The following is a 230,686-nucleotide window of genomic DNA, read 5'->3' on the forward strand; positions in this document are numbered from 1 at the left end:
TTTTCTTTTCGACTTGGCTAGCTGTTGTCGGAGGTGTTTTTGTTTGCATAAATTTCTCAAAAAGAAAGACGACGACTACCAATAAGACGATGCGTAAAATTTTGAAGAGCATAGCAAATTGAACCACTGTTTGATCTAACATGCTGGCACCGGCGACGACTTGGCCGACGGATTGCAAGGTACCTCCCACTAAGGCACTTTTTTCTAAAAGATTCTCACCATATAAGAAGAGTCCTAAAAAGGGCAAAGTTAGCATCATAACTGTCCCTAATAAATTGACTAGAGTAATGACTTGGCCTTTTTCTTCATCTTCAGCATGAATTGCTGGGGCAATCGAAGCAATGGCCGAAGAGCCACAAACTGCATTACCACCAGCCATCAAGAGCGTAAAGGTATCGCTGAATTTCATTTTTTTACCGATGAGATAGGCGCCTAAGATGGTGACGGACATCTGAATCAAGATGAAGCCGATTCCTTTTAGGCCAATTTGGGCGATCGTTTGAAAGGTTACGGTAGCACCGAGCAGGACCACGGAAATTTCCAGCAACTTACTTTCTGAAAATTTGGTTCCTACGGCTAGACTTTTCTGTTTGAAAAGGGTATTGCCTAAGAGGATGCCTAGTAAAATGGCGATAGTTGCGCCACCTAGCTTGGGCACGAATAGCGCCAGTAAGCGGCTGATTGCAGCAACGGTGACGGATAAGGCTAATCCTGGTAATATAGGACCTATTTTTTTGCTGATTGATTGGAATGAGACGTGCATAATGAACTCCTTCTGACATAAATTTGGGTGTATTTATACTTAGTTTATTAGTGCAAGGGTACTCGTGTTTTATTTACGTGTTTCTTGTATGCTTTTTCCACTTGTCATTAAGTATAAAGGAATCTCGCGGATAATTGAACCAGATAATTGAAAACTAGCTAGCTAAATCATCAATCTCATAACTAACTACGTAAACAACTACGCAAATAGCTCCATAAATTATTTCAAGAATAGCATCGTAAATAACTCCACAAATAATTTCATAAATAGCGCCATAAATAATTTTGTAAATAAATTCCTTACATCAATTGTTTTTACTTGGTACAATTTTAGACGTGCTTACTTTGAGCGCCGTTTTGACCTTCTATTACAAAAAAATTAGAAAAGTTAATTTTTTCCCAAATCTAGTGGAGTCAGCCTTTCTTTTATGGGCGGAGACGACTATAATATAAGCCAGTACGTTTTTTGTAGAAAAGGGATGAATAATGGAAAATAAAAAGACGAATTCGTTAGATAATAAAATAGATTATGGCGTAATTTTGCCAGTATTTTTACTTTGTTTAATTGGGTTATTGTCTCTCTATGTGGCGCTAACGCATGATGAGCAATCCAAAAATATTGTCAGTGAAATGGTCAAACAGTGTGTATGGTATGGGCTAGGAACGGCTGTCATTATTGTTATCATGCACATGCGTTTAAAATGGATTTGGAAATTAACGCCGCTAATCTATGGGCTGGGCTTAGCAGTTATGCTGGCTTTACTGAAATTTTATGATAAAGAGATGGATGCTCTGACAGGCTCAAAAAACTGGTTCCGTTATGGATCATTTAGTTTTCAACCGTCAGAATTGATGAAGATTGCCTTTGTGTTGATGTTGGCTTTAGTCGTCACCCAGCACAATGCGAAGACGCGCGAGCGGACATTAAAAACAGATGGCTTCTTGATTTTGAAGATGCTGGCGGTCACGATTCCGGTCATTGCCTTGGTATTACTTCAAAAGGATTTCGGGACGATGTTGGTTTTCTTAGCTATTTTTGGTGGCGTCTTTTTAATGTCGGGTATCTCTTGGCGCATTATTGTGCCGGTCATAATCTTCGCTGCTGTAGTCGGTGGTGGGACCATTTATCTGGTTACTACAGATACTGGGCGAGCGTTCCTGAGTGATTTAGGTATTTTTAAGGCGTATCAGTTTGCACGAATTGATATTTGGCTAGATCCATTCCACGATGCTGCGGATACTTCTTATCAGCCGGCGCAAGGTTTATTGGCGATTGGTTCTGGCGGTATGTTTGGTAAAGGCTACAACGTGAGTGATATTTATGTGCCTGTTCGAGAGTCGGATATGATTTTTACGGTAATTGGTGAAAACTTTGGCTTTGTCGGTGGCGCGTTTGTAATTTTGCTCTATTTTATTTTGATGTATCGAATGATTCGTGTCTGCTTTGATACGAATAATGAATTTTATGCGTACATTGCAACAGGGATTATTATGATGATTTTGTTCCACGTGTTTGAAAATATTGGTGCCAATATTGGCTTGCTACCGTTGACCGGGATCCCGTTACCTTTTATTAGTCAAGGGGGATCAGCGATCTTAGGGAATATGATTGGGATTGGTCTTATTTTGTCAATGCGTTATCAAAAGGCAAAAGAGATGAGTCTTTCAATTAGAAGACGAGGGTAATGAGGAGGAAAAGGTATTTATACTGTATATGAGTATCCAAAATGTTCGACCTGTAAAAAGGCGAAAAGATGGCTAGAGGCGCATGATGTCTCGTTTGAAGCTATTGATATGATTACGACTCCGCCAAAGCCAGAAGTGATTGCTGGCTGGATGGCACAGAGTGACTTGCCGATTCGACGCTTTTTTAACACGAGTGGTCAAAAATATCGTGAGTTAGGCTTGAAAGATCAGATAGAAAGTTTTACAGTAGAGAAAGCCAGTCAAGTCTTAGCTACAGATGGTATGCTAATTAAACGGCCGGTCCTAGTCAAGGATGGGCAAGTAGTGGCGATTGGTTTTAAGGAAATAGATTATGAAGGAGCGACCAGCTAAAATGGCAGGAGTACATTTAAAACGAAAAGACAACTTATGGATTTTATTTAACGGAAAAGAGTATTGCGTGGGATTGACGAAGGATGCACAAGAAGAGTTGGGAACCATTACCTTTGTTTCGTTGCCAAAAGTTGGCCAAAGTTTTAAACAAGGGGATTCATTTGTTGAAGTGGAAGCAGAAAAAGCAGTCAATGAATTTTCAAGTCCTTTGACTGGCGTGATTTCTTCTGTGAATGAGAAAGTCGATGCAGATATCAATGTCTTAAATGATGAGGACGAGATGGTTGCGTGGCTTGCTAGCTTCAAAGAGGTAGATCCAGCAGAATTCGACAACTTATAAAAAGTTTCAAAAGAGAAAATTTATAGCTGTGGTCGCTCTCAGTAAGTTTTGAAGGAGCGGCTGGCTAGACAGACGTTGGCCCACCGGCAATCAAATGATGACGTTATGTTAAAAAAAGATTTGACAGTTATTAAAAGTGTTGTTATAATTTCAGCAATACACCAAAGCTTTGAAAAGAAGAGTACATGTCACGAACGTTTGAAGAGAGCCCAGATTGCTGAGAATGGGTAACGAGAATGAGATGGAAGATGGTCTTTGAGCAGAATGAGTGAGCGAAAGTGAACTTGTTACGGGCGCGCCCGTTAAAGCGCAGCAGTATGCGAATTTAGATTCAAGTACTGAATGAGGTTATTGTTGTGAGATAATAACGAATCAAGGTGGTCACACGAAAGTTGAACTTTCGTCCTTTTTACGCAGAAGATGCGTAGAGTGGGACGGAAGTTTTTTTTGCGGTTAAAGAGCAAGTGAGAGAGAAATAATTGTTGAGTACAGACAGAGAGGAACGAATAAAAATGGCATTGATCGAATTAACCCATGTCAAAAAGGAGTTTTCGGGGAAAAATGGCGCGATTAAAGCAGTAAATGATGTGAATCTTGCGGTGGAGCAAGGGGATATTTACGGCATCGTCGGCTATTCTGGCGCTGGGAAAAGTACCTTGGTCCGTTTATTGAATGGCTTAGAATTACCGACATCAGGGACGGTAATGGTTAAAGGACAAGATATTACGACATTAAAAAATAAAGAATTGCGTAACTTCCGTAAGAAAATTGGCATGATTTTCCAACATTTTAATTTATTATGGTCACGCACAGTAATTGACAATATCAAGCTACCGTTAGAATTGGCAGGAGTCAGTAAGGCTGACCAAAGAAAACGGGCTGAGGATTTACTTGAATTAGTTGGCTTAAAAGGACGCGGCGATGCTTATCCTTCACAGTTATCTGGGGGCCAAAAACAACGGGTCGGGATTGCGCGCGCGTTGGCGAATGAGCCAGAAATCCTATTATGCGATGAAGCGACAAGCGCACTGGATCCGCAAACGACAGAAGAAGTTTTGGATTTACTGTTAGATATTAATAAGAAGTTGAATTTGACGATTGTCCTGATCACTCATGAAATGAATGTCATCCGCAAAATTTGTAACAAGGTGGCGGTTATGGAGTTAGGAAATATCGTTGAAGAGGGCGATGTGGTAGAAGTTTTCCGTCATCCGAAACAGGCAGTCACTAAGCGGTTTGTCCAACAAGAATTGCAGCCGGAAGATGACAAAGAGGAAATGCTGGCGAGCTTCATTAAAGAGAATCCGGAAGGTCAAATCGTGACGCTTTCCTTTAGAGAAAATAATGCCAATGAACCGGTGATTTCACAAGCGATTCGTGCTTATCAAGTGGATATTAATGTAGTGTATGGCACGGTCCAACAGGCAAATGGCAGTACATTAGGTTCGTTGACGGTGCTACTTACTGGAGAGCCTAGAGAAATTGAACAAGCAATTGCATTCTTTCATTCGAAAGAAGTCGGCGTGGAGGTGCTAACACATGGATAAGAGTTTTTCTGAACAATACCTAAATTTTAGTCAGGTTAATCCTGAAACCATGCAAAAGGCAATTATTGATACGTTATACATGACAATCATTTCGATGGTACTGGTCTTTGTCATTGGACTGATTTTAGGCTTAGCTTTGTATACGATTGGCAGAAATAATAAGCCGTATGCCAGAATTATTTATGGATTAGTTTCTATTATAAGTAACATTTTCCGGTCAACACCGTTTATGATATTGATGGTTTTAATCATCCCATTTACAAAAATGTTGGTTGGCTCAATGATGGGGGCGAAAGCCGGGATACCCGCATTGGTGCTGACAGCTGCCCCATTCTACGCGCGACTTGTTGAGATTGCTTTACGAGAAGTCAGCCCAGGTGTTCTGGAAGCGGCGGATGCAATGGGTGCGAGTTATTTGGAAACTGTCTATAAAGTGTTGTTACCAGAAAGTGTACCAGCTTTAATCTCAGGCATTACTGTGACGACGATCTCAATGATTGGTTTTACAGCAATGGCGGGGGCAATTGGCGCAGGTGGTTTAGGAGCCCTTGCGTGGCAAGAAGGCTTTCAACGAGGAAATTATACGGTGACACTAGTTGCAACGGTCATTATTTTGCTGATAGTGTTTGTCGTACAAGGAATTGGCGATGCCTTAACCAAACGAACAGATAAACGATAGGAAAAAATGAGGGGGAAAAGGATTATGAAAAAGAAAATTTTTGGATTTGCAGCAGTATTATTAGTAGCAGTAGGATTAACAGCTTGTGGAAATGGCAAGTCAGACACAGCCAGCTCAGGTTCAGATAAAGACGCTGAGAAAACTGTCTTAAAAGTCGGCGCGTCACCTTCACCACACGGCGAAATTCTAGAACAAGTGAAACCAATTTTAGAAAAAGAAGGCATTGAGTTAGAAATCGTGCCATTTGATGATTATGTGTTACCAAACAAAGCTTTATCTGATGGCGATATTGATGCCAACTACTTCCAACATTTACCATTCTTCAACAAAGCAATCGAAGACAATGGCTATGACTTCGCCAACATCGGCGCTGTTCACTTAGAGCCAATGGGTTTATATTCTAAGAAAATCAAAGATATTAAAGACTTAAAAGATGGCGCAACAGTCATCGTTTCAAGCTCAGTCTCAGACTGGGGCCGCGTAATCAGCATTTTACAAGCCGCTGAGTTAGTTAAAGTTAAAGACGGTGTCGATTTGGAAACAGCAACATTCGATGATATTGCAGAAAATCCTAAAAACTTGAAATTCGAAAACACAATCGCACCAGAATTATTAGCAACAACGTACAACAACGAAGAAGGCGATTTAGTCGCAATCAACGCAAACTTCGCTTACGGAATTGAATTGAACCCACTAGAAGACGCATTATTACTAGAAGGCGACGACTCACCATACGTAAACATCTTAGCAACACGCACAGAAGACAAAGACAAAGACGCAATCAAAAAATTAATCGCAGCCTTACACGAACCAGAAGTCCAAAGCTGGATCGTAGACAAATGGGGCGGATCTGTTAAACCTGTGGATAAATAAAACAAAGGTCGTGTAGGGAGCGAAAGCTCCGAGACATAAGACGAAATCCCCAAAAATTGCTCTATAATTTTTTGGGGATTTTGACTTATGTCCGAAGGAGCTACTCCCGGAATGCCGTCCATCTCTTGCACAAGCTAGTTCAGTTGCAGGAGGTAAAGCACTAACGAAACGAATAAGATATCGAGAACAAAATACCAAAAGAACAAGACACTGAGTATAATCATGGTCTTGTTTTTTTACATTATGCTACGGAGCACAAGCTTCGCATCCGATTTTCCTTCTATTAAAAAGTTCGCAGTCTGGTCGCAAGCAGTTCAACAAAGAACATCACTCTTCACTATTTTTATTATAGATTAGCTAGATTGGTCGTTAAAAACCAGATATTGTCCACTAGTGTCTATTCGCACTGTTTTCGATATTTTTAGTTGAGTGTTAAATCTCAAGAATCCTTTAATCATAAGGTTGCTCTGTCAAAATCATCTTTTTCACCCTACTTTCCCAGTTAAAAAGTGTGCGAATGAGGGTTAGTGACAAAAAAATAGACAGTGACTACTTATTGAATTTTTGATTTAAAATTACTGAGGGATAGAGAATCCTATGTATCCAGGATTCTATGGAGGATTTTTTAGGAAAAGTAACCTGAAAATACAGCTGTATCTAGTTCTATCCATTATTTATTAGCTAAAAACCAGAGATTGTCCACTAGTGCCTATTCGCACTGTTTTCGAGATTTTCAGTCGAGTGTTAAATTCCAAGAATCCCTTGACGATAAGGTTTCTCTGTCAAAATCATCTTTTTCCCCCACTTTTCCAGCTAAAAAGTGTGCGAATGAGGGATAGTAACAAAAACAGGCATTTACTACTTGAAAACTTTGTAAGCAAGATTGGTAACTTAGCTGAAATCGAAAATAGAATTGTGAGAAAGAACATTTTGCTGCCGAAGACGTGAGACTTCTGAAATTTTAAGAATTGGCGTACAATAGAGCAGGACATTGATTTTGACTGATTGAGGTATTTAAGAAAATTTTATTAAATGAATAATAAATACCTGACTTCCAATGAAAAATCAAGAAAGCTTGTGGCTCTAGTGTAAATTAATTGCTTTATAATAATTATTATAGAAAGAGAGCGCTTGAACTACTCGATAACCATTAAAAAGTCAGAACAATCGCTACATAAATCGAATATTCTCCGACAAGAATATTGCGATTCATTCTCAATTAGTCTAAAATGAATGAGAACGTTAAAAGAATCTGGAGGGAATTGCATGTCAGTCTTAGAAATTAAAAACTTACACGTTTCAATTGAGGAAAAAGAAATCCTTAAGGGCGTAAACTTAACAATGAAAACAGGCGAAATTCATGCCATCATGGGACCAAATGGAACTGGTAAATCAACATTATCGGCAGCGATTATGGGCAATCCTAATTATGAAGTGACTGAAGGCGAGATCTTGCTGGATGGCCAAAATATTTTAGAGTTAGAAGTGGACGAACGTGCCCGCTTAGGCCTATTTTTAGCGATGCAATACCCAAGTGAAATTCCTGGAATTACCAATGCAGAGTTCATGCGTGCGGCGATTAATGCGAAGCGCGATGAAGACAACAAAATGTCTGTCATGGAATTCTTGAAAAAATTAGATAAAAAAATGGCTTTATTAAATATGCCAGAAGAAATGGCTGAACGTTATTTGAATGAAGGCTTTTCTGGTGGGGAAAAGAAACGCAATGAAATCTTACAATTGTTGATGTTGGAACCGACATTTGCGATTTTAGATGAGATTGACTCAGGGCTAGATATCGATGCGTTGAAGGTAGTTTCTAAAGGCGTGAATGAAATGCGCGGGGACAATTTTGGCTCATTAATCATTACTCATTACCAACGATTATTAAATTACATTACACCTGACGTGGTTCATATCATGATGGAAGGTCGGGTTGTTTTAACAGGCGATGCAGAATTGGCGAAACGTTTGGAAGCGGAAGGCTATGCGGGCATTAGTCAAGAGTTAGGGATCGACTATAAAGAAGAAGAAGCGTAAAGGAGGGCAAGGTCAATGGCAAAGAAAGTATGGACTGAGTATCTTGAAAAAATCAGCGCTTTTTCCGCAATGAACGGCGAGCCTGAATGGATGACGACTTTACGCCAGCAAGCTTTAGCGAAGGCAGATGAATTAGATTTGCCTAAGATTGAGCGAGTAAAATTTAATCGTTGGCCATTATTTAATGTCTCGACAGAGGAGTCAATTCCGGAATCAATCGGGGTAGTGGCTTTTGATGAAATGAAGGATAATCCAGTCTTGGTTCAACAGGGAACGGCGACTTCTTTTGAACAATTACCGCAGGAGTTGATTGAACAAGGCGTTATTTTCACTGATATCTTTACGGCTTTACAAGAGCATTCAGAGTTAGTGAAGGAATATTATATGAGTAAAGCGGTCTTGATGGATGAGGACCAGTTGACGGCGTTTCATGCGGCGTTTATGAACAGTGGTGTCTTCTTATATGTACCGAAAAATGTTGTGATTGAGCAACCGATTGAGTCAATCTTTATTCAAGACGGCACGAGTAATCAACAGTTCTTCAAGCATGTCTTGATTGTTGCGGATGAGCATAGCCAATTTAGTTACTTGGAACGCTTCCAGACAGAGGGCGCGACAGCGAAGAAAGTTTCTGGAAATATCGTGATTGAAGTGATTGCGAAAGCTGGCGCGAAGGTGAAATATTCAGCCATCGATCAGCTGGGTGAAAATATTACTTCTTATATGAATCGTCGCGGTTATATTATGCGTGATGCGTCGGTTGATTGGGCGTTGGGCGTGATGAATGATGGCGATGTCGTGGCTGACTTTGATTCTGATCTAGTTGGTGAAGGCGCGCATTCTGAAGTCAAGATTGTCGCAATTAGTGCGGGCAAACAGACGCAAGGAATTGATACACGTGTCACTAATAAAGCACCGCATACGGTAGGACATATCTTACAGCACGGGGTTATTCGTGAACGTGGCGTCCTAACATTTAATGGGATTGGTCACATTCTTAAAGGCTCAAAAGGGGCGGATGCGCAACAGGAAAGTCGTGTCTTGATGCTTTCTGATAAAGCGCGTGGCGATGCCAATCCAATCTTGTTAATTGATGAAAATGAAGTAACTGCGGGACATGCGGCCAGTGTTGGACGTGTGGATCCGGAAGAAATGTACTATTTAATGAGTCGTGGGTTACGTAAAGAGGATGCGGAACGTTTGGTTATCCGTGGCTTCTTAGGTTCAGTGATTACAGCGATTCCCGTCAAAGCGGTGCAAGCAGAATTTATTGAAGTGATTGAAGGGAAGTTGAACGCCTGATGAATGCAGAAAAACTTCGTCAGGATTTCCCGATTCTCTTTCAGGAGGTCAATGATGAGCCACTGATTTATTTGGACAATGCGGCGACGACGCAAAAGCCCAAGCAAGTCTTGGCGACGCTGAATCACTATTATGAAATGAACAATGCCAATGTTCACCGAGGTGTGCATACCTTGGCTGAGCGCGCGACGAAAGATTACGAAGCGGCGCGGGAAAAGGTTCGTGACTTTATCCATGCCAAAGAAACGGCGGAGGTGCTCTTCACGAGAGGCACGACGACGAGTCTAAATTGGGTGGCGAAGAGCTTTGGTGATGCCTTTGTGAAAGCCGGCGATGAGATTGTGATTTCCCACATGGAGCATCATTCAAACATCATTCCTTGGCAACAATTGGCGCAACAAAAGGGCGCAGTCTTAAAATATATTCGCGTGACTGAAGACGGATTTTTGGATATGGAGGATGCTAAGAAGCAGATTACCGATCAAACGGCGATTGTTTCAATTGCGCATGTCTCAAATGTCTTGGGTGTTATTAATCCGATCGAGGAATTGGCAGCATTGGCTCATAGTCACCAAGCAATTATGGTGGTGGATGGTGCGCAAGCTGTCCCTCATATGCCGGTGGATGTGCAAGCGTTGGATGCGGATTTTTATGCCTTTAGCGGACATAAAATGTGTGGTCCGACTGGGATTGGCGTACTCTATGGCAAACGAGAATGGCTTGAGCAGATGGAACCGGTGGAATTCGGCGGCGAAATGATTGATTTCGTGCATCTGCAAGAGAGCACGTGGAAAGAATTGCCGTGGAAATTTGAAGCGGGCACCCCGAATATTGCCGGCGCGATTGCCTTGGGTAGTGCGATTGATTACCTGAACGAGATTGGGCTAGAAAATATTCATCAACATGAAGCCGAATTAGTGGCTTATGTGTTACCAAAATTACAAGCAATCGACGGCTTGACGGTCTACGGTCCTCAAGCTGCAGAATCACATACGGGCGTAATCGCCTTTAATTTGGATGGATTACATCCGCATGATGTGGCGACAGCCTTGGATATGGAAGGCGTCGCGGTCCGAGCGGGTCACCATTGCGCGCAGCCTTTACTGAATTATCTGAAGGTTTCGTCGACGGCCCGAGCAAGTTTTTATCTATACAATACGATCGCAGATGCCGACCGTTTAGTCGAAGCTATCTTAGCTACAAAGGAGTTTTTCAAACATGGCGCTATCTAAATTAGATAATTTATATCGGCAAGTTATTTTGGATCATTCGAGCCATCCCCATCATCATGGGACGTTGGCCGAATCGACACAGACGATTGAGATGAATAATCCGACCTGTGGCGATGTGATTCAATTAGAGCTTTCATTAGAAGATGACGTGATCAAAGCGATCGCATTTGATGGCAGTGGCTGCTCGATTAGTACGGCGAGTGCCTCGATGATGACCGATGCTGTGATGGGTAAAACCGTGGCAGAAGCGGAAGACTTGATTCATAATTTTTCTGAATTAGTCCAAGGCAAGGAAGTCAAGGATGAGGACAGTTTAGGCGATGCGGCGATGCTGAGTGGCGTAGCCAAATTTCCGGCGCGAATTAAGTGTGCAACCTTGGCTTGGAAAGCCTTAGAACAAGCGATAACCGATGAATCTGGCAAGTCAGTTGCCCATCAATATCATAAAGAATAGGAGCGTGAGAACGTGGGAGTACCTGAGTTAGAAGAATATAAATTTGGCTTTCATGATGATGTGAAGCCGGTCTTTAGTACAGGAAAAGGATTAACTGAAGAAGTCGTTCGTGAAATCTCACGTGTCAAAGAAGAACCAGAATGGATGTTAGATTTCCGTTTGAAATCATTAGAAACATTCAATAAAATGCCGATGCAATCATGGGGACCAGACTTATCTGACATCGATTTTGATGCGATTAAATACTATCAAAAAGCCAGCGACCGTGCCGAACGTGACTGGGATGATGTGCCAGATAAAATTAAAGAAACCTTTGAACGAATCGGGATTCCAGAAGCGGAACGTGCGTATCTAGCCGGCGCCTCTGCCCAATATGAATCAGAAGTGGTCTACCACAATATGAAGGAAGAATTTCAAAAATTAGGCATCGTCTTTACCGATACCGACTCAGCGTTGAAAGAATACCCTGAGCTATTTAAGGAATACTTCTCAAAATTAGTGCCACCAACCGATAACAAATTGGCTGCTTTGAACTCAGCTGTTTGGTCAGGTGGAACCTTTATTTATGTACCAAAAGGCGTGCAGGTTGATGTGCCATTACAAACTTACTTCCGGATCAACGCGGAAAACACGGGCCAATTTGAACGGACGCTGATTATTGTTGATGAAGGAGCCAGCATTCACTATGTGGAGGGCTGTACGGCGCCAACTTATACAAGTAATAGTCTGCATGCGGCGATTGTTGAAATTTTCACCCGCAAAGATGGCTACTGCCGTTATACGACCATTCAAAACTGGTCAGACAATGTCTACAATCTAGTAACGAAACGCGCGAAAGCGTACGAAGGTGCAACTATCGAATGGATTGACGGCAACCTGGGCGCGAAAACAACCATGAAATACCCAAGTGTTTATCTTGATGGCAAAGGCGCGCGTGGCACGATGCTCTCAATCGCCTTCGCTGGTGAAAACCAAATTCAAGATACTGGGGCAAAAATGATTCATAATGCACCTAACACTTCAAGTTCAATCGTCTCAAAATCAATCGCCAAAGATGGCGGCGAAGTCAACTACCGCGGGCAAGTAACCTTCGGCAAAGACAGCGCTGGCTCGATCTCGCATATTGAATGTGACACGATTATTATGGATGATCGTTCGAAATCAGACACGATTCCATTCAACGAAATCCATAACAGCCAAGTCTCACTAGAGCACGAAGCAAAAGTCTCAAAAATCTCAGAAGAACAGCTCTACTACCTAATGAGCCGTGGCCTATCCGAAAGCGAAGCCACTGAAATGATCGTCATGGGCTTTGTCGAACCATTTACTAAGGAACTGCCGATGGAATATGCAGTTGAATTGAATCGATTGATCAGCTATGAGATGGAAGGATCAGTTGGCTAACTTTTTAATATATGCTCGAAACGTTGATATTAAAGCGTTTCGAGCTTTTTTCTTTTTTATTTTGTAGATTGGCTACGTTTTTGGCTACGCTAGGGATTATTCGCCCATAAATGTCGCTAATTTATCTCCAGTTTTCTTAACAGATTGAGGTGTAACATGGGCATAGATATTCATTGTAGTTTCCGTTTACATTTATAATGAGTTAAATATGAATTCATATGAAGTGCCCCACTTTGAATCAGCAAGAAAATCTTTAATCTTTAATATCAAAAGAATGTGTAAAATTGTATAATAGATATTAAATTAGAATGAAGATGGAGATAATATGATGAATTTATCAAATGTACAAATTGTGAATTTTAGAAATTATAGTTCTACAACCTTCAATTTTTTTGGTGGAGCGAATACCATTATTGGAGAAAATGATTCAGGTAAATCAAACGCGTTGACTGCAATTCGGATGTTATTAGATGATAGTTTCTACTATTCTACAAAAAGCTTGAAGGAAAGCGATTTCAATAAAAGCTTAGGCAATTTTAGAGGCCATTGGATTATCATTTCTGCTGAATTTGAAAATATTTCAGATGAAGAAAGTGATAAAGAAGTTATCGCAACTCTTAGAGAAGAAATTTCAAATGCTAGTTTATCTAAGGGGAATGCTTGCTTAATTATTCGCCCAAATGTAAGAAAAAGACAAGAACTTTATGATGCATCAGAAAATATATTTGAGTTCGAAGATGTTAGAAATTCTATACGCTTATCAGATTATGAGTTTATTTATCGCGGGAAAATGACTACAGACTTTACTGATCCAATCGTGTATAAAGAAGTAGTAGGAGATTTTGAAAATTTTACAGCCCCTGATCCTAAGGAAAAACAGGAAAATGATCAATATATTGGTAGTAGGGTAGATATAAAAGATATTAATGAGCATATTTCAGTAGTTTTTATTGATGCGCTACGTGACGTATTGAGAACAGTAAGCTCTACATCAAATCCTATAAAAAGAATTGTAGAGGAAATAGAAGATAAAATTTCTGATTCTGAATTCGAAGATGTTAAGAATAAGATAAAAGATTTAAATGAATCTATTACCGATATTGAGGGAATTGGAGATATTAAAAGTGATATAAATAATAAATTAGTAGATATTTTGGGGCTAGTTTATTCACCAGATTTATCTCTTTCTTCAAATATATCTGACGATCTCACATCTTTATCTCGATTTCTTAAGCTAAGACCTCAAGGTGAAGAAGATATGAATTCACTAGGGTTGGGGCATTTAAATATGATTTTTATAGCTTTAAAAATTGTAGAGTATAATAAATGTAGCTTTCGAGAGGTATTGAATATTATGCTAATCGAGGAACCAGAAGCTCATATTCACCATCATATTCAACGAACGCTTTTTCAAAATTTGGGAATCAAGGATAAATCTACTCAGGTTATTATGACAACCCATTCTCCTAACATAGCTGAAAGTTCTGAAATATCGAGAATGAATATAGTAAAATCTTTTAATGGTTTTTCAGTAGCTATGAATCCTAGTAAAAACTTAGATTCATTTGGGGAAGACTTTTTAAATACTAAAATCAGTCTTTCAAAATCAATTGAGAGGTATTTGGATGCAAAACGCAGTACTCTTCTATTTTCTAAAGGGGTAATATTGGTTGAGGGCGATGCTGAAGAAATATTGATTCCGAACCTTGTTAAAAATTCACTTGGAGTTTCTTTAGATGAAATTGGTATCGGGCTTATAAATGTTGGTAGTACAGCTTTTGAGTATATTGCATCATTATTTTCGAATGAGCGTATAAATAGAAAATGCGCGGTGATTACAGATATGGATGAACAAATGGTTCCAATGGAAATAATAATAGATGAACGACAAAAAGATGGAACTTCCGAGAAAAAACTTATAAGCAATAAACTTTATAAAAAAGGTGCAGCGAAAAAAGGTAAAGAACGAAAAGTGAAACTTGATAAATTATTCCAAAGTAATGAATGGGTTAAGGCATTTTATGCTGGCTCTACTTTTGAAATTGAGCTTGCTAAAGTAAATGATGAAATATTTAGTAATGTTCCAAGTCAAATATATGAGCAAGAAAGCACGATTACTAAATGGGAAAATAAATTGTCTTATAGCAATGATATATTTTTTGAAGAAGAGCTTGTAGCAACTAGTGATCAAGTTAAATGTAATGCTGTGTTGAGTCTTGCTGAAAATACTGGTAAAGGATGGCTAGCAACTATAGTTGCACAAATTATAGCAAAGTCTGAAGAAAAATATGTTTTACCTGAATATATAATTGATGCTATAGCTTTTGTTTCTTCCGAATCAGTAAGCGAAAAAGTAGTTAAAAAGATGATAGTTCATAATACTGCTGAAGAGATAGAGATTGAGGATTTTTTAGGCAATCATAATTATAAAAATGATTATCCTTGCTTGATTTCATTTATAAAAAAATGGAAAAAAATGGAGATGTTTAAATGAGAGATAGATTTACGGAAAGAGTTTTAGACACTCTTTCTATATGTCAAAAAGAAGTGGTGCTTGACTGTGAAAATAATCTATTTGTAACAGCTTGTCCTGGAAGTGGGAAAACACGGACTTTGACGAGAAAAATCGCTTATATGAGCAATCTTTATCCAGAATCACTGAAAAAAATTGTTGCAATAACTTATACAAATAGAGCTGCAAATGAGATTAATACAAGACTTGACAAGCTTAATTTGAATGAAAGTCATATTTGGGTAGGTACAATACATCAGTTTTGTCTAGATTTCATTATTAGAAAATTTGGATTGAACTTAAAACGAACTTCTCGAGGGATTAAGATAATTGATGAGTATGTTACAAGTAAATATCTTAAGGAAATATATGAGAATTATGGCATAGAATATAATCCGTATGAACATCCGAATTTGATGGTAAGCACTTCGGGTAAATATTATGAAGAAGATGATCGTAAAAGAAAGATAGTGATTGATTATCATAGAAAACTTAAGCAAACTAATGAAATAGATTTCGATTTGATATTGATGTTAGCTTTAAAAATACTTGAAGAAAATCCTATTTCAACACAAATAATCTCAAACAATATTAGATCAATTTTTGTAGATGAATATCAAGATACGAATGAATTTCAATATCAAATTTTAGGACAGCTTGCAAAAACAGATAAATCTATAAAATTTATGTTCGTTGGAGACTCGGATCAAGCGATATTTACCTCTTTGGGAGGTGTGGTGAAGAACAAAAAAGAGATTGAAAAAATTACAGGCTTAGAATTTTTAAGTAAAAAGTTAAACGGTTGTTATAGATCTACGCAAAGAATTGTAGACTTATACTCCCATTTCCAATCTGAAAATTATAAAATAAAAAGTCTATCTAGTTATAGTGAGGATGCTGGAGTTATAGAATATGATAAAGAGACTCATAAAGATAATCTTTCTTCTCGAATTGCAGAGATTATTCAGGATTTAATAAACGCTGGAGTTAGTGAAAATGAAATATGTGTTATTGCCCCAAATCAATTTATACTAACTCCAATCGCAAAAGACTTGAAAAAGGAATTACCTAATCTGCATTTTCAATCTCAAGATGTTTATCCAATAAAGCCAGATAATTTAAATTTATTTTACAAAATTAGTTTTTTGGTATTTACTCCCATTGGCGAAAGAATACGATTAAGAAAAACTATTGCAAATGAGATTATTCATATTCTGAAAAATGACTTTGCTGTAACCTTATCTCCAAAATTTAAGTCCTTAGATCTTTTGGACATCTTAAATTCTGCTAAATCAATAGAAAAAAATGGATTAACTTTTTTGCGACAAAAAATAATGTGCTTATTTGACTTTTTAGAAATAGAAAGGGCGCTTTACCCGGATTTATATCAAGCTTATGAAGACTTTTTTGCAAAGGCTATCGCTAGAATCAATAATAAAAGATTAGAATTAAGTACTGATATTAATGATTTTAGAAACATATATAAAGAAAAATCAGGTATAAACATTTCAACAATTCATAAAGTTAAAGGGGAGGAGTATGAAGTAGTAATCGCTTTTGGATTTCTTCAAGATATTGTCCCACACTTTAAATCAAAGAATCCCGAAAAAGAAGCACGTAAATTACTATATGTTACTATATCAAGAGCAAAAAAAAGAGTGTATTTATTTTCCGAAAGAGGAAGACAAAATAATTGGTTCCCCGAGAAAAGGCCGACAGATATTTTGAAGAATGTCGAAATTATATAAGTCGGGAAATCAGATTTTTTAGCGTAAGAGTGACTCGACTTATCATTTTTAAAAATTTATTGTCAATTAGTTTTCCACGAATTAATTTTGAATTTTAAATAGATCATGTTTTGTTATGTAAAAATCTAATGAGGTGAAATTAAATGGATAACAAAGAAGCTTCATTAAAAGAAATTATTAATATTGTTAAAGATGCGGTGAGTAAAGAAGCTTATTCTGCAGCATTTTTTTGTGCGCTATCGTTACCAGATATTTGTAGTCAAATTGAATATAAAAGGAAGCAAGGCGAGAAAAAATACTATATTAAGTGGTACGATGAGTTTATATTTAAATATGAAGTACCTAATTATGATGATGATAAATGGGACAATATGCGAAATATAGATAAATTAGATGGTGAATTTATTTATCTACTTAGATGTAAGTTGTTTCATGAAGGTGAATTATATCATAAAGAACTGGATAAACTTATAAGAAACAAGTTTCAAAAGGAATATGAAGATAAAAAGATCAATTTAGAATTTGATTTAAATGCTGAATTTGATAGTTTTGGTTATTACGATTCTTCCTGGAAGCCTGATGAAATTACAATTAGAATAAGACTTAACCAAAAAAATCTTACTAACAAGTTAATCTGGACGTCAGAGGGATTAATACGAAAGAGAAGAGGCCTTGATAATAATTAATTAAATAGTTTTCTGTATAAAGGCGTGTTTTAATGTTTGGTTTAGAAAGAGCGGTTGATTATATTACAAATTCTTGAATAATCCGTTTAAAATAGGGGAATAAGTTATCTACTTCTTCTCTTGTTAGCACGTTCATATTCAGGATTTGCTCAAACAAGAGCTTGGAAGACGACTTATCTTCACTCAGTGCTATTGGAATCAGCTATTTTTGGTGGGATAAAGAAGAAGGTTTAATTCGCTATTACTAGAGCTACGACTGACTCTGTGTGCGTACACTGCATAATAACCACGAGATAACTACTTACTATACACGGGCTGAATTACATATTAGTCTTTTGGTAACAAAGAGCGGTGTAGGTTTGATATCTGAAAAGATAATAGGACTACACTTAAGAGCGTAGGATAGTGCATATCTTGCGCTCTTTTAATATTTATTATATCTAAATTTAAAACGCTCATATAAGTTGATTTGTAAATGTAATTTGAAATTGATTGTATGTCATACGTTCAACTTGATATAATAAAAACTAAATAGCTGTCCTGAAATTATAAGAATTTTAAGGAGAAGATGATGAAGAGAAGAGCGATTATTTTATTGGCGATGAGTAGCTTCTTACTTGTAGGTTGTAGTTCAAAAGAAAAGGATACACAGGAATCTTCAACTGCTGAAAGTAAGCAAGCTGTAACTACAGAAAGCTCAGAAAAAGAAGTGGCGACATCTAGTGACAGAAGCGAAGATACATCAGCTAGTAGTGAGACGCCAAAAGTTGAGGTTGAAGAGTCTTTATGGAATCAGGAGAAGGCTAAGGCGCTCAATGAGTTTGTGGTTAATTGGGGTAAGACGATGAAACAGACGTACCGAGAATATACGCCTGACAGTAATGTTGATTTATATGGTCTTACGCTTCCGCGAACAATTCTAACGAATAAAGATGGGTGGCGAGCAGCTCTTGATGAGGTACCGACTGATCTAGTGTGGTCGTATGATGGCGAGCAGGCAGGTGTTAATCTAGTTGCTGTTTTTTCTGATGCGGATACTCAGCCTTATTTAGAGAAGCATGTCTACTTTTTTACCATTCAAGCAGGAACTCCAAAAGTATATGTGACAACGCAGAATCAAGGGAATGAGCACAACTATTTATACTTTAGAGAAACGGAAAACAATGAGCTCAAAACGGGCTTTGCTGAGATTGTAACAGGGGCGAAGAATTTTGCTGAGGTTAAAAAGACTTCAGAAAACCAAACGCAGGTTTATTTGGGAACAATTGATTATAAGGATCTGGATACTAGTGACTTCATTCAAGGGAAAGCTCGATGGATGGGCTGTTCGATAGAGGATGATGGTGAAATAATTAATTTTATCCCAGCGATGTCAGCCACTGTCCAAAATTTACAACTTTTTATTTCAGGGAATGGAAACGAAGAGTATTATAATGATTTTCTTGAAGCAGCTAAGGAAGTGAGCCTGCATACAGGTGGAAAGCCGGTAAGTATTTGGAGTAGAGGCGGAGATGGCGAGATGTTGATAACGGCGAAGGATGGCCTGATTACGTATGGTGAATAGAAATCAATAGCATTTAGCGGAGGCGGAAAATGAAGAACATTGAAGCAGTAATTTTAGATAAATATCAAGATGAACAGGACTATGAGGCTTTAGAAAATGGGATTTATAAAGACTTGAAAAATAATAGGTATGTTATTACATTAAGCTTTGAGCTTGAGGCTAATGAAAACTCGCAATACCCTTTAGAAGATATTTTAGATAGATATTATTTGAATTGTACAAGTCATGTTGTTGAAGAGGACAACTGTATGGAAGTTGAGATTGAAGACGGCAACGACGATAATTTTGAAAGTCTGGATACGATTGAAGCGATTGCTTCTTTAGTAGGAAAAAGAGTCTACGCTGAAGATGATGGTGGAGAAGTGGAACTTGTTATAGAGGAGATTTGATTCCAGCAATTTCGACTCACATGAGATTATGTTTTATAGAAACGTATTTTTAAGTAGAAACAGGCGAAAAAATAGGATGAGAAAAACGTTTACAAAAAATAGATAACGTAGTATAATTTGTTCAGAAATATAAATACAAAAAAATGTATATATATTTCTGGTGTTAATATACAAAATTTTGTACAAAGGTGGGTTTTAACATGAAGAAAATTGTAGTAGGTGGACAGATCGAAAAAGCAAAGATTGAAGAGCTGTTACAAAAGTATGGAAAGGGGAACTATGAAATATCTGTAAAAACGGATATTGATGCAGCAATGGATTTGAAGAGTGGTGCAGCAGATTACTACTTTGGTGCTTGTAATACTGGTGGCGGTGGCGCACTAGCGATGGCAATTGCAATGCTTGGTGGAGATAAGACAGCGACCTTAGGAATGCCTGGGAAAACTTCTTCTGAAGAAGAAATTAAACAGAGCGTAGCGGATGGTAAAATTGCGTTTGGATTCACTTCACAAGATATGGACTATATTATTTCAACTATAATGGCAGAGCTTGAGGCGAAGGAGGAATAAATAAATGGTGGTAAATATATTAGTAATGGCGGTACTTTGTGCAGTAACAACGATTATGGCGAATACGAAAATTGCTGTGTTTAACGATGCTCTAAGACCTATTGTTTTAGAGTATCGGGAAAACAGAGTGACAAAATCAGCGTTAGGAACGACAGCATTAGCTTTTGGAATTGGTTATATTGTGGGTTTCATTCCACAATCAATCGCATCAAGTGTCATTATTATTCACGTGGTTTTATTAGGAACAGACATTATAGGAAGTTATTTACCGGACAATAAAAAATCTTCTATTTGGATTGCAGGAGTAGCAGGTGGATTATACGGTGTAGTAATGGGAGCGGGACTAGGAACTATCCAAAAAGTTTTTGAAATTCTTCCATACAATTTCTTAGATAGCTTGGGCCAAGTATCATCAGTAGTTCTAATAGCCTTTGCTGTATTTCCAGCGTTGGTTGTGGCATTACAATATGGATGGAAAAAAGGTAGTGTTACTTTTGCAGCAACTATTCTTGCACAAATTCTTACTACACAATTTGGTTCAATCAGCTTATCTAATGGGAATACCATTGTCATCAATGCTAATGCAATTGCCTTGCTTGTAGGGATGATTTTCATGATTAGTTATGCGATGAACGATAAAAAAGAAAGAACAGATTCTCAAGCACAATTGGCAAATATCTTTGCAGACCGAGTGAAGCAAATCAAGAAATATTGGTACTTATTTGCTTTATCCGGTGCATTGATAGCTTTGGCGGCATCTTTGACACTTGTGACAGAATCTGCACTCTCTGCTCCATTATACCAAGAAGGTCAATTTAATTCAGCAGCTTTGACTGAATTAGCACGAGTTGTTGGATTTATTCCATTGGTTGTGACCACGGGAATTGCGACAGGAACGTATTCACCAGCTGGAATTAAAATGGTGTTTGTTATTGGATCAGTTTGTGCTGGCATGGGACAACCGCTTTTAGCTTTTGTAGCTGGAGGAATTTGGATGACTATCGAAGTATTATTACTAACGAAATTCTCTGTACTACTCGATCGTTTCCCAGGAATGAGAGATGCTGGGGATAATATTAGAACAGCGATTACGAAGGTATTGGAAATTGCATTATTAGTTGGAGGAGTCATTGCAGCAACTGCTATTGCACCTGCTTGGGGCGGACTATTTGTTGTAGGACTGTACGTGTTAAATGAGACATTCAAAAAGAAAATGGTCAATCTTGCAATTGGTCCAATTGGGGCATTGTTAGTGGGAGTAATTTCTAATATTTTAGTATTATTGAATTTAATGACACCACCAGGTATGTAATGAATGGTAGGAGACGATAAACAATGGGTTTAAAAAACGGAATTACGTATATGCATGAGCATACGACGATTGACTTATCAAGAATAAAAAATATTGATGATACAAATTTAAACTGTTTTGAAGAGACTGTGGCAGAATTTAAAGAGCTTTATAGTAAGGGTGTTCGAAATATTGTTGATGTAACGAACTTAGATATGAAGAGAAACCCTTTATATGTTCAGCGAGTGGCAGAAGCATCTGGGATCAACATTATTCAGGCAACTGGCTTCTATACAGAAAAGTTTTTACCACCAATTGTTGCTGAGTGGCCTGTAGAAAAACTTGCAAAATTGATGATAAAAGAAATTCAAACTGGAATTGCTGATACAACAATTAAAGCAGAAATTATTGGTGAAATTGGTTCAAGTAAAGATGGCTGGACAGCCAATGAAAAGAAAGTGTTCGAAGCGTCTGTTATTGCACATAAGCAGACTGGTGTACCAATTACTACACATACAACACTAGGAACCAACGGACATGAACAAGTAGCTTTCTTTAAAGAAAATAACGTGAATTTATCCTCTGTTGTGATTGGACACGTAGATTTAAGTGGTAACCTTGATTATATCTTAAAGATGCTAGATCAAGGCGTCTATGTGGAATTTGATACAATAGGAAAAGAAAACTATCAACCAGATGCGTTACGTGTCTCTATGCTAAAAGAAATTGAAAAAAGAGGTTTGGCTGACAAAGTGTTCTTATCAATGGATATTACAAGAAAATCAAATATGAAATTTAAAGAGGGAATAGGTTATTCTTATTTATTAGATAGCTTTGTACCTATGATGAAAGAAGCAGGGATTTCAAATGAAACGATTGAAAAAATGCTTGTTCATAATCCAATGACGTTCTTTACACAAGGAGTGAAATAAGCATGGAAACATTTCCCTTATACACAATAGGTTTAGAAGAAGCGATGAAAAAACAGTTTCAATTAGTCGATTGTGTCACACAAAATTTTAAAGGCTCAGAAATCCTTACACGAGGAGATTTAGGTGTGGTTCAAGGATTAAATCAACCTGTAACGACACATAAAGTTGAAAAAGTGTTAAAAGATTTCTTCTCAGCTAAAGCAGCTATGCTTGTTCGAGGTGCAGGTACGATGGCTATTCGCTTATCGTTACATGCGGCAAGTAAAAAATATGGAAAGACAGTCTTAGTACATGATGCTCCTGTCTATCCCACAACTCAAACATCAATGGATATGTTAGGATTAAATAAAGTGGTCGCTGATTTCAATAATCTTGATTCTATTGCACAAGTAATCAATGAGCAGGACGTTAAATTAGCGATTGTTCAATTTACACGCCAAAAACCATCGGATTCTTATGATCCAGAAGCAGTGATACAAAAAATTAAAGCGATGAAAAAAGAGATTATAATAATTACAGACGATAATTATTCTGCACTAAAGGTTCCTAAGATTGGAACAGAATGTGGCGCTGACTTATCTTGCTTTTCAACTTTTAAATTGCTTGGACCAGAAGGTGTAGGATGTATTGTCGGCGATGCTGATCTGCTTAGTGACTTACGTGAAGAAAACTATTCAGGTGGGTTACAAGTCCAAGGATTTGAGGCAATTTCTGTATTACAGGGACTTATTTATGCACCTGTTGCTTTAGCTGTTTCATCACAAGTCTCTTCAGAAGTTGAGGAACGATTGAATAATGGAGAAGTACAAGGTGTAAAACAGGCATTTATCGCAAATGCGCAATCAAAAGTTATTATTGTGGAACTGGATCAACCAATCGCTGCTAGAGTCTTAGTGCGGGCAGAAGAGTTAGGTGCAGCGCCCAATCCAGTTGGTGCTGAGTCAAAATATGAATTTGTACCGATGTTCTATCGATTATCAGGAACATTTAGAGCTGCTAATCCGGAAAGTGTAAAAACAATGATTCGTATCAATCCGATGAGAGCCGGTGCAGATACAATTATCCGAATCATAAAAGAGGCAATCGAGAGGAGTTAAAGCTAATGCAAGAGGAATTTCTGAATAAAACGGGAAAAGCAATTCAACAATTAGCGTGTGATTTAATTTTACTGTCAGAGGGGAGCAGACTGCCTGTAATTTCAGATTTACAAAAGAAATATGGACTGTCTAGAGGAACTGTACAGAACGCCTTTAGTTATCTTAAAGACGAAAATATTATTCATACCCTAAGTCAAGGACGCCATGGAACGATTCTAACAACTATTGATTATGGAAGATTACAAAAAATTGTTCTTGAAGGAACGATTCGAGGAACGATGCCTTTACCGTATTCAAAGTTGTATGAAGGGTTCGCTACTGGTTTGTATGAAGTGTTTCAACGTGCAGAAATTCCTCTAAGTATGGCTTATGTAAGAGGTTCAAAAGAACGAATGGAGCTGACTAGCGAGAAAACGATGCACTTTTCAATTGTCTCAAAGCTGGCAGCGATGCAAGCCATAGATGCAGGAGAAAGTTTAGAAATCTTCAAAGAATTTGGTCCACAAAGCTATCTATCTAACCATGTAATTATCTTTTCAAATTCAAAAAGTGCACAAATTGAGGATGGTATGAGAGTAGGCATTGACCATAGTTCTTATGATCAACAAATATTAACAGAAAATGCAACGATTGGGAAAAAGGTTACATTCGTTGAAGTACCGAGCCACCAACTGATTTATTCGCTAGAGCAAGGGATGATTGATGTAGGTATTTGGAATTATGATGAAATTAAAGATAGAAAATTAGACCATTTAAACTACCAATTTCTCGAAGGTAGTAAAGAAGATAGTTTATCAAGCACCGCAGTCTGCGTGTTGAATAAAGATAATTTATTGTTAAAAAAAATCTTGATGAGTGTGATAGACGAAGAAACGATTTTGTCTATTCAAAAAAATGTTTTAGAAGGTAAAATAATCCCTCACTATTAAAGGAAGTCCAAAATGATTGAAAAAAAGTTAGATATTTTAAAAGAATCTGATGTAATTACAGAAGAAACCAAGCAATTTGTTTTATCCGTAAGCAAGTATTTAATGGAAAAACAGGTGATTGATAATGAAGCACATCTTGATATGTTCTTAACACACTTAGCGATGGCAGATGCGCGACAAAAAAGAAATGAACCAGTCACAGGAATGGATGAAATGATTCTTTCACAAATCCAAAACGACGAAAAACTGGATCAATCAAAAGAATTGTGGAAAGAACTATCGCAATACTCCACTACGGAATTTACTGTGGATGAGCTATGGTTTGTTTATATGCATATTATAAATATTTTGAGTAAAGAGAACTAAGGAGGAATTCATTTGTTTCTACCAATGATGAAACAAGAGAATCCCGCATTAATCGATGCTGGGATTCATTTACACCAATCTGGACAAATTCTTCCTGATACCTATATTTTGGATCTAGATACCATTGTATCTAATGGAACTGTTATGTTAGAGCGTGCAAAAAAAGATGGAATTGATCTGTTTTTTATGCTTAAGCAAATTGGTAGAAATCCATTAATTGCAAAAGAGTTGATGGCTATTGGCTATCGCGGAGCAGTGGTTGTTGATTTTAAAGAAGCATTACTCATGATGGAAAATCATATTCCGTTATGCAACGTAGGCCATCTGGTTCAAATTCCGGATAGTCTTTTGGAAAAGATCATGCTTTATGGCACAGAGTATATGACTGTCTATTCACTGGAAAAACTAGAAAAAATTCAAATAATTGCAAAGAAACATGGAATGAAACAAAAAGTTTTATTAAAAGTAGTAGATGATGAAGATCAGATATATGAAGGGCAGTTTGGAGGCTTTTTGCTGAAGAGACTGGCGGAAGAAAGCAAACTATTTCATCGATTTGATGCAATCGAGTTTAGTGGAATTACCTCTTTTCCATGCTTCTTATTTGATGATAGATACACAACCTTAGAACAAACCAATAATGTGAAAACTATTGAAGCAGCAAAAAAAATTCTGTGTGAAGAAGGCTTTCCTGTTTCAGAGTTGAATGTTCCCTCTGCTTCATGCAGTGCAACAATTCCGTTCATTAAACAAATTGGTGGAACACAAGCAGAACCTGGTCATGCATTAACTGGAACCACACCGTTACATGCGTATAAAAAACAGCCAGAGAAGCCAGCGTTGCTTTATGTTAGTGAAATTTCGCATAATTTTAAAGGGAAATCTTATTTTTATGGTGGAGGCTATTATCGTAGAGGCCATTTAAATTCAGTATTAGTAGGAGATGTAAGTGGGCAAGTGGAAGATCAAGTTGAGCACTTTTCTGATGAAAGTATTGATTATTATCTCTCTACACCCTCTGAGCATCCTGTTGGAGAGACAGTTATTGCCGCCTTTCGTACACAGATATTTGTTACTAGAAGTGATGTCGCTGTTGTAAAAGGAATTAGTCAAGGAAAGCCAGAGATTCTGGGAATCTTTGATAGTCGAGGAAGAAGGATTTAACAATGAGTAGATTTATTATTAATGTTCTAGATAGTTTTGGTGTAGGTGAGATGCGTGATGTTCCAGTTGTTAGACCTGCAGACATAGGGGCAAATACAGCTAAACATATTATTGAAGGGATTCCTTCAATAACAATTCCCACTTTAGAAAAACTTGGATTAATGAATCTTTTAGGATTTGAAACAGATACCTTGAACTATTCAGAACAAGCAAATTATGGTAAAGCTAATCTAACGCATCAGGGAGCAGATTCTTTTTTAGGTCATCAGGAAATTTCGGGAACAACGCCTAAAGAACCTTTGAATCAAGCGTTTAATGAAGTGATAGATGAAGTGGCGCAACATTTACAGGAAAAAGGATACCAAGTGCGTTATGTTGGAGAAGAAAATGAACCAAAGATTTTAGTAGTGAACGAGGTCGCTACTGTCGGTGATAACTTAGAGACTGATCTAGGCCAAGTATTTAATGTTTCTTCTGCACTTGATGATATTTCTTTTGAAGAAGTTACAGCACTGGGTAAATCTGTTCGTGAAGTAGTGAAGGTTTCTAGAGTAATTACTTTTGGCGGTCATGGCATTCATTTAGAAAATTTACTTCGTGCTAGAAAAGTCATTGGCAAATTCGCTGGCGTAGATGCACCAGAATCGGGTGTTTATGATGATGATTATCATGTAATTCATTTAGGTTATGGGATCGATCCTAATGTTCAAATTCCAACTATTTTGGATAAGGCAGGGATCCCGGTAGAGTTGTTTGGCAAGGCAGCCGATATTATCCAGACATCAAGCATACATCTATTTCCTGGGGTAGATACAGAAACGCTTTATGACCAGTTAATTTCCGAAGTTAAGGAAAACGAAAGTGGTTTATTCTTTATTAATATTCAGGAGACTGATTTAGCGGGGCATGCAGAGGATACAGCTCGTTATGCAAATCGATTGGAAGTCAGTGATAAAAAATTGGCAGAATTACTTCCTTATTTAAACGAAGGGGACATCTTAATCGTAATGGCAGATCATGGAAATGATCCAACTATTGGACATAGCCAGCATACACGAGAATTTGTACCATTATTGGTTTATAGTAAAGGTATTGAAGGGAAAGTCATTGGCGAAAGAGAGACAATGGCGGACGTAGCTGCAACTGCTGCGGAATTCTTTCAAGTAGAAATGCCGCAAAATGGGCAATCTTTTCTTGGTAAATTGAAGTTAAGCATCTAATTACCAATTTTATTTACTGGATAATCGTAATAGATGAGGATGCTTGTAAGTCTCTATCTATTACGATTTTTATTATGATTTTCAATTATTAAAGAATTGAAATAAGGCATCTTCAAGTATTTGAGGATGCCTTATTTATAGATATAAAAAATTAGCTTGAATGCTACTAACTTCTAAACCTAATAAATACTATTATTCAAACATTTTGAAGACTTTACGTATAAAACAATTTTACAATTAGAAACTTACTAAAGTATGTTTAATAAGAAATAGCGTTATTGAGTAGTTGATGGCATCATTTTCAAGTAGCAACGTATTTCATCAGGTTTTTGATTATGTCCAAATATAATACTTGAAGGGATTATAGACATTGTAAATTCTTTTTTCTTATTCTCATTATTATAGTCTTGATAATCAAGCAATATTTTGAATTTGAGATCTTTTATATTCCTATATTCTGATTTTTTAATATCTTTCATACAATAAAAAAATATTTCACTAACAATAGATGAACATGCAATGACACTATGTTCTCCGGGCATCAGTACCGGTAGATAAGCCATTTCATGAGATTTTGCAAATATCATATTACTACCTATCGTAAACCAATCTCCATTAAGTTCAATTTTCTCATTTGTGTCCTGAGTAAGTAATTCTTCATTTATAAAATCATATTTTAAAGTAATATTGAATATAGGAGTTTGTCCACCATTTATTATAGGGATTTTTAATAATTCTGTTTCTAATAATTCCTCTGTTAACGTGGTGTAATGGCCCTTTCCGAGAGTGATAATTGGTCGAAGTTTCTTTTCTTGTTCTTTTTTTTCGACATTTAATTGCTCTTTCATAACAAAGTATGCCCCGATAACCCCCATCAAGGAGCCTAAGATACCACCCCAAAATCCAAACCAGCCATCTTCGCTACCACCTATAAAAGGCAGCCTAGGTATCTTCATGATAATTCCAATAAATAAAGCGACCAGCATTAAACTAATAAATAAAATAAATAGTATTTTCAAATACTTTTTCCTCAAAAAATCACCTCAAGCAAAATTATACACAATAAACTACTTTATTTACAGTTGACCTTTTCCTACATGTCCATATATCTAAAATTCAATTAAGCTCAGATTTCCCAACCATCACTGATAGTCTTTCCACCATTGATCTTTCTGATATTCTAGTAACTGTGGAGTTCCGTCACCTAGAACTTGAAAGACGCGTTTATCATCACTTAGTGTGCCGTCGGGTCCTGTTATTTTTGGTGGGACCAAGAAGAAGGTTAATTCACCATTATTAGCGCCACCGTTAACTCCATGGACGTGGACTTCATAATAACCATTCACTTTTTTTGGTAGATCATCCTTAGATACTTCGTAGATTCCGTGCGAACTCAGTCCATTCCAATACATGTTGTCAGTTATACCAGGGAAGACAGTAGTCCGATCATTAAAATAATCTTCAGGACTGTAGCCACCTAAAGTGAACCCGGAATCGGCAATTGATTGATTGAACGCATCCGTTGAAAATTTGCCATCGAACAGGGATAAATCCCCTTGTAATACAGCGTCGTATTTCTTATCTTCGGCTGGTTTTTGTCGCGTGAAGACCATTTTGTGTGCGGCATTGCCATCGTCCATGGTGATTTTTGTATCTGTTGGGCTGACATATTCTACGATTATATCGAAGCCAGAATATGCATCTGATTTTTTCATTGGCGTTTTTGATTGTTGTGCTTGTCCTGAAGTGACCCACTTGGTTTCGAAAGTAGCCGTCACATCGCCATCCAAAGTTGAATAGGCGATTGACCAGTTGTTTTCACTGACTAATTTTACCGTTGCCGTATCGCCGGCTGCTGTATAAAAAATCCCTGACAAATCAACTGTCTCAGCGGCACTAGTTGATGTGGTTACTGTAGCCGATGATGTTTCCTCTGTCGATGTAGCTGTACTTTTCGTAGTTGTTGTCGATTGCTCGGTGCGCGATGTTTCGGTCGCCTGAGTTTCATCTTGGCTGTATGTACTATCTGTTTTCGGCGTGCCGGAACACCCGGATATCCCTAAACTTATAAATAACCCTACGCATACAAAAACTTTTTTCTTCACGGTATTAACTCCTCTTTTTTTCAAATTAGATTGAGACGATTTGTTCAGCTAATTTGGTAATATTTCTTCATATTCCTCCGGCAGTGCGTTTCTAATAGGGAGCGGAATGGCGTCCCGATCAACAAAATAAATTCTGCGAACAAAGGAGCCTTTGTGCTGCACCATGGCATAATTTTGGCCTTCGGGTGCTTGCCCGCCTTCGAAAGTTAGCGTATGAACGTCTTCCAAAACATCATCGATCACAGGAATATTTTTATAGGGGTCGGGGTACTGAGGGATGCCTTGCGCGTCTTTTTCCTCACTAAACGCATGCCCGCCGTTGTAGGTAACTTCAGCGGGTAATGTCGCGTAGCCGACCTTCATCTCGAGGAATGGATTGATGCTATCGATGGCCTCATTTTTATATTGATAGGTTTTGAAAAAAATAGCGCCTGCTAATAGGAGCGTACCTACGATAATTAAAATTGCTTGATAAATAGTTTTGAGTTTTAAATCTTTATCAATTTTTTCGACAACTTCTGTGTCCGATTCTAAGAATTCGGATACTGAGATGTCGAACAGTTTCGCTAACTCCATCATCATGGAGATGTCAGGATAGGTTCGATTGTTTTCCCAACTAGAAACTGTTTTGTCGGAGACGTTTAATTGTTCGCCTAATTTTTTTTGAGTTAATTGCTGCGCTACGCGATAGCTTTTTATTTTCTGACCAATGTCCATTACTTTTATTTCCTCCTAGAGCAATTCTTCGCCCTTATTAGTATACAGTTTATTCTCTACAATCTGTAGATAGTTTTTCACTTTTTGACCAAACACGACTTTCATTTCCTTTCAAATTAAATCCCTTTTATTCCTCTCTATAATCTGTAGATAGACTCTTAATCCTTGATACCACGCGGTTATCGCTGCGATTATCCTTTATAGTAAGAGTGTCCACAAAATTATAAGGGGTGAGCTGATGAAAAAATTACTTTTAATTATTTTCTCCATTCAAGTGTTAATCTGGACCTTCATTGGGCTAAAATTGACCAGTCATTTTGTCTACAACAATTTATTTTTTCAAGAAAAGCATGCGGTGGTTTTAAGAAATGAGTCATTAGATAATGATGATTTTTTTGGCAGTCTGACATTTGAGAATAGCCAGACAACTATTTCAAAGTATATTTTTACGAATGAAAATGAGCTGACTATCTACACGAACGACACAACTCTGGATGGGAAGATACCAGCCAATCATCACATGAAAGAGTTACATTCGAAGGAGTTCGTAGCTAACTATTCCGCTAAGGGGAATTTGAATCAATTTTATGTGTATCAACCGGGTCTGAAAATAACCATTCGACCGTTGCAAGATTTGATCAATGTTGGGACAGATGGCTTATATTATTTTAGTGATTCGGCCAATTTCGACAGCCTAGTTAAAGAAATGAATGCCCAGAATATCTATGCTGAACAGTATGGGGACGCCGAGATGAGTCTGCTGAGTATCCTGGATGACTATTCGGAAATCATTACTTGTGCCGGATTAACCACCTTAATTTTGCTATCGCTAGCGAGTTATTTTGTGATTAGTAAAAGTAAGAAGATCGCTATTTTAAAAGTCAATGGCTATTCCTTTACTCAAATTATAGCGAATATGGCCCGTTCGTTTAAAAATGGTGGGGTTATCGTAGTCATATTGGGCGTGCTGGGACAAGTCGTTTACTGTTTATCCTATGGCGGAAGGCAAGATTTGCCGACTGTCGTGACGGTCTACTTCTTGTTATTTCTACTCAACTTCCTTCTGACAAGCGCGATGTTTTTGCTGGTCAGCTTCTTAATCTATCGATTCGGCACGATTGGGTCGATGATTAAAGGCAGGAAACCGTATAAAACGATTCAGTTATTAAATGTCGGATTAAAAATGATTTTTCTAGCATTCTGTTTAGTTTCCGTGAAAGAAATCAAAGAAAATGTAAGTATCTTAAATGAGCAGTACCAATTAATGGATCATTGGGTCGCTGCCAAAAATGTTTATGGCATAGAGATGAAATATGTGGGGGAATCGAGGGATTCTCAACAGAAATTAGCGGATTTTTATAGTGATTTAGATCAGCAGGGTGCGTTATTAATTGATGCGCAAAATTTTGATTTAGCGGATGGCGTGACACCTGTCTACGAATACAATGCGCCTGGCGAGCGAAGCTTATATGAAGCAGCCGGGAAGTCGATCATTGTAAATGAAAACTATCTTCGAAAAAATGGGGTCACAATCGATGGCGATGAAGAAGCTGTGTTCAGGAAACTAATTTATAAAGACAATGTCCAAAATATTTTAGTGCCAAAAACCCTCAAAAAATATGAAAAACTACTCTATCAAAGCTACCTTGAAGAATTCTATTTTAAGAAAGTCGAAGTCCAAGCGTTGTACGATGAAAATCCCTCAAATAGTAGTATCGATGAGCTGAAAATAAACATCATCTATATCGATGATGCGCAAACTTTCTTCGCTTACACGGATGTCAATGTCGCGGAGGGCGGCCTGATAATTAATCCGGTGATCAGTGTCTATACTCAGAATATTGATAGTAGTTATGCGGCTTCTGTAGTATCGCGATGCGTCTTTTTTGAGTATGACGGACCTGATTCGTATGCGCATATTGTGCCAACGATTCAAAAGAATAAGGTTGCTTCTGAAATCCAAAGCGTGATATCAATCTACCAAGAAAAAAGTGAGCTGATACAGAGCATACAAAAACAGCAGGCCTATCAAAGTATTGCCTTGCTAATTGTCGGCAGTGTCTTCTTTCTGACGAGTTATTTGCTTGTCTCAAGCTACTTTGAAGAGAAAAGCTACAAACTAATGATTCAAAAAGTGCATAGCTATTCTTTAGTCCAAAGAATCTATTCGTTTTTAGGCAAATTTGTTGCGCTTGATCTCGTAATCATAGGAACCACTGCCTACTTTTGTGAAGACTCGACGTTATTTTATACAGGACTTGTGATAGTCGTGATTGATACGCTGTTCATATTTGTAAGTAGTCATTTGCAGGACAGAAAAAATTCCAATCAAATTCTAAAGGGGGAGCATTGATGATTGAAGCGATTGCTATTTCTAAAAAATACGGGAAAAATAGCGTGATACGTGAGGCATCTTTAAAAATAGAAGAGGGGGAATTCGTCGCAATAACGGGGGAAAGTGGCAAAGGGAAAACCACCTTGATGAATATTATCAGTCTACTGGATAAAGAGTATATGGGGACTTTGCTGATTGATGGCAGACGGATCACGTCGCCCAAGCAAATAAGGCAATTCCAAAGAGTTGACTGTGCCTATCTGTTTCAAAATTATGCCTTAATAGAGAACGAAACAATCGCGCAGAATTTAGAAATAGCCACTAAATTTTTGAAAAATACGAAAAAAAGGAACCGCCAATTAATGACGGAAGCTTTGGCTGCAGTTGGCCTCGAGTTGAGTTTGAATAAAAAGATTTATGAACTCAGTGGCGGTGAACAACAAAGAGTCGCGTTAGCCAGAGCCTACCTGAAAAAACCAAAATACTTATTTGCAGACGAACCGACAGGAAATTTGGACGAAAAAAATCGCGATTTAGTCCTAAGCATATTGAAGAAAATGAATGAGAATGGGACGACGATTGTGATGGTTACCCATGACCTGGCGTTAGCTGAACAAACCAATCGGATCATAACGATTGGATAAAGTGGGCTATGTTCTACAGTCAACAACAGACATGGGGAAAGACAGTTCAATAGGAATTCACGAGAGTTGATGTAAGTGTGGGTAAGTTTAATGGTAACAAGAAAATAAAATGAAACACGTAGAAGACGATTTTATAGCGAGTCGTCTTCTGCGTGTTTCATCATTAAAAAATAGATTCAGTGTATGCATTTATCTGTGATTTATTGAAATTGTGTCATTCGTTCGTTCTCGAATTCTATGGATTCTTTAAACAATTTTGCCAAAGCCTGATTATCCTCCATAGTTAAAATCTTAGCAAATGTGACATCAATTTGTTGGAATACATAACACATATGAAGGTAGATTTACATTCAGAAATCCAGGTTATCTACTGGAAAAAAGTTAAAAATATCGTTCTCGAAATTTTCTTATAATTTATAGGGAAAAACATGCTTTTTGTGTTTTTTGAGAAATAATAAATTGAAAGTCTAAAATTAGACTTCAAAAATTTAAGTATACCAAATTTTTGGAATAGTCCTGCTATTAAGTGTCAAAATTCTTCAAAAGATAAATAGGTAAAATATTAAGTATACTTAATATTTTCTCGTTTTTTCGATTTAAGATTCAGTTACTACTTGAGTTGAGAAATGCTTGGAAAAGTAAGACTATGGAAAGAGAAAATAACAATGATTGAAAATAATCTAACGTTAACTAATCTTTCATCAAACGAAAAAAAAGCCGATACCTACGGACTACTTGGTATGTGCTAATTAGAACGAAAAAGAATTATCTAAGTGCTTCATCAAGCTTACGTAAAGCCCTTTCAATCTGGCGCATATCGACTGCAAAAAGACGCGAGCGAACAAAAATAATGGGTTGCTTCATAGGTGTGTCCACATTACGAATCGGAATCGTGCTGATTACTAGATCGGATTGTTCAAGGTCATAGACAAAGCGAAGCTTGAATTTGTTACTAAAGATAAAGAGAATATATTGTTTGATAGATAGAGTAAATAGGTCATTTAAATCTGACAAAAGATAGAGTTTGATTTCTTTAAAAAAGTAGTCTAGTGGTAACAGTGCTTGAAAGAGCAAAAAGTTGAAGCCTTTTTGGGGCAAAGTTTCTTTACTGGTGGTCATTGCAAAGCGTGTCCAAAAAAGTTCGAATTCTTTCAAATGAACTTCGGAGGTCTCGTGAAGTGTCCCGAAGTAGTAATAGGAATAGGCATTAAAGGCTATTGATTCGGCGGCGGTTGCAAAGTTAAGAAAGCGTGCGATGACCAATTGTTGGAATAATTTACTTTGAGCAAATTGGCGTTTATCTTCTGAGAGTGGCATGTAGGTTGTCTCAAACAGAGTAAGCCAATCTTTGATGAACGAAAAATTTTGATACACAGCCTGAGGGTTAGGGAGCAAAGGAATCGGCACTTGGAAAATCCCAGAATGATAGATGAATAGCATAAAAAATTGCCAGTCTTCTTCAGACCAATCAGGTAAAAATAGAGGTTTCCCAGGGATTTTATGGAGACGAATCACCTGCTCTTCTTGGGGAGTGAAGGCTATTTTCCGATGTCTATGGACACTTAATTCAAAAATGTAAATCCAAATGGCTAGCTGATTGGTTTGAATACTCTGCTGTGGCTGCTCAATCAGATCAAAAATTTGAGTCGCTAGTTGTTGATAACGGTTGACTGATTTAATCCAGTCGATATAGGAAATTTGTTGATGAATGCCTAGTAGAAAGAGGAAGAGAAAGACTCTGATTTTTTTGTGATCCCCTTTGATAAATAGGGCTTTTGTTCCAGAAATATGGAGGCCAAGACCTTCTAAAAAATGGTTAATCGGACGGATTTTTTTTCGCAAATTGGAGTCACTTACGCCGAGTTCGACGTAGAGCTTTGCAACGGGCACCGTGCCTTCTAAAATCAAGGCGCGAACAATTTGGTAACTGATATCTTTGGTGTACAGATAGGCATAGAAACGATGAAAATCATTGGTTTCTCGACTGAGACGAATCCCGTTATGTTGATTGATAATCAAGTGGATTTTTTGTGTGTCATGGGCATAAATTTGATTAAAAATTGATTGGATTTCTTTGCAGCTTTTTAATATTTTACTGACACTTCCTTGGCCTAATCGTTCTTTGAGTTGACTAGCCGTTAGAAAATTGGCTTCTTGGTCTAGGATATCGACAATGTTTTTCTTCATTATGGTTTCTTTTTCTAAGCCAAACATAATGATAGATCCTCCTTTATTTCCTAAGCTCCTGTTTTTTGCTATTTATAGAAGACGGGCGCAATAGACTCTATTGGCTATTTTTAAGATTAGTATAACAGCCTTAATTTTAAAAATAGGAAATTGATAGAAATATAATAAATCACTAAAGTTTTTTAATTATCCAAAATTGCTTTTCTGTTCGGTAATATTTAGCGTTTGCAAAGACATTTTTCCCGTGTATCTTATTCATGTGTACGCCCCGAATTGAAAAAATGTTCGAATTATTCTGGGAATCACACGAGAAGTGACTCAACAAATCTCAACTGAGAGTGAGTAGACAGTCTACAATAAAGATAAATGGAGCGTGTAAATTATGAAAAAAATCGTATTATTTAGTGTCACGTTGTTAGCTGCAGCAGGATTATTGCCAACCGTTATCGCACAGGCCGAAGAAACAGTGCCCGCATCGAAAACAACCACTGGAACAGTTCAGTTGACTGTCGATCCAGATATTGACCATCCTGGTGGTGGCAATGGTGACGGCGAAGATACAGGTCAAAAGGGTGAATTCACTTTGGATCACGTGGTTTCTTATGATTTCGGGGAACAAACAATTACTGGTGGAGAGATGACACTGAACGCAACGCAAAAGCTGCCCTACGTTCAAGTAACTGATTTGCGGGAAAAAAATAGTGGCTGGCAATTATTAACAAGCATTACTGAGTTTAAATCAACTGATGAAGACAACCCTAAAATTCTTTCTGGTGCAGAACTTAAGCTACCAAAAGGAGCTGTCGAAGCTGTTGATATGACGAATACTTCTAAGCAACCGACAGCTAATGATGTGATTCTAAATGGTAAAGATCAAACGTTGTTCAGTGCGGAGGCGAATGCGGGGACGGGTTCATGGATGGATACAATGTTTGGTGAAGCAACGACTCTCCATATACCTGCAGGAGCAACACCTGGTGCATACAAAGCGGAGATCACTTGGACATTACAGGATGCGCCTAGCGGAACTTTTTAATAGGGAAAGTAGGGTTATTGTCAGAAAAGTACTAATTCGATAGCGATGAATTATGAATTAGAAAGTAAATGGAAAACGGTGGTAACGAGCCTGTCTGGTTAATTACGCTGACATCAAAATCAAAACTTAGACTGGATTTATATTTGGAGGTGGACCCTAATGCGTGTGAAAAAATGGGTAATTATTCCTATGTTGCTGGGGATTTTTTGTGTGATTGGCTGGGGAGCGACGGTTCAAGCAGCAGAGAAAAGCGACGATATGGCGTATACAGTGACAGCTAAACTTCCAGATTCTCAGGTGAATTCTTCTGTTTCCTATTTTGATCTTCAATTAAGTCCGGGAAGCAAAGAAACCGTCGCTCTTCATATCAAAAATTCTGGAACTGAGAAAAGTACCTATACGATTCGTGTAAATCAGGCGACGACGAATAAGAATGGCGTCATTGATTACAGCGGAACACCTGAGAAATTGGATGGTTCATTGAAATATCAGTTAGCTGATATCGTTTCGCCAGCCAAGAAGGAAATCACTATAGATGCCGGAAAAGAAATGGATGTACCCTTTGAAATCACGATGCCTGCTGAAAAATTTGAAGGAATCATTTTAGGTGGATTTTATGTGCAGAAGCAGAACAAGGAGCAAGTAAAGGAGAAGACCGATGAGGCAGTGATGATTAATAATCGCTATGCCTTTGTTGTTGGACTTTCTCTTCAAAATGCTGAAGATAACAGGGAACCAGATTTGAGATTAGTCACAGCTAAAGCGGGCTTAAATAATTCTTATACCGCAGTGTTAGCCAATTTTCAAAACCCAATGACTAAAATTTTGCGGAAATTAGCAATTCAAGCGGCGATTACGAAGAAAGGTCAGCAGGAAGTTTTATACAAAGTCGATAAAAGTGGAATGGCGATGGCACCGAATTCTAATTTTGATTTGCCTATCTCGCTGAATAAAGAAACGATTAAGCCGGGAACCTATACACTACACGTTAACGCCTCAGCAGAGGATCAAAAATATAAGTGGACCTTTACAAAAGACTTCACCATCAAAGCAGACAAAGCAAGAAAATTGAATGAAAAAGCTGTCGAGGTTAAGAAAAATCATACGTGGCTGATTTATGTGATTGTGGGAATTTTTATTCTACTACTCATTATTATTGTTCTGCTAGTGATGAAGTTGCGGCGGAGTAAAAATACTGATTCTAAGTCATAGTGGGTAAAAATAATTTGTATTTTGAGGGGGTGATTCGATGAAACGCTTAGCGAAAGGACTAGCTATTCTGTGCTTGGTGACGAGTCAGCTTAGTCCAACCGTGTGGGTCTCAGCAGCTGGTTGGCAGACGAATCCGTCAGCGAATTCGTCGGCTGAAAAAGTAAATGTACCTCTGCTATGTCAAAGGAATGTCGACGCGACGATGCCCAGTTCTGAGGTACCAACTGATGAAGGATTTAGCGATTCGAAAACGAGTTTGATATTTGAAGATAGTGCGGAGTTGACGCTGTCGGTGACAAAAACTGGAAGTCGTATTTCGACCTCTGTCGGGGATAAGGTGCATGTCGATGTAACACTGAAAAAGTTGGTCACTGGGGAATTATCCCAGCATAAGAGCAGTATGATGATCGTGCCTTATCCGAAAGAGGAGCAAGGATTTACGATTACTCAGCCTGGCGTCATTAATTTTAAGAGCGAATATGGGGAACAACGGGCGTTAACACCATTATCTGGCGATGATTTACAAACAATCTTAATGTTTTACGCAGCAAATAGCGGGCTGGATTTTATGACGATCACTGGGTTAGCGACACAGACACCTGAAGTGGGTGGAAGTGTCGGGCAATCGATCTTTGACAATCTCGTTATGGCAGGCGATCAGATTACCGTCAGCTACGAGAGCGAGATCACGGAAGCGGCCATTGGCAAGGATTCATTCACGCTGTCGAGTGGTTTTTATGACAGTGCTGGAACGGGGAGTTTTACCGGTGATTTGCAGATTAATCTGCCGGGAAATAAGATCACTGATTGGCAGTTACAGTTAGCGGATGACGAATTGGCGATGACCGTCGATCCGCAAGATAATCAAACCTTGATTCATGCGGAGAGTGGTAACTGGGCTAATTATCTGGGGAATAAAGAGGCGACCTTGGCCTATCAAGTCGATGGTGGGGAGCGGCAGAATGTTCCAACTACAGATTTAAATCAGACAGATAAAACATTTCTGACAACCTTTGATTTGTCGACATCAGATCAATCAGTGACTGAAGAGAGCGAGCACATAGTCGCCTTCTATCTGACAATTGATGGGGTGACGCAAGAGGATAGTCTACTCGTTCATGAGCAAGTGAAAACGAATAGTTCGCCTAGGCTGACTTTAAATCTGACACAGCTGAATTTAGAAATGAACGATACGGGAACCTACGACCTGACTCTAAAAGGTAGCTGGCAAGATGCGGATAGTCAGCTAGTGACCCTCTCAGGAAATTATGCCGACAACACAGCAATTGCTTTGACTGACAATACGTTTACGAACACGAAGCCAGGTGCTGAGACTAACTTTTCGATTAACTTTACAACAGCTGCAGGTGAATTAAAATTAGGGGACAACCAGTTAACTTTTTGGCTGACGGATAGTGAAGAGGGTACGTCAACGGTAGTAGAAGTCACCGTTACCCTCAGTGAAAAGCCAAACGATGCACCTTCATTAAAAGTTGATACCACCGATATCGATTTAATTCGTAAAGAAACGGGAGAGTATGCCTTTACGATAAATGGGGTCTGGTCGGATAAGGATAGCAGCTCCATCGCATTGAGAGGCGAATATGTAGATAAGACCAGCTTTACAAGTGAAAGCTATCTGAATAATAATAAAGGCCAATACACACCTTTTACTCTAGACGTGACAGTCCCCGTCGAGAAACTAAACACAACCGGCAGTAATCAATTGAATTTAGTAGCAATCGACAAGGAAGGCGCGACCTCTCAAGTGATCTCGCTGCATTTTAAGCAAGTAGTGGGAACTATTCAGTTTGATCAGGTAGCGGAACATTCTACTTTTCAGGCAGTCAAGCTGGCAAATGACGAGGTAGTAAGTCACCATAATGACGATTGGTTAGTGACTGTCAGCGATACAACCAACGAAACCAGCGGACCTCCTCTTTGGCGATTAGAAGCGACCCAAGAAACGCCACTAGAAAATAGCAACACGCACCACAGACTGTCTTCAACAATTGAGTACAAAAATTCTATGGGGCAAGTGACACCATTAGTTGTCGGGCAGCCAGTAGCCATCGACATGAAGCGAGGAAAGATAGATGGAACCAAATATAATTTGGATTGGTCAGACACCGTCGGCTTTCAATTACCTGTCGGACCCAGTGAACCTGTCGGGGAGTATACAACCACGATTGAATGGACGATTGTTCAAGCACCCTGAGGGTTGGCGATGATGTGGAAGTGGATAAAATCGTGAGGGAACGGATTTTAGTAAATAAACGTAAAAAACTTGAGACGCTGTTAAGTATCATTCAGCGTTTCAAGTTTTTTTTGTTTAGTAATTTCCATTGTCTATAAACAGAAAATCCTAATCAGCAAAAGGGTTCTCTAAGAAGGCAATTTCTTAATTAATCGTATCAACTTTGACATTGACTCCGATAGGTAACACACAGCGAGGCACTGCGTGTCCAAAATTAATATTACAAACGATCGGCAGCTGCTCATCGTCAACTGTCTCAACTAAGATTTGATTATATTCTTCATAAAAAGTTTCGTCTTGGGGCTCACCGAAGAGAATCCCATTGATAACGTTGAAGATGCCCCGGTTCTTTAATTCTAGCAACATATCTCTAAAAACTTCTGGTGTGACTTTCATTTCAGAAGTCTCAAGAAAGAGAACCGTTCCGCGCCATTCTTCTATAGTAGGGAAAATCTTATATTTCTCAATAATCATCGGTTCATCAGGATATGTAGAGGATGTGAGCATATCATGAAGGCTATCAATGCAACCACCTAGTAGTTTACCTTCGAAGATTGGCTGTCCCTGTAACAATTGGAATCCCTTTTTATCGCTATGACAAATTCGTTTAAGACCGATTGCCTCAGCAGAGAAATCAGTTCGTTCTTCATACCAAACATCACTTGGAGTAATCCGTGTAGATAGTAGAAAAATTTTTTTTAATCATCACAAAGCTCAGTTGTAAATGTTCAATAAAAGAGTGTTAAAAAAAAGCATTTCGAAAAACCTTGATTTATTTCTATTTATCGGAGGTTTTTTGTCATTTTCCGTAAGAGTTTATCAATCTTTTTGTCACATTACAATAAATAGAGTATTCAAGTTGACATGATAAACAATTTCGTACATCATGATGTGTACTTTAGAATGAGTATTCTTTATATTACGCCTAAATGTTGGGTATTTTTTTTTGCTTACCTATAAATATCAGATGAATAAATTTTAGACCTAGATAAGAATTCTTTTTAAAGTATCCATCACAGTCTATTTTTACTTTTGCCAGAGCGGCTTATCTTTACTAGTCTCCAAACATAAAATATTCACAAAATATAACAATGATCGTCCTCAAAAAAGAATGGCGGTACCCTTTTTGTGCGTTTATGTGATATTGAAGACTTTTAATGATAAAAAAAGCGAGCGTATCCTCTTGACGGTGTACCTAGTAAAGCGGGAGGATGTGTATGATTAGCTAATGCCATCGATGGTCAATGGATCAGACTATGGGGGAATCATCTGATTTGTCTATAGAGCAGGTAGGAGGAGAGAGCCAATCGATTCGTCTAGATTATAGTGCTTTGCTTGATTGCTGATTTATAAGGGAATCAAACGGAAAAATATTCAGGAAATGTCATATGAGCGTTTGTAGATATTCTACAACAAAGATAAATGGAGAGTGTAAAAATTATGAAAAAAGTTAAATTATTAAGTGTCGCTTTGTTAGCTACTGTAGGATTAATGTCAGCTGCTATTGCACAGGCAGAAGTAACAGATACAACGACAGGTACGGTTCATCTAATTGTCGATCCAGATACGGATCACCCAGGTGCCGGCGATGGTGATGGCGGAGATACAGGACAAAAAGGGGAATTCACGCTAGATCATACGGTTTCTTATGATTTCGGGGAACAATCAATTACTGGCGCAGAAATGACACTAAATGCGACGCAAACACGCCCTTACGTTCAAGTAACCGATTTGCGCGAAAAAAATAGTGGCTGGCAATTATTAACAAAAATTACTGAGTTTAAATCAACCGATGAAGCGAATCCTGGAAAAATTCTTGCTGGTGCAGTAGTAACGTTGCCAAAGGGGACTGCTGAAGCCGTTGACGGTACGAATATTTCAAAAGCACCGACGCCTCAAGAAGTTACTCTAAATGCTGCCGATACTACGTTATTTAGTGCAGAAGCAAATGCCGGCACTGGCTCATGGATGGATAAAATGTATGACGCGCCAACTACCTTGTATATACCTGCAGGAGCAACACCTGGTGCCTACACAGCAACACTTACTTGGACATTACAAGATGCGCCTGGCGGAGAAGGCTAGTAGAGAAAGTAACTCTTTTGTTAAAGATCGTTCTATATGAATTAATTAAGTAGCAATAAAGTAAAAATAACGCAGAACTATTCGCAATCAGTTAAATGTAGCTTCGACTATCTGTTTAGTCGAAGCTTTGAATTGAAAATGAAAAGGGAACATATAGGGATGGGAGAATGGTGGTATGAAAAGTAAAAATTTATTTGTCTTAGCTGCCTTGCTGTTAGTCGGTCTATCATTAGGAAGTTACTCGACAGATACTTTCGCAAATGATTCCTCTACGTCTGAAGCTAAGGATACGACAGCCAAAGTCGTTTTTACACCGAATACCGCACCCACTCACCCGTTGAATCCCAATGACCCTAATCAGCCACTTGCCTCGCTGTACCTAACAGATCCAGCTAATTCTGGGACCGGAAATCCAGGACCTTTATCACTGGATTATGTACCTGCACTCACCTTTGGACCCCCTCATGCTAACGGCGCTGAAACGACAGTTGCCTCAACCAACAAAGACCCTTACCTGCAAGTCAGTGATACGCGAATTCATGCAGAAGGTTGGCAGCTGACAGTTGCTATGACTAAACCCTTCACCGCTAGAAATAAAGTTACACTTAAAGGAATTTCGATGAACTGGCAAGATGGAATGCTGAAGACGGCAGTTGGTAATACGAACGTGGCACCAAACGCAACGGATATTACACTGGATGAGGACAGTGCATCAGCAGTAATCTTAACTGCGCCATCTTCGACGGGCCAAGGGACTTGGTTAGATGTCTTTATTGGCGGGTCAGCCAAGGGTAAGACAAGTAATAACAAAATCATTTTGACGGTCCCTGGTGGCCAAGTGATTTCTAAAGCGTACCACTCTGAGCTTACTTGGACCTTAGCAGGCGCACCGGGATAATTGTTCAATGAACAAGACATAGTTTTGATATAAACGTACATGTAAATTTAAAAGTAAATAAGCCTGGACTTATATTTGGAGGAAGATTCTAATGCGTGTGAAAAAAAGTGTAATTATTGCTGTTTTACTCGGATTTTTTAGTATGATTGGCTGGGGAACAACGGTTCAAGCAGTAGAGAAAAGTGAAGACATGTCCTATACAGTGACAGCTAACATTCCTGATTCTCAGATAAATTCAGCGGTTTCTTATTTTGACCTTCAAATAAGTCCAGGCAGTAAAGAGACTGTCTTTCTGCACCTCAAGAATTCTGGGACTGAGAAAAGTACCTTCACAATCCTTTTGAATCAGGCGATGACGAATAAGAATGGGGTCATCGATTATAGTAAAACGCAGACGAAGCTGGATGATTCATTGAAGTATAAGTTAGCGGATATCGTTTCACCGGTTAAGAAGGAAGTCACTATAGACGCCGGAAAAGAACTAGATGTTCCGTTTGAAATCAAGATGCCTGTTGAAAAATTCGAGGGGATCATCTTAGGCGGATTTTATGTTCAAAAGCAGAGCAAAGAGGAAGAGCCCACCGATGAAGAGGTGATAATCAAAAATCAGTATGCTTTTGTTGTCGGACTCTCTCTTCAAAATACCGAAGCTGAGGTGGTGCCTGACCTTAAGTTAGTCACTGCAAAAGCCGGGTTGGATAATTCTTATACCGCGGTGTTAGCTAATTTTCAAAATCCAACGGCGAGCATTCTGCGTAAATTAGCAATCGATGCAACAATCACGCAGAAAGGTCAGGAGAAGACCTTATACAAAGTCGATAAAAGTGGCCTGGCGATGGCACCGAATTCTAATTTTGATTTGCCAATCTCACTAAACAAAGAAGCGATTAAACCGGGGACTTATACGCTACACGTTAAAGCTTCGGCAGAGGACCAAAAATATAATTGGACCTTTACAAAAGACTTCACAATCAAATCAGATAAAGCAAGAAAATTAAATACGGATGCTGTAGAGGTTAAGAAAGATAATAAGTGGTTGATTTATGTAGCTGCAGGGATTTTTATTCTACTACTTATCATTATTGTTGTTTTACTGATGAAAATACGGCGGGGTAAAAAATGATTGTTTTAAGCCGTAGAGGATAAAAAGAAACTGTAGTATGAGGGGATGATTCAATGAAACGCATAGTGAGAGGCCTGGTTATTCTGTGCCTGGTGATAGGGAGTCAACTTTCTCTGACCATCGAGGTCTCAGCATTAGATGAGCAGATGTATTCAACCGAAAGCGATCAGGTGACGGTCAGCACGGAGAGCGAGCGTACGGAAGCGACCATTGGTACGGAGCCAAGCACGCTGTCGAGCGGAGTTTATAATTCTGCAGATACGGGGAACATGACCGGCGATTCAAACATTGATTTGCCGGACAATACACAAACCGATTGGCAGTTACAATTAGCTGATGACGAATTATCTATGACCCTAGATCCGCAAGATAATCAACCTTTGATTCATGCTGAGAGTGGTAACTGGGCCAATTATTCAGGGGATAAAGAAGCGACTTTAGCGTACCAAGTCGATGGCGGAGCACGCCAAACGGTTCCAGCTGCGGATTTGAATCAGACAGATAAAACGTTTCAGACGATGTTTGACTTGTCGACGTCAGACCAAACGGTGGCTGACGCGAGCGAGCATACAGTCGTGTTCTATCTGACGATTGATGGCGTGACGCAAGAGGACAGTCTGCTTGTTCATGAGCAAGTTACAACCAATAAGTCCCCCATGCTGACTACAACTTCAGCACAGCTGAGTGTCCCACTAAATGATACAGGAATTTACAAAATTGATTTTGAGGGAGTCTGGCAGGACGAGGATAGTCATCAAACGACACTCTCTGGAAAATATTCAGACAACTCAGCCATCGATTTGCCCGACAATACCTTTACGAATACGGATCTAGGTACTGAGAATAACTTTTCTATTCGCTTTGAAACAGCAGCTGGCAAATTAACATTAGGCGAAAATCAATTGGAATTCTGGTTGATGGACAACGAAGACGGCACTTCAGAACAGGTGCTGTTGACTGTGACGGTGACGAAAAATACGAACGAATTACCCATATTTACGCTGACTTATCCAAAGGTCACTTTGAATGAATCAACATCGGGAACGTATACCTTCAGTCTAAAAGGTAGCTGGCTGGATTCAGATAGCGACCAAGTGACGATTGAAGGGAAATATCCAGATAAGACAGCAATCAGTTTAACTGATGCAAGCTATCCAAATGAACATAAAGGCACCACAACACGCTTTAGCCTAGACATTAAGACTGAAGCAGGCAAAATAAAGTATGGGGAAAATGTATTAGAATTTACGATGACCGATAGTGATAATGGCATGTCAACGGCGGTTGAGTTTATCGTTGACATCAGAAAAAAAACAAATTATGTGCCCGTATTAAAAGTTGAACCTACAGACTTCGAATTGATGCGTGAAGAATCCGGCGATTATAGCTTTACGATCAATGGCCGCTGGTCGGATAATGAGAGTAGCTCTGTCTCATTGAAAGGGGAATATGTTGATAAGTCGACCTTTACCAGTGAAGACTATCCGAATCCCTACAAAGGACAACTAACAGCCTTTAGTCTAGACGTGACAGTCCCGGTCGAAAAACTAAACGCCTCTGGCAGCAATCAGTTAGACTTGGTAGCAATCGACAAGGAAGGAGCAACCTCCCAAGTGATCACGCTACATTTCACACTAATAGCAGGCACCATTCAGTTTGATGAGGTCGCTGACCATTCTAGCTTTCAGGCAGTTAAGTTGGCAAACGATCCGGTGATAAGCCATGCCAATGATGATTGGGTCGTCAATATCAGCGATACAACGAACCCAAACAACGAACCACCCACTTGGAGACTAGAAGCTACCCAAGAAACACCGCTAGAAAATAGTAATACGCAGCATGCACTGTCTTCAACGATCGAATACAAAAATGCTGCCGGCCAAGTCACGCCATTAGCTATCGGCGTGCCAGTTGCAATCGATATGCAGCAAGACACCACAGATCAAACCAAATATAACTTAGGTTGGTCAGATACGGAAGGCTTTCAATTACCCGTCAGCCCCAGTGAACCTGTCGGGGATTATAGCACTACGATTCAATGGACGATTGTTGAAGCACCATGAGGGTTGGCGATGATGTGGAATGAGGAATCGGATTTTAGTAAATAAATGTAAAAAGCTTGAGACGCTGTTAATGATAATTCAGCGGTTCAAGCTTTTTTGTTTTGGTATTTTTTTATTTTCTATAGATAGAGAGTATTAAGCAGCAAAAGGATTTTCTAAGAAGATAATTTCTTGGTTAATCGTATCAACTTTGACATTGACCCCGATAGGTAGAATACAACGAGGTGCTGCATGCCCAAGATTAATATTATAAAGGATTGATGGTTGTTCCTCATTAATTGTTTCAACTAAGACATGATTATATTCATCCCAGAAAGTTTCGTCCTGTGACTTACCAAAGAGAATCCCATTGGTAACTTTGAAAAGGGCTCTGTTTTTTATTCTAGCAACATCTGTCTAAAAACTTATGGCGTGACTTTCATTTCAGAAGTCTCAAGAAAAAGAATCGTCAGGAGATAACTTTCGGTTAAATAATCTCATTTATTAAAAAAATGAAAGGTGATAGAAGGCTATTTGTGATTTTTTTATTCTTTTCTTTTGTCTAAAAGCTCTGTAAAATAGAGTTGAGATGAAATTTAATATATATTTTGAGATACATAAGCGATCAGCGTTGAGATTGAGGCTACTTCATCTGATTTAAAGATATTGAAACAACAAAAAATTAATAGAGGGTTTAAATTAATAATTGGAGTGAAGAAAATGGCGAGTTATAGAGTCATGAATTTGGTACTTAAGAATGGAAAGATAGTTAATCAGCTTGAGAAAATTCATATGAATGTTTTAGAGAATAACCCAGTTACCTATATTTACTATAATCTTACGAAGAGAAAAGTTTATGTTGGTGAGACAAACGGTTTCAGTAGAAGACACAATGAACATTTATGTGAGTCTAATCCTAAGGTAGATTATAACGAGTATACAAACTGTCTAGTAATCTACTCGAATTTATTTGACAAATCATCTATTCTCGATTTGGAATCATTAATCTTGAACTATATGATTGCGGAGTCTGATACGACTAAATTTCTGTTTGCAAATGGAAATGGTGGGCAGACTGAATTGGTTTATAAGAATAAAGAAGAAATTGTAACAGAAGTCTTTTATAGATTGTGGAGTAATGAACTACATAGATTGGGATTAGTCGATAATCCCAACATAGCGGAGCTGAGAGAGCGTCTTTTATTCAAATACTCACCGTTCAAACAACTATCATCTGAACAAAGAGTAGTTGCTGATGAAATTGAAAAAGACGTGACAAAAAGGTATTTAATAGAAGCCCCCGCGGGCTCAGGAAAATCCGTTCTTTTTACTAATTTAGCGTTCTCTTTAGCTGAAAAGAATCCAAGCTTAAGGATAGGGTTAATAACTACAGGAAACTTAACTAGACAGTTTAATTTGATTTTTAAGTCAATCGGATTAAATGGTAGATTAACTGTTAAAACAGGTTCCCAATTAATAGTAGATGCAAAAAATAATGATAAGAGATTTGACATTATTATTGTAGATGAAGCACATAAATTGAAGCAGCACTATAGAAAAGGGCATCCAAATGCAAGAAGACATCTTAAGGAGGGTGATGAGGAAATTACTCTTCTTGAAGAACTAACTGATGGATTAGTTCTACTATATGATCCATATCAAGGAATCAAGCCTCAAAATATCAGACCTTCAGAAATTAGAAATCTTACGAAAGACTATAAAAAGCTGTTATTAAGGCAGCAGTTTAGAATTGGTGGAAATGAGGATTTCTCAGGTGAAGACTTTTTAAAAGGGATATTATATGGCTTCCAACTAAGTGATGATGAAACCTTTGATAAGAAAGTTTTTAAAGATGAATATTTTAAAATTGTAGATACATTTAAAGAAGTTATTGATTATGTTGATGAGTATTCCCATGCTTACCCAAAGAAAACTAATAGGGTAATTGCTGGTTATTGTAGAGAATGGCTATCGAATAGTGGCAAGAAAGAGAATAAAGGTAAAAAAATGGAAGAATTACCCTATGATTGGAATATGGACGGCATCGAAAAAAGATGGAACTCGACATATGAGGACTGGGTAAAGAAACCAAATTCAGAAAATGAAATAGGCTCAATTCATGCTATTCAAGGGTATGATTTGAATCATTCTGGCGTGATTATAGGAAATGATATAACAGTGAAGGATGGAAGAATTGTTGCAGTGCCAGAAAATTATAAAGATATCGGTGGAACACCTTTGAAAGAAACATTTAGCTTATCTGAGTTAACAGAGTATATCTTAAATATTTATTACGTACTGCTTTCACGAGGCATTGATGGATGTGCCGTTTATTTTGAGGATAAGAGTGTAGAGAAGTTATTTAGAGAGCGAGTCGGGTTGTAGGAAGAAGATGTCTGGAAAAAGTCGCTGATTTAGCAAAATTTCACAATGCTAGGAATTTGGTGCTGTCAGTGGCACCTGAAGTTTTGGACTTTCAGTATCCCTCATGCGGTAAGATTTGCTCGTAATCTTGAATACTTTGACATGATGAACGAGTCAGTCAAGGATGGCTGCGGCGATTTCAGGACTTTGAAATAACTCTTCCCAGTGAGATAAAATAATATTCGTTGTGATAATTGTCAAGAGTCGTTCATAACGTATGGCTATGGCTGGAAGGTGAAATAGTAAGTCACCTTCTTTTTTTGAATCGGTAAGGAATCACCCTGGTTGCTCTTAAAAGGAATCGTCACACTTATAATGGCAATTAACTATGTATTATTTTTGTCGGAATTATTGAGTATTAAAGGTTTTATTAGTCTAGTTTATAAATTTGAGATTCTTTTGCAGTAAATACAATTTATTACTATTACTCTACTCCTGTTGAACGTAGATAGTTGCTGGATAATAGAGAGAAGAATTCTGATTAATAATGGAATTATTTACATAGAGATTTAACAGATGGGTAAGTTAGCCTAAACACTATATACAGTAGTCGAAAAGAATAAATAAAAATTATGAGAGAGAGGTAAGTTATGAATATTTTTTTATGTGCTGGCGGAAGAGGTTTAGAATTAAATGATGTGATAAAAAATAAAATACCCAAAGTAAAACTAGAACCATTTGCGAACGGTTTGAAATTAAATGAGAGTGCTTACTCTTTGTGGGGGTTGTCTGAATTTGGAGCACTTAAACCCGAGGCATTAAAGGAAGACGATATTGTATTTATTAGTAATAATAAGTGTTTAGTCTATATCGCAAAAGTTTTCTTTTGTTTTGAAGATGATAATATTGATGATATAGCATGGTTTGGTCAGAAGCAATGGAAATATAAAATAGTTCTAAAGGATCCGATTAAAATATTCATTCCAGATGAAAATCAAAACATAGATGATCAAATTAAAGCTCATGGAAAATCGAAGGATGAGTTAGGTGAAATAAAATTATGGCATAAAAAAGGGCTAGGATTAAGACATGTACTTTCAAAAAAAGATAGAGGTAATTTACAGGGAAATTATAAGATTGGTTCAAATGATAAGAATGATAGTTACCCTGATTCCGATCAGATTATGTCCCAGTTTAACTGGTATTGTAATATTACGAAATATCAATGTATAGAAATGTATGTATAGGAGAGACCAAATGGACTTTGTAGGGATTATATTTGAAAATGGAACATCTCATTGCTTATTGAATGATTATATGATTGAGAAGGATAAAGAGATATATCAACTTAGTAAAAAAACGAAAGTAACTGATTTTTATAATAATGAGTTAAAAAGTATCAGTTGTATTGTTGGTGAGAATGGTTCTGGAAAAACCCGACTAATTAATGATATATATCAGAACTTAATGAGAAGTAATAGTAAATCTACCTGTACATTTATTATTAGGACTGTAGTAGACGATATACAGTCTTATTATTTAACAGGAAAACAGAGAAAAGTTTGTTTTGAGGACGAAATATTAAAAGAATATCATAATCAGGAGCAATGTAATATCGTCAAATTTTCAACTACATTAGAAGGTAGAGCTTTTGAGGAAAAAGTAGCCGCCGAAAACTATGATATATCAACAACTAGCTTACTATATGATTATGGAATTGGTAGGTTAACAGAAATAGATATGCTTAACCAAATAAGCTTTGTTGTTAACTATTATAGTGACCTTAGGAAATTTAATGAAGTAAAAGATATGAAATTTATTAATATAGAGGCTAAGGAATGCATTATGACTTTATCCAATGAAGGTAGAGGGATTCTTGGCGTAAAAGATAGATATCTATCTGAACAAATTAATTTCAAATCGATGAAAACCCGCTTAGATATAGGAAACGCTAGTGACAAGAATAATATCATTACAGTCTTATATTTAAAATTTATTAGCATCTTAATTAGTCAGATAACTATTTTACTACCGGTGAATCAAGAGGAAAGCAAAAATAGTTATGAAAGATTCAAATCTGAGCTGAAAAATGAATTTTCTCACCTAAAATCAAAAGGTAAGTTTATAGATTTGGAACATAGAACGATAGGCTTAAATGATGAGTATTTAGAGAATTTAGACAGTTTTATTAAGGATGAACTAGCTGAATATATTGATAAATATGATAAAGATAGCCAATTTTGTATAGATGCGCTGGATTGTCTAAAAAAAATAAAGTATATACATAAGAATTTTTCTAGGCGTAGAGATTTTACTTTTTCATTAGAAGATACAGGTCAAAAGAATAGAGTGAGCTATGAAGATAAGGGAAAAATGTCCGATCTAGAAGTTTTATACTTAATTGTAAATGAGTTTATTAACGGAAATGAGATAGAGAAGGCAGTTTTTTCAACTATAGATTTCAAATGGAATGGTGTTAGTTCAGGGGAATTTGCACTTTTAAATTTGTTTGGTAGAATATATTCGAAAAAAAATAAATTAATTGAAAAAGATATTCTTTTCTTAGTTGATGAGGTGGATCTGGGGCTTCATCCAGAGTGGCAAAGGCTATGGATACATATTGTTCCATACTTCTTAAAAAAAATACTATCCGGAAAAGAGATCCAACTAATCATTACTACCCATTCACCAATCGTACTGTCAGATTTTACTAAGAATAATGTAATTCTTATCGGTGAGCATACTATAGAAGAAGAAACATTTGGCCAAAATATTTATACCTTGATGGTTAATGGTTTGTTTTTGAAAAATACGATAGGCGAGTATGCGAATATCAAAATAAATAAGATAATAGCCGACTTAGAAGAGTTAAGTAATATTGATTCGAATTCGGGCAAACAGGTTGAGAACTTAAAAAATAGAATATCTTTACTTGGGGATGAGTTAGTGAGGAGAACATTGATGAAGAAATTAACTAATATAGAAAACAGGAATAAATTGAAAAATTATCAAAATATGACTAAAGAGGAATTGATTGCTAGACTAGAATCATTAGAAGGGGAGTAATAAATGTTAATAAATGTACCTTTGAATATACACGATCAGCTGATAAATGATACGAGCTTTAAAGAGAAATTCAAAACTAAAGTCATTGATAAAGTTAAGAGTAACTATAAAAATTTTGAAAAATCAACTGGAAAATCGGACGGAGCGTTTAATATTGTTAAATATATTTCGGTTGATGATATAGAAGAGATATTGTTAGGAAGTATATTTAATAACACCAACATACCTTTTATAGATAACTACAGAAAGACAGTGACTTTTGCAGAAGTTGATTTTTATGAGAGAGTCTCTGAATATAAAAAGACAATTTGTACTCCTTGTAAAGATGAATTTTATTTAAAAAAATACTATGAAGCGTATAATAATGAATTTCTTGGAAAGATATTAGCGAATTCGTACAAAAATGATCCTGGCAAAAAAATTTCAGAAGAAATATTAACCGAAAAAGGTTTTAAGAATTTACAAGCTAAGGTGAAGAAACATTTGGAAAAATTTAATAAGGATGTAGGAGAAATATTTGGCTTTTATAACGAATATATTAGTAATGGAGGATTAAGAGCGCAGATCCTCCATTCAACAAATATTACTGTATGTCCATACTGCAATAGACAATACACGACGCCATTTTATATTGAAGGTGAAGAAAAGATTCAAGCAGATCTAGAACATTTTTATCCAAAGTCTAAATATCCACTATTTGCTTTAAGTATCATGAATTTTATTCCGTCTTGTTTATTTTGTAATAGAAATTTAAAAGCCAATAAAATTTTTGATAATTTGTATTTTATTAAGGATACGATGAACCACACAAAAGTATTTACAGATGGATTTAATGATTATAATCAGTTAATGGGATTTTCAAATTCTAAAATATCGATTGATATAGATAGTCTTGGTGGAGATGATATTTTGAAAAAAATCGACTTATACTACTATAAAAAAACATATTATCTGGATGAAATTTATGCTAGCCACAGCGAACTGATAAGTGATTTAAAAAAGAAAAAATCTATTTACAATAAAGATTATATGAAAGAATTTAGTAAGAATATGAAAACAGATCTTCATGACATGGATTTGGATAATTTTATTTTTGGTTACAATGGGAGCGAGGAAGAGCTTTTGAATAGACCGTTATCTAAATTGGTACAAGACTTAATTTTGAATACTTGAGGTCAATGAGTTACTATCGTTAACACTAAAGGATCGAACGTTGTTTATAGTATTATTTTTGGAATGTGGATTTTGCATTGCATGAACTATTAATTAACTCTTTATCAGACAATAATATTGAAAAACAGATTGAATAGGAAATAGATGTCTCCAGTTAAAGAATTATATTTAACTAGAGGTTTTCAGAATGCATAAATATAGTGTTGATAAAAGATTTCAAGATCTTTTACCAACACTAAATATGATATAACTCTTAGGTGTGATGAGAGGGCAGTTTATCGTCTATAAATCCTGGAGCTTACTAGTTACAAATTATTCTTCTGATGTTTTCGTTAAAAATTCATATATATTTGGTTCAACAACCTCTTTTAACGTAAAATCCATTTCAACTACATTTTTTAATTTTCCATCCGAAACAGGTTTTTGAATTTGCCGAATAGTTTCTTGAATAGGTGAAACTTCACCAAGATAATAAAAATCGATCTCGTTGTCTTTAATGGTATATTTGCGTTTGACGAACAAATGAATAGTCCATTCTTCTGGGTCTTTCAACAGTTTCACTTCAGGTGATTCAATTGTTCGAGGTGCTTTTGTGAACCAACGAAATGTACCTTCATCTATAAACTCATCTTCATAAGCTAAAAGAGAGCCTTTAAAATCCTTCCCTTTATCTAAAGTTACAAATATCACGAATTGTTTATTGCTATAAGTATAACCACCAATTCCTTGTTCATTTTGTTTAAAATCCATTGCAAGTAGTCGTAATACATCTTTTCTTCTGTATTTTTTGTATAATTCTAATGGTTGAGAAGGAGTGTACTGGGTAGATTTTTCAATGCCAGTATAAATTACATCCAACATTAATTTCACAAAATAAGGATTATTCTTGAATTGTTTAAAATTGTCAGTGATGAATAGAGTATCATTTTCCATCTTAAATAGCTGCGAAGGCATATACCCAGATCTTGCACCTGATTCATAAAATGAGAGATCTAATACCTTCATAACGGATTCAGTAATCTTTTGCGAATGCAGCAATTTGTTTTCTGATAAAATGTTCTTTATCTCTTCAAAATGAATACTTTCGCGATCTGATTCTAAAAATAGTTTTAGAATTAGCAATTCATGTGGACGAACTCCTGATAAAAATTCAACAGAGATGAATTTTAATGCGAGATTTTCAGCTTCACTAATTGATCCTTCAGCTTCATTTATTTTTTTCAAAAAGTTATAATATGTTTTTTCTTTTCCTATAATTAAAGACGGATCAACACCATCCATTGATTGGAAATCAACTAAGTATGGGACCCGATTTAGACGTTTCTTGATCTTATGGAAGCTATTTCTTAATTCGGACATACTATCTAGCTTCGCCTTATCAATAGATTGAAAAATTCTTTCTTTAGCAATTTTCTCAAAATTAATAGCTGATAATCCATCGATGTAAGTAGCATCAATTGTATCACGACGTAAATTATTTTTATTCCTCGAATTATCTCCAGCTAAAGCCATAGGTATCATATAATTATTTTTATAGTTACCTATAAAATCAATAACTGTTACAAATTCTTTAGATTCGTCTTTTCGCAAGCCTCTACCTAATTGTTGAATAAATATGATACTTGATTCAGTGTTCCGCAACATGATTATCTGATTTACTTTTGGAATATCTATGCCTTCGTTAAAGATATCAACAGTGAAAATATAATTGAGTTCTCCAGCCTCTAATCGTGAAACTTCTATTTCTCTAGTGTTCAAATCATGATCTCCAGATAAATAGGCGCTAGGAATATTACGTTCATTAAACATCTCTGCCAATTTTTGAGCCTCGTCTTTTCGGCTACAAAAGACTAATCCTTTAGGAACATTTCCAGAGCAACCATAGTAGTCTATCTTTTTAAGTAAAAATTCTACACGCTCATGATCTGTAAGTTTTTGTAGATCAGATAACTCATTAATAATCTGGCCTTCTTTTTCATAATCAGTGACACCAAAATAATAAAATGGACAAAGCATGTCTGCGCTTAAAGCTTCTTGTAATCTGATTTCATAAGCAATATTATAATCGAATAGAGCATAAATATTAAATCCATCTGTTCTTTCGGGAGTAGCTGTCATCCCCAATAAAAATTCCGGTTCAAAGAAATCAATAGTATTTATATATGATTTTGCTCCGGCTTTATGAACTTCATCAATTAATATGTAGTCAAAGGCATCCTTTCCTAAAATCTGTTGATAACTCTCTTTAGAGACTGTTTGAATGGTTGCGAATAGATATTTTGCTTCCATATTTTTTGAGCTTCCTGAAAGAATACCGTAGTCGGAATCTTTTCCTCCCATAATCTTTTTGAAAGATTCAAGAGCTTTATTTAAAATTTGTTCTCGATGTACGATGAATAGCATTCTCTTAGGGTTGAATTGAGCACTGTCAAATGCTGCTAGATAGGTTTTCCCAGTTCCAGTAGCTGAAATCACTAGGCCTTTTTTTTCGCCTTTTTTTCGTAAATTTCTCAGACTCTCAAGAGCTACTTCTTGCATTTTATTTGGAGCAATTTTTTCAGGGACTACATCTGTCGGATAGGGCATCAGATGCTCAATCAAAGTTGTATTGGTTATCGGTTTGTAGATTTTTTTGAAATCTTCAATCCACTTTTCTGTTAGGGGCTCAGAAGCAGCCCATTCATTTTTCAAATGCGTTTGGATAGTTGAGATCATCTCACCGTGTTCGGATGAAGTAAGTTTAACATTCCATTCATAATTTAATTTAAGTGCAGACATCGTTAGATTTGAACTACCAATGATAAACGAGTTGTAACCGCCCATGTCAAATAAGTAACCTTTTGAATGAAAGCCAGCTTTTTTAGAAATTCTTACTTCCACATTTGGGATTTTTAATAGAGAGGCGAATACATCAGGATTATTAAATCCTAAGTAAGTTGACGTTAAAATTTTTCCGGAAATTCCTTTTGATTCTAAATCTGCAAGTTGTGATTTAATTGCATTTAGCCCACTCTGCGTAACAAACGCAACTGATATAAAAAACGTTTTGCAATTATTTAAATCATTTTGCAAAGTGGTTAATAAATATTCTTTTTTTTCAGGACTATTGATTATAAATTTAGGATTTAAACGATCGCTAGGAATTGTTTTATCAATAAACGCTTTTTTTATCGCTTGTTTAAGTATCTCCATTTTACCGTTGTCCAACTCCGTTCTTTATTAATTTTTCTACAGTAGGAATATCAGCTGGTGCCCATTCAATACTACTTAATTGCTGAGGTGCTAACCATTTAATATCTGTATGTTCCGTTAACCTAGGCACTCCTTTTTCTAAATGACAAATAAATGTAGTTAAATTGACAAATCCAAATTCATATTCATATCTACAAAACTCGAACTCAAATTCCTCTATTTGTACATCTATTTTTAATTCTTCAGCTACTTCTCTTTTTAACGCTTGTATTTTTGTCTCAGTGTTTTCTATTTTTCCGCCTGGAAACTCCCATAGATTTTCTAATGCGCGTCCGGGACCTCTCTTACAGCACAGAATTTTGTTATCTTTAATAATAATTGCACCAACAACATTAATCTCTTTTTTCATTGATTTTCCTCTAATCTGCGTATTATTTACTTCTTAAGGATCTCATAAAATGAATATTTCTTCAATAAGTTGATATTTAATATTTAAGAAATCTAAAGAGAGAATTCTTGAATACTGAAATAGTAAGATTATGTTCCAAATTTCGATTGTTATACTGGGCGAAGGAGCATTCATAAATAGATATATTCAATTAGTAATTATAGTTTTCTTAAGGACATTAATGAGCTAGACATTTCAGTCTAAATAAGTCAATTACAACTTTTATATAAAGGTATTTCTTATGTGCTCAAATGGGAATTTCGTTATCAAGTTACACAGTAGATAACTCTGTTTTAAGAAATTTTTAGCATTCTTTGATGATTGAGAGTAGGCAGCTTTGTTGGCATGAGTATCAACTACCTGACGTTTGAAATAATATATACTAATATTGAATACGACAAAAGTGTAACTGACTTTTGTCGTATTTTTATTTTTCTCAATAACCTGCTCAAAAATGGACTTTATGATAAACTGATAAAAAAGTCCTGCGAAAGGTGATTAGATGGATTATCAAGATTTTTTAAGTAAGAGTACTGCCAAAGTTTCTAATATGAGTCAGGAAGAAATGCAAACTGCTTTGTTGAACCTGCTACGAATGACTATGCCAGAAAATCGGGAGAAAGTGTTGCAGATGCTTGATCCTGCGCAAGATTCTTTTCAGAAGGATGTTACTGACTACGCGAATTGGTTCAAAGAAATGGCGAAGAAGAAGTATCATTTTCTGAGAGAAGAGGATGACTACTATGATTATGATGACGAATGGGATTTTTCTGATAGCGATGATTATCAGGATATCTACCAGATGGGTGAGATGCTGAGAAAGATTTTTGATTTGGCGGAGCAGCTGATTTATACAAGTCACTATCGTGAGGCTGCTGAGCTATATGCGCGTTGTTGCACGTTTTCTTACCGACTGCATGACGAGGTGACTGGGGAAGAGAGTGAATTGTCTTTTGATGATGTGATGAGTGAACTCATGGAGGAGGTAGAGTGTAAAAAAATAGCGATGAATCTACTTTATACTGCCATTCAAATGAGTTCATCTACAGAACATTTGGAAGAGCTGTATCGTTATTACTCATTTGATATGTGTTATTCTATTACACTTGAAGAAATCATATCGACAGGACCTAAGCCAATAGAGAGATTGGAGCAATTTTTAGCTGAATGGATTCAGTTCTTGAGTAAGGTAGAAGGCTCATTGGCTGATCGTTTATTGATGGATGCGATTGCTCATAGTCCAGCATTGGCTGATGAGCGTGCACTGCATCAATTAGCTCGTGAAACGGCTAATCTACATCCAACTGTCTATTTGAAATACATCGAACAATTAGTTGGAGAAAAAGAGTGGCAGAAAGTGTTGACTATCGGTGTTGAGGCACTTGAAGCAATTCCTAGGGCGAATAAGGTGCGGAGTACAATAGCTCGGAAGCTTATAAAAATTGCTGAACGGTTGAATAATTCAGCGGTTAGTTATGAAGCTCGACTAGCAGCCTACTATTCTGATCCACAATTAGTGAATCTTTTCCCAGTGATAACAGAGCCGTTGCAAGAAGAGGATAGGCTAGCGTTACTTGAATTTACTCAGACAGATGAGACCGTGGAAGAACGTCAGCAATTGTTATTCTTTTTACAACAATTTGGACAGGTTTATGAACTAGAACAACAAGAGCGACAAAAAGTTGAGATAGGGTGGAATAGCTATTCCACCGGTGAAATCGTTCCGTTGTATCTTTTATTGCTTAGAAAAGGACCTTTCTCAAAAGCTGCAACACAGGTGATTGCAAGTAGACTATCTATGGATTTAGTGTGTTTTGAAGACTATTTTGAAGAGTGGAAAACATCGGTTACTTTACCTGAAGAAGAGCAAGAAATCTATCTCAACTGGTGCCAGCTAGAGGTAGAAAAAGTTACCGATGTACTGATTGATTCGAAATACCGGAAATATTATATGCAAATGGCGGCGCTCATTGTTTTGTTAGGGGAAGCTATGGAAGGGTCTGGCATACTTAATGCATGCCAAGAATTGATTCAAGCCTATCGTCAACAACACAAACAAAAACGGAATTTTATTCAGGAATTGGCTGTATTTGCGGATGAATAGATTAAAGCAATAGAGATAGTTGATTATCGATAAGACAGTCGTCTAAAATAGAATAAGTTTGATGCGGTAAAAGTGTTCGTAGCTTTTATCGCATTTTTTTCGAACGATCATTCTTGAGAGTGCAATTCCAGCTAGCTGTAGTTTTTTATCTAGAGATAAATGAGTGAACTTAATAATGAACATTAATCAAATTAGGTATATAATTTGATTGCTAAGCTATTTCTATACAAATCTTTTCAAATTATTTGAGAAAACTATATTTATAGAGTAGCTCACATTTATACTGTAAAACTTTTTTAATGGAAGAAATAAACTGTATTCTTAAGTTACATAGGTAATCAATAAAAGGAGCGAATGAGATATGTCGAGGGGGTATGGTGTAATTGCCAATCTGGCTGTTGAAGATGAGGGAATCGTAATTTATGAGTATGGCGCAATAAATTTGAATATCCCCGAATCAAGTAATAAGGATAGTGAAAAAGATGGCCTGCTCACGTTTCCGAAAGCTATTTTGATTGAACCAGAAATAAGAATTAAGAGAAGGAAAAAGCCAACAGGTGGGCAGCGTTTTATTGAGAAGAAAATTATTCGAGAGTTCTATGAACCAGTAATTGAAGCGATTGGAATAGGTGATATATCTATTGAGAATAGTAAATATGAATGGGAATTTGTCCCTATCGGTGAAGCGCTGGTCGGAAGAATGGCTTTGCGAGCTTTGTGGGGGATATTTGAAGAGTATCAAGAAAATGATGGATTATCTGAGAAAGTTATTTTAATTTCATAAGACATTTTTTCACTGACAATTCTTGTGTTAGAGTTTCTAGACTAGAAATGAAGATAGCATAAATTTATAGAAGAAGAGTACAGCTAGTGAAGTTAATCTTGCTGTTTTAGATTAACTGAAAGAAATTAAACCATACAATCACCAAGAAAGGAGTTTCTACTGATGGGGGAAGAGCGTCTTAGAGTGAAGTGGCAGGAGTATAACCAGCAGCGGACGATTAATTATCATAGTGTTCAGAATAAAGGGTTGGAGCAGTATCCGGTGATTCGTTTTGAGCCGAAGCAGACGATTGTCATGCGGGGGGATTTTCCGGAGTATGTCTACTTTATTATTAGTGGAATCGTGATGGGTGCGCGTAATTATGCGGATGGTAATGAGTATGATTATTTTCAGTTGGGTAAGAGTAATGGGAGTGTTGGCTTGCTTGAGATTTTGGCTCAACAAGAGGAGACGATTGCGACGATTACTTGTCTGACGAAGGTTGAAGCAGTTCGGGTGCCATCTTCGATTGTCTACGAATGGTTGATGCAGGATTTGGATTTGTTGCGTTTGAGTGCGGGGTTGTTGGCGCGGGATTTATATGATCGTTCAGGAAATGATGGCTTGTTGTATCGCTATGAAGGCGTGAACCGTCTGCGCCATTTCTTGATTTCGTATTATGAAGAACGTGTGAAGGATGAATCTGATCTGATTGAGGTCGTAGAGATTCGTGAGAAGATTGGCAATAAGCTGGGTATGAGTGTCAGGACGGTAGGGCGTGCGTTGAAGAAGCTACGGGAGAATCAGGAAATTATTAGTGAACAACGTCGTATATATATTGGCCTACAGGAGTATCAACGACTAAAAACTCAATTACAGAATATTTAAAAACAATAAATTTTTTATATCGCGAAGGGACATGTGTCCTTTCGTGGTTTTTTATTTGTCCCTATACTGAAACATGAAAGAAAGCTCTTACACGAAAATAAAAAAATGAAAGTAGGAACAGGTATGAAACGAGGCATAAGATATGACTTTGGTTTACAGGCATTGATGCTGATTCCAGTGGGTGTTTCCTTAAACGTAGTGGGTTACCAGCTATGTACCGTGTTAAAATTTCCCGTCTTTATTGACCAGATTGGCACGTATTTAGTGGCGATGGTGGCGGGCCCGTGGGTTGGTTTAGTGACAGGCTTCTTGGGGAGTGTCGTGAATGGGATGTTGAATCCAGTCGCGATTCCGTATGGGATTGTTTCCATGAGTATTGGTTTGTTCGCTGGTTATTTTTCGAGATTTAAATTTTTCAAAAACATTTTAGGTTTGTTAATTGCTTGTGTCGTATTGACGATTGTTTCGGCTGGTTCAGCGGCGATTGTGACAGTCTTCATGTTTGGTGGTGTGACCGGTGCTGGGACCGATTTGGTGACGGCAGCGTTTCTGGCAGCGGGTCAACAGTTATGGGAATCGGTCTTCTCAACGAATATTGTGACCGGGACGATCAACACAATCTTGAATTTTGCTATTAGTTATTTGATTGTGATGCGCATTCCGCCACGTTTCTTAATTAAGTTGAATTATGGTCTACCCTATATTAAGAAGGAGGCGTTGAAGCATGGATAGTATGATTGGAAGATGGCATCCCTCAACAAAGCTGATGCTGGTGTTAACCGTAATAATTATCAGTATGTTTTCAACTGTGCCAACGGTTCAATATGTGCTGTTTGGCCTAGCGCTGGTACTTAGTTTGGCTTCTGGCACATTTGGTAATTTCCTTAAAACGTTCTTAAAATCAGTTTTTGTCATTGTTATTTTTATCTTTTTAGTACAAGTCTTTATTGTTCAAAATGAGGACAGTCAACCGCTGTGGTGGTTTATTGGTTATTCTCAAATTGGGTTGGATACTAGTATTGGCTTGGCTTCACGGATTGTTGCGATTAGTTCAATTATTATCTGGTTTTTCCAAGTGACGAGTGTTAAAGATATTGTTTCAGCTTTGGAAAAGGCTCGAATTCCAAAGAAAGTCACGTTCGTGATTGCAGCGACGATTCAGTTGATTCCACAGATGTCAAAATTATCTCAGACAATCACCGATGCACAACGGGCGCGAGGAATTGAGACAGAAGGTTCAGCGCTTGTCCGCATGAAGGCCTTCGTACCGATGATGGGTCCATTGGTTTTGACGTCGATTCAACAGACGGATGAACGCGTCTTAACATTAGAAGCACGTGGTTCTTCTGCCCCAATGAAAAAAACAACATACTATTCGCTGAAGAAGACAGCATGGGATTACGTGATTGTGATTCTATGTTTGGTCGCATTAGTGATGTATTTCGTAGGAGGTCCACTATGAGTTTAATCGAATTGAAACAGGTAACCTACCAATATCCATTGGATGTAGAGCCAGTAATTAAAGAGGTTTCTTTGTCTCTTGAACAAGGCGCAGTTTATGGATTTATCGGGAATAATCAGTCAGGCAAGACGACCTTGTGTAATATTATTCGAGGCTTTATCCCAGCGATGTTCTTTGGTGAATTAACTGGCGAAGTGACGTATAAAGGCAAAGCTATCAGCTCGTATAATGTAGGTGCTTTAGCGGCTGAGATTGGCTATTCTTCACAAAATCCTTTTACCCAAATTTCAGGTGTTAAAGATACCGTGGAAGAAGAGATTGCTTATGGAATGGAAAATATCGGGATCGCTCCTGAGATTATGAAAGCAAAAGTTCAAGAGCTACTAGGATTATTTCATTTGGAAGAGTTGAAGGATAAGAACCCGTATGAATTATCTGGTGGACAAAAACAACGAGTAGCATTGGCATCGGTAGTGGCTTTAGATCCAGAGGTAATTATTTTGGATGAGCCAACATCACAATTGGATCCACAAAGTACAGAAGAAGTATTTGAGATTATTGCCATGCTGAAAGAGCAAGGGAAGACGATTATTGTCGTGGAGCATAAGGTTGATTTGTTGGCTGAATATTGTGATGCGATTGTTTTATTAGAAGAGGGACGCATAGTTCAGAGTGGCCCGACACATCAGCTGTTGAGTGACCCAGCAATTGTGTCTCATGGCGGTTCGTTGCCTCAGGTGGCTTCATTTTTCAGAGAAGAGTTAGGGTACACGACGCAAGTGCCGATTACGATGGACGAAGCGATTGCACAGTTGAAGGAGGTCGTAAGCCGATGAGTTTCTTAAAATTAGAGGCAGTCAGCTATAGCTACCCCAATGGCTTTGAAGCGACGAGAGATGTTTCATTGAGTTTTGAATTGGGTGAAGCAGTAGCGATTATTGGTCAGAATGGTGCCGGAAAAACGACCACTGTTAAATTAATGAATGGTTTATTGAGACCGACGAAGGGTGAAGTTTTGATTGATGGTGTGTCAACGAAGCATGTGACGACCGCTCAAATGTCGAAGCATGTCGGTTATGTTTTCCAAAATCCGGATGATCAAATTTTTCAAGACACCATTGAAAAAGAGATTGCTTTTGGACCGAAAAACCAGAAGTTATCAGCGACCGTTGTTAAAGAAAAAGTGGCGGCAGCAGCTGAATTATGTGGCTTGACAGATGTCTTACATGAACATCCTTACAATTTATCTTATTCAAAACGTAAATTCATCACGATTGCCGCGATTATTGCGATGGATCCAGAGGTAGTTATTTTAGATGAACCGACTGCCGGACAGGATAGAGAGTCGACAGAATTATTGGGTATGATTATAAAAGAATTGGCGAAAAGAAATAAAACCGTGATTACGATTACCCATGATATGGAATTTGTTGCCAAGGAATTTCAGCGCGTCTTAGTATTTGCGGACAAACAATTGCGACGTGAAGGAACGCCCAGAGAAATCTTTTGGGATGAGCAATTGTTGGCTTTGAGTGGCTTGAAGCAACCCTACATCTGCCAATTAGCGAAGGCCGTGGGAATAAGGGATGTGCTCACAATGGCGGAGTTAGGAAAGAAGGTGCGGCTACATGAAAAAAATTCTGATTGATTGTGATCCTGGTCATGATGATGCACTAGCACTGATGGTAGCTTTGGCTCATCCAGAAGAATTAGAGCTATTGGGTGTGACGACAATTGGCGGCAATCAGACATTGTCTAGAGTCACCGAGAATGCTAAAAACATCTTGTACTTTCTGGCGGCGGATGTACCTTTAGCTGCTGGCGAAGAAGGACCTTTAGTTAAATCATTGAAGACGGCTCCAGAAGCGCATGGTGAGAGTGGGATGGAAGGGCCTTATTTTGAAGGAACCGACTATCCGCTAAGCCAAGCCACTGGCGTGGAATTTCTGTATCAAACAATTAAGCAAACCGACGATAAAGTGACGCTAGTAGCATTAGGGCCATTGACGAATATCGCGTTACTGTTGAAAGGCCATCCCGAAGTGACAGAATCAATCGAAGAAATTGTGCTTATGGGTGGGGGACTGAGTCATGGTAATCAGACTGCTTTAGCTGAGTTTAATATCTATGTCGATCCAGAAGCAGCCGAGATTGTTTTTCAGAGTGGCCTACCAATTGTGATGGCTGGCTTAGATGTCACAGAAAAAGCGGAAATTACGGTTGCTGAGATTGAGCAGCTGGCAGGACGTGGACGCGTGAGCCGGTTAGCTTATGAATTATTGTCATTTTACAATGAATCAGGTCGTCAGTTTGGTTTTATCGATTCGCCATTGCATGATTTGTGTACGATTGCTTACCTATTAAAACCAGAGATTTTTAGTGGTGTGCAGGCGGATATTCACGTGATTACTGATGAATCCCCCGCTCGTGGCCTGACTTATGGCGATTTTAGACGGGCTGCTGTGGGTCCGAAGCCAGTATTGGTACTACAAGAAGTGATGCGTGAGGAATTTGTTGCGCTATTGCTGACAGCCCTAACGAGATTAGATGCTGAGGAGGCAAATCAATGAAGAAAATTTTAGTGATTGGTTCTTCATCAGTTGATTTGACGATTGAACTTGATCGGATGCCGGCTCAAGGAGAAACGATTAAAGCAGCTGACCTCGAATTATTTTGCGGAGGCAAAGGCGCCAATCAAGCCGTGGCAATCGCTCGGTTGGACGGATCCGTAGATATGCTGGGTTGCGTCGGTAATGATGGACACGGTGAGTTAGTTCGTGAAAATCTGACAGCCAATCAGGTCAACACCGAGAAGCTTGGCGTCAGCTCGATTACTTCAACAGGCACCGCGCATATCTTTCTGATTAATCAAGATAACCGAATTATTATTATCCCTGGTGCCAATAACGAAGTGACATCTGAATTTGTAGAACAGCAGTTGGCCGGGCGATTATCGGAGTACAGTTTAGTTATTTTACAAAATGAGATTCCTAGTGAGACTATCCATTATATCGTGAATTGCTGTAAAAAAGCTGGCATTTCGGTGTTGTATAACCCGGCGCCAGCAGATGTAGAAGCAGCCCAGTTGATGGATAATGTAACTTTTTTGACGCCTAATGAAACAGAGTGCCAGCAGATTTTTCCTGAGCTGACGGTCGAAGAAGCCGTGACGAACTATCCCAATCAACTGATTGTCACGCTGGGCGAGAAGGGTGTACTGTTCCATGATGGCAAAGAACTTCGCCAAGTACCGGCCTATCCTGTTACGGCTGTCGATACGACTGGCGCGGGCGATACTTTTAATGGTGCTTTTGCACTGGCGATCGTTCAAGGAAAGTCATTGGCAGAGGCTAGCCAATTTGCCAACAAAGCGGCGGCACTTTCTGTTACCAAAAAAGGCGCACAACAAGGTATGCCAACTATTCAAGAACTCGAGGCGTTTAGTTAGGTCAGTAGTTGCCTCGACGGAGTTCTAGATAGTTGGTCAGTAGATAGAGAGACGGCATTTTTCTGCCGGCCTCTCTTATAAAAGAAGTAGAAGGGAATTCACTGAATGAAAAATAATTTGTTGTTATGTTTTGTAATCGCTTTAGTAAATCTGATAGGGACGTTGTTGATAGGGAAATTAGCGATAGGGCAATTTATTTGGATTAGCTTTCTCGCGTTGCAGTTTTATTTTATGGCGAACATCGCCATGGATAAGAAGGCTTGCTTACAATTGTTAACATCCTTTACAGTCGGTCTATTTTGGGGGCAGCTGTCGAATCTTCTGTGGTTCTATTTTTCTGATTCGCTCTCATTCGTAACGATTAATTTTATTGATGGTGGACTCTTGATCTTTCTGTTATGCGTGGGGGCATTAATTGTCTTTGATAAGAAATTACCTGGACGATTGCCAGCAACATTTACCGGTTTGACCGTAACGGTGTTATTATGGGGCCGGCCAGTTCCATTCGTCGGTCAGGGTCTCTTAGGTGATCGAACAGTGATTGAAGGTATGGTGATTGCCTGTGGTTTGTTTGCTTATGGCTTATTGATGGCCTTCATGATGGATTTTGTCTACAGCAAAGTAGTAAAAAGAATCTACGGTTCAACAAGTAGACGTGCAGAAAAGGAATCTTCCTGACCAAAGTTAGCTGATCGAGGTTAGCGGTTATCTGTCAGAGAGATTGGCTTCACTAAAACAAGTGATTCGATTGAGAGATACATACACAAGTAAAACTAAAAGGAGACGAGTATATTGACTTTACTAGAAAATTTACAAGAGACAGTTTCATATATCAAAGAACAAGGGGTAAAAGAAATCGATTTTGCTTTGATTTTAGGCTCAGGACTAGGAGAATTGGCGGATGAGATTGAAGAGGCAATCAAAATCCCTTATCAGACGATCCCTCATTTTCCAGTGTCCACCGTTGTTGGGCATGCCGGACAATTGGTATATGGTACGTTAGCTGGAAAAAAAGTTTTGGCGATGCAGGGGCGCTTTCACTACTATGAAGGCTACGCGATTGATACGGTAGTTTACCCAGTGCGGGTAATCGCGACCCTAAAGGCACATTCAATAATTGTGACCAATGCCAGTGGTGGGGTCAACACGAATTTTGTGCCAGGTGATTTAATGTTGATTACCGATCAAATTAATAATATGGGCGTTAATCCTTTGATTGGGACTAATTTTGATGAGCTAGGTCCGCGTTTCCCTGATATGAGTCAGGCCTTTGATCAGGCGTATCAAGAAGTGACGAAGTGCGTTGCAGCTAAAATGAATCTTGCCTTGAAGGAAGGTGTCTATATGGGCGGCACGGGTCCAACCTATGAGACACCTGCTGAAATTCGTTTTGCGCGAACGGTTGGTGCGGATGCAGTCGGTATGTCGACGGTGCCAGAGGTGATTGTTGCTGTTCATAGTGGATTGAGAGTCTTAGGAATTTCTTGTATTACCAATCTAGCAGCAGGTATGCAAAAAACATTGAATCATGAAGAAGTCATCGAAACGACTGAACGGGTTAAATCGGAATTTAAAACCTTATTGAAAGAAACATTACGTATGCTTTAACAGATGATTAGAGAAAGAAGAAACAGAAGAGAATGTATTCTTCAGTAAATTCTTTCTCTTTTTTATGCTATAAGTTGTTAATTTACAACTTATCTTCGATTTTTTACAATAAAGTGGATTAATTATGTAAAAGCGCTTGCAATAGTTGGATTTTATTGTATAATCAAAATATAAAAGTTGTAAAAAAACAATTTAGGAGGCCGTTATAATGGATAATGCCAAAATCATTCAACGACTAGAGAAACCCAAAGGGAAGGTTGATGTCGTTCTTGATACAGATACATATAACGAGATCGATGATCAATTCGCACTTGCTTATTTAATTCAATCAGAGGAAAAACTGAATCTGAAAGCTGTTTATGCAGCACCATTTTTTAATCATCACTCAGAAAGTCCTGGAGATGGGATGGAGAGAAGTTATCAGGAACTATTTAATTGCTACAAATTAATGAATGAAACCCGCTACCACGAGGTAACATTCAGAGGGGCAACTCAATTTTTAACAGATGAAAAAACACCGGTGGAATCTGAAGCAGTTCATGATTTGATTGAACGCTCAAAGAGTTATTCAGCAGATAATCCGCTCTATGTGATTGGTATTGCGGCTGCGACAAATCTTGCTTCGGCTGTTTTATTAGACCCGAGTATCACTGAGCGCATCGTGATTTTATGGTTAGGCGGCTTGAGTTACGACTGGCACGACAACAAATCATTTAATTCTGGTCAAGATGTGGCAGCTGCCCGTGTTCTATTAGATTCAGGTGTGCCATTGGTTCAATTCCCTGGGAAGAATGTGATTTCGGCGTTCACGACAACGGGTCCTGAATTAGAGTATTGGTTAAAAGGCAAGAATAAATTCTGTGATTACATGATTGAGAAAACGGCAGAAGAAGCAAGAATTTGTTATGGCGGTAAGGTTTGGTCGCGTGCTATCTGGGATGTCGTTCCGGTGGCTTGGTTACTAGACGGAGAATTCATGTTAGACACACTGATTAAAAGTCCGATCATGCAATACAATGATTATTACAGTTTTGATCCTAGACGCCATTTTATTAAATACGTCTATCGTATTGAACGAGATAACTTGATGAATGATTTGTTTGTAAAGCTCTCTAAAATCCCTGGTTAGTCAACTACGGAAGGAAGGTTTGGTATGAGTACATCAACTACTACGCACATTAAGAAAGGCAGTAAGAAGAAATTTCTAGGTAAAATTGAGCCGTGGGTCTATTTACTTCCCTCGCTCATCGCGATTGGCTTATTTACGTATTACCCTTTTATTACGAATATTTTTGACAGTTTGCATATTGTGGATTCTTTCGGAAATCGGCGAGACTTCATAGGAATTGAGAATTATCAAGCAATCTTGGAAAATCCCAAGTTTATACAGGCAATTGGCAATACGGTCTTATTTTCAGCAATTACAATTCCAGCTTCATTGATTATTGGCTTACTGTTGGCTTTAGTTGCCCGAGAGAAGAGAAAAACTTCCCCTATTTATGAAGCAATGTACTCTCTACCGATGGCGATGTCACTGGCAGCAGTGGCGATGATTTTCCAACTGATGCTCAACCCCACTCTGGGGATTATCAACAAGGTAACGGGCTTGGATATTAATTGGCTCAAGGACGTTGCGACTTCCTTGCCTTCGTTGATATTTATCGAAACGTGGCTGAATATCGGCTTTAATTTCTTGTTTATGTTGACGGCAGTTAGAGGAATTCCAGATGAAATTTTGGAGAGCGCTGAGATTGATGGTGCAGTTGGCTTAACTCGACTTTTCAAGATTATTATTCCCTACATTTCACCAACCATTTTATTCTTGCTCGTTTCATCAGTCGCTAAAACGATGATTACTAGTGGTTTAACGCTGATCTTAACGCAAGGAGGACCAGATGGGGCAACTGAAACAATCGTCTCGTTCATCTATAAAAACGCGATTTTAAATCAGAATTATAATATTGGTTATGCTGCTTCGGTAGTTGGTTTTGTTATTACGTTTTTCTTTGTTGGATTGAGCTTTATCTATGAGAAGAAAGGAGTGCATTACGGATGAGAAAAACAAAAAGTGTTGGTTATCAAGTATTCGCTCTGTTACTAGGAGTGATTGTCTTAATCCCCGTTATTTATGCTCTTTCAATATCCTTTATGCATCCGGAAGAGATCTTGAGTCGCGAAGTCAATCTGTTGCCGAAAAGTTTCTATCTAGGTAATTATTTTGCAGCCTTTCAAAAAACGACTTTGACCCGTTTCTTACTCAATTCACTGGTCATGACGGTTGGCTCGTCCACAGTCAGATTAGTCACTGCAGGAACTGCTGCGTTTGCATTATCTTTCTATAACTTTAGAGGCAAACAAGCAATCTTCCTGTTAATTATTGGCACTATGATGATTCCACCTGATTTGTTGATTGTTAAGAACTACCGAACTGTCGCAAATATGGGCTTAATTAATACATATTTGGGTATGATGGTGATTTTCTTTGTTACAGCACTGAATATTTTTGTGATGAGGCAACATTTTTTAGCTTATTCAAAATCAATCTATGAGGCGGCTAAAATTGATGGATGTACGAATTTCGAATTCTTTATGCGCGTCTTATTGCCTTCATCTAAACCAGTCTTAATTACTACCTTCATTTCGTCATTTGTAGGGGTCTGGAATCAATATTTATGGCCATTACTTGTGACAAATCAGAATGAAATGAGAACCGCTCAGGTAGCCGTTACTCTACTTAATTTTCCAGATGAAAGTCCTCACGGCATCATCATGGCGGCCTCCATTTTAATAGTAATACCAACTGTAGTTGTATTTATAACCTTCCAGCGTTATATCAAAAAAGGCATGATGGCTGGCGGAGTTAAAGGATAGAAAGGGAGAGAATAAATGAAGAAAATTTTATTAGGTTTCATTTGTGCAGTGACATTGGTTGGCTTAGTCGGTTGTGGCAACAAAACAGAGAGTACTGGCGATAAGAAAGAAGACGTTTCGTTAGTTAAAGATTTCTCGGATACTGAAATTGTTTTCTGGCACGCGATGTCAGGGAGCAATGGGGAAGCATTAGATAAGATTGTCAAAGATTACAATGATACAGTCGGTAAAGAGCATGGCGTAAAAGTTAGCACAGTCTTCCAAGACACTGAAATCGCTAGTAAAGTCAAGTTAGCTTCTTCGACGAATGATGATAAGAATGCACCAGATATTATCCAAACAGTCGGTATGGACTTGCCATCAATTTCAGCGTTACCGCAGATTGTCCCAGCGCAAACATTCTTTGATGACAAAGAGTCAACGCTGAAGAGTGACAGCTACTACGATCAATTACTTCGCGCATTCACGTATGAAGATAAAATCGTCGGTGTACCGATGAATGTTTCGACCTTACTGTTGTATTATAATGAAGAGTTGTTAAAAGAAGCTGGCTTTGATCGGGCACCAGAGACGATCGATGAGTTAGCTACTTACACGAAAAAATTAGGCGAAATCGATGGCGTAAATGGCCTAAATACGCAAATCATGCGTTACCAATTAGTCAACTTCATCGTGAGTCAGTTCCCAGAAAGTTTTGTTGGAGACAACGAAGGGGGCCGTAAAGCACCGATGACTAAATTAATCATGGGGGAAGATGGTACGCTAGATAACTTCTTAACAGAATGGGAAAAAGTTATTAAGAGTGGTGGCTACAAGCATATCGAAGACAATGCCAATGAAGAGTTTGCGACAGGACTTAATGCGATGGCGCTCCTTTCTTCTTCTCGATTGGGCGCAATTAAGACATTGACGACTGATAAATTTACTTTCCAAACAGCTTTTTTACCGAAAGTTACAGCTGATGACACAAGTGGTGCCAGCGTTGGCGGTAGTTCATTAGTCTTATATAACCGTGGTGATAATAAAAAATTGTCGGCTGCCTGGGATTTCATTTCTTATGCGACTTCTCCAGAGGTTCAATCAGAATGGTCACAAGCAACTGGATATATTCCAGTCAATGTAGCAACGGAAGAGTTACCTAAAATGCAAACCTTCTATGAAGAAAATCCTCAATTCAAAACAGCATTAGATCAATTAAAAGCATCTGATCCATTGTCACAGGAACCCTTTGATTTAGTCAACTGGGAAATCAATGATATTGTTTCTGATGCAATGCAAAAATTTGCTGAAGGAAAATTAAGCAAAGATGAAACAGCGAAAGAAATTGTAGAAAAATCAAACAAAGCCTTAGAAGAGTATCATAAAGCGAATGGCTAAGTGAAAAAGAAGATGAAGTAGAAGAGGTTGGAACGAAAAAAGTGCCAAGGTGCTTTTTTCGAACCAGCCTTATTTCAAAATTTTTTGTAGAAAGTTAGTGATGGAATGACAATCAAGTACATTTTTTGTGACATTGATGGCACACTGATCCAAAAACGAGAACCACTTACCAGCTCCTTTATTGAAGAAGTCCGAGAAATAACGGATCAAGGCTTCTTTTTCACCTTTGCTTCCGGCAGGCTGCCTTACCGAATTCAACCATTATTAGATGAATTGGGCTTGGCAAATCAGCCCTATGTAGCTTGTAATGGCGCGTTGGTAAAGAAAGGCACTGAGACTTTATTTCAGAAAAAATTCCCGTTGGCGCTTGTACGTAATCTTGTAGATAAAGCTTTGGCGGCAAATATGACGGTGCTTTATGCGATTGATGAGTTGGAGTATGTCATGGCTGAGAACAGTGCTACTAAACGAAAACGAGCAGAACGCGGGAACTATCATCCGCTAAAAATGCCAACAGAAGCCGAATGGCAAACGCTGGAAATTATCAAGCTAAATGTTTTGCAAGATGATAGTATCGAAGATATCCGCTTGTTTGAAGCAGAATTTGAAGAAATTAAAGAACAGATTCTAATTACAAGATATGGTACTTACGGTATTGAATTGGTCAGTCAAGGCGTTAGTAAGCAAACCGGTATTGAATTGGTCTTGCAACAGGTACGAGGCAATCTAGAAGCGGTCGCCACAATCGGCGATAATGAAAATGATTGTGAAATGATTCAGGCAGCAGCATTAGGAATCGCCGTCGGGAATGCAACACCTGAGTTGGCGAAGCTAGCTGATTTTCAGGTAGCGGGAATTGCCAGTCAGGGTGTCGAAGAAGCGTTGAAACAAATAAGAATGCAGCAAAGAGAGGGAAACAAATGAGACTATCAACATCGACAAATATATTATTTGAACGAACCTATGAAAAGCCAGTCGATCCATTAGACTGTATGGAAATTTGTCAGAAAGCTGGATTTGAAGTGCTTGATTTTTGCTTTCATGACTTGACGACCTATGATAGTGAATTTATGACAGATAACTGGCGCTTTTATATGGAAAGAGTCAAAGCGAAAGCAGATCAATTAGGGATAGAATTTAGTCAGGGACATGCAGTGGTCTATGATTTTTGCAGAGCTGATGTAGATCATGCTCGTTTTGAGACGATTTTGAAGAAATGTGTCGAAGGAGCCGGTATCTTAGGGATCAAATGGTTAGTTATGCATCCTTCGACAGTCGCTGATACGGCTGAGCCATTTAAAGATTCTAGACGTGAGAATATCAAATTCTTCACAAAATGGTGTGCCTTTGCCAAAGAACACGGTGTCGATATTGCCATCGAAAATATGTGGGATTGCCATATTACACCTTTCCGACTTTATTGTACGACAGCTGAGGAAATGGTTGATTTAATTGATGCGGTTCCTGGCTTGGGTGCTTGTTGGGATGCGGAGCATGGCGCGATTATGCAACAGAATCAAGCAAAAGCATTACAGCTTTTAGGAAAACGTTTGAAGGCAACACATATTTCTGATTATACGAATAATCAGGATATCCATTTACTCCCTTACTTAGGCAAAACGGATTGGGATGACGTCATGGCAGCTTTTGCAAGTATCGATTATGAAGGTGATTTTGATTTAGAAATTCATCGCTATCTAACGAAGATGCCAATGGAAAATGTTGAGACAGCCATCCGCTTGAGCTACGAAATAGGCCAAGGACTCTTGCAGTTACACCAAGAAAAAAAGGGGACGAATAAAGCATGAAGGAATTTTACTATCGTGCACCAAAAATCGAATTGCATTGTCACTTAGATGGTTCAATCAGTCCAGAGATGATTCGGAAAATATATGGACTGTCGTCGACTCCTTTAGACCTGACAGATGAAGAATTATTAGGAAAGGTGGTCGCTCCTGAGAGATGCGAAAATCTGACCGAATATCTATCTTGCTTTCCAATGGTAACCTCGGTATTAAATACACCCACGGCTTTGAAACTTGCCTTAATGGATGTCATGGAACAAGCGTCACGAGAAAATGTCTTGTATCAAGAAATTAGATTTTCTCCTAAGCATCTAGCAACGGAAACATTCTCGATGGAAGCGGTCATTGATAGTTTGGTGCAAGCAAAAAAAGAGTTAGAAGGCAATTATTCTGTAGCTGTCGGTTTGATTGCTTGTTGCATGAGAGGGCAATCAGAGGAAACGAACATAGAAGTAATTCGTCTAGCTAAAAAGTATCACCTGGCTGGTGTTGATTTAGCAGGCGATGAGTTGAAGTATCCTACGAAAGAGTTCAAGAATGTCTTCTTGTTTGCTGAAAAATCGGGTATGCCATATACCATTCATGCCGGAGAAACCGGGAACCTTGAAAATGTTAAAGATGCTATCGAATTTGGCGCCAAAAGAATTGGGCATGGGATTGCTCTCGCGCAGGACCAATCGATGATGGAGTACGTAGCAAAACAAGAAATACTACTAGAAATGTGCCCGGTCTGTAATATTCAAACAGGCGCAGCAAAAAGCTGGCAAGAGTATCCTGTCACAGTCTTCGATGAAATAGGTGTTAAATACTGCTTCAATACGGATAACCGAACGGTATCAAATACGACCTTGACTAGAGAATTTACAGAGGTAGCCACGCATAAACAAGTAATAAATGAAGAAAAAGTCAAAGCGCAAACTCTGCAAGCTATCGACTATCTATTTATTAGTGAAACTGAAAAGGCAAGCTTGAGAAATCAAGTGGCTCATTTCTATGCATAAATCAGCTTAGCTTCTATGAACTATAGAGAAGAATTAGTAACTGAGAACGACGAAAAAAAAGATAAAGTGAATAAGAAAAGAGAAGAAAATCAGAGTAAAAAATAAGGGACTGATACAATGGCACTAAAAGAAATTTTATTACGTGTAGGTCTCGCATTGTTCTTTTCAGCATTAATTGGTTATGAAAGAGAAAAAAGCCAGAGTAATGCAGGCTTAAAAACACATGCACTTGTGGGTGTATCCTCTGCTTTAGTAGCGATTATTCAATCAGAGATTGGGCAGCAAGCGTTAGTCAATGCCTTAGCAAATCCGTCGATGGCCAATTTTTTTAGTGCGGATCCGGCACGATTGACGGCCCAAGTCATCTCGGGCATCGGTTTTCTAGGCGCCGGGACAATCATTGTCACGCGGCGCAGCATTTCGGGGCTAACAACCGCCGCTTCAATTTGGTCGGTTGCCTGTTTAGGTATCTCAGTTGGCATGGGATATGTTAAAATATCAATAGTAGGCTTTTTAGCAATCTTCGGTATTCTATTTCTGCTAAAACGGTTTGTCAATTTGTCTGTACCCACGAAATTAATTGTGAAGTATACAGGTGGATTGCCAACTCTGGATAAAATTCGAGCCGACTTAGACAGATATGATCTGCAATTTACCACCATCAAATACGATGTCCAGGTCTACGGGGACATTCGGCTGTATACAAATATTTTTGAAATTAAATCGCTGGATCAAAAATATTTTGATAAACTATTGGATGTATTTGCACATGATCAGAATATTATTAATTGTGAGAAGACAAAATTTGATAAGTAGGGGGAATAAATTTGACTAAAATTGAAAGAAGACATAAAAAAATTCTGGAAATATTATCAACTATTCCATTAGCAACCATCGCAGAACTCTCAGAAACAATCGGGGTCTCTAGTGAAACTATCCGGAAAGACTTGAAAGTGCTTTCTGAAGAGAAAGTGATTTTTCAAACCCATGGTGGCGTAGCACTAGCCCAAGGCCGAAATGTTAGCCAACCATTTGATTACCGTATGCAGATTAATAGTCAGAGCAAACAAAAAATTGGCAAGAAAGCGGTCCATCTAGTCGAAGAAAATGATGTGATTTTACTAGAAAATAGCACGACTTCCTTGGCTTTAGCCAGAGAATTAGCGAAGAATAAAGAATTACTCGATAGCCTAACGATCGTCACATCTTCGTTTAAAATTGCCGCGCAGCTAGACGATACTTTTAAAGAGACCAAGACAAGTTGTCGTTTATTTTTCATTGGTGGCTGGACGAATTTTGGACAACATGGCACGTTTGGCTTACATGCGATAGAAACACTACAATCGATTCATGTAACCAAAGCTTTTTTAAGTGGCGCAGCTGTGGATGAAAATCTTAGATTAAGTGGCTACAATGATGAAGATGTGGCCTTTCAAAAGAGCGCGATTGTCTATTCGCAACAGGTAATCTTGATGATTGAAAAAGGCAAGTTTCCAAAGTCTGGCTTCTCAAATGTGGGTAGCATCGAGGATGTAGATTATATCGTAACCGACATTGACCTGAACGATGAGTATAAGAGACAACTGGAAGCAGCTAATGTCCAGTTAGTTGATGCTAATGTTGTTGAGGAATAGAACTGGGTTACTGAGGATTGATTGAAGGAAAGAAAATTACGAAGTAGTGACTCAACAGTAAATATAATAAACAATCGACAATCTGCATGAAATGAGATGCAACGCGTACAAATAGAAAGCTGAATTCAGTCTTTGACGAAAGTCAGGCTGAATCTAGCTTTTTTGTTATGTGAGTACAATAGAATTAAATTAACATAGACAATCATATAAGATAAAAAGCAAGATGATCGAATCAGAGTTAATATAAGTAAGTGAGAATATGTGGATACATTTATTTTTCCTAAATTAACTAATCATAAATAGTCTTTATAAGGAAGTACTGCCAAGGTTTCTAATATCTGCTAGGAAGAAATGAAAGTTGCTTTGTTGAATCTACTACGGATGACTACGTTAGAAAATTGAGAGAAAGTATTGCAAATGTATGGATTGACATATTATAAGCAAATGGCCGTGCTCGTTGTTTTATTAGGGGAAGCTATGGAAGGCTGTGGCATACCTAATGCACGCCAAAAGACGATTCAAGCCTATCGTCAACAGCACAAGCAAAAGCGGAATTTTATTCAGGAATTGGCAGTGTTTGCGGATGAATAGATTAAATAAATCAAGATGATTGATTGCTGACTAGGAAAGTCATCTGAAATAAAAAAAGTTTGATGCGGTAAAAGTGTTAGTAGCTTTTATCGCATTTTTTTTGCGTACCATTATGAAAATCAGACACTTTAAGTTAGCAAGAAATTCAAAAAATATAAATATTGAGTAATGACTCGATAGGGGGAGTAGGATATAGATTTATACGCGTTATTTTGAGTAGAACTAAATTGAACAAATGCTTAAGTATTAGTGTAGAGATTAAATAAAATGTATTTTAAATCTTAGTTTACTAAACTAAATTTTTTTGTATAAAAAAATCTTTCAGGATATTGTTCCGTCATATTAACAGTGATATTCTTCAAGTGTAGTAAGCGTTTTCTATATATTTTGCTTTTTATTAAAAATTTATACTAGGAGGACTGAAGATGTTAAAAAAGAAATTGTTGGTGTTGGTATCGTTACTAGCTATGACATTCGTTGGTGCAGCATGTGGTAAAAGTTCTGAAAGTGAAGAAAAGAAAGAATCCAATGAACTAATTGTTTGGGGCTGGGACAAATCCTTTAATGGTTATGCCATGGATCAAGCAAAAGAAGTCTACAAAGAAAAGACAGGAAAGGATGTTGAAATTAAGTTCGTTGAAATGGCAAAAGCAGATGCTTTGAAAAAATTACACACAGCCTTGGCTTCGGGTGTGACTGATTCGCTTCCTGATGTTGTCTTGATTAGTGATCTAAATGCACAAGGCTATTTATTATCGTATCCGGATGCATTCGTACCAATGGATGATATGATAAATTATAATGATTTCGCTTCATACAAGAAGGATGCGCTTTCTTATGATGGCAAAGGCTATGGTGTACCGTTTGATACAGGTGTTGCAGGTCTGTTTTACCGAACTGACTATATGGCTGAGATAGGTTATGATGCAGAAAAAATGCAAAATCTTACTTGGGAAGAATATTTATCTTTAGGTGAAAAATTAAAGGAAAAAGGTCATTTACTACAAACGTTTAATCCAAATGATAATTCTGAATTACAAATTATGCTACAATCTGCAGGCACTTGGTTTACAGATGATGATGGGAAAGCCAACTTTACTAATAATGATGCTTTGAAAGAGTCTTTAGGTATATTTAAAACTTTAAATGATTCTGATTTTGTAAAAGTTGTTAGTGATTGGACTGAATTTACAGGAGCGATTAATGGCGGAGAGGTAGCGACGGTTATGCGTGGCTCATGGATTTCACCGACAGTTATGGCTGCAGAAGATCAAAGTGGTAAATGGGCAGTTGCTCCGGTACCAACATTATCTGTTGAAAACGCAACTCACTACTCCAATCAGGGTGGTTCAAGTTGGTTTGTACTAAATAAGAGTGCTAATTCAAAATTAGCTGGAGAATTTTTGAAGAATACATTTGGTGAAAGTAAAGATTTATATGCGACTTTATTGAAAGAAAAAAATGTCATGGGGACTTATTTACCAGCTACTGAGTCAGATGCATATGATGGTGAAGAAGAATTCTATGGTGGTCAACAATTAAATCGTGACTTAGCGACTTGGTTGAGTAAAGTTCCAGAAGTCAATACAGGCGCATATACTGCTGAAGCACAAACGGCTTTACTTGGAGTTGCCCCTGAGATATTTAAGGGTGGAGGTATTACTAAAAATCTCTCTGAAGCTGAAAAACAATTTGAACAAAGTATAAAATAACAAATTAATAAATTCTAAATTATTGAGAGCTATAGATCTATCCTATTATTTGCTACTAAATAGTAGGATGGATTTATTGTAATCTAATTTAAATGATTGTGGGTGAGTATTTTGAAAAATAAAAGAAAGAATAATCAATTAGATGGATGGCTAATGGTCTCTATCGCTTCAATATTTGTTTTGATTTTCAGTTATATCCCGACTTTTCAAGCATTAATTCTTTCCTTAAAAACGGGGAAAGGTGCTAATCTAGAGTTTTCGGGTTTTGCGAACTATATCCGAATGTTTCATGATACGACTTTCTGGCAAACCACAGGGAATACATTGTTTTATGCAATTATCCAAATTCCTATCATGATGTTATTCGCTGTAATAATTGCCGTTTTACTAAATAATCCAAAACTAAAATTTAGAGGGATTTATCGCACTTGTATATTTTTGCCTTGTGTAACTTCACTGGTTTCTTACTCAATTTTATTCAAAATTCTGTTTGCGGTAGATGGAATTATCAATAAGATATTACTCCATTTGCATGTTATCGATAAGGCAATTCTATTCACTTTAGATTCTCAATGGGCCAAGTTAACGATCATAGTGGCTTTGATCTGGCGATATACTGGTTATTTTATGATTTTCTTTCTATCTGGGTTACAAAATATTGATACCCAAGTGTATGAGGCTGCAGAGATTGATGGAGCCAATTGGAGTCAAACTTTATTCAGGGTAACATTACCACAGTTAAAGCCAATCGTTTTTCTAACAAGTATTATGGCATTGAATAATACCTTACAATTATTTGATGAAGTTGTAAATTTAACCCAAGGTGGTCCAGGTAATGCTACTAGAACCATTTCTCAATATATCTATGATTTATCATTCAATTATGTACCTAGCTATGGTTATGCAGCAGCAATTTCGAATGTTGTTTTATTATTGATTATGCTAATTACATTAGTCCAAAAACGAGTTGGGGGGGACATGAATTGAGAAAAAACAATCCGATTTTTATTCATGTAATCTTAGGGATTATCTCTTTTGTCTCTATTTTTCCATTTTATTGGATGATAGTAAGTGCTACAAATAAGTCAGTAGATATTACTATGGGAAAATTAACATTTGGTACACATCTGGTAGAAAACATTCAAAATGCTTTTGAAAAAACAGACCTTTGGACGGCCTTTTACAATTCTGCCTATATTTCGATTATCGTAACGGTCGTATCATTGATTATTTGTTCTCTAGCTGGCTATGCATTTGTAATCTATCCAAGTAAATTGAAAAACTTTATCTTTATGTTAGTTATTGCTTCGATGATGGTTCCTTTTGCTGCAAAAATTATCCCAATGTTTAGAATGTTTTCTGAAGTGGGACTACTTAATAATCCTTGGGCAGTGATTTTACCAGCAATTGGTGCACCGTTCCTAATTTTCTTCTTTAAACAAAATACTCATGCTTTTCCAGTTGAAGTGATACAAGCTGCCAGAGTAGACGGATTAAACGAATTTCAGATATTTAGCAAAATTTATATGCCTATGATGAAATCTACTTATGCAGCAGCAGGAGTCTTTTCTTTTATGGCAAGCTGGAACAATTACATGTGGCCTTTGATCGTCTTACAAAGCAATTCTCAGTTTACTCTTCCATTAGCTGTGTCAAATTTATCAGTGGAATTTAATCCAGATTATGGCATGGTTATGGTGGGAATTATTTTGTCGACAATTCCGACAGTTGTCGTTTTCTTCTTATTACAAAAGGCATTTGTTGAGGGAATGGTCGGATCTGTGAAATAATAATGAACAAGAGGAGATTAGTATGATTCAAACGAAACTACCTAAAATACTATTTGGTGGAGATTATTGTCCAGAACAATGGGATGATGAAACAATTGACAGAGATATCCGTTTAATGAAACAAGCACATGTAAATTGTGTTGTTCTTTCAGTATTTACATGGGCATTGATTGAACCATCTGAAGGAGAATATCATTTTGAATGGTTAGATAAGGTTTTAGACAAGCTATATAACAACGGGATTTATGTATGCTTGGCGACTCCGACAAGCGCCCAACCGGCTTGGCTATCAAAAAAATATCCTGAAGTAATGCCTGTTGATCGAGCAGGCAGAAAAAGAAATCATGGCATGAGAGTCTTCTTTTGTGTCAATAGTGATAAGTATCGAGAAAGAGCAGCTTTATTAACTGAGCAAATGGCTAATCGTTATGCTGACTTCCCTGGCTTGCTTGCTTGGCACGTTGCGAATGAGTACGGCACATATTGTTATTGTGATCATTGTCAAGAAAAGTTCAGAGAGTGGCTGAAAGACAAATATGGCAGTATAGAAAAACTGAACGATAAATGGACGACTGTATTTTGGGGACGACAAGTATATGATTTTGATGAGATAATGATTCCTTCTGAATTAAACGATGATTATCGCTTTAATCCAGCTGTACAATTAGATTATTTGAGATTTGTTACGAGCTCTACAAAAGATTGTTTCTTGAATGAAGCAAATATTTTGAAGCAAAAAACACCAAGAGTCCCTGTTTATACAAATATTTCTGGGCACATCAAAAATATTGACCAGTATGAACTGACTAGTGTAATGGATTTTGTTGGTTGGGACAATTATCCAACGCCGAGAGAAGAGTTGAGCAACGTTGCGATGAAATTAGATTTGATGAGATCGTTAAAAAATGGCGACTCTTTCCTAATCGCAGAACAATCGCCAAATCAGCAAAATTGGCAACCGTATAATAAGATTAAGCGCCCAGGTGAGGTGAAGACAATTGCCTATCAAGGGCTTGCTCGTGGGGGGGATGGCTGTTTCTTCTTTCAGATGAAGCAGTCGATTGGCGGACAAGAAAAATTCCATGGAGCATTGATAGGACATTCAGGCAAAGGAGATACTCGAACGTTTAAAGAAATGTCTGAATTAGGCGAGGAGCTTGAACGGATAGGTAGTCGTTTGTTAGATGGGAAAACGACTAGTGAAGTAGCTATTTATTTTGACTGGGATAGTTGGTGGGATTTAGATAATGCAAGTGGTCCCTCTAAAGATATCCATTATTTTGAGATTGTTAATCAATACTATAAAGCTTTATATGACCGGAATATTGCTGTAGATATTGTTAAGGTTGACTCAGATATTTCTAAATATAAGCTGGTAATTGCACCTTCCTTGTACATTGTACCAGATGAAACAGCTGAGAATATTAGTCGATTTGTACAGCAAGGTGGATGTTTTATTGGAACTATTCGAACTGGAGTGGTAGATGAGAATGACCGTTGTGTCTATGGTCTAGCTCCGGGATTATTACAGGATGTATTAGGGATTGAAGTGGAAGAGATGGATGCGCTATTCCCTGATGAACAGAATGAACTCGTATTATCTGAAGAGTTAACTTTAAAGGAAAAACAAACTAAAGTAAATTTATTATGTGAGTTGATTAACTTAAAAGGTGCGGAGTCACTAGCAACGTATAAAAAAGATTTTTATGCGGGGAAACCATGTATAACTAGAAATGTCTATGGAGATGGCAAAGCTTATTATATTGGTTCAAGCCTTGAAACAGAATTTATAGCAAATTTTTTAGCTGATATCTGTGGGAAAATGGCGATAACGTCATATGAACAAGAGGAGCAGAACATTGAGATTATTAAGCGATCCACAGCAAATGAACAATTTTATTTTGTGATTAATCATAATGATTTTACCTGTTCGGTAGATTTGTACGAGATAGAAGGGATAAACTTATTGAAAGATGAAAAAGTCAAAAATAAAACGGTTCTACAAGCTAGAGAGGTACTAATAGTAAAACAAATCTGATAAAAGATAAGAGATCCACCAAAATCTAATTTTTGGTAGATCTCTTATTTAATTTTAATACTGAATCCCGTAAGATGAGTTTTGTGTTCAAAAATATTTGCTTTTTACACTCTATCTCGTTATTGATTTCTTGCTCAATTAGACAAATTGCTTCGTGGGCAATCTGTTTAATAGGGACTTGAATTGTGGTTAGTTCAGGTGTAATGACAGTACTTTCAGAGATGTCGTCAAACCCAATAATTGATAGTTCTTCAGGAACTTTTATCCCCTTTTTATTGAGTGTTTTAATAATAGAAATAGCCATGTAGTCATCTTCACAAAAGACAGCGGTTACACTTTTGATGAAATTCATAAACTGATTTATTTTTTCCTCTACAGGTTGAATCTTCATGCCATGTAGATAGTATTTCGGTAATTTTTTTGGGTCAATATTATTTTTTTTTAGGGCGTCTTTAAAGCCTCTTCGTCGATCAATGAAGTTATTGATTCTAGGCGTTCCTTTAATGTAGCCAATCTTTGAATGCCCCATCTTAATAAAGTGATTGACAGCGTCATAGGCTCCTAAATAGTTGTTCATCGTAACTGTGTTACAGTTTATCCCTGTGCATTCAGTATCAATGACGACTAATTTTTCGAATGTTTGACTGATGGGTAATGTTTGTGCTGCTGTTAGATTAGTTCCTAATAAAATAATTCCATCACTGGGTTCTTCAATTTCTAGTTGTTTTAATTCTTCAAGGAAGGTTTCTTTTGGTAGCTTATTGATTGAAAAGTTATATTTTTTTTCGCTGATTTCAGTTGATAAATAGGATAATAACTCATTAAAAAAAGGGAGCTTTTCATAATCTTTAGTGACTACTTCGTTATTTGTGCAGGCAACAAATCTTATTTTAGTATCATTTTTAACTTCAATCTCTTGCTCTGACTTTATGTGTTTCCTTAAGGGAATATAATTATTTTGTTCAGCGATTCGTAATATATTTTCTCTAGTAGCAACGCTGACACCTGGTTTATTATTTAAGGCCAATGAGGCAGCAGATTTCGAAACATTTGCGAGTCTTGCAACATCTTCTAACTTCAATTCCATCCCTCCTAAAGGATACAAAGTAAATCACCATATAGCTCTCTCCCTATTATAGAAAAAAATAGAGTAAAATAATAGAATAAAAACAAGTTTCTGGAGCGCGTCTTTTAGTTTACTAAACTAAGGAGTCTAATTTTAAGATATTTCATCTATTCTATTGTTAGTGTTTTGTTGCGATGCTATTCTTCTGTTATAAAGAAAACGCTTTATAAAATGGAGGAGAAAAAATGACAAATGTTAAAATTGGTTTCGCACCTACTCGGAGAAATTTATTTAGTGCAGATGCAGCGATTGAATATGCGGATCTAACGCGTAAAAAAATGGATGAATTAGGAATAAACTATATAGATATTTTAGATGTTGCAAAAGATGGTTTACTTTTTGATGATGAGGGAATGGAAAGAATTGCAACCAAATTTAAAGATAAAAAAATTGATGGGTTATTTTTGGCAAATGAGAATTTTGGAACAGAGTATGAATGTGCTCGTTTAGCTAAGAAGTTAAATGTACCTGTATTATTATGGGGGCCAAAAGATGAACATCCTGCAAAAGATGGCTCTCGATTGAGAGATACCCAGTGTGGCTTATTTGCAATCGGAAAAGTACTAAGAAGATTCAACGTACCATTTACGTACATCAAAAATTCAGATATCGACTCTCCTGAATTTTCACGAGGGTTACAAGATTTTATTAAAGTATGTAATGTAGTGAAAACTTTTAAAAATACACGGATTTTACAGGTTGGTCCACGTCCTTTCGATTTTTGGTCAGTCATTTGTAATGAAGGGGAGTTATTAGAGCGTTTCAATATCTCTCTATCACCAATCCCTTTGCCAGAGTTATACAAAGAAATTGCCCGAGTACGAAATGAAGAAGTGGCCGGAATCAATGAGACAATCAATTATTTTAGAGAAAATACGATTGTAGAAATCACTGATGGTGAATTAGAAACGATTGCTGCTTTGAAAGTCGCTTTAAAGAATTTATGTATAGCATATGGTTGCAATGCAGGTGTGATTCAATGCTGGACCGCATTACAAGATGAATTGGGAATTCTTCCATATGCATCGCTGTCATTACTACAAGAAGAAGGATTGCCATTTGTTTGTGAGACAGATGTTCACGGTGTGATTTCTGAATTATTGATTGAAGCTGCTAGTCTTGGTGAAGAGAAAGCGATATTTGCAGATGTTAACTGCCGACATCCTGAAGATGAGAATGGCGAATTGCTACAACATCTGGGTGTATTTGCCTATTCGACTTCCGCTGAAAAACCTGTCCTACCGAAAAGTCATTTTGTATTCGATTACCCAGGTTCAGTAAAGTTTAAAGCTCGAGATGGACAATATACACTTTGTCGTTTTGATGGTGATCATGGGGAATATTCATTATTAATGGGTAATGCAGAAAGTATGGAAGGACCATTTAATCAGGGAACTTATTTATATTTGAAGTTTGCTAATTTGAATCGCTTAGAATCAAAATTAGTTTATGGTCCGTATATTCATCATGTTGCGGCAGTTCAGACAGATGTAGTACCTGTATTGTATGAAGCGTGTAAGTATTTAGGAATTACTCCAGACTTTTATGATCCTATTGAAGAAGACATCCAAGCTTACTTAAGGGGAGATAATGTATGAATGCTGAAATAAAAGAATTAGAAAAGAAAGCGATACAGCTACGAAGAAGAGTGTTTCAATTAGTTTACGAATCAAAAACCGGACATACGGGCTCTTCATTATCTTGTACTGATATTTTAACAGCTTTATATTATAGTATTATGGCAGTTGATCCTGAAGATCCTGAAAATGATGCAAGAGATCGTTACATTCAAAGTAAAGGCCATGCTGTTGAAATTCTATGGGCTATTTTAGCAGATAAAGGATTTATTGAAGAAGAGGAATTGAAGACCTTTTCAGCCTTCAATTCTCGCTTAATAGGGCATCCCAATAATCAAGTAGCTGGTGTCGAGATGAATACTGGTTCATTAGGTCATGGTTTAGCAGTAGCAACAGGAATTGCGTTAGCAGCAAAGATGGACGAAAAAAAATATCAAACCTATACGTTACTTGGGGATGGCGAGTTGGCGGAGGGGTCTGTTTGGGAAGCTGCGATGGCTGCGTCGAATTATAAATTAGATAATTTGACTGCGATTATCGATCATAATGGGTTACAGATTACTGGGGCGACAACAGATGTCATGAATTCAGATCCTCTATCAGATAAATGGCGAGCTTTCGGTTGGCACGTGATTGAAGTGGATGGCAATAATATTGAGGCTCTGATACAAGCATTTAATTCTCGTGAAAATATTGGACAACCTAAAATGATTATTGCAAATACTATTAAAGGCAAAGGAGTGTCTTTTGCCGAAGGAATTGCAGCGTGGCATCATAAGGTACCTAGTCAAGAACAATATGAACAAGCTCTTTTAGAATTTGATAAACGATTGGAGGAACTAGAAGATGAATAATATTCCTAATCGAAAAGCAATGTGTGAGGTTTTAATCGAAGAAGGTCAAAAAAATCATAACATAGTTGTCTTAACCAGTGATTCTCGAGGCTCTGCTTCACTTGTTGATTTTGGTGAAGCTTTGCCTAATCAACTAATTGAAGTCGGTATTGCTGAACAAGATTTAGTTGGGATTTCTGCAGGCTTAGCGCATTCTGGGAAACGCCCGTTTGCTGCATCACCAGCATCTTTTTTAAGTATGCGGAGTATCGAGCAAGTAAAAGTTGATGTGGCTTACTCAAATACTAATGTAAAATTAATTGGGATAAGTGGTGGAGTCAGCTATGGTGCTCTAGGTATGAGTCACCATTCTTTACAGGATTTTGCAGTTACTAGAGCGATTCCTAATCTTCAAGTATTAGTTCCCGCCGATCGTTTTGAGACAGCAGCAATGTTTAGAGAGTTAGTCAAAAGTGAGCGGCCTGCATATATTCGTTTAGGTCGAAATCCTGTCGAAGATTGCTATAGCTCAGAAGATTATGGATTTGAGATTGGCAAAGCTGTGGTTATGTCAGAGGGTTCAGATATCACTCTGGTTGCTATTGGTGAAACGGTCCGTAAAGCACTAGATGCTGCGGAAGATTTGAAGAAAAGCGGGCGGTCTGTTGAAGTTATCAATGTTCATTCATTGAAGCCTTTTGATCATGAGACAATTCGCAATTCGGCAATGAAGACTAAGAAGATTATCACGATTGAAGAACATAGTATCTATGGAGGATTAGGTTCGGCTGTTGCTGAAAGCTTGAGTGAAATCATGGATGTGCAGCATAAAATTATTGGTTTCCCTGACGAGGAGCTTGTGACAGGAGAGAGTAAAGAAGTGTTCGAGTATTATGGTTTAAGTGGGAAGAAATTAATACAGACGATTGAAGACTTTGTAGGGGAATAGATGTATGAATAATAAAATTCAGTTAATAATTGACCAAGGGACATCCGGAACAAAATTGTTAAAGCTAAAAAATGGCGAAATAGTTTCCCGAAAAGATATGAACCATAGACAAATGTATCCCAATCCGGGATGGGTAGAGCACGATGCAGATGAGATTTTTAAAAATGTTAAAAGCTTGCTAGATGACGCCTTGAAGGTAAGCGCTGACAACGAAGAAGAAGTTGTCGCGATTTCCATAACTAATCAACGCGAAACAATCATTGCCTGGGATAAAATGACCGGACGGCCTTTGTATAATGCAATTGTTTGGCAGTGTAATAGAAGTAGCCAAATCTGTGATGAATTGGTTTCTGCTGGGAAAGAACAATTGATTAATGATAAAACCGGTCTTAGATTAGATACTTATTTTTCAGGAACAAAAATAAAGTGGTTGATGGAAAATGTTCCCTTAATTCAAGAAAAACTGAGTCAAAAAAAACTAGCAATTGGTACGATGGATACCTGGCTTATCTGGAATTTAACGGATAAGCAAGAATTTGTCACCGAAGGAAGTAATGCTTCTCGTACTTTACTATATGATATAAACGAGCGGAAATGGGATGATGATCTAGTCAAACTATTCGGTATTACTCTTGACGCATTACCTGAAGTAAAAAAAAGTGATGAGCATTTTGGTTTTTATAAGGGAATACCAATTATTGGTGTTTTAGCAGACTCACAAGGCGCACTATTAGGCGAATTATGTAAGAATACAGGCGATGTAAAAATAACGATGGGTACTGGCTGCTCCATTATGATGCAAGTGGGCGCACAAAATACCTTACGTGATGAACGGATTCTGAGTACAACGGCCTGGGAGTTATTAAATGAAGAACGCTACGCCCTAGAAGGAATCATTCGTACTTGTGGAGATGGCATAAACTGGTATGCAGAATCTTTCTTAGGAGAGAATAAAGTAAAAGAGTTTTATCAAATAGATTTATTGGTAAACACGAATGAACAAGTTTATTTTATTCCGGCATTACAAGGGTTGGCGGCTCCCTTTTGGAATAAAAAAGTAACTGCAGCATTTTTCGGAATGAAGCGTTCAACACCTTATACTGAATGTATGCGTGCTGTTTTAGAAAGTACTATTTTCCAGATTAAGGCAGTCATAGATGTAATGGAGGAAGTGGCTGGTCGAGCGGTCGATAAAGTTTATGTTGATGGTGGAATGACTAAAAATAAATCTTTAATGGAATTATTAGCAACACTATTAAATAAGCAAGTGGTTGTAGGCGAAATTGAAGAGTATTCTGCTTTGGGTGCTGCTAGTCTAGTGGGACTACATAAAATTAAGCCGGACTCTAAGCAACAAACGATCAATCCTACAATGGATAATATTCAGATTAGGACGAAGTATCAATCGTGGAAGACACTAGTGGAACAGGTCATAAATATAGACCTTGAAGTTTAATAAATTGTGAGGTTAGAGCATATGGTGAAGATTTCTGAAATTAAATTTGATCATTTAAAAGAGCCTATCGGAATAGAGCAAATACCTAAAGTTTCATGGATTATCGAGAGTGATGAATCAGGTGTTTCTCAAAAGCAGTATCAAGTCCAACTATCATTAACGAGTGATTTTTCTATGCTTGTTTATGATAGTGAATGGGTAGAAAGTAGCCAATCTACTCAAGTTAGCCTGCCAGAACTAGTAATTGAAACGGCAAAAAAATATTTTGTGCGTGTGAGGATTACAACTTTAAACGAAGAGAGAACTGAATGGAAAAACACTTCATTTATTACAGGAATTCTTAATTCTGATCAATGGAAAGCTCAGTTTATTACGGCAGAAGCAATTGATGACAAAGAATCGTCTAAAGGAACCTATATCCGTGGAGCGTTTGAAGTGAAAAAGCAAGTCAAAGAAGCTTATACCTTTACATCAGCATTAGGAGTCTATAAGGCTTATATAAATGGAGAGAAAATTGGGACGGACGAATTAGCACCTGGATGGACATCTTATCAGAATAGATTGATGTACCAAACGAATGAAGTAACGAATCTTGTGGTACAAGGAACTAATATTATCGGGGCATCACTAGGTGCTGGTTGGTTCAAAGGAAAGATGGGTTTTTTAGATGAACGAAATAATTACGGGGATTATTCTGCCTTTATCGGACAGATTTTAGTTCGGTATTGGGATGACACTGAAGAGTGGTTTTATACGAACCATTCGTACGTTGGCATTGATTCACCAATTGTTTTTTCCGAAATTTATGATGGCGAAATTTTTGATAGTAATCAAGAAGTTCAAAACTGGAATACAAAGGATGCGAATCTAGATCACTGGCATCCTGTGAGAACAATTCCGTGGTCCTATACAACATTAGTATCTCAACCAGGCTCACGTGTAAAAGTGATTGAGAGAATCCAACCGAAGGCGATACTGATTACGCCTAATCAAGAAAGAGTCATTGATTTTGGACAAAATTTAACGGGCTGGATGGAGTTTTCCTACCAAGGGGAAAAAGATGAGGAGTTAGAGTTTCAATTTTTCGAAACTTTGGATAAAGAAGGCAATGTCTACATCGATAATTTAAGAAGTGCAAAACAAACAATCCGTTATATCTGTAGTGATGAGAGGCCTTTTAGGTATCACCCAAGCTTTACTTTCCAAGGGTTCAGATATGTGCATGTGAAGAAATACACAGCAGAATTAACGTGTGATAATTTTGAAGCCTGTGTGGTGCATAGTGAAATGGAACTTACTGGCTATATACATACGGCCAATCAAGATGTTAATCAGTTGTACCACAATATGTTATGGAGCATGAAAGGAAACTTCCTTGATGTACCTACAGACTGTCCTCAACGGAATGAGCGCTGTGGTTGGACGGGAGACGTTCAAATTTTTTGTCAGACAGCTCTTTATTTGATGAACTCTTATCCATTTTTAGCTAAATGGCTAAAAGATGTAGCAGCCGATCAGACGGCTGAAGGCGGCATACCGCATGTTGTCCCTGATATTGTTTCTGGTAAGGAAAAAGATGACTGGTTATTAAGCCAGGGAACCCATTCCGCGGCTGGTTGGGCAGATGTAGCTGTTACTGCACCATGGGACATGTATCTGACTTATGGTGATACGACTATTCTAGAAGAACAGTTTTCATCGATGAAGGCTTGGATTGATTTTATGCATGAACATTCTGAAAATAATATTTGGAACTATAAGTTACAATTTGGCGACTGGTTAGCTTTGGATGCGCAAGAGGGAAGTTACTTTGGTGCAACTCCGAATGATCTAACCTGTACGGCATTTTATGCTAATTCTACGCATTTATTTAGTAAAATAGCCGCTATTTTAGATAGAGATGAGTTGGCGAAGTACTATCAAAATCTGCATAAGAATATCGTGATGACATTTAGAGAAAAATTCATCTCAGCTTTTGGGGACCTATTGGTTCAAACGCAAACAGCACATATCCTTGTGTTGAAATTCAAACTAGCCCCCGTAGAATTCGAGAAAAAGATAGCAGAAAATCTTGTTAATTTATTAGAAAAAAATGATGGCAAGTTGACAACTGGTTTCTTAGGCACTCCTTATATCTGTCAAGTTCTTAGTGATTTTGGTCATGAAAAAGAAGCTTATGATCTATTATTAAGGACAGAATTCCCTTCTTGGTTATATCAAGTTCAACAAGGTGCAACGACAATCTGGGAACACTGGGATGGGATTAAGCCTGATGGGACCATGTGGAGTCCAGATATGAATTCATTTAACCATTATGCCTATGGTTCGATTGGAGAGTGGCTGTTTGCTACTGTGATTGGAATTCGAGCAGATGAAAAATCTCCAGGGTTTAAGCATACTGTAATTTCACCAAAGATTGATGCGAGGCTTGGTGAAGCCAAAGGCTGTTATCACAGCCCGTATGGTGATATAGAAGTGCACTGGAAAATACAAGAAGAAACATGCTTATTATCTATCAAAATTCCGCATAATACTTCTGCAAACCTTCAATTAGATAATCTTTCTTATTTTAGAGAAATCGATAAGGACACTAGCTTTGTTTTGAATAAAGGATGCTTAAATCAAGAATTAGTATCTGGAACGTATCAATTTGAATTTCAACATAAAAAATGAGGAGAAGATATAAATGATAAAAATCGGATTAGTCTATACAGGCGTGACACCTCAATTGATTGATATTGTCGAAAGTGAATTAGACAAAGAATTGGGCGATAAAGTCAAGTATATTAGCTATAAAGATCCAACAATTATTGCTGAAGCACGAGAGAATGGTTATGTGACTAAAGCTGCAGCAACTAGACTGTTTTCTTTATATTTGAAAGCTATAGAAGAAGGTGTCGATGCAATTTTAAATATATGCTCATCCGTGGGTGAAGCGGTTGATTCTGTGCAAGATATGTCGAAGTATCTAGGGGTTCCAATTGTCAGAATAGATGAAGAAATGTGCCGTGATGCTGCTAGAAAATCCAATCGGATTGGTGTGATTGCTACCTTGGCTACCACAATGGAACCAACGAAGCAAACGATTTTGCGAACTGCTAGAGAAATTGGGCAACATCCTCAACTTGTTGATGGATTGATAGAGGGGGCTTTTGATTTGGACGAAGAAGAATTCAAACAGGTCATGTTGTCAAAAGCCGAGGAACTAAAAAATCAAGTCGATCTCTTTGTCTTTTGTCAAGGCTCAATGGCCTACTGCGATTCATATATTCAAGAAAAAACAGGTATAGAAACATTATCAAGTCCTAAGTACGGGGCAAGAGCGCTGAAACAAGCCTTGATTAATACAGGAAAGTTGGAGGGATAAGGATGCTTACAAATACTACACAATCAAAATTTAGCAAGGTCTCACCGTTAGATTGGAATGATGTGACTTGGACAGATGGCTTATGGGCAGAGGTAGAAAAAGTCTGCGGCGAACAAACAGTGACACATATTCAAAAAATGTTTGAATCAGAGGAAATCAGTCATGTTGTAGAAAATTTCCATGTCTGTGCCGGCGATAAAGAAGGAGAATTTGGTGGGACTGATTTTGGTGATGGTGATTTTTACAAATGGATGGAAGCTGCTATCTATACAGCAGCCAAAAAAGATGATCAAGAATTATTAGCACAGATTGATGACTATATTGAATTAATCGGTCGCTGTCAATTACCAGATGGTTATATTTCTACGAAGCAAATTATTGGTGAACGTCAGAATAATGGAATTGCACGGTTTAATGATATCAATGACTTTGAAGTCTATAATTTCGGTCATTTATTTACGACAGCCTGCTTATATAAACGAATTACGCAAAAATCAAACTTTTTAGAAATTGCTGAAAGAGCAGCTGAATATTTGGATAAAATGTACCAAGAAAATGCGCGGACAGGCGAAGTTCAAACAGCAGTTTGTCCTTCTCACTATATGGGGTTATTTGAGTTATATCGCACAACTAATAATGAAAAATATTTAAAATTAGGTAAATTGGCTATTGAGTTACGCGATTTAGTCAAGGATGGAACGGATGACAATCAAGATAAGTTGCCACTTAAAGAACATGAAAAAATTGTTGGTCATGCGGTGCGAGCTAATTATCTATATGCTGGTGTAGCTGATTTGTATCTTGAAGAGGGTGATCAAGAATATAAAGAAATGCTAGGGAAAGTTTGGCGTAACTTAATCCATCAAAAGATATATATTACTGGTGGATGTGGTGCTATATATAATGGTATGTCACCTTATGGTAATTTCTTTGAGGATGCGAAGGTTCATCAAGCTTATGGGTATGAATATCAATTACCTAATACAACTGCTTATAATGAAACTTGTGCCGCCATCGGAAATGTGATGTGGGCTTATCGTATGTTTCAAATTGAACCTAAGGCAGAGTATTTTGATATTATCGAACGTACGATGTTAAATATTAATTTGGCCGCAGTTAATTTGACTGGAGACAAATTTTTCTATGAAAATATGCTTAGACGAACGAAAGATCTTCCCTATGAGCTCATTTGGCCATTAAGTAGAACAGAATATATTATGAGTTATTGTTGTCCACCAAACCTAGCAAGAATCCTAGCTGAATCGAGTGAATATATCTATTTGAAATCAAAAGATAGTCTATGGATGGGGATGTATGGTGCCAACCAAGCAGAAATCACATTGGAAAATGGGAGTTCATTCACAGTTACCCAAAAAACAGAGTATCCATTTGAAGGGACGATTGAATTAAATTTAAGTAATATCGTCAGTCAAACAGGTTTTTCTGTGCAGGTTAGAGTTCCTGGATGGCTTCAAAGTGGGAATATTCAATGGGGACAAAAAAATATTCAGTTAACTAAGGAAGATGCAGGAAGTTACTTTACCGTAGAAATTGAGCCTAATCAGTCAGAGAGCTCGATTAAATTGGCGTTTGATATGCCTCTACGTTATACAGTTGCACATCCTTACGTCGAAGAAGATTGTAATCAAGTGGCGATAGAACGAGGGCCGTTAGTTTACTGTATGGAATCTCCGGACTGCGAATTAACCAGTATCGATGATTGTCTGGTTGATATTTCAGCGGATTATAAAGTTGTTCCTTATTCAATAGAGAATCGAGAGATGAAAGTGATTGAAACTACTATGTTATTCGATACGATGAAAGAAAATCGCTTAGAAACACTTTATCATACGATTAATCAATATAACTTAAATCAAACGCCGGTACGTTTAGTTCCTTATTTTGCCTGGGATAACCGTGGATATGGTGAGATGCGTATTTGGTTACCAATGGCCTATTCTGTATCCAAGTAGAGCAGGTAGGTAAAGGAGGGCTTAAATATGGAAGATGAACAACATAATCAACTAAATAAATTATATCAAGATGAATTAAGTCATTTTGAAGATAAAATAATCGTTCTTGATGATGATCCTACAGGTACACAAACAGTCAATGGCGTCTATGTATACACTGATTGGAAAAAAGAAACCATTCGAATGGCCTTTGAAGATTCAAATTCAATTGTTTATATTTTGACAAACTCAAGAAGTTTCTCTGAAGCAAAGACGAAACAAGTCCATCAAGAAATTGCTGGAAATATCGCATTAGTAGCAAAAGAGTTAGATAAATCATTTCTCATAATCTCAAGAGGTGATTCTACGCTTCGAGGACACTATCCCTTAGAGACTGCTACATTAAGAGAGTCGTTAGAAGAAAGGAATTTGGAGAAAATTGATGGTGAAATCTTATGTCCGTTTTTTTATGAGGGTGGACGTTTTACCTCTAACAATATCCATTATTTACGTCAGGGGACTCAATTAGTTCCGGTGGCTCAAACCGAATTTGCTAAGGATCCCACCTTCGAATTTCATTCTTCAAATTTAATTGATTATATTATTGAAAAAAGTAAAGGGGATGTAAAAGCAGAGGATTGTTTATCCATTCCTTTAGAAGCCCTACAGCAGGCTGACGTAAATAAAGTAGTAGAGACACTAACGAATTGTCATGATTTTCAAAAGATTGTTGTAAATGCAACTAACTATGGAGAACTAAAAGTGTTCGCAATAGCTTTCATGAGAGCAATCAAACTAGGTAAAAAGTTTATTGTTCGAAGTGCAGCTAGTCTGCCAAAAGTACTGGGGGGAATTACCGATAAAAAATATCTCACCAGCCAAGATGTTGTGAACAACAACCAAAATGGCGGACTTGTGATTGTCGGATCACATGTAGATCTTACTAATCGACAGCTTACTTGTGTAAAAGAGTCGAGTTTAGCACTTTCATTTTTGGAATTCAATGTAAATGCTTACTTTTTGGAGAATAGTTTTGCTAACGAAATTTCATTAAATTTGCAGAGAGCAGAAAACGAAATGGAAAAAGGAAAAACAGTGGTAATTTCCACAAGTCGAAAAGTTGAGTTTCCGCCAAATACTAGCAAAGAAGAGAAACTTGAAATAGCGGTTCGAATTTCAAATGCACTAACGGAAATTGTCAGTCATTTATCAATCAAACCTAAGTATGTAATCGCTAAAGGTGGAATTACCTCTAGTGATGTAGCAACGAAAGGCTTACGCATAACTAAAGGGTATGTTCTTGGTCAAATTGACGCTGGGATTCCTGTGTGGCTAACTGATAATGAGAGTAAGTTTCCTAATATGCCTTACTTAGTATTCCCAGGGAATGTTGGGTCCGAACAGACACTGAAGGAAATAATCGAAGAATTGGAGAAATCATAAAATGAAAAAAGTAATTATTTCGTTAGCTCCAGTAGCAGCCTCACAGCCAATTGATTATAGTAAATTGGCAGATGATATCAGCCAATCAATTACGAACGGAGCAGCTATTTGCCACCTTCATAGTAGAAATTCTGAAGGACAATTACAAGAAGATTGTACGGAAATGATGGAGTGTTTTGTCAAGGTTTTGTCAAAAACTGATGTTGTCGTTCAGGCTTCGACGGGTGGTATCTCAGCTATGAATATCGAGCAAAGGTGTAGTCCACTTGAGTATAAGATAGTTGAGAGTTGTTCGTTGAATGGTGGTTCAACAAATCTTGGAGAATCTATATATAAGAATTCATTCTCAGATATTCGATATGTAGCCCAAAAAACTTGTGAGAAAGATATTGTTCCAGAAATTGAAGTGTTTGATATTGGGATGATTCAAGCGGTAGAGGCAATATCTAAAGAAACACCATTTGTGACGCCAAAAGTCTATAATTTAGTTTTTGGTCATCCAGGTGGTATGCAAGCGACCATAGAAAACCTAATTGCTTTTAAAAGATTTGTACCAGAAGACTGTATTTGGGGTGTTACTCATTTTGGAAGGACGAATTGGGATTTCTTAGCTTGTGCAATATCTATGGGAGCGCAGGTTGTTAGGATTGGTTTTGAAGATAGTGACTGTTTAAATTCTCGGACCAAAGATCAGGCTACTTATAATTATGAGTTAGTAGAACGTTTAGCAGTACTCATTCGAGCAATTGGTTATGAAGTTGCAAGTGCAAATGAGGCTCGAGATATCTTAGGAATCAAATAGCAGGTATTAAAATAAGATAGATTTATTCAAGAGAATCTATCTTATTTTTTGAAGCCATTTTGCGCAAAGGAAATGAAGACTGCTTTAGATGAGCTAGTTATATTAGACTGTTTCTTGAAATCCAGAATGCTTCGATTGATTAAATAAAATATGTTAGATTTCTACTGAATAAATAACCTGAAAATCTGTGGAAATCAAAGAGAATAGAGAGAATTTTTAGATGATTTAGCTAATTTAGTAAACTAAATGAGTTGTTTTTTATAAAGTACTAAATCCTATTGTTGTAGATTTACATTGATGGTATTCTTCAAATAGAAAGCGCTTTTAATAATGTGACTCGAGGATCTGACGATATCAAAAATGTTCTAGGTAATTGAATTTGAACTTTTAGGAGGTTTGATTTTTATATGGGAAAAAAGATTAGAATCGGAATTGATGTTGGCGGTACTTTTACTGATGCTGTAGCAATTGATAATGAAACATATGAAATTTTATCTAAAAAGAAAATCCCAACCACACACAAAGAAGGGGTTGCTCAAGGCATCATTCAAATTGTTAATGCCATTTTAGATGAAAATAATATAACGCCTAGTGACGTCGTATTTATTGCACATGGAACGACCCAAGCGACGAATGCTTTGTTGGAGGGCGATGTAGCACAAGTCGGAATTGTAGGGATTGGAACGGGAACAGATGCTCGTTCAAGTAAGCGAGAAACGAATTTGGGTGATATTGAATTGTCACCAAATAAATTTTTACGAACAGCAAGTACTTTTATTGACTCGAAGAAGTTGACTGAGGACACGATAGATAAAGAAATCACTCAATTACTTGAAAAAGAATGCGAAGTTTTAGTTGCATCAGGAGCTTTTAGTGTGGATGATCCAACAGAGGAATTAAAAGTATTAGATGTTGCTACAAAACGTAAATTGCTGTTTACATCAGGACATGAAATGTCAGAACTTTACGGACTTAAGATGCGCACCGCGACTGCTGTAATTAATGCAAGCTTGATTCCTAAGATGATGGTTACAGCAAATATGACTGAGCGTGCGGTGAAAGAAATCAAAATAGGCACTGAACTGATGATTATGCGTTGCGATGGTGGCGTAATGAATATCGATGAAGTAAGAAAACGACCAATTTTGACTATGCTTTCAGGGCTAGCAGCCGGAGTTGCAGGCGCTTTAATGTACGAGAAAATAACTGATGGTATATTTTTTGAAACCGGTGGTACAAGTGTCGATATTTCAGTAATTAAAAATGGCAAGGTCATGATTAAATATGCACAAGTTGGTGGGCATAAGACCTATCTACAATCTCTAGATGTTCGGACATTAGGACTCGCAGGTGGCACAATGGTTCGAGTAAGAGATGGTAAGATTGCGGACATCGGCCCTAGAAGTGCACATATAGCTGGAGTAGCGTATGAATGTTTTGACGAGGCTGCGGATATGAAATCAGCAAAAGCAGTCCTTATATCTCCTAAAGAAGGTGATCCATCTGATTATGTGATTGTGGAAGATCAAAATCAAAATCAATTTTCACCTACTTTATGTGGTGCAGCAAATTTACTGGGATATATTCCAGAAGGTGATTACGCTTATGGGTGTAAAGAGACGGCTAAGGTTGCTTGGTCAGCAGTGGGTGATTTAGTAGGTATGACTGCTGAAGAAGCTGCAAGAACAGCTTTAGGACTAGCTACAGATAAACTTAAAGTAGTTATTGATAGCTTGATTGAGGAATATGATTTGGATCCGAATTTACTTGTTTTAGTTGGTGGAGGCGGAAGTGCACCAGTTCTGGTTCCTGCCTTGGCAGAGAAGTACGGAGAAAACATGAAATGGAAAGTTGCTAAGAACGCACCTTACATATCTACTATAGGGGTTGCCTTAGCTATGGTCAGAGAAACAATTGAACGAAGTATTGGAAACCCTACCAAAGAAGATATCCAAAAAATTAGACGAGATATTATCGAAAAAACGGTTAAGTCTGGAGCAGTTGAAGAGACGGTTGATGTATCGATAGAAGTTGATGCTGAGCATAGCGTCCTAAGAGCTATAGCAACTGGGGCAACTGAATTCCGATCAAAAGATATGACTAAAAACCAGTTGACTCCTGAAAAATTACGTGAGGCAGCAGCTACAGCTTTGAATTTAGCTGATACATCAGCGAAGGCTTCTGCAGGTCGATGGACTGTATTTGATGGGCAAATTATTACTAAGAAATTTTTTGGATTGCTTAAATCAAAACAAAATTGTGTTGCTGTATTGGATCATGAAGGAGTGGCGCGATTTAAAAATCAGAATGCTGCATACGTCTCGTTTGAAAAAGGAAATAATGAAGATTTTGACGAGTTTCTATATGAAAATACAACATTTGGAGATGCTAATGCTACTATCCCAAGAGTCTTCCTATTTTTCAGAGAAAAAATGCTTGATTTGACAGGGATGCAAACGGCAGAACAGATGAAATCAATTATGGATGATGAATTAAGTGTACTAGAAGATCAGGAACACATAATAGCCGTGGCATACAGTTAAGAGGTGATCGAAATGAGTAATTCTACTATTCCAACCTCGTCAATGGAACTTGGTCGTAAGGAACTAGAGAAAAGTCCGATTTATGACAAGATTCCTGAAGTACGGAAAGAATACTTTATAAAAGAATCTTTACGAATAGGGAAGGAGGAAGCAGCGAAGTTTCAAGCCGAAGAGAAGGATATTTTTCAATTGTTTGATGAACATAAAATCGAACTCGAGAAAAGAAAGTCAACTAAGGAATCGAAAGGATTTACTTTAAGAGGTGAAATTAATTATTACAAAAATAACTGTAAAATAATTGTTTATGAAGAGTCAATTGATGCAATCTATCAAAGTGGCATAGGTGCGATGAAACAATTTTCTATTACAAAGAAGCAGACTCTGGCGATGCATTTATGCCATGAATTCTTTCACTACTTAGAATTTTCATCTGGGAAAACTGTTTCAGAAAAACTTGGGAAGATTCGAGTACCCTATTTCTTTAATGTGACTCGTCTAGTAGATGTTATTGAGTGTTCTGAAATCGCAGCACATTCATTTGCTAAGCAATTTTGTCAGTTAGAAGTATTACCAAATTATTATGATTTATATTACCTCAATCAGAAAAGGAATAACGAAAATAAAAATGAGTTTTTAGGAGGAAATAACTAAATGGATACAATTACAATTATTAAAGGTGTGGCGATGCTATTGGTCTTTGCATTGTCTGTCGGACTTATGGTCTCAAAAAAAGTTCCCACTATTTTGGCTTTACCGTTTATGGCGATTATCTTTGCAGCAATCGCCAGTGTTCCGTTCATGTCAGCAGACCCTGAAACAACGACAATTTTTAAAACAATTGTCCAAGGCGGCGCTTCGAGGATGGCAGATGCAATGGCTGGCTTGTTGTTTGGAGCTTGGTTTGCTCAAGTCTTAAATCGTTTAGGTGTGACAAAAGGAATTGTTAAAAAAGCGGCAGAGTTGGGTAGTGGGCGGCCATTAATTACGGCCATTGTATTTTTTGCTGTAACCGCTGTGATTTTTACAGGTGGGAGCGGGTTAGGAATGTATATCTTAGTCGGAAATATCGTTATTCCTATTATGATTTCAACAGGGGTATCTGCGTTTAATGCAGGACTAGTCTTATTAATGGGTGGAACGATGGGATCGATGATGAATGTCACTGGATGGGTAGTAATGGTTCAAACTCTAGGAATTACGATGGAATCTATTCGTGAAAATATCTTTATCCCATTCTTATCATTTGCACTGATTTGCTTAATTGCTATCGTATTCAATATTCAAAAAGATGTAGGTAGACGTAAAGCATGGGCAATGTCTACAAGCGAATTAACGCCTAGTAAAAAAAATGCGCCAACCTTATCATTTATTACTCCGTTAGTTCCCGTTGTGTTAGTTTATGCAGTTAAAATGGATATCATTCCAGCGATCATTATTTCAATTTTACTTGCACTCCTAATTGTTCGGCCAAAACGACCTATGCAAGTGCTATCATCAGGATTAATTGAAGGAATTCAGGATGTAGCGAGTCCAATCGCTTTGTTTGTAGGAATCGGGATGCTATTAGTTTCAGTAACTTCACCAGCCGTTTCTGGAATTATCTCACCAATTTTGAATATGATTATTCCATCAACAACATTAGGTTATATTTTATTCTTTGTTCTACTTTCACCATTAGCCATTTATCGTGGTCCATTAGCTTTATACGGTTTAGGAGCAGGGATTGGAGCTATGTTTATCCCAGGCGGAATGGCACCAGCAATGGTATTTATTGGTATGCAAGCAATTGGTGTCTTGCAAGGTATTTCAGATCCGACACAATCTTATACAGTTTGGATTGCTGATTTCACGAAGACAGATGTACTAGATTATTTACGAAAAACGATTTTCTGGTGTGTGGGAGGAGTAGCAATTTCTATTATTGCCGGCGTAATTATTGCATTATAAAAATATAGTACGCAGCATTCAATGAGAAGGTTAATTGCTTGAAACTTATAAAGTGTATCTTGACGGTATGATATTTGGTGTTAAAAAGATCTCTTTTTACAAAAATACTACATTGATAATAGTCATGCGAAATGATACATATTTTAACGTTCCTTTGAAATGGAACAGATAGGAAATTACGAAGTTTTACTGTATTCTTCCAATTAATAGCCTGCTAAACTCTACTCCGGTTACTAACCGTGAAAGTTTAGCAGGCTATTTTATTTGCGCTCAAGTAGTTTTCTTCAGACTGAGTCTAGTTTGTAGGGCTAGGGTGACTTCTAATAGTAGGCCAGTGGTGAGGATGCAGCCTAGAGTACCGATGCCTAAACTTTTACTGCCTAGCAACAGGCCGATGAGGACCATGCTGCAATCGATGAGTATGCGAGTGACCTTGATCGAGCGTTTTGATAGTTTGACTATCATCAGGGTTAAGCATTCTAATGCGGCAGCGCCTAATTGTGCCGAAACATAGATGCCGATACCGAGGCCGAAGAGTAGGACGCCTAGTAAACAAAAGAGTAATGGGTAGCTTACTAGTAAGGTATGGCTTGCAAGATACGACGTGAAAATATTTACACCAATTCCAACGCCGAGACCATTGATGAGACTGCCCAGACCAATTTGGCTGCGATCAAAGATGAAGGCGAGACTTAGAACGAGAATATTAAAGCCTAAGCTTAGATAGCCAAATTGGATTGGTAGGTAGTTCATGATTCCGAATAAAGCGATACTCAAGGTGTCGACGCCTAAATTACTGGCGATCATTAGGGTCAGTCCTAGTGCGGACAGCGTGGTGCCAGCCACTACTTTGATGAGCTTTATACCTAATCGTTGTGTGTTCATGGGTTATCCTTCGTGAATGATTATGGTTGCGTAATTATACTTATGGATAGCTTAGAGTAACTTTTTCTAAGAGTTCTTTTTTCACTAAGTCACTGGCAAATGAACCGTTGATAGCATTGATGTTTAATTGTTTCATTTCAGCAACGGTTAGCTGACAATGGCTAGCGAGTAGCGCGTATTCATGAGTCAGCGTAGTTTCTGAGACGGTCCGATTATCTGTGTTGATGCAGCAAGCCACACCGTTATCGATAAATAAACGGAGTGGATAAGCGTCCCAATCAGGAATCGCATTGGTTTGTAGATTGCTGGTGGGACAGAGTTCGAGTAAAGTTTTTGTTTCTGCGCAAATTTTCATGACTTCAGGACTGTTTCTAATCGCTACGCCATGACCAATTCTTGTTGCGCCTAGCTGAATAGCTTCGACAACATTTTGCGCACAGCCACATTCACCGGAGTGTAAGGTGAGTCCGAGGCCAGCATTGAGCGCCAGGGTAGTGGTTGCACTAATTTTATCGTTGCCATTTTGTTGTTCATCACCAGCAAAATCGAAGCCGACTACCGCAGGTTCAATCATCGATTTCAGCCGGCTAACTAAATCAGCATTTTGTTGATCTGTATGGTGGCGCATGGCTGAGATGATTAGATTGGCTCGCACATCAAAGGTTTGTTGGGCTTTTTTAATGCCATCAACAACTGCTTGAATAATTTGTTCAACTTGTAAGCCTTGTTGTTGATGAAGGAGTGGCGCAAAGCGAATTTCAATGTAGCAGACATTTTCTTTGCTGACTTGTTCGATTAGATCGTAGGCAGCAATCGCCAGATTTTCCTCACTTTGGAGGAGAGGCAAGATAATGTCAAAGCTTTCTAGATATTCTCTCAAATCAGCACATTTTTTTGGTGCAGTTGCACGCGCCAGTAATTCTTCATCGAGGCCTTCTTTGCGGGCTAACTTTTTCAAGGTATCTAATGGGACGGAGCCGTCTAAATGACAGTGCAATTCAACTTTCGGTAAGCTTTGAATAGTTTTATGATCGAGCATTTTTTACGACTCCTTTCCGATTTTTTCGACAATTGAAGCTAATAATTGTTTAAATGAATGATTGATTTTTTGCGTAACTTCAACCACTTCAGCATGATTGAGGGATGCTTGCAGTCCAGCAGCCATGTTGGTAATGCAAGAAATACCTAACACATTTAAGCCACAATGAGCGGCGACAATTGCTTCAGGCACAGTCGACATCCCCACTGCATCTGCGCCAATGATTTGGGCAAAGCGAATCTCAGCAGGGGTTTCATAGGATGGACCAGAAAATCCTGCATAAACACCTTCTTGAAGGGACAGGTTATTTTCAGCAGCCGCTTTTTTTGCGATGGCTTGTAATTTTGCGGTATAAGTCTGACTCATATCTGGGAATCGAGGGCCTATGGTTTCTTCATTTGGACCAATCAAAGGGTTGGTGCCGGTCAGATTAATATGATCGTTGATTAACATCAAGACGCCATTAGAAAAGCTGGGATTAACGCCACCTGCTGCATTCGTTACAATTAGCGAATGTGCCCCCAATTCTTTCATCACACGAATTGGATAGGTCACATCGTCCATCGCGTGGCCTTCATAGTAGTGGTAACGGCCTTGCATCGCTAAAATAGTTTTCCCATGGAGGGTGCCGAAAACAATTCTTCCTTTATGTCCAGCTACCGTTGATTCTTTGAAGAAAGGAATCGTTGAATAATTGACGAAAATTGGGTTTTCTAATTCTTCGGCAAAATTTCCTAGACCAGAGCCTAAAATCATCCCAATATCGATTTGTGTAATTCCTTGAGTGTTCAGGTACTCTGTTGTTTTGCTGAGTTTATCTGTTAAACGCATGCCAACCTCCTGTATCGAGTGAGTTTTTTATAAGAACAAATTGATAAATTGATCGACGGTTTCCTGTAAGGGTAATAATTGGTTAGCTTCTTGCATTTTTTGAATATAAGCTTCAGGAATACTGTCCACGCCGTTTAAGCCACCTAGGATACCGCCTAACATTGAAGCCATCGTGTCGGTATCTCCACCGGCATTAACTGCCGCATAAATTCCTTGCATTGTATCACCCTTAACGCCTGCGAGCAAGCTAAAGACTGCAGGGATTGATTCTTGTACGATAAAGTTCGTGCCAATTTTGTCGGCTGTTTGTTGCAACAGATCATCGAAATCCGTGGCACCTTCGCCAATTCTTACGGCTTCTTGAATTTTGTAGGCAATGTCAGGACCGACAGAAACGTGTTTATTTTCTATACCAAAGGCTTTTCCTTTCTTAGCGCCCCAAATAGCTGCTTCGATAATTTTAGGCAGGGTTGCATCGTCGGTTAAGGCAGTTGTTGCCGCACAACAGATGGCTGCTGCCGCCGAGATTGCGTTACTATTGTAGTGGGTTGGTTTACACATCGCAATCGTATATTCAACGGCTTTTTCTAAGTCACCTTTGGCTAAAATAGCTAGAGGAATAGTTTTCATAGCGCCGCCGTTTGTTGCCATACTGTTGTAGTTGATGAGGCCAAATGGATCGATATCTGTTGGCAAATTTTGCTTCATATTTTCGATGGCTGCTCTGGTTGTTGGACCTGAAAATTTGTCAAAGTAGTGTTCATCTGATCCCCAGTTAATAATCGCTTGTTTTGCGATGTCTTCATTAAAGTTGCCGTTATTGTCGATAATTTCTTTCATCAAATAATAGGACATACTGAAATCATCAGTGACAGTGCCGACTGGATAGTCTCGGGCAAATGTGTCCCCAGGTGATTGTGTGTACTCTTTTACGTAGCCACCAAAAGTTTCAATTATTTGATCGATATTTCTTAATTCAGTGGGTGCACCAAGGGCATCTCCAACAGCGGCGCCGTATAAAGCACCTAACATTTTTTCTTTATTCATGACTCATTGACTCCTTTTCAATTTGTGTTTTTTGTCCATCAAGTACTTTCAAGAAGACGTACCACATGAAGGTTAATAGAACGAGTAATAGTAATTGCAGGATTGCGCCGCTGATTGAGTTGGTGACAATCGCTCCACTGATCACTAATGGCATGGTGTAAGGTAAGGCCACACCTGTTGTGAATGGCACGAGGCCTGTTGCCATAGCTACATACGAGATTGACGTGGTAATGATTGGTGTCGCAACCAATGGAATAAATAAAATTGGGTTCAGCATTACAGGTAAGCCGAAGATTAGTGGTTCATAGACACCGAAGATACCTGGTGCTAAAGCAATTTTTCCTAAATCATTCCATTCAGAGCGTTTCTTGAAAAAGAATAGCAATGAAGTTAACACAGGGATTGATAAATAGCCCCCATTTAAAACGAAGAAGTCAGTGAATTGACCTGTTACAAGATGCGGTAGTTCTTTGCCTGCCTGAAAAGCCGTTAAGTTATCAAACGATTGCGCATTCCAGATAGGAACCATGACGCTTCCAACAATAACGTGCCCATGGAGGCCGAAGAACCAGAATAGATTGACTAATATTCCTACAATAATCGTTGCGGGTAGTGAAGTACCCAGTGACGTCAACGGTTTTTGCAATAATTGATAGATTAAGTTATTGACTGTTTCAAACGATGTCGCTTCAAAAATCATTCTGATGGCAAACGCTGCAAGTAAGGCAACGGCAATCGGGATAAATGAGAAGAATGAATCTGAAACGAGCTTCGGCACACTGCTAGGCATTTTAATCGTCCAGTTGTGTTGGATGGCATAACGATAAATTTCAGTTGCTAGAATCGACATAATAATAGCGGAGAACATGCCCACGGCGCCAATTTCTGACAGCGGCAAGATGTTAACTACTTTTTCACCAGATTCAGTGACCGTTGTCGTCGGTGTAATCATGATAAATGATAAAAGGCCGACTAACGCGCCGTAAATCTGATTGACTTTGTAGTGATGTGATAGACTGTAGCCGATACCTGTAGCGACAATCAGCGAAATTACGCCCATCGTCAGAGAAAAAGTTGGCGAGACGAACGTTTGAAATTGTGCGACTTTTTCTTCACCGAATAGACTAGATAAAAATGGAATGTTTGCAATTGCTGTAAATAGAGAGCTGAAGATGGTAAACGGTAAAGAAATTAAAAACGAATCTTTAATGGCAACTAAGTAGCGGTTTTTACTGAATATATCAGCAAAAGGGAGCAGATATTTTTCTAAAAAAGCTGTCAATTTTGTCATGATTGTTTCTCCTCATCAGTTTATTTTCGAAAGCACTTTCAAATATATTAAATCATCATTTGTTTTTGGTGTCAACCAATAATTTAATTGGAACGTACCAGATTTGTTGTAAAATGAGAAACCCTCAGATATAATAAAGACAGAAAAACGTTTGAAACGAGGTGATTGCAATGGATACACCGAAATTATATGATCAGGTCGCTGACAAAATAAGAGAAAATATCTTAAACGATCTTTATCCAACAGGGAAGTTACCGAATGAACGCGATTTAAGTGAAACCTTTAATGTAAGTCGAAGCACAATGAAAAAAGCAATCGATTCCTTGGTAGAGGATGGCTTACTGTTACGAAAGGCGCGCTCAGGTACTTTTGTAAATTTGTTATTTAAAAAAAATTACGAAGACTATAGCCATCAGAAAAAAGGACCGATTGGCTTGACCAAATCATTTTCTGATCAAGGCAAAGAGATTTCATCGACGATTCTTTTATTCGAAGTCATTTTACCGCCTGAGGAAGTGCGGAAGGCTTTACTATTAACCGAAAATGATTTTACCTATCATTTTAAGCGAGTCCGTTATATTAATCAGGTGGCTATTTCGATTGAAACGGATTATATCCCTATTCAATTATTTCCAAGCTTTACGAAAGAGATGGCAAAAGGCTCGATCTATGACCATGCTAGTAAAGAGATGGGCACAGCTTTAACGAATTCATATGTGTCAATTTTTTCTTCGCCATCTAATGAAGAAGATCAGCAGGAGCTGAAGTTAACTCCTTTTGAGCCGGTAACGGTGACAGAAGAAATCGTATTTACTGAGACGGGTATTCCATTCGAATATTCAATAGTAAGAAATCACTACGAGAAATTCACCTACAATACTTCGATTGGGACGATTAAACATTAGACGCAATTTAAGAAAGCCAACTTGCCCACGCAACCTTACTGATGAAGTGAGATTGAGTGGGCAATTTTTTGTTACTTTTTAAGATTACAGGAGAACGACATTCAGAAATGTACGCTCTAATTTATAAAGATATATAACACATCTGAAGTTAGACTTGAAGTGAAAAATCTAGTTTATTTGCTGAAAGAAAACTAAAATTATTGTTCCTGAAATTTTTGAGGAGAACGTTCTTTTTGTGTTTTTGAGGAATGATAACTGAAAAGTTCAAAAATATACGGTAAAAAGTTAAGTATACTTAACTTTTTTGGTAGCCTTTCTACTAAATATCAAAAATTTTCACTGGACTATCTACTGAAAAAGAATTAAAAACATCGTTCTGAAATTTTTTTACGATTTTTTAAGGGAAACATGTTTTTTGTATTTTTTGAGAAAAAATAAATTGGATGTCCAAAATCACAGTCAAAAAAAGTAAGTATACTTACTTTTTGGGGATATTCATTTTATTAAGCGTCAAAATTCTTCAAAATTTGAAGAGTGCAAAAGATTAAGTATACTTAACTTTTCTCCGTTAGAATTCAAAAAGATTAAGTATACTTACTATTTTTTTGTGATCTTTTTAGTAGATATTGAACTTCTTCAAAAGTTAAAGAGGCCCAACATTAAGTATACTTAACTTTTCGTTTTTGCGAGGACTCCCGGTTGCTAGAGGTGGTAACTATTAACTTGATAGAAAGAATAAATAAAATAACATTTAAAGGAATGCGTTCAAAAATTATTTTGGGAAATATCAGGAAGCAGTCTTCGAAGACCATGATGTGTAGATTAAAGAGCACTTCTCCTTATTACTTTTAGTCCCGACCTGGATCTCGGGTGTGTTGCCAGAGATAAAAAGGGGCAAAAATTTACTTGCATAGTGGTAATCTAGCGACAATTGTGGTTGAATTTACATTGAGTGAGAAGTATTAATGAAGCAGGATAATTCTTTATAGTAAGGAGATGATGCACATGCACGTTAAGCTAGTGAGCTACAATCAGAAGTATCTACCGGCTATCCTTGAGTTATTTAATACGACGATTCAGCAGGTAAATCGCAAGGATTATAGCCAAGCTGAGATTAATCAATGGATTCAGCTTGAGCCAGATTTTGACGCTTGGGATGAAAAGTTATCAACTACCTATAGTTTAGTAGCCTTAGCTAACGAAGAAGTCGTGGGTTTTGGGAATATAACGGACACTGGCTACCTTGATTTATTTTATGTCTCACATACAATGATTCATCAAGGGGTAGGCCGCTTAATCTATAACGCACTAGAGCAATTCGCTGTGGCACAAAATACAAAATCTATCGTTACAGATGCCTCAATTACGGCGATGCCATTTTTTGAGAAGATGGGTTTTCAAGTGATTCGAAAGCAAGATAATTATCGCAATGGGGAAAACTTGATTAACTATCGGATGGAGAAAGTCTTGTAGTGGTGAATTGATGATAGTTGTGAATTAAAAAGAATTAACTGAATACACGATGATCAACAGTCATCATAAAAAGAGCGAAACTTATACAGGTTTCGTTCTTTTTGTCCGATAAAAGAAACAAATGTATCCGTTTACCCACGGATTGTCCGATAGTTATTGACTTTAGCTGCTAAGTAGCATAGGTTTAGTCTGAGCTCAGAACTGAATAGTCTGTCAAGACTTCATCCAGCGGCCGTTTATTTTATGAATATACTTATTTTCCACCTGAATCATCCTCTAATTCTACATAGAATATCGTAATTTCTTCAGCGACTCATTTGTCACATCACACATAGTTTTTCCAATTATTTGTCAGCTAGGAAGCGGCTCAATCCGACTGGCCTTTTTCCTATAACTAGCAATGATAGTCGATCAAAAATTTTGTTCAAGAAAGGCTGATGTGTATGAAGCGTTGTCTCATCTGATGGTCAAAAATAATGTGCTAGGAGACAGATATGAAAAAACTAACGAACTTTTTCCCGATTGTCATTCTATGTTGTCTATTTGTGACGGCAATTTTATGGAATGATATGAAGGAGCGAACGTATTACGATGAGTTTAGTGGCTATCAACAAAAGTTTATTACTATATCTGAAGACGATGCCGCAATTACAATGGATAAAATTGAGGCAGTCTTTGCTGCTGCCAAAGAGACAAATGTCGTTTTGATGAATGAATTTTTCGACAAACAAGAAAATTCAAATGATTATTATTTTTCAGTAGATAGCCTGACAAAGCTCTACAAACCGTATCTTTCTATTGAAGAGTTGACGCCAGAAACAGCGAGCTCTTTTGTTAGCACCTATTATTCTAAGAGTGATAATCAGTCAGGCTACTACCCTGATTTTCTCAAGAATGATCGTGCGCGTTTCTTTAAGACAGATGCGATGCGAGAAAATGCAGCCTATCCTAAAGGAACGTATGCGTTATTCTATCAAGATTCCTCTGACTATCAAGCATTTATGGAGAAAGCTGAGAAGATCTTGGCAACGCCAAAAGAGTCACTAATTGATGAAGCTGCCGGACGTCTCAAAGAAGAAATGAACTTATTGAAAGCTGCGGTGCTAATTAGTTTGATATTCTTCACTTTATTCTACTTTCTACTGGTGATTTTCCAGCTGTATCATAAAGTCAAAAAAATCGGTTGCTTGCGTTTGCTAGGATTTCGCTTTTGGGATATCAACAAACTATTAATCAAGCCGTTAGCTATCCAACTATTGAGTACGAGCGTCATTCTTATCTGTGGATCGGTGTTTTTACCGAATGTTCAACTAGGTTTTATTATTTCCTTGGTTTTATTCCTTGGCGGTATGGGTATTCTGACCGCGATTGTCTTTACCGGCGCTCTACTGTTGGTGTATAAGCAGACTACGATAGCGAATGCTGTTAAGAATGAGTCGCTGATTCGTAAAATTAGTAATGTTTGTTTGGTCACGCAAGTTTTAGTCAGTGCCAGTGTCCTCATTTTTAGTATTGCATTGATCCCGACACTGTTGGAATCCAATCAAACGATTGCTAATTTGGCTAATAGTTCTGAGCTGATGGATTATAGTGTCTTTCGCAGAATTAATGATCAAAATGACGAAAGCAATAATCAAATGAGTTATCTAGAATTTTTTCGTTCTCTAGAGTCTAATCAAATCCCCTATGCTTACGCGGATTTCGCTAACTATTTATTGACCGACAAAGAAGATAAAGAGGCAGTTGCGGCAGCAGAAGCAGCAGGAGATGTCTATCAGGTGGCCTCCGTAGATAGGAACTATTTGAAGGATTATAAATTACAGGTAACCGACTTAAATGGGAAGTCTATCGATTTAGCAGATAAAAAACAAGAGGTGTTTCTTGTGCCTGAAGCAAAAAAAGAAATAGTTGGAGGCTTGACCAAAAAATTAAAAGAACGCTATAAGAGACTGAAACTGACAGATGAGGCCAAGATTTATTTATATAAAGGTCAGACTTTTAAAACATTCGACAGTCAAACAGGTATCCCAATTGTGCAATCACCTACTCTCAGAGTCATCGATGAGGACTATCCTTACACTGCTATGGACAATTCGACAGGACTTAATATTGCGGGTGGTGGCATGAATACTTCACTGAGATTTAAGATTGGCGAGATGCAGTCAAATGAATTTTATCAACAAAAATTGAGTAAACTTCTTGAGCAGGCGCATTTAAGTCAGGCATTAGCAATCGATGAATTTATTTCTTATCGTGGGTATTACAGCGCGGAAACGACGAGTCTGCATAAAACAATGACGATTTTTATCTCTGGTATCTCAGTTGGAATCATAATTTACCTGATCCTGACGATTCAAACGTTCCTCCTTTATTTGGCAGCGAGAACGGATGAGGTAGCAGTGAAAGTATTATTAGGAATGAGACGCAAAGATATCTTCCGCAAGACGATTTTGTTGAATATCGGAACAGCATTCGTGCCTGTCATTGGGGTATTAGCGTATACCGTTTTTGGAGGAATTGAAAATAAATTATTAATCTTCGCTACTTGCGCAGGCTTTTTGATAATCAACAGCCTTCTCCTATTTTTTATTACCAAACTGATTCGATTTAAAAATGTTTATCAATGGATGAAAGGGAGTTAATTATGCTTACAATTGAAAATCTGTCGAAGAAGTTTGGCGAAAATGATTTGTTTAAAGGATTCAATTTAGAGATAGCTGACGGCGAGTTGGTGGCGATTACTGGGAAAAGTGGCAGTGGCAAGACGACATTATTGAACATGATTGGCTTAATTGACACGGTGTATACTGGAGAAATTTCAAATGACGGGCAAGCCTATCAAACTTTATCAGCGAGGAAGCAATCTGAGTTTATTCGTTACCATATCAATTATTTGTTTCAAAATTACGCGCTGATTGATGATGAAACGGTTGAGAATAATCTGTTATTAGCTTTGTACTATACGAAGTACACAAAAGCTGAAAAAGAGCAGGCAATCATCGAAAGTCTGGCGAAGGTTGGCTTGTCCGAGCAAAAACAGAATAAAGTATTTACCCTAAGTGGTGGCGAACAGCAACGTGTAGCACTAGCAAGGGTCTTATTGAAACCAGGAAATCTAATTTTGGCAGATGAACCGACAGGGAATTTGGATGATGAAAACAGAGACATCGTCTTGAATAATCTGCATGAGCAAAATGCTGCGGGAAAGACAGTCATTATCGTGACCCATGACCATGATGTCGCTAATGCTTGTCACCGAATTATTACAGTGGGCGAATAAATTGAAACCGGCAGTCAAAAAGAGGAAGTCTCATTTGATTGCCGGTTATTTATATAGGATAATGGATGTAGGAATAAATTCATTTACGGCAGATTAAGTGGGTATACATAAAAAGTAAGGAGGCCAGATTGACCATGAAAAGAAAAACGTTGATTGGCATTTTGATAGGGGCAATTATCGTAGGCGTTGTTGGCTGGTACGCTTGGTCGAATATTTGGCAAGTTGGGACAGAGAATCATGACAGTCAGTCGAATTCTAATACAAATCAAACGGATCACATTTTTAGGAAAGAAGTCTATCTAGATGCCAAATTAGATTCATTTGATCAGCTGAGAGATGTTGAAGCCACGACAGATGAACTCGTGATTGCTACAAAAATTTCACAAGACGAGCCGACAATCGCGTATGGCGCAGAAGGTCGAATAGACAGTGCCTATACGCTGTCAACGTTTCAGGTCAAAAAAGTGATTAAGGGAAAAAATCTTGAAGCTGACGATACGTTTACTCTGTTTGAAAATGAAGCTTACGACCAAAATAAAGAGCTCACTTATCATATTGCCGGCTATAACTTGATCGAGCAAGGCAAAAATTATCTTCTGTTCTTGAGGAAATCGGAAACAGATCCTTATTATCTGGTTGCTGGCGTTAATTATGGGAAGATCAATTTGGAAGAGTCTGAAACTGACGCTCCTAAAGAGCTCAGAGAAGCAAATACCGAGTATAGCAAGGCGCTACTTCTAGACTATGATAACCAAGAAAAGATTCGTGAGAAAGCAAAAGACAAATACGCCAAGGAGATTCAGCCGTATATTCAATGAATTTAGTGAGGATTAAGAGTAAGGAATAATACGCACAGTTGAGTCGATTAGTATAAATAGTGAATCTAAGAACGAGGATACAATTAAGGCACTAAGCCATAATTGTATCCTCGTTCTTCTCTGTTATTCAAAATTATATTTTCTATCTATTGCGCCTATGGTATACTATTTTTTGACGTATCAACGTCGTTATTTTTAGGAAAGGTGGGATTATGATGTTTAAAATTGCAGTAGTTATCCCGAACATGATGCGCTTGAGAAACGCGTAAATGGTTGATTTTTGAATTGCCTCAAAAATTGGCCGAAAAGTAATGCAATGAAAAAGTCTTTTTGAGGAGTGTTTTATATGAATAAAGTAGATAAACCGTTTGATTTAACTCATTGGAAAAGGAATTTTTATCTTTTTCTAACGGGTCAATTCTTATCAGGAATTACGAGTATGATTGTCCAATACTCGATTATATGGTATTTAACTGTTACGACTGGTTCTGCAACAGTCATCAGTCAGGCAACGTTATTAGGCATGATTCCGACGATTGTTTTAAGTCCTTTTGTAGGGCCATTGATTGATCGCTGGAATAAAAAGTATTTGCTGATTTTTTCAGATATTATCGTGGCAATATTTGCCTTGATCTTAGCAATTGTTGGCTTCACATCGGATGGTTTTCCAATTTGGCTTGTGTATGTAGCCTTATTTGTCAGAGCGGTGGCTCAAACCTTCCAAATGCCGACGATTCAATCAATTCTGCCAACAATGGTGCCAGATTCAGAGATTACACGTGTGAATGGTCAATTAGGTATGGTTCAATCGGCGAATTATATTATTGCACCAGCACTAGGTGCCTTCCTGTTTACCGTGATGGACATGAATTTCTTGATTTTATTTGATGTCTTAGGCGCTATTTTAGGTGTCGCGTTGTTAATTTTTGTTGCCATTCCACATTTGCCGTCAATGGGTGAGAAGGTCCACATTTTAACTGATTCAGTCGAAGGATTTAAAATGTTGAAGCAGCGCAAAGGCTTATGGTGGTTCGCCTTGAATAACACACTGTTCATGCTAATCTTTATGCCAGCAGCGAGCTTGTATCCATTAATGACCATCAATTATTTCAAAGGAACAGCAGCTGATGCGGGGATTATTGAAGTAATTTATGCAGTAGGGATGTTAGTCGGTGGCTCATGTATTGGGTTATTCGGACATTGGAAAAATCGAATGAAACCTGTTTTCTTCGCTTATTTTGTAATTGCCGCAACCATGATTCCCAGTGGCTTATTACCAGGAAATATGTCTGGCTTCATCTGGTTCGCTGTACTTAATGCCTTGGCTGGACTAGCTACGCCGTTCTTTTCAACCATGCTGATGGCGATGGTTCAACAGAGCTATGAGCCAAAATACTTAGGCCGCGTCTTAGGTGTTTAAATTTCTTAATGAGTTTAGCTGGCCCAGTTGGTTTACTAGCCGCCGGTCCATTAGCTGATAAATTAGGGGTTGAAAAACTCTTTGTTATCGCCGGAGTCGGTACATTTGTCTGCCTAATCTTGTTATTCTTAACACCAAGTGCTAGAAATTATGACCTTGATTTACAGAAGGAACTAGCTGAGAAGAAAGCTGATGCTGAAGCTGAGACAGAAGAGTTGGTTGTCGAAGCAACAAATGATTAAAAATCAGTAGCTATTAGTAGTAATCAATAAAAACTAAATTAATAAATAGTAAAATCACACGAAACTAGTCATAAAAGACTAAACTCGTGTGATTTTTCTTCGTCAGTGAGGAGGTGGATAGTTAGATACTATGATATTAGGCTGTTTCTTGAAGTTGTTGCCGGTATTTTTTAGGTGTCATATGGAATTTCTCTTTAAATAAGCTATAGAAAATGTTCTGATTAGAAAATCCACTTTGTTCACAGATCTCAGCGATTGATAAGGACGTATTATCCAGCAAGATGAGTGCGTTTTTTAAGCGAACTTCGCGCAACAATTGACAGTAGTTTTTATGGAACACTTTACGAACAAGATTACTAAAATAATTGGGCGAATAATTGAAGTAGGCAGCTGTTTCAGCAAGCGTTGTTGTACTATAGTGTTCATCAAGGTAATGTAAAATATCAAATCGCAGTTTGGTGTGCTTTTCTGAATCTTTCTCATTATCAGAAGGAATATTCTTCTCATAATGCTGAATGAGTTTCTCAAAAACAATCGAAATATAGTGATGCAGCACATTTAGTGACTGTTGAGAATTATTTAAGAACTCAATCACCAATAATTTTAAAATATAGGTCAGCTCTGTCTCTTCTTGAATGTTAAAGTAGAGATAGCGTTTATATTTTTGACTTTCAAAAAGCGATTTAATCAAAAAGTCGCTCATCGGATTATTAGTTTTGAAATCTTTAAAGAAAGTCATCTTGAAGTATTCTTTCGAGAAACGAAAGGCTAATAAGATATCATTTTCACCCGGCATCTCAATCGAATGGCTGACCTGGGTATCTAAGATAATCAGATTGCCTTTATTCAACTGGATTTTTTTGCCATTAATTATTTGCGTAATCGAACCAGAATAAACATAGTTAAGCTCGATGTATTCATGGGTATGTTCACCAACAGCTAGAAAGCGACTGGTCTTTTTAAAATCAAATAATTTTAAATGATTTTCAGTAGGACGAAAAATGTTTGGCTGGCCTGAGTTGATGACCGCTAAGTAATCTTTCTCGTGTTCTGTGAGTTGTCGTAAATGGTGATCTAATTCGTCAAAATTCATTGTTAGCCTCCTGAAATCGTAGAAATTGATAGAAAATAAGATGAAATATATCATTTTTACACTTCGTTTCTTACAGTATAATACAGTTGTTACATAATTGTAAACGCTTAATAGGAGGAATATTATGGAAAAGTATATTGACAAGGTGCAGATATTTGCAAACAAATTCGGTAGCATTAGTTACATCAAAGCAATCACGGATGGGGTTTCAGCAGTTATTCCAGCGATTATTATTGGTTCGATTTATACATTGTTGGGAAACATTCAGTTTCAACCGTACTTAGATTTCTTGGAATCAGCAGGTATCAAAGATTATTTATCGATTCCAAATAACACAACAATGGGTATTATTAGTATTTTATTAACCTTCACAGTAGCATACAGTTTTGCTCGTAATTTTAATCAAGATGGGGTTTCAGCAGGGATTATTTCTGTTTGTAGTTTCGTCTTGTTGATTCCATTTGAACTATTGGAAAGTGGTAGCAAAGCTATTCCAACATTATGGTTAGGTGCCCAAGGAATGTTTATGGCAATGATTGTTGGAGCGATTACTGGTAAATTATTTGTTGTAATGAAAGAAAAAAATATGGAAATTAAAATGCCAGAAAATGTACCACCAGCAACTGTTCGTGCATTTAGCGCAATTATTCCAGGATTTATCATCATTACCTTATTTTTACTTGTGCATATTGGTTTAGAGAAAACATCATTTGAAACATTCCCACAACTAGTTTCAACTGTGATTCAAACACCACTTTCAGGAATCGGAAGTTCAGTCTGGGCAGTCGCTCTAATTTGGTTATTGAGTAACTTTGTTTGGTTCTTCGGTATTCACGGAATCGTAGTGGTTTCAGTCGTTAACCCAATCTTAATCTCGATTGACTTAGAGAATTTAGAAAGAACACAAGCCGGAGAAGCAGCTACACAAATTATCGGAAAGAACTTCACAAACGTTTATGGTGGGATGACTGGTGCCGGGATTATTATGGGATTGATTATCTTGATGACTTTCTTTGCGAAAAGTAAACAATATAGAACACTAGGTAAACTTTCAATCGTTCCGGACATTTTTAGTATCGCAGAACCAGCTATTTTCGGAACACCAATTGTGTTAAATCTGGTGCTGATTATTCCATTCATGTTAGTGCCGACTATTTCGACAATCGTCGCTTACTTTATGACACAAGCTGGAATTTTACCGATTTTAAGTGGGATCCAATTGCCATGGAGTATGCCAGTTGTCTTGCAAGGATTCTTATTAGGTGGTTGGAGAGTCGCATTGTATCAAGCAGTCTTACTTGTCTTTTCAGCAGCCGTTTATTACCCATTCTTTAAAGTATTAGATAAACGCGCGTATGCAGTTGAACAAGGGGAATTACCAGCTGAATAAAGAGTAAGTTAAGTATAAGGAGAACAGATAATGACACACACGATTGAAGATATATTGAAAAATGAATATGACAATCATATGCTTCCTTTCTTTTGGCAAAAGAGTGCTGAAAAAGAGGAAACGATTGTTGAATATATTCAAAAAATGTATGAATCCGATATTCGGGCATTTTGTATAGAATCACGTCCTTTTGAAGGGTTCTGTGAAGGGCCATGGTGGGATAGAGTTTCTTTGATTATTAAAGAAGCAAAAAAACGGGATATGAAGATTTGGATTTTAGACGATATTCATTTTCCGACTGGGTTAGCAAATAATAAAGTTAAGAACTACCCAGGATTGAATAAAAAAGTTTTAAAGCACCATGTAGTGAATGTTGTTGGGCCTTGTAACAATTTATCATTATCTATCAATCAACCTTTTCCAGTCGAAAGTTCTTCTGAGTTTTTAGGAGCGGTTGCTGTCAGTCAAAAAGAATCACGGATTCTTCCAAATGAGCTCATTGATGGGTATTTATATTTTGATTTACCTGAGGGACGTTGGGATATTTATGTGTTAAATATTAGTTCTGAAACGGATGTAGCACCTGATTACATTAACATGATGAGTAAAGAATCTTGCGAAATCTTGATTAAAGAAGTCTACGAAAAACATTATGAACAGTTTGCAGATGAATTTGGTCAAACAATTGTCGGTTTTTTCTCAGATGAGCCAGGGTTTCAAAATGAACGTGGCGTTAAAAGCGATAGTTTAATCGGCAAGAATATGCCGTTGCCTTGGAGTCCGGAAGTCCTGGAAAAACTTATGGCGCTATATGGGGGAAACTATTTAGAAAAACTTCCGCATTTATGGACCATGATTAACGAAGAAACACCCAAGATTAGAAAACAATTCATGGATGTAGTGACAGAATTATACCAAGAGAATTTTAGTAATGCGTTAGGGAATTGGTGTCGCGCACATCAAGTAAAATATATTGGGCACATTATTGAAGATAGAGAATCTCATGCTCGCTTGGGCGTGGGTGCTGGACACTTTTATCGTTCGATGATTGGTCAAGATATGGCTGGTTCGGATATTATTTCCAACCAACTGATTCCTGGATTGGATTCAGGACTACATTCTTGGGCTCGTGGCGTCTGGGATGGCGAGTTTTTCCACTACGCGCTTGGCAAGATGACTTCTTCATTAGCGAGAATTGATGCTAAGAAACAAGGGAATTCTATGACCGAGGTGTTTGGTGCTTATGGCTGGCACGAAGGTGTGAAATTAATGAAATGGATTCTAGATCATCTACTAGTACGTGGAATAAATAATTTTGTTCCGCATGCTTTTTCACCAGCACCATTTCCAGATGATGATTGTCCGCCTCATTTTTATGGCCATGGACAAAATCCGCAATTCCGTTATTTTAAACAGTTGATGACTTATACCAATAAGATGGCAACCTTGTTATCTGATGGTCAAGTAAATGCTGAAGTTGCAGTTATTTATCATGCTGAAAGTGAATGGACAGGGGACTATATGTCCAGCCAAAAACCAGCAAGAGCATTGACACAACAACAAGTCGAGTTTGATATCATTCCCAATGACGTGTTTAAACAGGAAAATGATTATGCGGTAGTTGCGGATAAAAAGTTAACTATTAATGGCAACGATTATTCTGTAATCGTGGTTCCTTATAGTGAATATATTGATGACGATTTGTATCAGTTTATCTCTCGTAGCGAAGAAACAACGGTCATATTTATTGGTGGCTATCCAAAAGCGACAATGGAGCAACGTGTTTACGTTGATCAAGCGAGGTTGAAAGAGAAATCTCAGTTGATGAGTTTACCTGAATTTGAAGATTATTTGACTGAAGCTGGCTTAAGTGAGTATCAGCTGGAAGAGAAGTTGCCTTATCTTCGTGCGATTCATTATCAGAAAGATTCGGAAGATTACTATATGTTCTTTAATGAACATCCGCATGATGAGCTAGCCGCAACAATTAATTTTTCACAATTTGAGAAGCCGTATCGATTGGATGTATTAAATAATCGAGTGACCGCTATTACAGAAAATAAACTTACTCTAGCTGCGTATGAGTCATGTGTTGTCTTCGACGGAGTTGGTAAGGAAGACTATTTGGTAGCTGAACAAACATACAACATGAAGAAAGTTTTGGATGAAAAAGCGACGATTTCTTTTGCAAAAGCGATTGATTATCCAGTGTTTAGTCAAGAAACAGCAATTGATAAGTTAGTGGATATTACTAAATATATCGATTCAAGCTTTGCCGGAACGATTCGTTATGAATTTAATTTCCAGCTAGAAGAAGCATTAGATACCGCTAAAATTCAGCTGAATGGCGTCTATGAAGTTGCTGAAGTGACACTAAATGGTGAGAATTTAGGAGCTCGAATCTGTCCGCCTTATGAGTTCTTTGAATGCCAGCTGAGCAAGGGACACAATCAGCTAGTGATTGATATTACGAATACATTAGATAAAGAAGTCTTTGAAAAACATTCAGCTGCACAAGTTCGTCAGCCGTCTGGTTTATTAGAACCAGTAATAATTTGTTATTAAACAACCACAGAAATGGAGTTTTTAGATGCTTAAATTACCAAAAGATTTTGTTTTCGGTGCTGCAACAGCGGCTTATCAAACCGAGGGCTCGACGACAGTTGATGGAAAAGGTCGCGTGTTATGGGACCAATTCTTAGAAGAACAAGGACGTTTCTCAGCAGATCCAGCCTGCGATTTCTACAATCAATACCCAATTGATTTTAAAAATGCGCGAGAATTTGGGATCACTTCACTTAGAGTTTCAATTGCTTGGTCGAGAATTTTTCCAGAAGGCTATGGAAAAATCGAACCTCGAGGGGTAGCATTTTATCATCGAATGTTCAAAGAGATGAAGGATAATGGAATCGAACCCTACGTGACTTTGCACCATTTTGATACGCCAGAAGCCTTATTCGTTAAAGGCGATTGGCTAAACAAAGAAATGATTGATCATTTTACTGATTTTGCAACTTTTTGTTTTGAGGAGTATAAAGAAATTCATTTCTGGATTACGATTAATGAACCGACAACTTTAGCCAAACAACAAAGAATTACGGGGACTTTCCCGCCAGGAGCCAAGTATCAGTTTGCCGATTGCTTCCAACAACAACATTATTTGAATCTCGCCCATGCGCGAGTGGTCAATAAATTTAGAGAAATGAATGTTCCTGGAGAAATTGGTGTCGTTCACGCCATTCAAACGGTTTATCCGAATAGCGAGAAAGAAGCCGACCGTTTAGCTGCAATCAGACAAGATGTGCTTGAAAATAAATTTTTATTAGACGGCACACTTAAGGGTAGCTATTCTCCTGAGTTATTAGAAATCGTTGAATCAATTATTAAAGCAAATAATCAATCAATGATTAAAATCACGTCAGATGAATTGGCAGAATTAGAGCAAGCAGCTGAAACTGTCGATTTTGTGGGAGTAAACTATTATTATAGTAAATTTGTCGAAAGTTACGATGGCCCTTCTGAATTTATTCATAATGGGACAGGTACGAAAGGCAGTTCTAAGCGTAAATTAGCTGGTGTCGGACAGGAAGTGTTAAGAGAAGGCTTACCAACGACGGATTGGGATTGGCCAATTTATCCACAAGGGTTAGGGGATACATTGCGAAGAATCAGCCAAGATTATCCAAATGTTGCTAAGATTTATATCACAGAAAATGGCTTAGGGAAGAAAGAAACACCTGATGAAAACGGCGAAATCATCGATACAGAGAGAATTGAGTATATCGAGAATCATCTGAAGGAAGTCGCTAAAGTTATCGAAGAAGGTGTTCGTGTAGCAGGCTACTTTATCTGGTCTTATCAAGATATGTTCTCTTGGACGAATGGCTATAATAAACGCTATGGCCTGTTTTATGTTGATTTTGAAACACAAGAAAGAATTCCTAAGAAGAGTGCGTATTGGTATAAAGAGTTAATTGAAAACAATAAAAAATAAATAGTTGATAGTGGGAATAAAGAGATGACAGAAATTAAAGGAATTATTTTTGACTTCAATGGAACCATGTTTCAAGATTCTGATTTACACGAATCAGCTTGGATCCATATGATCAAACAATATGCAAAAGAAGAAATCTCAGACGAAGAAATATTGCGAACAATTCATGGTCGCACAAATGATGAGATTATTAAAAAGTTGATTTCACCTGATTTATCAGCTGGAGAAGTCGCTATACTAGGGATGGAAAAAGAGAAGAATTATCGGATGCTTTGCGTGCAAGATGAACAACGCGTGGTCCTAACTGACGGACTGCCAGCAGTTTTAGATAAATTGAAAGAATCAAAAATTCCGATGACCATTGCCACGGCAACTACGAAAGAAAACGTCGACTTTTACTTTGATCGTTTTGAACTCAGTCAGTGGTTCGATTTTGAGAAAGTGGTTTATGATGATGGTTCTTTTCCTGGGAAACCTGAGCCAGATATATTTATTAAGGCAGCCAAAAAAATCGACGTTCGCCCTGAAAACTGTTTAGTATTCGAAGATTCTTATTTTGGAATTTTAGCAGCTTCAAAAGCAAAAATTGGTAAAATTATTGCGATTGATAATGCTGGCAGCAATCAAAAATTATTTGATAATCCAGAACTGAATATAGCAGAAGTAATGAAAGATTTTACTACGTTTAAGTTATAGTAAGCAAAATAACTCTACGTAGTGGAACAGCAATTTAAAGGAAATAGTCCACAGCCTAGAATTGATTTCTGATTTTAGGCTGTGGACTTATTGTGTTATTTTCGATTCAAAAACTCAGTGACTTCAGCAACGAATTCGTCTGAATATTGAAACAAAGAACCGTGTCCAGCATCCTCATAAATGACTAGCTTACTGTGAGGAATCCGTTGAGCAAGGTCATATGAATTTTCAGTTGGCACCATCTTGTCTTCGTCGCCGTTAACAATTAAGGTTGGCTGGCTGATCTGTTCAAGGGGGTCTTTTGGATCTTTGCCCCATTGATGAATGGCTTTCAACTGATTGCGGTAACTACCTAAACCAATTGATTTATCTTTATTTCTTTTCCGAGTTGCTAGTCTTGCTAAGTATTGGCTAGCCTTTTGTTGACTATTTTTACTTGGGGAGAAGAAGAGATAATGTTTTAAATCTTTAAAAGTCACTAGCGATTTGGCCAGTGCACGATTGGTAATTTTGCCAACCTCGGTAATGCCAATCCCACCTTTAGGGCCAGTTCCAACTAAAATTAAGCGATCGACTAAAGCCGGCCGTTCGAGAATCATTTCTTGGACCACCATACCACCCATTGAGAGGCCTAAAAGTGAGACATATTCTAGATTTAATGCATCGATAAAAGCCAAGCCATCAAGCGCCATTTCTTTGATGGTTTTTGGTGTTTTCCCACCAGAAAGTCCAACGCCTTGTCCGTCAAATGCGATTACATGAAAGTTTCGTGCTAAGCCGTCAATGACAGTTGGGTCCCAGTTATCCAACGTTGCAGATAAATGAGTAAATAAAACGAGGGGGATCCCAGTTGTTTGGCCCAGCTCACGATAGACAAAGCTACGACCTGCTTGATCTTTAACGAATAAATTTGGAGCTTCTACGTAATTCATCTGCTTACCTTCTTTCAGATGCATCGATTTTAAGCAAGACTTTTCCTTTAGGATGTCCTGTAGCCACGTGCATCAAGGCTTTGTTAACATCCTCTAAGGTAAATTCAGTTGGATCAATTGCGGGTACTAGTTGTTTTTTTGTCACTAAATCACTAACTGCCATCAGTTGTTTACCGTCAGCACGGACGAACATGAAGCGATACTCGATGTTTTTTTCTTTGGCTTTTTTATCTAGCTTTGCTCCTGCAACACCGAATAAAGCTTGTTTCCATTTCGGGAATTTTTTATCGACAGCGAATTTTTTGTTAGGGCCAGCTTTCAAACTTAATAGACGGCCGCCAGGTTTAATGACTGATAGCTCGTGGTCAAATTCTTCAACGCCCAAGGTATCAATCACGAAATCAACGGGATCTAAGATTTCCCAATAATTTTCTTCTTTGTAATTAATATATCTGTCTGCACCAAGAGCTAAAGTCCGTTCTTTCGCTTCAGGATTGCCTGAAACAATCACGTGTAAGCCCATTTCTTTAGCAATTGGGATCGCCATTTGACCAAAACTGCCTGAGCCACCAGGAATAAAGACTGTTTGTCCAGCGCGCGCTTCAAGTTCTTCGTGTAATCCTTGATAAGCTGTCAGTCCGGTCAGTGGCACGGCTGCACCTGTCGCAAAATCCAAGTGTTCGGGTAAATGCCAGATAGCTGCAGCATCAATCGCAACATATTCAGCAAAAGCGCCAATCTGTTCGATCGGTAAGCGAGCATAGATGGCGTCACCCGTGTTGAAGCCAACGACATTTTTACCGACTTTTTCAATCACGCCAGTCAACTCATTGCCGATTGTCAGAGGCATCTTGTAATCTTGAATTAATTTTACAGCTCCAGTGGTATTCAGAATTTCTAAGGGATTGACTGCGGCGACTTTGACCTTGACCAAGACCTGTTCATCATTGATTTCTGGTACCGGAATTTCGACTATTTCTGCGTTAAATTCTTTTGAGTAGCCTTTAATTTGTGCTGCTTTCATAAATGAGTTCTCCTTTTTAGAACGGTCGTTCTAGTTTATTTTAAAAAAATATAAATGGGTCATGTATTCTATTAGTCAATTAGTATCTGTGAATCATACGATCGTTACCACCACATTAGCTGCAACTAAATCACAGCTAACGTAACAGTAATAATCGATTGTAATTTTTCTTGATCATTGGTAGTTTTGGCTAGGACTCGTAAGCCGACCCAAGCGTTATGTAGATAGGCTGCTAAGTCTTTCAATGATTGCTTAGTTTGGAGTTCGCCGTTTGCTTGTGCATCCACGAGTAATTTGTAGAAAAAGTTTTCTGTTTTATCAAATTGTTTTTGAACAATGGCCGCAACTTCTTCATCTAATAAGGCTAATTCAGTTGCTGAGTTGACGATTAAACAACCGCGAGGCACATCGGTATTTTCTGACAGTACTAAACTAAATAGATGGGTAAACTTTTCTTTAATCGACAGATCCGCTGAAACACTTGTCGCAATTGATTGCTCTAATTCAGAGGAATAACGAGTCAGTGAGCGTAGAAACAACGCATGCTTATCGCCAAAGGTATCATAAATACTCCGACGATGAATGCCCATCCCATCAACTAAATCTTGAATTGAAGTTTTTTCGTAGCCCTTTCTCCAAAAGATGCGCACGGCTTTATCTAAAACAGCCACTTCATCAAATTCTTTTGTTCGTGCCATAACTAGCACCTCCTGCAAACTTATTAGAATGAACGTTCTAATATTAGCAGAGGAATAGAAACTTGTAAATAAAAAAGCTTCAAACGAATACTCGCGGTGGACGATTGATTGTTCTAGCGAAATAAATGACAAATAAAAAAACCTCGATGAACCGGTACGCTCATCGAGGTTTTTTGACATCTAATCTAAAGTTCCAATCATTTCCTGTGCCGATACCGAGCCGTCAGAATTTAGTTTGATGGAAGGAATACCTTCAAACGCAACAATTACGGTTGTTTGTTTTCCTTGTGCTAATATAGCTGGAAAATCGACGGTTACGAGTAATGTATCTGACGTAACTTTTTGATTTTCTTTCACATGAACGTCGATGCCTTGCCCGTTTAATTCGACTGTATCAATACCGATATGGACTAAGACAGCTTGGCCTTTTTTGGTTTCAATTAGGATTGCGTGTTTCGTAGGGAAAATGCTGGTTACTTTGCCATTTACAGGGCTGTAAACCTGATTATTTTCAGGCGCAATCCCGAAGCCATCACCCATCACTTTTGAAGAGAAGACGGGATCATCGACTTTTTCTAGTGGCAATAATTCTCCTTTGACCGGCGCAAAAAATGCTTCTTTTTTCTTAGTGAAAAACATGTGAATCATCCTCCATTATAATTTTTTCAATTTGATTTTATGAACTAGAAAATCACCTTTTGGATTTTCTAAGGCAAGTCCACAGTGAATTAATTCGGATCCGGAGTAAATTTGTTGCGTTTTAGCTTCTTGATAGTAACTAGTAGCCTCAAGAACGGGTAGTTTTATGAGTAAGGATAAATCAAATACTTGGTAGATGTTTCGGAAAACATAGAGTATCACTTCTTCTTGATTGAGAAATAACCAAGCACAAAGATTACTATCAAAAGGTGAGTCCAAGCGATAAAATTTGCCATTCATAAGTAAGGTTCTTTCTTCTTTATATTGCTGGATGTGTTGCTTAACCTGTTCTTTTTCTTCAGTGGATAGCTGAATAATATCCATTTCATAACCCATATTTGTCGAAGAGGCCAGTGCGGCTCTCGTCTCAAATGGAATCAGGCGCTGCGTCTGATGATTCGGCACATCAGAAACGTGACCAGTCATGGAAGAAATCGGGAAAAGATAGCTAGCGCCGTATTGAATTTGTTGCCGGTCTAAGCCATCAGTATTATCGCTAATCCAAGTCTGTGGGAAGTAATAGAGCATCCCTGGATCCAAGCGACCACCGCCACTTGAACAATTTTCAAAAAGGACATTAGGATACGTACTCGTTAGTGTATCAATAATCTGATATAGGCCTAGCATGTAGCGATGACTATATTCTGACGCAGCAAATGTTTGGCTTTGTGAGAAGGGTTCAGTCATGTGCCGATTCATATCCCACTTCACGTAATTTACCCCGAGTTCCGTGATAGTTTTAGCTAAAGTTTCGATGATAAATTGCTGAACTTCAGGATTCGTCAGGTCTAGTATATATTGACTACGGCCTAAAATTGGTTCGTACTCAGCGCTACGCATGACCCATTCAGGATGCTCTCTGATTAATTGGGTATTGGGCGAGATCATCTCAGGTTCAAACCAGATACCAAAGCCAATATTTCTTTGCTTGGCGTAGTCGACTAAAGGTTTGAGTCCGTCGGGGAATTTTTCTTGATCAATAGTCCAATCACCTAAAGAAGTTTTACTGCTATTCCGATTCTGATACCAGCCATCATCGAGGACGACAGTCTCAAAGCCTAGCTCGTCTGCTGCGTCAATTAAGCGCGTGAGCAAGAGAGCATTCACGTCGTAATAAGTCATTTCCCAACTGTTGATTAAGATTGGGCGAGTTTTTTGTTTCCAAGCAGGATGAATCAAATGGTTCGTGAAAAACTGATGGAAATTTTGTGAATTTCCGTTAAATCCTTGGTCACTATAGGAGAGTAGCGCTTGTGGCGAACAAAAAGTTTCATCAGGAGCTAGCTTCCAAGAAAAATTCTGACTATTTAAGCCAATCTGAACACGAAGCTGATTGTATTGGTCACGTTCTAAGGTGATTTCGTGATTGCCGCTGTAAATTAGACTGAGTGCATGAACGTCGCCTTGATGTTCAGTGGCATCTTTTGATAAAGCAAGATACGGCGGATATTGTGGGCTACTAGCGCCTCTGGAACTCCCAATCTGATACAATCCGTGTTGGATAGGACTTCTATTAAGTTGGAATTCTTTTTGATGTGTCCCATAAAAAGTCGTAGACAGCTGTTGCTCATACGGGATATCCAAGGAAGCACTGAGTAATTTTTGAAGTTGAATCGTTTGTTGGCTTTTATTTGTAAGTTGAGAAGAGCGAACAATTATTGGCGAATCTTCAAAAATAGTGTAGAACAAGGCCAACTCCAATTCAGCTATTTGATCATAGAGATAAATAACCAAGGTTTGGCTAAAAGCATCGGTCGCTCTGGCATGAGGGAGATTTGGCAAATCATGAATACCTGTTTTTATCTCGTAGTGTTGATAATGAAAGCGGGTCAAGGTTTCTGAATTCTCTCGTTGAATGGAGATGGCCGAATTTCGGTAGTCCCCTTGGTGCGCAAAAGGGAATTCGAAGGGCAAAAATTCTGGCGAAATTTCCGGTTTCTCAATCAGCGGCGTGGCAGCAAATGTTCTTTTTTTTAGTGGCGGACGGTTGCTAAAGTGATAATCAGTCAATCGTTTGCCCCAATAACGGTGGAGTAAATAAGTCTCTTCGACAATTTCCATTAGATAAGTTGTGGCAGCGTTAGATAGGATAAATAGCTGCTTTTTAGGATCAAATTGAATTAATTCAGTCATAGTTAATGAATATCCTTTCTAAAGTCAGTGGGTGAAATCCCTAACTCCTTTTTGAAAAATTTTGAGAAGGAAAGAGCATCCGAAAAGCCTACAGAGCTTGCGACTAAGTTGATGGGGTCTTGGCTCTCGATTAAAAGCTTTTTGGCTTTATTAATTTTCAGATTCGTTAAGTATTTTTTAGGAGTAATGCCCAGCTCTTCTTTGAACATTGCAGATAAATAGTTCGGGTGAATCCCCACTGAGTAGGCAATATCAGAGATTTGAATGTCGTCGTGATAATGTAAATCCATATACTGCATCGCTTGGAAAGAAGGCGAAGAATTACGATTGTTGACTAAATCAACCTCGCATTCACTCAAAAGGGTACCGACAATATCGTACATAATCCCATTAATTCGATAATAGGAAGACAGACTATTTTGATTCAGCTGCATAATTTCTTCAATTCTTTTTTCATAAAATGTGGCATCTGAACAGTCAATCACAAAATTCGTAGCAGCAGAGTGAATCAAGGCTTGCACAAAATTAAATGATTCAATCCCGGTAAAGCCAATCCAAGAATATTTCCATGGCTCTAAGTCATCGGCTGTGTAAGTCGAGATGACATTTGCGGGAACAATAAAAAATTGATTCTCATGGACAGCGATTTTCTGATCCTCGATTTCTAAGACGCCTTTGCCCTCCTTAACAAAGTGGATAAAATGATAATCGCGTCTTTTCGGACCGTAACTGTGACTAGGCGCGCATGTTTCGATGCCACAGTTATATAAAATGAAGTCGGAGATACTCTTTTTGGAAAAGTCAGTAAATTTATCGGTGTATTCTCTTAGGTTATTATTCATAAATTTCATTATACAGGGTGAAATCGAATAAATGATGTCAATCTTAGAAATTTCCATATTTCTATTAAGTTTTGCCATATTCCGATTCAGTTTGAGAATGGTACTATTTCTTTAGTTCGTTACTTGAAAGCGCATCAAATGATAAATTGGAAAGGGGCTGTTAATAAATTTGAAAAGCGCGTATAAGAATTTATTCCATATAGAACCTGCGGTAGGATTATTGAACGACCCCAATGGATTGATTCAATTTAAAGGGAAATATTATTTTTTTCATCAATGGAATCGTTTTGAGACGACGCATGACTACAAGGAGTGGGGCTTGTTTACTTCCAGTGATTTACTTGATTGGCAGGCACATGGCTCGGCTGTTTTGCCCGATCAAGTGAACGACAAAGATGGTATTTATTCAGGGAGTGCAGTGGAAAAAGACGGGCAACTGTATCTCTTTTATACCGGTAATAGCAAAGAAGAGGACCAGCGAAAAAGCCGTCAAAGGATTGCTTATTCTAAAGATGGTCGAACATTTATTAAGTCAGATACTGTGATAGAGACACCGCTAGGTTTGACGGAGCACCATCGAGACCCGAAAGTTTGGGCGCATGATGGAAAATGGTGGATGATTGTCGGTGCCCAAACAGAGAATAACGAAGGCGCGATTTCCTTATTTGAGTCAGGAAATTTGATAGATTGGACCTATCAAGGACTTTTTTTTACAGATCCTTTATTGGAACAGATGTGTGAGTGTCCTGATACGTTTCATTTAGCAGAGGGCGTTGATTTGTTGCTAGTCTGTCCTCAAAAACGAACGCCAGTGACTGAAGATGATTTGGCGTTAGGGAGTTATTCAGGTTATTTAGTGGGGAAGATTGATTACCAGAACAAAAAGTTTTTGCCAAAAGAAGCTCAATCCTTACAATTGTTGGATCAGGGCTTTGATTTCTATGCGCCTCAGTCATTTATTGATGAGAAAGGTCGTCGAATTCTTGTGGCGTGGATGTCTCGAATGACAGATGAAGAGGAGCAACAGTGTCCGACCATTGAGGAGGGCTATGTTCATTGTCTAACTTTACCGAGAGAGTTGAAGTGGCAAGAGAATCGTCTGTATCAAGTGCCATTAGAGGAATATCAGCAACTGAGAAAAAAACAAGCGGCGTACCACCAACAGTCAGCTGTCATAAAAAATTCACAGCCAATCTATGAACTACTGGTTAAATTTGACAACCAAACAGCACCATTTACACTGACCTTTAATGCGGGTGGAAATCAACTTCGCTATCAAGAGGGACAGCTAGAAATCAGTCGAATTAATTGGGTATCTGGGGAAAATGAAATGAAAAAGTTCGCAATTGATCAATTAACTAGCCTGCAGATTTTTAATGACGGCTCAGCTGTAGAAGTATTTATTAATGAAGGACAGTATGTCTTTTCGATGAGAAATTTTTGCAATTATTCAACAAGAGATATTACGTATGAAAATTTAGGTCACAACGGCTCAATTATGTTTTATACTTATTAGGGGGAAAATAAATGAACTATAAAGAGAGTGCACAAAAAATATTAGAATTCGTTGGCGGAGCAGAGAATGTTCAATCTGTGACACATTGTTCGACAAGATTACGAATTATTATTAAGGATCAAGAAAAGATTGATGTCAAAGAAGTTGAAGCATTAGATAAAGTGTCAGGTAGCTTCTTCAATTTTGGCCAATACCAAATTATTTTAGGGACAGGCGTGGTTAATAAAGTCTATGAAGAATTTGCGCCACTTGTTGATGGTCAAACAGCCAATTCAACTGAAGAGACTGAGGAAAAACAGAAGATGACTTTCCAACGAGCGATTAGAATATTTGGCGATGTTTTTGTTCCGATTATTCCTGTCTTAGTCGCAACTGGTTTATTCATGGGATTACGGGGATTGTTGACACAAGAAGCGGTTCTGGGAGTTGTTGGACTGACACCAGAAGATATTCCGCAACAATTTTTATTATTCACACAAATTTTAACGGATACAGCCTTTGCCTTTTTGCCTGCATTAGTGGCTTGGTCAACCTTCAGAATTTTTGGTGGGACACCGATTTTAGGGATTGTTTTAGGTTTAATGCTCGTCAATTCAGTGTTACCTAATGCGTATGAGGTTGGTCAACAGGCAGCTGAACCACTTGTATTCTTTGGCTTCATAAAAGTGGTAGGCTACCAAGGGTCAGTACTGCCAGCCTTTGTTACCGGGATTTTAGGATCTAAGATTGAGATTTTCTTACGCAAACGAATCCCTAATTCATTGGATTTAATTTTGACGCCGTTTTTAACTTTATTGATTGGCTTAACTCTGGCGTTATTTATTGTTGGTCCCATATTCCACGAGGTCGAGATTGGCGTCTTACATGCGGTTGAGTTTCTCTTAAATCTGCCGTTTGGGATTGGCGGTTTAGTCTACGGTAGCTTTGGTCAGTTATTAGGTATATTTGGGATTCACCATATTCTAAACTTTTTAGAGATTAGCATGTTGGCTCAAGATGGATGGAATTATTTGAATCCAATCGGGACGTGCGGAAACATGGCGCAAGCAGGAGCTGTACTAGCAGTTGCAATCAAAACGATTTCGCCAAAAATGAAGCAAATTGCTTTTCCATCAGCACTTTCAGCTATGTTAGGAATTACTGAACCAGCTGTATTCGGGGTAACTTTACGCTTAGTGAAACCCTTTGTTATGTCAATGATTGGTGGTGGAGTCGGCGGTTTCCTAGCCTCAATCTTCAACCTACGAGCAAACGGCATGGCCTTGACTGGTATTCCTGGCACGTTGCTATATCTTAATGAACAATTGCCATTATATCTTTTAGTTAACCTAGTAGCATTCGGTGTTGCATTTGGCTTAACTTGGACAATTGGTTACAAGAAAGAGCAAGAATTATAAGCGAAGACTTACTAGTGAAGTCGTTTGATGAATTGAAACTAGCGAAATAAAGAGGAACACATGGATGAGGATAACTACTTGTCTATGTGTTTTTTTATATAGAAAGGAATCCGTGGATAAAAAAACTCTCAAATCTGTGGCAGCTGTCAGTAGAAATATATTCTACTAACAGACTCCTCAGATTTGAGAGAGTTGATATATTTGTTATTTATGTTACAAAAATCAGCGATTGTAAGCCTGGTTTTACCCCTTAACCAATTTTCCACGTAGTCGATTCGAGATAACTTCGACGATTAGGATCAGCACAATCAAACCAATCAGGATTGAGCCGACTTGGTTCCAACGGTAAGAGTTCATGGCGAAAATTAATGGTGAACCAATCCCGCCAGCACCGACTAATCCGAGGATTGTTGCGTCACGTAGGTTCATATCAAACCGATAAATCGTAATCGATGTGAAGTTAGCAATCAGCTGGGGAATGATCCCAAAGCGAATTTTTTCAAACGTGGTACAGCCCATTGAGTCCATGGCTTCCAAGATGCCAACATCGATATCTTCGATGACATCAACATAAAGTTTTGAGACCATCCCGATAGAAGTCAGAGACATCGTCATCACCCCGGCGAAAGGTCCAGGTCCGGTCACGCGGACAAACATCAAGCCGTAAACAAGCGCTGGAATCGTCCGAATCACAATCACAAAAAAGCGCATCAACAAGTAGACTGGTTTTGGCACAACGCTTGGAGCCATTAAGAAGGCTACTGGGATGGATAGAATCGCGCCAAATATTGTTCCTAAAAAGGCGATACAGATTGTTTCAAATAAAAGATAAAAGACACCTTGGTCGGTGAAGTTCCATAATAAATCCATATCTGGCTGTAAAATTCCTAGAACGATTTTTCCAGCAATCTTTAGACCGCCATCATCGGTTGCATTGAATTGAATGGCAGAAAGTGACCAGATTAAGGCAGCAAGGATAAGAATGGCTAACAAGGCGTATTGTTTTTTCTTTGATGGTTCTTCATTTAGCTTTGTGCTAATTACATCATGCATACAAATTCTCCTTGATTATTGTAGTTTTTTTCGACAGTATTCACTGATGATTTCAATCAGCCCAACCGTGATGACTAAGACGACTAAAATCATACCCACATTGCCATATTCACGCCAGCCGAGTTGTTCATTTAAAATGATTCCCAAACCACCGGCACCAACATATCCTAAAATAGATGCGTAGCGCAGATTTCCTTCGAAGTTGAAGATTGAAGTTGACAGAAAGGTAGGCAAAATTTCTGGAATGACTGCATAACGGAAAGCCTGTAATTTGCTTAAGCCCATCGATTCTAAGGCTTCAAATGTTTGCATATTCAATGACTCAATCTGTTCATAAGTCAGTTTTCCAACATAGGCAATCGTGAAAATGAAAATGGCTAATGTTCCGGCCATCGTGCCTAAGCCGAAGATGAAGGTGGCAATTAGGGCAGTCACAATCGTTGGAAGTGTCCGTAAAATACTTAATAATAATTTGAAGATGGCATTAATAATTTTCGATTTGATAATTGTCGAAGAGGCTAATATTGCTAAAGGAATTGCGACAATTGCACCGGCTAATGAGCCTAGTAACGACATTTTAATCGTATCAAATAAGGGTTGCCAAACGCGTGTTAAAAAGTCTGTATCAGGCGGAAACATGTCTTTTAAAATAACAAAGAATTGATGTCCACGTGAGACCAATACAGAAAACTCGAAATCGGTCACTCGCATGGCGATAACGGTAAAAATCAGCACTAATAAAATAACGAAAGGCAGGTTGGAACGTTTCTCAGTCACTGTTTTTCCGTTAGGTAGTGTAATGACTTTACTTTTTAGCATGATCATTTCCTTCCTCTAAATAAATATGATCCAAGATGTCTTGTGTGACCTCTTTTGCGGAACCATCATAGACGATTTCACCTTTTCTAATACCAATAATTCGATCAGCGTATTCTAGCGCCAAATCAACATGGTGAATATTCAGTAGAATCGAAATATCGAAGTCTTTGTTGATCCGTTTGAAGTCTTCCATAACGACTTTTGCAGTGACTGGGTCTAAGGCAGCAACAGGTTCATCGGCTAAAATAATCCCAGGATTGCCGACAAGTGTTCTTGCTAAAGCGACCCGCTGCTGTTGACCACCAGAAAGTTGATCAACTCGGATATAGGCTTTGTCTAAAATACCGACATTGTCTAAGGCTTGTAGGCTAGCAATTTTTGCTTCTTCCGGGAAAATCCCTAGAAGACGACGCCACCATGAGAGTTCAGGGACAGAGCTGACCAAGACATTTTTGATGACTGTGCCACGTGTGATTAAGTTAAAGGATTGGAAAATCATTCCAATCTTTCGACGAAATGCGCGAACTTCTTTGCCTTTAAGATTGGCTACATTTGTTTCATTGACGGTTAATGACCCGCCAGTAATATCGTGCATTTTATTGACGCAACGCAACAATGTCGATTTCCCGGCACCAGAGAGACCGATGATTGCTACGAACTCACCCTGTTGGATTTCGACATTAATATCCTTCAAACCAACATGTCCATTGGGATAGAGCTTTTGGACATTTTCAAATTTAATCATGATATGATCCTTTCTTCTGTTAAAAATAAAGGTTGGAATAAAAGAGCTAATTGAGCCACTTTTTATCCCAACCAAATTAGTTGCTGTTATTCTTGAATCGCTTTTTGTGCTTTGCGTTCGTTGTCGTAATCTTTAGAAGTGGTTTCTTTATAGCCTTCATGTGAGTAGATTGCGATGACTTCTTTGCCTTCTTCACTCTCACCAATTGCGATAAAGGCTTTTTGTAGAGCCGCTTTTAAATCATCATTCATTGTTTCAGAATTTTTGCTAACTGAGATTGTGTCGTTATAGATGGCAGGTGTTACGCCAATAACGTTTGTTTCATCCCAGATTGATTTGTCGCGTGAATATTCTTCTGTCCAATTTTTTTCAAAATCACGACGAGCATCTGCATAAGCTAGAACGACATCGACTTGACCAGAAGCTAGGCGGGCAAACGCGCTACCATATGAGTCAGATTGAACAATATTTTTTAAATCAGATAAGTTTTTGTCATAATTTTCTTTTAACCATAAGCCTGGGTAAATGTAACCAGCTGGTGAAGAAGAGCTCATAACACTCCAAGAAGCACCATTTAAATCATCCCAAGTTACTTCTTCGCCGTTGTTAACTTTTTCAGCTAATGCTTGACCTTTAGAAGAAGGACCAGCAATCATTAGCGCACGGTAAGATTCTGTTTGTTTATCCGTTGGTGCAGTTGGTTTATTTTCATTCCATTCAACCGGGTTGTCACTATCAATAGAAAGTCCTGCACGAGTTGCTGTTAAAATGACATCTGCGCCATCATCGTACAATACGTAGGTCCCTCCAGGAATAAATCCAACGTCTAAGGTTCCAGCAGAAAGAGATTCGCCGACTGCTTCATAGTTTGTTCCAACAGTGATATCGACATCTTTAATGTCATATCCTTGGTTTTTCATTTCTTTGATCAGCATATCTTTCAATGGTTTTGTTGCAGAAACAATTTCTTCAGGATCACGAGAAGGTACAAAGCCGATCGATAATTTATCGATTGTTTTATTACCATCTGCATCTGTTTTATCCTTGTCACTTGAACCACCGCAAGCTGTCAACATCAATGACAAGCCTAAGATACCTGCAAAACCTAAAACTTTTTTGAACACGTCTTTTCCCCCTAAAATAGTTAAAAAAATTATTTTTTAGAACCTAGCAATTATAACACTAAGTAAAGGAAGTTGGCGATAGAAACACAAAAAAATATTCAGTAAATTTAACCGAATTTTTCATGAAAACAAGTGAAGAAATACACAATTAATCATGGAATAAAAAACAGGGAGAGGGTGGGAAGTTGATTAACCAATAAAGAGTAATGTGGCAGGGGATTTTCAGCCAGTTCAATAGAAAAGAGCAATTAAAATCCAAAAGGACTTTAACTGCTCATTCTCTTTTTATTTTGTTAGCTATTCTAGTTTTCTTGTCTATAGTAGCCTTCTACTTAATCAACAGATCGACATCATAATCAAAGCCATTCTCATCACTGAGCTGTTTATAGAATTCGCCACTTTTCTTAATTGTTCTTTTTTGCGTAGCGAGGTCTAATGAGACGAGGCCATAGCGATTTTTATAGGCGTTGATCCATGACCAACAATCGATAAATGTCCAAAGGTGATAGCCTTTAATGTTGCAGCCATCCTCAATTGCTTGCCACAAATAAGCAAGGTGGTCTTTGATAAATTCAATTCGATAGTCATCAATCACTTGGCCAGACTCATCCATAAAACGTTCCTCATTAGCGACACCCATGCCGTTTTCAGAAATGAAGGCTTCGATGTTGCCGTAATTATTTTTAATATCCAGACACAGGTCATATATGCCTTTTTCATAAATTTCCCAGCCACGATACTCATTCATCCGACGGCCAGGCATAATATGATTTTCAAAGAACCACTCTGGTAAAAATGGGCTCTCTGGATTTACTGCTGAGGTCCGAGCTTTGACACGGCGCGGTTCATAATAGTTTAAACCTAAAATTTGAGCAGTATTTTCACTAATTATTGCCAGGTCAGCTTCTGTGTAATCTGCAGGTAGCTGATCATGTGTTTTCAATAATTCAACTAAGGCGGGCGGGAAAGTCCCTTTCACCATCGGGTCTAAGAAGCTACGCGTGTAGAATAGATCCGCGATGGTCGCCGCATTGACGTCAGCTGGATTTTGGCTGCGTGGAAAAGCCGGACTTAAATTCAAGATGACGCCAATTTTACTAGTAAGCCCGTGCTTTTTAAATGCTTGAATGGCTTTTGCATGCGCTAATATCGTAAAGAAGGCCGCTTGAGCACCACGTTTAAAGTCAATGATATTTGGGTAATGGAAGTCTTCCAAATAAGAGCCTAAGATGGGGCCTAATGGTTCATTGAAGGTAAACCAATGATAGACTAAATCTCCAAATTCTTTGAAACAAGTATCGGCAAAACGAACATAAGCATCCACGACTTCGCGAGATTCCCAACCACCCTTGTCTTGCAATTTTGCGGGCATATCAAAGTGATATAGATTGGCAAAAACTTTAATCCCGTTACTCTTCATTTCTGTAAATAAGTCTCTATAGAAGGCAATCGCTTTTGGATTGACTGCACCAATGCCATCCTCAGGGAACATTCTAGCCCAAGAAATGGAAACACGAAATGAGTTATGTCCAGTCTCTTTCATTAATTGGACGTCTTCCTTATAGCAATGGATATGGTCGGTTGTAATAGATGAATCAATGCGATTATAAAAACGGCAAGGTTGTTCAGTGTACCAACGTTCCCAAACAGTTTCTGCTTTGCCAGTTTCCCCACGACCTTCAGCTTGTTCTGCTGACCATGCAGAGCCCCACCAAAAGTTTTCTGGGAAAGTTAGTTTTTGTGTAGTTGTCATGTCAAAATCCCTCCTTATTCAGCCATATCATACCACTCATTTTTATAAAAATAAATAGTTTTAGTTAAAAATATATATCTTTTTAAATGATGTATAATTTTATGGTGGTTTTTACTATCTAATTTGTGGTAAAGTATAGATGAGTCTATAGTTTTTAACTGGAGGGGCTAGAGTGAAAAAAATTGCAAAATATATGGAAATTTATTTAGATATAAAAAAGAAAATACTGAATGACCACTATCAGATTGGCGAGAAGCTGCCAACCGGGGACGAGTTAGCTAAAGAATACCAAGCCAGTAAATTGACCGTCAAAAAGGGCATAGATTTACTAGTTTCTGAAGGTATCCTTAGAAGCCGTAGTGGTTTTGGGACAGAAGTTTTGCGAAAACCCATCGACAATTCAAAGGTATTTGGTCCCAATGAAGGCTTATTCAGTGTCGTTGGTGAAGAACATGTCGACTCAGAAATCCATACGTTCTCTATAGAATTACCAACAAAGGAAGTGGCTGAAAAGCTCGAGATAAGTGAAAAAGATTATGTCTATAATATTATTCGTAGTCGTTTTATTGATCACCAGCCTTATTCAATCGAACAAACCTTTATGCCACTCGCTGTGATTCCTGGATTAGAACCTAAGCACCTGAAGAAGTCTGTGTATTCATATATTACGAATGATTTAGGATTAGAGATTAAAACTTCTCATATTTGGATAAAGGGCGATGTCGCCAATGAATTCGATGCGCGCATCTTAAATATAGAGCCTGGAGAATTCATGATTGAAGTCGATAAGGTGGTCTCTCTGTTATCTGGGACACCATTTGAATATTCTTTATCTCGACACATTTATAAAGATTTTGTGTTCGAAGCAGTTTTTGTAGAAAAATAAAAGGTCGTGACAGAAGCTATTTCTGGGACGCCGTATATCTAAAAAAATGGTCAAAATAAAAGTTCAAAGTCACTGGCTTTGAACTTTTATTCTTTCGATATATTAAAAGTATATAATTTTATAAAAAGATATTTACTTTTAATAAAAACTGATGTATTATCTGTTTTGTAAAGAGTAATCGGTTTCAACGAAAAGGAGAGTTTTTTTATGGAAAAGACGAGTAAAAAAGAAATTATTTTTGAAAGGTTTGGGATGATTGCTACACGGTTGGGGAACCAAATTCATTTACGGACACTGCGGGATGCCTTTGCTACGTTCATGCCGTTCATGATGCTAGCTGGTTTCGTGACATTAATTAACTATGTCATTCTGGAGCCAACCGGATTTATGGGAAAAATTATTAATCCGGATACCTTGACGACGATTCAAAAAGTTGGGGTTTCAATCGGGAATGGGACATTGAGTATTACTACATTGTTGGTCGTTGCAGCCGTTTCTTATCATATGTGTGTTAGCAGAAATTATACCAATCATATCGCTGCCGTCCTTGTGTCTATCTCAACATTTGTTGTATTGACACCAATGATGACGATGTTTACGCCAGAAGGTGCTGAAAAAGCGATTGAAGTGACAGGCGTCATTCCGGTTACTCATACAGGCGCTTCAGGCATGTTCGTGGGGATTTTTGTCGGGCTAGCTGCGACAGAATTGTTTATTAAATTATCCAAAAATGAAAAGTTGCAGATTAATCTTTCGGGAAATATTCCGCCAGCTGTTCTTAAATCGTTCAACGTGTTAATACCAATTATGATTACGGTTACGTCTTTCGCTATTCTTTCATTTATCATTCTTCAACTATTTAACATGGACGTAAATAGCTTAATCACGAAAGTTATTACCGCACCTTTAAGTAAAGTTACGACAGGTTTGCCTGGCTTCCTATTGATTACTTCGATTGCTAATTTGTTCTTTGGTTTTGGGATTCACCAAGCGGTCATCTCTGGTTCATTACTTGATCCATTTTTGATTCAAAATATGCAAGAAAATATGGCTGCCTATGCCAATAAAGAAGAAATTCCACACATTATCAACATGGCTTTCAAAGATACCTTTGCCGTTATGGGTGGTTCAGGAAACACGATTGCTCTATTAATTGCGATCTTCATCTTTAGCCGTCGGAAAGATTACAAGGATTTTGCCAAGCTCTCAGTAACTCCAGCACTTTTCAATATCAGCGAACCCATTATTTTCGGTTTACCGATTGTCTTTAACATCAGTTTGATTATTCCCTTTGTGCTAGCGCCAATCTTTTCACTTACAGTGGCGTATTTTGCGACATCGATTGGTTTAATTAATCATGTAGTTGTTCAGATTCCTTGGACTACGCCACCAGTAATTTCTGGCTTCTTAGCAACAGGTGGCGACTGGAAAGCTTCCGTCTTACAAATTTTAATCATTGCTGCTAGCGTGTTTATCTACTTGCCATTCTTGCGTGTCGATGAAAAAGTCACTTCTAAAATGAGTGCTGAAGCATAAAATGGAGCAACAATCATCCGCCTCAGGGTAGATGGAATAAATAATTATAATTAAATAATTTCTGGAGAATGCGATTCATTTTGTCGCATTCTCTTTTTTCTTTTCTACAAAGATGTCCGTGCTAGGAATTTCTGTAAGACTGAGTCGCATTGCCAGTCCTACTAAATGATTTTGTATGTTAGGAGCTTTTAATGAATATCCGTTATATTTCCGGAGATAAAAAATAGGTCTGAAAATATACTCGCCTAGTTAAAATTCTAGTAAATAAGACAGTCAATTTGCTGAGATACATAACACTTCCGAAATTAGGTTTGAATTTAGAAATCTGGATTATCTACTGGAAGTAAAATCAAAAAAATAGTTCTCAAAAAATTTTTATTATTTTTAAGAAAAAAGTGGGTTTTCTATTTTTTGAGGAAAAATAAAATGAACGTCCAAAATTAGAACCCAAAAAATTAAGTATACTTAATTTTTTGGGGATTTCCTTCGATTAAGCGTTAAATAAACGTCAAAATTCTTAAAAAGGTAAATGGGCAAAATAGTAAGTATACTTACTATTTTGCTTTACGAGGGAGAATGGAAATGAGCGGTGCAACGAACAACCATTTTGCAAAAAGTAGCTGCTTTACGATCTTTTGAGGATTTTATTCTGTTTTAAATAACGGATTGAACTTGCCAGATTAGATAACTATCGAATTTAATTTAGATAGATTAGTTAAAATTATTTTTTCATTTTATTTGTTACAATGCGCGACTAATTTTCCCATAAAGTGGCTTGTGTTATTTTACTACCATAAAATTGCTGTCACTCCTCAATTATTTTCATAAAATTACGTTATGCTATTTTATGCAATCGCCACCAATACGATAAATTAAGCATTTTTGCATTCATTAAATAAAAAAGTAGTAGCTAAAAATTGAGTTTGTGATATAATTTACAAGAGTTATATAATATTTTTTAGGGGGAAACACAAAATGAAAAAGATTACTTTAACAACGGTAGCGTTATTAGCGCTATTGGCAATGGCAGGGTGTTCAGCAGATAATAAGGATTCAGCGGATTCTTCAAGCGCATCAACTGCTCAAAGCAGTAGTGCAGCAGAAAGTTCAAGCGCAGCCGCAGCGGATATCAAGATTGCTGATGGTAGCTCAACTGATGCAGCGCCGGCAGAAGGCACATTGTACATGCGTCAATTATTAACTGCACCACATGGGACAAAATCATTTGCAGTCGTGAATGTAACCATGAATGGCGAGAAAATTTTAAACGTTCAATTGGATGAATTCCAATATGTTTCACCAGCTGATTTTGATGGCGTTCCGAATGCTGATGGTGCGTTTGGCGAAGCTTTCCCAGCTGATACAGTATTATCAAGCAAACGTGTAAATGATGAAGCATATTCTAAAATGATGGCCGACAAAGGTGGCGCAACTCAGACTTGGGAAGCAAGTATGACAGCTATCGCTAAGTTTGCTGAAGGCAAAACAGTTGCTGAATTAGAAAAAGCTGTGACTGATCTAGGCGCTTTAGGCGAAAAAGATAGCCCAGCAGATGTCGTGACTGGCGCAACATTCTCTGATACAGCTGGTTATTTACAATCAATCGTTGATGCAGCAAGTAAAGGTAAGATTTTTGAAGGTGAAAAGACTGCTGGAACTGATTTGAAAGAAGTGCAAACTTTAGGCGCACCGCATGGCGACAAATCATTCTCAGTAACAACAGTTGCCCTTGAAGGCGACAAATTAGTAGCAGCCGCTGTTGATGAATTCCAATATGTTAGCCCAGCTGACTTTGGTGGCGTGCCAAACTCTGATGCAGATTTCGGTGCCGACGTGAAAGATGGCTTAGTGTTATCTTCAAAAGAAGCCAACAACGAAGCCTATTCTAAAATGATGGCAGAAAAAGGTGGCGCAACAAACACTTACTCTGACAACATGAAAGCTGTGACACAGTTTGCTCTAGGCAAAACAGTCGCAGAATTAGAAACAGCCGTTGGTGATTTAGGTAAATTAGGTGAAAAAGATAGCCCAGCAGATGTCGTGACTGGTGCAACATTCTCTGATACAGCCGGCTACTTACAAGCAATCATCGATGCAATGAAAGAAGCAAAATAATAGGAATTACTGATTAACATCTATCAAATAATCATAAATTACGAGAGTGATAATGATTATTTACGGTGGATGTGATCGCACATAGTAATTAACAGGAAGCAGCAGTCAATGATATTGACTGCTGTTTTTCTGTGATTAAAGGGATTATACCTATTTCATGTGCTAGGAAACTTCTCAAGATTGGTTTTTAGTACTTTTCGTTCATCTGGGAACGTGTCCCGCATCCGGTATTTCTTCCATCAAAAAGTTCGCAGTCTGGTCGCAAGCAGCTTAACAAAGAACGTTAATCTCATTGCTAAATCAGTTCAAACTAGCTGTAGAAAACAAGTGCACAGCTAGTAATTTATGATTCCCCTCTAGGGACTGCAGAACTTTTTAATTCCATAAATACCTACTGCTAGATTTTCACCTTTAATTTTTATGAAGCTGAAGAAACTTGGTTTGATTAGGAACGATAAAGTCAATATTTTATATCTTAATTGTGAGATGAAGAAGCCGCTTCAAAAGAGTGTGTTCATGTTCTTTATGAAATAGATGTAGAAGTGGAGTCAATGAATCCTCCGCAATCTAGTAGCTGAAAATGTGATGGAGAAATGTATCCAGAATATTACATGAATTTGTTAGTTATTAAATATAAGATTATTATCTAGATTATCTGAATTTGGAAGTGAGATTTGTTAGTGAGGAAATTGAGAGAACTAGTGACGAGTCAGATATTTAGGAAGATATTTTCCTTCATCAATAAGTTGATCATTGATTGATGTTCAGGCGCTCATTCTACGATAAATCAAAAAAATACAAAGGGAATATACAGAAAGAAGCTTTCTATTTTTTTAATAATACGATACTATTCTTTTTAGAAGCAGTGGACTAAAATTAGTAAATTGAGCGATTAAAAATAGTTGTCAACGGATGTTGTTGAAGATAAAACGTACTATTAGAAGTTAGAAATTAGAAATGAGGAATGATTAATGAAAGATGAGTTACTTGATTATTTGAACAATCAGACAGATTTTATTGATCTTACAAATATCAGTGAGCTTTTTACGGCAAAAAAGTTAGCAGAAGTTTTTTCAGTTAAACGGAATACGATTAGTCATTATTTGAATCAACTAACGAATGAAGGAAAGCTAGTTAAGATAAATTCTCGTCCAGTGTATTTTTTTCATAAAGAGGCTTTTGAGCGCCACTCTTATTTGCTTAGCCAGAATGTGTATCGTTCGGCGGAGGATATTAGGAAGGAACAGCCGTTATTTGGTCGTGAGACAGACTTTTTTTCACTCATGATTGGTCATGATAAAAGTTTGAATCGTGTAATTGAGCAAATTAAAACGGCACTTAATTACCCAGATAATGGGTTACCAGTCTTAATTACTGGTGAGAGTGGGACGGGGAAAAGCTATTTAGTTCAACTGATTTATCAATACTGTTTGGAGCATGAGTTGATTCGCGAAGAGGCTCCTTTAGTGACTTTCAATTGTGCGCAATATGCTAATAATCCAGAGCTATTGACCAGTAACTTGTTTGGACATGCTAAAGGCGCGTTTACGGGTGCAGATGAAGAGCGAGCAGGTGCTTTTGAACAGGCGAATGGCGGGGTACTATTCCTAGATGAGGTGCATCGGCTAAATGCGGAAGGCCAGGAGAAGTTATTTACTTATCTAGATCAAGGAGTTATCTATCGGATGGGGGATACTGGGACTCCTCGGCAGACGAAGACAAGACTATTTTTTGCGACAACAGAGGATTTGACGAGTACCTTTTTAACGACGTTTATGCGACGAATTCCGATCCAGGTGGTGATGCCACCTATCCAGGAGAGAAGTCGGAATGAACGAGTAGAATTAGTTTACTCTTTCTTACTGAATGAACGACGTAAGATTAATAAGGCAGTTCGAGTTTCAGGACAGGTGATTAATCTACTGACGAGTAGTAGTTTTAAAGGGAATATTGGGGAATTGAAGAATGTTATAAAAGTTACGGTTGCCAAAGCTTATACGGAACAAAAAAATGCATCAGAGATTAAGGTTACCATTTATCATCTGCCAGATACTTTGTTGGATAACCAACAACAAGGACTTCAAACAGTGACACCAGAAGAAATTTTGTTAACTAAAAATACGACTACGAATCAATTAGTTGAGAGACACAATCCAAATGAAAAGCGTTCAGTGGCAACTTTTGAGAAATTAATCAACGAATTTCAAGCGGCAAATTGCAAACTTGAAACGTGTGAGCCACAGCTAAAACAAACGGTGGATCAATTATTTGATTATTTGCTTTTTGAAACGGATCGTCAACAAAATCATGAATTACTATTATATCTCACGCAATATATTCGCGAAACATTCCGTCAAATGGAGAGTGCCTACCAAATTAAATTTAATGGTAATAGTGTTTATGCGCTGAGTTATTATCTTTTCCAAAGAGGGTCGAGTAAATGGTATCCAGAAGATAATGAGCTGCAAGAATTGATCAAAGAGATGGAGCATCAAGTTGAGAATGCCTATCCTGCCAGTTTTCATTATGTTGAGCGTATCCTGGAGTTGTCTAAACAGAAGTTAGACTTGGATGTTTCAGCGATGGATAAAATAGTGCTGGCGCTCTATTTAAAGAAAGTGGATTGGACGAAGAAGATGGCCATTCCAAAAGCAGTGATTGTGGCACATGGATACGCGACAGCGAGCAGTATCGCCAATGTGGCAAATCGTTTTCTAGGAAAAGACATTTTTGAATCGTTTGATATGCCATTAGATGTTTCACCCCTGAGGATTGCCGAAGAAATTTTGGATTATAGTGAAACGAACGATATTTCAAATGGGTTAGTCATCTTGGTTGATATGGGCTCGCTGAAAGAAATTTATCAATACTTTCCTAAACAAATCACCGTACCTATTGCGATAATGAATAATGTCACCACGCCACTAGCTATTGCAGTGGGTGAGAATCTTCAGAAAAAAATGTCTCTCTCAGAAATTGCCGAACGCTCAGCTAGACAGGCGATGCTAGATTGGAAGATTATTTATCCAGAAGAAAATAGAACCAAAGCCTTACTGACTACTTGTCAGACTGGAATTGGGACGGCTACGCATATCAGTCATTTGTTAGAGAAGAGTTTACCAAGCACCTGTGATTTGAAAGTCTTACCGTATGAATTTCAAGTTTTGGCGGATAAAAAGAAATCCGAAACAGTCTTTTCTGTGTACGAGGTTGTTGGCATTATTGGCACAGATAATCCTTTAGTTGAAGGAATTCCCTATCTATCTCTAGAGGAATTAATCTCTGGCGATGAGCAACAGAAACTGAATGGCTGGCTAGATACTGTGATGACTGTAGAAGAAAATCAGATTTTTAATAAGAATGTGATTCGTAATTTTTCACTAGAGAAAGTTATTGATTCTGTGACCATCTTAGATACAGAAAAAGTCATGAAGGAAATTGATCTCTTTATGCGGGAACTGGAGTTGCAAGCAGACTTAACCTTGAGTAATGCTAAAAAATTAGCGCTCTATGTACACGTTAGTTGTTTAATTGAGCGATTAATTCGCAATGTACCGATTGATTCGTATCACTGTGATGAGGAATTCGAGCAGTGTCATAAAACGGATTTTGATTTAATCAGAAAAGCATTTAGTGTCATAGAAAACGATTACAGTGTCGTGATCCCGGATTCTGAGATTATTTATATTTATGATATTATCTACAAAAATGTTGATGCACCAACGAAAGATCAAGATTTCTAAAAAAAGCAAGACGCTTGCCACTAACTTTGGCACGCGTCTTGCTTTTATTTAAGTGTAAGTGAGGTGAAGGGAATGGACAGAAAATTAGTGTTAGCTTCTCATGGCAAGTTTGCTTCAGGAATTCTTTCTTCGTTGCAACTAATCTGTGGAGCGACGGACGAGATTACAACGCTAGATTGTTATCTAACAGAAGAGTTTGATTTGCATGCAGCAGTCGCTGAAATTATCGAGGCGAATGTGGATAAAGAAGTAGTCGTGGTGACTGATTTGTTTGGTGGAAGTGTGAATAATGAATTTTTAACTTATATTCAACGGCCTAATTATTATTTGGTAGCAGGGATGAACTTACCGTTTTTGATTGAGCTGGTTACCGGTTTAAATCAAGCGAAATCACTGCCAGAATTTATTCAACAAACATTAGAAACATCAAAACAATCAATTCAGTTTTGCAATCAAACCTTTCAACAAGAGGTAGATGAAGAAGATTTTTAAGGAGGAAGAGAAATGATTTTATTAACAAGAGTTGATCATCGTTTACTGCATGGACAAGTAGCTTTTTCATGGACACAAGGTCTCGGAGCGGATTGTATCTTAATTGCAAATGATGATGTGCCAAATAATGAAATTCGGAAAACAACGATTAAATTAGCGAAACCGCAAGGCGTTAAATTAGTGATTAAGACAGTCGAAGATGCGATTGAAGCATTGAAGAGTGGCGTAACAGATAAATATAAATTATTTATTGTTGTGGAATCGATTGAAGACGCCTACAAATTATCAGCAGCTTATCCAGAGATTAAGCAAGTCAATTTAGGCGGCATCAAGTCAAAAGAAGGTGCACGTAGCATTGGAAAAGCAGTGAATGTTTTACCAGAAGAAGAGGAGTTATTGAAAAAAATGGTGGACGCAGGTGTCTATGTTGAGATTCGCCAAGTTCCTGCGGACAAAAAAGTTGAAGTCACTGAAGTTTTGTAATGAAAGGGGAATGAAATATGTTACAAGCTATTTTACTAGGTCTTGTTGCTTTTATTGCACAGTCTGAGTATGCATTAGGTACATCACTTTTATCAAGACCGATTGTTACGGGTTTGTTTACAGGGATTGTTTTGGGGGACATAGAAACAGGGATTGTTATGGGCGCGACACTTGAGCTAGCCTTTATTGGTTCATTTTCAGTCGGAGCTTCAATTCCACCGGATGTTGTTACAGGTGGGATCTTAGGAACAGCGTTTGCGATTACAGCGGGCGCAGGAACAGAAACAGCTTTACTGTTGGGTCTACCGATTGCTACTTTAACGTTGATTCTTAAAAACGTGTACCTAGGTTTATTTATTCCTATTATGAATCAAAAAGCTGATAAATATGCTGAAGAGGGAAACTATAAAGGTGTTGAAGCGGCGCATCTAATTTCTGGATTTGGCCTTTCGTTAATGTTGGCTTTAGTGGTGACCATTTCATTTATGGTGGGTAGTCAAACAATTGGCAATCTTTTAGCAATGATTCCAGACTTTGTTCAAAATGGATTATCTGTTGCAACAGGTTTAATTCCGGCATTAGGGTTTGCGATGCTAGCACGTCTATTACTTAATAAGCAAGTAGCTCCATACTTCTTCTTAGGTTTTGCACTGGCTGCCTATTTAGAAATTCCAGTTACTGGAATCGCAATTTTTGGGGCTATTACAGCAGTAGTTGTTGTAAATTTAAGGAATTTCCGTAGCCAAGGTTCCACCGTTCAAACAAATTCTGGGGAGGTAATTGATGATGACGAAGACTTCTAGTTCGGATAAAAAGATTACAAAAAAAGAGTTAAATAGTGTATTCTGGCGCTCGTTTCAAATGGAATTTTCGTGGAACTATGAACGACAAATGAACTTAGCCTATGTGTATGCAATGATTCCTATTTTGAAGAAATTGTATAAAACAAAGGAAGAAATGTCTGATGCATTAAAACGTCATCTGGAATTCTTCAATACCACACCACATATCGTGACGTTGATTCTAGGTATTAATGCCGCAATGGAAGAAGAAAATGCCAACGATGAGAACTTTGATTCTTCGGCAATCGACAACATTAAGATGTCCTTAATGGGACCTCTAGCAGGGATCGGCGATTCATTTTTCTGGGGCACTTTGCGTCTGATTGCCACAGGAGTCGGCACTTCACTTGCCTTACAAGGAAATATTTTAGGTCCAATTTTATTCTTACTGATTTTCAATATTCCGCATGTTTTATTCAGATATTTTGCCACTAGTTGGGGGTACAAATTAGGAACAGGTTTCTTAAAGAAAATCCAAGAGAATGGCTTAATGGAAAGTTTGACTTATGGTGCGGCGATTATCGGGCTGATGGTCGTTGGTGGGATGTCTGCAACGATGATTGAAATTAATATTCCTATACAAATTGGAACGGGTGAAAATGCTGTGACTGTACAAAGTATTTTCGATAGTATCGTACCTCACATTCTTTCATTAGGTGTCTTTGGCGGCGTATTCTATCTGCTGAAAAAAGAGGTAAAACCGTTGATGATTATCTTAGGTTTGGCAGTAGTCGGTATTTTAGGTTCATTAGTCGGTATTTTTTAGGAGGAATTCATTTTGGCAACTATGATGGATTATATTGGTGAAGAGCAAGCGACCTTAGCGAATAGTTTAAAAAACTACCGCTATGTTGAAACGTCTAAGCAACAGACAATAAAAAATGTTTTGATCTTAGCTACTGGATCTTCTTACAATGCTTGTCTTGCAGCCAAACCAGCGCTTGAAAGTCTTGCTGAGGTCACAGTGACAATCGAAGAACCTTATCATTTCAACCATTACGGACATTTGTCAACGGCTGTTGATACTGTAATCGCTGTTTCACAGAGTGGGAAAAGTGCTTCGACTATCGATGCAATTGGCAAACTAAAAGAGCAAGGAATCTATACGATGGCGCTGACTAGTGATTTATCGAGTCCGATTTGTCAGAAAGTTAACGAAGTGATTGATTTAGAAATGGGAATCGAAACAGTTGGTTTTGTAACGAAAGGATTTACTGCAACCGTGCTTAAACTCTTTTTGCTAGGGCTATCTATTGGACAAAATAAAGAGATTCTTTCTGCTCAAGAAGTCAATCAATACCTAGCACAATTAGAGGGAGATGTAGCTAAGATTCCTGAAATCATTGAGAAAAGCCAGCTCTTTTTTGAAAAGAACGAGTCTATTTTTAAGCTAGCTAATCGTTTCATTGCTATTGGTTATGGGCCTAACTGGGGCACGGCCAAAGAATTTGAAACGAAATTTACGGAGACTATTCGTAAACCATCCCAAGGGTTTGAATTGGAAGCTTATATGCATGGTCCTTATCTTGAAGCAGATCACGAGCATGTACTCTTCTTTATTGAGGCAGAGAGTGAAAATCGGCAACGTTCACAGCGCCTTAAAGAGTATATGAAACCTTTTGTAGGAAAAGCCTATACGGTTACGACGCGTACTGCAACGACTAAGGATGGCGAAGATTGTTTAGGATTATCGCTTACCTGTGATGAGCGTTTTAGCTCACTGTTTTTAGTGATTCCTTTTCAATTACTTGCCTATCGTGGGGCGGCAGCTAAAGGAATTGATTTAAGTGTCCGAATTTTTGATGATTTTGATCAAGTGTTAAAAAGTAAAATATAGAGGTGAAGGAAATGTTAAAATTTAACGAAGAAAAACAAGTAAATGATATCCAAGGAGCTTTAGCCCTTAGACCAGAAGTAGAGAAAGTAATTGATGCAGTATGGGAGAAAAAATTTGATAATGTATTTTACCTAGGAATTGGTGGCACATATGCATCAGCAATGCAAGCTGTTACTTATATCAACGGTAGAAGTGATTTACCTGTCTATGTACAGCATGCTGCTGAGTATTATACAACTGGAAATCGTCGTTTAACGAAAGATTCGCTAGTGATTTTATCTTCTGTGACAGGGACAACACAGGAAGTTGTACAAGCAGTCAATGAAATTAAAAAAATTGGCTCAACTTTATTAGGTTTTGTTGACCAAGAAGGCAGCGCCCTAGCTGAAGCATGTGACCATGTAATCACGTATCCAGCTCCTGGAACTGAACAAATCAAATTCTTCATGGCAGCAGATCGATTAATGAACAAAAATGGCGATTTCGAAGATTACGAAGAGTATTACGCAGAATTAGAACAACATTTAGCGAAAGGACTTGTTGAAGCGGAGAAGAAAGCTGATGGATTTGGTCTAGCGTTTGCTGAAAAACATCGTCATGATGCAATGCATTATTTCATTGGTGCTGGTAACCAATGGGGAGCAGTGTATTCATACGCAATGTGCTACTGGGAAGAGCAAAGTTGGTTACGTTCAAAATCAATCCATGCCGCAGAATTCCTACATGGTACGTTGGAAATTGTTGATGAAACAACACCAGTCACAGTCTTTTTAGGTGAAGATGAACAGCGTCCGCTTTCTGAACGTGTTCAAAATCTATTGCCTCGTATTTGCGGAAACTACACATTTATTGATACAAAAGATTACCCAATCGCAGGAATCAGCGAGAAAAATCGTGGACGTGTCTTATCACACTTGTTGATGCACTGTGTAACACAGAGAATCGATGCACACGTTGAAAAATTAAACTGTCATCCATTAGATATCCGACGTTACTACCGTCAATTTGACTATTAAAAGATAGCAAGTATAGCATCTAGACGATTAGTACACAGATAATTAGTAAATATAAGATAACTATCCTTAACTAGTAGATTTGTCATTCTCTAGTTAAGGGTCTTTTTTATTTTCCCCTCTCTTTTAGTTAACTTTTTTCCCCTTTTCTATCAATATTTAGTTAGCGTTATAGAATCTTGTGCGTGAGTTGGATTAATTTGTATCTCTGGACAGATTTACTCATTATTGAATTTTCTGAAAATTTAAACTTTTTTCAAAGTAGGGAGATAGTGACTTGCTTAATTTTTCGAAATGCTGTTTTATCAAGGTTTATAGTGGGGTATTAAATGAATTAATAGCGTTATAAAAACTAACAAACTGCATTTACTTGTATCCGTTTTCATTCGAGAGTAGAGTAAAGATAAGATAACGAAGCTAATGTAATTATAAAATTAATAATGAGGTGAAGTGAGATGATTACAATTTCGATTGCTGGAGGAGCTCGTCCGGAAATCCTAGAATTAGTGAAGCAAGCAAAAAAATCATATGCTGATCAACTTAAGTTTGACGTATTTGATACAGCAGAGAATATCGCGGATGAGACGATGTGGACTTATCACCAATGTGCAGATGACTTAGAGGTGGCGGAACAAGCTGTTGGCATGGTGGCTTCTGGTGGCGCACAAATTTTATTAAAAGGGATTATTCAAACCCACACATTACTGAAGGAATTATTGAATAAAAAACATGGATTGAAGACGAAGCAAGTCTTATCCCATGTGGCGATGGTGGAGTTGCCTAATTTTGATCAGTCATTTTTATTAACAGATTGTGCGATGAATATTACGCCCGACGAGGAGACGTTGGTGGCGATTGTCGAAAACGTCAAGGAGGTTGCCCACAAGATTGGCGTAAGTACGCCGAAGATCGCGTTACTCAGTGCGGCGGAAAACTTTAATCCAAAAATGCCTTCTTCGGTTTTGGCTAAAGCAACAACAGAACATTTTGCGAAGTGCGCAGATGGCTTAGTGTTTGGCCCGTTATCCTTCGATTTAGCTTTATCAAAAGAAGCAGTGGCACATAAACGCTATGAGGGACCGATTATGGGGGATGCGGATGTCCTAGTAGTTCCGGCGATTGATGCGGGGAATGCCCTCTATAAAGCTTTAACGATTTTTGCTGGGGCGAAAGTTGGCGGCACGCTAGTTGGAACAAAAGTGCCCGTGGTTTTAACCTCAAGAAGTGATTCGACAGAAAGCAAACTGCATTCGTTAGAGTTTGCCATGAAGCAGTTGTAGATGACACGCATCGAAATAGGATATGGTAACAAGTCCTAATGTGGTGAATAAAAAATAGAATTTGCTGAATTCATACTAGAAAAGGAGAGACATTATGGAAGCAATTTTAGTGATTAATCCAGGGTCAACATCGACCAAGGTGGCGATTTTTGCGGACCACAAGGTCGTAGCAGAAGAGACTATTCGTCATCCGCTAGAAGAAATTTCACAGTTTAAAGGAGTGGTTGACCAAACAGAGTTCCGATATAAGATTATTGCATCCTTTGTCGAGGAGCAGCAATTGATGGATCAATTAGTTGCCGTCGTTGCCCGCGGCGGATTACTGAAACCAATTCCTGGCGGGACGTATCGGATTAATGAGGATATGCTAACAGATTTACGGGAAGAAAAATATAACACGCATGCTTCTAATTTAGGCGCGATCTTGGCAGATGAATTCGCGAAAGCTTTGGGGATTCCAGCCTATATTGTGGACCCTGTAGTGGTAGACGAGTTAGAGCCACTGGCGCGAATCTCTGGTTTAAAAGGTATTGAACGTCGAAGTGTTAGTCACGCTTTGAATCAGAAAGCAGTCGCCAGAAAGATTACAAAAGACTTGGGCAAAACTTATGAAACGAGTGCTGTAATTGTGGCGCATCTGGGCGGTGGCGTGAGTGTTGGTGCCCATAAAAATGGTCGCATGATTGATGTCGTTAATGGCCTTGATGGCGAAGGCGCCTATACACCGGAACGAAGTGGTGGCTTACCGCTGGTTGATTTTTCTAATCGTGTGATTGAGGAAAAATTAACGCTGGCTGAGGTAAAGAAATTGATTGCTGGAAATGCTGGTTTGAAATCCTATCTAGGCGAGACGGACTTACGGATTATCGAGAAAAGAATCGCTGAAGGCGACGAAGAGGCAGCGTACTATTTGGACGGCATGTGTTACCAGGTTGGCAAAAGTATTGCGGAGCTAGCCGCGGTATTAAAGGGTCAGATTGATGCAATCATTTTAACTGGCGGCATTATATATTCAGAATATACCCGCAATAAAATTAGCGAATATGTCAGCTGGATTGCGCCGGTCAAGCTATTTCCAGGTGAAATGGAGATGGAAGCTTTATATGAAGGCGCCTATCGAGTGGTCAATGGCGAAGAAGCAGCGCTGGATTATCAGTCAGAATAAGTGAAGTCAGCGGACATCGATACGCTGAACCAGCGATTCATCGTAAATAGTTAGTAACTTAGTAGACAGTAGATAGTAGAAGCAAAAAAATTATAGATAGATGCCAAAGCAGGAAATAAGGAGTGATGGAAGTTGGCAGAACAAACAGATTTACTCATATTGGGTGGCGGAACAGGTGGCTACGTGGCAGCGATTCGAGCAGCACAAAGAGGCTTGAAGGTGACGATTGTCGAAAAGTATAAGTTGGGTGGCACTTGTTTACACAAGGGCTGCATTCCGACTAAGGCATTGTTAAGAAGTGCGGAAGTGTTTGACACAATGAAGGCGGCGGATAGCTTTGGTATTGAGATGTCACAAGAAGCTGTAGTGAATTTCGCGAAGATTCAGGAACGCAAACAGGCCGTGATTGATCAGTTACACAAGGGTGTCGAAGGATTATGTAAGAAGAATAAAATTACTGTCTTAGAAGGGGAAGGCGCGGTTTTAGGCCCCTCAATTTTCTCGCCAGTATCTGGTGCGGTAGCTGTCACGTTTAATGATAAGAGTCGCGAAGAAGAAATTATTGTTCCTAAAAACGTGATTATTGCGACAGGTTCTAGACCGAAAACTTTGCCTAACCTACCGTTGGATGAAACAAATATTCTTTCATCAGATGGCATGCTTGAATTGGACACTTTACCAGAATCTATCGTAATTGTTGGCGGTGGCGTGATTGGCGTTGAGTGGGCGTCTTTACTAAATAGTTTGGGTGTGAAGGTGACGATTGTTGAATTTCTTGACCGTTTGCTAATTAATGAGAGCGCTTCAATTTCTCGTGAGTTGAAAAAAGTTTTGGAGAAGAAAGGCATTGATATTTTACTGAAGAGTAAAGTTGAGGCGGCTGAAATTACCGATGGCAAAGTGGTGGTATCGATTGAAGGCAAGAGTCCATTGACGGTCGATAAAGTCATGGTTGCGATTGGTCGGGCAGCGAATGTCGATGGCTTTGGCTTACAAAATACCTCAATCGAGTATTCGCCAAAGGGTATCGAAGTCAACGAGTTTTATCAAACAACAGAAGGGCACATTTATGCGATTGGTGATTGTATTGATACGTTGCAACTGGCGCATGTTGCCATGAAAGAGGGCGAATTAGCAGTGGCGCATCTTCTAAATGAAGATGTGGAACCGCTGAATTACACGAATGTCCCGCATGGGGTTTACACAAATCCTGAGATTGCCAGTGTTGGTTACAACCGTGACAATGTGCCAGCGGATAAAAAAGTTAAGGTAGGGACGTTTAATTTTTCTGGTAATGGGAAATCGCTAGTGTATGGCGAGAGCGAAGGGTTTGTTGAAGTGTTGCGTGATTTAGAAACGGATGACCTCTTGGGTGTTTCGATTATCGGACCGCATGCAACGGATTTAATCTCAGAAGCCAGCACGGCAATTTATTTGTCAGCTTCACCAAGTGAAATTGGCGATGCTGTACATCCTCATCCAACATTAACGGAAGCAATTCAAGAAGCGGCGTTAGACACTTATGGCATAGCCATTCATAAATAATAGAAAGGTTGGTAACTATGAAAACATTAAAGAAATCAGGATTGAGTAAAGAGCAAATGGTTCAAGCGTATCGCGAGGTATTACGGGGCCGTCGTTTGGATGAACGTTTATGGCAATTGACGCGGATTGGTAAGACGTCCTTTAATATTTCAGGGCAAGGCGCAGAAGTGGCGCAAGTCGCAATGGCGATGGCTTTTGATCCGAAAAAAGATTACTTTTTACCTTACTATCGTGACATGACTGCCTGCTTAGTTTGGGGCATGACGTCGAAAGATATTTTACTGGGTTCATTTGGGAAAGAAGCCGACCCTTCTTCTCATGGCCGTCAAATGCCGAATCACTATGGTTCAAAAGCGCATAATATTGTGTCGTTCTCATCAACTGTGAGTACCCAAATGCCTTTAGCTACCGGCGTTGCTTATTCTGCAAAATTAGAAAAGGCGGACTTTATTGCTTTGACGACCACTGGGGAAGGTTCCGCGAATCAGGGCGAAGTCCAAGAAGCGATGAACTTTGCTGGCGTTAAGAAACTACCGGTGATTTTCGTGATTGAGAATAATGATTATGCTATCTCAGTGCCAATTAAAGAGCAATATGCCAACGAAAGAATGTCTGATCGTGCCCAAGGTTACGGTTTTGAAGGGATAACCGTTGATGGCAATGATTTTACTGAAGTTTATCTGACCTTTAAAAAAGCAGTCGAAGATGTTCGAAGTGGCAATGGCCCTAAATTAATCGAATTAATGGTCGATCGATTAACCTCTCATTCCGCTGACGATGATCAAAATGTCTATCGTTCAAAAGAAGAAATCGAAGAGATGAAGAAAAATGATGCGTTAGGAATTTTCGAAAAACAATTGATTGATGAAGGCTACTTAACTAAAGAAGAATTGGCTAAAATTGACGAAGAAATTCGAGCGGAAGTTGATCAGGCAACGGATGAAGCTGAAGCGATGCCAGATCCTAATCCAGACGCATTGCTCAACCAAGTATACGCACAATAATAGACAGAAAGGAATGAATAAAATGGCTGAAATGACATATTTAGAGGCAATTAATTTAGGGATATCAGAAGAAATGGCACGCGATGAGAAAGTTGTTATCTTTGGAGAAGACGTGGGTGGCGACAAAGGTGGCGTGTTTGGGGTAACGAAAGGCTTGGCGGCAAAATATGGCGATGATCGTTGTTTTAATACACCACTGACAGAAGGTTTGATTGGCGGGTTGACGATTGGTTTAGGTCTACGAGGCTATCGGGCGATTGGTGAGTTCCAATTTGCTGATTATATCTTGCCTTCGACTAACCAAATTCTATCTGAAGCAAGAACGATGCGTTATCGGACACAAGGCGATTGGACAGCACCAATTGTGTACCGGACGCCTTATGGTGGTGGTGTTCGTGGGGGCTTGTATCACTCACAATCAACGGAAAAAGTTTTCTTTGGTCAACCGGGCTTGCGTGTGGTGACGCCGTCTAATCCATATGATGCGAAAGGCATGATTAAAGCGGCCATTCGTTCAGATGATCCTGTCCTATTTTATGAACATAAACGTTTGTATCGTTTGTTGAAAGCAGACGTACCGACCGATGATTATATCGTACCGATCGATAAAGCGAATGTCGTGCGCGAAGGTTCTGATATTACCGTGATTAGCTACGGTATGATGTTGCAATATGCTTTGTCAGCTGCGGAAAAATTAGCCGAAGAAGGCATCGATGCCGAAGTGGTTGATGTGCGCTCATTGTACCCATTAGATAGAGAAACGTTAGTGAATGCGGCCAAGAAAACGGGGAAAGTTTTATTGGTAACAGAAGATAATAAAGAAGGCAGCATTATGAGCGAAATCGCTGCAATGATTTCAGAAGATGCCTTGTTCGATTTAGATGCGCCAATCCAACGACTTGCTGGACCAGATGCGCCAAGTATGGCGTATGCGTTACCGCTAGAAAGAGCATTTTTAGTCAATGAAGAGCAAGTGACGACAGCAATGAGAGAATTAGCAGCCTTTTAAATGCTTAGTGAGGAGGAATAAATAATGGCAATTAAAGAAGTCCAAATGCCCAATTTAGGGGAAAGTGTAACCGAAGCAGCCGTGTCTCAGTGGTTAGTTCAACCAGGTGACCACGTCAAAAGATATGACCCATTGATGGAGGTTGTGTCAGATAAAGTCACCACGGAAGTCCCATCCGATTTCGATGGTGTGGTGAAGGAATTAGTCATCGAACTAGACACCGATGTGCCGATCGGAACGGTCGTTATGACGCTAGAAATTGAAGGTGGGGCGGATGGTTCAACGACAGCAGCTGAGGGGAAAACAGAGTCAGTCGAAGCGACCACTGGATCAGAAGGAATTCCTACCGGCACGACCGCACCACAAGCTTCAGGATCTGAAAAATCAACTGCCACACCAGCCAAAGAAACGACTGGCAGCGGAACGATCGCGCAAGCTGCCAAACCAGATAAATCAGTTAAACCAGCTGGGAAAAATACCGGACGCTATTCACCAGCTGTCCTAAAATTGGCGCAAGAAAAAGGTATTGATCTAGCGGAAGTCACCGGCACAGGCAATGAAGGCCGAATCACACGTAAAGATATCCTAAACTTCACACCAGGACAAGCGGTGGCAAGCGAAATGCCAACAGCGGATAATGCAGCCTCGGCGACTGTAACAGAATCGGTAACGACACCAACTGAAACTAGTCGAACAATTGAAGCGCATGCTGAAAAATCAGTTTCCAGCAGCGTGAAAAATACAGCGACACCAACGAGTAACGGCAAAGATATCGTGGTACCGGCTGACGGCGTGCGTAAAGCGATTGCCAAGAAAATGGTGCAAAGTGCCACTGAAATTCCCCATGCTTGGATGATGGTGGAAGCGGACGTGTCGAACATTGTTGCCTTAAGAAATAAAGTAAAAGGCGACTTCAAACAACAAGAAGGCATGTCATTAAGTTACTTCCCATTCTTCGCGAAAGCTGTAGTACAAGCCTTGAAGAAAAATCCGAAGATCAATACCTCTTGGAAAGATGGCTCAATCATCTACCACAATGACATTAACTTATCGATTGCAGTGACGACCGATGATCACCTATATGTACCTGTGATTCATCAAGCAGATAATTATTCATTAGCTGGCTTAGCCAAAGAAATTCAGCGTTTAGCTAGTGAAGTACGCGGGGGAACGTTAGCTAATGCCGATATGCAAGGTGGGACATTTACGATTAATAATACTGGTAGCTTAGGTTCCATTCAGTCGATGGGGATTATTAATTATCCACAAGCGGCCATCTTACAAGTTGAGTCAATCAACAAACGCATGGTGCCTACGGCAGACGGTGGCTTTAAAGTAGCCGATATGGTGAATTTATGTCTCTCAATTGATCATCGAATCTTAGATGGCCAACAAGGCGGGAAATTCCTAAATGACATTAAAGAAAACTTAGCCAGATTCTCAAATGAATCAGATATCTATTAAGTAGTAAAAAGCGATGAGTAAGAGCTATTTAATGGAGAAAACCAAGGAATATGAAGAGTATTGAGAATAATTGGTTCGCGTAAGACGAACGCTTAGTAAATAGTTACTAGCTAGCATCACCGGGACTTTGTCGCACATAGTACAGGCAAAGTTTCGGCTGAGTGCTTGCTGCAAATAAGTGAAACAGCAATATTTTTTAGAAGAGGTAGCGCCTGTTTTATACAGAATAGTCTAACCTTTCACTAAGGTAAGCCGGTGGTCCCAGCTAAAATAAATAGGCCTGTATTCGCTAAAGTGAGCGTAATTAATTGATTTGAGCTCACGTAAAAAAATAAAAAAGGAGAATCTATTATGACTAACGATGCCGTTCAAACAAAGATGACACCAAAGATTTTCTTCAATAAATTATTGGCTGGTACGGCTCAAGGGACGATTATTGCATTAATTCCGAATGCCGTATTAGGCGCCATTTTAAAATATTTCGCTGAGTATCCATTTGTCCAAATGATCATTGATGCAGGACTTATTTTTCAAGCAGCGACGCCCTTAATTATTGCTGCACTTATTGCCAAACAATTTGATTTTACGCCTGCACGAATGATGATTGTGGGAGGTGCAGCCTTTGCTGGTTCGGGCGTGATGAAATATAATGCCGACGCGGGCGGTTTTATTACGGCTGGAACAGGCGATATCATTAACATCATGATTACAGCAGCCGTGGCGGTCCTCATGATTCGTTTTATTAAGGACCGATTTGGCTCGGTTGAGATCATTGCTATGCCAATCGTAGTCGGGGTGGGGGCTGGTTTTATTGGTATGCTGACCTATCCGTATATTACGCAAATTACCGTAGCAATTGGGCATGTTATCAATAACTTTACTGATTTCCAACCGATAATTATGAGTATTCTGATTGCTTGTTCGTTTGCGACGATTATTATTTCGCCAATTACCACCGTTGGGATTGGTCTAGCGATTCAACTGAATGGCGTTTCTGCGGGGGCTGCGGCGATGGGAATTGCTGCAACAACGATTGTTTTGGTGATTCATTCGTGGAAAGTCAATCAATCTGGGGTCACTCTTGCGGTTGCTTTAGGTGGAATGAAAATGATGATGCCAAACCTCTTCAAATATCCGATTATCCTACTTCCGTGTTTATTTACAGCGATTATTTCAGCAATTCCGGTGGCGCTCTTAAATGTTTCAGGGACCCCACAATCAGCTGGATTTGGTTTAGTAGGACTAGTGGGACCCCTTGCCTCACTTGATGCAGGGCTGAACATTTTATTATTACTCTTTGCTTGGTTCGCTGTGCCAATTGCGGCAGGACTGGTAGCTAAATTGTTATTTGAAAAAATCTTGAAATTATATGACAGTAAAGTAGTTTTCGCGTATCAAGGATAAATAGCTCATGGAATTAGCTTAACGTGTCAGTCAATTTGTCTAAATTAAGAGCAATTGGTTAATTCTACCCATCTTAAATTATATAAAATCTGTTATTTTAATTAACAGCTCTATAGGTGAGATGCCTAGTTATTTTTGATAATATCAATGAAATCTTTGATCTCTTCAGCGACATGGTAATCGTCTCTCAAAGCAATTCCAATTGGGAAATAATCATATTTATCTTTTAAAGGAATCCATTTGAGATGATCACTTTTACCAACTGCGCGATATTCAATCGGCAAGATGCAGATCGAATCATTTCGATTGAGACTGTGCAACAGGACTTGAAGATCATCATTGTACAATACGACATTTGGCTCATAACCATGATCATTGGCGCGATCGATTAATAGTCTACCTAACATGAAATTCTTAGTGAGAGAAGAAAAACGTTGGCCTTTTAGCTCACGAAACGTTAATTGATTTCGTTTCGCTAAGGGACTTGTTTCCGGAACGACCACATAGACATGATAACCACGCGTGGTGGTCTCCAACGCGTCAAATGACAGCGATTCTGGATAAAGATTAGGATAGGAAACGAGACCAATATCTAGTTCTTTTTGATCAAGCATCTTTTGTAAATAAGGTGAGCCATCTTGTTTAATAATCAAATCAACATGCGGATGTGTGCTCAAATAATCAGAGATTTCCTTCATAAATTGAACAGCAAAAAGGGTGGTAATGCCAAGTCGAATTTTTATCTTAGGAGGTTTGGCTTGATCGCTCATTTGCTGGATATCATCAATTAATTGATCAAATTGTTGAACCAACGGGACCCCTTTTTCATATAAAAGTAAGCCACTATCCGTTAACTGATAAGGTGTTTTCACATGAGTAAAGAGTGTTGTGCGCAATTCTCCTTCCAATTTCTTGATGGCCAGGGACAATGTTGGCTGGGTTACAAATAGATTTCGAGCAGCAGCGGACAGATTGTGTGTATTGGTGACTTCGATAAAATATTTTAGTTGTTGAATGTTCATAGTACGCACCTTCCAATCCGTTTTGTAAAACGATTACATTTTTATGCAACACAAACACATTCATTTTTTACAATAATAATTCTAATGTGTTCACAAATATTCTATCATAGGCTTTGTTATTTTGTCTGATAATATGGCAAGTTTTATGAGATTGTTAGCTAATCCTCAGCCAATCATCCGTCGATTCTAATCGTGTGATTCTTCACTTAGTAGTCAAGTTATGATTCTTCAGTAGGAACAAAAAAAGTAAGGAGCGAAACAAATGAAAATAATTATTGCAGGTGTCGGAGCTATGGGTAGTCGTTTTGCCTTAATGCTTCATCAAGCAAACAATGAAGTTCTATTAGTGGATGGTTGGCAAGCGCATATTGATGCAATTCGTGAGGAAGGCTTGAAAGCTAATTTTAACGGAGAAGAGGTTGTGGCAAAAATCCCGATTTATCACCAAACAGAAGTTGATAAAGTCGATTTTTCTGCTGAATTAGTCATCCTGTTTACTAAAGTCATGCAACTTGAAGGTATGCTCCAAGCGATGAAGCCTCTGATTGGAAAAGAAACGAAAGTCTTGTGTCTATTGAATGGGATTGGCCATGAAGATATCATTCGAAATTATGTGCCACTAGATAACATTTTATTAGGAAATACGATGTGGACAGCTGGCCTAGAAGGACCCGGCAAGGCCAAATTATTTGGCAATGGTTCGATTGATCTGCAAAATCTAGGAACAGTAGGTGAACAAGGAGCAAAACCAGTTATTGATGTCTTAAATGAAGCAAAACTGAACGCTCATTATTCTGAAAATATCTTGTCTTCAATCTATAAGAAAGCCTGTGTCAATGGCACCATGAACGGACTTTGCACGATATTGGACGCAAATATGGCTGATTTCGGTGAAACTTCAGTCTCAGAGCCAATCGTCAATGCGATTGTTTCGGAATTCTTCGCAGTAGCCGAAGCACAGAACATTACTCTTCATCTAGACGAAGTGATGGCACAAATTCATTCGTGCTATAACCGGGAAACAATCGGACTCCACCATCCATCGATGTACCAAGATCTGATCATTAATCATCGATTGACAGAAATTGACTATATCAATGGAGCCATCGTCAGAAAAGGCCAGGAATTCGGAGTCCCTACTCCATATTGTTCATTCTTAACAGAATTAGTCCATGCTAAGGAAGAAATTATCGGAGCAAAATAAGTGGGAGTAGTTGCTGGATTGAAAGTAAATGGTGAAAGATAAGAGTCGAGAGTGAACAAGTGAGTGGAAAATAGTGCTCTCTGAACAAGCAACCTCCTTATGAATAATTTGATAAAAACAGAGCTCAAAGTATGTAGTATAGATACTTTGAGCTCTGTTTTATTTTGTGTTGAAAGAAGTTTGGAGCTAGTGATTTGGCACAATGTGAAATATATCAGGGGTTAGAGTAAAATTTATTGGAAAAAGGTGATAGTCCAGGATCCAGCGATAGTATTAGCTAAGGGAAATAGAATTTACTAATCGACATAATTTTACTAAAAGTTCACTAAACTATTGCTAACTATGAGCAATTAATGCTATATTTTATTGTAATGGAAGTATATTAGTGTGATCAGGAGATGGCAAAATGAGAAACGAGCAAGTAGGTAACAGAAAGGATCGAATTATCGCAGAAACGAAAGCGATTGCAAAAATAGTTGTAGGGAACATTTTATTGGGGTTCGCTTATGCAAAATGGATGAAGCCTAATGGTATTATAAATGGTGGAGTAACAAGTATGGCAATGATTATTGAGAAGATAACTGGAATTCAGATTTTCTATCTTACGTCAATTATCACATTGTTACTGTTATTATTCTGTTTAGTATTTTTAGGTCGTGGGAATTTTTTTAAATCTATCATAAGTAGTATCTGCTACAACTTATTTTTTGCCTTATTCTATTTACTAGATATAAGTTTTCAAATGAATCTAGTGATTGATTTTCTGTGTGCCAGTATTTTCATTGCAGTAGGGTATTATTGTTGTATTTCGGCGAATGCTTCGACAGTTGGGATGGATGTTATTGCATTAGCTGTCAATAAAAAACACCCAGAATTTAGTGTGGCGCGAGGAATTCGTTATATAAACTTTTCAGTACTCGCTTTTGGATTTTTCACTTATGGGGTAAAATCAGTAGTGATAGGTATTTTATTTAGTTTCGTAAATTCATATATTTTAGATTTTTTATTAAAAAGACAAAAGCTTATTAAAGAATAAAAGAGGTGTTCAGATGGCAACTATTAAGGATATAGCAGATTTGGCCGGCGTGTCAAAAACAACCGTGTCAAGAGTCTTGAATTTTGATCAGGCATTATCTGTCAGTGATGAGACTAAAAAAAGAATTTTTGAAGCGGCAGAAAAATTAGAATATACAAAATATAAGAGAAATAGAGTGATTGAAAAAGGTAAGATAGCAATTGTTCAATGGATGACAGAAAAAGATGAATTGGATGATGTGTATTATCTTTCATTAAGAATGAGCGCGGAGAAGAAAATCTTAGATGAGGGGTATGAAATTGTTCGTTACTTTAGAAATGACCAGTTACTTTTTGATGAAGAGGTTATTGGAATCGTTTCTATCGGGGAATGTTCACCGGAGCAACAGCAAACTTTAATAGATTTTACCGATAATTTAGTGTTTGTCGGGATGGATATCTTATCGGCAAAATATGATTCTGTTTCTTTGGATTTTGACCAAGCTGTTAGTAGTGTAGTAGATTTTTTTGTTGAAGCAGGGCATGAAAATATTGGTTTTATTGGGGGCGTTGATTATGGCAAAACGTTGTCAAATCATCCAGTCGGCAAAGACAAACGAACGATGTCATTTGAAAAATATGCGACATTAAAAGGGGTCTATTCACCTGCTAATGTTTTTCAAGGAGCCTTTGATGTTGAGAGTGGATACGAGATGATGAAAACTGCGATTATGAATCTTAAAAATACACTACCAACAGCTTTCCTGACCGCTAATGATCCTTTAGCGGTTGGGGCTTTGCGCGCACTTCAAGAAGAAGGGATTGCAGTTCCTGGGAAAGTATCTTTGATTGGATTTAACGATTCAAGTATAGCCAAATATGTCTTTCCAACGTTAAGCTCTGTAAGGATTCATACAGAGTTAATGGGGGAAGCGAGTGTTGAACTACTCCTAGAAAAATTGGAAACAGAGCGCTCAGTTGCCAAAAAATTAATTATTGCTACAGAATTAAGCTTGCGTGGCAGTACAGGTAATTAGTGACCAAAATAAACTAGTGTTTAATAAAAGCAGGTGAAAACTGCGAGTAGCTACTTATATTTTTATAAAAAGAATGTGGGAACAATACCCATATTCTTTTTCTTTTTTTGTGAAAGTTCAGTAAATTTTTAAAAAAGTTCACTAAACTTATTGACTTTGTATTTAGAAGCGTGTATTCTATGAAATGAATAAAGCGTTTACAATATGGAGGGGAAATTTATGAAACTGAAAAGAATGTTAACTAGTGCGTTAGGATTATTGTTAGTGGCAAGTTTAGCCGCTTGTGGCGGAGGTGGAGATTCTAAGACTGATTCTAAATCAGCAGATTCAGCGAAGGATCTTGCAAAAGAAGAACGTGTTGAAAAAGCTAGTATTGAGGTTTATATGCCACAAGGTAAGAATACGGATTACTTGCTTAAATCAATTGAGCTCTATAACAAAAAGTACAACACTGAATTAGAATTAAAACCGGTTGATGTGGCACCAGCAATTCCGATGGTTCAAAAAGTAACTCCGAAATTAGTTGCAAACGAAAAAATGCCTGATTTGATTTTCTTGCAAGATAGTAACGCAGGCTCTGTATTTGAAAAATTCGAAGATCTTTTCTATTCATCAGAAGATTTCGGTTTTGTCAAAGATCATGGGAAAGAATTCTATAAGGCAAAAATGAATATGTTAGAGAATATCGCGCCATCTAAAAAAGTCTATGGTTTTCCTAATGACTGGGGAAATGCATCAATGTTCTATAATGAGTCAGCATTTAAAGAAGCCGGTGTAGATATGACAGCAGTCAAAACCTGGGATGATTTAATCGAAGCCGGTAAAAAATTAAAAGAAAAAACCGGTAAAAAATTATTATTCATGAGAGATACTGGTGAACTAGATTTAGTAAAATATCTTACAGAGCAACAAGGAGTATCTTTATTTGATAAAGAGGGAAATCTAAATCTTTTAGATGATGCAGTAAAAACATCATATGAGATTATCAAAAAGCTTCAAGATGAAGACTTAGTCGCTTATGGTAATTCAAAAGATTATACAGTGATTGGTCAAGATTGCGGAACTATTTTTGCAGGTGGGTGGTTAGCATCTTATCAAGCAGGTGACTACCCAGATGATGCAGGTAATTGGCGTATTGGTGCTATCCCAGCAGTTGAAGAAGGAAAGGATTTTTCACCAATGAGCGGTGGGTCTAGCTATTACGTACCTAAGAACTCTGACAATGCGCTAGCGGCATTACAGTTCATCACATTTGCGTTAACAGACAAAGAAGCGTTAGAGGCTTATATGGATTTGAGCGGGTTGCCAGCTAATACGACTGCTTATAAGAGCGAAGTTGCTCAAAAAGAATTCCCTTATTATGGAAATCAAAAAATCTTAGTGACTTTAGATGAAATTAGTCAAAATAGTGTGGAAGGTTATGCGTTCCCTTACTCAGCAGATTTAGACAATTACATTGAAGCAGCAAGTTATGATATTAAAAATAACGGTGCTTCTGTTGATGAGGCATTAAAGAAACAAGCGGATGATTTCGCTTCAAAATACGGTGTTAAAGTAAACGAGTAGATAAATCAGAGAGTGTGGCATAAGCCATTTGAAGGCATTGGGGATGACGTATCAATGATACAAGTCATCTCTGAGCCTGCTTTTATAAAAAGAGGACGAATCGATTCAATTTTTAGAAGTTGGGACTATCTCTGAATTGAAGAATCCTTTGGATGGGATGAGCTTCCTCGTCAGACACGTTATTTAAAACTGAAAAGGGGTATAACTATGGAATCACCAAGAAAGAAAAAAGGGATTACGAATTATTCTCGTTCGGCCTATATCATGCTATTTCCATTTTTAGCACTTTTTATTATTACACTGCTTGTACCAGCGATTATGTCGTTAGGCTTTAGTTTTTCAGAAGTATCGACCGCTATTAAATTTATTGGCTTAGACAACTTTACTGCTATTTTTAAAGACCCATTATTTTTCAAGTCTTATTTTAATGTATTTATCTTTATGATTTTCTCTATACCAATCACTATCTTTTTGGCGCTGATTTTTTCTGTATTATTGAATAAACCAACGATTAAAGGACGAGGTTTTTTCCGAACAGTGTACTATTTGCCAGCAATTACTTCAATCGTTGCAGTCTCATCTGTCTTTTTAACTTTTTATAATCCAACAGGGTTGTTCAATTCATTTTTATTAACAATTGGATTAGATCCAGTTCCTTGGTTGACTGACCCATTTTGGGCAAGAGTTTCAATCATTATTATCTCAGTGTGGTTAAATGTGGGATATTACACCGTCTTATTCCTAGCCGGATTACAAAATATATCTTCAGAGATCTATGAGAGTGCAGATATTGATGGTGCAAATGGTATTCAGAAATTCTTCAAGATTACGATTCCGTTGTTAAAACCTGTTGTATTGATGGGAATGATTTTATCTACAATTAACGGTCTTGGGGCATTTGAAGTACCTAACATTCTATTTAAAAATGGTTTTGGACCTGAATCTTCGGCAGTTACTGTAGGGGTTAACTTATATAAAACGAGTTTTGAAATGGTTGATTTCGGTAAAGCATCAGCAATTGCTTGGACAATGGTGATTATTGCAGCGATCTTATCAATTATTCAGTTTATTGTAGGAGGAAAAAATAATGAAGCGTAAATTAAATCCTTTACTCATCTATTTTGTTTTATTGATAGGACTCGTGATTTTTTCTTTACCCTATATCTACATGCTGATAGCTTCTACACAGTCAAATGATGTGATTTTAGGTGAAAAGATTAATTTTAGTATTGGGCCTCATTTTCTAAAAAATATCAAAGAGGTTCAAGAAAAATATGACTATATTCGGGTCTTGATTAATTCAGCAATTATTACCTTTGCCGGCACAGCAATTTCAACATTCGTGACAACACTAGCAGGTTATGTCATGGCAAAATATCGCTTTAAAGGCAGTCAATTAATCTTTAATCTGGTCATGGTTTCTCGAATGATTCCAGGATTCGCTACATTGATTCCGACTTTTTACATTTTAAGTAAATTAGGGTTGACCAACACCTTTGCTGGGGTAATTATTCCAAGTGTCGCTTCCACTACTTCAGTGTTCATGATGCGGCAGTATGCGCAACAATTTCCAAATGAATTGATGGAAGCTTCTCGAATTGACGGAGCTAGCGAATGGACAATCTTCTGGAAAATTGCGGTACCTGTATTAACCCCAAGTATTATTACGACAGCACTATTGACCTTTATGGGGTATTGGAATTCGTATTTAATCCCATTAATCGTCTTGTCGGATTCGAAAAAATATACAGTACCTCTAGTGATTCAAAATATGACTCAAAATAATTATGACCCATTAAACTATGGCGCATTAATGGCAATCTTAGCTACTTCTGTCATTCCAATTGTTTTGATTTATATGTTTTTACAATCGAAATTTAAGTCAAATGGGCTCGATTCAGCTATTAAGTAGAACGCCTTTAGGAGGAGCGGCAGGATGAAATTTGAAATAAAAGAAGAATTTTATATAGATAATCAAGAAGTGAAAATTATTTCAGGTGCTGTTCATTATTTTAGAATACCGCCAACACATTGGAGACAAACACTCTACAATTTGAAAGCAATGGGTTGTAATTGTGTGGAGACCTACGTTCCTTGGAATTTGCATGAGCCTAGAAAAGGTCACTTTGACTTTTCGGGCTTGGCTGATATCGTCAAGTTTATCCAGTTAGCTGAAGAGTTAGAGTTATATATTATTGTCCGTCCTAGCCCATATATTTGTGCAGAGTGGGATTTTGGCGGCTTACCTGCTTGGCTGTTAGCAACAGATGGTATGCGAATTCGTAGTCAACATCCAGCATATTTACAAGCTGTTTCAGAATATTATGCAGAACTTTTACCAAAATTAGTTCCTCATCAATTTACACATGGAGGAAATATTTTGATGGTACAGGTGGAAAATGAATATGGTTCATACGGAGAAGACAAATGCTACTTGAAATATTTAGTTGATGAACTTCGAAAATATTTGGATGTACCTCTATTTACATCTGATGGTGGTTGGAAAGAAGTACTAGATGCCGGAACTTTGCCTACGGAAGGGATTTTAGCAACGGCTAACTTTGGTTCCGACGCGCCAGAAAATTTCAAATGGTTACAAGCCTACCAAGAAAAAAACAATCTGAATGAACCCTATATGTGCATGGAGTTTTGGGATGGATGGTTTAATGCATGGCAAAAGCCAATCATTATGCGTGATCCAGAAGAAACTGCAGAGGAAGTCAGGAAAGTCCTGAAATATGGTAGCATCAATTTTTATATGTTTCAAGGTGGTACCAACTATGGATTTTATAACGGCTGTTCTGACGCTGGGGAAACGAATGAGCCTCAAATTACTTCCTATGATTATGATGCACCACTGACTGAATGGGGAGCGCCAACAGCTAAATACTTCACTATCCAAAAAGTCATAAAAGAAGAAGTACCCGCTGCTCAAATCGCCGAACCAATCTATCCGGAGATGGTCGCGTTAGGAAATTATAGGGTTGAAGAAAGCGTCAGCTTATTTTCAGTCTTAGACGAAATTAGTCAACCTATCCAGAATGATTACACATTGCCGATGGAAAAAATTGGGCAAAACTTTGGCTATACACTTTATCGAAGTCAGTTACACGGTAAACGACTAGTTCCTAAACTTAAAGTGGTGGATGCCCTAGACAGGGTCCAATTTTATCTAAATAACCAACCTGTTGCAACTCAGTATCAAGAAAGTATTGGGGCAGATGTCTCCATTGAATTAGTTAAAGAAGACAACGAATTGAGCTTACTCGTAGAAAATATGGGAAGAAATAACTATGGACCGAAGCTAGTCGCCGATACTCAAAGAAAAGGGATCCGCAGTGGGGTCATGGAAGATATTCATTATCTATCTGATTGGACCCATTATAGTTTAGAGTTTTCTTGTTCCCAATTAGCAAAAATTAATTTTTCCAAAGAGTCAGACTATGCGACGCCTAGTTTTTATCGCGTCTTTATCGAATTGGATAAGGTCAATAACACCTTCTTAGATTGTCGTACATTTGGGAAAGGGGTGGTCTTCGTTAATGGTCAAAATATGGGACGTTATTGGAATGAAGGTCCCGTACGTTCACTATTTATACCCGACTATTTCTGGCAAGAAGGCGTGAATGAATTGATTATTTTTGAAACAGAAGGCGTGTTGATTGAAGAAATATCCTTCACAAATGCACCTATTATAGACTGAAATAAAGTTGTACCGAATGAGCTAGTTCTATAGTCAATGAATTAGAAATAACTCATGTGAGTTAAGCCGTTTATTCAGTGAAATAAACGGCCGGCAAGTACGATGAATGAAAATAGGTCAAACTTATAAATGGAGTAAACAAATGAATGATACGTTTAAAGGTTTTTTTAACTGTTCGACCAAAGAGGAATTGGTCCTATTTAAAGAAGAATTATGGCGAGACTACCCCATAGACTGTCAGAAATTAATCAAGCGAAGTCGACGATTTGTTTCAGGTTGCTATTTGTTCGACAATGAGTGGGATATGGAAAAAACGCAGATTCCCGTCTATTGGCAGATAGCAGAGATTCAGTGGGAAAACAGTCCAAATGATGATTCAGAATGGAATTATATGCTGAATCGGCATCGTTTTTTAGTCGATGTTGCCTGTGCATACTTATTAACAGATGAAGAAGTATATCGTGTTTACTTAGAGGATTTTTTGCGCGTATTTCTCAAGGATAATCCTTTAAATGAAAAGACTAAAACTTACAGCTGGCGGACAATTGATGTTGGGTTGCGTTTGGTAAATTGGATAAAAATAGTTGAAATCCATCGATTTTTACCACTTTTTTCTGAGGCGCTTTATAAAGAACTTGAACAGGTCATTCAGCAACAGGCAGATTATCTCTATAGGAATTTATCGATTGAGCGAGGACAAAGCAATTGGCAGGTAATTGAAATTGCCGGACTGTATAGTACAAGTGTGGCTTTTAGTCGATTTTCCGATAGTCAGCAATGGACGCAAGCGAGTCTGTTTTATCTTGAAAAATCGTTAGAACTACAAGTCGAAGAAGATGGTATGCAAAGAGAACAATCATTTACCTATCATAATGAAGTATTGCTATGTGTGCTAGAAGTATGTCAACTTGCTCAACGAAGCGGACGAGAATGGCCAGCTAAACTGGCGGATTATCTCAATAAATTGGTCACAGCAGCGAGTATTTTTGTCAAGCCAAATGGTCAACAACCGGCTTACGGTGATAGCGATGAGGAAGATATGACTGGCATTCTTCAATATGCAGAAGCCTTAGTAACTAAGTCTACAAATAAAAAAGGATCACCTAACTTCTTTGCTAAGTTGTCATTAGGGAGAGGTTCTTTTCCTGTAGAAAATCAATTTTTACTTCAATCTGCCAGACATTATTTTGCCCAAGCAGGAATAATGATTGTGAAAAAGGCAGGCACCTATCATTTATTCAAATGTGGTCCCTTAGGTGGTGGACATGGGCACGATGATTTGTTGCACTTTGACTGGTTTTATAAAGGGAAAGACATCTTAGTCGATTCTGGTCGCTATAGTTATGAAATAAATAAAGAGAGATTGACATTCAAAGCTGCGAGCGCACACAATACAATTGTTGTCGATCAGCAAAATTTTCAACAGCATAGTGATTCTTGGAATAGCTTGAAAGTTGCGACGCCGATCAATCAGCGCTTTATTGAAAAAAATCAGATATATTATATGGAAGGCGGACACCTAGGTTATTTTGGCTTATCCGATCCTGTATATGTGAATCGTAAAATACTAGATTTTCCAGAAGGATTTAGTCTAATAAGTGATCTTTATATGTGTCAATCCTCGCATGATGTTCAAACAGCGTTCCATTTCAATTCAGTCGACGTGCGCCGGCAAAAACAAAAATTTGTGTCATCTGATTTGGAAGTGGAAATAATTAGTATAGATGAGCGTGCGCAACTAGCAATCATCGATACAGCCATTTCACCTAGTTATAATGAATTAACCAATAGTAAATGTGGGATTGTCAGCAAGAAAATTCAAGGGACGGATTCAAATTCCTATTTACTTGCTCCAAAGGGGTTAATTCAATCTGTAAAAATCATTCCTGTCTATTCCGACGGCTTAGAATTAGCGAGTTCTGTTGTTACAGCGATAAAGATTGACTTACAAGAAGGAAAACAAATACTCGTAATCAATCAACTGCAAGAACCTGATAATGGCCGTAGAGCTTATCAAGTCGAAGGGCAATATTATTACGGACGAGTGATGGTGATTACTGATTCTGACCGAGTAGTGCTATATTGAGGGAGAGAAAACGATGCTAACAAAAAAACGCATAGAACAAGAAATAGACTTTGTATACAATAAAATAGTCGATAATTTAGAAGCTTTTGAGACAAAGGTGCCGAAGGCTGTCTCGACTAATTATATCTATCCTGCTGTTGAAAATGCTGATTGGACTGATGGTTTTTGGATAGGGATGCTACATTTAGCGCAGTATTATCAACCAGATCCTCGGATTCAAGCAGTGATTACTAAACAATTAGCTGTTTTTAAGAAACGTTTAGATGAGGAGATTGTCCTTAACCATCATGACATTGGCTTTCTCTATAGTTTGTCAGCTATTGCCGATTACAGAGAAAATAAGACAGCTTCTTCTAGAGACATGGCTTTGAGAGCAGCAGATGTGTTGATGCGACGCTATAATGAAACGGCGAAAGTACTACAAGCATGGGGGGATCTATCCGATAAAGAGCAACAAGGGCGGATGATTATTGATTGCAACATGAATTTACCGCTACTCTATTTTGCGTCAAATGAAACAGGCAATCTCATCTATCGAACTGCCGCAGAAAACCATGTGAAATTGGCTCAAAAATATTTAATTCGAGAAGACTATTCAACTTTCCATACATTTTATATGGATATTGAAACAGGTGAACCACGGTATGGTGCAACAGCTCAAGGCTTTTCTGACGATTCTTGCTGGTCTAGAGGGCAAGCTTGGGGAATATATGGCTTTCCGATTAGTTACACACATACTGGTGATGTTAGCTTGCTTGAATCTGCAAGTCACTTAGCTGATTATTATTTGAGCCACTTACCTGCAGATAAGGTAGCATACTGGGACCTCATTTTTACAGAAGGATCAACTGAAGAAAGAGATACGTCAGCTTCAGCGATTACAGTCTGCGGACTATTGGAATTAGCCAAACATTTACCGTTAACGGATGAACGAAAAAAGAGATACGAAGAAGCTGCCATGGAGATTATGGAGAATCTCTTTAATTACACAACTAAAGACTACCCAGAATCCAATGGATTATTGGTTCAAGGTGTCTATTCAAAACCGGGTGGTACGGGGATTAATGAGTGTACGACATGGGGCGATTATTTCTACTTTGAAGCTTTAATACGATTGTATAAGAGTTGGGCCACATACTGGTAGGAGGAAGAAGATGAAACTTCATTATTTAGGAACCGCAGCAGCTGAAAGAGTGCCTGGAATATTTTGTAATTGTCGCGTTTGCAATATTGCGCGGGAAACTGGTGGTAGGGAGCTGCGTACTCAGACGCAAACATTGGTCGATGATGGCGATTTATTAATTGATTTTCCTGGGGACAGCTATTTGCATCTGCGTGAGTATCAACTTAACTTTAATGACATTGAGCATTTATTAATCACGCACTGGCACAGCGATCATCTTTATGCAGAAGATTTGGCTTTTCGAATGGAAGCTTATGGCAATAATTTGGAGAAAAAACTAACTGTGTATGGGAGCAAAGTGGTACATGAATTTTTTAATCGGGCCTTTGAGCTTGAAGGAATGACGGATCCAGCTCGCATAGAATTTAAAGAATTGCTTCCTTTTGAAAAATATACGATTGGTCAGTATACTGTCCATACGCTGCCAGCAGTTCATGGCAGAAAAGAGGGCGACTGTTTAATTTATTTGATAGAAAGAGATGGGAAGCGTTTGTTCTATACGCACGATACGGGATTTCCTACAGATGAAGTCTTGGACTATTTAGAAGAAAACCACTTAACGCTTGATGCGATTTCGCTTGATTGTACGGGGCAAGGCTTAGATTATGTAGGTGGGATTCATATGAATGTAGGAGAAAACTTGCGCTTGATCGAAGAATTGAAGAAACGAGCTTTATGTGAGGAAAAGACAATAAATATTGTCAGTCATTTTTCCCACAACGGTGGTTTGACTTACAAAGAAATGAAAGAACTAGCAGATAAGCACGAATTGATAACGGCTTATGATGGCATGGTGATTGATATTTAAAAGAAAAAATCTGTGAGAATTTATGCGTTAGTTTGACAAATGTGTTGACGAGAAAAATCTAAAATATCAAGTTAGCCCCTCGACATTATCTACTGAATTGTTGAGGGGCTATTTATCGATAGAGGTGTACAAGTAATACAAGCAGCATTTCAATCAAGGTAAATCCCGCGATGATTATTCGGTAGCTAACTGATCACTAAACTCTTTCAATTCGGCCTTCGTTTTTTCTGTACTCGTTATACCGATACTATGTAATTTGTTCATCATTTCTTTACCGATATTGCGCATTTCGCTTAGTTCCACATTGTGACCTCCTGTGATAAATCAATTTGATTATAATTGGACGGTAGCGTCAATTTCTGCCATGTATAATTCATTGATTAGGCCAGCGACTACGACTAAGGTCATTGCTGGTTTTGTATCTGCTAAGAATGCAGAAACTTTTTTCCTTACAGCAGCTAAATATGCAGTATCTGTGATGAAAATATTCATTTTTACAATATTAGCAGTTTTTGCCTGATTGCTCACGATGATATCCTCAATTTTATTTAAAACAATATCAAGTTGAGCTTCGATATTATTAGGAATAATAGTCTCTTGCTCTGGGGTCTGTCCTGAAATGAGAAGGAGTGGACCCTCAGCGACAACGCTGGGTGAATACATAACCATAATAAACCACCTTTCAATAGTAATAAATCTTATTTTTTATGAGTCTCCAACAAGTATATCATAGATAAATGACAGGTATTGAAGTGCTTTCTCGTCTCAAATTTCTTTTTTGCAATAGTTTTCCGTTGTGCCTTTTTCTTGATTCATTGTACACTAAGAAGGAGAGCGTTTAGAGGAGTGAAGGTATGGAATTGAGAGTGTTGCGCTATTTTTGGACAGTTGCACAAGAGAAGAATATTTCGAGGGCAGCTAAAATTCTACATATTACCCAGCCAACTTTGAGTAGACAGATCAAAGGGCTGGAGGATGAATTGGGGACAATTTTATTTAATCGAGAGAGTCAAGAATTGACCTTGACCGAGGATGGTTTGTTTTTGCAAGAGCGAGCGGGTGAAATTCTTTTGCTGAGTGAGCAGACGCAACGGTCATTTCAGGAGAAAAAGGATCAATTATTGAATGGGCATTTTTCGATTGGTTGTGTGGAGGCGGACAACTCGGATACGTTGGCGATGATGCTGGAGGAATTGGTGAGTGATTACCCGCAGGTGAGCTTCAACATTGTTTCGACCACGAGTGAGGAGATTGTGACGAAGCTGGACAAGGGATTGCTGGATTTGGCGTTACTGCTGGAGCCGGTCCAAATGAAGGAATATGAAACGCTAGTCTTGCCTAGGGAAGAGCGTTGGGGATTACTAGTGTCGCCGGATTCTTTTCTTGCCCAGAAAAAACGGATTGAACCGCAAGATTTGAAGGGGATTCCTTTATTGAGTTCTTCTCGTAACGAAATTCAGACGATGATTGCTGAGTGGATGGGTGTTTCGTGGGAGTCACTGAATATTGTGGGGACCTACAATCTGATTTTTAATGTTTTTTCATTAGTTGAAAATCGAGTAGGTTCAGCTTTAACGATTGAAGGGGCAACTACTAATCGTGATGTGAGCCGAACAGCTTTTATTCCGTTGTATCCGGAATTGAAGACGAGAGGAATGCTCGTCTGGAAGAAGAATCGAATTCACACGCCCGTGACGAAAGAATTAATCAAACGGTTCCGTTATGCTTTTGAAGCATAGAAGGCCGTATACGTAAGCATTAGACGTTGGAGTGGAATAGCTGTACGATTGACTTGTAGGTAAATCGTATGGCTATTTTTTTATTGTCAACGAAGCTTTTGGCTGAGCAAGAGGCAATAGATTATCTGAAAGGGGGCTTTTTTTGACAGCTATTATTTATTTTTCCAGAAGTGGTGAAAATTTGATTTATGGTGAGAAAAAAATTCTGACAGCTGGGAATACAGCAATAGTGGCACAAAAAATTGCTACTCATTTGAAAGTACCGCTGTATGAGGTTGAACCCGTGAATGGCTATCCGAAATCTTATGAGGAAACCATCGCTAGAGCGAAAGAAGAACAAGAGACGCGACAGTTTCCTGATTATCAGCCCTTTCCAATATCTCTAGAAAATTATTCTAATCTATTTGTGGGGTTTCCCAATTGGTGGGGTAGTTTTCCTAGAGTGATTGCGAGTGTTTTAACTAGTCAGGCATTGGCAGGGAAAGTGATTTATCCATTTTGCACCCATGAAGGTAGCGGGATGGGCGATAGCGTAGAAGAGTTGCGAAAGTTGTGTTCAGAGTCTTTGATTATGGAAGGATTACCGATTCGTGGATCGCGGGCAGAGAAATCTGATGTCGCGATTGACCACTGGTTGAAGAATTATTATAGGCACGAAAGGTACAGTGACTGCGATAATTTGAAGCATTAATAACTAGTAATAAAAAGAGGAAGAGGAGCGAGAAATAATGGCAAAGTATGAAGAAGTAAAAGATGGGGTAATTTTCCCAGTAGGCGAAAAAAATGAAGCTTATGCGCAATATTTTATTGGTCAAAGCTATTTACAAACGTTGATTGCGGATCCCGAGATTAATGTGGGTGTGGGTAATGTGACATTTGAACCAGGTTGTCGAAATAATTGGCATATTCATCACGATGGATTTCAATTATTACTTGTGACAGGTGGCGAAGGCTGGTATCAAGAAGAAGGAAAAGTAGCTCAACATTTAAAAGCTGGCGATGTAATCGTAACGCATGATGGCGTGAAACATTGGCATGGCGCGGCTAAAGATAGCTGGTTCGAACATATCGCTATTACTGCAGGAACACCAGAATGGCTCGAACCTGTTTCTGATGAAGAATATAATCAACTATAAACGAGAATGTGCCAGAAGTGGTTAGCTTATTAAAATATGAGGAAAAAGTATAGGAGGAAGAAATAATGGAAAAACAAACAGCAGGAAGAGATAATTTAGGTGAATTCGCACCACAATTTGCAGCGTTGAATGATGATGTGTTATTTGGTGAAGTCTGGGCTAGAGAGGAACAGCTGTCTGCCCATGATCGTAGCTTGATTACTTGTTCAAGTTTATTAACGCAAGGGGCACCTCAATTAGAAGCGCATATGAATATCGCCAAAAAGAATGGCGTGACCAAAGAAGAAATGGTGGAATTGATTACACATCTAGCATTCTACACAGGCTGGCCTAAAGCCTGGACCGCGTTTAATTTGGCAAAAGAAATCTTTGGGGACTAACTAGTTATTTCAATAATGAGAATTAATAAGAGAAACGTTCAGTGAAAAATTGGCTGGGCGTTTTTTTTGAAACAATAATCTCGTCGTGAATTATACTCACGACGAGATTATTTCTCCATTAAATTCCTTCAGTTAGATAGTACAAAGTGGCAGCCGCCATTGATTTTGCTGCGATGAGTAGGCAGGCTTCATCAATATGAAATTTAGGGTTGTGGTGCGGATAAATAGGCGTACCTTCTTTATGCGCGCCGACAAAGAAAAAGCAGCTTGGGCGTTCTAACGCGTAGTAAGCAAAGTCTTCAGAAGGTGTTTGTGGACCTGAGTCAGAAATGCTTGTGACTTCGGGAATGTTTGCGTTAATCAAGGCTTTTTTGACCATTTCCGTGGTTTTGTCATCATTTAGACAAACTGGATAATCATTGAGATAAGTCAATTCATAGGTAATCCCAAATGCTTCACAAATTCCTTTTAATAATTGTTTGAATTCTTTTTCAACGATAGGACGCAATTCTTCTCTCATAAAACGAACGTCGCCTTCTAATGTGACCATTTCTTTGATGACATTTGCGGAGCCTTTGCCATCAAATGAACCAATCGTGACGGTTGCTGTATCGAAAGGATTGATCCGACGACTGACAATTGTTTGAACAGAAGAGACAAATTGAGCGGCTGCGACAATTGCATCGTTGGCTTCCTGTGGTGTTGAACCGTGACCACCTTTTCCGTGAAGCACGACTTTGAAGGTTGCGCGCCCAGTGTGGACGGGTCCTTTATGGTAATAAACATTGCCGGTATCCATGGTGCTCATGACATGAATCCCAAGGACATGGTCAATTCCTTCAAGACAGCCACCCTCGATCATTGTTTTTGAACCGCCTGGAGGAACTTCTTCGGCTGGTTGGTGGAGTATGCGAACAGTGCCGGTTAATTCATCTTTTAATTCGATCAGTGATTCAGCTAAAATCATCATGTAGGCGGTGTGGCCATCGTGACCGCAAGCATGCATAACTCCAGGATTTTTTGATGCGAAAGGTAAATCTGTTTCTTCTTGAATGGGTAGCGCATCAAAGTCAGCTCGAATAGCTAAATGAGGACCAGGTTTACCACCGATAATGTCGACAGTCAAACCATTACCTCCACCAATTTTGGTTTTGACCAGACAGTCTTTTCCTTTGTAAAACTCTTCAATATAGGCAGAAGTTTGCGTTTCGTGAAATGATAATTCCGGATTTTCATGGAGATGTCGGCGAATCTCGATCATTCTAGCCTCTTTTTCATTTAACTTGGTAAATAATTTCTCTTGTAAAGTATGATGCATCATGCATTCCTCCTTCTTTATTTAATATTCTATGCCTATTTTGATAACTTGCAATACATTAGTTTTCTAAAATGTAGAGATAGTTTTTTTATTTTAATAAGAACGGAAAATATTGTTCATCAAAACAAGTATAGTTTTCTCTGAACATGCTAAAATAAAATGACAGTGACAGACAAGCAACAGATAAGTGGCTAGAAAAATAATATAGAAGAACATCAGCTAGAGGAATCTTGGAAATAAAGCTGTCGAATGTTATTTTTTTCATTTTTACAAACGGCTACTAGTTTGTTATGATTGTTAAGGTAACCTAGTAAATTGAAAAAGTGGGTACGCGCCGTAGAATATGTCTCGGCAAGTGCATTGCTAAGTATAATGACGGAATGGTGATGGGGATTGAAAACAAAGCGCATTCGCTAGTAGTACGTTTAAACCCTCGCATATTAGGTAGGAAAATTTAGCATAAAGTAAGCGCTACATGGCAAAATACGGTCTTTTCTATGGTAAACTAAAGAGGATAAGTAGCGAGAAATATAATAACAAAGATACATAATGAGCATTCTAGTTAAATAAAAATTTTGTTTGTGACTAAATAACGAAGGAGAAGCACATGACAGATAAACAGACGGGACCAGAGGAGCAATATGGGCTAGATAATGAGCGAGAGAGCGTCGAAGATCAGATTAATCAATGGCGTAGTCAATCGGATGTAAAAGAAACGAATGAAGTAACTAGTGGAGTGAGCGTTGAAGAAGCGGAAAATGACGCGAACGATGATGCAGTAGTGAAAGAGCAGAAAGGCGAAGCAACTGTTGAGCAGGCTGAGGCTGAAGCACTAGCTGGCGCGGGCAAAGAATCCGTCGCTCAATCGGAAAATCAAGTGAGTGAACCTACCGAAAAACCAGATGCGACTGACGCGAATGAACAGGGACAAGACAGCGAAATCACCACTGATGCAGTGGACGAATTACTCAAAGATTCGTTAGGAAACGAAGAATTTGTGCGAGAAACAACGGGCATTAATTATCGTTCAGATACCCGAGGTCGACATTGGGAAGAGCCTGATGTTCAGCCGACAGCTGAAGAATTAAATCGACCAATTTATGGAGCGAGTGGCGGTGGCTACGATGACTATGAGAGAAATTATCGCGCCGGGGAAATCCCAGTAGAAATTCGTGGCTGGAACTGGGGGGCGTTTGCCTTTAACATTTTTTGGGGAATTGGGAACAAAACCTATCTACCTTTGCTATGTCTGATTCCGGTATTTAATATTATTTGGATATTCGTTTGTGGGTTTAAAGGAAATGAATGGGCTTGGCAAAGTGGTAATTATCGTTCAGTCGAAGAGTTTAAAAAAGTCCAAAAAAGCTGGAATATTGCCGGGCTTGCACAATTTATTTTGGGTGTAGTAATGGTTTTATTCGCAGCGATTACGATTCCATTATTCATTGGATTTACTTCCGTGTTCTTTGATCGTTTTCAAGCAGAATGGTCAAGTGGCTATAACTATTCAGGTCAGTATTACGATGAGTATTATGATGAATATGGCTATGGTAATATCAAAATTGAAGACATTGGCAAATGGACAAATGAGATTTTTGATAGTATTGAGCTGGCTGAATTGGAATACGATCTTAAAACCGATGAAGATGTCTATAAGAATGGGACGAGCTATGAAGAGCTTGTAAAAGTTGTTGGCGAACCAACCTCTACTTACAATCTTGGTGATAGCATGGAGGCGAGTTGGGATACAACAACTAATGAAGCAGAGCATGGCTATGATGAGTACGGCTATGTTTTAGTGGAGTATGATAAAGCGTCGGGTTTAATTACAACTAAATCGTTCTCAGGTGAGGAATAAGAATTAATAGAAGTAGGCACGCGCATTCGATTGAAATGGCGCGTGTCTTTTTTTCTATTCTCTGAATAAAGCGTAGTGCTTATTCAAAAAAGTTGGGAATAGGACATGATTATCTGTATTTTTGATCTAAAATAGGAATAAAAATAAAACGTCAAGATAGAACGAAAAGCCTAATAAATTGGGATTAATCATGTTTTATTTACACTTAACGAGCGTTAAGTGAGAGAGTTTTTTTCTTTGATGGAAATTATTTGACACGGACCTATTTAAAGACCATAATGATGTACATATTTAGGGGAGTAGCACATAGTTAGCTATGATTTTAGGTCAACAGCAAGTGAAAAATTCACTGGTCTAAAATTTCCATTGCAAGACCTAAGTGTCCGGTTGAAGAGCCGTCGCTTGGGTCTTTTTTTATACAGGAAGAAAGCTTAGACAAGCGGCAGCTAGATCAGTTGTTTTTTTCAAAAGAGAGTGACTAGAAATAGTCCATAAAAACCATCTTACATAGAAAAATATTCGTGTGTAAGGTGATGAGGAGGATAAGGAAAGTGTCAGAGCAAAAGAAACATACAGTAACAAAACTTTCAGCTGCGGGTGTCATGGTAGCGATGGGGGTAGTATATGGGGATATCGGAACTAGCCCACTGTATGTGATGAAGGCAATTGTCGGAGATAACGGGGGAATGAAAAGTCTGAACCCTGATTTCGTGATAGGAGCAGTATCTTTAATTTTTTGGACACTGACGTTGTTAACAACGATCAAATATGTCCTGATTGCGCTCAATGCGGATAACCATGGAGAAGGGGGCATATTTTCTCTTTACACGTTGGTTCGTAAAGGAAGTAAATACCTGATTGTTCCGGCTATGATTGGTGGCGCAGCTTTGTTAGCGGATGGGGTTCTAACGCCTGCGGTGACCGTCACAACGGCGATTGAAGGCTTGCGAGGGATTCCGTTATTTTATGATCAATTTGGTAATGACCAACAAATCATTGTAGTGATTACCTTAGTGATTATTTTGGGGCTCTTCTCTGTGCAACGCTTTGGTACGGAAATAGTTGGTAAAGCTTTTGGACCGATTATGTTTTTGTGGTTCACCTTTTTGGGTGTGATGGGAATTATCAATTTTAGTCAAGATTTATCAGTGATTCGGGCCTTAAATCCTTATTATGCTGTTCAATTATTACTCAGTCCAGATAACAAATTAGGCCTATTCATCTTAGGCAATATCTTTTTGGCAACAACTGGTGCTGAGGCGTTGTATTCTGATTTAGGTCATGTCGGCAAGCAAAATATTCGTATGAGTTGGCCGTATATCAAAGTCTGTCTGGTCTTAAATTATTTCGGTCAAGCGGCGTGGTTGTTAAATGTTTACAAGACGCCAGAAGCGCAAGCCATCGAAAACTTGAATCCGTTCTTTCAAATGATGCCTAAGGGTCTGATGATGGTTGGGGTAGGCTTTGCTACAATTGCTGCGGTAATTGCTTCTCAAGCTTTGATTTCTGGTTCATTTACTCTTGTTTCAGAAGCGATTAAGCTAAAATTATTGCCACGTTTGAAGATTATTTATCCAGGGAATAGCATTGGTCAGATGTACATTCCAGCGGTCAATCTTATTTTATGGTTGGCGTGTTCGTTGATTGTGATTACCTTTAGAACATCGACACATATGGAGGCTGCTTATGGTCTCTCGATTACGGTGACTATGCTGATGACGACTACGCTGTTGTATTTCTATTTGATTCAAAAAGGGACTTCACACTTATTTGCTCATTTGATTACGTTATTCTTTGGTGTCGTAGAAATTATCTTCTTTGTCTCAAGTGTCGTGAAATTTTTCCACGGTGGGTTTGTTGCTGTTGGAATCGCGCTGGTAATTTTGGCGGTTATGACTATTTGGGAACGGGGCAATATTATTCAAGAGAATGCTGCGGATGAAGTTTGTTTCTCAGAGTATATTCCGCAAATTGATTTACTTCGGAAGGATTCTCGGGTTCCAATGTATCAGACAAACGTAGTCTTTATGGTTCCAAATTTGGATAATGATCGAATTGGTAAACAGTTTATGTATTCAATTTTAGATAAACGGCCGAAGCGCGCGATGGTCTATTGGTTTGTCAATGTTGAGGTAACCGATGAACCTTTCACACAAGAATATGAAATCGATATGATGGAGACTGATTTTATTGTACAAGTGAAGTTATTCTTAGGCTTTAGAATTCGCCAAGATGTGAACGTGTATATCCGTCAGGTTATCCATGATTTAATGAAGAGTGGTCGATTAGCCAAACAACCGCAAAGTTATACAATTACACCTGGACGTGAAGTCGGGGATTTCCAATTCATTTTGATTAAAGAAGAATTGTCGAATGTGACGACTCTTAATCGTTGGGATCGTCAAATAATGCAAGCCAAATTAGCGATTAAACGTCACGCAACCAGCCCAGAGAATTGGTTTGGTTTGGAATATAGTGATGTGAAATACGAAACCATCCCATTAATTATTGGGGAAACGAGAAAGACTTGGCTCAAGGAACGCAGCCAATCTTTTAGTGAATCTAACGAGTAATTGTTCTATGTACTAACAGGTAACGGCCTAGTGAAGGGCACCTATTCAGGTGTTCCGCTAGGTCGTTTTTGTCGTGTTAAGTTCTTCCCTGTGTATTAGCTGACAAGTAAGCATCGAAAGTTGCTTGCTTGGACGATTTAGTTGAGTAGAGTAGCTGGATTCGTATTATTTTTTGGGAGGAAAGGGTCTGGCAAGCCTATTATTGTAGAAGGAATGGTTTTCAGTGGGGATTTTGTGAGAAGAACAGTATAATGAGGGGGAAGAAAAAGGAGCGTTAGGCTATGTGGATAAATTTTTTGATACTAATTTTGATGATTGCCATTACGGCATTGTTTGTTGCAAGTGAATTCGCCTTAGTGAAGGTTCGTGCTTCACGATTGGAGCAGCTAAAAAATGAGGGCGTGAAGAATGCGGCGCTGGCGTTACAGGTGACGCATCATTTGGACGCTTACCTTTCGGCGAGTCAATTAGGGATTACTTTAACGGGGTTAATTATTGGTTGGGTCGGTGAGGGCTCAGTTGCGGCAGTTTTGGAACCACTCTTGGGTGGGCTACCGCTTAGTGAAGCAATTGTAAAAACCATCTCAGTGGCTCTAGGCTTCATCATCGTCACTTATGTCGATGTGGTAGTGGGAGAATTATTACCGAAAAGTTATAGTATCGTCTATACTGAAAAAGTCGTATTAGCTATCGTGCGCCCACTGCATTACTTTTATAAAGCGATGTTCCCATTTATCTGGCTCTTGAATCATTCAGCCGCTGGGTTAGGTAAGCTTTTAGGGGTCAAATTAGCAACAGAAGGCGAAGAGACCTTGAGCCAAGAAGAATTGACCCTTGTGGCTATGAATTCATACCAAAAGGGTGAGCTTACTAAAGAGGAGTACTATTATTTAGAAAATGTTTTTGAGTTTGATGATACTTTAGCCAAAGATATCCAAATTGATCGAACCTCGATGGCTGTTTTTGAAGCCACAGATACGGTGCAAGAAGCAATCAAAGCCTCGTTAGAGCAAGGACACACGCGATATCCAGTGGTTAAAGGATCGAAGGATCTAGTGTTAGGTTATGTCACGTTACCTAATTTGATTCGACAGTCCTATATAAATGATCAATTAATCGTGGGTGATTTAGTGGAAGATGTCATCGTAATTGCTGAGAATATGCCGATTAAGACCGTTCTCACGCTAATGCGTAAAGAGCGCAAACACTTGGCGATTGTCAAGGATGAGTACGGCGGGACCAGTGGCTTAGTGACCATCGAAGATATTCTTGAAGAATTAGTGGGGGATATTCGGGATGAAACGGATGTCGATCGTTCCCTGATTGTCAAAGAAACGGATGGCAGCTATATCGTTTCTGGTAAGATAACTTTGGATGACTTCCAACGCTATTTTCACCAGTCGCTAGCGGAATTCGAAGCCACTCAATTTACGACATTGGCTGGCTACATGCTTGATGTTGACCACACGCTCACTTCTGGAAGTCAATTGACAGTCGGGCCATTTGATTTTACTGTGTTAGATTATGAGCCTGCGCACATTAATTTTTTCAAAGTTAAAATTAAAGAGGATGCTCCTACGCAAAAGTGAGACTGGTATACAATCAGGCCGGTAAATTATTTGTTAAATAGAAAAGTTAGACAGAAAAACTTGATTAGAGCATTAATAAAAAAAGAACTAAAAAAATCCCCCTAGAGCGTTCGCAAGAGAAGCGAATGAGGACGCTCTAAGAGGGATTTTTTCGGTTTTTATACATCTGTTTCTTTGGGTGCACGCTTTTCTTTTTTGGGAAAGTGTTGTTCAAATGCTTCTAAATCTGCTGCTGTTACTGAAAATTCTGGTGCAAAAGAATAGGTTCCCAGATGACTAGAGCAGTAGCCAGGAATGATTTCATAGGCTAAAAAATAAGGAGCTTCCTCATCCAGCGGTAGCCCAGCAAGAGTCAGGCCGAAGCTTTTAGCTGGTTTGAAGCCAGAAGCTTGATAATAGTCAGGACTACCAGTAATCAGAATCGCTTTAAAACCTAAACGACGAGCTTCTTCGATAGTCAATTGAATGAGCTTGCGCCCAATACCTTTCTTTTGATGAGCCGGATGAACACTGAGTGGGCCAAAAGCAATCACGTCTTCCGATAACTTGTCGTCTCTATAGAGCTTAGTATAAGCAATATGCGCAATAATTTGCGAATCTTCACGAGCCAAATAGCTTAGCTCCTCAATAAAAGCAGGGGATTTTCTTAATTGATGGAGAATCAAATGTTCACTACAGCCAGGTTGATACACATTCCAAAAAGCTTCACGCGTAAGCGTTTCGACTGCAAAATAGTCCTGAGAAGTTTCTAGCTGGAAGTTCATATAGGCTCCTTTGCTAGCTGTTTTTGTATTTCTTGTTCTTTTTCTAATTTTTTTAATGACTTGATGGCTTTATTATAAGAATAGAGGAGTACAACCACTGAGCCAACCCAAGCAAGCGGTGAAGCAGCAGCCGCACCGGCATAGCCAATCAGCTGTGTCAAAAAGATCGCGGCAAGTGAGCGCATGATTAATTCCATAATACCAGCAATTGTTGGTATTTTACTCTGTCCCAATCCTTGTAATGTATAGCGTAAAATAAACAGAATCGCTAATATCCAATACATCGAGCCGTTAACATTGAAATAAATTTGAGAAAGTTCAAAGACTTTGACTTCACTCGTACTGACAAATAAGCGGACAAGATAATGGCCTAGCGTAATGACAATCACGCCAGCTGCCAGACTGAAGCCACAGCTCATGATCAAACATTGCTTGACCCCTTTCAGAATGCGACCATATTCTTTTGCACCGTAGTTTTGTGCAGTAAAGGTCGCCATTGTCACACCAAATGACATCATCGGCTGCGTAGCAAATTGATCGATTCGACCGGCAGCAGCCTGAGCAGCAACGACATCTGTACCCAAACTATTTAAAGCAGATTGTAAAATAATCGCGCCAATTGCGATGATGGAAGCTTGAAAAGCCATCGGTAAAGCGACATTTAAATGAGTCCGGAGTTCCTTTTTATCCCAGACAAAATCTTTTCGATGAATCTGCAAAATAGGAATCTTCTTCTTAATGTAAACCAAGCACAACAGGCTTGCGATTACTTGGGCAATCACTGTTGCATAGCCAGCACCAGCAACTCCTAATCCAAAATAAATGATAAACACTAAATCCAAAATAACATTGACGATAACAGCAATCACTAAAAAGAATAGCGGCGTACGACTATCGCCCAGTGCTCGAATGACGTTGGATAACAAATTAAAACTCATAGCCGCAAAAATCCCTGCTAAGATAACCGAGATAAATGATTGGGCTTGATCAATAATTTCCGGTGGCGTCTGCATCAAAAGTAGCATTGGACGCACAAAGAGTAAACTTAAAATCGTTAAGATAGCCGTCACAATCAGACTCAGCATCACACTCGTCGCAAAACTGCGTTTGACGCCACGATAATCTTGGGCACCAAACCGTTGGGCAGTAATAATCGATAGTCCAGAGGTAAGACCTTGGGCAAAGCCGATAATCAGAAAGGTTAAGCTTCCCGTTGAACCTACAGCAGCCAGCGCATTTTTCCCTAATGTTTGACCAACAATAATCATGTCGACCATGTTATAAAATTGTTGGAAAATATTTCCAATTAATAATGGAATGGTAAAAATAAAAATCAATTTGGCAGGATTTCCTTTTGTTAATTCGCGCATTGTTGACACCCTCATCTCACTTTAAACTAAAATAATCAGTACTATACTAGCACAGGAGGGCCAAGTTTACTATCGTTTTCAATCGCTTTCAGCAAGCTAACGAAAGATTTCAGCAAATTAAAAGCGTTGAACAATAGTTATTTATTCGAGGAATGCTCCGACGAGTGGAAATAGAACAAAAAAACAACGAATCCTCTAGTAAGCCCTCTGTTTGGACAGAGTTTTCAAAAGAGTCTTCCTTGTTTTAATGGGTTGTTTCGTTTGCGACTATTCAAGCAGGATCTCATCGTCTGATTTCACTAGGCAATAAGATCGTTTCTCTCGTGCCGTCATCGTAGACAAATAATTGTGATGGGAATGAGCTAGAGTAGCTAAATGGCAAGTCAATCGCCATCTCGACATCAGAATTTTCTTGGGTAAAATGCATGGTTACGCGCCCGTTATTGTTGACCACATCCACCGTTAGTATATTGGTTAATGGAAGCACGCCTTTTAGATTCAAATCAATATTTATCCAGACACAATCAATTAATTCGCCAGGTAAACTAGAGACGACGCCCACTGAGGCAAATCGACTACGATTACTATCAAATTGTTCAAACATCTATATCCCTCCTCGGATGAAGCAATCAATTACTTACTATTAGTATAAAACAAAATGGAAAAGAAACCCAAAATTTCGGCTCGATGGGTGAAAATAACCTCGCTAAATAAAAACAGCCCCAGCACACAGTCAGACTGTCTGCCGGGACCTAATTAGAATAATAGGGGAAACTGGCTTAATCTACACGATTAAACTTTAGTTTTCAAAATTATTCTTCTTTTTCACCAATCACTTTAGGTTCGCTTGGTGCACTCGCTTCGTCTTCTTCGACTTCCGCTTTTGGTTCAGTGATAGAGACGATTTGTTCTTCTGGATCGGCAACGATTGTATAGTTGTCATCCTTAGGTAAATCAGCGATCGTGATAGAATCGCCAATCCCTAACTTAGTAATATCGACTTCGATATTTTCTGGAAGTTTATCTGGTGTTGCAGAAACAAGCACATTATGCAATGTTTGGTTAAGTACACCGCCGCTTTTCACGCCAGCTGCCTCACCAACTAAGATGATTTCTGCTTCTAGTTCAGTAACTTCCTTCATATCGACAGATAAAAATTCTAAATGTGTCAATTTTTTTGTAAAGGTATCGATTTGATATTTTACTAATAATGTATTGACTTTCTTGCCTGCGACATCTAATGAGAATACCGCGTTGGCCCCATTATCACGCAATAATTTTGTTAATGTTTTGTCATCAACGCTGACTGGGGTACTTTCGATTTGGTAGCCATAGACTACTGCAGGGATTTTACCCTCGTGACGTAACTTGTTTCTTAACGAACGGGGACGAACTTCTCTTTTACTAACTTCCAATGATACTGACATAACCTAAAACTCCTCCTTAAAAATTGACTGTCCTTGGTATGAGACAGATTTTATTTAAGTGAACTTGTTTTTTGGCTATTCTCTTGCACATTGAACGGTGCGAAAAAACGCGAAAAGGACACTTGTCCACACAAATGTCCTAAAAAGTTTGAATCAACTTTTCTCCACCAGGTCATTACGCTGTGTATGAGAAACCATATTCACTTTACTCTTCTAGCCTAAGCCCATTTCGGAGGGAAGTCAAGGATTAACCCTTTTGACTGGAATTAGCAGGGGTTATCGCTGCTTTTTAAGAAGAATGGAGTAGAAAGTCGTGCTTTGGCTATGGTTTCAAACTAAAAAGAATTGAGCGACAAACGTGTCAGTCTACGTTTGAACAAACCTTTATTAGACTTTTTGAAATTTATTTTGACGCCATTTTTTTGTAAAAGTAATCATATCAAGTGTCTGTAACTCTTTAAAATAGTCGTGCTGCTCGTCCAAAATCTTAAATAATTCAGCACAGGTTTGTGCCTCATTTTTTTCAATAGATAACAAGTTATAGTGCTTATCTTTTAGGTAAATACCTAACCAAAACCCATGAGTTGAGGATACGCCAAAGCTTGGCCCAACACATAAGTAATCCAAGTCGGTATAGAAATAGGAAGTCATGGCTTGTTCCTCCAGAAATAGCGGAATCGTCAAGACAAGGAGACGTTGGTTAGTCGCAATTATTAGGAGGCTGGCGTCGTGATTAAATAACTCCCAATAGTTTTTGACTAGCGAACTATGGAAAGTTTTCGGGGTAGAAAAAATCATTGTTTGCTGTTTATCTAGGCTCCACCAATAGACTTTTTCTGTGTGCGCTAGTTGTTCATATACGCGGCTAATGATTGACTGATAGACGAATGCCTCGTGCTCGTTGGTTATTTCTAAAGGGGCGAGTGCCTGAGTTACTTTTTCTGAAAGTACTTCGGCTTTGTAGGCTGCAATCAATTGTTCTTTCTTGTCCTTCATATCAAATAATTCATCCAATGATTGTTGATAAAATAGTGCAAGTTGCTGTAAACAGTCTAAATCTGGTTGGCTATTTCCAAGCTCCCACTTAGAAATAGTTTGCCGTGATAGATGTAGTTTTTTGGCGATATCTGCTTGGGATAATCCGTGCTGTTCGCGCAGCTGTTTTAGCTTGACACCCATGGTTAACATAACGCGTAGCCTCCTTTTATCAGGTACTCTAACCGTAGCTTTATTTCAGTAAAAAGTAAATGATTTCTGGCGCATCAATTCGTTGCGTAGCAAATTTATGTGCAGATGAGTGCTATTCAAAGAGTAAATAGCAGGCCGTTGTTGGATGATTAATTGATTCGACAGCTACTTTTGTAAAAAAAGGCTGAACTTTACCTAGGTAATTTACCCGATAAGGCTATCTAGTCTTGTATTTTCTATGTGCTTTTCGCTATACTGTGTTATGAATGAAGAGAGGATACTTTTATGCGTTTAGATAAATTAATTGAAAAAGAGCTTCTGACGAGTCGTAAGGAAATGAAGCGTTACTTTGCTCGGAAGTTGGTTCGCGTGGATGGTCAAGTCGAGATGAATGCGAGTCGCAATGTCGATAGCCAATTACATACGATTCAGGTGGATACGGATATTCTGAGGACGAATCATGTCTATCTTTTGTTGAACAAACCAGTCGGTGCGGTGACAGCGGTCACGGATGGAAACTATCCGACGGTTACTCAGCTTGTTGCTTCGGTGGATCAAAGAGAATTTTTATATCCAGTCGGGCGTTTAGATCGAGATACGGAAGGGCTTCTGTTACTAACTGATAATGGGCAGCTTGGGTATGAGCTTCTTTTGCCTGATAAAAAAGTTGAAAAGACTTATGAGGTGTGGGTCAATGGCAGACTTGACGCTGATGATGTGCGTGCCTTTGAAGAAGGTATTCTTTTTATTGGTGGAGAAATTTGTAAGTCAGCAAAATTGGTTATTCTTAAGAGCTCTGATACAATGAGTCATTGTTACCTGACGATTCAAGAGGGGAAATTTCACCAAGTGAAAAAGATGTTTCTTGCGAGAAATGTCAAAGTTCTTCGTTTGAGACGAATCACAATGGGGCCCCTACAGTTAGATGAGCAATTACCAAGTGGTGCTTATCGACCGCTGAATCATGAAGAATTACTGCAATTAAAGCCCTATTTTAAATGAGTCGTCAAAATAAGCGTAACAAATAGATAAGCGATAAAAAAAGAGAGAAATGTACAAAAAATAGATTAGCTCTAAGATGGAAGAGGCGGAAATAGAATGAATTATTCAACTTTATTGTTTGATGTCGACGATACATTACTTGATTTTCAGCTGACAGAAGAAAAGGCTTTGACGGCCTTGTTTAAGCAGCAGGGGATTGAATTGACAGCTGATTTGAAAGCTAGTTATAAGGCATTGAATCATCAGCTTTGGCGAGAATTTGAAGAGGGCAAAAGGACGCGTGATCAAGTAATTTATGAACGTTTTTCGCTGTTTTTCCAACAATTTGGACAAGCAGTCGATGGCGTAGCGTTAGAACAAGATTATCGAGAATATTTGAATCAAGGACATGATTTACTGGGCAATAGTCGAGAAATAATCGCTGACCTAGCGGAAAAAGCAGATTTATATATTGTCACAAATGGTGTGTCTAAGACGCAATACCAACGGTTAGCTGATTCGAAAATGACTGGCTATTTTAAAGATATATTTGTCTCTGAAGATACGGGCTATCAAAAACCGATGAAGGAATATTTTGACTATGTATTTGCACGAATTGAGCAGTTTGATCCAAGTAAAACAGTCATCATCGGGGACTCACTAACTTCTGATATAAAAGGTGGACAGCTGTCAGGGATTGACCAAATTTGGTTGCAGCCAGAAGGTGTCAAAGAAGATCCATTGATTCAGCCAACCTTTAAAATTCAGAAATTGGAAGAAATCTATTCGATTCTCGAAAAATAATTCGAGTAAAAAAGGTCCGCAGATGGGCAGCCAGGTTGGCATCTATCTGTGGACCTTTCGTGAATCGAATGGTGAATCGAAAAAAGCGCAAATAAGGTTCGGAATAAAGAAGCAAAAAAATGAGAATACAGGAATAAAAAATAGAATGAGCTGAAAAGAGTCAGTGAAAACGATAAAAATAGCCGATTTTATCAGAAAGCATAGAAAAATTTCTTTTTTCCGTTATAATAGTTTCTAGTGTGTTTGTAACTGTAAACCATAATGAAAGAGGTTTTTACGTAATGGCAAAAAGTAAACCAATTGTAATCGGTGTGACAGGTGGATCTGGTAGTGGAAAAACGAGCGTCAGCCGGGCAATTTTCAATCATTTTCCTGATCATTCAATTATGATGTTAGAGCATGATTCTTATTATAAAGATCAAAGCCATTTGAATTTTGAAGAACGTTTAACAACCAACTATGACCACCCGTTTGCTTTTGATACAGACCTTTTAATCGAACATTTAGGCAAATTATTAAATTATGAAACGATTGAAAAGCCGGTCTATGATTATGTGGCTCATACACGTAGCCAAGCAACGATTATCCAAGAGCCAAAAGAAGTTATTATTTTGGAAGGTATTTTGATTCTGGAAGATGAACGTCTTCGTGATTTAATGGATATCAAATTGTATGTGGATACGGATGATGATATCCGAATTATTCGCCGAATTAAACGAGATATGGAAGAACGTGGACGGACATTGGACTCAATTATCCAACAATATTTGTCAGTTGTGAAACCCATGTATCATCAATTCATTGAACCAACAAAACGCTATGCCGATGTGATTGTCCCAGAAGGCGGCGAGAACCATGTGGCGATAGACCTCATCACGACGAAGGTGGCAACGTACCTGAATTAGCAATTTAAATCTAGAAATTTATATCTAGCAATTTGTTTATTTTTATTTGTTTTTGAACTTATGTATCAGTTTTTGCTGATTACGTAGGTTCTTTTTTTGTTTTATAAGGGCGAGGCGACTGGATAAAAACAACGGATGTTTTCTTTTTGTATAGAATATTTTGGTTAAAAGTATAGACATATCATAATTATATATATATAATGTGAAAGTGTAGAAACAAAGAACATCATTGTCATGAGAAAAATTGGGGGATAGATTGAATGAAACTTGAATTTCCAAAAGGTTTTTGGTGGGGAGCTGCTACATCGGGGCCGCAATCAGAGGGTAGATTTAACAAGGAGCATGCCAATGTTTTTGATTATTGGTATGACATTGAGCCAGAAGCATTTTATAACCAAGTCGGGCCGAATGTGGCTTCAAACTTTTATAATAGCTACAAGGAAGATATTCGTTTAATGAAAGAGGTTGGCTTAAATTCAGTGCGCACATCGATTCAGTGGACGCGTTTGATGGACGATTTAGAAGCTGGCACTATCAATGAACAGAATGTGCAATTTTATAATGACGTGATTGATGAATTTATTGCTAACGGGATTCGTCCGGTGATTAATTTACATCATTTTGATTTGCCTGTTGAACTGTATCATAAATATGGTGGTTGGGAATCAAAACACGTGGTGGAATTATTTGTGAAATTTGCTGAGAAATGTTTTGAATTATTCAGCGACCGCGTGACGGATTGGTTCACATTTAATGAGCCGATGGTGGTTGTTGAAGGAGAGTATCTGCATCAGTTCCATTATCCTAATCTTGTAGATGGTAAGAAAGCGGTTCAAGTTGCGTATAATATTCAATTGGCTTCTTCGAAAGCGATTGCTTCTTTTAGAAAAATCAATCAAAATCCAGAGGGTAAAATTGGCATTATTTTAAATTTAACGCCGGCTTATCCAGCTTCTAATGCGGAAGGTGATTTGAAAGCTTCAAAATTTGCCGACTTGTGGTTGAACCAACTATATATGAATGCTTCAGCGTTAGGTGAATTTCCTGCTGAGTTAGTTGCTGTATTGGAAAAAGATCAAGTGCTTTGGTCAGCGACAGAAGAAGAATTAACGATTATTCGTGAAAATACGATTGATTATTTGGGAGTGAACTTCTATCATCCACATCGCGTGAAAGCACCGGATGTGTCTGCAGATAGTTTAGCAGTCGATTGGTTGCCAGAGAAATATTTTGATGAATATGAAATGCCAGGTAGACGAATGAATGTCGATAAAGGCTGGGAAATTTATCCGAAAGCAGTCTATGATATTGCCATAAATATTCGTGATAATTACAACAATATCGAGTGGTTTATTTCTGAAAATGGGATGGGTGTTTCGCGTGAGGAACGTTATTTGAATGAACAGGGCATGATTGAAGATGATTATCGTATCCAGTTCATTGAAGAGCATCTGTACTGGTTGCATCAAGGAATTGAGGAAGGTTCGAATTGTTTCGGTTATCATCTATGGACGCCGATTGATTGTTGGTCATGGAAAAATGCTTACCGCAATCGCTACGGGTTCATTTCGACAGATATTCGTACGCAAAAGAAAACCATTAAAAAGTCAGGGCACTGGTTTAAAGAAGTGGCAGCGACAGATACATTAGACATGACGACTGAAGTCCGCTAAAAAATAGCAAAAGGACCAGAATTATCCAGAGTTCTAAGAATGAGGAGGCGGATTATGGAGCAGGAACAAGAAACGTTGCAAGCGATTATGGGACTAATCATTCATGCGGGAAATGCTAAAAGTGAAGCAATGGAGGCTATCCAGGCAGCTAAGACAGGAGACTTTTTCTTAGCAGATTCCAAAGTGAAGCTGGCAGAAGAAGCCTTGGTCGAGGCGCATCATGCACAGACCGGATTATTGACGAAAGAAGCCCAAGGGGAAACGATGCAAGTGACATTATTGACGGTGCACAGCCAAGACCACTTAATGACTGCTATCGCATTTACCGATTTGACGAAAGAAATAATTGATTTGTACAAACACGTAGATAACAAGAAGTAGAGTGGCATGACAAAAAGCTAAGCAACAGGAAGTCTGGTTGCTAATTTGGGGAGCGAAGGTTATGAAAAAGTATGTTCACATTTTTAATGATATGAAGAATAAAATTATAGATGGGACATATGTTTCAAACCAAAAGCTCCCTTCTGAGAAGCAACTGAGCGAACATTATCAGGTGAGTAAAATGACCATGAAGCAGGCGCTGGATAATTTAGTGGATGATGGCTTGATTATTAAGAAACGGGGATCAGGGACATTTGTTAAGGATTTGTCAGCGGATGAACTGGTGCGCATGTCTTTGACTAATCAGTTTCGGGGAAAGACGGCTGAATATCCTCAGGAAAAAGTGACGAGTAAAATTCTAGCTTTTTCGGTGATTAATCCAAGTCCTCTGATTCAGCAAAAATTGAATATTTCAGCGGAGGATTTCGTCTATTTTTTACACCGAGTTAGAAAGATCAATGATCAGCCTTTTGTTATCGAAGAAACGCATATGCCTGTGTCGCTCATACGAGATCTCAAACGGAGTCATGTGGAGCAATCTATCTATGAGTATATAGAAACAGAGTTACAATATAAGATTCAGAGCGTGCACAGAAAAATCACGGTGAGACAGTCCACGGCAGCAGAAGTTAGCGAACTGGATATGACTGAAGGTGATCCTGTTGGGATTGTCGAACAAGTGGGCTACTTATCTAATGGCGCGGCTTTCGAATATTCAATCTCTACGCACCGCTATGATCGTTTTAAGTCTGAGATGATTCTGAAACGCGAATCTGTTTGAAAGCGCTGAATAAACAGCTGATGGGTCAGTAACATAGGTGGGATTATCACGAGCGATAAATAGCCGGTGGGTACCAACTATTGAGCTAGTGAAACTTGCGTGAGGACAATTAAGCGAACAACTAAAATTTTGGATAAATGATGGAAGGCCGCAGGTTCGCCTGTTGCATTCCATCTTATCAAATAAATGCACTAATTTTTAAACTACTATGATGAGGTGAAGAAAGTGAACGGATTTATGGACAAGTTAAGTGAAAAAATCATGCCTCTAGCGAATTGGCTAGGACAGAACAAGTATTTGATGGTTTTGAGAGATGCCTTTATGCTCTCATTCCCGTTGACAATGTTTGGATCAATTATTGTGGTTATTACGAATTTACCGTTTTTCAGTGATGATACGAAGGCTGTCTTGAACAACCTTTTAGGCAATGGTCAAAATGCTACCATGAGTATTATGACGGTTTTCGTGACATTTGGGATTGGCTATTATTTATCGAGAACGTATGATGTTGATGGTATTTTTGGAGGGGCAGTTGCGTTTGCGAGCTTCTTGATTTTAACGCCGTTTTTCATTGAAACAGAAGCTGGCGATGTCTCAGGTGTCTTAAGCTTAGAACGTCTAGGCGCAAAAGGGATGTTTATCGGTATGATCGCAGCCTTTATTGCAACTGAAATTTATTGTCGTGTAACTAAACGCGGCTGGCAAATTAAAATGCCTGATGGTGTGCCGCCAGCAGTCTCAAAATCATTTGCAGCAATGATTCCAGCAATCATTACTTTAAGCTGTTTCTTAGTTGTGAACGTAGTTATGACGGGGATTTTCGAAACGAATTTACATGATGTTGTGTATGAAGTCATTCAAAAACCATTGACTGGTTTGGGTAGTAGCTTACCAGCGACATTAATCGCTTTATTCTTTGTTCAGTTCTTGTGGTTCTTCGGTTTACACGGACAAATTATCGTGAACTCTGTAATGGATCCAATCTGGAATACTTTGATGTTAGATAACTTAGAAGCCTATAAAGCAGGTAAAGAGTTACCACATATCATCACAAAACCATTTATGGAAACATTTACGGTTGGTTTAGGTGGTTCAGGGATGACCTTGGCTGCCGTCTTAATCTTAGCGTTCTTCATGAAGAAAAAACAATACAAAGATATCGGTCGTCTTGCTTTAGGACCAGCCATCTTTAACGTAAATGAGCCTGTCATCTTTGGTTTCCCAATCGTATTAAACGTGACGATTCTGATTCCTTGGGTCTTAGGTCCACTGATCGTAACAACAATTAACTATTTATTAATGGCTTCTGGATTATTCCCAGCGCCAACAGGTGTTTCTGTCCCTTGGACAATTCCGATTATTGCTAGCGGAATTTTAGCGACAAACTCATGGCTCGGTGGTTTATTACAAGTGATTGACTTCGCGATATTATTTGTTTTATGGTTGCCATTCCTAAAAGTGTTGGATCGCTCGAAAGATGTAGCTGCTTAAAAAAGATTGAAAGTTTGATAGTGTAAGAGTCTTCTATAAGAGTCCTCGATTTTTTTCGAAATCGTGGGCTCTTTTTGACGCTTAAACCATGATTAGTGCAAGCGAGCACTATTTTATTCAGATAGCTTGCCGAAATTTTGTTCAACTGGTAGGCTAGATAATAATTATAAATAAATCTAGTGAATTGACTAATTATGGATGAGCTACGCGATTTATTTCCTAGAAAAGGTCGTTTGTGAAAAGGAGCGAATAAAATGAAACTGACAAAACAGGCAATCAACACGCAAGAAGAGGTGGCAGAGCTATACGAAACAATCAAGGTCATTTGGCCGGAAGTCTTCACGCCAATTATTGGGGCAGAACAAGTGGCGTACATGCTACGAACCTATCAATCACCAGAAAATATCGCCGCTGAGATAGAATCAGGTGCGCGATACTTTTTACTAAAAGTACAAGGCCAGCCAGTTGGTTATACAGCTTATGAAGTTCGCGATGAGGATATTTATTTGAGTAAAATCTATTTGAGCCAGACTGTCCGTGGGAAAGGCTATTCTTCAGAAGTCTTCGACTGGTACGAAGAAGTTGCCAGAGAACATGGAAAACACTATGTGCGTTTGCGAGTTAATCAAGGCAATACACGAGCGATTGAAGTCTATGAGCATCGTGGATTTATTAATAAAGGTGTGCTGATTTCTCCAATTGGCGAAGGCTTCGAGATGACAGATTTTGTTTTCGAGAAAGAAGTCTAAGGATAATAAAAATCGTCAATAAATAACAAAAGCTAGTAGAACAAGAAAATTTGTAAAAAAAGAATCGTCAATCAGCCACAGAAATGAGATAAATTGGCGTACACTACAGGTAGAGGAGGGAATAAAAATGACAGTAATTAAAAGAGAACAACCACTTGTGTTAACTGGAAAAGCAGCAGCAGATTTTTTGGCGTATAAACGTAAGAATGAGCAGCGTGCGAAGGCTCGTCATGATGAATATGTGAAAAAATACCCTCGTAGCTCCTCGGAAACTACTATAGTGACTGACGAAAGCTGATTTCTTTCGAAAAGAGGACAGCGAACGTTAAAGAACAAATTAGAGACAGCAAACAATCCCGTGAACATTTGAAGAATTGGTCAATGGTCACGGAATTTTTGAATAATTTGGAGGGAGAGCGATGGAATTAATCGAAGGCTTAGCTAAATTAAAATCTCTCGTCAATACCAGTCTGGCATATGTGCGAGACGTGTATGACGAGGAGCGTCTAGTCGAGATGCAAGCTGTCTTGCGAGAATTGACGGAGACCTATGCAACAAATTTGACAGAGAAAGAGATCGAGCGCTATTTTTCCTCTGATGTTGGTTATGTGACACCGAAAGTTGATGTACGGGCGGTTGTTTTCAATCCTGCGGGGGATCTTTTACTTGTGCAAGAGAAAAGTGATGGCACCTGGGCCTTACCTGGTGGTTGGGCAGATATCGGTTATTCACCTGGTGAAATTGCTCAAAAAGAAACGATGGAAGAGGCAGGGATTTCTGTGACTCCTAAGCACTTAATTAAAGTTATAGATAAAGCCAAACATGACTATCCTGAGAGTCTCGAATATGTCTATAAATTTTTTATTTATTGTGAAGCTGATTCGTTCGAGATTGCGACCGGCGTAGAAACGAGTGCTGTGGCTTTCTATGCACGAGAAGAATTGACGAAGACATTTAATCTTTCTATTGAGAGGAACACTTTTGAAGATATCGCAGATGTCTTTGATTATTTTGATAATCGTCAAGAAATGACGAAGTTTGACTGAGAAAAATGAGCGAAAGAGAGAAGCGTATTATGATTATATGGATTAATGGAGCGTTTGGCTCAGGAAAAACAACCGTTGCGGAGCAGTTAGAAAAGGAGCTTGCTGGATCGATGATTTATGACCCTGAGATTGTTGGAGACACTATGACACAATTAATTCCAGATGATATGAAATTAGCTGATTTCCAGGATTATCCGATCTGGCGACAATGGAATAAGCAGCTTCTGAAAGAAATTTATTTCAATTATCCAGGAGATATTATTGTCCCAATGACTATCTATAAGAAAGAATATGTAGAAGAAATTATTGAATCATTAGAAGATGAAGGCCTACAGGTTGCACACCTTCTTTTGGAAGTAACAAGAGAAGAGATTATTGAACGGCTGAAAAAGAGGAATGATGGAACATTGGCTTGGGGTGAGTCGAAGGTGGACGATATATTGGCAGGTTTCAAGCAGCTAGAATTCACTGAAATAATTCCTAATCATGAACCAGATATTTCGCAAGTAATCATGCGTATTAAGACACATATCCGGAAGTGAAAAAGGCGTTTCATTTTTGCAGGCGAGGATTTAATTTGTAAATGAAAAGAAAAGCTAGTACATTTTCAGTAACTGTGATACAATACTATTTATGCGACGGGTCGAGAAGGTCTCGTATTCTAGCAATAGATGCGACGACCAGATTGATTTAGCGGAGGCTACGACTTAACAGTCAACCTACCGGATGTAGGCCAGTCGGATAGATGCTTTTGTGGATAAGGCCCTATCTATTTGATTTATCAAGTACCGCGCTAACACCAATGAGAAATCATTGGTGTTTTTTTTCTGTTTTAGAATGGATATTTTCTTTTCTAAAAAATTTTTTGGTTTAATTTGGATTAAGCGTATGTAGCAAAACGGAGGCAAGTTTTGTTATATACGCTTTTTTTACTTATTTGTATAAAGCCACACCATTATGAGTTATGAAAACAACGAACAAATTATCAGAAATGAGAATAAAAAAAATTTATGCTAATCGTTTACATTATAATGTTAGTATGATATATTTATTTCGCATTAATTGATTCGCTTATTTTAAATATTATTTTATTGGAGGGACAGGAAATGAATGGATTTGTAGGAGTCATTGAACAAAAAATTATGCCAATGGCAAACAAAATCGGCTCACAACGGCACATGACAGCTATAAGAAAGGGAATAATCGCGACGATGCCACTGACGATCGTGGGTTCATTTTTCACGATACTATTGAATATTCCAATTGATTCAATTGCAGCACTGATTGAACCTTATCGGGAGGTTTTGGATATTCCATTTCGCTATACAGTAGGTATTTTAGCCTTGTATGCCACGTTCGGAATTGCTTCTTCGTTGGCTAAAAGTTATAAATTAGATTCGTTAACAGCAGGTATTCTAGCGTTAATGGCTTTCTTGATTACAGCAGCTCCCCCACTTCGCGTATTTGAAGATGTGGAAAATGTGGTGACTGCAGGCCGCTATATGAATATTGCAAATTTAGGTTCAGGTTCATTATTTGGTTCAATTGTTACGGCCATTATTTCAGTTGAAATTTACCGTCTATTTATCGCTAAAAATATTACGATTAAAATGCCTGAAGGAGTGCCACCGGAAGTTTCAAATTCATTTACAGCTTTAATTCCTGGTGCGGCAATTTTAATTTTATTCTGGGTTATTCGTCACATGTTAGGCTTTGATATCAATGGTTTCTTAAGTCAAATCTTGATGCCGTTAAAAGATGTTTTAGCTGGAAACAGCTTGATTGGTGGATTATTGACCGTCTTCTTAATCTGTTTCTTCTGGGTATTAGGAATTCATGGTCCAGCAATTATGGGCCCAGTTATTCGTCCGTTTTGGGATATGTCAATTGCTGAAAATATGGATGCATTCCAAAATAATGTCAGTGCCTTTGATATGCCAAATATCTTTACAGAACAATTTTTACAATGGTTTATCTGGATTGGTGGCGCAGGAACAACGCTAGCACTTGTTGTTCTAATGATGTTCTCAAAATCAGAATACTTGAAGAGTTTAGGTCGTTTATCTTTCTTACCAGGTCTGTTTAACATTAACGAGCCAGTGATCTTTGGGGCACCGATTGTTATGAACCCTGTATTGGGTATACCATTTATTGTCGCGCCATTGATTACAACAACTATCTCGTACTTTTTGACAATTACCGGTGTCGTACCAATGATGGTGGCACGGTTAGGTTTTGCGATGCCATCGCCAATAGCCGCATGGATGAGTACAAATTGGAGCATACCAGCAGCTATCTTAGTTATTTTCAACTTCGTATTAACAATTGGAATTTACTACCCATTCTTTAAAGTATTTGAAAAACAACAATTAGAAAAAGAACATGAAGAAAAACAAGCAGAAGCTGCACAACAATAAAATATAAAGGAAGAGGAGGGTGATTTGGCCTTCCTCTTTGGTGAATCTATCATGAGTTTTATCTATTATATTGGTCTATTCTTTATCTGCCAGATTTTAGTTGAGAAAAAAGTATTGCCTCAAAAATTAGTAAACTTGCGATTACGCTATGTTTTACTCGGTTCATTGGTAAGTATTGCTTTGGCCATGGTGATCGGGCAGTGGTTAGGTATTGGCATTTTTCTTACGGCCTCAGTAACGGTGGCTGCAAGTTCAATTATTGCTGGGAAGTATCGTTCAAAATTTGAAGAAATGGAAAGAGGGAAACGTGTATGAAGCGTCAGTTAGGTGTCTCAGTCTATCCAGATCATAGTGATCTAAATCAGGATAAAGCATATTTAAAAAAAGCTAGCGAGTGTGGATTTAGCCGGATTTTCATGAGTATGTTGGAAGTGACAGAAGGAAAAGAAGCCGTCAAAGCTAAGTTTCAAGAACTAATTTCTTATGCAAAAAGCTTAGGGTTTGAAACAATTTTGGATGTCGCGCCAAATATCTTCGATGAATTACAAATATCATATGATGATATGACTTTCTTCCATGAAGTAGGAGCAGATGGAATTCGTTTAGACGTTGGTTTCGATGGCAATAAAGAAGCGATGCTAACATTTAATCCTTTTGACTTAGCTGTCGAATTGAATATGAGTAATGATGTAGCATATCTAGATAACATTTTGACGTATCAAGCGAACAAGCCTTTTCTTTATGGTTGCCATAATTTTTACCCGCAAGAAGGTACGGCGCTACCCTATGATTTCTTTGAAAGTTGTAGTATTCGTTTTAAAAAAGAAGGTTTGCGGACGGCTGCTTTCGTTTCTTCTCAAGTAGGGACAGTTGGGCCTTGGGATGTCAACGATGGCTTGCCAACTTTAGAAGCTCATCGGCATTTAGCGGTGGATGTTGCTGCTAAACATTTATTTGCTACAGGCTTGATTGATGATGTGATTATCGGGAATGCCTATGCTTCTGATGAAGAATTGGAAGCGATGGGCGCTTTGAATCGCTATCAAACTGAATTGACGATTGAATTTGTTGAAGGAGTGAACGAAGTTGAAAAGGCGATTGTCTTAAATGAACAGCATTTCCGCCGTGGCGATATTACTCATCAAGTAGTTCGTTCGACTGAAGTTCGTAAAAAATATAAAAATGAAGCTAATCTACCGCATGACTGTCAGGACGAATTTCAGGTAGGTGATGTTGTCATTGGCAATCAGACATTTGGCAAATACAAGAATGAGTTACAAATTGTGCTAGAGCAGCATGCTGATATTCGTAAAAACAAGGTTGGTCAAGTGGTTGATGCTGAAAAATTGTTATTACCTTTTATTAAACCATGGACAAAATTCAAATTCTCTGTAAAGTAAAAATCAGAGGGATAGAAAAGTAGGGAGAAAGATGCTAGATTTATTGATTAAACGGGCGACTTTAATTGATGGGACTGTGCTAGATGTTGGTGTACGAGACAAACAAATTGTCGCACTTGCGAAAGAAATTGAAGAGGACGCGAAAGAAACCTTAGTGTTAGATGAAGATGTTTTTCTTTCGGCTGGTTGGATTGACGACCATGTGCATTGTTTTGAAAAAATGAATCTTTATTACGATTATCCGGATCAGATTGGTGTTGAAAAAGGTGTAACGACAGTGATTGATGCGGGAACGACGGGTGCTGAAAATATTCACGAGTTTTATGAGTTGGCGCAACAATCAAAAACTAACGTCTATGCGTTGGTCAATATCTCAAAATGGGGGATTGTTGAACAGGATGAACTGGCTGATTTGTCAAAAATCAAAGAGAATCTAGTGCGTCAAGCGTTGCTAGAGTTACCTGATTTTATTGTCGGGATTAAGGCTCGAATGAGTAAGACGGTTATTGGTGAGAATGGGATTACGCCGTTAGAGTTGGCGAAGAAAATTCAGGCGGATAATCAGCACTTGCCATTGATGGTGCATATTGGATCAGCGCCACCAGAGTTGGAAGAAATTTTAGCAATCATGGAATCGGGCGATGTTTTGACGCATTGTTTTAATGGGAAAGTCAACGGGATTTTAGATCAAACAACGGATAAAATCAAAGCGTTTGTCTGGGAGGCGTACCGAAAAGGGATTGTTTTTGATATTGGTCACGGCACAGATAGTTTTAATTTTCAGGTGGCTGAGATAGCCTTAAAAGAGGGCATGAAGGCGACATCGATTAGTACGGATATCTACATTAAAAACCGAATGAATGGCCCTGTCTATGATATGGCGACGACGCTGGAAAAATTATTTGTTGTAGGCTATTCATGGGCAGAAATTCTTGAGAAAATCACAGTTATTCCGGCTAAGAATTTTGGCCTTAGTCACAAAGGAAAAATTGACGTGGGTTATGATGCTGATTTCACCTTATTTAAACTGGTGGACAAAGAGAAAGAATTGACGGATTCTAATGGAAATACGCGGGTAACTACCCAACAGATACAACCGGTGAAAACTATCATAGGAGGGAATATCTATGACAATTAGTTATGAAAAATTTGGCTTAAAAGAGGTTATCAATGCGTCAGGACGGATGACTATTTTAGGCGTGTCGAAGGTTTCAGAGGCAGTTTTGGCAGCACAACGATTTGGCGGCGAGCATTTTTTTGAAATGGCGGATTTGAGCGTCCAGACAGGGGCGTATATTGCCAAACTTTTAGAGGTTGAGGATGCTCAGATTGTTTCTTCAGCTTCTGCGGGGATTGCTCAAAGTGTTGCGGCGGTTATTGGTGAGGGCAGTACATTCCATGCCTATCATCCTTATACCGAAAAAATTACAAAGCGCGAAATCATTTTGCCTAAAGGGCACAATGTTGATTACGGAACCCCGGTGGAAGTGATGGTTCAACAGGGCGGTGGACAAGTCATCGAGGCTGGCTATGCCAATATGTGTTCGCCAGAGCATCTCGAGATGATGATTACTGAACAGACTGCGGCAATTCTGTATATCAAGAGTCATCATACCGTTCAAAAAAGTATGTTGACGGTTAAGGAAGCAGCTGAAGTGGCGAAACGTCATCAACTGCCGTTGATTGTTGACGCGGCGGCTGAAGAAGATTTATTTAAGTATATCAATGACGGTGCGGATTTGGTAATTTACTCGGGTGCTAAGGCAATTGAAGGACCGAGCGCTGGGTTAGTGATTGGGAAGAAATCTTACATCGAATGGGTTCGTCTGCAAGGAAAAGGCATCGGCCGTGCGATGAAGATTGGCAAAGACAATATTTTAGGCTTCACGCAAGCGATTGAGGATTATGTAGCGAATGGGTCAGAATCTGGAGACGCGATGAAAGCTCGTTTGGCACCGTTTGTTGAAGCGGTAAATCAAATTGATGGCTTAGCTGCGCGTGTGGTTCAAGATGGCGCAGGCCGTGATATTTATCGCGGCAGTGTGACAGTGACTGGCGATAAATCAGCCAAGGAAGTGATTGCTGAGCTGAAAGCCAAGAATCCGGCTGTCTATACGCGCGAATATCAGGCCAATAATGGGATTATTGAATTTGATATTCGTTCAGTCAATGAGGCTGAAATGAAGAAAATTGTGACGCGTTTGAAAGAAATTATGTAGGCAGTTGTAAGCTGAAAATACTAAGTGAAATTAAACTAATTTCCCCTAAAAAATTAGAGGAATTGGACTTAAAGGAGAGAAAAGTATGTCATTAACACCGAATTATTTAGAGGATCGAATTTGTTTGAACGTCTTAGCGAATTCTGTTGAAAACGCCAAGGCTTGTTATGAAGCAGCGGAAGGACACGTGGTTTTAGGTGTGCTGTCAAAAAATTATGAGACAGATGAAGCAGCGATTGAGGATATGAAACGCTATCAAGCAGCTACAAATAATGCTTTATCAGTTGGTTTGGGCGCAGGCGATCCAAATCAAAGTCAGATGGTTTCTCGTTTGTCAGGTGTTTTACAACCGCAACATGTCAACCAAGTATTTACTGGTGTTGGCACATCTCGCGCGTTATTGGGTCAAGATGAAACAATCATTAATGGCTTGGTTTCACCGACTGGAAAAGTTGGTTTCGTGAATATTGCGACTGGGCCGTTGAGCTCAAAAGCGCCGGCTGGAGAAATTCCGATTGAAACGGCGATTCAATTATTGAAAGACATGGGTGGTAGCTCAATCAAATATTTCCCTATGAAAGGCTTGGCTCACAAAGAGGAATATCAAGCAGTGGCCGAAGCGTGCGCGAAATACGATTTCTATTTGGAGCCGACGGGTGGAATTGATTTGGAAAACTTTGAAGAAATCGTGCAAATCGCGGTAGATGCTGGCGTCAAGAAAATTATTCCTCATGTGTATAGCTCAGTGATTGATAAAGAGACCGGCGATACGAAGGTTGAAGATGTCAAAGCGTTAGTTGCCATGATGAAGAATACGTTGAAATAAAATAACTCGAGATAAATGACTTTGTTCAAAAATAAATTAGTGAAGTGAAGAGGAATCGATATGAAGATTGCAGCTTTCGGTGAAGTGATGCTTCGTTTAACGCCACCAGAATTTCTATTATTAGAACAAACGCATTCTTTGAGACTGGATTACACGGGAACGGGTGTCAATATTATGGGCAACTTGGCTCATTTTGGGCTCGATAGTTATTTAGTGACGACACTGCCTGACAATCGGATTGGCGATGCGGCTAAAGCGAATCTCCGTCAACTAGGGATTCATGATACGTTTATTCAACAAAATCATCAACATATGGGGACGTATTTTGCTGAAATGGGATATGGGATGCGTCCAACGCAGGTGACGTATCAAAATCGCCATAGTAGTTCTTTTGGTCAGTCGGATGAAACAGGTTACGATTTTAGTCAGCTACTAGAAACAGTTGATATGGTTCACATCTGTGGTATTTCTTTGAGTTTGACGGATGAGACTCGTCGAGCAGCACAGGCTTTGGCTAAACAGGCTCATCAACAAGGCGTGAAAGTTTGTTTTGATTTTAACTTTCGTCCGAGCTTGAATACAGAAGAGAATAAGCTTCAATTAATGAAGGAACAATATCAACAGATTTTACCTTGTTGCGATTTAGTGTTTGGCAGTCTGCGTGATTTGACTGATTTGCTGGGATTAACAGTCAAAGAAGCGTTGCCCAAGGAAGAACAAGAGAAAGAATTAATTCAGCGTTTTATGCGGATGTTTGAGTTGGAATGGTTTGCTGGCACAAAAAGAAAGCAAGTCGGTGCGGTGAAGGAGCTGACAGGAATCCTTTACACGCAGAATCAGGTGGTTGAATCGATGCCTAAAACGATTACGATTCTAGATCGAATTGGGACTGGCGATGCTTATGCAGCAGGATTGTTACTAGGTTATTGCGAGGCGTGGCCGCTAAGTGAAACTGTCGAATTTGCGACGGTTAATGCGGCTGTTTCTCACACGATTCAAGGGGATGTACCTTTGACGACTAGAGAACAAATTCAACAAATTATGAATGATCCGACAATTGATTTAATCCGTTGAGTGACGCGAATGCTAGGATGAGGATGGTCCATGAAGGCTATCCTCTTTTTTTACGGCCTAATTTTTATCGCCTAATTTGTAGAGAAAATAACAGAAAAATGATGCAGATGGTGGGAAAATACGGTATTGTTAAAGAAATGAATGAGCCAAGAGTCGTTGGCGGATGAGTGATGGGGTGCGAGACATGAACTATTGTAGTGAATGTGGTCAAGAGAATAAATTAAAAGGGAAATTTTGTCCGAATTGTGGGGCTTCTTTGGAATTGGAAAAATTGAGCGGAGGTACGCAAGAAAAACAACAGAGCGAACCTGTAGTTGATGAAATAAAACCGGTGAAGGGCGAGCAAGAAGTGAGTCAACAGACAGATGACATTCATGATGAAGCGCGCAGTGAAGTAGCTGACCAATCGGTGGATCAGGAGCTTGATAATGTAGATAAGATAATAGCTGACTGGGCACGAAATGTAGAGAATGAAACGCCAGAACCCGAAGTAGCCAGTCAATCAGAAGAATCGACTGAATCGAGTGCAGCGAATGAGGCAATTATTCCGAGTGAATTAAGTGAATCAGCAGAAGTAACTGAAGCGAATGAATCAGTTGAATCGAATGAAGTGACTAAATCAGTTGAGTCAAATGAGTCTGAAAACTTAACAAATGAACAGACACCGAAACGAATCAATTTATCTAAGAAGCAGTGGATGATTGGGGCAATAGTTGCTGCAGTGTTAGTTATTTTATTTGTCGGTTATCAGTACGGGAATAGTGTCTATACAGCTGAAAATAAAGCGACTGATTTTATTGCGGCAATCAATGAAAAGGATACGAAAAAAATGGTTCAGTTGATGACGACTGAGGATGATCATCTGAAATTAACGGAGGAGAATGTACAGCCGTTACTGAAATATTTTACAGAGAGTAAAAAAGCGTTGGCCGAAATGAAACGGGAATTAAAACAGAATAATCGTACGTATAACTTAGAGATAAAACAGGTTGGCAAGAAGTTCTTGTTATTTAATGAATACAAGGTAGAAGTTTATCCGGTCTATCCAGAAGTGACGACGAATCAAAAAGGCACGATTATTTCTGTCAATGATAAGAAGTATACGACAACCAAAAAAGCCAAATTCAAAAAGGAAATCGGCCCCTTTGTGCCGGGAATCTATAAATTTAGTGCGACGGCTAATGAGTTGACAGTCGCTAACGAGAGCCGAGAAGAGACAGTTCAGTTATTTAACATTTCTGATACCGAGGTGGATTTGACGTTTGCTATGATGTCGATTCCGATTGAAACGAATATTCCGGATGCCAAAATCTTGGTGGATGGCAAAGAGCAAGGGCAGATTAAAGACGGCACCGGCAAGATTGGACCGCTGGTTTGGCATGAAGGATTGACGATTCAGCTGACGGGTGAAGTAGCTGGGAAAACAATTGAGACAGAGAAGTATGCAGTAGAGGAATGGGAATTCGAAGAGGATAGCGAGGATAATTATCCGCTGTATTTGGATTTCGATGTGGTGGATAGATTTGACATTGAATACATTATCAATGATTTTTATTATGAGATTGAAGATGCCAGCCTGTCGTCAAATGAATATGATAAGGGAGCATTGGGCGAGTATTTTAAAGACGGCGTTAAAAATCCAGCGTTTAGTGCAGTGGATGGGTACATTACCTCTGCGAGAGCGAAAAATAAAGATCAAAAATTTGTGGATAGTCCGTATGTCGAAGTCGAGGTTACTAATTTTAAACCGCTAGAAAACAATCAATACCAAGTGGATTTTGAGGCGATCTATTATGATCCTAATACAGATGAAGAGCTTTCGAGTCAGAAGTATTCAGGTGTGAAGGTATCGGCAGTTGAAGATGACGAGAGCATTAATTTCGAATTCATTGATTTGGGCGATGGCGGAAAAACAATTGAGTAAATGACAAGAGTCGGACCGACAGAGTGATTGTGCTCTTGATGGTCCGTTTTACTAATGACGATTAATTATAGAGGACGACGAACGAATGGCAGAAGATTTATTGGTAGTGGATGGCAATGAGGAATCATTGGATTTTATAGAGGAAAAGCTGACTGAATATAATTTAGCGCATAAGGCATTAACGCAGAAAGAGGAGTTTGTTCGATTTGCCAAAGTGGCTAAGGACCAGAACGAGAAAGTGATTGGGGGCGTGATTGCCTACTCATCGATGTATCAAATTGGCTATATCGATACACTTTGGGTGGATGATGCGTATCGATACAAGGGAATCGGCCGCAAATTACTGACAGAGGTTGAACAGGAATTAGCTGACTTTGGCTGTGAAAATTGTCATTTAGATACCTATGATTTCCAGGCACCAGGCTTTTATCGAAAAATGGGCTATCAAGAGTTTGGTCAATTGCGACATGAAAAAGCGAACGTGACGGAGTATTTCTTCTCTAAGAAATTGATTGGGGAAGACCAATAGTAACAAAGATTTTGATAGAAGAATGGTTATTTTTTGAGAAAGTGATTCCCAGTTTGATAGAATAATGTTCAGTTAGGCGGATTGGTTTCTGCAAGGATTAGTGATAAACTAGACACGTATTTTCAGCGAGTGAAGCGAGTGAATCGAGGTGTACAAGTGAAATTATTTATTGACGGAGATGGTTCTCCGGTGAAGGAAGAAACGATTGAGTTGGCGCGAAAGTATCAATTGCCAGTGGTGATTGTGACCAGCGTGGATCATTATACAACGAAGGAATATCCGGATTTTGTGACATTTGTGTATGTTGACAAGGGAGCGGATAGCGCGGATTATCGGATCGTGGGCTTAACGAAGCCGGGGGACGTTCTCGTGACGCAGGATTACGGCTTAGCTTCTTTGGTTTTGAGTAAAGGCGTGCGTGTGATTCATCAATTAGGCAAAGAATATACATCAGATAATATTGAAACGATGCTTGAACAGCGTTATTTTAGTGCGAAATTGAGAAAAGCGGGGCAGCGAACGAAAGGGCCAAAAGCTTTTACGTCAGAGGACCGCGAACGTTTTGAAGAGAGTTTAGAAGCCATCATTCGTAAGCAAGTAGGTGAAGAATAATGAGTACTTACTTAGAGATTCCGGTATTTGAGAGTGAGTTATTGTACCGTTCTTTTCTTAATGATGGGATGGGAATTGTCTATCCGCACTGGCACAAGGAGATTGAGATTATTTATTCAATCGTGGGCAGTGTGCGGATTGGTGTAGGTGACACAATTATTCAGGTGGATGAAGGAGAAATTTACTTCTTTTCCAGTGGCGAGCCGCATTATTTTCTCGCTTCGCCGGAGAGTGAGCGTTATGTCTATCAGTTTGATCTGAATATGTTTGATGAGAAAACGTTGCGCGTGGGTGAGCAGTCCCTACTTTCGTTGTTTGAAACGAGAGAGCGACACAGTCGTAACTGGTCGAAAGAGGCCGAGAGTAAGGTGCGCGAAATTTTGCTGAATCTTTATCGCTATAATAATGAATCGGCGGATGGCACGAATTATCTGTTGCTCTCAGAGCTGTATCATTTGATTGGGACCTTCTATCAAGCCTTGCCGCAAACGCATCAGGAATACCGACTAGCCCATCGTTCGACGATTCGCTATAAGGAAACCTTGGAGCGTTTGAATAAGGTATTTGATTATGTGGAAGAGCACTTCTTAGAGCCAATTACCTTAGAAGAAGTGGCTCATTTTGTCGGCTTTAGTCCGTATTATTTTACGCGTTTCTTTAAAACGAATACAGGGAAAACGTTCATGGGTTTCCTAAATGAGTACCGGATCACGCAGGCCAAATTTATCTTGGCTAATGAAAAAATACCGATGGCTGAGGTTGCTGAAAAATCTGGTTTTACCAGCGTCAAAACGTTTCATCATGTCTTCAAGGAATCGGTGGGGGTCGCGCCTTTACAATATCAGAAACAGTTGAATGAGACCTTGTAACTGGTTGCTCGATTATGAATTGGCTGACAAAAATCGTGTCTTAGATTAAGGAAATGAATAGAACTGTTAGGTATTTTTGATCTAGCGGTTCTATTTTTTTACGCTCAGGATTTTCGCGAGTGTTATTAGAGAAAATGGCAGAATTTAATTCCTCTTTTTCTAGTGAACTTTGTGAAAACTCATTTGGAAGCGTTGACTTTTTTAGTTAGGTAGGCTATATTTTTATTGAAAAGTAAGTTTATCATACTAACTAACTTACGAAGTCTATTAAGGATTTGTGGATTGGTTTTGCACAGAAAATTAATGGATACTGAAAGGATTATTCATATGTATTACAAAGAAATCGAATCATTTCCTGAGAACTTTTTATGGGGTGCGGCATCAGCGGCATATCAGATTGAAGGGGCTTGGGATGCGGATGGCAAAGGGCCTTCTATTTGGGATGAATTTTCTCGAATTGAAGGAAAAACATTTGAAGGAACCAATGGGGATGTAGCGGTTGACCATTATCATCGTTACAAAGAAGATGTTGCTTATATGAAAGAGATGGGCTTAAAAGCGTATCGATTTAGTGTCGCGTGGAGTCGTGTGATTCCAGATGGCGAAGGCGAAATTAATGAAAAAGGCTTGGCATTTTACGAAGATCTTGTCGATGAATTATTGGCAAATGGCGTGGAGCCAGTCTTGACTTTATATCATTGGGATATGCCTCAAGCGCTCCAAGAGAAATACGGCGGTTGGGAATCTCGTGCAGTGATTCCAGCCTTTAAAAAATATTGTGAAGCGTTATTTCTTCGTCTAAAAGGGAAAGTTAAATACTGGGTGACAATGAATGAGCAGAATGTTTTCACTTCTTTAGGCTACCGTTGGGCGGCGCATCCGCCAGCAGTTACGGATTTGAAACGGATGTATGCAGCCAATCATATTGTTAATCTGGCAAATGCTGAGGCGATTTCGTTATTTCATAAGTTAGTTCCAGGAGGTTTGATTGGTCCGAGCTATGGTTATGGTCCGATTTATCCGTTGACAGCAGATCCGTCTGATGTCTTAGCAGCTGAAAATGGCGAAGCGTTTAATAATGATTGGACGCTGGATGTTTATTGTCGTGGCAAATACCCTAAATTTATCATGAAGCAGTTAGAACGTTTGGGGATTGCGCCTGAGGTTACCGCAGAAGATAGTCGGATTCTACAAGCAGCTAAGCCAGACTTTCTAGGAATTAATTATTATCATGGCGGCACGGTACGGCAAAATCGAATTGAGAAACCGGAAGCTGTTCAATCAGAGCAAGAAGGTACTGAGAAGAACTTCTCGAAGACGGATCCTTATTTGATGCAGCCGAAAGAAGAGCAAGCTATGGCACCGGAAGTTCCGATGTTTAATGGGATTGAAAATCCTTATCTAGAGAAAACAAAATGGGGTTGGGAGATTGATCCAGTTGGTTTCCGTGTAGCCCTGCGTAGAATTCAATCGCGTTATGACTTGCCGATTTTTGTGACGGAGAATGGTTTAGGCGCCTTGGATGAGTTAACGGACGACAAAAAAGTGCATGATGAGTATCGAATTGCCTACTTGGAAGAGCATCTGATTGAGATGAAAAAAGCAATTGCGGATGGCGTTGATGTCATTGGTTATTGTGCGTGGTCCTTTACTGATTTATTGAGCTGGCTAAATGGTTACAAGAAACGTTATGGCTTTGTCTATGTGGATCGCGATGAGCATGACGAAAAGACGCTGGAAAGAATTCCAAAAGATAGCTTTTATTGGTATCAACAAGTCATCAAGGAAAACGGCGAAAATCTAAAGGAATCCTAGTCAAACAGCGTATCAAAACATAACAAATTAAATACATGATAAACTATAGACAATCAATGCAGCTGCATCTGAAAGTTTTCGAATTATCTAGAAAAGAAGCTGAGATAGACGAATGGTTCCGTCTCGCTTTTTTTCTTTTGGAGCAGAAATGAGGGGGATATGATGAAAAAGGTTTTAGTGGTAGACGATGAGCAGGCAATTCGTGAGGGCTTAACGTATTTGATTGATTGGGCGAGTTATGGGTATGAGATTATTGGGACAGCTAAAAATGGTAAAGAGGGATTGCAGTTGATTGGTGAGAAATCGCCGGATTTGGTAATTACAGATATTAAAATGCCTCAGTTAAATGGGCTGGATATGATCAAAGAAGCGAAGAAGTTGGGTCATTCTGTACAGGCGATTGCTTTATCGGGTTATTCTGAGTTTGAGTATGCTAAAAAAGCGATTCAGCTGGACTTTTTTTCCTATTTGCTGAAACCAATTGATGAGGAAGAGTTAATTGATAGCTTAGAACGGCTGAATCAGCAAGAAGAATCCGTACATACGGTGAGTTTGCAGCATCAGTTGGTTAACAAATTATTTGGTAATGATGCAATACCATTGACTGGCTATCAGTGGGTTAATTGTTTGCGAACAAGGCAGCCGTTGGAAGAGAAAGTTCTGACGAAAATTAAAAAAATGCAGGTGGAGATTATTTCGTTGAGCCATTATGGTTATACCTATCAGGTGCTGCTTTGTACCCAGCCTGAGGCCCCTCAGACAATTATTAAAAAATTGATGAAATCGGGTCAAGAAGTGATCGCGACAGGCTGGATTGAGGCCAATCAAAATCTTGGCGTGCTCTATTCAGAAATTAATTACCTGTCACGTTTAACGTTTCTGTTTCCCAATCAGTACATTTCACCGGGGCGTTTTTCGCGGGAGAAACCAACGGAGTATTCCCATCAAGAAGTTTTGCAGCAGTTGACGAAATCAGTGGTGACAGCGGAGCATTTGAAGGAAGCATTTGCCGATTATGCGACTTATTTTTATACGAAGTTACCGTTTGAGGAAGATTTGAAATGGCAAATTAATCAGGATTATCATATGATTATTCGCCAAGTAAAAGCCCAAGCAACAGTGGATATTCAAGAGTTTACCGTGACTTTTAGCACAGAAATTTTTGAAGCAACGACTTTCGAAGAATTGTTGAAGCGCTTTACTAGTCAGCTGACCAGATTGTCGGCGATTGTGGCTGAGTCATTGAATAATATTGATATCATCTCTGAAATTTTGCACTATGTGAATGGTAATTATATCGAGAATTTATCGCTAAAAACGATCGCTGAGAAATTTAACTACAATAGTGCCTATCTAGGTAAAAAATTCCGGCGTGAGACGGGTAAGAGTTTTGTGAATTATCTTGAGGGGATTCGGATGGAAAAAGCTGCGAGTCTGCTGACGACATCGAATCTAATGGTTTACGAGATTTCAGAACAAGTGGGCTATAAAAATGTCGATTATTTTTATAAGAAATTCCGTCAATATTATAAAATCTCGCCGAATGAATATCGCAGTCAGGATAAAGTTGAGCAGGACGCTACAGGTGAGTAAATCACTACTTTTGTAGGTATGAAACACTAATCTGCTCTGTATAAAAATTGCCGGGCTATTGGCTATAATATGGGTAGTATGATAACGTTTACTTTTTGAAGGTGGGATTTAGATGTTTTTATGTTTTGACGTGGGCGGAACATTTGTAAAGTATGGACGATTCGACCGCAACGGCCAGGAATTAGAAAAAGGCAAATTTAAAACGCTGCTCTCCTCGAAGGAGGCATTTATTGATTCTCTTGTGGATCAAATAAATATAGCGGACACACAAAACCAACTACAAGGCATTGGCCTCAGTTTCCCCGGATTTGTAAATACTGAGACGGGTGAGGCAATTTTAGCCGGTGCTTTGACCGAGCTACATGGCGAAAATATTTATGATTTATTGAATGAACGATTGGCTAAAACTTATCCGATGGTCATCGAAAATGATGCCAATTGTGCGGCTTTAGCAGAAAACTTTGGCGGCAATGCGACACAGGTCTCCGATTTTGCACTTATTACGTTAGGTACTGGGATTGGTGGTGCAATTGTTGTCGATAACCAGATTTTGCACGGGCATAGCTATCGCACAGGAGAGTTAGGCATGATGGTGACTGATTATCATCACTCTGAGCATAAAACTTTGCATGAGCTTGCTTCAACATCAGCGCTTGTTACCAAGTACCGAGAATTAAAAGGAATTGACTCCGCGCAAGAAGTTTTAGGTGAGACAATTGTCTCAGAGCTTAGTGATGAGCGAGTCAAACAAATGGTCCAAGAATGGGCGCAATTTGTCGCGATTACGGTCTTTAATACCGTCGTTATGCTGAATCCTGAAAAGGTTTTGATTGGTGGCGGCATCAGTCAAAGCCAAGAAATTATTGCACTTATTAATGAAGAATTACAGAAAAATCGTCATTGGCCAGATTTTGAAGTGCCCGTTGAGGCCTGTCATTTCTTCAATGACTCAGGTCTGATTGGGGCCTATTATTTAATCAAACAGAAGGTTGAGGAGGAAATAAAATGAAATTCACTGATGGAGGCTGGCTTGTCAAAGAAGGATTTGACGTCAATTATGCCGTTCATGTTTATGACACAAGAAAACAGGATAATACCTTAATATTTTACATGCCATATAGCTACGTTGGCCATAAAGGCTTCACGTTAGATGGTGGTTTGATGACGATGGAAGTCTCAACGCCGCATGCCGATGTGATTGGTGTGAAATTATATAATTACAAAGGGGTTCAACCGAAGACACCCGATTTCCATGTTGAAACGCAAGAAATCCAGCCGGTTATTCAAACAGAAGGCGAAGTCTATCAGTTTGAGTCAGGTGATTTGCGTGTAGAAATTACCAAAGGCGAACAACTAAACACGCGCTTTTATTACAAAGGTCAATTAATTACCCAAAGTATGCCCCGGAGTAAAGCCTTAGTTCATGATCCAAAAGGGCACGCGCATATTAGTGAACAGCTAAGTATGGATGTCGGCGAAGCAATCTATGGCTTAGGCGAACGTTTTACGAATTTCGTGAAGAATGGTCAAACCGTCGATATTTGGAATGCCGATGGTGGCACGGGTACGGAACAGGCCTACAAAAATATTCCATTTTATGTCAGCAACAAAGGCTATGGCGTGTTCGTGAATTCACCGGATAAAGTTAGCTTTGAAGTTGGTAGTGAAAAAGTGTCTAAAGTTCAATTTAGTGTACCCGGTCAATCGATGGAGTACTTCATTATTGCCGGTGACACGATGAAAGACGTCTTGAAAAATTATACTGATTTAACAGGGAAACCATCGTTACCACCTGCTTGGTCATTTGGTTTATGGTTGAGTACGTCGTTCTTAACAGATTACGACGAAGCGACCGTTAACTCTTTTGTCGATGGTATGTTGGATCGTGATATTCCGTTGGAAGTCTTCCATTTTGACTGTCTATGGATGCGTGAATATGAGTGGTGTAACTTTACTTGGGATGAGCGGACCTTCCCAGATCCAATCAATATGTTGCGTCGTTTGAAAGAGAAAGGCTTGAAGATTTGTGTCTGGATTAATCCCTACATCGGTCAGAAATCACCGTTGTTTGATGAAGGCATGGCGAAAGGTTATTTCTTAAAACGAGCGAACGGCGATGTGTGGCAATGGGATAAATGGCAAGCCGGAATGGCGATTGTCGACTTTACTAATCCTGAAGCGACGGCTTGGTACCAAGGCAAATTGCGAGAGTTAATCGCGATGGGCGTTGACTGCTTTAAGACGGACTTTGGTGAACGAATTCCAGTGGATGCAGTCTATGCAGATGGTTCTGATCCTGAGAAAATGCATAACTATTATGCCTACTTATATAACAAAATTGTCTATGATTTAATAGTCGAAGAAAAAGGCAAAGAAGAAGCGATTCTATTTGCTCGCTCGGCGTCTGTCGGCTCACAAACTTTACCTGTTCATTGGGGCGGCGATAGCACGTCAGATTATCCATCAATGGCAGAAACATTACGCGCTGGCTTGTCCTTTGGTTTAGGTGGTTTCGGTTATTGGAGTCATGATATTTCTGGCTTTGAAGCGGGCGCAACACCTGACTTGTATAAACGTTGGACGCAATTTGGTTTGTTGTCTTCTCACAGTCGTTACCACGGCAGCTGGGAATACAAAGTGCCATGGATTTATGGCGAAGAAGCAGTCGATGTGGCGCGCTACTTTACCAAATTAAAATTACGCTTAATGCCTTATTTACAAGCACAATCAGTAAAAACATCAGAAGTTGGCTTGCCAATGATGCGTGCGATGGTCTTAGAATTCACAGATGATATCGCAACGCACCAATTAGACCAACAATATATGTTTGGCGATGATTTATTAGTCGCACCAGTCTTCAATGATGCTGGACAAGTGAAATTCTACGTGCCAAACACGAAAGGTATCTGGACAGATCACTTAACCGGTAAACGTTACGCAGGCGGACAATGGTACCAAGAAACCGTCGATTATTTCCACTTATCATTATTAGCTAGACCAAACGCGATTATTATCGAAGGGAACACCGATAATCAAGCAGTCTATGACTATACAGAAGCACCAACAATCCATGTCTATGAGCTAGACACAGATGCAACAGCATCAGCACTTGTTTACAATGAACACGGCGAAAAAGTTGGCGCAGTCTCAGCTAAACACGTTGACGGAAAAGTCAAAGTGACGTTGGAAGGGATTAAAGAAGCAACCGTCGTTCTGCATGGCGAAGAAACCAAAGAAGTAGCCGCAAAAGAAGGCGTGACAAGTATTTAATTGAGTTAATAATAAACGAACCGCCCACGAATAGTTAGAGATGATCTCTAGCTGTCGGGGCGGTTCTTTTTTTAAGAAAGCATAAGTCTTGAGAGTATTTGGGAACTCTTTTGAATTGGCTCTCTAGTACTTTTTACTGCTCCAAAATACTGTGCCGCATCCGGGATTCCTTCCATCAAGCTATTCGCAGTCTAGTCGCAAGCAGCATAACAAAGAAGGTTAATCTCATTGTTAGCTTAGCTAGCTTATTGTAAGGCAGGTGATTTTCAATTTCTGTCCATCAAGCTGCGCATATCATTTCACTAGTGCTAAGGTACGGAAGCGAAATGTTCCATTTCACAGATATCGCACTGCGTTTACCATTCTACTTCTTGAAAACTTGGCAAGTGGGGTTGGAAAAATAACAAATCCTTTTTCAATATTTTTTAATATAGTGTTGCGAGCTAAGTGTTTCTGAGTTTTTTTCCACTAGTGCCTATTCGCACTCTTTTTTGAGAATTTTAGTAAAGTATCAAATTGCAAGAATCCCTTGTCCAAAAGGTTTTACCTTTAGAATCATCTATTTGTCCTCCGTTTTCAGGGTAAAAGTTGTGCGAATGAAGACTAGTGGTAAAAAACTAGCTATTTATTAGGTGTTAAACTATAGAATTAAAAATCATAAGAGTGACAGAAGGTAGAAAACCTCAATTCTATGGGCTCTTACTATAAAAATCATCTGCAATCGAATGTATATACAGCTTTGATTCAAATTTTTTATCTATAGAATAGAGATTTCAGTGCTTTCCCTCACTAGTGTCTATTCGCACTGTTTTTAAGCTTTTTATAGAGCATCAAATTATAAGAATCCCTTGTCTAGTAGGTTTCTTCTTCAAAATCATCTTTTTACTGCGAGATTTATCTTAAAAGTTGTGCGAATGAGGGATAGTATTAAAAAAATCAATATTCTCTGATGCTTTTCCACCTTTATTCTTTTTTAAATAACGGATTGAGATTTAATCGGCAAAAATATTATCGATTGAATAGTAGAAGCCCCGGCATATTGCCGAGGCTTCTTTTAATGAATTCGATTGGTTAGTACGTGGTCAAGCTATTGATAATAATTTGGACTTTGGTGCCGTGCATTTCTTGGCTGCGAATGCTGAGGCCATAATCGTCGCCGTAGAACATTTTAATCCGGTTGCTGACGTTGCGTAAGCCGATATGCTTGGTGACGTCCAAATCATTTTGGGCGATTTGTTCGCGAATTAAATCTAGATGCGCGGGGGAGATCCCGATACCGTTATCTTCGACTTCAATAATTAGTTTTTGTCCTTGTTTATCGATAGTGAGTGTCACTAGTCCGTTTTCCTCGATGCCTTCTAAGCCGTGAGCGATGGCATTTTCCACGAGGGGTTGAATAAGTAAAGGTAAGAGTTCGATTTGTTCGGGATCAATTGTGTCGGCAATGGTCATTTCGAAGTTGACTCGATCGCCGAAACGCATTTTTTGAATGTCCGTATAGACCTTGACGGTTTCGATTTCTTCGGCTAGCGTGGTGATTTTCTTGCCTTGATAATCCAAAGTAAAGCGCATCGATTTTGATAAAAGCTTAACAGATTGCGCGACTTCTGGATTGCCATTTTTAAGAGCGGTCATCCGAATGGTTTCTAACGTATTAAATAGAAAATGCGGATTAATTTGGCCAGCTAACAGTCGGAATTCCATTTGTTGCTGTTGATTCAAGAGTTCTTTTTCTGAGAGTTGTCCTTGGAATATTTGTTCTTCCTTTTGTTTAATTCGCTGGGTAATCGTATGGAAATCTAGAGAAATTTTAGAAATCTCATCGGCGCCATCGATTTGTTTGAAGAAGTCATAATCTTCGATTGATGCGTGGTAGACGGCGGTTTGTAAATTTTTAATCCGACTGGAAAAGAAATTGGCAAAGATAATCATAACGAGTGAGGTCATCAGTAGGACAACAATCAAGATACTGATCCAACGAATAACGTTTGATCTGAGATTTTTGTAGGCACTGTAATCAACGGAATAGATGACGACATGGTCTTGATCATTGGCTAAATCTAAAGTGTTGATGGCTACTAAGGCATCTTTAGTTTTATTGTTGGACTGAAAAGTTTCTTGCTCGTCTAAATGGTTCTCTATTGGAAAACTTACCTCTTCACCAGCTTGTTGAATGGTATCACTATAAAGTAGTTTTTGATTATTAAGCTGAATTTCTGTGTAATAGCTAGAATTGGTTATACGATTTTTCAAATAATTGTAATCCACTTCCATTTTCAGCACGGATTTGTATTCAGATAAAGGTAATGGTAGTGGCATATACAAGGTTAATTTAGGAATGGCATCTTCTATCTCGATGGTCCAGAACTCATTAGGTTGACTAGTCGCTTGTTTAAACCAAGTAGTGGACTGAATTGCAGGAGTTGCATAGGAAAAGCTTTTGTATTCTGTTAAGGTTTTATTTGTTGAATAAATTGTGAGGTTATAGATTGAAGTTTCTTGTTTGTGTAGACGATTCAGATAAGTATATTGATTTTCTGCTAGTAGCGCTTCATCTTCAGTAGTGTAAACTGCTGAAAGGATGTTCCGCAATTCATAATCAGTTGACATATAACCAGCAATTCTTTTAAAGGAATTTGTTGTATCAAAGACTATCGATTTTACACGGCGAGCATTGGCTGCTGCCAGACCTTTGTAGTTTTCAGTGAGCTGCTGTGTTGAGTCTGTTGTCAAAATGAGTCCAATGGCCAAGGTTGACAAGAGAACTAGGGGAACAAAGATAATAAATAATTGCTGACGAATCGGGTAACGATTGATTTTATTAAGAAATAATCGGAAATTCATGGCATTCACCCTAATCTAGTATTGTTTATAGATAGAAAGAAATAAAAATGAGCAGCAGTACGCGGCAAATGAAAAGCCAAAAACAAATAACAAGATCTTCATGCCCGGCATTAAGACAAGTAAGCAAAAAATGGTCAGTGGCAATAAGAGTACGCCTATCACTTTAACAGGATTGTCAAAAGGAAGCAATAAAGCATTCTTCAATGTTTGTTTTAACCCATTATCGAAACGACCAACTAAAGAGAAGCTAATCAGTAGGGCCAATAAGAAATAGCCGGCGATAAAGAGGGCAGCCAAACCAACGATACTAGTCAAAATGGTTTTAAAGGCAAACCAGAAAATACTACTAAAGAATAAAAAGAGAATCGGCATACCTAGACTAAAATAGACAGCTGTGGCACGGCGCCAATTTTCTTTAAAGTAGCTGAAATAATCTTTAATTAGGTAAGCATCTTGATGTTCTGCATATTTAGTCGTCACAGCCAGTAGTGCTGTGGTAGCAGCCCCAATCGTCACGATGGGTAAGCAGGTGAGGATAAAAATGACATTTAATAGAACGAATTGAATAAAAAGAGTCACATTTTGATGGAATGAACTATCCATGTTGAATTTCATATAAAGAACCTCCGATTGTTTTGATGTCTCTATTTTACATGAGTTTCGCTTGTTGTGAAAGCGGCTGCAAAATTGGTCATGAGCTTAGGAAGCTCGATTTATCAAGGTTTTATTTGATTATGTAGGCAAATGACTAAAAAAGATGTCTAGTTTTTACTGCATGGAGATACGTTTTTTCATAGTTTCAAAAAAGAAATCAGATGCTATGATTACAAATGTAAAAGCGGTTACAAATTAAAAAGGGGTGAAATAATGGAAATTAAACAGAGCAAAGGAGAGAAATCTGCAAAGCGGAGTCGCCGAGATGGTAAAATCATGTTTCTTTGTATCGTACCATTCCTGATTCTAGTCTTCTTATTCTCTTACTTCCCATTACATGGTTGGATTTATGCGTTATATGATTATAAGCCAGCCTTAGGGTTATCAGGTAGTGAATTTGTTGGTCTGAAATGGTTTACGGTACTGGTCTCCAGTCAAACTCAATTGAATCAAATTATTCAAGTAATGAAGAATACATTTGCTATGAGTTTTCTAGGGATTGCAACATCAATACTACCTGTGTTTTTTGCAATTTTATTAAATGAGATCAAATGTAAATGGTTTAAAAATCTTGTTCAAACATTGACTACTTTACCAAACTTTATTAGTTGGGTGTTGATTTATACAATCGCCTTTAGCCTATTTTCTTCAGCAGGTTTAATTAACACTTTACTACAAGAAAATGGTTTGATTTCAGAAGCGATTAAGTTCTTAGATAGCGACAATCATACATGGTTGATGATGTGTCTATGGAATATCTGGAAAAGTCTTGGCTGGGGAGCGATTATGTATCTCGCAGCGATTGCTGGTGTTGATCCAGAGCTATATGAATCAGCAAGAATTGATGGCGCAAATCGTTTCCATCTAATGCGTTATATTACTTTTCCAGCATTAATGCCAACATACTTAGTTATGTTGATGCTTTCGATTGCCAATCTATTAAACAATGGGATGGATCAATACTTTGTTTTTCAAAATGCTTTTAACAAAGAACATATACAAGTCTTGGATTTATATGTGTATAACATCGGAATGGGTGGCAATAGCCTATCTTTAGCAACCGTTCTAAGTATGTTGAAGAGTTTAATTAGCGTTGCGTTACTCGCTACCGTAAACTTTGCTTCGAAAAAAATTAGAGGAAGCTCTATTATTTAAGAGAGGAGAAAGAGAAGATGGAATTATCTGCAAAGAAAAAGAATAAAATGAAGCCTCATAAGCTTCCTCGAACCAAAGAAGATGTCTTCTTTAATATTGTGAATTATACATTTTTCGCATTAATTACCTTAATCTGTGCGTATCCTTTTTATTACTTGATTATTAATTCGATTAGTAATAATGAGTTGAGTGCCTTAGGTTCTATTCGCTTTGTACCAAACGACATTCACTTAGAAAATTATAAAGAAGTTCTTCAACTAGATGGTCTTTCACTAGCAGCGGTCGTTTCGGTAGCTAGAACAGTTATCGGAACGACCTTGACGGTGCTGGCTTCAGCTTTTCTAGGGTTTATGTTTACCCAACAGAAAATGTGGAAACGTCAATTTTGGTATCGTTTTGTAATTATCACGATGTACTTTAACGCGGGGCTTATCCCACTGTTTATTACGATGAAAACATTGGGATTAACGAACAACTTCTGGGTCTATATATTACCAGCAATTGTCCAACCATTTAATATCATCTTGGTGAAAACGTACATTGAATCGATTCCGGCATCTTTACAAGAAGCTGCTGAAATGGATGGCGCAAATATTGTTCAGATTTTCTTTAAAGTTATCTTACCAAATTGTATGCCAATCTTAGCAACAGTAGCGATATTTTCTGCTGTGGCACAATGGAATTCATTCCAAGATACCTTAATTTATATCACTGATCAAAAACTATATTCATTGCAATATTTACTTTACACATATATCAACCAAGCCAATTCATTAGCACAAATGGTAAAAAATTCCACTGGTTCCTTATCAGGTGTAGTGTCTGCAGCGACAACGCAAACGCCAACATCGATTCGGATGACCGTTTCAGTAATTGTTGTACTACCAATTATGTTTATCTATCCTCTATTTCAACGCCATTTTGTAAAAGGAATTATGCTAGGCGCTGTTAAAGGATAAGACTATTTATAAGGAGAAGTTGAAAATGAATTTAAAGAAAAAAATTGTTGCAGGGTTACTAGGGGTTACACTTTTGACGAGCTTAGCAGCTTGTGGTTCAGGTAAAAGTGAAAGTAAAAGTAAATCAGATAAAGATGAATTGTTGACAGTGGATGTTTATGATGGGTTAGCTAACTATATGGGTATTCAAAAAGGTTGGTTTGCTGAAGTGATCAAAGAAAAATTCAATATCGAGTTAAATATTATCGCGCCAAACGTTGCTGGAAATGGGGACACATTGTACCAAACAAGGACAGCCGCTGGAAATTTAGGCGATATAATCATTGTAAATACTGGAAAGGAATACACTGAATTAGTAAAAGGTGGATTATTGTATGATGCAACGGATAGTTATAAGGATATGAAAAATATCAAAAAATTCGATCGTGCAGTAGAGTATTTGAATAAGGATTCTGATGGGGTTTATGGTTTTCCAACAGCGGTTTCTAGTTTGCCATCAACTACACCATCTGAAGGATTAGACTTGAATTTTGGTGCATATATACGCTGGGACCTATATGGTAAAGAAAATTACCCATCAATGAAGACAATTGAAGATATCTTACCTGTTTTGAAAAAAATGCAGGATACAAATCCGAAGTCTGACTCTGGAAAACCAACTTATGGCTTCTCACTTTTTGGTGATTGGGATGGAACTATGATGACCATGGCCAAACAGATGGCACCGTTATATGGTTATGATGAAATGGGATTTGCTTTTGCAAAAGCAGATGGGACAGACTATCAGAATCCAATGGATGACGATTCATATTATGTACGAGCTTTGAAGTTCTTTAATAAAGCTAATCAAATGGGACTGGTAGATCCGGAATCGACTACTCAAAATTACGATACTATGTATCAAAAATATCAAGATGGACAAATCTTATTTTCGTGGTGGCCATGGCTAGGACAAGCTGCCTACAACACACCAGAAAACGTAGGTAATGGAAAAGGGTATATGTTAGCACCAATCGACGATCAAGAAATTTTTTCTTTCGGCGCAGATGTTTATGGTGGTAAACAGTTTATTGGGATTGGTTCCCAAGCAAAAGATCCAGAGAGAATCGCTGAATTTATCGACTGGCTATATTCTCCAGAGGGAGCATTGGCAAACACTTCTCAAACACAAGGTAGCGCTGGTATTGAAGGCTTAACTTGGGAAATGAATAAAGACGGTCTTCCAGAATTGACAGAATTTGGTAAAAAAGCACTATTTGATGGGAAAACAACTGTACCGAAAGAATATGGTGGTGGGACATACCAAGATGGAGTTTCGGCATTAAATGTAAACACAGTTTTGGGAATCGATATAAATCCAGATAACGGATACCCATATAATTATACAACATGGGAAACTTATCAAAAAGATAATACCACTCCACTGCAAAATGATTGGAGTAGCAAGATGGATAATAGTTCAACTACTTTAGAATATTTAGAAAAAGAAAAACAAGTCATGGTTGCACCTGGAGCAAGCTATGTAGCACCAGAAGAGGACTCAGAAATAGAAGTTTTACGAAATCAGATTGGTTCAACTATTACGGAGTATTCTTGGAAAGCTATCTTCGCTAAAGATGATACGGAATGTGACAAATTAATCGAAGAGATGAGAAATATCGTCTATGGCTTGAATTACGAAAAAGTATATGACATCGATTTAGCTAATGCGAAAGAACGAAATGAGCAAAGAATACTTGTCAAAGAAGAATATGGTGAATAATTACAAGTTAGGATGGGGAAAATGTCGGAAAAAATACAGTTTGGTGTAGATTATTATCCGGAACATTGGAATTCAGAACGGATAGAAACTGATATAAAGTTAATGAAAGAAATGGGAATTGATCTTGTGCGGCTAGGCGAGTTTTCCTGGAGTAAACTTGAGACATCAGATAATAACTTCGAGTTTGGATGGTTAAAACAAGTTGTGGCTAAATTTGAGAAAGTAGGTATAAAAGTAGTTCTAGGCACACCTACTGCTGCCCCGCCAGCATGGCTCATAAAAGAGCATCCAGAAATACAACCTGTTGATAGGGAAAGCAGAACAAGACATTTTGGCGGACGCCATCATTGTTGCCATTCAAATTTAACTTATAGAAAGTATTGTGAACGGTATGTTGAGATTTTTGCAGAGGAGTTTAGTAAGTCCACTAACGTAATTGGTTGGCAAATCGATAACGAGTTAGGTAATAGCCATAATGAATTGTGTTATTGTGATTCTTGTGAGAAGAATTTTCAGCGATGGCTAGAAAAAAAATATGTAACAATTAATGAGCTGAATCAAAGTTGGGGCACTACTTTCTGGTCTCAAACATATAATGATTTCGAACAGATACAAGCACCTAAGCTAACTGCTGCAGGAGAGAATCCCTCACAACTATTAGACTGGAAGAGATGTCATTCAGATTTGATAAAGGATTTTCACGATGAGCAGGTTGAAATCATTAGAAAATATTCTGAAGATACTTTTATCACACATAATATGATGGGCTTTAGTAACGTAGTTAATTATTACGAATTAGCAGAGAAGCTAGATTTTGTTTCTCATGATCAATATCCTTCAGGGCCATTCCATAAAGAGCAAAATAGACAGTCAGGGGATCATCAAGCTGCGGAGCTAGATGTAATTAGAGGGATAAAGCAACAAACTTTTTGGATTATGGAACAGCAATCTAATATTGCTGGCTGGGATGTACTAGGTAGGTTACCAAGCCCAGGTCAAATAAGTTTATGGACTGTCCAATCTGTTGCTCATGGAGCCGATACAATCGTTTACTTCAGATGGCGAACTAGCGCAATGGGAACAGAGCAATATTGGCACGGCATACTACCACATTCTGGTATTCCAGGAAGAGTTTACGAAGAAATAAAAACATTAACTAAAGAAATACGACCGATCATGCAGCAAGTTAATGGGATAAAACCAAAGTCTAAGGTAGCGATAGTGTATTCCTATGACCAAAGCTATGCATTTGATATACAACATCATCATCCAGATTTAAATTATGTAGACCATTTAAGAACTTATTATAAAGGTCTTTATGAAAATAATATTTCTGTAGATTTCATCTCTGATGCTGCTGATTTTTCGGAGTATGAGCTAATTGTTGCTCCATTGCAGTTCATACTTACGAATGAATTGGCAGAAAAATACAGGAACTATGTTCAAAAAGGTGGGAATTTGATTCTCACTATGAGAACAGGTGTAAAAACGGAGTCGAATATCTGTTATACCGACTCACCGTTACCAGGACTTTTATCAGATGTTTTAGGAATTCAAGTACCGGAATATGATTGCTTGTTAGATACGGAAGTTCGGATTAAAATAGGTGATAAAAACCACGTAGCAAACAAATGGGCAGACTTAATTACATTAACCTCTGCAGAAGCATTGGCAAGTTATGACAGTCAGTTTTACAAAGGAACTCCCGCTATAACACAAAATGATTTTGGAAAAGGCAAGGCGTATTATGTAGGTACAGAGATGTCCCCTTCATTGATGAGTGATTTTATAGATAGACTTCAAATCAAAAAAGAAGCACAGGCTGCCCCGATTGGTGTAGAGATTGCATCTAGAGAAAGCGAAAAACTAATCTATCATTTTGTCATGAATCATACAGATTGCATTCAGTCTTTTGATCCACCAAAACATTGGACACTATATAAAGACGATAAGGGAACAAAGACTATTCCTGAACATGGCTATCTCATATTTATTGAAAATAAATAATAGATTGTCTGGCAGGGAGAGTAATAAACGAAGTATAATAAAGAATATATGAATAGAATGGGCAGCTAGATTACTGTCTATCCATAGAAATAGGGACGGGACATTAGTTTTTTAACTTATGTTTCGGTCCTTATTTTTATCTCTTTTACAATGTACTCATATTATTTTTGTTGTGCTTGAAAATAACTGGAGGATAAATTTAGTAACTCTTGGCTATAAGAGGTTTCTTGTAATTAACGCTAATGGATTAAGAAAAGAGATAGAAATGTTTATAGAATAGAACTATATTGATGAGAAATTATAGCATAGTACAAATTCTAAGGAGAATGTCTATGAAAACAATTGAAGAAATAAAACAAGTCGTGAGTGAAGGGCCTTTTTCAGCGAACTGGCGAGATTTAAATGCTTTTCAAACACCGACTTGGTTCAAGCAAGCGAAGTTTGGAATCTTTATTCATTGGGGATTGTATAGTATTCCCGCGTTTAATAATGAATGGTATTCGCGAAATATGTATCGTCAAGGCACGGAAGAATATCAGCACCATATTGATACCTATGGCCCGCATGAAGAATTTGGCTACAAGGATTTTATTCCAATGTTTACCGCTGAAAAATTTGATGCGACGGAGTGGATGGCGCTATTCAAAGAGGCTGGCGCGAAATACTTTTTCCCAGTGGCGGAGCATCATGATGGCTTTCAGATGTACCAAAGTGAGATTTCTCACTATAATGCTTTTGAGATGGGACCAAAACGTGATTTATTGAAAGAGTTAAAAGAGGCTGGTGAAAAAGCGGATTTAACTTTTTGTACGTCGTCTCATCGGGCCGAGCATTGGTTCTTTATGGGCCATGGCAAAGAATTTCCGAGTGATATTAAGGAACCGATGGAGAAGGGTGATTTTTATTGGCCTGCTCAACCGGAACCGGATAATCAAGCACTACAAAGTACGCCGTATCCGACCGCTGAATACTTAGAGGATTGGCTATTGCGGACTGTAGAAATCATTGACCGTTATCAACCGAAAGTATTATACTTTGATTGGTGGATTCAACATGAAGCGTTCAAAGAATCGTTGCAATTATTGGCGGCTTATTATTATAACTGTGGTCATACCTGGGGTGAAGAAGTGGCGATTTGTTACAAGCACGATGCCATGATGTTTGGCTCAGGCGTGGTGGAGATTGAGCGTGGCAAGCTTTCTGATGCGCAGCCTTTCTATTGGCAATCAGATACAGCGATTGCTCGGAATTCATGGTGCTATACCGAAACGCTTGATTATAAATCGGTCAATGAAATTCTTTATGATTTGATTGAAGTCGTTTCAAAAAATGGTAATTTACTGTTAAATGTTGGACCAAAAGGCGATGGATCAATTGCTGAAAAAGATCAACTAATTTTAAAAGAAATTGGTACTTGGCTCAAAGTGAATGGCGAAGGAATCTACGAGTCAAAACCGTGGCGTAAAGCTGGGGAAGGTCCGACACAACTAGTTTCAGGACAGTTCCAAGAAAACAAACCGACGACCTACACGAAAGAAGACATTCGTTTTACCGTGGCAGGCGAAGCCATCTATGCTTTCTTATTGGCGCCAAAAGCGGGTGAGCAGGTGGTTATCAAATCGTTGGCAACATCGGCGGATCAAAATGTACCAGAATTTCATGGCTTAATTAAGGAAGTCAGTATATTAGGGGAAGCACCAGTCGATTGGCAAGTGACAGCGGAAGGCTTGGCGGTGACGCTGCCAGAAACGTTGGATGCATTGCCGAAAGTCTGCAAAATTACAATTATGTAAAGGATGGAATAATTCAATGAAACATGAACGAATCAAATTAGATGACAGTACAGCCTATGTTGACAGCTATCTCTTGGCTAATTCGCCTGAAATGATCGCAGATAGAAAGCGCCCGTTAGTGGTTATCTGTCCTGGTGGTGGTTACGAGATGACCTCTGATCGTGAAGCAGAACCAGTGGCTATTCGCTTTTTAGGGATGGGCTTTCATGCCTTAATTTTACGCTACAGTGTCGCACCAAGTCGTTTTCCAGAAAGCCTAGTCCAGTTAGCGAAGACGGTTCAGTTGGCACGGAATAATGCTGATGAATGGGGCGTTGATCCTGATAAAATTATTGTTGCTGGCTTCTCTGCAGGTGGACATTTAGCTGCTAGCCTTGGTGTATTTTGGCAAAAAGATTTTCTGAAGGAATATTTAGAAGGCGAGAATAGCCAATGGCAACCGAATGCTTTGCTACTTAGTTATCCAGTCATCAGCTCAGGTCCATTTGCGCATAATGGCTCGTTCCATTCGTTATTAGGCGATAAATATGAAGAGCTGAAAGATTTTGCTTCATTAGAAACGCAAGTCTCAGAAAATACGCCGCAAACCTTTTTGTGGCATACAGTGGAAGATGATGCTGTCCCGATGGAAAACAGTATCGCCTTTGCTCAAAGCTTACGTAAATACAAGGTGCCATTCGAATTGCATCTCTTCCCTAAGGGCGGACATGGTTTAAGTCTAGGAACTGACGCAACAAGTATCAGTAACGGCTATGGACTGCAAGAAGAGATTACTGTTTGGCCAGATTTGTTTGAAACTTGGGTTAAACATAATCTGTGAGATGATGGGAAATAAGTACGAAGCATCTGAATGTTTCCGACTATTAATTGAATAATTAAGAGAACATAAATAGTAATAAAAATAGACTTACCTGTGAACGGAAGAATTGATGAGTTAGTCAATCTTTCGAGAAGGGAAGTCTATTTTTTTTGTGAGTATATTTATGAATATCAGAGTAATGTTCTAGTTAATTGCTATCGGCGTACGTTTCCCATCTATTAATGCTATTCGAAAAGGAAACTTGTAAAGTGGATCATGCGACAAGATATCCTTGTATGAACGAGTCTGGCGCTAGGGACGGGTAGGGAATGAAAATGTACCATTTTCTTTTATTGTCCTACGCCTACCATTCCACTATTTTGAAACTTGGTGAATAGACTATGAGCTAAGTGTTGCTGTAAGAACGAGTTTGGCAGCTAGGGCCAGGTACGGAAGGAGAATGTTTCATTTTCCCTTTATCGGCCTACGCCTACCATCCAACTAAATGGTCGTGTAAAAGTTGAACGAGGAAACTTCGAAAGTGGATCATGCGGCAAGATGTAGCTGTATGCACGAGTCTGGCGCTAAGGACGTGTAAGGGATGAAAATGTATCATTTTCTTTTATTGTCCTACGCATACCATTCCACTACTGCGATACTTGGTTAGTGGAACTGGCAAAATAGCGCAATATTCGGGAATTTTTTAGAAGGAAATTGGGAAGAAAGCCTTCTCATTTTCAGATAGAATAGAGTTATCAAAGAGATATTAAATAAAGCAATAGTAGGAGGAAACTAATGACAGTAAGAGTTGGAATTATCGGATGTGGTGGGATTGCGAATGGCAAACATATGCCGGCGTTATCACAGGTTAAAGAAGTTGAAATGGTGGCATTTTGTGATTTAATCGTTGAACGTGCGGAGGAAGCGAAAGCGAAGTATGGCGATGAATCTGCAAAAGTTTATACGGATTATAAAGAAATGTTAACGGATTCAACGTTGGATGTCGTGCATGTGTGTACGCCTAATTCATCTCACTCGGAGTTGACAATTGCGGCTTTGGAATCAGATTGTCATGTGATGTGTGAAAAACCGATGGCTAAAACGTCTGAAGAGGCGAGAACGATGATTGAAGCTGCGAATAGAACGGGTAAAAAATTAACGATTGGTTATCAAAATCGTTTTAGAACAGATTCGCGTTACTTGCATGATGTGTGTGCGGATGGCGAGCTTGGGAATATTTATTTTGGGAAAGCGCATGCGGTTCGTCGTCGGGCAGTTCCAACTTGGGGTGTGTTCCTTGATGAAGAAGCGCAAGGTGGCGGTCCGTTGATTGATATCGGCACACATGCTTTGGATTTAACTTTATGGATGATGGATAATTACAAACCTAAATTTGTGGTGGGTAAAGCGTATCATGAGTTATCGCAAACAGAAAATGCTGCGAATGCTTGGGGGCCTTGGGATCCTAGCAAGTTTACGGTGGAAGATTCAGCGTTTGGTTATATTGTCATGGAAAATGGCGCGTCAATTTTCTTAGAGTCTAGCTGGGCTTTAAATAGTTTAGATGTGAAGGAAGCGAAGACTAGTCTGTATGGCTCTAAAGGGGGCGCAGATATGGATAATGGCTTAACAATTAATGGTGAAAATCGTGGCTTATTATATGAAAAACAAATTGAATTAGAAACAGGTGGCGTGGATTTCTATGATGGTGCGACACAAACACCAGAATTATTAGAAGCTCATTCATGGATTCAAGCGATTTTGAATGATACAGAGCCTGTCGTAAAACCGGAACAAGCGTTGGTTGTGACTGAAATTCTTGAAGCGTTGTATGAGTCGTCGAATACAGGGAAACCTGTCTACATTAAAGGAGAGTAAAATGAAACCACAAATTGCTATTCAATTATGGAGTGTGCAGGAAGCGTGTCGCGAAGATTTTCTAGGAACCTTACAAGCACTGAAAGAAGCGGGCTATGACGGGGTTGAATTTGCTGGCTACAATGGCTATTCGGCGGACGAAATTGCGGAGATGTTGAAGAAAACAGGTCTTGTTGCGGCTGGCTCTCATATTCCATTTGAACAAATGGATACGGATTTAGAAGCGGTGTTGGCTTTCGAGAAAACAATCGGCAATAAGCGGATTGTTGTTCCTTATGCAACGTTCCCGACAGCTGAAGCGTGGCAAGCATTTATCAAACGTTTAGCTGAGATTGCCAAAGCCGTTACAGCACAGGGCTTTGAGTTTTATTACCATAACCATGCCCACGAATTTAAAGAGGTACCGAACGAAGATTTATTGGAATTAATGACGAAAGAATCGTCGGATATTCGTTTAGAAGTCGACTTGTACTGGCTCAATGCAGCGGGCAAAAATGTACCAGAATGGGTGGCTGCTCATTCAGATTCAATCGGCTTATTCCATATGAAGGATATGAAAAAAGATCCGGAAGAAAGCACAGAGATTGGCTCAGGTGTATTGCCGATGGGAGAGTATGTGCAGTTGGCTAAAGAATTGGGCTTGCCGTGGTTGATTGTTGAACAGGAAGCTTTCCAAAAATATTCGCCGATGGAAGCAGCAAAAATTGATTGCGACGTATTGAGTCGCTTGGTAGAGGAGTGCTACAAATGATTCAAGTAACGGTGTGGAATGAGTTTCGTCATGAAAAAACGGATAAAGCGGTCCAAGATATGTATCCAAAAGGGATTCACGGACAGTTAGCGAGTTTCTTAGAGGAAGATTTTTCTGTTCGGACGGCGACTTTAGATGAGCCAGAACATGGGCTGACGGAAGAAGTTTTATCTGAGACGGATGTGCTCATTTGGTGGGGACATATGGCGCATGATGAAGTCAGCGATGAGATTGTTGCGCGCGTGCATCAACGTGTCTTGGAAGGAATGGGCCTGATTGTCCTACATTCTGGGCATTTTTCTAAGATTTTCAAAAAGCTAATGGGCACTTCCTGCGACTTAAAATGGCGTGAGGATGACCAGCATAGTCGGATTTGGAACGTCAATCCAAGTCACCCAATCGTTGAAGGTGTGGGCGAATATATTGAGTTAGAAAAAGAAGAAATGTATGGCGAGCACTTTGATATTCCAGCACCGGATGAAGTTGTTTTTATCAGCTGGTTCCCTGGTGGTGAAGTCTTCCGTAGTGGTGTGACTTATCGTCGCGGCAATGGCAAAATCTTCTATTTCCAACCAGGTCACGAAACGTATCCTTCCTATTATAATGAGAAAGTGCAACGCGTGATCAAAAATGGTGTTCGCTGGTGCGCGCCAACTGAAAATGTCTATCCGTATTACGGACATTTTGATGCGCTAGAAAAATAAGAAAAGCGAATCGAAATTAGGCAAAGTTAATAGAAGTGTTTAGTGATTATCAGAAGCTTATTAGAAGCAGAAGAGGAGAAAAATAAAAATGAAATTAGGCGTATTTACCCCTTTATTTAATAATTTAAGTTTTGAAGAAATGATTGATACTGTTTCAAAAGCGGGCTTACAAACCGTTGAGATTGGTACGGGGGGCTCACCTGGCGATGCCCATTTATCGATTGATAAATTATTGGCAAGTAGCGATGAACGGAAAGAGTATTTAGCAAAATTGGATGACAAAGGCTTGTCAATCTCGGCCTTAAGCTGTCACAACAATCCAATCTCGCCATTAAAAGATGTTGCGGCTGAAGCGGATGAATTATTGAGAAAAACCATCAAGCTTGCGAGTCTGATGAATGTTCCCGTGGTCAATGGCTTCTCAGGAATTTCTGGCGGGAATCCGACTGATACACAAGTCAACTGGCCGGTTTTACCTTGGCCAACGGAATACGATGATAACTACAATTATCAATGGGAGAAGAAATTAATTCCTTATTGGAAAGAAATCAATCATATTTCTGAAGATGCTGGTGTCAAGATTGGGATTGAATTACACGGTGGTTTCTTATGCCACACGCCTTATACGATGCTTAAATTGCGTGAAGCAACTGGCAAAGCGATTGGCTGTAATTTAGATCCAAGTCATTTATGGTGGCAAGGAATTGATCCAGTAGCGGCGATTAAAATCTTAGGTGAAGCAGACGCGATTCACCATTTCCATGCGAAAGATACCTATTTGGACCAAGACAATATCAATATGCACGGCTTAACCGATATGCAGCCGTATGGCAATGTCAAAACGCGGGCTTGGACCTTCCGTTCTGTTGGTTGTGGTCATGATTTGCAAGTTTGGTCAGATATGATTTCAGCGTTGCGCATTTACGGCTACGATTATGTCTTGAGTATTGAACACGAAGACCCAATCATGTCGATTGACGAAGGTTTAACGCGCGCGATTACTAATTTGAAGAGCATCATGATTAAAGATCAGCCAGCTGAGATGTGGTGGGTTTAGTTCGTAATTAATTCGTTTAAAAGTAAGTCAAGTGAGGTGTGAAGCCTGAGGATAGTAGATTTCGTCTCGCTACTCACTCAGGCTTGCCAAATTAAAGAGAATCGAGGACAACAAATGTCAGTAATTAATTTTGCCGTAGTTGGCTATGGTGGCATGGGTTCGTACCATGTCCATACGATTATGCCTAAAGAGTTGATTCATGTGAAAGGGACCTTTGATATTTCAGAGGAACGTCAAGCAGTTTCCGAGGAAAAGGGCCATTTTATCTATACAACCTATGAAGAAGTTTTGAACGATCCAGAGGTTGAAGCTGTCTTAATCGCGACGCCAAATGATAGCCATAAAGACTTAGCGGTCCAAGCATTGCGTGCAGGAAAACATGTCGTGTGTGAGAAACCTGTGACCATGAATACGCAAGAGCTGGATGAAATTTTGGCCGTTTCAAAAGAAACCGGCAAGACCTTCATGGCGCATCAAAATAGACGCTGGGATCCAGATTTTCTGATTGTTCGCGAGTTGTACAAAAACAAACAGATTGGTGATTTCTTCCAGATTGAATCACGCGTCCAAGGTGCCAACGGAATTCCTGGCGATTGGCGTCATCTGAAAGAACATGGTGGCGGGATGCTCCTTGATTGGGGCGTTCATTTGCTAGATCAATTATTATTTATGATTGATAGCCCAGTGAAAACCGTCGCGGCTGACTTCAGCTACGTTTTAGGCGATGAAGTCGATGATGGCGTGGCGACATTTTTAACTTTTGAAAACGGCGAAAAAGTCCTGATGGAAGTCGGAACAACCAACTTTATCAAACTACCTCGCTGGTATATCAAAGGCACAAAAGGTACTGCAGTAATTGAGGATTGGGACTTATCAGGCAAAATGGTCGTACCAACCTATGCGCCAGACGTGGTTGCACCAACACCAATTCAAGCCGGTGTCGGCCTAACAAAAACCATGGCACCACCTTCTGAAGAAGCAACCAAAGTGATGGACTTACCAAAAGGTGAAGCAGAATATCCTGAGTTTTATCAAAACTTCTATGATGTCGTTCGCAACCAAGCCGAACCAGTCGTTAAAAATGAAGAAGTTCGCCGTGTCCTAAAATTGATTGAAACAATTTTTGAAGCCGGTGAAAAACAACAAGTATTGCCATTTGAATAAAATGAATGTCGATTTCTCAGAGATTATAGTTGGGGGATCGACTTTTTGGTACTTATTATTTATCTGTATCCATGTGTCGTATCTGAGATAGAAAGGTTCAAAAAATTATTCAAATAGTTAAAATTATAGCAAATGTGACATCCGATTTGTAAAGATATATAACACATCTGAAGGTAGTTTTGAATTCAAAAATCTAGAATATTTGCTGAAAGAAGACTAAATACATCTTCCCGATTTTTTCTTATGATTTTTAAGAGAGGCTTAGCTTTTGTATTTTTTTGAAGAATAATAAATTAAAAGTCCAAAAATAATCCCCTGGAAATTAAGTACACTTAATTTTTAGGGGGAACTCTTCAATATAAATGGCAAAATTTTCACTGGATTCTCTGCTGAAAGGAAAATAAAAACAACTTCCCAAAATTTTCTTATTATTTTTAAGAGAAACGTGATTTTTGTATTTTTTGAGAAAAAATAAATTGAAAGTCCAAAATTACAGTCAAAAAATTTAAGTATAATTAATTTTTTGGGTAGCCTTACTATTAAGCGTCAAAATTCTTCAAAAGTTAAAGAGATCAAAATATTAAGTATACCAAATTTTTCGAGTTTTTCCGGTTTAGAAATTACTTTATACCTGAGTTAAGAAATGCTTGGCAAAGTAAGACTATGGAAAGAAAAAATAACAATGACTGATAATATTCTAGCTTTAATAATAGTATAAAAAAAGACTGCTTGTCAGAATATGAAAATTA

194 protein-coding genes, 3 pseudogenes and 1 other annotated feature (1 of these 198 running past the window's edge) are annotated in these 230,686 nt (G+C 38.4%); of the genes and pseudogenes, 157 read left to right on the plus strand and 40 right to left on the minus strand.

Annotated features, from left to right (window positions below; genetic code table 11):
• A protein-coding gene (locus BAU15_RS01430) for a YeiH family protein (protein ID WP_161840969.1) crosses the window boundary here: on the minus strand, window positions 1-763 show its 5' portion. Its footprint begins 266 nt before the window's first position; 763 of the gene's 1,029 nt are visible here — the first part of the coding sequence; it begins with the start codon at window positions 761-763; its stop codon lies off the left edge, out of view.
• Window positions 764-1,248: 485 nt separating this feature from the next.
• Here BAU15_RS01430 and BAU15_RS01435 point away from each other — a divergent pair, with 485 nt between their 5' ends.
• The 24 genes from BAU15_RS01435 (at window position 1,249) to BAU15_RS01555 (ending at window position 27,158) form a co-directional block, all read left to right on the plus strand.
• Entirely contained in the window at window positions 1,249-2,448 is a 1,200-nt protein-coding gene (locus tag BAU15_RS01435; RefSeq protein ID WP_161840970.1) for an FtsW/RodA/SpoVE family cell cycle protein, read from the plus strand.
• A 15-nt stretch (window positions 2,449-2,463) separates the two neighbouring features.
• Window positions 2,464-2,820, plus strand: coding sequence for an arsenate reductase family protein (locus tag BAU15_RS01440; RefSeq protein ID WP_161841275.1), 357 nt, complete (start codon window positions 2,464-2,466; stop codon window positions 2,818-2,820).
• A 1-nt stretch (window position 2,821) separates the two neighbouring features.
• Entirely contained in the window at window positions 2,822-3,160 is a 339-nt protein-coding gene (locus BAU15_RS01445) for a glycine cleavage system protein H (RefSeq protein ID WP_161840971.1), read from the plus strand.
• Between the two features lie 160 nt (window positions 3,161-3,320).
• Window positions 3,321-3,571 (plus strand) — a binding site (T-box leader).
• A 101-nt stretch (window positions 3,572-3,672) separates the two neighbouring features.
• Window positions 3,673-4,707: a methionine ABC transporter ATP-binding protein gene (locus tag BAU15_RS01450; protein ID WP_161840972.1), complete on the plus strand. Its 1,035-nt coding sequence runs from the start codon at window positions 3,673-3,675 to the stop codon at window positions 4,705-4,707.
• On the plus strand, window positions 4,700-5,386 hold the full coding sequence (locus BAU15_RS01455; protein WP_161840973.1) for a methionine ABC transporter permease: 687 nt from the start codon (window positions 4,700-4,702) through the stop codon (window positions 5,384-5,386). The genes BAU15_RS01450 and BAU15_RS01455 overlap by 8 nt, the downstream gene beginning before the upstream one ends.
• Window positions 5,387-5,410: 24 nt before the next feature.
• A complete protein-coding gene (locus tag BAU15_RS01460) occupies window positions 5,411-6,259 on the plus strand; it encodes a MetQ/NlpA family ABC transporter substrate-binding protein (protein WP_161840974.1) in 849 nt (282 codons plus the stop codon).
• A 1,266-nt stretch (window positions 6,260-7,525) separates the two neighbouring features.
• On the plus strand, window positions 7,526-8,299 hold the full coding sequence (gene sufC / locus BAU15_RS01465; RefSeq protein WP_161840975.1) for a Fe-S cluster assembly ATPase SufC: 774 nt from the start codon (window positions 7,526-7,528) through the stop codon (window positions 8,297-8,299).
• Window positions 8,300-8,314: 15 nt separating this feature from the next.
• Complete coding sequence (sufD, locus tag BAU15_RS01470) at window positions 8,315-9,601, plus strand: Fe-S cluster assembly protein SufD (protein WP_161840976.1); 1,287 nt, start codon at window positions 8,315-8,317, stop codon at window positions 9,599-9,601.
• Window positions 9,601-10,833 (plus strand): cysteine desulfurase, encoded by a 1,233-nt coding sequence (locus BAU15_RS01475; RefSeq protein WP_202622687.1) that lies wholly within the window; start codon window positions 9,601-9,603, stop codon window positions 10,831-10,833. The genes sufD and BAU15_RS01475 overlap by 1 nt, the downstream gene beginning before the upstream one ends.
• Window positions 10,820-11,287, plus strand: a complete 468-nt coding sequence (gene sufU, locus BAU15_RS01480; RefSeq protein ID WP_161840977.1) for a Fe-S cluster assembly sulfur transfer protein SufU — start codon at window positions 10,820-10,822, stop codon at window positions 11,285-11,287. The genes BAU15_RS01475 and sufU overlap by 14 nt, the downstream gene beginning before the upstream one ends.
• A gap of 12 nt (window positions 11,288-11,299) precedes the next feature.
• On the plus strand, window positions 11,300-12,691 hold the full coding sequence (gene sufB / locus BAU15_RS01485; protein WP_161840978.1) for a Fe-S cluster assembly protein SufB: 1,392 nt from the start codon (window positions 11,300-11,302) through the stop codon (window positions 12,689-12,691).
• Between the two features lie 328 nt (window positions 12,692-13,019).
• Window positions 13,020-15,185: an ATP-dependent nuclease gene (locus tag BAU15_RS01495; protein WP_161840979.1), complete on the plus strand. Its 2,166-nt coding sequence runs from the start codon at window positions 13,020-13,022 to the stop codon at window positions 15,183-15,185.
• Window positions 15,182-16,951 carry a UvrD-helicase domain-containing protein gene (locus tag BAU15_RS01500; protein WP_161840980.1) on the plus strand — a complete coding sequence of 590 codons (1,770 nt, stop codon included), beginning with the start codon at window positions 15,182-15,184 and terminating at the stop codon, window positions 16,949-16,951. The genes BAU15_RS01495 and BAU15_RS01500 overlap by 4 nt, the downstream gene beginning before the upstream one ends.
• Window positions 16,952-17,094: 143 nt before the next feature.
• Window positions 17,095-17,637, plus strand: a complete 543-nt coding sequence (locus BAU15_RS01505; protein ID WP_161840981.1) for a hypothetical protein — start codon at window positions 17,095-17,097, stop codon at window positions 17,635-17,637.
• 571 nt (window positions 17,638-18,208) lie between these two features.
• Window positions 18,209-19,201 (plus strand): DUF4767 domain-containing protein, encoded by a 993-nt coding sequence (locus tag BAU15_RS01510; RefSeq protein ID WP_161840982.1) that lies wholly within the window; start codon window positions 18,209-18,211, stop codon window positions 19,199-19,201.
• A gap of 29 nt (window positions 19,202-19,230) precedes the next feature.
• Entirely contained in the window at window positions 19,231-19,590 is a 360-nt protein-coding gene (locus BAU15_RS01515) for a hypothetical protein (protein WP_161840983.1), read from the plus strand.
• A gap of 200 nt (window positions 19,591-19,790) precedes the next feature.
• Window positions 19,791-20,159 (plus strand): DUF2620 domain-containing protein, encoded by a 369-nt coding sequence (locus BAU15_RS01520; RefSeq protein ID WP_161840984.1) that lies wholly within the window; start codon window positions 19,791-19,793, stop codon window positions 20,157-20,159.
• 4 nt (window positions 20,160-20,163) lie between these two features.
• On the plus strand, window positions 20,164-21,471 hold the full coding sequence (locus BAU15_RS01525; protein WP_161840985.1) for a YhfT family protein: 1,308 nt from the start codon (window positions 20,164-20,166) through the stop codon (window positions 21,469-21,471).
• A gap of 23 nt (window positions 21,472-21,494) precedes the next feature.
• Window positions 21,495-22,382, plus strand: coding sequence for a phosphotriesterase family protein (locus BAU15_RS01530; protein ID WP_161840986.1), 888 nt, complete (start codon window positions 21,495-21,497; stop codon window positions 22,380-22,382).
• 2 nt (window positions 22,383-22,384) lie between these two features.
• Complete coding sequence (locus BAU15_RS01535; RefSeq protein WP_161840987.1) at window positions 22,385-23,479, plus strand: aminotransferase class V-fold PLP-dependent enzyme; 1,095 nt, start codon at window positions 22,385-22,387, stop codon at window positions 23,477-23,479.
• Between the two features lie 5 nt (window positions 23,480-23,484).
• On the plus strand, window positions 23,485-24,408 hold the full coding sequence (yhfZ, locus tag BAU15_RS01540; RefSeq protein WP_161840988.1) for a GntR family transcriptional regulator YhfZ: 924 nt from the start codon (window positions 23,485-23,487) through the stop codon (window positions 24,406-24,408).
• Between the two features lie 12 nt (window positions 24,409-24,420).
• Window positions 24,421-24,774: a PRD domain-containing protein gene (locus BAU15_RS01545; RefSeq protein ID WP_161840989.1), complete on the plus strand. Its 354-nt coding sequence runs from the start codon at window positions 24,421-24,423 to the stop codon at window positions 24,772-24,774.
• A 12-nt stretch (window positions 24,775-24,786) separates the two neighbouring features.
• Window positions 24,787-25,938, plus strand: coding sequence for a YhfX family PLP-dependent enzyme (locus tag BAU15_RS01550; protein WP_161840990.1), 1,152 nt, complete (start codon window positions 24,787-24,789; stop codon window positions 25,936-25,938).
• A 2-nt stretch (window positions 25,939-25,940) separates the two neighbouring features.
• Window positions 25,941-27,158, plus strand: a complete 1,218-nt coding sequence (locus BAU15_RS01555) for a phosphopentomutase (protein WP_161840991.1) — start codon at window positions 25,941-25,943, stop codon at window positions 27,156-27,158.
• Window positions 27,159-27,433: 275 nt separating this feature from the next.
• Here the strand turns inward: BAU15_RS01555 and BAU15_RS01560 are convergent, their stop codons facing one another.
• From BAU15_RS01560 to BAU15_RS01570, 3 genes are all read right to left on the minus strand, one after another.
• Entirely contained in the window at window positions 27,434-28,177 is a 744-nt protein-coding gene (locus BAU15_RS01560; protein WP_161840992.1) for a hypothetical protein, read from the minus strand.
• Between the two features lie 123 nt (window positions 28,178-28,300).
• A complete protein-coding gene (locus BAU15_RS01565; protein WP_161840993.1) occupies window positions 28,301-29,263 on the minus strand; it encodes a hypothetical protein in 963 nt (320 codons plus the stop codon).
• 48 nt (window positions 29,264-29,311) lie between these two features.
• Entirely contained in the window at window positions 29,312-29,980 is a 669-nt protein-coding gene (locus BAU15_RS01570; protein WP_161840994.1) for a helix-turn-helix domain-containing protein, read from the minus strand.
• A gap of 238 nt (window positions 29,981-30,218) precedes the next feature.
• Here BAU15_RS01570 and BAU15_RS01575 point away from each other — a divergent pair, with 238 nt between their 5' ends.
• Both BAU15_RS01575 and BAU15_RS01580 read left to right on the plus strand, forming a co-directional pair.
• On the plus strand, window positions 30,219-32,333 hold the full coding sequence (locus tag BAU15_RS01575) for a DUF1430 domain-containing protein (RefSeq protein ID WP_161840995.1): 2,115 nt from the start codon (window positions 30,219-30,221) through the stop codon (window positions 32,331-32,333).
• Window positions 32,333-32,959 carry an ATP-binding cassette domain-containing protein gene (locus BAU15_RS01580; RefSeq protein WP_161840996.1) on the plus strand — a complete coding sequence of 209 codons (627 nt, stop codon included), beginning with the start codon at window positions 32,333-32,335 and terminating at the stop codon, window positions 32,957-32,959. Before BAU15_RS01575 ends, BAU15_RS01580 begins: the two co-directional genes overlap by 1 nt.
• Window positions 32,960-33,724: 765 nt before the next feature.
• On the opposite strand, the gene BAU15_RS01585 is transcribed toward BAU15_RS01580, so the two are convergent.
• Complete coding sequence (locus tag BAU15_RS01585; RefSeq protein ID WP_161840997.1) at window positions 33,725-35,173, minus strand: helix-turn-helix domain-containing protein; 1,449 nt, start codon at window positions 35,171-35,173, stop codon at window positions 33,725-33,727.
• Between the two features lie 355 nt (window positions 35,174-35,528).
• On the opposite strand from BAU15_RS01585, the gene BAU15_RS01590 reads away from it, so the two are divergent.
• The 3 genes from BAU15_RS01590 (at window position 35,529) to BAU15_RS01600 (ending at window position 39,612) form a co-directional block, all read left to right on the plus strand.
• Window positions 35,529-36,182, plus strand: coding sequence for a WxL domain-containing protein (locus BAU15_RS01590; RefSeq protein ID WP_161840998.1), 654 nt, complete (start codon window positions 35,529-35,531; stop codon window positions 36,180-36,182).
• Window positions 36,183-36,341: 159 nt separating this feature from the next.
• On the plus strand, window positions 36,342-37,394 hold the full coding sequence (locus BAU15_RS01595; protein WP_161840999.1) for a WxLIP family cell surface protein: 1,053 nt from the start codon (window positions 36,342-36,344) through the stop codon (window positions 37,392-37,394).
• Between the two features lie 37 nt (window positions 37,395-37,431).
• The gene (locus tag BAU15_RS01600) at window positions 37,432-39,612 is read left to right on the plus strand and encodes a hypothetical protein (protein ID WP_161841000.1); all 2,181 of its coding nucleotides are present in this window, start codon (window positions 37,432-37,434) and stop codon (window positions 39,610-39,612) included.
• Window positions 39,613-39,795: 183 nt separating this feature from the next.
• Here the strand turns inward: BAU15_RS01600 and BAU15_RS01605 are convergent, their stop codons facing one another.
• A complete protein-coding gene (locus BAU15_RS01605; RefSeq protein WP_161841001.1) occupies window positions 39,796-40,224 on the minus strand; it encodes a S66 peptidase family protein in 429 nt (142 codons plus the stop codon).
• Between the two features lie 867 nt (window positions 40,225-41,091).
• Between BAU15_RS01605 and BAU15_RS01610 the strand changes: the two genes are divergently transcribed.
• The 4 genes from BAU15_RS01610 (at window position 41,092) to BAU15_RS01625 (ending at window position 45,820) form a co-directional block, all read left to right on the plus strand.
• On the plus strand, window positions 41,092-41,736 hold the full coding sequence (locus tag BAU15_RS01610) for a WxL domain-containing protein (RefSeq protein WP_161841002.1): 645 nt from the start codon (window positions 41,092-41,094) through the stop codon (window positions 41,734-41,736).
• A 175-nt stretch (window positions 41,737-41,911) separates the two neighbouring features.
• The gene (locus BAU15_RS01615) at window positions 41,912-42,634 is read left to right on the plus strand and encodes a WxL domain-containing protein (RefSeq protein WP_161841003.1); all 723 of its coding nucleotides are present in this window, start codon (window positions 41,912-41,914) and stop codon (window positions 42,632-42,634) included.
• A 91-nt stretch (window positions 42,635-42,725) separates the two neighbouring features.
• Window positions 42,726-43,757 carry a WxLIP family cell surface protein gene (locus tag BAU15_RS01620; protein WP_161841004.1) on the plus strand — a complete coding sequence of 344 codons (1,032 nt, stop codon included), beginning with the start codon at window positions 42,726-42,728 and terminating at the stop codon, window positions 43,755-43,757.
• A 53-nt stretch (window positions 43,758-43,810) separates the two neighbouring features.
• Window positions 43,811-45,820 carry a hypothetical protein gene (locus BAU15_RS01625; protein WP_161841005.1) on the plus strand — a complete coding sequence of 670 codons (2,010 nt, stop codon included), beginning with the start codon at window positions 43,811-43,813 and terminating at the stop codon, window positions 45,818-45,820.
• Window positions 45,821-45,955: 135 nt separating this feature from the next.
• Here the strand turns inward: BAU15_RS01625 and BAU15_RS15905 are convergent, their stop codons facing one another.
• Window positions 45,956-46,201, minus strand: a complete 246-nt coding sequence (locus BAU15_RS15905; protein ID WP_161841277.1) for a S66 peptidase family protein — start codon at window positions 46,199-46,201, stop codon at window positions 45,956-45,958.
• A 264-nt stretch (window positions 46,202-46,465) separates the two neighbouring features.
• Between BAU15_RS15905 and BAU15_RS01635 the strand changes: the two genes are divergently transcribed.
• The gene (locus BAU15_RS01635; protein ID WP_237580103.1) at window positions 46,466-48,184 is read left to right on the plus strand and encodes a DNA/RNA helicase domain-containing protein; all 1,719 of its coding nucleotides are present in this window, start codon (window positions 46,466-46,468) and stop codon (window positions 48,182-48,184) included.
• A 153-nt stretch (window positions 48,185-48,337) separates the two neighbouring features.
• Here the strand turns inward: BAU15_RS01635 and BAU15_RS01640 are convergent.
• Window positions 48,338-48,484 (minus strand): annotated as a pseudogene (locus BAU15_RS01640) (ATP-binding protein); the annotation flags it as partial.
• Between the two features lie 329 nt (window positions 48,485-48,813).
• Between BAU15_RS01640 and BAU15_RS01645 the strand changes: the two are divergent.
• Genes BAU15_RS01645 through BAU15_RS01655 form a run of 3 tightly spaced genes read left to right on the plus strand, consistent with a single transcriptional unit; the run spans window position 48,814 to window position 52,402 of the window.
• Entirely contained in the window at window positions 48,814-49,410 is a 597-nt protein-coding gene (locus BAU15_RS01645; RefSeq protein WP_161841006.1) for a hypothetical protein, read from the plus strand.
• Window positions 49,411-49,420: 10 nt separating this feature from the next.
• A complete protein-coding gene (locus BAU15_RS01650) occupies window positions 49,421-51,229 on the plus strand; it encodes an AAA family ATPase (RefSeq protein WP_161841007.1) in 1,809 nt (602 codons plus the stop codon).
• Between the two features lie 3 nt (window positions 51,230-51,232).
• The gene (locus BAU15_RS01655) at window positions 51,233-52,402 is read left to right on the plus strand and encodes a hypothetical protein (RefSeq protein ID WP_161841008.1); all 1,170 of its coding nucleotides are present in this window, start codon (window positions 51,233-51,235) and stop codon (window positions 52,400-52,402) included.
• A 312-nt stretch (window positions 52,403-52,714) separates the two neighbouring features.
• Here the strand turns inward: BAU15_RS01655 and BAU15_RS01660 are convergent, their stop codons facing one another.
• Both BAU15_RS01660 and BAU15_RS01665 read right to left on the minus strand, forming a co-directional pair.
• Window positions 52,715-55,594: a DEAD/DEAH box helicase gene (locus tag BAU15_RS01660; RefSeq protein ID WP_161841280.1), complete on the minus strand. Its 2,880-nt coding sequence runs from the start codon at window positions 55,592-55,594 to the stop codon at window positions 52,715-52,717.
• A 1-nt stretch (window position 55,595) separates the two neighbouring features.
• The gene (locus BAU15_RS01665) at window positions 55,596-56,003 is read right to left on the minus strand and encodes a (deoxy)nucleoside triphosphate pyrophosphohydrolase (protein WP_161841009.1); all 408 of its coding nucleotides are present in this window, start codon (window positions 56,001-56,003) and stop codon (window positions 55,596-55,598) included.
• 541 nt (window positions 56,004-56,544) lie between these two features.
• Here BAU15_RS01665 and BAU15_RS01670 point away from each other — a divergent pair.
• The 25 genes from BAU15_RS01670 to BAU15_RS01790 all read left to right on the plus strand — a co-directional run bounded on the left by BAU15_RS01670 (window position 56,545) and on the right by BAU15_RS01790 (window position 81,134).
• Window positions 56,545-58,146 (plus strand): hypothetical protein, encoded by a 1,602-nt coding sequence (locus BAU15_RS01670; RefSeq protein WP_161841010.1) that lies wholly within the window; start codon window positions 56,545-56,547, stop codon window positions 58,144-58,146.
• Window positions 58,147-58,507: 361 nt separating this feature from the next.
• Entirely contained in the window at window positions 58,508-58,930 is a 423-nt protein-coding gene (locus BAU15_RS01675; RefSeq protein ID WP_161841011.1) for a hypothetical protein, read from the plus strand.
• A 162-nt stretch (window positions 58,931-59,092) separates the two neighbouring features.
• Entirely contained in the window at window positions 59,093-59,797 is a 705-nt protein-coding gene (locus tag BAU15_RS01680) for a Crp/Fnr family transcriptional regulator (protein ID WP_161841012.1), read from the plus strand.
• A gap of 105 nt (window positions 59,798-59,902) precedes the next feature.
• Window positions 59,903-60,529 carry an ECF transporter S component gene (locus BAU15_RS01685; RefSeq protein WP_237580104.1) on the plus strand — a complete coding sequence of 209 codons (627 nt, stop codon included), beginning with the start codon at window positions 59,903-59,905 and terminating at the stop codon, window positions 60,527-60,529.
• On the plus strand, window positions 60,522-61,259 hold the full coding sequence (locus BAU15_RS01690) for an energy-coupling factor transporter transmembrane component T (protein WP_161841013.1): 738 nt from the start codon (window positions 60,522-60,524) through the stop codon (window positions 61,257-61,259). Before BAU15_RS01685 ends, BAU15_RS01690 begins: the two co-directional genes overlap by 8 nt.
• Window positions 61,256-62,095 (plus strand): energy-coupling factor ABC transporter ATP-binding protein, encoded by an 840-nt coding sequence (locus tag BAU15_RS01695; protein ID WP_161841014.1) that lies wholly within the window; start codon window positions 61,256-61,258, stop codon window positions 62,093-62,095. The genes BAU15_RS01690 and BAU15_RS01695 overlap by 4 nt, the downstream gene beginning before the upstream one ends.
• Entirely contained in the window at window positions 62,092-62,907 is an 816-nt protein-coding gene (locus BAU15_RS01700; RefSeq protein WP_161841015.1) for an energy-coupling factor ABC transporter ATP-binding protein, read from the plus strand. Before BAU15_RS01695 ends, BAU15_RS01700 begins: the two co-directional genes overlap by 4 nt.
• Window positions 62,888-63,829 carry a nucleoside hydrolase gene (locus BAU15_RS01705; RefSeq protein ID WP_161841016.1) on the plus strand — a complete coding sequence of 314 codons (942 nt, stop codon included), beginning with the start codon at window positions 62,888-62,890 and terminating at the stop codon, window positions 63,827-63,829. The genes BAU15_RS01700 and BAU15_RS01705 overlap by 20 nt, the downstream gene beginning before the upstream one ends.
• Window positions 63,826-64,707, plus strand: coding sequence for a ribokinase (gene rbsK / locus BAU15_RS01710; protein WP_161841017.1), 882 nt, complete (start codon window positions 63,826-63,828; stop codon window positions 64,705-64,707). Before BAU15_RS01705 ends, rbsK begins: the two co-directional genes overlap by 4 nt.
• A gap of 105 nt (window positions 64,708-64,812) precedes the next feature.
• Window positions 64,813-65,385, plus strand: coding sequence for a hypothetical protein (locus BAU15_RS01715; RefSeq protein ID WP_202622688.1), 573 nt, complete (start codon window positions 64,813-64,815; stop codon window positions 65,383-65,385).
• Between the two features lie 111 nt (window positions 65,386-65,496).
• Window positions 65,497-66,315, plus strand: coding sequence for a purine-nucleoside phosphorylase (locus tag BAU15_RS01720; RefSeq protein ID WP_161841282.1), 819 nt, complete (start codon window positions 65,497-65,499; stop codon window positions 66,313-66,315).
• A gap of 208 nt (window positions 66,316-66,523) precedes the next feature.
• Complete coding sequence (locus tag BAU15_RS01725; RefSeq protein ID WP_161841018.1) at window positions 66,524-67,444, plus strand: nucleoside hydrolase; 921 nt, start codon at window positions 66,524-66,526, stop codon at window positions 67,442-67,444.
• A 24-nt stretch (window positions 67,445-67,468) separates the two neighbouring features.
• Window positions 67,469-68,371, plus strand: a complete 903-nt coding sequence (locus tag BAU15_RS01730) for a carbohydrate ABC transporter permease (protein WP_161841019.1) — start codon at window positions 67,469-67,471, stop codon at window positions 68,369-68,371.
• Window positions 68,368-69,186, plus strand: coding sequence for a carbohydrate ABC transporter permease (locus BAU15_RS01735; protein ID WP_161841020.1), 819 nt, complete (start codon window positions 68,368-68,370; stop codon window positions 69,184-69,186). Before BAU15_RS01730 ends, BAU15_RS01735 begins: the two co-directional genes overlap by 4 nt.
• Window positions 69,187-69,201: 15 nt before the next feature.
• Window positions 69,202-70,563, plus strand: a complete 1,362-nt coding sequence (locus BAU15_RS01740) for an extracellular solute-binding protein (protein WP_161841021.1) — start codon at window positions 69,202-69,204, stop codon at window positions 70,561-70,563.
• Window positions 70,564-70,668: 105 nt separating this feature from the next.
• Window positions 70,669-71,487, plus strand: a complete 819-nt coding sequence (locus BAU15_RS01745) for an HAD family hydrolase (RefSeq protein ID WP_161841022.1) — start codon at window positions 70,669-70,671, stop codon at window positions 71,485-71,487.
• Window positions 71,484-72,371, plus strand: coding sequence for a sugar phosphate isomerase/epimerase family protein (locus tag BAU15_RS01750; RefSeq protein WP_161841023.1), 888 nt, complete (start codon window positions 71,484-71,486; stop codon window positions 72,369-72,371). Before BAU15_RS01745 ends, BAU15_RS01750 begins: the two co-directional genes overlap by 4 nt.
• The gene (gene add, locus BAU15_RS01755; protein ID WP_161841024.1) at window positions 72,368-73,369 is read left to right on the plus strand and encodes an adenosine deaminase; all 1,002 of its coding nucleotides are present in this window, start codon (window positions 72,368-72,370) and stop codon (window positions 73,367-73,369) included. The genes BAU15_RS01750 and add (BAU15_RS01755) overlap by 4 nt, the downstream gene beginning before the upstream one ends.
• A gap of 117 nt (window positions 73,370-73,486) precedes the next feature.
• A complete protein-coding gene (locus BAU15_RS01760) occupies window positions 73,487-74,185 on the plus strand; it encodes an MgtC/SapB family protein (protein ID WP_161841025.1) in 699 nt (232 codons plus the stop codon).
• A gap of 11 nt (window positions 74,186-74,196) precedes the next feature.
• Window positions 74,197-75,003: a DeoR/GlpR family DNA-binding transcription regulator gene (locus BAU15_RS01765; RefSeq protein ID WP_161841026.1), complete on the plus strand. Its 807-nt coding sequence runs from the start codon at window positions 74,197-74,199 to the stop codon at window positions 75,001-75,003.
• Window positions 75,004-75,420: 417 nt separating this feature from the next.
• On the plus strand, window positions 75,421-75,594 hold the full coding sequence (locus BAU15_RS01770) for a hypothetical protein (RefSeq protein WP_161841027.1): 174 nt from the start codon (window positions 75,421-75,423) through the stop codon (window positions 75,592-75,594).
• Window positions 75,595-76,019: 425 nt separating this feature from the next.
• Window positions 76,020-77,306, plus strand: a complete 1,287-nt coding sequence (locus tag BAU15_RS01775; protein ID WP_161841028.1) for an ABC transporter substrate-binding protein — start codon at window positions 76,020-76,022, stop codon at window positions 77,304-77,306.
• 102 nt (window positions 77,307-77,408) lie between these two features.
• Window positions 77,409-78,293, plus strand: a complete 885-nt coding sequence (locus BAU15_RS01780) for a carbohydrate ABC transporter permease (RefSeq protein ID WP_237580105.1) — start codon at window positions 77,409-77,411, stop codon at window positions 78,291-78,293.
• Window positions 78,294-78,406: 113 nt separating this feature from the next.
• Window positions 78,407-79,096, plus strand: a complete 690-nt coding sequence (locus BAU15_RS01785; protein ID WP_237580106.1) for a carbohydrate ABC transporter permease — start codon at window positions 78,407-78,409, stop codon at window positions 79,094-79,096.
• Window positions 79,097-79,118: 22 nt separating this feature from the next.
• Complete coding sequence (locus BAU15_RS01790) at window positions 79,119-81,134, plus strand: beta-galactosidase (RefSeq protein WP_161841029.1); 2,016 nt, start codon at window positions 79,119-79,121, stop codon at window positions 81,132-81,134.
• Window positions 81,135-81,159: 25 nt separating this feature from the next.
• Here BAU15_RS01790 and BAU15_RS01795 read toward each other — a convergent pair whose 3' ends face one another.
• Complete coding sequence (locus tag BAU15_RS01795; protein ID WP_161841030.1) at window positions 81,160-82,215, minus strand: LacI family DNA-binding transcriptional regulator; 1,056 nt, start codon at window positions 82,213-82,215, stop codon at window positions 81,160-81,162.
• Window positions 82,216-82,445: 230 nt separating this feature from the next.
• Here BAU15_RS01795 and BAU15_RS01800 point away from each other — a divergent pair, with 230 nt between their 5' ends.
• From BAU15_RS01800 to BAU15_RS01855, 12 genes are all read left to right on the plus strand, one after another.
• Window positions 82,446-83,858 carry an L-fucose/L-arabinose isomerase family protein gene (locus BAU15_RS01800; protein WP_161841031.1) on the plus strand — a complete coding sequence of 471 codons (1,413 nt, stop codon included), beginning with the start codon at window positions 82,446-82,448 and terminating at the stop codon, window positions 83,856-83,858.
• Window positions 83,855-84,691: a transketolase gene (locus tag BAU15_RS01805; RefSeq protein ID WP_161841032.1), complete on the plus strand. Its 837-nt coding sequence runs from the start codon at window positions 83,855-83,857 to the stop codon at window positions 84,689-84,691. Before BAU15_RS01800 ends, BAU15_RS01805 begins: the two co-directional genes overlap by 4 nt.
• Window positions 84,684-85,619, plus strand: a complete 936-nt coding sequence (locus BAU15_RS01810; RefSeq protein WP_161841033.1) for a transketolase family protein — start codon at window positions 84,684-84,686, stop codon at window positions 85,617-85,619. Before BAU15_RS01805 ends, BAU15_RS01810 begins: the two co-directional genes overlap by 8 nt.
• 4 nt (window positions 85,620-85,623) lie before the next feature.
• Entirely contained in the window at window positions 85,624-87,075 is a 1,452-nt protein-coding gene (locus tag BAU15_RS01815; protein WP_161841034.1) for an FGGY-family carbohydrate kinase, read from the plus strand.
• A 21-nt stretch (window positions 87,076-87,096) separates the two neighbouring features.
• Window positions 87,097-89,748, plus strand: a complete 2,652-nt coding sequence (locus tag BAU15_RS01820; RefSeq protein ID WP_161841035.1) for an alpha-L-rhamnosidase — start codon at window positions 87,097-87,099, stop codon at window positions 89,746-89,748.
• A gap of 13 nt (window positions 89,749-89,761) precedes the next feature.
• Window positions 89,762-90,442 carry an aspartate/glutamate racemase family protein gene (locus BAU15_RS01825; protein ID WP_202622690.1) on the plus strand — a complete coding sequence of 227 codons (681 nt, stop codon included), beginning with the start codon at window positions 89,762-89,764 and terminating at the stop codon, window positions 90,440-90,442.
• Between the two features lie 2 nt (window positions 90,443-90,444).
• Window positions 90,445-92,415, plus strand: a complete 1,971-nt coding sequence (locus BAU15_RS01830) for a glycoside hydrolase family 127 protein (protein ID WP_161841036.1) — start codon at window positions 90,445-90,447, stop codon at window positions 92,413-92,415.
• Between the two features lie 27 nt (window positions 92,416-92,442).
• A complete protein-coding gene (locus BAU15_RS01835) occupies window positions 92,443-93,837 on the plus strand; it encodes a four-carbon acid sugar kinase family protein (RefSeq protein ID WP_161841037.1) in 1,395 nt (464 codons plus the stop codon).
• 1 nt (window position 93,838) lies between these two features.
• Window positions 93,839-94,639: a beta-keto acid cleavage family enzyme gene (locus BAU15_RS01840; RefSeq protein ID WP_161841038.1), complete on the plus strand. Its 801-nt coding sequence runs from the start codon at window positions 93,839-93,841 to the stop codon at window positions 94,637-94,639.
• Between the two features lie 407 nt (window positions 94,640-95,046).
• The gene (locus BAU15_RS01845; protein ID WP_161841039.1) at window positions 95,047-97,182 is read left to right on the plus strand and encodes a hydantoinase/oxoprolinase family protein; all 2,136 of its coding nucleotides are present in this window, start codon (window positions 95,047-95,049) and stop codon (window positions 97,180-97,182) included.
• 12 nt (window positions 97,183-97,194) lie between these two features.
• Window positions 97,195-97,833 (plus strand): hypothetical protein, encoded by a 639-nt coding sequence (locus tag BAU15_RS01850; RefSeq protein WP_161841040.1) that lies wholly within the window; start codon window positions 97,195-97,197, stop codon window positions 97,831-97,833.
• On the plus strand, window positions 97,834-99,129 hold the full coding sequence (locus tag BAU15_RS01855; RefSeq protein WP_161841041.1) for a citrate transporter: 1,296 nt from the start codon (window positions 97,834-97,836) through the stop codon (window positions 99,127-99,129).
• A 270-nt stretch (window positions 99,130-99,399) separates the two neighbouring features.
• On the opposite strand, the gene BAU15_RS01860 is transcribed toward BAU15_RS01855, so the two are convergent.
• From BAU15_RS01860 to BAU15_RS01880, 5 genes are read right to left on the minus strand one after another with little or no spacing between them, the layout of a single operon-like run.
• Window positions 99,400-100,014: a YczE/YyaS/YitT family protein gene (locus BAU15_RS01860; RefSeq protein WP_161841042.1), complete on the minus strand. Its 615-nt coding sequence runs from the start codon at window positions 100,012-100,014 to the stop codon at window positions 99,400-99,402.
• A gap of 40 nt (window positions 100,015-100,054) precedes the next feature.
• Window positions 100,055-101,053: an adenosine deaminase gene (add, locus tag BAU15_RS01865; RefSeq protein ID WP_161841043.1), complete on the minus strand. Its 999-nt coding sequence runs from the start codon at window positions 101,051-101,053 to the stop codon at window positions 100,055-100,057.
• A gap of 3 nt (window positions 101,054-101,056) precedes the next feature.
• Window positions 101,057-101,884: a purine-nucleoside phosphorylase gene (locus BAU15_RS01870; protein ID WP_161841044.1), complete on the minus strand. Its 828-nt coding sequence runs from the start codon at window positions 101,882-101,884 to the stop codon at window positions 101,057-101,059.
• A gap of 27 nt (window positions 101,885-101,911) precedes the next feature.
• On the minus strand, window positions 101,912-102,931 hold the full coding sequence (locus BAU15_RS01875) for an ADP-ribosylglycohydrolase family protein (RefSeq protein ID WP_161841045.1): 1,020 nt from the start codon (window positions 102,929-102,931) through the stop codon (window positions 101,912-101,914).
• Window positions 102,924-104,222: a PTS sugar transporter subunit IIC gene (locus BAU15_RS01880; protein ID WP_161841046.1), complete on the minus strand. Its 1,299-nt coding sequence runs from the start codon at window positions 104,220-104,222 to the stop codon at window positions 102,924-102,926. The genes BAU15_RS01875 and BAU15_RS01880 overlap by 8 nt, the downstream gene beginning before the upstream one ends.
• Before the next feature lie 170 nt (window positions 104,223-104,392).
• Between BAU15_RS01880 and BAU15_RS01885 the strand changes: the two genes are divergently transcribed.
• The 6 genes and pseudogenes from BAU15_RS01885 (at window position 104,393) to BAU15_RS01910 (ending at window position 112,360) form a co-directional block, all read left to right on the plus strand.
• The gene (locus BAU15_RS01885; RefSeq protein ID WP_161841047.1) at window positions 104,393-105,127 is read left to right on the plus strand and encodes a GntR family transcriptional regulator; all 735 of its coding nucleotides are present in this window, start codon (window positions 104,393-104,395) and stop codon (window positions 105,125-105,127) included.
• Window positions 105,128-106,132: 1,005 nt separating this feature from the next.
• Entirely contained in the window at window positions 106,133-106,600 is a 468-nt protein-coding gene (locus BAU15_RS01890) for a GNAT family N-acetyltransferase (protein WP_161841048.1), read from the plus strand.
• Between the two features lie 494 nt (window positions 106,601-107,094).
• Window positions 107,095-109,242: a hypothetical protein gene (locus BAU15_RS01895; RefSeq protein ID WP_161841049.1), complete on the plus strand. Its 2,148-nt coding sequence runs from the start codon at window positions 107,095-107,097 to the stop codon at window positions 109,240-109,242.
• Between the two features lie 2 nt (window positions 109,243-109,244).
• On the plus strand, window positions 109,245-109,880 hold the full coding sequence (locus BAU15_RS01900) for a putative bacteriocin export ABC transporter (RefSeq protein WP_161841050.1): 636 nt from the start codon (window positions 109,245-109,247) through the stop codon (window positions 109,878-109,880).
• Window positions 109,881-110,014: 134 nt separating this feature from the next.
• Window positions 110,015-110,698: a hypothetical protein gene (locus BAU15_RS01905; protein WP_161841051.1), complete on the plus strand. Its 684-nt coding sequence runs from the start codon at window positions 110,015-110,017 to the stop codon at window positions 110,696-110,698.
• Between the two features lie 346 nt (window positions 110,699-111,044).
• Window positions 111,045-112,360, plus strand: a pseudogene (locus BAU15_RS01910) (MFS transporter).
• 136 nt (window positions 112,361-112,496) lie between these two features.
• On the opposite strand, the gene BAU15_RS01915 reads toward BAU15_RS01910, so the two are convergent.
• Window positions 112,497-113,453, minus strand: a complete 957-nt coding sequence (locus BAU15_RS01915) for an AraC family transcriptional regulator (protein ID WP_161841052.1) — start codon at window positions 113,451-113,453, stop codon at window positions 112,497-112,499.
• A gap of 124 nt (window positions 113,454-113,577) precedes the next feature.
• On the opposite strand from BAU15_RS01915, the gene BAU15_RS01920 reads away from it, so the two are divergent.
• The 4 genes from BAU15_RS01920 to BAU15_RS01935 are packed head-to-tail and all read left to right on the plus strand — an operon-like array spanning window position 113,578 to window position 119,533.
• Window positions 113,578-114,843, plus strand: coding sequence for a PTS sugar transporter subunit IIC (locus tag BAU15_RS01920; protein WP_161841053.1), 1,266 nt, complete (start codon window positions 113,578-113,580; stop codon window positions 114,841-114,843).
• 30 nt (window positions 114,844-114,873) lie between these two features.
• Window positions 114,874-117,408 carry a glycosyl hydrolase gene (locus BAU15_RS01925; RefSeq protein ID WP_161841054.1) on the plus strand — a complete coding sequence of 845 codons (2,535 nt, stop codon included), beginning with the start codon at window positions 114,874-114,876 and terminating at the stop codon, window positions 117,406-117,408.
• 25 nt (window positions 117,409-117,433) lie between these two features.
• Window positions 117,434-118,837, plus strand: a complete 1,404-nt coding sequence (lacG, locus tag BAU15_RS01930; protein ID WP_161841055.1) for a 6-phospho-beta-galactosidase — start codon at window positions 117,434-117,436, stop codon at window positions 118,835-118,837.
• Window positions 118,838-118,870: 33 nt separating this feature from the next.
• Window positions 118,871-119,533 (plus strand): HAD family hydrolase, encoded by a 663-nt coding sequence (locus tag BAU15_RS01935; protein ID WP_161841286.1) that lies wholly within the window; start codon window positions 118,871-118,873, stop codon window positions 119,531-119,533.
• 95 nt (window positions 119,534-119,628) lie between these two features.
• Here the strand turns inward: BAU15_RS01935 and BAU15_RS01940 are convergent, their stop codons facing one another.
• The 6 genes from BAU15_RS01940 to BAU15_RS01965 all read right to left on the minus strand — a co-directional run bounded on the left by BAU15_RS01940 (window position 119,629) and on the right by BAU15_RS01965 (window position 125,861).
• Window positions 119,629-120,465 (minus strand): alpha/beta fold hydrolase, encoded by an 837-nt coding sequence (locus BAU15_RS01940; protein WP_161841056.1) that lies wholly within the window; start codon window positions 120,463-120,465, stop codon window positions 119,629-119,631.
• A 4-nt stretch (window positions 120,466-120,469) separates the two neighbouring features.
• A complete protein-coding gene (locus BAU15_RS01945) occupies window positions 120,470-121,489 on the minus strand; it encodes an NADP-dependent oxidoreductase (protein ID WP_161841057.1) in 1,020 nt (339 codons plus the stop codon).
• 125 nt (window positions 121,490-121,614) lie between these two features.
• A complete protein-coding gene (locus tag BAU15_RS01950) occupies window positions 121,615-122,187 on the minus strand; it encodes a TetR/AcrR family transcriptional regulator (RefSeq protein ID WP_161841058.1) in 573 nt (190 codons plus the stop codon).
• Window positions 122,188-122,367: 180 nt separating this feature from the next.
• Entirely contained in the window at window positions 122,368-122,826 is a 459-nt protein-coding gene (locus BAU15_RS01955; protein WP_161841059.1) for a PTS sugar transporter subunit IIA, read from the minus strand.
• A 15-nt stretch (window positions 122,827-122,841) separates the two neighbouring features.
• Window positions 122,842-125,019, minus strand: a complete 2,178-nt coding sequence (locus BAU15_RS01960; RefSeq protein ID WP_161841060.1) for an alpha-galactosidase — start codon at window positions 125,017-125,019, stop codon at window positions 122,842-122,844.
• 2 nt (window positions 125,020-125,021) lie between these two features.
• A complete protein-coding gene (locus tag BAU15_RS01965; protein ID WP_161841061.1) occupies window positions 125,022-125,861 on the minus strand; it encodes an AraC family transcriptional regulator in 840 nt (279 codons plus the stop codon).
• A 169-nt stretch (window positions 125,862-126,030) separates the two neighbouring features.
• Between BAU15_RS01965 and BAU15_RS01970 the strand changes: the two genes are divergently transcribed.
• A complete protein-coding gene (locus BAU15_RS01970; protein ID WP_161841062.1) occupies window positions 126,031-127,377 on the plus strand; it encodes a glycoside hydrolase family 32 protein in 1,347 nt (448 codons plus the stop codon).
• A gap of 11 nt (window positions 127,378-127,388) precedes the next feature.
• Entirely contained in the window at window positions 127,389-128,774 is a 1,386-nt protein-coding gene (locus tag BAU15_RS01975) for a PTS transporter subunit EIIC (protein ID WP_161841063.1), read from the plus strand.
• A 243-nt stretch (window positions 128,775-129,017) separates the two neighbouring features.
• On the opposite strand, the gene phnE (BAU15_RS01980) is transcribed toward BAU15_RS01975, so the two are convergent.
• The 5 genes from phnE (BAU15_RS01980) to BAU15_RS02000 form a co-directional block, all read right to left on the minus strand.
• The gene (gene phnE / locus BAU15_RS01980; RefSeq protein WP_161841064.1) at window positions 129,018-129,827 is read right to left on the minus strand and encodes a phosphonate ABC transporter, permease protein PhnE; all 810 of its coding nucleotides are present in this window, start codon (window positions 129,825-129,827) and stop codon (window positions 129,018-129,020) included.
• Window positions 129,828-129,842: 15 nt separating this feature from the next.
• Window positions 129,843-130,652 carry a phosphonate ABC transporter, permease protein PhnE gene (phnE, locus tag BAU15_RS01985; RefSeq protein ID WP_161841065.1) on the minus strand — a complete coding sequence of 270 codons (810 nt, stop codon included), beginning with the start codon at window positions 130,650-130,652 and terminating at the stop codon, window positions 129,843-129,845.
• Window positions 130,633-131,391, minus strand: a complete 759-nt coding sequence (gene phnC / locus BAU15_RS01990; protein WP_161841066.1) for a phosphonate ABC transporter ATP-binding protein — start codon at window positions 131,389-131,391, stop codon at window positions 130,633-130,635. The genes phnE (BAU15_RS01985) and phnC overlap by 20 nt, the downstream gene beginning before the upstream one ends.
• Window positions 131,392-131,477: 86 nt before the next feature.
• Window positions 131,478-132,515, minus strand: a complete 1,038-nt coding sequence (locus BAU15_RS01995; protein WP_161841067.1) for a phosphate/phosphite/phosphonate ABC transporter substrate-binding protein — start codon at window positions 132,513-132,515, stop codon at window positions 131,478-131,480.
• Between the two features lie 328 nt (window positions 132,516-132,843).
• A complete protein-coding gene (locus tag BAU15_RS02000; protein WP_161841068.1) occupies window positions 132,844-134,268 on the minus strand; it encodes a glycoside hydrolase family 1 protein in 1,425 nt (474 codons plus the stop codon).
• Window positions 134,269-134,440: 172 nt separating this feature from the next.
• Here BAU15_RS02000 and BAU15_RS02005 point away from each other — a divergent pair, with 172 nt between their 5' ends.
• The 17 genes from BAU15_RS02005 to BAU15_RS02085 all read left to right on the plus strand — a co-directional run bounded on the left by BAU15_RS02005 (window position 134,441) and on the right by BAU15_RS02085 (window position 156,086).
• Window positions 134,441-135,154, plus strand: coding sequence for a GntR family transcriptional regulator (locus tag BAU15_RS02005; protein WP_161841069.1), 714 nt, complete (start codon window positions 134,441-134,443; stop codon window positions 135,152-135,154).
• Between the two features lie 207 nt (window positions 135,155-135,361).
• Window positions 135,362-136,690 carry a PTS sugar transporter subunit IIC gene (locus BAU15_RS02010; protein WP_161841070.1) on the plus strand — a complete coding sequence of 443 codons (1,329 nt, stop codon included), beginning with the start codon at window positions 135,362-135,364 and terminating at the stop codon, window positions 136,688-136,690.
• 975 nt (window positions 136,691-137,665) lie between these two features.
• On the plus strand, window positions 137,666-138,805 hold the full coding sequence (locus BAU15_RS02015; protein WP_161841071.1) for a peptidoglycan-binding protein: 1,140 nt from the start codon (window positions 137,666-137,668) through the stop codon (window positions 138,803-138,805).
• A 971-nt stretch (window positions 138,806-139,776) separates the two neighbouring features.
• The gene (locus BAU15_RS02020; protein ID WP_161841072.1) at window positions 139,777-142,548 is read left to right on the plus strand and encodes a sigma-54-dependent transcriptional regulator; all 2,772 of its coding nucleotides are present in this window, start codon (window positions 139,777-139,779) and stop codon (window positions 142,546-142,548) included.
• Between the two features lie 72 nt (window positions 142,549-142,620).
• Window positions 142,621-143,040, plus strand: coding sequence for a PTS sugar transporter subunit IIA (locus tag BAU15_RS02025; RefSeq protein WP_161841073.1), 420 nt, complete (start codon window positions 142,621-142,623; stop codon window positions 143,038-143,040).
• Between the two features lie 12 nt (window positions 143,041-143,052).
• The gene (locus tag BAU15_RS02030; RefSeq protein ID WP_161841074.1) at window positions 143,053-143,523 is read left to right on the plus strand and encodes a PTS sugar transporter subunit IIB; all 471 of its coding nucleotides are present in this window, start codon (window positions 143,053-143,055) and stop codon (window positions 143,521-143,523) included.
• Between the two features lie 17 nt (window positions 143,524-143,540).
• Window positions 143,541-144,326, plus strand: a complete 786-nt coding sequence (locus BAU15_RS02035; protein WP_161841075.1) for a PTS mannose/fructose/sorbose/N-acetylgalactosamine transporter subunit IIC — start codon at window positions 143,541-143,543, stop codon at window positions 144,324-144,326.
• On the plus strand, window positions 144,310-145,131 hold the full coding sequence (locus BAU15_RS02040; protein WP_161841287.1) for a PTS system mannose/fructose/sorbose family transporter subunit IID: 822 nt from the start codon (window positions 144,310-144,312) through the stop codon (window positions 145,129-145,131). Before BAU15_RS02035 ends, BAU15_RS02040 begins: the two co-directional genes overlap by 17 nt.
• A 12-nt stretch (window positions 145,132-145,143) precedes the next feature.
• Window positions 145,144-146,202 carry an SIS domain-containing protein gene (locus BAU15_RS02045; RefSeq protein ID WP_161841076.1) on the plus strand — a complete coding sequence of 353 codons (1,059 nt, stop codon included), beginning with the start codon at window positions 145,144-145,146 and terminating at the stop codon, window positions 146,200-146,202.
• Window positions 146,203-146,213: 11 nt separating this feature from the next.
• The gene (locus BAU15_RS02050; protein ID WP_161841077.1) at window positions 146,214-147,218 is read left to right on the plus strand and encodes an SIS domain-containing protein; all 1,005 of its coding nucleotides are present in this window, start codon (window positions 146,214-146,216) and stop codon (window positions 147,216-147,218) included.
• A gap of 452 nt (window positions 147,219-147,670) precedes the next feature.
• The gene (locus BAU15_RS02055; protein WP_161841078.1) at window positions 147,671-148,495 is read left to right on the plus strand and encodes a phosphate acyltransferase; all 825 of its coding nucleotides are present in this window, start codon (window positions 147,671-147,673) and stop codon (window positions 148,493-148,495) included.
• A gap of 94 nt (window positions 148,496-148,589) precedes the next feature.
• Window positions 148,590-149,660 (plus strand): butyrate kinase, encoded by a 1,071-nt coding sequence (gene buk / locus BAU15_RS02060; RefSeq protein WP_161841079.1) that lies wholly within the window; start codon window positions 148,590-148,592, stop codon window positions 149,658-149,660.
• 132 nt (window positions 149,661-149,792) lie between these two features.
• Entirely contained in the window at window positions 149,793-151,205 is a 1,413-nt protein-coding gene (lpdA, locus tag BAU15_RS02065) for a dihydrolipoyl dehydrogenase (protein ID WP_161841080.1), read from the plus strand.
• Between the two features lie 17 nt (window positions 151,206-151,222).
• Window positions 151,223-152,209, plus strand: coding sequence for a thiamine pyrophosphate-dependent dehydrogenase E1 component subunit alpha (locus BAU15_RS02070; protein WP_161841081.1), 987 nt, complete (start codon window positions 151,223-151,225; stop codon window positions 152,207-152,209).
• Between the two features lie 22 nt (window positions 152,210-152,231).
• Complete coding sequence (locus tag BAU15_RS02075; protein WP_161841082.1) at window positions 152,232-153,218, plus strand: alpha-ketoacid dehydrogenase subunit beta; 987 nt, start codon at window positions 152,232-152,234, stop codon at window positions 153,216-153,218.
• Window positions 153,219-153,242: 24 nt separating this feature from the next.
• Window positions 153,243-154,682 carry a dihydrolipoamide acetyltransferase family protein gene (locus BAU15_RS02080; RefSeq protein ID WP_161841083.1) on the plus strand — a complete coding sequence of 480 codons (1,440 nt, stop codon included), beginning with the start codon at window positions 153,243-153,245 and terminating at the stop codon, window positions 154,680-154,682.
• A 351-nt stretch (window positions 154,683-155,033) separates the two neighbouring features.
• Window positions 155,034-156,086: a PTS sugar transporter subunit IIC gene (locus tag BAU15_RS02085; RefSeq protein WP_161841084.1), complete on the plus strand. Its 1,053-nt coding sequence runs from the start codon at window positions 155,034-155,036 to the stop codon at window positions 156,084-156,086.
• 125 nt (window positions 156,087-156,211) lie between these two features.
• On the opposite strand, the gene BAU15_RS02090 is transcribed toward BAU15_RS02085, so the two are convergent.
• Window positions 156,212-157,108: a LysR family transcriptional regulator gene (locus tag BAU15_RS02090; RefSeq protein WP_161841085.1), complete on the minus strand. Its 897-nt coding sequence runs from the start codon at window positions 157,106-157,108 to the stop codon at window positions 156,212-156,214.
• Window positions 157,109-157,370: 262 nt separating this feature from the next.
• Here BAU15_RS02090 and BAU15_RS02095 point away from each other — a divergent pair, with 262 nt between their 5' ends.
• The 10 genes from BAU15_RS02095 to BAU15_RS02140 all read left to right on the plus strand — a co-directional run bounded on the left by BAU15_RS02095 (window position 157,371) and on the right by BAU15_RS02140 (window position 169,709).
• Window positions 157,371-158,312 carry a 2-dehydropantoate 2-reductase gene (locus BAU15_RS02095; RefSeq protein ID WP_161841086.1) on the plus strand — a complete coding sequence of 314 codons (942 nt, stop codon included), beginning with the start codon at window positions 157,371-157,373 and terminating at the stop codon, window positions 158,310-158,312.
• Between the two features lie 406 nt (window positions 158,313-158,718).
• Window positions 158,719-159,348: a YitT family protein gene (locus tag BAU15_RS02100; RefSeq protein WP_161841087.1), complete on the plus strand. Its 630-nt coding sequence runs from the start codon at window positions 158,719-158,721 to the stop codon at window positions 159,346-159,348.
• Between the two features lie 13 nt (window positions 159,349-159,361).
• Window positions 159,362-160,363, plus strand: a complete 1,002-nt coding sequence (locus BAU15_RS02105; protein WP_161841088.1) for a LacI family DNA-binding transcriptional regulator — start codon at window positions 159,362-159,364, stop codon at window positions 160,361-160,363.
• 219 nt (window positions 160,364-160,582) lie between these two features.
• Window positions 160,583-161,929 carry an ABC transporter substrate-binding protein gene (locus BAU15_RS02110; protein WP_161841089.1) on the plus strand — a complete coding sequence of 449 codons (1,347 nt, stop codon included), beginning with the start codon at window positions 160,583-160,585 and terminating at the stop codon, window positions 161,927-161,929.
• A gap of 207 nt (window positions 161,930-162,136) precedes the next feature.
• On the plus strand, window positions 162,137-163,027 hold the full coding sequence (locus BAU15_RS02115; protein ID WP_161841090.1) for a carbohydrate ABC transporter permease: 891 nt from the start codon (window positions 162,137-162,139) through the stop codon (window positions 163,025-163,027).
• Window positions 163,017-163,841 carry a carbohydrate ABC transporter permease gene (locus BAU15_RS02120; RefSeq protein WP_161841091.1) on the plus strand — a complete coding sequence of 275 codons (825 nt, stop codon included), beginning with the start codon at window positions 163,017-163,019 and terminating at the stop codon, window positions 163,839-163,841. The genes BAU15_RS02115 and BAU15_RS02120 overlap by 11 nt, the downstream gene beginning before the upstream one ends.
• Before the next feature lie 24 nt (window positions 163,842-163,865).
• Window positions 163,866-165,632 (plus strand): glycoside hydrolase family 35 protein, encoded by a 1,767-nt coding sequence (locus BAU15_RS02125; RefSeq protein ID WP_161841092.1) that lies wholly within the window; start codon window positions 163,866-163,868, stop codon window positions 165,630-165,632.
• 106 nt (window positions 165,633-165,738) lie between these two features.
• Window positions 165,739-167,718, plus strand: a complete 1,980-nt coding sequence (locus BAU15_RS02130; RefSeq protein WP_161841093.1) for an alginate lyase family protein — start codon at window positions 165,739-165,741, stop codon at window positions 167,716-167,718.
• A 13-nt stretch (window positions 167,719-167,731) separates the two neighbouring features.
• Window positions 167,732-168,862 carry a glycoside hydrolase family 88 protein gene (locus BAU15_RS02135; RefSeq protein WP_161841094.1) on the plus strand — a complete coding sequence of 377 codons (1,131 nt, stop codon included), beginning with the start codon at window positions 167,732-167,734 and terminating at the stop codon, window positions 168,860-168,862.
• Between the two features lie 10 nt (window positions 168,863-168,872).
• Window positions 168,873-169,709 carry an MBL fold metallo-hydrolase gene (locus BAU15_RS02140; RefSeq protein WP_161841095.1) on the plus strand — a complete coding sequence of 279 codons (837 nt, stop codon included), beginning with the start codon at window positions 168,873-168,875 and terminating at the stop codon, window positions 169,707-169,709.
• Between the two features lie 112 nt (window positions 169,710-169,821).
• Here BAU15_RS02140 and BAU15_RS15910 read toward each other — a convergent pair whose 3' ends face one another.
• The 3 genes from BAU15_RS15910 to BAU15_RS02150 are packed head-to-tail and all read right to left on the minus strand — an operon-like array spanning window position 169,822 to window position 170,378.
• A complete protein-coding gene (locus tag BAU15_RS15910) occupies window positions 169,822-169,887 on the minus strand; it encodes a prepilin-type N-terminal cleavage/methylation domain-containing protein (protein ID WP_161841288.1) in 66 nt (21 codons plus the stop codon).
• Window positions 169,884-170,012 (minus strand): hypothetical protein, encoded by a 129-nt coding sequence (locus tag BAU15_RS15830; RefSeq protein ID WP_272927903.1) that lies wholly within the window; start codon window positions 170,010-170,012, stop codon window positions 169,884-169,886. Before BAU15_RS15830 ends, BAU15_RS15910 begins: the two co-directional genes overlap by 4 nt.
• A 30-nt stretch (window positions 170,013-170,042) precedes the next feature.
• Window positions 170,043-170,378: a RidA family protein gene (locus BAU15_RS02150; protein WP_161841096.1), complete on the minus strand. Its 336-nt coding sequence runs from the start codon at window positions 170,376-170,378 to the stop codon at window positions 170,043-170,045.
• Between the two features lie 185 nt (window positions 170,379-170,563).
• On the opposite strand from BAU15_RS02150, the gene BAU15_RS02155 reads away from it, so the two are divergent.
• The 4 genes from BAU15_RS02155 (at window position 170,564) to BAU15_RS02170 (ending at window position 172,964) form a co-directional block, all read left to right on the plus strand.
• Complete coding sequence (locus BAU15_RS02155; protein ID WP_161841097.1) at window positions 170,564-171,448, plus strand: LysR family transcriptional regulator; 885 nt, start codon at window positions 170,564-170,566, stop codon at window positions 171,446-171,448.
• A gap of 142 nt (window positions 171,449-171,590) precedes the next feature.
• Window positions 171,591-172,139: a flavodoxin gene (locus BAU15_RS02160; RefSeq protein ID WP_161841098.1), complete on the plus strand. Its 549-nt coding sequence runs from the start codon at window positions 171,591-171,593 to the stop codon at window positions 172,137-172,139.
• A 37-nt stretch (window positions 172,140-172,176) separates the two neighbouring features.
• Window positions 172,177-172,584 (plus strand): cupin domain-containing protein, encoded by a 408-nt coding sequence (locus BAU15_RS02165; protein WP_161841099.1) that lies wholly within the window; start codon window positions 172,177-172,179, stop codon window positions 172,582-172,584.
• A 65-nt stretch (window positions 172,585-172,649) separates the two neighbouring features.
• Entirely contained in the window at window positions 172,650-172,964 is a 315-nt protein-coding gene (locus tag BAU15_RS02170; protein ID WP_161841100.1) for a carboxymuconolactone decarboxylase family protein, read from the plus strand.
• Between the two features lie 118 nt (window positions 172,965-173,082).
• On the opposite strand, the gene BAU15_RS02175 is transcribed toward BAU15_RS02170, so the two are convergent.
• Complete coding sequence (locus BAU15_RS02175) at window positions 173,083-174,285, minus strand: M20 family metallopeptidase (protein ID WP_161841101.1); 1,203 nt, start codon at window positions 174,283-174,285, stop codon at window positions 173,083-173,085.
• 1,153 nt (window positions 174,286-175,438) lie between these two features.
• On the opposite strand from BAU15_RS02175, the pseudogene BAU15_RS02180 reads away from it, so the two are divergent.
• From BAU15_RS02180 to BAU15_RS02190, 3 genes and pseudogenes are all read left to right on the plus strand, one after another.
• Window positions 175,439-175,726 (plus strand): annotated as a pseudogene (locus BAU15_RS02180) (ribonuclease G); the annotation flags it as partial.
• A 947-nt stretch (window positions 175,727-176,673) separates the two neighbouring features.
• Window positions 176,674-178,713, plus strand: a complete 2,040-nt coding sequence (locus BAU15_RS02185; RefSeq protein ID WP_161841102.1) for a KUP/HAK/KT family potassium transporter — start codon at window positions 176,674-176,676, stop codon at window positions 178,711-178,713.
• Window positions 178,714-178,994: 281 nt separating this feature from the next.
• Entirely contained in the window at window positions 178,995-180,302 is a 1,308-nt protein-coding gene (locus BAU15_RS02190) for a hemolysin family protein (protein ID WP_161841103.1), read from the plus strand.
• A 158-nt stretch (window positions 180,303-180,460) separates the two neighbouring features.
• On the opposite strand, the gene BAU15_RS02195 is transcribed toward BAU15_RS02190, so the two are convergent.
• From BAU15_RS02195 to BAU15_RS02215, 5 genes are all read right to left on the minus strand, one after another.
• Entirely contained in the window at window positions 180,461-181,066 is a 606-nt protein-coding gene (locus tag BAU15_RS02195) for a GNAT family N-acetyltransferase (protein WP_161841104.1), read from the minus strand.
• On the minus strand, window positions 181,063-182,436 hold the full coding sequence (locus BAU15_RS02200) for an MATE family efflux transporter (protein WP_161841105.1): 1,374 nt from the start codon (window positions 182,434-182,436) through the stop codon (window positions 181,063-181,065). The genes BAU15_RS02195 and BAU15_RS02200 overlap by 4 nt, the downstream gene beginning before the upstream one ends.
• Window positions 182,437-182,719: 283 nt before the next feature.
• Window positions 182,720-183,040 (minus strand): DUF960 domain-containing protein, encoded by a 321-nt coding sequence (locus BAU15_RS02205; RefSeq protein WP_161841106.1) that lies wholly within the window; start codon window positions 183,038-183,040, stop codon window positions 182,720-182,722.
• Between the two features lie 208 nt (window positions 183,041-183,248).
• A complete protein-coding gene (locus BAU15_RS02210) occupies window positions 183,249-183,863 on the minus strand; it encodes a 50S ribosomal protein L25/general stress protein Ctc (protein WP_161841107.1) in 615 nt (204 codons plus the stop codon).
• Window positions 183,864-184,250: 387 nt separating this feature from the next.
• Entirely contained in the window at window positions 184,251-185,051 is an 801-nt protein-coding gene (locus tag BAU15_RS02215; protein ID WP_161841108.1) for a helix-turn-helix transcriptional regulator, read from the minus strand.
• Between the two features lie 285 nt (window positions 185,052-185,336).
• On the opposite strand from BAU15_RS02215, the gene BAU15_RS02220 reads away from it, so the two are divergent.
• From BAU15_RS02220 to yicI, 26 genes are all read left to right on the plus strand, one after another.
• Window positions 185,337-186,053 (plus strand): 16S rRNA pseudouridine(516) synthase, encoded by a 717-nt coding sequence (locus tag BAU15_RS02220; protein ID WP_161841109.1) that lies wholly within the window; start codon window positions 185,337-185,339, stop codon window positions 186,051-186,053.
• Window positions 186,054-186,149: 96 nt separating this feature from the next.
• Window positions 186,150-186,836 (plus strand): YjjG family noncanonical pyrimidine nucleotidase, encoded by a 687-nt coding sequence (locus tag BAU15_RS02225; RefSeq protein ID WP_161841110.1) that lies wholly within the window; start codon window positions 186,150-186,152, stop codon window positions 186,834-186,836.
• 281 nt (window positions 186,837-187,117) lie between these two features.
• Window positions 187,118-187,741 carry a uridine kinase gene (gene udk, locus BAU15_RS02230; protein WP_161841111.1) on the plus strand — a complete coding sequence of 208 codons (624 nt, stop codon included), beginning with the start codon at window positions 187,118-187,120 and terminating at the stop codon, window positions 187,739-187,741.
• A 260-nt stretch (window positions 187,742-188,001) separates the two neighbouring features.
• Window positions 188,002-189,414 (plus strand): glycoside hydrolase family 1 protein, encoded by a 1,413-nt coding sequence (locus tag BAU15_RS02235; RefSeq protein ID WP_161841112.1) that lies wholly within the window; start codon window positions 188,002-188,004, stop codon window positions 189,412-189,414.
• A gap of 54 nt (window positions 189,415-189,468) precedes the next feature.
• Complete coding sequence (locus tag BAU15_RS02240) at window positions 189,469-189,795, plus strand: PTS lactose/cellobiose transporter subunit IIA (protein WP_161841113.1); 327 nt, start codon at window positions 189,469-189,471, stop codon at window positions 189,793-189,795.
• A gap of 61 nt (window positions 189,796-189,856) precedes the next feature.
• Entirely contained in the window at window positions 189,857-190,576 is a 720-nt protein-coding gene (locus BAU15_RS02245; RefSeq protein WP_161841114.1) for a GntR family transcriptional regulator, read from the plus strand.
• A gap of 225 nt (window positions 190,577-190,801) precedes the next feature.
• On the plus strand, window positions 190,802-192,067 hold the full coding sequence (gene celB, locus BAU15_RS02250; protein ID WP_161841289.1) for a PTS cellobiose transporter subunit IIC: 1,266 nt from the start codon (window positions 190,802-190,804) through the stop codon (window positions 192,065-192,067).
• A 254-nt stretch (window positions 192,068-192,321) separates the two neighbouring features.
• Window positions 192,322-192,816 (plus strand): GNAT family N-acetyltransferase, encoded by a 495-nt coding sequence (locus tag BAU15_RS02255; protein WP_161841115.1) that lies wholly within the window; start codon window positions 192,322-192,324, stop codon window positions 192,814-192,816.
• A gap of 127 nt (window positions 192,817-192,943) precedes the next feature.
• Window positions 192,944-193,114, plus strand: a complete 171-nt coding sequence (locus BAU15_RS02260; RefSeq protein ID WP_161841116.1) for a hypothetical protein — start codon at window positions 192,944-192,946, stop codon at window positions 193,112-193,114.
• A 121-nt stretch (window positions 193,115-193,235) separates the two neighbouring features.
• Complete coding sequence (locus BAU15_RS02265) at window positions 193,236-193,862, plus strand: NUDIX domain-containing protein (protein ID WP_161841117.1); 627 nt, start codon at window positions 193,236-193,238, stop codon at window positions 193,860-193,862.
• A gap of 5 nt (window positions 193,863-193,867) precedes the next feature.
• A complete protein-coding gene (locus BAU15_RS02270; protein WP_272927904.1) occupies window positions 193,868-194,404 on the plus strand; it encodes an AAA family ATPase in 537 nt (178 codons plus the stop codon).
• A gap of 564 nt (window positions 194,405-194,968) precedes the next feature.
• Window positions 194,969-196,279 carry a PTS sugar transporter subunit IIC gene (locus tag BAU15_RS02275; RefSeq protein ID WP_161841118.1) on the plus strand — a complete coding sequence of 437 codons (1,311 nt, stop codon included), beginning with the start codon at window positions 194,969-194,971 and terminating at the stop codon, window positions 196,277-196,279.
• A gap of 51 nt (window positions 196,280-196,330) precedes the next feature.
• Window positions 196,331-196,594 (plus strand): hypothetical protein, encoded by a 264-nt coding sequence (locus BAU15_RS02280; RefSeq protein WP_161841119.1) that lies wholly within the window; start codon window positions 196,331-196,333, stop codon window positions 196,592-196,594.
• On the plus strand, window positions 196,591-197,679 hold the full coding sequence (locus BAU15_RS02285; RefSeq protein WP_161841120.1) for a DUF871 domain-containing protein: 1,089 nt from the start codon (window positions 196,591-196,593) through the stop codon (window positions 197,677-197,679). Before BAU15_RS02280 ends, BAU15_RS02285 begins: the two co-directional genes overlap by 4 nt.
• Before the next feature lie 31 nt (window positions 197,680-197,710).
• On the plus strand, window positions 197,711-198,817 hold the full coding sequence (locus BAU15_RS02290; protein ID WP_161841121.1) for an amidohydrolase/deacetylase family metallohydrolase: 1,107 nt from the start codon (window positions 197,711-197,713) through the stop codon (window positions 198,815-198,817).
• Window positions 198,807-199,898: a DgaE family pyridoxal phosphate-dependent ammonia lyase gene (locus BAU15_RS02295; RefSeq protein ID WP_161841122.1), complete on the plus strand. Its 1,092-nt coding sequence runs from the start codon at window positions 198,807-198,809 to the stop codon at window positions 199,896-199,898. Before BAU15_RS02290 ends, BAU15_RS02295 begins: the two co-directional genes overlap by 11 nt.
• 85 nt (window positions 199,899-199,983) lie before the next feature.
• Complete coding sequence (gene dagF / locus BAU15_RS02300) at window positions 199,984-200,724, plus strand: 2-dehydro-3-deoxy-phosphogluconate aldolase (RefSeq protein ID WP_161841123.1); 741 nt, start codon at window positions 199,984-199,986, stop codon at window positions 200,722-200,724.
• Window positions 200,725-200,784: 60 nt separating this feature from the next.
• On the plus strand, window positions 200,785-201,798 hold the full coding sequence (locus tag BAU15_RS02305) for a sugar kinase (RefSeq protein ID WP_161841124.1): 1,014 nt from the start codon (window positions 200,785-200,787) through the stop codon (window positions 201,796-201,798).
• 163 nt (window positions 201,799-201,961) lie between these two features.
• Window positions 201,962-203,722 carry a TcaA 3rd/4th domain-containing protein gene (locus BAU15_RS02310; protein WP_161841125.1) on the plus strand — a complete coding sequence of 587 codons (1,761 nt, stop codon included), beginning with the start codon at window positions 201,962-201,964 and terminating at the stop codon, window positions 203,720-203,722.
• Window positions 203,723-203,807: 85 nt separating this feature from the next.
• Window positions 203,808-204,251, plus strand: coding sequence for a GNAT family N-acetyltransferase (locus tag BAU15_RS02315; protein ID WP_161841126.1), 444 nt, complete (start codon window positions 203,808-203,810; stop codon window positions 204,249-204,251).
• A 156-nt stretch (window positions 204,252-204,407) separates the two neighbouring features.
• Window positions 204,408-204,863 carry a YaiI/YqxD family protein gene (locus tag BAU15_RS02320; RefSeq protein WP_161841291.1) on the plus strand — a complete coding sequence of 152 codons (456 nt, stop codon included), beginning with the start codon at window positions 204,408-204,410 and terminating at the stop codon, window positions 204,861-204,863.
• A complete protein-coding gene (locus BAU15_RS02325; RefSeq protein ID WP_161841127.1) occupies window positions 204,863-205,732 on the plus strand; it encodes an AraC family transcriptional regulator in 870 nt (289 codons plus the stop codon). The genes BAU15_RS02320 and BAU15_RS02325 overlap by 1 nt, the downstream gene beginning before the upstream one ends.
• Before the next feature lie 327 nt (window positions 205,733-206,059).
• Complete coding sequence (locus BAU15_RS02330) at window positions 206,060-207,547, plus strand: glycoside hydrolase family 1 protein (protein WP_161841128.1); 1,488 nt, start codon at window positions 206,060-206,062, stop codon at window positions 207,545-207,547.
• 162 nt (window positions 207,548-207,709) lie between these two features.
• Window positions 207,710-209,140, plus strand: coding sequence for a response regulator (locus tag BAU15_RS02335; RefSeq protein WP_161841129.1), 1,431 nt, complete (start codon window positions 207,710-207,712; stop codon window positions 209,138-209,140).
• A 112-nt stretch (window positions 209,141-209,252) separates the two neighbouring features.
• Window positions 209,253-210,149 (plus strand): ROK family protein, encoded by an 897-nt coding sequence (locus tag BAU15_RS02340; protein WP_161841130.1) that lies wholly within the window; start codon window positions 209,253-209,255, stop codon window positions 210,147-210,149.
• Window positions 210,146-212,410 (plus strand): alpha-xylosidase, encoded by a 2,265-nt coding sequence (gene yicI, locus BAU15_RS02345; protein ID WP_161841131.1) that lies wholly within the window; start codon window positions 210,146-210,148, stop codon window positions 212,408-212,410. The genes BAU15_RS02340 and yicI overlap by 4 nt, the downstream gene beginning before the upstream one ends.
• Before the next feature lie 1,071 nt (window positions 212,411-213,481).
• On the opposite strand, the gene BAU15_RS02350 is transcribed toward yicI, so the two are convergent.
• Both BAU15_RS02350 and BAU15_RS02355 read right to left on the minus strand, forming a co-directional pair.
• Window positions 213,482-215,254 carry a sensor histidine kinase gene (locus BAU15_RS02350; protein WP_161841132.1) on the minus strand — a complete coding sequence of 591 codons (1,773 nt, stop codon included), beginning with the start codon at window positions 215,252-215,254 and terminating at the stop codon, window positions 213,482-213,484.
• A gap of 15 nt (window positions 215,255-215,269) precedes the next feature.
• Window positions 215,270-215,869 (minus strand): YesL family protein, encoded by a 600-nt coding sequence (locus BAU15_RS02355; protein WP_161841133.1) that lies wholly within the window; start codon window positions 215,867-215,869, stop codon window positions 215,270-215,272.
• Between the two features lie 252 nt (window positions 215,870-216,121).
• Between BAU15_RS02355 and BAU15_RS02360 the strand changes: the two genes are divergently transcribed.
• The 11 genes from BAU15_RS02360 (at window position 216,122) to BAU15_RS02410 (ending at window position 229,937) form a co-directional block, all read left to right on the plus strand.
• Window positions 216,122-217,063 carry an ABC transporter permease gene (locus BAU15_RS02360; RefSeq protein WP_161841134.1) on the plus strand — a complete coding sequence of 314 codons (942 nt, stop codon included), beginning with the start codon at window positions 216,122-216,124 and terminating at the stop codon, window positions 217,061-217,063.
• 17 nt (window positions 217,064-217,080) lie between these two features.
• A complete protein-coding gene (locus BAU15_RS02365) occupies window positions 217,081-218,022 on the plus strand; it encodes a carbohydrate ABC transporter permease (protein WP_161841135.1) in 942 nt (313 codons plus the stop codon).
• 25 nt (window positions 218,023-218,047) lie between these two features.
• Window positions 218,048-219,784, plus strand: a complete 1,737-nt coding sequence (locus BAU15_RS02370; protein WP_161841136.1) for a type 2 periplasmic-binding domain-containing protein — start codon at window positions 218,048-218,050, stop codon at window positions 219,782-219,784.
• A gap of 21 nt (window positions 219,785-219,805) precedes the next feature.
• Window positions 219,806-221,791, plus strand: coding sequence for a beta-galactosidase (locus BAU15_RS02375; RefSeq protein ID WP_161841137.1), 1,986 nt, complete (start codon window positions 219,806-219,808; stop codon window positions 221,789-221,791).
• A gap of 332 nt (window positions 221,792-222,123) precedes the next feature.
• Entirely contained in the window at window positions 222,124-223,584 is a 1,461-nt protein-coding gene (locus BAU15_RS02380; RefSeq protein WP_161841138.1) for an alpha-L-fucosidase, read from the plus strand.
• 16 nt (window positions 223,585-223,600) lie between these two features.
• Complete coding sequence (locus BAU15_RS02385; protein ID WP_161841139.1) at window positions 223,601-224,404, plus strand: alpha/beta hydrolase; 804 nt, start codon at window positions 223,601-223,603, stop codon at window positions 224,402-224,404.
• Window positions 224,405-225,178: 774 nt separating this feature from the next.
• Entirely contained in the window at window positions 225,179-226,261 is a 1,083-nt protein-coding gene (locus tag BAU15_RS02390) for a Gfo/Idh/MocA family protein (RefSeq protein ID WP_161841140.1), read from the plus strand.
• A 1-nt stretch (window position 226,262) separates the two neighbouring features.
• Window positions 226,263-227,012, plus strand: coding sequence for a sugar phosphate isomerase/epimerase family protein (locus BAU15_RS02395; RefSeq protein ID WP_161841141.1), 750 nt, complete (start codon window positions 226,263-226,265; stop codon window positions 227,010-227,012).
• Window positions 227,009-227,716 (plus strand): ThuA domain-containing protein, encoded by a 708-nt coding sequence (locus BAU15_RS02400; RefSeq protein ID WP_161841142.1) that lies wholly within the window; start codon window positions 227,009-227,011, stop codon window positions 227,714-227,716. Before BAU15_RS02395 ends, BAU15_RS02400 begins: the two co-directional genes overlap by 4 nt.
• An 88-nt stretch (window positions 227,717-227,804) precedes the next feature.
• On the plus strand, window positions 227,805-228,773 hold the full coding sequence (locus BAU15_RS02405) for a sugar phosphate isomerase/epimerase family protein (RefSeq protein ID WP_161841143.1): 969 nt from the start codon (window positions 227,805-227,807) through the stop codon (window positions 228,771-228,773).
• A 114-nt stretch (window positions 228,774-228,887) separates the two neighbouring features.
• Window positions 228,888-229,937: a Gfo/Idh/MocA family protein gene (locus BAU15_RS02410; protein WP_161841144.1), complete on the plus strand. Its 1,050-nt coding sequence runs from the start codon at window positions 228,888-228,890 to the stop codon at window positions 229,935-229,937.
• The last annotated feature ends 749 nt before the right edge of the window (window positions 229,938-230,686 follow it).

Origin of the sequence: Candidatus Enterococcus huntleyi, from assembly GCF_009933175.1 — a bacterium.
Classification (GTDB): domain Bacteria; phylum Bacillota; class Bacilli; order Lactobacillales; family Enterococcaceae; genus Enterococcus_K; species Enterococcus_K huntleyi.

Excerpts from the sequence above, each read along its gene's own strand:
- phnE (WP_161841065.1), bottom strand. The coding sequence starts at position 130,652 with ATGATCATGCTAAAAAGTAAAGTCATTACACTACCTAACGGAAAAACA.
- BAU15_RS02190 (WP_161841103.1), top strand. The coding sequence starts at position 178,995 with ATGTGGATAAATTTTTTGATACTAATTTTGATGATTGCCATTACGGCA.
- BAU15_RS01530 (WP_161840986.1), top strand. The coding sequence starts at position 21,495 with ATGGGTTTAAAAAACGGAATTACGTATATGCATGAGCATACGACGATT.
- BAU15_RS02330 (WP_161841128.1), top strand. The coding sequence starts at position 206,060 with ATGTATTACAAAGAAATCGAATCATTTCCTGAGAACTTTTTATGGGGT.
- BAU15_RS02370 (WP_161841136.1), top strand. The coding sequence starts at position 218,048 with ATGAATTTAAAGAAAAAAATTGTTGCAGGGTTACTAGGGGTTACACTT.
- BAU15_RS01455 (WP_161840973.1), top strand. The coding sequence starts at position 4,700 with ATGGATAAGAGTTTTTCTGAACAATACCTAAATTTTAGTCAGGTTAAT.
- BAU15_RS02355 (WP_161841133.1), bottom strand. The coding sequence starts at position 215,869 with ATGAAATTCAACATGGATAGTTCATTCCATCAAAATGTGACTCTTTTT.
- BAU15_RS01760 (WP_161841025.1), top strand. The coding sequence starts at position 73,487 with ATGGCACTAAAAGAAATTTTATTACGTGTAGGTCTCGCATTGTTCTTT.
- BAU15_RS01625 (WP_161841005.1), top strand. The coding sequence starts at position 43,811 with ATGAAACGCATAGTGAGAGGCCTGGTTATTCTGTGCCTGGTGATAGGG.
- BAU15_RS02380 (WP_161841138.1), top strand. The coding sequence starts at position 222,124 with ATGAAAACAATTGAAGAAATAAAACAAGTCGTGAGTGAAGGGCCTTTT.
- BAU15_RS01585 (WP_161840997.1), bottom strand. The coding sequence starts at position 35,173 with ATGTTTGGCTTAGAAAAAGAAACCATAATGAAGAAAAACATTGTCGAT.
- BAU15_RS01890 (WP_161841048.1), top strand. The coding sequence starts at position 106,133 with ATGCACGTTAAGCTAGTGAGCTACAATCAGAAGTATCTACCGGCTATC.
- dagF (WP_161841123.1), top strand. The coding sequence starts at position 199,984 with ATGTCATTAACACCGAATTATTTAGAGGATCGAATTTGTTTGAACGTC.
- BAU15_RS01495 (WP_161840979.1), top strand. The coding sequence starts at position 13,020 with ATGAATTTATCAAATGTACAAATTGTGAATTTTAGAAATTATAGTTCT.
- BAU15_RS02290 (WP_161841121.1), top strand. The coding sequence starts at position 197,711 with ATGCTAGATTTATTGATTAAACGGGCGACTTTAATTGATGGGACTGTG.
- BAU15_RS02095 (WP_161841086.1), top strand. The coding sequence starts at position 157,371 with ATGAAAATAATTATTGCAGGTGTCGGAGCTATGGGTAGTCGTTTTGCC.
- BAU15_RS02325 (WP_161841127.1), top strand. The coding sequence starts at position 204,863 with ATGAGTACTTACTTAGAGATTCCGGTATTTGAGAGTGAGTTATTGTAC.
- BAU15_RS02125 (WP_161841092.1), top strand. The coding sequence starts at position 163,866 with ATGAAATTTGAAATAAAAGAAGAATTTTATATAGATAATCAAGAAGTG.
- BAU15_RS01845 (WP_161841039.1), top strand. The coding sequence starts at position 95,047 with ATGGGAAAAAAGATTAGAATCGGAATTGATGTTGGCGGTACTTTTACT.
- BAU15_RS02150 (WP_161841096.1), bottom strand. The coding sequence starts at position 170,378 with ATGGTTATGTATTCACCCAGCGTTGTCGCTGAGGGTCCACTCCTTCTC.
- BAU15_RS01675 (WP_161841011.1), top strand. The coding sequence starts at position 58,508 with ATGTCGAGGGGGTATGGTGTAATTGCCAATCTGGCTGTTGAAGATGAG.
- BAU15_RS01785 (WP_237580106.1), top strand. The coding sequence starts at position 78,407 with ATGGGAAAATTAACATTTGGTACACATCTGGTAGAAAACATTCAAAAT.
- BAU15_RS02200 (WP_161841105.1), bottom strand. The coding sequence starts at position 182,436 with ATGCGCGAATTAACAAAAGGAAATCCTGCCAAATTGATTTTTATTTTT.
- BAU15_RS01575 (WP_161840995.1), top strand. The coding sequence starts at position 30,219 with ATGAAAAAATTACTTTTAATTATTTTCTCCATTCAAGTGTTAATCTGG.
- BAU15_RS02385 (WP_161841139.1), top strand. The coding sequence starts at position 223,601 with ATGAAACATGAACGAATCAAATTAGATGACAGTACAGCCTATGTTGAC.
- BAU15_RS02390 (WP_161841140.1), top strand. The coding sequence starts at position 225,179 with ATGACAGTAAGAGTTGGAATTATCGGATGTGGTGGGATTGCGAATGGC.
- BAU15_RS02140 (WP_161841095.1), top strand. The coding sequence starts at position 168,873 with ATGAAACTTCATTATTTAGGAACCGCAGCAGCTGAAAGAGTGCCTGGA.
- BAU15_RS01810 (WP_161841033.1), top strand. The coding sequence starts at position 84,684 with ATGAATAATATTCCTAATCGAAAAGCAATGTGTGAGGTTTTAATCGAA.
- BAU15_RS02275 (WP_161841118.1), top strand. The coding sequence starts at position 194,969 with ATGAATGGATTTGTAGGAGTCATTGAACAAAAAATTATGCCAATGGCA.
- BAU15_RS01735 (WP_161841020.1), top strand. The coding sequence starts at position 68,368 with ATGAGAAAAACAAAAAGTGTTGGTTATCAAGTATTCGCTCTGTTACTA.
- BAU15_RS01460 (WP_161840974.1), top strand. The coding sequence starts at position 5,411 with ATGAAAAAGAAAATTTTTGGATTTGCAGCAGTATTATTAGTAGCAGTA.
- BAU15_RS01515 (WP_161840983.1), top strand. The coding sequence starts at position 19,231 with ATGAAGAACATTGAAGCAGTAATTTTAGATAAATATCAAGATGAACAG.
- BAU15_RS01950 (WP_161841058.1), bottom strand. The coding sequence starts at position 122,187 with ATGGCACGAACAAAAGAATTTGATGAAGTGGCTGTTTTAGATAAAGCC.
- BAU15_RS02375 (WP_161841137.1), top strand. The coding sequence starts at position 219,806 with ATGTCGGAAAAAATACAGTTTGGTGTAGATTATTATCCGGAACATTGG.
- BAU15_RS01940 (WP_161841056.1), bottom strand. The coding sequence starts at position 120,465 with ATGAATTACGTAGAAGCTCCAAATTTATTCGTTAAAGATCAAGCAGGT.
- buk (WP_161841079.1), top strand. The coding sequence starts at position 148,590 with ATGGAAGCAATTTTAGTGATTAATCCAGGGTCAACATCGACCAAGGTG.
- BAU15_RS02215 (WP_161841108.1), bottom strand. The coding sequence starts at position 185,051 with ATGTTAACCATGGGTGTCAAGCTAAAACAGCTGCGCGAACAGCACGGA.
- phnE (WP_161841064.1), bottom strand. The coding sequence starts at position 129,827 with ATGCATGATGTAATTAGCACAAAGCTAAATGAAGAACCATCAAAGAAA.
- BAU15_RS01855 (WP_161841041.1), top strand. The coding sequence starts at position 97,834 with ATGGATACAATTACAATTATTAAAGGTGTGGCGATGCTATTGGTCTTT.
- BAU15_RS02350 (WP_161841132.1), bottom strand. The coding sequence starts at position 215,254 with ATGAATTTCCGATTATTTCTTAATAAAATCAATCGTTACCCGATTCGT.
- BAU15_RS02255 (WP_161841115.1), top strand. The coding sequence starts at position 192,322 with ATGAAACTGACAAAACAGGCAATCAACACGCAAGAAGAGGTGGCAGAG.
- BAU15_RS02305 (WP_161841124.1), top strand. The coding sequence starts at position 200,785 with ATGAAGATTGCAGCTTTCGGTGAAGTGATGCTTCGTTTAACGCCACCA.
- BAU15_RS02400 (WP_161841142.1), top strand. The coding sequence starts at position 227,009 with ATGATTCAAGTAACGGTGTGGAATGAGTTTCGTCATGAAAAAACGGAT.
- BAU15_RS02405 (WP_161841143.1), top strand. The coding sequence starts at position 227,805 with ATGAAATTAGGCGTATTTACCCCTTTATTTAATAATTTAAGTTTTGAA.
- BAU15_RS01790 (WP_161841029.1), top strand. The coding sequence starts at position 79,119 with ATGATTCAAACGAAACTACCTAAAATACTATTTGGTGGAGATTATTGT.
- BAU15_RS01830 (WP_161841036.1), top strand. The coding sequence starts at position 90,445 with ATGCTTACAAATACTACACAATCAAAATTTAGCAAGGTCTCACCGTTA.
- BAU15_RS02365 (WP_161841135.1), top strand. The coding sequence starts at position 217,081 with ATGGAATTATCTGCAAAGAAAAAGAATAAAATGAAGCCTCATAAGCTT.
- BAU15_RS01695 (WP_161841014.1), top strand. The coding sequence starts at position 61,256 with ATGAGTTTAATCGAATTGAAACAGGTAACCTACCAATATCCATTGGAT.
- BAU15_RS01595 (WP_161840999.1), top strand. The coding sequence starts at position 36,342 with ATGCGTGTGAAAAAATGGGTAATTATTCCTATGTTGCTGGGGATTTTT.
- BAU15_RS01555 (WP_161840991.1), top strand. The coding sequence starts at position 25,941 with ATGAGTAGATTTATTATTAATGTTCTAGATAGTTTTGGTGTAGGTGAG.
- BAU15_RS01885 (WP_161841047.1), top strand. The coding sequence starts at position 104,393 with ATGGATACACCGAAATTATATGATCAGGTCGCTGACAAAATAAGAGAA.
- BAU15_RS01715 (WP_202622688.1), top strand. The coding sequence starts at position 64,813 with ATGAAAAATAATTTGTTGTTATGTTTTGTAATCGCTTTAGTAAATCTG.
- yhfZ (WP_161840988.1), top strand. The coding sequence starts at position 23,485 with ATGCAAGAGGAATTTCTGAATAAAACGGGAAAAGCAATTCAACAATTA.
- BAU15_RS02030 (WP_161841074.1), top strand. The coding sequence starts at position 143,053 with ATGATTTTATTAACAAGAGTTGATCATCGTTTACTGCATGGACAAGTA.
- BAU15_RS02235 (WP_161841112.1), top strand. The coding sequence starts at position 188,002 with ATGAAACTTGAATTTCCAAAAGGTTTTTGGTGGGGAGCTGCTACATCG.
- BAU15_RS01840 (WP_161841038.1), top strand. The coding sequence starts at position 93,839 with ATGAAAAAAGTAATTATTTCGTTAGCTCCAGTAGCAGCCTCACAGCCA.
- BAU15_RS02020 (WP_161841072.1), top strand. The coding sequence starts at position 139,777 with ATGAAAGATGAGTTACTTGATTATTTGAACAATCAGACAGATTTTATT.
- BAU15_RS01805 (WP_161841032.1), top strand. The coding sequence starts at position 83,855 with ATGAATGCTGAAATAAAAGAATTAGAAAAGAAAGCGATACAGCTACGA.
- BAU15_RS01925 (WP_161841054.1), top strand. The coding sequence starts at position 114,874 with ATGACACACACGATTGAAGATATATTGAAAAATGAATATGACAATCAT.
- rbsK (WP_161841017.1), top strand. The coding sequence starts at position 63,826 with ATGAAGAAAATTTTAGTGATTGGTTCTTCATCAGTTGATTTGACGATT.
- BAU15_RS02155 (WP_161841097.1), top strand. The coding sequence starts at position 170,564 with ATGGAATTGAGAGTGTTGCGCTATTTTTGGACAGTTGCACAAGAGAAG.
- BAU15_RS02115 (WP_161841090.1), top strand. The coding sequence starts at position 162,137 with ATGGAATCACCAAGAAAGAAAAAAGGGATTACGAATTATTCTCGTTCG.
- BAU15_RS02265 (WP_161841117.1), top strand. The coding sequence starts at position 193,236 with ATGGAATTAATCGAAGGCTTAGCTAAATTAAAATCTCTCGTCAATACC.
- BAU15_RS01705 (WP_161841016.1), top strand. The coding sequence starts at position 62,888 with ATGAAAAAAATTCTGATTGATTGTGATCCTGGTCATGATGATGCACTA.
- BAU15_RS01535 (WP_161840987.1), top strand. The coding sequence starts at position 22,385 with ATGGAAACATTTCCCTTATACACAATAGGTTTAGAAGAAGCGATGAAA.
- udk (WP_161841111.1), top strand. The coding sequence starts at position 187,118 with ATGGCAAAAAGTAAACCAATTGTAATCGGTGTGACAGGTGGATCTGGT.
- BAU15_RS02195 (WP_161841104.1), bottom strand. The coding sequence starts at position 181,066 with ATGAACTTCCAGCTAGAAACTTCTCAGGACTATTTTGCAGTCGAAACG.
- BAU15_RS02280 (WP_161841119.1), top strand. The coding sequence starts at position 196,331 with ATGAGTTTTATCTATTATATTGGTCTATTCTTTATCTGCCAGATTTTA.
- BAU15_RS01775 (WP_161841028.1), top strand. The coding sequence starts at position 76,020 with ATGTTAAAAAAGAAATTGTTGGTGTTGGTATCGTTACTAGCTATGACA.
- BAU15_RS01610 (WP_161841002.1), top strand. The coding sequence starts at position 41,092 with ATGAAAAAAGTTAAATTATTAAGTGTCGCTTTGTTAGCTACTGTAGGA.
- sufD (WP_161840976.1), top strand. The coding sequence starts at position 8,315 with ATGGCAAAGAAAGTATGGACTGAGTATCTTGAAAAAATCAGCGCTTTT.
- BAU15_RS01590 (WP_161840998.1), top strand. The coding sequence starts at position 35,529 with ATGAAAAAAATCGTATTATTTAGTGTCACGTTGTTAGCTGCAGCAGGA.
- BAU15_RS02295 (WP_161841122.1), top strand. The coding sequence starts at position 198,807 with ATGACAATTAGTTATGAAAAATTTGGCTTAAAAGAGGTTATCAATGCG.
- BAU15_RS01730 (WP_161841019.1), top strand. The coding sequence starts at position 67,469 with ATGAGTACATCAACTACTACGCACATTAAGAAAGGCAGTAAGAAGAAA.
- BAU15_RS01820 (WP_161841035.1), top strand. The coding sequence starts at position 87,097 with ATGGTGAAGATTTCTGAAATTAAATTTGATCATTTAAAAGAGCCTATC.
- BAU15_RS01580 (WP_161840996.1), top strand. The coding sequence starts at position 32,333 with ATGATTGAAGCGATTGCTATTTCTAAAAAATACGGGAAAAATAGCGTG.
- BAU15_RS01445 (WP_161840971.1), top strand. The coding sequence starts at position 2,822 with ATGGCAGGAGTACATTTAAAACGAAAAGACAACTTATGGATTTTATTT.
- BAU15_RS02010 (WP_161841070.1), top strand. The coding sequence starts at position 135,362 with ATGGAAAAGACGAGTAAAAAAGAAATTATTTTTGAAAGGTTTGGGATG.
- BAU15_RS01875 (WP_161841045.1), bottom strand. The coding sequence starts at position 102,931 with ATGAATAAAGAAAAAATGTTAGGTGCTTTATACGGCGCCGCTGTTGGA.
- BAU15_RS01525 (WP_161840985.1), top strand. The coding sequence starts at position 20,164 with ATGGTGGTAAATATATTAGTAATGGCGGTACTTTGTGCAGTAACAACG.
- BAU15_RS01740 (WP_161841021.1), top strand. The coding sequence starts at position 69,202 with ATGAAGAAAATTTTATTAGGTTTCATTTGTGCAGTGACATTGGTTGGC.
- BAU15_RS01835 (WP_161841037.1), top strand. The coding sequence starts at position 92,443 with ATGGAAGATGAACAACATAATCAACTAAATAAATTATATCAAGATGAA.
- BAU15_RS01880 (WP_161841046.1), bottom strand. The coding sequence starts at position 104,222 with ATGACAAAATTGACAGCTTTTTTAGAAAAATATCTGCTCCCTTTTGCT.
- yicI (WP_161841131.1), top strand. The coding sequence starts at position 210,146 with ATGAAATTCACTGATGGAGGCTGGCTTGTCAAAGAAGGATTTGACGTC.
- BAU15_RS01745 (WP_161841022.1), top strand. The coding sequence starts at position 70,669 with ATGACAATCAAGTACATTTTTTGTGACATTGATGGCACACTGATCCAA.
- BAU15_RS01505 (WP_161840981.1), top strand. The coding sequence starts at position 17,095 with ATGGATAACAAAGAAGCTTCATTAAAAGAAATTATTAATATTGTTAAA.
- BAU15_RS01920 (WP_161841053.1), top strand. The coding sequence starts at position 113,578 with ATGGAAAAGTATATTGACAAGGTGCAGATATTTGCAAACAAATTCGGT.
- BAU15_RS02130 (WP_161841093.1), top strand. The coding sequence starts at position 165,739 with ATGAAAATAGGTCAAACTTATAAATGGAGTAAACAAATGAATGATACG.
- BAU15_RS01435 (WP_161840970.1), top strand. The coding sequence starts at position 1,249 with ATGGAAAATAAAAAGACGAATTCGTTAGATAATAAAATAGATTATGGC.
- BAU15_RS01870 (WP_161841044.1), bottom strand. The coding sequence starts at position 101,884 with ATGCGTTTAACAGATAAACTCAGCAAAACAACAGAGTACCTGAACACT.
- BAU15_RS02335 (WP_161841129.1), top strand. The coding sequence starts at position 207,710 with ATGAAAAAGGTTTTAGTGGTAGACGATGAGCAGGCAATTCGTGAGGGC.
- BAU15_RS02225 (WP_161841110.1), top strand. The coding sequence starts at position 186,150 with ATGAATTATTCAACTTTATTGTTTGATGTCGACGATACATTACTTGAT.
- BAU15_RS02050 (WP_161841077.1), top strand. The coding sequence starts at position 146,214 with ATGTTAAAATTTAACGAAGAAAAACAAGTAAATGATATCCAAGGAGCT.
- BAU15_RS01960 (WP_161841060.1), bottom strand. The coding sequence starts at position 125,019 with ATGACTGAATTAATTCAATTTGATCCTAAAAAGCAGCTATTTATCCTA.
- BAU15_RS01680 (WP_161841012.1), top strand. The coding sequence starts at position 59,093 with ATGGGGGAAGAGCGTCTTAGAGTGAAGTGGCAGGAGTATAACCAGCAG.
- BAU15_RS01450 (WP_161840972.1), top strand. The coding sequence starts at position 3,673 with ATGGCATTGATCGAATTAACCCATGTCAAAAAGGAGTTTTCGGGGAAA.
- BAU15_RS01475 (WP_202622687.1), top strand. The coding sequence starts at position 9,601 with ATGAATGCAGAAAAACTTCGTCAGGATTTCCCGATTCTCTTTCAGGAG.
- lacG (WP_161841055.1), top strand. The coding sequence starts at position 117,434 with ATGCTTAAATTACCAAAAGATTTTGTTTTCGGTGCTGCAACAGCGGCT.
- BAU15_RS01500 (WP_161840980.1), top strand. The coding sequence starts at position 15,182 with ATGAGAGATAGATTTACGGAAAGAGTTTTAGACACTCTTTCTATATGT.
- BAU15_RS02260 (WP_161841116.1), top strand. The coding sequence starts at position 192,944 with ATGACAGTAATTAAAAGAGAACAACCACTTGTGTTAACTGGAAAAGCA.
- BAU15_RS01915 (WP_161841052.1), bottom strand. The coding sequence starts at position 113,453 with ATGAATTTTGACGAATTAGATCACCATTTACGACAACTCACAGAACAC.
- BAU15_RS01860 (WP_161841042.1), bottom strand. The coding sequence starts at position 100,014 with ATGAACACACAACGATTAGGTATAAAGCTCATCAAAGTAGTGGCTGGC.
- BAU15_RS02075 (WP_161841082.1), top strand. The coding sequence starts at position 152,232 with ATGGCTGAAATGACATATTTAGAGGCAATTAATTTAGGGATATCAGAA.
- BAU15_RS02360 (WP_161841134.1), top strand. The coding sequence starts at position 216,122 with ATGGAAATTAAACAGAGCAAAGGAGAGAAATCTGCAAAGCGGAGTCGC.
- BAU15_RS02395 (WP_161841141.1), top strand. The coding sequence starts at position 226,263 with ATGAAACCACAAATTGCTATTCAATTATGGAGTGTGCAGGAAGCGTGT.
- BAU15_RS01975 (WP_161841063.1), top strand. The coding sequence starts at position 127,389 with ATGAACTATAAAGAGAGTGCACAAAAAATATTAGAATTCGTTGGCGGA.
- BAU15_RS01615 (WP_161841003.1), top strand. The coding sequence starts at position 41,912 with ATGAAAAGTAAAAATTTATTTGTCTTAGCTGCCTTGCTGTTAGTCGGT.
- BAU15_RS01815 (WP_161841034.1), top strand. The coding sequence starts at position 85,624 with ATGAATAATAAAATTCAGTTAATAATTGACCAAGGGACATCCGGAACA.
- BAU15_RS02410 (WP_161841144.1), top strand. The coding sequence starts at position 228,888 with ATGTCAGTAATTAATTTTGCCGTAGTTGGCTATGGTGGCATGGGTTCG.
- BAU15_RS01655 (WP_161841008.1), top strand. The coding sequence starts at position 51,233 with ATGTTAATAAATGTACCTTTGAATATACACGATCAGCTGATAAATGAT.
- add (WP_161841043.1), bottom strand. The coding sequence starts at position 101,053 with ATGCTCGATCATAAAACTATTCAAAGCTTACCGAAAGTTGAATTGCAC.
- BAU15_RS01620 (WP_161841004.1), top strand. The coding sequence starts at position 42,726 with ATGCGTGTGAAAAAAAGTGTAATTATTGCTGTTTTACTCGGATTTTTT.
- BAU15_RS02080 (WP_161841083.1), top strand. The coding sequence starts at position 153,243 with ATGGCAATTAAAGAAGTCCAAATGCCCAATTTAGGGGAAAGTGTAACC.
- BAU15_RS01895 (WP_161841049.1), top strand. The coding sequence starts at position 107,095 with ATGAAAAAACTAACGAACTTTTTCCCGATTGTCATTCTATGTTGTCTA.
- BAU15_RS02100 (WP_161841087.1), top strand. The coding sequence starts at position 158,719 with ATGAGAAACGAGCAAGTAGGTAACAGAAAGGATCGAATTATCGCAGAA.
- BAU15_RS02270 (WP_272927904.1), top strand. The coding sequence starts at position 193,868 with ATGAGCGAAAGAGAGAAGCGTATTATGATTATATGGATTAATGGAGCG.
- BAU15_RS01665 (WP_161841009.1), bottom strand. The coding sequence starts at position 56,003 with ATGAAAAAAGAGATTAATGTTGTTGGTGCAATTATTATTAAAGATAAC.
- BAU15_RS02110 (WP_161841089.1), top strand. The coding sequence starts at position 160,583 with ATGAAACTGAAAAGAATGTTAACTAGTGCGTTAGGATTATTGTTAGTG.
- BAU15_RS01955 (WP_161841059.1), bottom strand. The coding sequence starts at position 122,826 with ATGTTTTTCACTAAGAAAAAAGAAGCATTTTTTGCGCCGGTCAAAGGA.
- BAU15_RS01945 (WP_161841057.1), bottom strand. The coding sequence starts at position 121,489 with ATGAAAGCAGCACAAATTAAAGGCTACTCAAAAGAATTTAACGCAGAA.
- sufU (WP_161840977.1), top strand. The coding sequence starts at position 10,820 with ATGGCGCTATCTAAATTAGATAATTTATATCGGCAAGTTATTTTGGAT.
- BAU15_RS01965 (WP_161841061.1), bottom strand. The coding sequence starts at position 125,861 with ATGAATAATAACCTAAGAGAATACACCGATAAATTTACTGACTTTTCC.
- add (WP_161841024.1), top strand. The coding sequence starts at position 72,368 with ATGAAGGAATTTTACTATCGTGCACCAAAAATCGAATTGCATTGTCAC.
- BAU15_RS01725 (WP_161841018.1), top strand. The coding sequence starts at position 66,524 with ATGGATAATGCCAAAATCATTCAACGACTAGAGAAACCCAAAGGGAAG.
- BAU15_RS01645 (WP_161841006.1), top strand. The coding sequence starts at position 48,814 with ATGAATATTTTTTTATGTGCTGGCGGAAGAGGTTTAGAATTAAATGAT.
- BAU15_RS02090 (WP_161841085.1), bottom strand. The coding sequence starts at position 157,108 with ATGAACATTCAACAACTAAAATATTTTATCGAAGTCACCAATACACAC.
- BAU15_RS02035 (WP_161841075.1), top strand. The coding sequence starts at position 143,541 with ATGTTACAAGCTATTTTACTAGGTCTTGTTGCTTTTATTGCACAGTCT.
- BAU15_RS02055 (WP_161841078.1), top strand. The coding sequence starts at position 147,671 with ATGATTACAATTTCGATTGCTGGAGGAGCTCGTCCGGAAATCCTAGAA.
- BAU15_RS02175 (WP_161841101.1), bottom strand. The coding sequence starts at position 174,285 with ATGATGCATCATACTTTACAAGAGAAATTATTTACCAAGTTAAATGAA.
- BAU15_RS01750 (WP_161841023.1), top strand. The coding sequence starts at position 71,484 with ATGAGACTATCAACATCGACAAATATATTATTTGAACGAACCTATGAA.
- BAU15_RS02000 (WP_161841068.1), bottom strand. The coding sequence starts at position 134,268 with ATGACAACTACACAAAAACTAACTTTCCCAGAAAACTTTTGGTGGGGC.
- BAU15_RS02070 (WP_161841081.1), top strand. The coding sequence starts at position 151,223 with ATGAAAACATTAAAGAAATCAGGATTGAGTAAAGAGCAAATGGTTCAA.
- BAU15_RS02340 (WP_161841130.1), top strand. The coding sequence starts at position 209,253 with ATGTTTTTATGTTTTGACGTGGGCGGAACATTTGTAAAGTATGGACGA.
- BAU15_RS02025 (WP_161841073.1), top strand. The coding sequence starts at position 142,621 with ATGGACAGAAAATTAGTGTTAGCTTCTCATGGCAAGTTTGCTTCAGGA.
- phnC (WP_161841066.1), bottom strand. The coding sequence starts at position 131,391 with ATGATTAAATTTGAAAATGTCCAAAAGCTCTATCCCAATGGACATGTT.
- BAU15_RS01900 (WP_161841050.1), top strand. The coding sequence starts at position 109,245 with ATGCTTACAATTGAAAATCTGTCGAAGAAGTTTGGCGAAAATGATTTG.
- BAU15_RS01545 (WP_161840989.1), top strand. The coding sequence starts at position 24,421 with ATGATTGAAAAAAAGTTAGATATTTTAAAAGAATCTGATGTAATTACA.
- BAU15_RS02220 (WP_161841109.1), top strand. The coding sequence starts at position 185,337 with ATGCGTTTAGATAAATTAATTGAAAAAGAGCTTCTGACGAGTCGTAAG.
- BAU15_RS02205 (WP_161841106.1), bottom strand. The coding sequence starts at position 183,040 with ATGTTTGAACAATTTGATAGTAATCGTAGTCGATTTGCCTCAGTGGGC.
- BAU15_RS01600 (WP_161841000.1), top strand. The coding sequence starts at position 37,432 with ATGAAACGCTTAGCGAAAGGACTAGCTATTCTGTGCTTGGTGACGAGT.
- BAU15_RS02315 (WP_161841126.1), top strand. The coding sequence starts at position 203,808 with ATGGCAGAAGATTTATTGGTAGTGGATGGCAATGAGGAATCATTGGAT.
- BAU15_RS01510 (WP_161840982.1), top strand. The coding sequence starts at position 18,209 with ATGAAGAGAAGAGCGATTATTTTATTGGCGATGAGTAGCTTCTTACTT.
- BAU15_RS01650 (WP_161841007.1), top strand. The coding sequence starts at position 49,421 with ATGGACTTTGTAGGGATTATATTTGAAAATGGAACATCTCATTGCTTA.
- BAU15_RS02245 (WP_161841114.1), top strand. The coding sequence starts at position 189,857 with ATGAAAAAGTATGTTCACATTTTTAATGATATGAAGAATAAAATTATA.
- BAU15_RS01570 (WP_161840994.1), bottom strand. The coding sequence starts at position 29,980 with ATGGACATTGGTCAGAAAATAAAAAGCTATCGCGTAGCGCAGCAATTA.
- BAU15_RS01700 (WP_161841015.1), top strand. The coding sequence starts at position 62,092 with ATGAGTTTCTTAAAATTAGAGGCAGTCAGCTATAGCTACCCCAATGGC.
- BAU15_RS01660 (WP_161841280.1), bottom strand. The coding sequence starts at position 55,594 with ATGGAGATACTTAAACAAGCGATAAAAAAAGCGTTTATTGATAAAACA.
- BAU15_RS02120 (WP_161841091.1), top strand. The coding sequence starts at position 163,017 with ATGAAGCGTAAATTAAATCCTTTACTCATCTATTTTGTTTTATTGATA.
- BAU15_RS02105 (WP_161841088.1), top strand. The coding sequence starts at position 159,362 with ATGGCAACTATTAAGGATATAGCAGATTTGGCCGGCGTGTCAAAAACA.
- BAU15_RS01800 (WP_161841031.1), top strand. The coding sequence starts at position 82,446 with ATGACAAATGTTAAAATTGGTTTCGCACCTACTCGGAGAAATTTATTT.
- BAU15_RS01825 (WP_202622690.1), top strand. The coding sequence starts at position 89,762 with ATGATAAAAATCGGATTAGTCTATACAGGCGTGACACCTCAATTGATT.
- BAU15_RS02240 (WP_161841113.1), top strand. The coding sequence starts at position 189,469 with ATGGAGCAGGAACAAGAAACGTTGCAAGCGATTATGGGACTAATCATT.
- BAU15_RS02040 (WP_161841287.1), top strand. The coding sequence starts at position 144,310 with ATGACGAAGACTTCTAGTTCGGATAAAAAGATTACAAAAAAAGAGTTA.
- BAU15_RS01685 (WP_237580104.1), top strand. The coding sequence starts at position 59,903 with ATGAAAGTAGGAACAGGTATGAAACGAGGCATAAGATATGACTTTGGT.
- BAU15_RS01905 (WP_161841051.1), top strand. The coding sequence starts at position 110,015 with ATGAAAAGAAAAACGTTGATTGGCATTTTGATAGGGGCAATTATCGTA.
- BAU15_RS01770 (WP_161841027.1), top strand. The coding sequence starts at position 75,421 with ATGTATGGATTGACATATTATAAGCAAATGGCCGTGCTCGTTGTTTTA.
- BAU15_RS01670 (WP_161841010.1), top strand. The coding sequence starts at position 56,545 with ATGGATTATCAAGATTTTTTAAGTAAGAGTACTGCCAAAGTTTCTAAT.
- BAU15_RS02135 (WP_161841094.1), top strand. The coding sequence starts at position 167,732 with ATGCTAACAAAAAAACGCATAGAACAAGAAATAGACTTTGTATACAAT.
- BAU15_RS02210 (WP_161841107.1), bottom strand. The coding sequence starts at position 183,863 with ATGTCAGTATCATTGGAAGTTAGTAAAAGAGAAGTTCGTCCCCGTTCG.
- BAU15_RS01850 (WP_161841040.1), top strand. The coding sequence starts at position 97,195 with ATGAGTAATTCTACTATTCCAACCTCGTCAATGGAACTTGGTCGTAAG.
- sufC (WP_161840975.1), top strand. The coding sequence starts at position 7,526 with ATGTCAGTCTTAGAAATTAAAAACTTACACGTTTCAATTGAGGAAAAA.
- BAU15_RS02185 (WP_161841102.1), top strand. The coding sequence starts at position 176,674 with ATGAGGAGGATAAGGAAAGTGTCAGAGCAAAAGAAACATACAGTAACA.
- BAU15_RS01520 (WP_161840984.1), top strand. The coding sequence starts at position 19,791 with ATGAAGAAAATTGTAGTAGGTGGACAGATCGAAAAAGCAAAGATTGAA.
- BAU15_RS02085 (WP_161841084.1), top strand. The coding sequence starts at position 155,034 with ATGACTAACGATGCCGTTCAAACAAAGATGACACCAAAGATTTTCTTC.
- BAU15_RS02310 (WP_161841125.1), top strand. The coding sequence starts at position 201,962 with ATGAGTGATGGGGTGCGAGACATGAACTATTGTAGTGAATGTGGTCAA.
- BAU15_RS02015 (WP_161841071.1), top strand. The coding sequence starts at position 137,666 with ATGAAAAAGATTACTTTAACAACGGTAGCGTTATTAGCGCTATTGGCA.
- BAU15_RS02285 (WP_161841120.1), top strand. The coding sequence starts at position 196,591 with ATGAAGCGTCAGTTAGGTGTCTCAGTCTATCCAGATCATAGTGATCTA.
- BAU15_RS01690 (WP_161841013.1), top strand. The coding sequence starts at position 60,522 with ATGGATAGTATGATTGGAAGATGGCATCCCTCAACAAAGCTGATGCTG.
- BAU15_RS02170 (WP_161841100.1), top strand. The coding sequence starts at position 172,650 with ATGGAAAAACAAACAGCAGGAAGAGATAATTTAGGTGAATTCGCACCA.
- BAU15_RS02165 (WP_161841099.1), top strand. The coding sequence starts at position 172,177 with ATGGCAAAGTATGAAGAAGTAAAAGATGGGGTAATTTTCCCAGTAGGC.